At 70.3% G+C, this 223240-nt stretch carries 230 protein-coding genes, 6 tRNA genes and 1 other RNA gene (1 of these 237 only partly in view); 184 read left to right on the plus strand and 53 right to left on the minus strand.

Going from position 1 to position 223240, the window contains the following annotated elements:
* The first annotated feature begins 20 nt into the window (after positions 1-20).
* The gene (locus tag AB0P08_RS10710) at positions 21-989 is read left to right on the plus strand and encodes a 1,4-dihydroxy-2-naphthoate polyprenyltransferase (protein WP_363589864.1); all 969 of its coding nucleotides are present in this window, start codon (positions 21-23) and stop codon (positions 987-989) included.
* A 226-nt stretch (positions 990-1215) separates the two neighbouring features.
* On the opposite strand, the gene AB0P08_RS10715 is transcribed toward AB0P08_RS10710, so the two are convergent.
* Complete coding sequence (locus AB0P08_RS10715; protein ID WP_363589865.1) at positions 1216-1506, minus strand: DUF4229 domain-containing protein; 291 nt, start codon at positions 1504-1506, stop codon at positions 1216-1218.
* 9 nt (positions 1507-1515) lie between these two features.
* On the minus strand, positions 1516-2442 hold the full coding sequence (locus tag AB0P08_RS10720) for a hypothetical protein (RefSeq protein ID WP_363589866.1): 927 nt from the start codon (positions 2440-2442) through the stop codon (positions 1516-1518).
* A gap of 368 nt (positions 2443-2810) precedes the next feature.
* On the opposite strand from AB0P08_RS10720, the gene AB0P08_RS10725 reads away from it, so the two are divergent.
* From AB0P08_RS10725 to AB0P08_RS10745, 5 genes are all read left to right on the plus strand, one after another.
* Positions 2811-3791 carry a glycosyltransferase family 2 protein gene (locus AB0P08_RS10725; RefSeq protein ID WP_363589867.1) on the plus strand — a complete coding sequence of 327 codons (981 nt, stop codon included), beginning with the start codon at positions 2811-2813 and terminating at the stop codon, positions 3789-3791.
* The gene (locus tag AB0P08_RS10730) at positions 3788-5152 is read left to right on the plus strand and encodes a polysialyltransferase family glycosyltransferase (protein WP_363589868.1); all 1365 of its coding nucleotides are present in this window, start codon (positions 3788-3790) and stop codon (positions 5150-5152) included. The genes AB0P08_RS10725 and AB0P08_RS10730 overlap by 4 nt, the downstream gene beginning before the upstream one ends.
* 11 nt (positions 5153-5163) lie before the next feature.
* Positions 5164-6324: a cytidylyltransferase domain-containing protein gene (locus AB0P08_RS10735; protein WP_363589869.1), complete on the plus strand. Its 1161-nt coding sequence runs from the start codon at positions 5164-5166 to the stop codon at positions 6322-6324.
* A 93-nt stretch (positions 6325-6417) separates the two neighbouring features.
* Positions 6418-7290 carry an N-acetylneuraminate synthase family protein gene (locus AB0P08_RS10740; protein ID WP_363589870.1) on the plus strand — a complete coding sequence of 291 codons (873 nt, stop codon included), beginning with the start codon at positions 6418-6420 and terminating at the stop codon, positions 7288-7290.
* Positions 7287-8693, plus strand: coding sequence for a DUF6716 putative glycosyltransferase (locus AB0P08_RS10745; RefSeq protein WP_363589871.1), 1407 nt, complete (start codon positions 7287-7289; stop codon positions 8691-8693). The genes AB0P08_RS10740 and AB0P08_RS10745 overlap by 4 nt, the downstream gene beginning before the upstream one ends.
* A gap of 7 nt (positions 8694-8700) precedes the next feature.
* Here AB0P08_RS10745 and AB0P08_RS10750 read toward each other — a convergent pair whose 3' ends face one another.
* Positions 8701-9528: an SDR family oxidoreductase gene (locus AB0P08_RS10750; RefSeq protein ID WP_363590148.1), complete on the minus strand. Its 828-nt coding sequence runs from the start codon at positions 9526-9528 to the stop codon at positions 8701-8703.
* A 220-nt stretch (positions 9529-9748) separates the two neighbouring features.
* On the opposite strand from AB0P08_RS10750, the gene AB0P08_RS10755 reads away from it, so the two are divergent.
* Together AB0P08_RS10755 and arfB are read left to right on the plus strand one after the other, a co-directional pair.
* Positions 9749-9824, plus strand: a tRNA-Met gene (locus tag AB0P08_RS10755).
* A 38-nt stretch (positions 9825-9862) separates the two neighbouring features.
* Positions 9863-10303 carry an alternative ribosome rescue aminoacyl-tRNA hydrolase ArfB gene (gene arfB, locus AB0P08_RS10760; protein WP_187662297.1) on the plus strand — a complete coding sequence of 147 codons (441 nt, stop codon included), beginning with the start codon at positions 9863-9865 and terminating at the stop codon, positions 10301-10303.
* Here arfB and AB0P08_RS10765 read toward each other — a convergent pair.
* Positions 10269-10934, minus strand: coding sequence for a TetR/AcrR family transcriptional regulator (locus AB0P08_RS10765; RefSeq protein ID WP_363589872.1), 666 nt, complete (start codon positions 10932-10934; stop codon positions 10269-10271). The genes arfB and AB0P08_RS10765 overlap by 35 nt on opposite strands.
* Positions 10935-11004: 70 nt before the next feature.
* On the opposite strand from AB0P08_RS10765, the gene AB0P08_RS10770 reads away from it, so the two are divergent.
* On the plus strand, positions 11005-12288 hold the full coding sequence (locus AB0P08_RS10770) for an MFS transporter (protein WP_363589873.1): 1284 nt from the start codon (positions 11005-11007) through the stop codon (positions 12286-12288).
* A gap of 50 nt (positions 12289-12338) precedes the next feature.
* On the opposite strand, the gene AB0P08_RS10775 is transcribed toward AB0P08_RS10770, so the two are convergent.
* The 5 genes from AB0P08_RS10775 to AB0P08_RS10795 all read right to left on the minus strand — a co-directional run bounded on the left by AB0P08_RS10775 (position 12339) and on the right by AB0P08_RS10795 (position 18536).
* The gene (locus AB0P08_RS10775; RefSeq protein ID WP_363589874.1) at positions 12339-12872 is read right to left on the minus strand and encodes a hypothetical protein; all 534 of its coding nucleotides are present in this window, start codon (positions 12870-12872) and stop codon (positions 12339-12341) included.
* On the minus strand, positions 12869-15082 hold the full coding sequence (locus tag AB0P08_RS10780; protein WP_363589875.1) for an arylsulfatase: 2214 nt from the start codon (positions 15080-15082) through the stop codon (positions 12869-12871). The genes AB0P08_RS10775 and AB0P08_RS10780 overlap by 4 nt, the downstream gene beginning before the upstream one ends.
* Before the next feature lie 187 nt (positions 15083-15269).
* Positions 15270-17342 (minus strand): MprF family protein, encoded by a 2073-nt coding sequence (locus AB0P08_RS10785; protein ID WP_363589876.1) that lies wholly within the window; start codon positions 17340-17342, stop codon positions 15270-15272.
* Positions 17343-17391: 49 nt separating this feature from the next.
* Complete coding sequence (locus AB0P08_RS10790) at positions 17392-18045, minus strand: DsbA family protein (RefSeq protein WP_363589877.1); 654 nt, start codon at positions 18043-18045, stop codon at positions 17392-17394.
* Positions 18046-18110: 65 nt separating this feature from the next.
* Positions 18111-18536 (minus strand): hypothetical protein, encoded by a 426-nt coding sequence (locus tag AB0P08_RS10795; protein ID WP_363589878.1) that lies wholly within the window; start codon positions 18534-18536, stop codon positions 18111-18113.
* 74 nt (positions 18537-18610) lie between these two features.
* On the opposite strand from AB0P08_RS10795, the gene AB0P08_RS10800 reads away from it, so the two are divergent.
* Genes AB0P08_RS10800 through AB0P08_RS10810 form a run of 3 tightly spaced genes read left to right on the plus strand, consistent with a single transcriptional unit; the run spans position 18611 to position 21484 of the window.
* Complete coding sequence (locus AB0P08_RS10800) at positions 18611-18961, plus strand: PLD nuclease N-terminal domain-containing protein (protein WP_101848410.1); 351 nt, start codon at positions 18611-18613, stop codon at positions 18959-18961.
* Between the two features lie 14 nt (positions 18962-18975).
* Positions 18976-20625: a 2-succinyl-5-enolpyruvyl-6-hydroxy-3-cyclohexene-1-carboxylic-acid synthase gene (menD, locus tag AB0P08_RS10805; RefSeq protein ID WP_363590149.1), complete on the plus strand. Its 1650-nt coding sequence runs from the start codon at positions 18976-18978 to the stop codon at positions 20623-20625.
* A gap of 16 nt (positions 20626-20641) precedes the next feature.
* Complete coding sequence (locus AB0P08_RS10810; RefSeq protein ID WP_315638418.1) at positions 20642-21484, plus strand: polyphosphate kinase 2 family protein; 843 nt, start codon at positions 20642-20644, stop codon at positions 21482-21484.
* Between the two features lie 12 nt (positions 21485-21496).
* On the opposite strand, the gene AB0P08_RS10815 is transcribed toward AB0P08_RS10810, so the two are convergent.
* Positions 21497-22750, minus strand: a complete 1254-nt coding sequence (locus AB0P08_RS10815) for an isochorismate synthase (RefSeq protein WP_363589879.1) — start codon at positions 22748-22750, stop codon at positions 21497-21499.
* A 55-nt stretch (positions 22751-22805) separates the two neighbouring features.
* Here AB0P08_RS10815 and AB0P08_RS10820 point away from each other — a divergent pair, with 55 nt between their 5' ends.
* From AB0P08_RS10820 to AB0P08_RS10845, 6 genes are read left to right on the plus strand one after another with little or no spacing between them, the layout of a single operon-like run.
* Positions 22806-23369 carry a DUF402 domain-containing protein gene (locus AB0P08_RS10820; RefSeq protein ID WP_187662290.1) on the plus strand — a complete coding sequence of 188 codons (564 nt, stop codon included), beginning with the start codon at positions 22806-22808 and terminating at the stop codon, positions 23367-23369.
* Positions 23366-24085, plus strand: coding sequence for a class I SAM-dependent methyltransferase (locus tag AB0P08_RS10825; protein ID WP_363589880.1), 720 nt, complete (start codon positions 23366-23368; stop codon positions 24083-24085). Before AB0P08_RS10820 ends, AB0P08_RS10825 begins: the two co-directional genes overlap by 4 nt.
* A 43-nt stretch (positions 24086-24128) precedes the next feature.
* Positions 24129-25190 carry a polyprenyl synthetase family protein gene (locus AB0P08_RS10830; protein ID WP_363589881.1) on the plus strand — a complete coding sequence of 354 codons (1062 nt, stop codon included), beginning with the start codon at positions 24129-24131 and terminating at the stop codon, positions 25188-25190.
* A 56-nt stretch (positions 25191-25246) separates the two neighbouring features.
* Entirely contained in the window at positions 25247-26620 is a 1374-nt protein-coding gene (locus tag AB0P08_RS10835) for an FAD-dependent oxidoreductase (protein ID WP_363589882.1), read from the plus strand.
* A gap of 60 nt (positions 26621-26680) precedes the next feature.
* Positions 26681-27712, plus strand: a complete 1032-nt coding sequence (locus AB0P08_RS10840) for a hypothetical protein (RefSeq protein ID WP_363589883.1) — start codon at positions 26681-26683, stop codon at positions 27710-27712.
* A gap of 37 nt (positions 27713-27749) precedes the next feature.
* A complete protein-coding gene (locus AB0P08_RS10845) occupies positions 27750-28751 on the plus strand; it encodes an alpha/beta hydrolase (protein ID WP_363589884.1) in 1002 nt (333 codons plus the stop codon).
* Here AB0P08_RS10845 and AB0P08_RS10850 read toward each other — a convergent pair.
* Both AB0P08_RS10850 and AB0P08_RS10855 read right to left on the minus strand, forming a co-directional pair.
* Positions 28742-29374, minus strand: coding sequence for a GntR family transcriptional regulator (locus AB0P08_RS10850; RefSeq protein WP_363589885.1), 633 nt, complete (start codon positions 29372-29374; stop codon positions 28742-28744). The two genes, AB0P08_RS10845 and AB0P08_RS10850, sit on opposite strands and share 10 nt — an antisense overlap.
* A 414-nt stretch (positions 29375-29788) precedes the next feature.
* The gene (locus AB0P08_RS10855) at positions 29789-30277 is read right to left on the minus strand and encodes a YajQ family cyclic di-GMP-binding protein (RefSeq protein ID WP_187662263.1); all 489 of its coding nucleotides are present in this window, start codon (positions 30275-30277) and stop codon (positions 29789-29791) included.
* Positions 30278-30363: 86 nt separating this feature from the next.
* On the opposite strand from AB0P08_RS10855, the gene AB0P08_RS10860 reads away from it, so the two are divergent.
* Complete coding sequence (locus tag AB0P08_RS10860; protein WP_363589886.1) at positions 30364-30837, plus strand: NUDIX domain-containing protein; 474 nt, start codon at positions 30364-30366, stop codon at positions 30835-30837.
* Positions 30838-30867: 30 nt separating this feature from the next.
* On the opposite strand, the gene AB0P08_RS10865 is transcribed toward AB0P08_RS10860, so the two are convergent.
* Positions 30868-31290, minus strand: coding sequence for a hypothetical protein (locus AB0P08_RS10865; protein WP_363589887.1), 423 nt, complete (start codon positions 31288-31290; stop codon positions 30868-30870).
* Between the two features lie 234 nt (positions 31291-31524).
* Between AB0P08_RS10865 and AB0P08_RS10870 the strand changes: the two genes are divergently transcribed.
* The 44 genes from AB0P08_RS10870 (at position 31525) to rplQ (ending at position 61354) form a co-directional block, all read left to right on the plus strand.
* Positions 31525-32736, plus strand: coding sequence for a sugar ABC transporter substrate-binding protein (locus AB0P08_RS10870; RefSeq protein ID WP_363589888.1), 1212 nt, complete (start codon positions 31525-31527; stop codon positions 32734-32736).
* A 72-nt stretch (positions 32737-32808) separates the two neighbouring features.
* Positions 32809-34413, plus strand: coding sequence for a maltose ABC transporter permease MalF (gene malF / locus AB0P08_RS10875; protein WP_363589889.1), 1605 nt, complete (start codon positions 32809-32811; stop codon positions 34411-34413).
* 1 nt (position 34414) lies between these two features.
* Positions 34415-35323 carry a sugar ABC transporter permease gene (locus AB0P08_RS10880; RefSeq protein WP_363589890.1) on the plus strand — a complete coding sequence of 303 codons (909 nt, stop codon included), beginning with the start codon at positions 34415-34417 and terminating at the stop codon, positions 35321-35323.
* A gap of 48 nt (positions 35324-35371) precedes the next feature.
* Positions 35372-35698, plus strand: a complete 327-nt coding sequence (locus AB0P08_RS10885) for a PadR family transcriptional regulator (protein ID WP_363589891.1) — start codon at positions 35372-35374, stop codon at positions 35696-35698.
* A 2-nt stretch (positions 35699-35700) separates the two neighbouring features.
* A complete protein-coding gene (locus AB0P08_RS10890) occupies positions 35701-36351 on the plus strand; it encodes an HAAS signaling domain-containing protein (protein ID WP_363589892.1) in 651 nt (216 codons plus the stop codon).
* A 62-nt stretch (positions 36352-36413) separates the two neighbouring features.
* Positions 36414-36566 carry a hypothetical protein gene (locus tag AB0P08_RS10895; RefSeq protein ID WP_363589893.1) on the plus strand — a complete coding sequence of 51 codons (153 nt, stop codon included), beginning with the start codon at positions 36414-36416 and terminating at the stop codon, positions 36564-36566.
* Positions 36567-36679: 113 nt separating this feature from the next.
* Positions 36680-37795: an acyltransferase family protein gene (locus tag AB0P08_RS10900; protein WP_363589894.1), complete on the plus strand. Its 1116-nt coding sequence runs from the start codon at positions 36680-36682 to the stop codon at positions 37793-37795.
* Entirely contained in the window at positions 37795-38295 is a 501-nt protein-coding gene (locus AB0P08_RS10905) for a DUF6121 family protein (RefSeq protein ID WP_522727312.1), read from the plus strand. The genes AB0P08_RS10900 and AB0P08_RS10905 overlap by 1 nt, the downstream gene beginning before the upstream one ends.
* A 49-nt stretch (positions 38296-38344) precedes the next feature.
* Positions 38345-38992, plus strand: a complete 648-nt coding sequence (locus AB0P08_RS10910; RefSeq protein ID WP_062765222.1) for a hypothetical protein — start codon at positions 38345-38347, stop codon at positions 38990-38992.
* A gap of 227 nt (positions 38993-39219) precedes the next feature.
* A complete protein-coding gene (gene rpsL, locus AB0P08_RS10915; RefSeq protein WP_018187369.1) occupies positions 39220-39588 on the plus strand; it encodes a 30S ribosomal protein S12 in 369 nt (122 codons plus the stop codon).
* A gap of 5 nt (positions 39589-39593) precedes the next feature.
* Positions 39594-40064 carry a 30S ribosomal protein S7 gene (gene rpsG, locus AB0P08_RS10920; protein ID WP_017201608.1) on the plus strand — a complete coding sequence of 157 codons (471 nt, stop codon included), beginning with the start codon at positions 39594-39596 and terminating at the stop codon, positions 40062-40064.
* A 96-nt stretch (positions 40065-40160) separates the two neighbouring features.
* On the plus strand, positions 40161-42275 hold the full coding sequence (gene fusA, locus AB0P08_RS10925; protein ID WP_025102411.1) for an elongation factor G: 2115 nt from the start codon (positions 40161-40163) through the stop codon (positions 42273-42275).
* 164 nt (positions 42276-42439) lie between these two features.
* A complete protein-coding gene (gene tuf, locus AB0P08_RS10930) occupies positions 42440-43633 on the plus strand; it encodes an elongation factor Tu (RefSeq protein WP_025102410.1) in 1194 nt (397 codons plus the stop codon).
* 148 nt (positions 43634-43781) lie between these two features.
* Positions 43782-43994, plus strand: a complete 213-nt coding sequence (locus tag AB0P08_RS10935) for a hypothetical protein (protein ID WP_062632875.1) — start codon at positions 43782-43784, stop codon at positions 43992-43994.
* A gap of 861 nt (positions 43995-44855) precedes the next feature.
* Positions 44856-45164: a 30S ribosomal protein S10 gene (rpsJ, locus tag AB0P08_RS10940; RefSeq protein ID WP_017201594.1), complete on the plus strand. Its 309-nt coding sequence runs from the start codon at positions 44856-44858 to the stop codon at positions 45162-45164.
* Positions 45165-45172: 8 nt separating this feature from the next.
* On the plus strand, positions 45173-45832 hold the full coding sequence (gene rplC, locus AB0P08_RS10945) for a 50S ribosomal protein L3 (protein ID WP_025102408.1): 660 nt from the start codon (positions 45173-45175) through the stop codon (positions 45830-45832).
* A 2-nt stretch (positions 45833-45834) separates the two neighbouring features.
* Entirely contained in the window at positions 45835-46497 is a 663-nt protein-coding gene (gene rplD / locus AB0P08_RS10950) for a 50S ribosomal protein L4 (RefSeq protein WP_187662253.1), read from the plus strand.
* A complete protein-coding gene (gene rplW / locus AB0P08_RS10955) occupies positions 46494-46817 on the plus strand; it encodes a 50S ribosomal protein L23 (protein ID WP_025102406.1) in 324 nt (107 codons plus the stop codon). The genes rplD and rplW overlap by 4 nt, the downstream gene beginning before the upstream one ends.
* Before the next feature lie 21 nt (positions 46818-46838).
* Entirely contained in the window at positions 46839-47678 is an 840-nt protein-coding gene (rplB, locus tag AB0P08_RS10960; protein WP_025102405.1) for a 50S ribosomal protein L2, read from the plus strand.
* Between the two features lie 12 nt (positions 47679-47690).
* Positions 47691-47972, plus strand: coding sequence for a 30S ribosomal protein S19 (gene rpsS, locus AB0P08_RS10965; protein WP_017201589.1), 282 nt, complete (start codon positions 47691-47693; stop codon positions 47970-47972).
* Between the two features lie 24 nt (positions 47973-47996).
* Entirely contained in the window at positions 47997-48395 is a 399-nt protein-coding gene (rplV, locus tag AB0P08_RS10970) for a 50S ribosomal protein L22 (RefSeq protein WP_060927232.1), read from the plus strand.
* The gene (gene rpsC / locus AB0P08_RS10975) at positions 48395-49147 is read left to right on the plus strand and encodes a 30S ribosomal protein S3 (protein ID WP_025102403.1); all 753 of its coding nucleotides are present in this window, start codon (positions 48395-48397) and stop codon (positions 49145-49147) included. Before rplV ends, rpsC begins: the two co-directional genes overlap by 1 nt.
* A complete protein-coding gene (gene rplP / locus AB0P08_RS10980) occupies positions 49147-49566 on the plus strand; it encodes a 50S ribosomal protein L16 (RefSeq protein ID WP_187662252.1) in 420 nt (139 codons plus the stop codon). The genes rpsC and rplP overlap by 1 nt, the downstream gene beginning before the upstream one ends.
* Complete coding sequence (gene rpmC / locus AB0P08_RS10985; protein WP_025102401.1) at positions 49566-49883, plus strand: 50S ribosomal protein L29; 318 nt, start codon at positions 49566-49568, stop codon at positions 49881-49883. The genes rplP and rpmC overlap by 1 nt, the downstream gene beginning before the upstream one ends.
* Positions 49883-50215, plus strand: a complete 333-nt coding sequence (gene rpsQ / locus AB0P08_RS10990; RefSeq protein WP_021201120.1) for a 30S ribosomal protein S17 — start codon at positions 49883-49885, stop codon at positions 50213-50215. Before rpmC ends, rpsQ begins: the two co-directional genes overlap by 1 nt.
* The gene (gene rplN / locus AB0P08_RS10995; RefSeq protein ID WP_025102399.1) at positions 50212-50580 is read left to right on the plus strand and encodes a 50S ribosomal protein L14; all 369 of its coding nucleotides are present in this window, start codon (positions 50212-50214) and stop codon (positions 50578-50580) included. The genes rpsQ and rplN overlap by 4 nt, the downstream gene beginning before the upstream one ends.
* Positions 50581-50582: 2 nt before the next feature.
* Positions 50583-50942 (plus strand): 50S ribosomal protein L24, encoded by a 360-nt coding sequence (gene rplX, locus AB0P08_RS11000; RefSeq protein WP_187662251.1) that lies wholly within the window; start codon positions 50583-50585, stop codon positions 50940-50942.
* A complete protein-coding gene (rplE, locus tag AB0P08_RS11005) occupies positions 50942-51532 on the plus strand; it encodes a 50S ribosomal protein L5 (protein ID WP_187662250.1) in 591 nt (196 codons plus the stop codon). The genes rplX and rplE overlap by 1 nt, the downstream gene beginning before the upstream one ends.
* A 133-nt stretch (positions 51533-51665) precedes the next feature.
* Positions 51666-52064 (plus strand): 30S ribosomal protein S8, encoded by a 399-nt coding sequence (gene rpsH / locus AB0P08_RS11010; protein WP_025102396.1) that lies wholly within the window; start codon positions 51666-51668, stop codon positions 52062-52064.
* Between the two features lie 6 nt (positions 52065-52070).
* Positions 52071-52607, plus strand: coding sequence for a 50S ribosomal protein L6 (gene rplF / locus AB0P08_RS11015; protein WP_187662249.1), 537 nt, complete (start codon positions 52071-52073; stop codon positions 52605-52607).
* 2 nt (positions 52608-52609) lie between these two features.
* Positions 52610-52969: a 50S ribosomal protein L18 gene (gene rplR, locus AB0P08_RS11020; protein WP_363589896.1), complete on the plus strand. Its 360-nt coding sequence runs from the start codon at positions 52610-52612 to the stop codon at positions 52967-52969.
* Between the two features lie 20 nt (positions 52970-52989).
* A complete protein-coding gene (gene rpsE / locus AB0P08_RS11025) occupies positions 52990-53664 on the plus strand; it encodes a 30S ribosomal protein S5 (protein WP_269474805.1) in 675 nt (224 codons plus the stop codon).
* Positions 53664-53849, plus strand: coding sequence for a 50S ribosomal protein L30 (gene rpmD / locus AB0P08_RS11030; protein WP_017201575.1), 186 nt, complete (start codon positions 53664-53666; stop codon positions 53847-53849). Before rpsE ends, rpmD begins: the two co-directional genes overlap by 1 nt.
* Complete coding sequence (gene rplO, locus AB0P08_RS11035; protein WP_259954467.1) at positions 53849-54466, plus strand: 50S ribosomal protein L15; 618 nt, start codon at positions 53849-53851, stop codon at positions 54464-54466. Before rpmD ends, rplO begins: the two co-directional genes overlap by 1 nt.
* A 153-nt stretch (positions 54467-54619) precedes the next feature.
* Positions 54620-55942, plus strand: a complete 1323-nt coding sequence (secY, locus tag AB0P08_RS11040; RefSeq protein WP_187662246.1) for a preprotein translocase subunit SecY — start codon at positions 54620-54622, stop codon at positions 55940-55942.
* The gene (locus tag AB0P08_RS11045; RefSeq protein WP_363589897.1) at positions 55939-56544 is read left to right on the plus strand and encodes an adenylate kinase; all 606 of its coding nucleotides are present in this window, start codon (positions 55939-55941) and stop codon (positions 56542-56544) included. Before secY ends, AB0P08_RS11045 begins: the two co-directional genes overlap by 4 nt.
* Before the next feature lies 1 nt (position 56545).
* Entirely contained in the window at positions 56546-57397 is an 852-nt protein-coding gene (gene map, locus AB0P08_RS11050; RefSeq protein ID WP_187662244.1) for a type I methionyl aminopeptidase, read from the plus strand.
* Complete coding sequence (locus tag AB0P08_RS11055) at positions 57397-58068, plus strand: DsbA family protein (protein ID WP_363589898.1); 672 nt, start codon at positions 57397-57399, stop codon at positions 58066-58068. Before map ends, AB0P08_RS11055 begins: the two co-directional genes overlap by 1 nt.
* 173 nt (positions 58069-58241) lie before the next feature.
* Positions 58242-58463: a translation initiation factor IF-1 gene (gene infA / locus AB0P08_RS11060; RefSeq protein ID WP_017201569.1), complete on the plus strand. Its 222-nt coding sequence runs from the start codon at positions 58242-58244 to the stop codon at positions 58461-58463.
* A gap of 97 nt (positions 58464-58560) precedes the next feature.
* Positions 58561-58677, plus strand: a complete 117-nt coding sequence (gene rpmJ / locus AB0P08_RS11065; RefSeq protein ID WP_005050492.1) for a 50S ribosomal protein L36 — start codon at positions 58561-58563, stop codon at positions 58675-58677.
* A 146-nt stretch (positions 58678-58823) separates the two neighbouring features.
* The gene (gene rpsM, locus AB0P08_RS11070; RefSeq protein WP_187662242.1) at positions 58824-59198 is read left to right on the plus strand and encodes a 30S ribosomal protein S13; all 375 of its coding nucleotides are present in this window, start codon (positions 58824-58826) and stop codon (positions 59196-59198) included.
* A 30-nt stretch (positions 59199-59228) separates the two neighbouring features.
* A complete protein-coding gene (rpsK, locus tag AB0P08_RS11075) occupies positions 59229-59627 on the plus strand; it encodes a 30S ribosomal protein S11 (RefSeq protein ID WP_017829189.1) in 399 nt (132 codons plus the stop codon).
* Between the two features lie 130 nt (positions 59628-59757).
* Positions 59758-60747, plus strand: coding sequence for a DNA-directed RNA polymerase subunit alpha (locus tag AB0P08_RS11080; RefSeq protein ID WP_025102386.1), 990 nt, complete (start codon positions 59758-59760; stop codon positions 60745-60747).
* 34 nt (positions 60748-60781) lie between these two features.
* Positions 60782-61354 carry a 50S ribosomal protein L17 gene (gene rplQ / locus AB0P08_RS11085; protein WP_071328950.1) on the plus strand — a complete coding sequence of 191 codons (573 nt, stop codon included), beginning with the start codon at positions 60782-60784 and terminating at the stop codon, positions 61352-61354.
* A gap of 54 nt (positions 61355-61408) precedes the next feature.
* Here rplQ and AB0P08_RS11090 read toward each other — a convergent pair whose 3' ends face one another.
* Positions 61409-62629, minus strand: a complete 1221-nt coding sequence (locus tag AB0P08_RS11090; protein WP_259954437.1) for a PAS domain-containing protein — start codon at positions 62627-62629, stop codon at positions 61409-61411.
* Between the two features lie 160 nt (positions 62630-62789).
* Between AB0P08_RS11090 and AB0P08_RS11095 the strand changes: the two genes are divergently transcribed.
* The 17 genes from AB0P08_RS11095 to AB0P08_RS11175 all read left to right on the plus strand — a co-directional run bounded on the left by AB0P08_RS11095 (position 62790) and on the right by AB0P08_RS11175 (position 79252).
* Complete coding sequence (locus tag AB0P08_RS11095; RefSeq protein ID WP_363589899.1) at positions 62790-63809, plus strand: Bug family tripartite tricarboxylate transporter substrate binding protein; 1020 nt, start codon at positions 62790-62792, stop codon at positions 63807-63809.
* Position 63810: 1 nt separating this feature from the next.
* A complete protein-coding gene (locus tag AB0P08_RS11100) occupies positions 63811-64371 on the plus strand; it encodes a tripartite tricarboxylate transporter TctB family protein (protein ID WP_363589900.1) in 561 nt (186 codons plus the stop codon).
* Positions 64371-65918, plus strand: a complete 1548-nt coding sequence (locus AB0P08_RS11105; RefSeq protein WP_085606370.1) for a tripartite tricarboxylate transporter permease — start codon at positions 64371-64373, stop codon at positions 65916-65918. The genes AB0P08_RS11100 and AB0P08_RS11105 overlap by 1 nt, the downstream gene beginning before the upstream one ends.
* 46 nt (positions 65919-65964) lie before the next feature.
* Positions 65965-66762, plus strand: a complete 798-nt coding sequence (locus AB0P08_RS11110; protein WP_363589901.1) for a sulfite exporter TauE/SafE family protein — start codon at positions 65965-65967, stop codon at positions 66760-66762.
* 72 nt (positions 66763-66834) lie between these two features.
* Positions 66835-67131: a hypothetical protein gene (locus AB0P08_RS11115; protein ID WP_363589902.1), complete on the plus strand. Its 297-nt coding sequence runs from the start codon at positions 66835-66837 to the stop codon at positions 67129-67131.
* Complete coding sequence (locus tag AB0P08_RS11120) at positions 67124-68584, plus strand: sensor histidine kinase (protein WP_363589903.1); 1461 nt, start codon at positions 67124-67126, stop codon at positions 68582-68584. Before AB0P08_RS11115 ends, AB0P08_RS11120 begins: the two co-directional genes overlap by 8 nt.
* Position 68585: 1 nt before the next feature.
* Complete coding sequence (locus AB0P08_RS11125; protein WP_363589904.1) at positions 68586-69245, plus strand: response regulator transcription factor; 660 nt, start codon at positions 68586-68588, stop codon at positions 69243-69245.
* On the plus strand, positions 69242-70801 hold the full coding sequence (locus tag AB0P08_RS11130) for an SLC13 family permease (RefSeq protein WP_363589905.1): 1560 nt from the start codon (positions 69242-69244) through the stop codon (positions 70799-70801). Before AB0P08_RS11125 ends, AB0P08_RS11130 begins: the two co-directional genes overlap by 4 nt.
* Before the next feature lie 97 nt (positions 70802-70898).
* A complete protein-coding gene (locus tag AB0P08_RS11135) occupies positions 70899-72101 on the plus strand; it encodes a glycerate kinase family protein (RefSeq protein ID WP_363589906.1) in 1203 nt (400 codons plus the stop codon).
* Positions 72102-72158: 57 nt separating this feature from the next.
* On the plus strand, positions 72159-72614 hold the full coding sequence (locus AB0P08_RS11140) for an FAS1-like dehydratase domain-containing protein (protein WP_363589907.1): 456 nt from the start codon (positions 72159-72161) through the stop codon (positions 72612-72614).
* A complete protein-coding gene (locus AB0P08_RS11145) occupies positions 72611-73015 on the plus strand; it encodes a MaoC/PaaZ C-terminal domain-containing protein (protein ID WP_363589908.1) in 405 nt (134 codons plus the stop codon). The genes AB0P08_RS11140 and AB0P08_RS11145 overlap by 4 nt, the downstream gene beginning before the upstream one ends.
* Entirely contained in the window at positions 73012-74142 is a 1131-nt protein-coding gene (locus AB0P08_RS11150; protein WP_363589909.1) for a UDP-N-acetylmuramate dehydrogenase, read from the plus strand. Before AB0P08_RS11145 ends, AB0P08_RS11150 begins: the two co-directional genes overlap by 4 nt.
* On the plus strand, positions 74139-74849 hold the full coding sequence (locus tag AB0P08_RS11155; RefSeq protein ID WP_312675600.1) for a FadR/GntR family transcriptional regulator: 711 nt from the start codon (positions 74139-74141) through the stop codon (positions 74847-74849). The genes AB0P08_RS11150 and AB0P08_RS11155 overlap by 4 nt, the downstream gene beginning before the upstream one ends.
* A gap of 131 nt (positions 74850-74980) precedes the next feature.
* On the plus strand, positions 74981-76408 hold the full coding sequence (locus AB0P08_RS11160) for a four-carbon acid sugar kinase family protein (RefSeq protein ID WP_363589910.1): 1428 nt from the start codon (positions 74981-74983) through the stop codon (positions 76406-76408).
* Positions 76405-77295, plus strand: a complete 891-nt coding sequence (locus AB0P08_RS11165; protein WP_187662226.1) for an NAD(P)-dependent oxidoreductase — start codon at positions 76405-76407, stop codon at positions 77293-77295. The genes AB0P08_RS11160 and AB0P08_RS11165 overlap by 4 nt, the downstream gene beginning before the upstream one ends.
* 39 nt (positions 77296-77334) lie before the next feature.
* On the plus strand, positions 77335-78756 hold the full coding sequence (locus tag AB0P08_RS11170) for a GntP family transporter (protein WP_363589911.1): 1422 nt from the start codon (positions 77335-77337) through the stop codon (positions 78754-78756).
* Between the two features lie 94 nt (positions 78757-78850).
* On the plus strand, positions 78851-79252 hold the full coding sequence (locus AB0P08_RS11175) for a VOC family protein (protein WP_363589912.1): 402 nt from the start codon (positions 78851-78853) through the stop codon (positions 79250-79252).
* Between the two features lie 83 nt (positions 79253-79335).
* Here AB0P08_RS11175 and AB0P08_RS11180 read toward each other — a convergent pair whose 3' ends face one another.
* Both AB0P08_RS11180 and ald read right to left on the minus strand, forming a co-directional pair.
* Complete coding sequence (locus AB0P08_RS11180) at positions 79336-80565, minus strand: pyridoxal phosphate-dependent aminotransferase (protein ID WP_363589913.1); 1230 nt, start codon at positions 80563-80565, stop codon at positions 79336-79338.
* Positions 80566-80646: 81 nt separating this feature from the next.
* Positions 80647-81741, minus strand: a complete 1095-nt coding sequence (ald, locus tag AB0P08_RS11185) for an alanine dehydrogenase (protein WP_268776668.1) — start codon at positions 81739-81741, stop codon at positions 80647-80649.
* A gap of 106 nt (positions 81742-81847) precedes the next feature.
* Here ald and AB0P08_RS11190 point away from each other — a divergent pair, with 106 nt between their 5' ends.
* On the plus strand, positions 81848-82366 hold the full coding sequence (locus tag AB0P08_RS11190; protein WP_363589914.1) for an Lrp/AsnC family transcriptional regulator: 519 nt from the start codon (positions 81848-81850) through the stop codon (positions 82364-82366).
* Positions 82367-82382: 16 nt separating this feature from the next.
* Here AB0P08_RS11190 and AB0P08_RS11195 read toward each other — a convergent pair whose 3' ends face one another.
* The 3 genes from AB0P08_RS11195 to aceA form a co-directional block, all read right to left on the minus strand.
* A complete protein-coding gene (locus AB0P08_RS11195; RefSeq protein WP_363589915.1) occupies positions 82383-82814 on the minus strand; it encodes a hypothetical protein in 432 nt (143 codons plus the stop codon).
* Positions 82815-82903: 89 nt separating this feature from the next.
* Positions 82904-84538, minus strand: a complete 1635-nt coding sequence (gene aceB, locus AB0P08_RS11200; RefSeq protein WP_363589916.1) for a malate synthase A — start codon at positions 84536-84538, stop codon at positions 82904-82906.
* 126 nt (positions 84539-84664) lie between these two features.
* Positions 84665-85990, minus strand: coding sequence for an isocitrate lyase (gene aceA / locus AB0P08_RS11205; protein ID WP_363589917.1), 1326 nt, complete (start codon positions 85988-85990; stop codon positions 84665-84667).
* A gap of 245 nt (positions 85991-86235) precedes the next feature.
* Here aceA and AB0P08_RS11210 point away from each other — a divergent pair, with 245 nt between their 5' ends.
* The 7 genes from AB0P08_RS11210 (at position 86236) to AB0P08_RS11240 (ending at position 94154) form a co-directional block, all read left to right on the plus strand.
* The gene (locus AB0P08_RS11210; RefSeq protein ID WP_363589918.1) at positions 86236-87681 is read left to right on the plus strand and encodes a helix-turn-helix domain-containing protein; all 1446 of its coding nucleotides are present in this window, start codon (positions 86236-86238) and stop codon (positions 87679-87681) included.
* Positions 87682-87703: 22 nt separating this feature from the next.
* Positions 87704-88831, plus strand: coding sequence for a DUF6226 family protein (locus tag AB0P08_RS11215; RefSeq protein ID WP_363589919.1), 1128 nt, complete (start codon positions 87704-87706; stop codon positions 88829-88831).
* Between the two features lie 218 nt (positions 88832-89049).
* Positions 89050-90153: an ABC transporter substrate-binding protein gene (locus AB0P08_RS11220; RefSeq protein WP_363589920.1), complete on the plus strand. Its 1104-nt coding sequence runs from the start codon at positions 89050-89052 to the stop codon at positions 90151-90153.
* Positions 90153-90950 carry an ABC transporter ATP-binding protein gene (locus AB0P08_RS11225; RefSeq protein ID WP_187662214.1) on the plus strand — a complete coding sequence of 266 codons (798 nt, stop codon included), beginning with the start codon at positions 90153-90155 and terminating at the stop codon, positions 90948-90950. Before AB0P08_RS11220 ends, AB0P08_RS11225 begins: the two co-directional genes overlap by 1 nt.
* On the plus strand, positions 90943-91791 hold the full coding sequence (locus tag AB0P08_RS11230; protein WP_363589921.1) for an ABC transporter permease: 849 nt from the start codon (positions 90943-90945) through the stop codon (positions 91789-91791). The genes AB0P08_RS11225 and AB0P08_RS11230 overlap by 8 nt, the downstream gene beginning before the upstream one ends.
* Before the next feature lie 106 nt (positions 91792-91897).
* On the plus strand, positions 91898-93277 hold the full coding sequence (locus AB0P08_RS11235) for an NtaA/DmoA family FMN-dependent monooxygenase (RefSeq protein WP_363589922.1): 1380 nt from the start codon (positions 91898-91900) through the stop codon (positions 93275-93277).
* Positions 93270-94154, plus strand: coding sequence for a ribokinase (locus AB0P08_RS11240; RefSeq protein WP_363589923.1), 885 nt, complete (start codon positions 93270-93272; stop codon positions 94152-94154). Before AB0P08_RS11235 ends, AB0P08_RS11240 begins: the two co-directional genes overlap by 8 nt.
* Before the next feature lie 22 nt (positions 94155-94176).
* Here the strand turns inward: AB0P08_RS11240 and AB0P08_RS11245 are convergent, their stop codons facing one another.
* On the minus strand, positions 94177-94764 hold the full coding sequence (locus AB0P08_RS11245) for a PadR family transcriptional regulator (RefSeq protein WP_187662210.1): 588 nt from the start codon (positions 94762-94764) through the stop codon (positions 94177-94179).
* Between the two features lie 103 nt (positions 94765-94867).
* On the opposite strand from AB0P08_RS11245, the gene AB0P08_RS11250 reads away from it, so the two are divergent.
* Together AB0P08_RS11250 and AB0P08_RS11255 are read left to right on the plus strand one after the other, a co-directional pair.
* The gene (locus tag AB0P08_RS11250; protein WP_187662209.1) at positions 94868-95377 is read left to right on the plus strand and encodes a flavin reductase family protein; all 510 of its coding nucleotides are present in this window, start codon (positions 94868-94870) and stop codon (positions 95375-95377) included.
* Positions 95374-95787 carry a riboflavin kinase gene (locus AB0P08_RS11255; RefSeq protein WP_363589924.1) on the plus strand — a complete coding sequence of 138 codons (414 nt, stop codon included), beginning with the start codon at positions 95374-95376 and terminating at the stop codon, positions 95785-95787. The genes AB0P08_RS11250 and AB0P08_RS11255 overlap by 4 nt, the downstream gene beginning before the upstream one ends.
* Here the strand turns inward: AB0P08_RS11255 and AB0P08_RS11260 are convergent, their stop codons facing one another.
* Positions 95788-96438, minus strand: a complete 651-nt coding sequence (locus AB0P08_RS11260) for an amino acid deaminase (RefSeq protein WP_363589925.1) — start codon at positions 96436-96438, stop codon at positions 95788-95790.
* A 118-nt stretch (positions 96439-96556) separates the two neighbouring features.
* Between AB0P08_RS11260 and AB0P08_RS11265 the strand changes: the two genes are divergently transcribed.
* From AB0P08_RS11265 to AB0P08_RS11290, 6 genes are read left to right on the plus strand one after another with little or no spacing between them, the layout of a single operon-like run.
* Entirely contained in the window at positions 96557-97249 is a 693-nt protein-coding gene (locus AB0P08_RS11265) for an HAD family hydrolase (RefSeq protein WP_363589926.1), read from the plus strand.
* Between the two features lie 2 nt (positions 97250-97251).
* Positions 97252-98241: a phosphate/phosphite/phosphonate ABC transporter substrate-binding protein gene (phnD, locus tag AB0P08_RS11270; protein WP_268776681.1), complete on the plus strand. Its 990-nt coding sequence runs from the start codon at positions 97252-97254 to the stop codon at positions 98239-98241.
* 22 nt (positions 98242-98263) lie between these two features.
* Complete coding sequence (gene phnC, locus AB0P08_RS11275) at positions 98264-99067, plus strand: phosphonate ABC transporter ATP-binding protein (RefSeq protein WP_363589927.1); 804 nt, start codon at positions 98264-98266, stop codon at positions 99065-99067.
* Positions 99068-99093: 26 nt separating this feature from the next.
* Positions 99094-99888: a phosphonate ABC transporter, permease protein PhnE gene (phnE, locus tag AB0P08_RS11280; protein ID WP_363590150.1), complete on the plus strand. Its 795-nt coding sequence runs from the start codon at positions 99094-99096 to the stop codon at positions 99886-99888.
* Positions 99885-100700 carry a phosphonate ABC transporter, permease protein PhnE gene (phnE, locus tag AB0P08_RS11285; protein WP_363589928.1) on the plus strand — a complete coding sequence of 272 codons (816 nt, stop codon included), beginning with the start codon at positions 99885-99887 and terminating at the stop codon, positions 100698-100700. Before phnE (AB0P08_RS11280) ends, phnE (AB0P08_RS11285) begins: the two co-directional genes overlap by 4 nt.
* The gene (locus AB0P08_RS11290) at positions 100687-101541 is read left to right on the plus strand and encodes a MurR/RpiR family transcriptional regulator (protein ID WP_363589929.1); all 855 of its coding nucleotides are present in this window, start codon (positions 100687-100689) and stop codon (positions 101539-101541) included. The genes phnE (AB0P08_RS11285) and AB0P08_RS11290 overlap by 14 nt, the downstream gene beginning before the upstream one ends.
* 116 nt (positions 101542-101657) lie before the next feature.
* Here the strand turns inward: AB0P08_RS11290 and AB0P08_RS11295 are convergent, their stop codons facing one another.
* On the minus strand, positions 101658-103166 hold the full coding sequence (locus tag AB0P08_RS11295; protein ID WP_363589930.1) for a PucR family transcriptional regulator: 1509 nt from the start codon (positions 103164-103166) through the stop codon (positions 101658-101660).
* Positions 103167-103259: 93 nt separating this feature from the next.
* On the opposite strand from AB0P08_RS11295, the gene gabT reads away from it, so the two are divergent.
* From gabT to poxB, 8 genes are all read left to right on the plus strand, one after another.
* Complete coding sequence (gene gabT / locus AB0P08_RS11300; protein WP_363589931.1) at positions 103260-104621, plus strand: 4-aminobutyrate--2-oxoglutarate transaminase; 1362 nt, start codon at positions 103260-103262, stop codon at positions 104619-104621.
* Between the two features lie 91 nt (positions 104622-104712).
* The gene (locus tag AB0P08_RS11305; protein WP_363589932.1) at positions 104713-106095 is read left to right on the plus strand and encodes a flavin monoamine oxidase family protein; all 1383 of its coding nucleotides are present in this window, start codon (positions 104713-104715) and stop codon (positions 106093-106095) included.
* Positions 106095-106979 carry a universal stress protein gene (locus AB0P08_RS11310; protein ID WP_315637813.1) on the plus strand — a complete coding sequence of 295 codons (885 nt, stop codon included), beginning with the start codon at positions 106095-106097 and terminating at the stop codon, positions 106977-106979. The genes AB0P08_RS11305 and AB0P08_RS11310 overlap by 1 nt, the downstream gene beginning before the upstream one ends.
* Entirely contained in the window at positions 106979-108535 is a 1557-nt protein-coding gene (locus tag AB0P08_RS11315) for an APC family permease (protein WP_025102346.1), read from the plus strand. Before AB0P08_RS11310 ends, AB0P08_RS11315 begins: the two co-directional genes overlap by 1 nt.
* 14 nt (positions 108536-108549) lie before the next feature.
* Positions 108550-110016, plus strand: a complete 1467-nt coding sequence (locus tag AB0P08_RS11320) for an NAD-dependent succinate-semialdehyde dehydrogenase (RefSeq protein ID WP_363589933.1) — start codon at positions 108550-108552, stop codon at positions 110014-110016.
* Between the two features lie 25 nt (positions 110017-110041).
* A complete protein-coding gene (locus tag AB0P08_RS11325) occupies positions 110042-111406 on the plus strand; it encodes an NAD-dependent succinate-semialdehyde dehydrogenase (protein ID WP_363589934.1) in 1365 nt (454 codons plus the stop codon).
* Between the two features lie 123 nt (positions 111407-111529).
* Entirely contained in the window at positions 111530-111967 is a 438-nt protein-coding gene (locus AB0P08_RS11330; RefSeq protein ID WP_363589935.1) for a pyridoxamine 5'-phosphate oxidase family protein, read from the plus strand.
* 40 nt (positions 111968-112007) lie between these two features.
* Positions 112008-113732 carry a ubiquinone-dependent pyruvate dehydrogenase gene (poxB, locus tag AB0P08_RS11335; RefSeq protein ID WP_315637816.1) on the plus strand — a complete coding sequence of 575 codons (1725 nt, stop codon included), beginning with the start codon at positions 112008-112010 and terminating at the stop codon, positions 113730-113732.
* 63 nt (positions 113733-113795) lie between these two features.
* Here poxB and AB0P08_RS11340 read toward each other — a convergent pair whose 3' ends face one another.
* Together AB0P08_RS11340 and AB0P08_RS11345 are read right to left on the minus strand one after the other, a co-directional pair.
* Positions 113796-116588 carry a tetratricopeptide repeat protein gene (locus tag AB0P08_RS11340; protein ID WP_363589936.1) on the minus strand — a complete coding sequence of 931 codons (2793 nt, stop codon included), beginning with the start codon at positions 116586-116588 and terminating at the stop codon, positions 113796-113798.
* A 28-nt stretch (positions 116589-116616) separates the two neighbouring features.
* Positions 116617-118437 carry an HSP90 family protein gene (locus tag AB0P08_RS11345; RefSeq protein WP_363589937.1) on the minus strand — a complete coding sequence of 607 codons (1821 nt, stop codon included), beginning with the start codon at positions 118435-118437 and terminating at the stop codon, positions 116617-116619.
* Between the two features lie 192 nt (positions 118438-118629).
* On the opposite strand from AB0P08_RS11345, the gene AB0P08_RS11350 reads away from it, so the two are divergent.
* The 9 genes from AB0P08_RS11350 to AB0P08_RS11390 all read left to right on the plus strand — a co-directional run bounded on the left by AB0P08_RS11350 (position 118630) and on the right by AB0P08_RS11390 (position 124391).
* A tRNA-Trp gene (locus tag AB0P08_RS11350) sits at positions 118630-118702 on the plus strand.
* A gap of 39 nt (positions 118703-118741) precedes the next feature.
* Positions 118742-119014, plus strand: coding sequence for a preprotein translocase subunit SecE (gene secE, locus AB0P08_RS11355; RefSeq protein ID WP_025102339.1), 273 nt, complete (start codon positions 118742-118744; stop codon positions 119012-119014).
* A gap of 42 nt (positions 119015-119056) precedes the next feature.
* The gene (gene nusG, locus AB0P08_RS11360) at positions 119057-120091 is read left to right on the plus strand and encodes a transcription termination/antitermination protein NusG (RefSeq protein ID WP_025102338.1); all 1035 of its coding nucleotides are present in this window, start codon (positions 119057-119059) and stop codon (positions 120089-120091) included.
* 305 nt (positions 120092-120396) lie between these two features.
* Complete coding sequence (gene rplK, locus AB0P08_RS11365; RefSeq protein WP_025102337.1) at positions 120397-120828, plus strand: 50S ribosomal protein L11; 432 nt, start codon at positions 120397-120399, stop codon at positions 120826-120828.
* An 11-nt stretch (positions 120829-120839) separates the two neighbouring features.
* Positions 120840-121529: a 50S ribosomal protein L1 gene (rplA, locus tag AB0P08_RS11370; RefSeq protein WP_025102336.1), complete on the plus strand. Its 690-nt coding sequence runs from the start codon at positions 120840-120842 to the stop codon at positions 121527-121529.
* Between the two features lie 190 nt (positions 121530-121719).
* A complete protein-coding gene (locus tag AB0P08_RS11375; protein WP_187662192.1) occupies positions 121720-122535 on the plus strand; it encodes an amino acid ABC transporter substrate-binding protein in 816 nt (271 codons plus the stop codon).
* A 3-nt stretch (positions 122536-122538) separates the two neighbouring features.
* The gene (locus AB0P08_RS11380; RefSeq protein WP_363589938.1) at positions 122539-123204 is read left to right on the plus strand and encodes an amino acid ABC transporter permease; all 666 of its coding nucleotides are present in this window, start codon (positions 122539-122541) and stop codon (positions 123202-123204) included.
* Positions 123191-123994 (plus strand): amino acid ABC transporter ATP-binding protein, encoded by an 804-nt coding sequence (locus AB0P08_RS11385; RefSeq protein WP_363589939.1) that lies wholly within the window; start codon positions 123191-123193, stop codon positions 123992-123994. Before AB0P08_RS11380 ends, AB0P08_RS11385 begins: the two co-directional genes overlap by 14 nt.
* Before the next feature lie 31 nt (positions 123995-124025).
* Positions 124026-124391 carry an iron chaperone gene (locus tag AB0P08_RS11390; RefSeq protein ID WP_363589940.1) on the plus strand — a complete coding sequence of 122 codons (366 nt, stop codon included), beginning with the start codon at positions 124026-124028 and terminating at the stop codon, positions 124389-124391.
* 4 nt (positions 124392-124395) lie between these two features.
* Here AB0P08_RS11390 and lysE read toward each other — a convergent pair whose 3' ends face one another.
* Positions 124396-125049 (minus strand): L-lysine exporter, encoded by a 654-nt coding sequence (gene lysE / locus AB0P08_RS11395; protein WP_363589941.1) that lies wholly within the window; start codon positions 125047-125049, stop codon positions 124396-124398.
* 69 nt (positions 125050-125118) lie between these two features.
* Between lysE and AB0P08_RS11400 the strand changes: the two genes are divergently transcribed.
* Positions 125119-126003, plus strand: a complete 885-nt coding sequence (locus AB0P08_RS11400; protein WP_363589942.1) for a LysR family transcriptional regulator ArgP — start codon at positions 125119-125121, stop codon at positions 126001-126003.
* 34 nt (positions 126004-126037) lie between these two features.
* On the opposite strand, the gene AB0P08_RS11405 is transcribed toward AB0P08_RS11400, so the two are convergent.
* Complete coding sequence (locus AB0P08_RS11405) at positions 126038-126718, minus strand: YqaJ viral recombinase family protein (RefSeq protein WP_363589943.1); 681 nt, start codon at positions 126716-126718, stop codon at positions 126038-126040.
* A gap of 248 nt (positions 126719-126966) precedes the next feature.
* Here AB0P08_RS11405 and AB0P08_RS11410 point away from each other — a divergent pair, with 248 nt between their 5' ends.
* The 3 genes from AB0P08_RS11410 (at position 126967) to rplL (ending at position 129186) form a co-directional block, all read left to right on the plus strand.
* Positions 126967-127941 (plus strand): hypothetical protein, encoded by a 975-nt coding sequence (locus AB0P08_RS11410; RefSeq protein WP_363589944.1) that lies wholly within the window; start codon positions 126967-126969, stop codon positions 127939-127941.
* A gap of 324 nt (positions 127942-128265) precedes the next feature.
* Positions 128266-128754 (plus strand): 50S ribosomal protein L10, encoded by a 489-nt coding sequence (gene rplJ, locus AB0P08_RS11415; protein ID WP_025104226.1) that lies wholly within the window; start codon positions 128266-128268, stop codon positions 128752-128754.
* Between the two features lie 48 nt (positions 128755-128802).
* Positions 128803-129186, plus strand: coding sequence for a 50S ribosomal protein L7/L12 (gene rplL, locus AB0P08_RS11420; protein ID WP_025104227.1), 384 nt, complete (start codon positions 128803-128805; stop codon positions 129184-129186).
* Positions 129187-129252: 66 nt separating this feature from the next.
* Here the strand turns inward: rplL and AB0P08_RS11425 are convergent, their stop codons facing one another.
* Positions 129253-130257: a LacI family DNA-binding transcriptional regulator gene (locus AB0P08_RS11425; RefSeq protein WP_363589945.1), complete on the minus strand. Its 1005-nt coding sequence runs from the start codon at positions 130255-130257 to the stop codon at positions 129253-129255.
* A 283-nt stretch (positions 130258-130540) separates the two neighbouring features.
* On the opposite strand from AB0P08_RS11425, the gene AB0P08_RS11430 reads away from it, so the two are divergent.
* The 7 genes from AB0P08_RS11430 to AB0P08_RS11460 all read left to right on the plus strand — a co-directional run bounded on the left by AB0P08_RS11430 (position 130541) and on the right by AB0P08_RS11460 (position 138297).
* Positions 130541-131863, plus strand: a complete 1323-nt coding sequence (locus tag AB0P08_RS11430; protein ID WP_315637825.1) for an ABC transporter substrate-binding protein — start codon at positions 130541-130543, stop codon at positions 131861-131863.
* Positions 131864-131973: 110 nt separating this feature from the next.
* Positions 131974-133311, plus strand: coding sequence for a carbohydrate ABC transporter permease (locus AB0P08_RS11435; RefSeq protein WP_187662184.1), 1338 nt, complete (start codon positions 131974-131976; stop codon positions 133309-133311).
* Positions 133311-134279 carry a carbohydrate ABC transporter permease gene (locus AB0P08_RS11440; RefSeq protein ID WP_187662183.1) on the plus strand — a complete coding sequence of 323 codons (969 nt, stop codon included), beginning with the start codon at positions 133311-133313 and terminating at the stop codon, positions 134277-134279. The genes AB0P08_RS11435 and AB0P08_RS11440 overlap by 1 nt, the downstream gene beginning before the upstream one ends.
* A gap of 122 nt (positions 134280-134401) precedes the next feature.
* Positions 134402-135772, plus strand: a complete 1371-nt coding sequence (locus AB0P08_RS11445) for a cystathionine beta-synthase (protein ID WP_187662182.1) — start codon at positions 134402-134404, stop codon at positions 135770-135772.
* A gap of 54 nt (positions 135773-135826) precedes the next feature.
* Entirely contained in the window at positions 135827-136987 is a 1161-nt protein-coding gene (locus tag AB0P08_RS11450) for a cystathionine gamma-synthase (protein WP_363589946.1), read from the plus strand.
* A gap of 47 nt (positions 136988-137034) precedes the next feature.
* The gene (locus tag AB0P08_RS11455; protein WP_232089083.1) at positions 137035-137676 is read left to right on the plus strand and encodes a phosphatase PAP2 family protein; all 642 of its coding nucleotides are present in this window, start codon (positions 137035-137037) and stop codon (positions 137674-137676) included.
* An 18-nt stretch (positions 137677-137694) separates the two neighbouring features.
* A complete protein-coding gene (locus AB0P08_RS11460; RefSeq protein ID WP_363589947.1) occupies positions 137695-138297 on the plus strand; it encodes a GNAT family N-acetyltransferase in 603 nt (200 codons plus the stop codon).
* Positions 138298-138349: 52 nt separating this feature from the next.
* On the opposite strand, the gene AB0P08_RS11465 is transcribed toward AB0P08_RS11460, so the two are convergent.
* Positions 138350-138437 (minus strand) — tRNA-Ser (locus tag AB0P08_RS11465).
* A gap of 165 nt (positions 138438-138602) precedes the next feature.
* On the opposite strand from AB0P08_RS11465, the gene mpaB reads away from it, so the two are divergent.
* The 12 genes from mpaB (at position 138603) to trhO (ending at position 148199) form a co-directional block, all read left to right on the plus strand.
* Positions 138603-139661, plus strand: coding sequence for a daptide biosynthesis RiPP recognition protein (mpaB, locus tag AB0P08_RS11470; protein ID WP_363589948.1), 1059 nt, complete (start codon positions 138603-138605; stop codon positions 139659-139661).
* The gene (mpaD, locus tag AB0P08_RS11475) at positions 139658-140917 is read left to right on the plus strand and encodes a daptide-type RiPP biosynthesis aminotransferase (protein ID WP_363589949.1); all 1260 of its coding nucleotides are present in this window, start codon (positions 139658-139660) and stop codon (positions 140915-140917) included. Before mpaB ends, mpaD begins: the two co-directional genes overlap by 4 nt.
* On the plus strand, positions 140914-142086 hold the full coding sequence (mpaC, locus tag AB0P08_RS11480) for a daptide-type RiPP biosynthesis dehydogenase (RefSeq protein ID WP_363589950.1): 1173 nt from the start codon (positions 140914-140916) through the stop codon (positions 142084-142086). The genes mpaD and mpaC overlap by 4 nt, the downstream gene beginning before the upstream one ends.
* A 5-nt stretch (positions 142087-142091) precedes the next feature.
* Positions 142092-142226: an MpaA1 family daptide-type RiPP gene (gene mpaA1, locus AB0P08_RS11485; protein WP_259951368.1), complete on the plus strand. Its 135-nt coding sequence runs from the start codon at positions 142092-142094 to the stop codon at positions 142224-142226.
* A 44-nt stretch (positions 142227-142270) separates the two neighbouring features.
* Positions 142271-142396 (plus strand): MpaA2 family daptide-type RiPP, encoded by a 126-nt coding sequence (gene mpaA2, locus AB0P08_RS11490; protein WP_257721411.1) that lies wholly within the window; start codon positions 142271-142273, stop codon positions 142394-142396.
* Positions 142397-142406: 10 nt separating this feature from the next.
* A complete protein-coding gene (mpaA3, locus tag AB0P08_RS11495) occupies positions 142407-142526 on the plus strand; it encodes an MpaA3 family daptide-type RiPP (protein WP_292788270.1) in 120 nt (39 codons plus the stop codon).
* Between the two features lie 68 nt (positions 142527-142594).
* Positions 142595-143407: a daptide-type RiPP biosynthesis methyltransferase gene (gene mpaM, locus AB0P08_RS11500; protein ID WP_363589951.1), complete on the plus strand. Its 813-nt coding sequence runs from the start codon at positions 142595-142597 to the stop codon at positions 143405-143407.
* Positions 143404-145089, plus strand: coding sequence for a daptide biosynthesis intramembrane metalloprotease (gene mpaP, locus AB0P08_RS11505; RefSeq protein ID WP_363589952.1), 1686 nt, complete (start codon positions 143404-143406; stop codon positions 145087-145089). Before mpaM ends, mpaP begins: the two co-directional genes overlap by 4 nt.
* The gene (locus AB0P08_RS11510) at positions 145086-145808 is read left to right on the plus strand and encodes an ATP-binding cassette domain-containing protein (protein ID WP_363589953.1); all 723 of its coding nucleotides are present in this window, start codon (positions 145086-145088) and stop codon (positions 145806-145808) included. The genes mpaP and AB0P08_RS11510 overlap by 4 nt, the downstream gene beginning before the upstream one ends.
* On the plus strand, positions 145805-146533 hold the full coding sequence (locus tag AB0P08_RS11515; protein ID WP_363589954.1) for an ABC transporter permease: 729 nt from the start codon (positions 145805-145807) through the stop codon (positions 146531-146533). The genes AB0P08_RS11510 and AB0P08_RS11515 overlap by 4 nt, the downstream gene beginning before the upstream one ends.
* A complete protein-coding gene (locus tag AB0P08_RS11520; RefSeq protein ID WP_363589955.1) occupies positions 146530-147261 on the plus strand; it encodes a hypothetical protein in 732 nt (243 codons plus the stop codon). The genes AB0P08_RS11515 and AB0P08_RS11520 overlap by 4 nt, the downstream gene beginning before the upstream one ends.
* A gap of 29 nt (positions 147262-147290) precedes the next feature.
* A complete protein-coding gene (trhO, locus tag AB0P08_RS11525; protein WP_363589956.1) occupies positions 147291-148199 on the plus strand; it encodes an oxygen-dependent tRNA uridine(34) hydroxylase TrhO in 909 nt (302 codons plus the stop codon).
* Between the two features lie 18 nt (positions 148200-148217).
* Here the strand turns inward: trhO and AB0P08_RS11530 are convergent, their stop codons facing one another.
* From AB0P08_RS11530 to AB0P08_RS11545, 4 genes are all read right to left on the minus strand, one after another.
* Entirely contained in the window at positions 148218-150485 is a 2268-nt protein-coding gene (locus AB0P08_RS11530) for a transglutaminase TgpA family protein (protein ID WP_363589957.1), read from the minus strand.
* Positions 150472-151662 carry a DUF58 domain-containing protein gene (locus tag AB0P08_RS11535; RefSeq protein WP_363589958.1) on the minus strand — a complete coding sequence of 397 codons (1191 nt, stop codon included), beginning with the start codon at positions 151660-151662 and terminating at the stop codon, positions 150472-150474. The genes AB0P08_RS11530 and AB0P08_RS11535 overlap by 14 nt, the downstream gene beginning before the upstream one ends.
* A 10-nt stretch (positions 151663-151672) precedes the next feature.
* Positions 151673-152662: an AAA family ATPase gene (locus AB0P08_RS11540; protein ID WP_187662170.1), complete on the minus strand. Its 990-nt coding sequence runs from the start codon at positions 152660-152662 to the stop codon at positions 151673-151675.
* 110 nt (positions 152663-152772) lie between these two features.
* A complete protein-coding gene (locus tag AB0P08_RS11545; RefSeq protein WP_363589959.1) occupies positions 152773-155706 on the minus strand; it encodes a DEAD/DEAH box helicase family protein in 2934 nt (977 codons plus the stop codon).
* 65 nt (positions 155707-155771) lie between these two features.
* On the opposite strand from AB0P08_RS11545, the gene ffs reads away from it, so the two are divergent.
* The 16 genes from ffs (at position 155772) to AB0P08_RS11625 (ending at position 175038) form a co-directional block, all read left to right on the plus strand.
* Positions 155772-155868, plus strand: an RNA gene (gene ffs / locus AB0P08_RS11550) — signal recognition particle sRNA small type.
* A gap of 48 nt (positions 155869-155916) precedes the next feature.
* Entirely contained in the window at positions 155917-156525 is a 609-nt protein-coding gene (locus AB0P08_RS11555) for a rhomboid family intramembrane serine protease (protein WP_363589960.1), read from the plus strand.
* Positions 156522-157220: a hypothetical protein gene (locus AB0P08_RS11560; protein WP_363589961.1), complete on the plus strand. Its 699-nt coding sequence runs from the start codon at positions 156522-156524 to the stop codon at positions 157218-157220. Before AB0P08_RS11555 ends, AB0P08_RS11560 begins: the two co-directional genes overlap by 4 nt.
* A 62-nt stretch (positions 157221-157282) precedes the next feature.
* Positions 157283-159412, plus strand: a complete 2130-nt coding sequence (gene pta / locus AB0P08_RS11565; protein WP_363589962.1) for a phosphate acetyltransferase — start codon at positions 157283-157285, stop codon at positions 159410-159412.
* Positions 159409-160629, plus strand: a complete 1221-nt coding sequence (locus AB0P08_RS11570) for an acetate/propionate family kinase (RefSeq protein ID WP_363589963.1) — start codon at positions 159409-159411, stop codon at positions 160627-160629. The genes pta and AB0P08_RS11570 overlap by 4 nt, the downstream gene beginning before the upstream one ends.
* A 99-nt stretch (positions 160630-160728) precedes the next feature.
* Complete coding sequence (locus AB0P08_RS11575) at positions 160729-161487, plus strand: beta-phosphoglucomutase family hydrolase (protein WP_187662165.1); 759 nt, start codon at positions 160729-160731, stop codon at positions 161485-161487.
* On the plus strand, positions 161484-163991 hold the full coding sequence (locus AB0P08_RS11580) for a glycoside hydrolase family 65 protein (RefSeq protein WP_363589964.1): 2508 nt from the start codon (positions 161484-161486) through the stop codon (positions 163989-163991). Before AB0P08_RS11575 ends, AB0P08_RS11580 begins: the two co-directional genes overlap by 4 nt.
* 126 nt (positions 163992-164117) lie before the next feature.
* On the plus strand, positions 164118-166406 hold the full coding sequence (locus tag AB0P08_RS11585; RefSeq protein ID WP_363589965.1) for a DNA polymerase III subunit gamma and tau: 2289 nt from the start codon (positions 164118-164120) through the stop codon (positions 166404-166406).
* On the plus strand, positions 166406-166999 hold the full coding sequence (gene recR / locus AB0P08_RS11590) for a recombination mediator RecR (protein ID WP_025104255.1): 594 nt from the start codon (positions 166406-166408) through the stop codon (positions 166997-166999). Before AB0P08_RS11585 ends, recR begins: the two co-directional genes overlap by 1 nt.
* The gene (locus tag AB0P08_RS11595; protein ID WP_187662162.1) at positions 166996-167910 is read left to right on the plus strand and encodes a DMT family transporter; all 915 of its coding nucleotides are present in this window, start codon (positions 166996-166998) and stop codon (positions 167908-167910) included. Before recR ends, AB0P08_RS11595 begins: the two co-directional genes overlap by 4 nt.
* Before the next feature lie 81 nt (positions 167911-167991).
* Complete coding sequence (locus AB0P08_RS11600) at positions 167992-169272, plus strand: aspartate kinase (protein WP_025104257.1); 1281 nt, start codon at positions 167992-167994, stop codon at positions 169270-169272.
* Positions 169273-169617: 345 nt separating this feature from the next.
* Positions 169618-170688, plus strand: coding sequence for an aspartate-semialdehyde dehydrogenase (locus AB0P08_RS11605; protein WP_363589966.1), 1071 nt, complete (start codon positions 169618-169620; stop codon positions 170686-170688).
* Between the two features lie 46 nt (positions 170689-170734).
* Complete coding sequence (locus tag AB0P08_RS11610) at positions 170735-172207, plus strand: malate:quinone oxidoreductase (RefSeq protein WP_187662160.1); 1473 nt, start codon at positions 170735-170737, stop codon at positions 172205-172207.
* A 9-nt stretch (positions 172208-172216) separates the two neighbouring features.
* Positions 172217-172870, plus strand: a complete 654-nt coding sequence (locus AB0P08_RS11615) for a thymidine kinase (RefSeq protein ID WP_187662159.1) — start codon at positions 172217-172219, stop codon at positions 172868-172870.
* 157 nt (positions 172871-173027) lie between these two features.
* Complete coding sequence (locus AB0P08_RS11620; protein WP_363589967.1) at positions 173028-173750, plus strand: FadR/GntR family transcriptional regulator; 723 nt, start codon at positions 173028-173030, stop codon at positions 173748-173750.
* 10 nt (positions 173751-173760) lie between these two features.
* Positions 173761-175038 carry an alpha-hydroxy acid oxidase gene (locus AB0P08_RS11625; protein WP_363589968.1) on the plus strand — a complete coding sequence of 426 codons (1278 nt, stop codon included), beginning with the start codon at positions 173761-173763 and terminating at the stop codon, positions 175036-175038.
* Between the two features lie 85 nt (positions 175039-175123).
* Here the strand turns inward: AB0P08_RS11625 and AB0P08_RS11630 are convergent, their stop codons facing one another.
* The 5 genes from AB0P08_RS11630 to AB0P08_RS11650 all read right to left on the minus strand — a co-directional run bounded on the left by AB0P08_RS11630 (position 175124) and on the right by AB0P08_RS11650 (position 180087).
* Complete coding sequence (locus tag AB0P08_RS11630) at positions 175124-175891, minus strand: HAD-IIB family hydrolase (RefSeq protein ID WP_363589969.1); 768 nt, start codon at positions 175889-175891, stop codon at positions 175124-175126.
* On the minus strand, positions 175888-176364 hold the full coding sequence (locus AB0P08_RS11635; protein WP_363589970.1) for a VanZ family protein: 477 nt from the start codon (positions 176362-176364) through the stop codon (positions 175888-175890). Before AB0P08_RS11635 ends, AB0P08_RS11630 begins: the two co-directional genes overlap by 4 nt.
* Before the next feature lie 68 nt (positions 176365-176432).
* Positions 176433-176509: transfer RNA gene (locus tag AB0P08_RS11640), tRNA-Pro, on the minus strand.
* 84 nt (positions 176510-176593) lie between these two features.
* Complete coding sequence (locus tag AB0P08_RS11645; RefSeq protein WP_363589971.1) at positions 176594-177535, minus strand: metallophosphoesterase; 942 nt, start codon at positions 177533-177535, stop codon at positions 176594-176596.
* A complete protein-coding gene (locus tag AB0P08_RS11650; RefSeq protein WP_363589972.1) occupies positions 177526-180087 on the minus strand; it encodes a transglycosylase domain-containing protein in 2562 nt (853 codons plus the stop codon). Before AB0P08_RS11650 ends, AB0P08_RS11645 begins: the two co-directional genes overlap by 10 nt.
* An 89-nt stretch (positions 180088-180176) precedes the next feature.
* Between AB0P08_RS11650 and sp36 the strand changes: the two genes are divergently transcribed.
* Both sp36 and AB0P08_RS11660 read left to right on the plus strand, forming a co-directional pair.
* Positions 180177-180401 (plus strand): Sp36 family protein, encoded by a 225-nt coding sequence (gene sp36 / locus AB0P08_RS11655; RefSeq protein WP_060921874.1) that lies wholly within the window; start codon positions 180177-180179, stop codon positions 180399-180401.
* Positions 180398-180856 carry a RidA family protein gene (locus AB0P08_RS11660; RefSeq protein WP_187662153.1) on the plus strand — a complete coding sequence of 153 codons (459 nt, stop codon included), beginning with the start codon at positions 180398-180400 and terminating at the stop codon, positions 180854-180856. Before sp36 ends, AB0P08_RS11660 begins: the two co-directional genes overlap by 4 nt.
* A gap of 98 nt (positions 180857-180954) precedes the next feature.
* On the opposite strand, the gene acs is transcribed toward AB0P08_RS11660, so the two are convergent.
* The gene (acs, locus tag AB0P08_RS11665; RefSeq protein WP_187662152.1) at positions 180955-182922 is read right to left on the minus strand and encodes an acetate--CoA ligase; all 1968 of its coding nucleotides are present in this window, start codon (positions 182920-182922) and stop codon (positions 180955-180957) included.
* 399 nt (positions 182923-183321) lie between these two features.
* Between acs and AB0P08_RS11670 the strand changes: the two genes are divergently transcribed.
* The 12 genes from AB0P08_RS11670 (at position 183322) to AB0P08_RS11725 (ending at position 193867) form a co-directional block, all read left to right on the plus strand.
* Positions 183322-184326, plus strand: a complete 1005-nt coding sequence (locus AB0P08_RS11670) for a TadA family conjugal transfer-associated ATPase (protein WP_363589973.1) — start codon at positions 183322-183324, stop codon at positions 184324-184326.
* Positions 184320-185219 carry a type II secretion system F family protein gene (locus AB0P08_RS11675; RefSeq protein WP_363589974.1) on the plus strand — a complete coding sequence of 300 codons (900 nt, stop codon included), beginning with the start codon at positions 184320-184322 and terminating at the stop codon, positions 185217-185219. The genes AB0P08_RS11670 and AB0P08_RS11675 overlap by 7 nt, the downstream gene beginning before the upstream one ends.
* 38 nt (positions 185220-185257) lie before the next feature.
* Positions 185258-185458 carry a DUF4244 domain-containing protein gene (locus tag AB0P08_RS11680; RefSeq protein ID WP_259951391.1) on the plus strand — a complete coding sequence of 67 codons (201 nt, stop codon included), beginning with the start codon at positions 185258-185260 and terminating at the stop codon, positions 185456-185458.
* Between the two features lie 62 nt (positions 185459-185520).
* Positions 185521-185814 carry a TadE family type IV pilus minor pilin gene (locus tag AB0P08_RS11685; protein WP_268776727.1) on the plus strand — a complete coding sequence of 98 codons (294 nt, stop codon included), beginning with the start codon at positions 185521-185523 and terminating at the stop codon, positions 185812-185814.
* Complete coding sequence (locus AB0P08_RS11690; RefSeq protein WP_187662110.1) at positions 185814-186143, plus strand: helicase; 330 nt, start codon at positions 185814-185816, stop codon at positions 186141-186143. Before AB0P08_RS11685 ends, AB0P08_RS11690 begins: the two co-directional genes overlap by 1 nt.
* 78 nt (positions 186144-186221) lie before the next feature.
* Positions 186222-189116 carry a type I DNA topoisomerase gene (topA, locus tag AB0P08_RS11695; RefSeq protein ID WP_363589975.1) on the plus strand — a complete coding sequence of 965 codons (2895 nt, stop codon included), beginning with the start codon at positions 186222-186224 and terminating at the stop codon, positions 189114-189116.
* The gene (gene tmk, locus AB0P08_RS11700) at positions 189113-189742 is read left to right on the plus strand and encodes a dTMP kinase (protein WP_187662108.1); all 630 of its coding nucleotides are present in this window, start codon (positions 189113-189115) and stop codon (positions 189740-189742) included. The genes topA and tmk overlap by 4 nt, the downstream gene beginning before the upstream one ends.
* A gap of 85 nt (positions 189743-189827) precedes the next feature.
* Entirely contained in the window at positions 189828-190985 is a 1158-nt protein-coding gene (locus AB0P08_RS11705; protein WP_363589976.1) for a DNA polymerase III subunit delta', read from the plus strand.
* Positions 190982-192535 carry an alpha/beta hydrolase gene (locus AB0P08_RS11710; RefSeq protein ID WP_363589977.1) on the plus strand — a complete coding sequence of 518 codons (1554 nt, stop codon included), beginning with the start codon at positions 190982-190984 and terminating at the stop codon, positions 192533-192535. The genes AB0P08_RS11705 and AB0P08_RS11710 overlap by 4 nt, the downstream gene beginning before the upstream one ends.
* Positions 192536-192604: 69 nt before the next feature.
* Positions 192605-192677, plus strand: a tRNA-Thr gene (locus tag AB0P08_RS11715).
* Between the two features lie 78 nt (positions 192678-192755).
* Positions 192756-193337 (plus strand): isochorismatase family protein, encoded by a 582-nt coding sequence (locus tag AB0P08_RS11720; RefSeq protein ID WP_363589978.1) that lies wholly within the window; start codon positions 192756-192758, stop codon positions 193335-193337.
* A complete protein-coding gene (locus tag AB0P08_RS11725; protein WP_259951396.1) occupies positions 193334-193867 on the plus strand; it encodes a DUF1697 domain-containing protein in 534 nt (177 codons plus the stop codon). Before AB0P08_RS11720 ends, AB0P08_RS11725 begins: the two co-directional genes overlap by 4 nt.
* Here the strand turns inward: AB0P08_RS11725 and AB0P08_RS11730 are convergent.
* Positions 193848-194066, minus strand: a complete 219-nt coding sequence (locus AB0P08_RS11730; protein ID WP_363589979.1) for a hypothetical protein — start codon at positions 194064-194066, stop codon at positions 193848-193850. The genes AB0P08_RS11725 and AB0P08_RS11730 overlap by 20 nt on opposite strands.
* Before the next feature lie 25 nt (positions 194067-194091).
* On the opposite strand from AB0P08_RS11730, the gene AB0P08_RS11735 reads away from it, so the two are divergent.
* Positions 194092-194610: a CGNR zinc finger domain-containing protein gene (locus AB0P08_RS11735; RefSeq protein ID WP_363589980.1), complete on the plus strand. Its 519-nt coding sequence runs from the start codon at positions 194092-194094 to the stop codon at positions 194608-194610.
* Between the two features lie 3 nt (positions 194611-194613).
* Here the strand turns inward: AB0P08_RS11735 and AB0P08_RS11740 are convergent, their stop codons facing one another.
* Complete coding sequence (locus AB0P08_RS11740; protein WP_025104283.1) at positions 194614-195159, minus strand: type 1 glutamine amidotransferase domain-containing protein; 546 nt, start codon at positions 195157-195159, stop codon at positions 194614-194616.
* A 157-nt stretch (positions 195160-195316) separates the two neighbouring features.
* On the opposite strand from AB0P08_RS11740, the gene AB0P08_RS11745 reads away from it, so the two are divergent.
* Positions 195317-195781, plus strand: a complete 465-nt coding sequence (locus tag AB0P08_RS11745) for a hypothetical protein (RefSeq protein ID WP_363589981.1) — start codon at positions 195317-195319, stop codon at positions 195779-195781.
* A gap of 8 nt (positions 195782-195789) precedes the next feature.
* Here AB0P08_RS11745 and AB0P08_RS11750 read toward each other — a convergent pair.
* A tRNA-Lys gene (locus tag AB0P08_RS11750) sits at positions 195790-195862 on the minus strand.
* A 135-nt stretch (positions 195863-195997) separates the two neighbouring features.
* Positions 195998-196657, minus strand: coding sequence for a fasciclin domain-containing protein (locus tag AB0P08_RS11755; RefSeq protein ID WP_187662100.1), 660 nt, complete (start codon positions 196655-196657; stop codon positions 195998-196000).
* A 167-nt stretch (positions 196658-196824) separates the two neighbouring features.
* Here AB0P08_RS11755 and AB0P08_RS11760 point away from each other — a divergent pair, with 167 nt between their 5' ends.
* The 5 genes from AB0P08_RS11760 (at position 196825) to AB0P08_RS11780 (ending at position 201656) form a co-directional block, all read left to right on the plus strand.
* Entirely contained in the window at positions 196825-198537 is a 1713-nt protein-coding gene (locus tag AB0P08_RS11760; protein ID WP_363589982.1) for a cytochrome c biogenesis protein DipZ, read from the plus strand.
* A 31-nt stretch (positions 198538-198568) separates the two neighbouring features.
* Complete coding sequence (gene sigK, locus AB0P08_RS11765; protein ID WP_363589983.1) at positions 198569-199171, plus strand: ECF RNA polymerase sigma factor SigK; 603 nt, start codon at positions 198569-198571, stop codon at positions 199169-199171.
* Positions 199168-199941, plus strand: coding sequence for an anti-sigma factor (locus AB0P08_RS11770; protein ID WP_363589984.1), 774 nt, complete (start codon positions 199168-199170; stop codon positions 199939-199941). Before sigK ends, AB0P08_RS11770 begins: the two co-directional genes overlap by 4 nt.
* Positions 199942-199970: 29 nt before the next feature.
* Entirely contained in the window at positions 199971-200600 is a 630-nt protein-coding gene (locus AB0P08_RS11775) for a DNA-directed RNA polymerase subunit beta (protein ID WP_363589985.1), read from the plus strand.
* A gap of 171 nt (positions 200601-200771) precedes the next feature.
* Entirely contained in the window at positions 200772-201656 is an 885-nt protein-coding gene (locus AB0P08_RS11780; RefSeq protein ID WP_363589986.1) for an aminodeoxychorismate lyase, read from the plus strand.
* 132 nt (positions 201657-201788) lie between these two features.
* Here the strand turns inward: AB0P08_RS11780 and AB0P08_RS11785 are convergent, their stop codons facing one another.
* From AB0P08_RS11785 to AB0P08_RS11820, 8 genes are all read right to left on the minus strand, one after another.
* Positions 201789-202601 carry a hypothetical protein gene (locus tag AB0P08_RS11785; protein WP_363589987.1) on the minus strand — a complete coding sequence of 271 codons (813 nt, stop codon included), beginning with the start codon at positions 202599-202601 and terminating at the stop codon, positions 201789-201791.
* Positions 202602-202877: 276 nt separating this feature from the next.
* Complete coding sequence (pstB, locus tag AB0P08_RS11790; RefSeq protein ID WP_025104291.1) at positions 202878-203657, minus strand: phosphate ABC transporter ATP-binding protein PstB; 780 nt, start codon at positions 203655-203657, stop codon at positions 202878-202880.
* Between the two features lie 29 nt (positions 203658-203686).
* Positions 203687-204784: a phosphate ABC transporter permease PstA gene (gene pstA, locus AB0P08_RS11795; protein WP_268776741.1), complete on the minus strand. Its 1098-nt coding sequence runs from the start codon at positions 204782-204784 to the stop codon at positions 203687-203689.
* A 1-nt stretch (position 204785) separates the two neighbouring features.
* The gene (gene pstC, locus AB0P08_RS11800) at positions 204786-205769 is read right to left on the minus strand and encodes a phosphate ABC transporter permease subunit PstC (protein ID WP_187662094.1); all 984 of its coding nucleotides are present in this window, start codon (positions 205767-205769) and stop codon (positions 204786-204788) included.
* A 106-nt stretch (positions 205770-205875) separates the two neighbouring features.
* Positions 205876-206979, minus strand: coding sequence for a phosphate ABC transporter substrate-binding protein PstS (locus AB0P08_RS11805; RefSeq protein WP_187662093.1), 1104 nt, complete (start codon positions 206977-206979; stop codon positions 205876-205878).
* 237 nt (positions 206980-207216) lie between these two features.
* Complete coding sequence (locus AB0P08_RS11810) at positions 207217-208203, minus strand: NUDIX hydrolase (RefSeq protein WP_363589988.1); 987 nt, start codon at positions 208201-208203, stop codon at positions 207217-207219.
* The gene (locus AB0P08_RS11815; RefSeq protein ID WP_363589989.1) at positions 208200-210368 is read right to left on the minus strand and encodes an RNA degradosome polyphosphate kinase; all 2169 of its coding nucleotides are present in this window, start codon (positions 210366-210368) and stop codon (positions 208200-208202) included. The genes AB0P08_RS11810 and AB0P08_RS11815 overlap by 4 nt, the downstream gene beginning before the upstream one ends.
* Before the next feature lie 45 nt (positions 210369-210413).
* Entirely contained in the window at positions 210414-211097 is a 684-nt protein-coding gene (locus AB0P08_RS11820; RefSeq protein ID WP_060923071.1) for a winged helix-turn-helix transcriptional regulator, read from the minus strand.
* 74 nt (positions 211098-211171) lie between these two features.
* Here AB0P08_RS11820 and AB0P08_RS11825 point away from each other — a divergent pair, with 74 nt between their 5' ends.
* The 3 genes from AB0P08_RS11825 to ygfZ all read left to right on the plus strand — a co-directional run bounded on the left by AB0P08_RS11825 (position 211172) and on the right by ygfZ (position 213343).
* A complete protein-coding gene (locus tag AB0P08_RS11825) occupies positions 211172-211462 on the plus strand; it encodes a hypothetical protein (protein ID WP_187662090.1) in 291 nt (96 codons plus the stop codon).
* Between the two features lie 150 nt (positions 211463-211612).
* Positions 211613-212215 carry a nitrobindin family protein gene (locus AB0P08_RS11830; RefSeq protein WP_259951404.1) on the plus strand — a complete coding sequence of 201 codons (603 nt, stop codon included), beginning with the start codon at positions 211613-211615 and terminating at the stop codon, positions 212213-212215.
* Positions 212216-212227: 12 nt separating this feature from the next.
* Complete coding sequence (gene ygfZ, locus AB0P08_RS11835) at positions 212228-213343, plus strand: CAF17-like 4Fe-4S cluster assembly/insertion protein YgfZ (protein ID WP_363589990.1); 1116 nt, start codon at positions 212228-212230, stop codon at positions 213341-213343.
* Between the two features lie 15 nt (positions 213344-213358).
* Here the strand turns inward: ygfZ and AB0P08_RS11840 are convergent, their stop codons facing one another.
* The gene (locus AB0P08_RS11840; protein WP_187662087.1) at positions 213359-214180 is read right to left on the minus strand and encodes a class I SAM-dependent methyltransferase; all 822 of its coding nucleotides are present in this window, start codon (positions 214178-214180) and stop codon (positions 213359-213361) included.
* Between the two features lie 60 nt (positions 214181-214240).
* Here AB0P08_RS11840 and AB0P08_RS11845 point away from each other — a divergent pair, with 60 nt between their 5' ends.
* Positions 214241-214990 (plus strand): phosphoglyceromutase, encoded by a 750-nt coding sequence (locus AB0P08_RS11845; protein WP_101848551.1) that lies wholly within the window; start codon positions 214241-214243, stop codon positions 214988-214990.
* 81 nt (positions 214991-215071) lie between these two features.
* On the opposite strand, the gene phoU is transcribed toward AB0P08_RS11845, so the two are convergent.
* Positions 215072-215770, minus strand: a complete 699-nt coding sequence (gene phoU / locus AB0P08_RS11850) for a phosphate signaling complex protein PhoU (protein ID WP_187662086.1) — start codon at positions 215768-215770, stop codon at positions 215072-215074.
* Positions 215771-215985: 215 nt separating this feature from the next.
* Here phoU and AB0P08_RS11855 point away from each other — a divergent pair, with 215 nt between their 5' ends.
* Complete coding sequence (locus AB0P08_RS11855; RefSeq protein ID WP_363589991.1) at positions 215986-217209, plus strand: sensor histidine kinase; 1224 nt, start codon at positions 215986-215988, stop codon at positions 217207-217209.
* Positions 217206-217889 (plus strand): response regulator, encoded by a 684-nt coding sequence (locus AB0P08_RS11860; RefSeq protein ID WP_071328841.1) that lies wholly within the window; start codon positions 217206-217208, stop codon positions 217887-217889. Before AB0P08_RS11855 ends, AB0P08_RS11860 begins: the two co-directional genes overlap by 4 nt.
* A 58-nt stretch (positions 217890-217947) precedes the next feature.
* Here the strand turns inward: AB0P08_RS11860 and AB0P08_RS11865 are convergent, their stop codons facing one another.
* Positions 217948-218418 carry a DNA modification methylase gene (locus tag AB0P08_RS11865; protein WP_187662084.1) on the minus strand — a complete coding sequence of 157 codons (471 nt, stop codon included), beginning with the start codon at positions 218416-218418 and terminating at the stop codon, positions 217948-217950.
* A gap of 134 nt (positions 218419-218552) precedes the next feature.
* On the opposite strand from AB0P08_RS11865, the gene AB0P08_RS11870 reads away from it, so the two are divergent.
* From AB0P08_RS11870 to AB0P08_RS11890, 5 genes are all read left to right on the plus strand, one after another.
* The gene (locus AB0P08_RS11870; RefSeq protein ID WP_045255828.1) at positions 218553-219035 is read left to right on the plus strand and encodes a CarD family transcriptional regulator; all 483 of its coding nucleotides are present in this window, start codon (positions 218553-218555) and stop codon (positions 219033-219035) included.
* Between the two features lie 68 nt (positions 219036-219103).
* Entirely contained in the window at positions 219104-220351 is a 1248-nt protein-coding gene (gene ispD, locus AB0P08_RS11875) for a 2-C-methyl-D-erythritol 4-phosphate cytidylyltransferase (protein ID WP_363589992.1), read from the plus strand.
* Between the two features lie 9 nt (positions 220352-220360).
* Positions 220361-221767: a cysteine--tRNA ligase gene (gene cysS, locus AB0P08_RS11880; protein WP_363589993.1), complete on the plus strand. Its 1407-nt coding sequence runs from the start codon at positions 220361-220363 to the stop codon at positions 221765-221767.
* A complete protein-coding gene (gene rlmB / locus AB0P08_RS11885) occupies positions 221760-222764 on the plus strand; it encodes a 23S rRNA (guanosine(2251)-2'-O)-methyltransferase RlmB (RefSeq protein WP_187662081.1) in 1005 nt (334 codons plus the stop codon). Before cysS ends, rlmB begins: the two co-directional genes overlap by 8 nt.
* Before the next feature lie 15 nt (positions 222765-222779).
* Positions 222780-223240, plus strand: the 5' portion of a protein-coding gene (locus tag AB0P08_RS11890) for an NAD(P)-dependent oxidoreductase (protein WP_363589994.1). It continues 181 nt past the right edge of the window; 461 of the gene's 642 nt are visible here — the first part of the coding sequence; it begins with the start codon at positions 222780-222782; its stop codon lies beyond the right edge, outside the window.

Below are 223240 nucleotides of genomic sequence, written 5' to 3' on the forward strand. Positions count from 1 at the left end.
CGACGACTAGGATTCCGTGGGTGGCAGCATCCTCCCAGCGCAAGAAGAAGTCCGGTCGGCGCACCCCGCCGCGCACCAGCGGAAACCCGGCCAAGCGGCCGGTCGTCGAAGCGGGTCCCGTGACGATCGGCGACTGGATCGGTGCGGCGCGTCTGCGCACGCTGCCCCTCGCGATCGCCCCCGTCGTCATCGGTACGGGAGCCGCACGCAGCACGGGTCCGGAGTTCCACTGGGTGATTGCGCTCGCGTGCCTCGCTGTGGCGGTCCTGCTGCAGATCGGCGTGAACTTCACCAATGACTACAGCGACGGCATCCGCGGCACCGACGCCCATCGGGTCGGCCCGGCGCGGCTCACGGCCTCCGGCCGCGTGAAGCCGCGCACGGTGCTCGTCATCGGCCTCGTCTTCTTCGCGCTCGCCGCCGTGGTCGGTGTGGCGATCGTCGTACGCACCGAACAGTGGTGGATGCTCGCGGTCGGTGCGGCCTGCATCGTCGCCGCCTGGTTCTACACCGGCGGGAAGAGGCCCTACGGGTACTACGGCCTCGGCGAGGTCTTCGTCTTCGTGTTCTTCGGGCTCGTGGCCACCCTCGGTACCACGTGGGTGCAGGTCTTCATGCTCCCGCAGCAGGCCTGGCTGGGAGCGATCGCCGCCGGACTGTTCGCCTGCGCGGTGCTGCTGGCCAACAACCTCCGCGACATCGATCAGGACCGCGAGGTCGGCAAGCGCACCCTGACGGTCCTCATCGGCCGCCGCGCCACGCAGGTCCTCTTCACGCTCTTCGTGCTCGTGCCGTTCGGCATCGCCGTGTTCCTCGCGCTGCTGTTCCCGATCGCCTGGATCTCCCTGCTCGCGCTGCTGGCCGGGCTTCCCGCGATCGTGATCGTCTGGACCTACCGTCAACCGCGGGAACTGGTCATCGCCCTCGCGCTGACGTCGCTCACGTCGCTGCTCTACGCCGGCGCCCTGTTCTGGGCCTTCGCCGGCTGACTCCGCTCCCCGTCTCCCGTCCCCGGTGACCCCTGCACGGGGGGCCGAGATGTCGGTCGAACCTATGGCTTAGCCGAGAGTTTTGAGACCGAGTCCAACAATCGAGACGCGGATTGGTCGGTCACGACTTCGGAGACGGTGGACGACGCGCCGCGCCGATGACCGCGCGGGCGGCGTGCCGCGGCGGATCTCCGAAGTTGTGCGCGGGTGCGCGAGGCGGAAAGCGTCAGGGGCGCTCGTCGGGGGAGCGGTCGACGAGCTCGTCTTCGGCGTCGGCGTCGGCCTGCTGTCCGGAGACCTTGCCCTGCCGGCGCTCGTGCAGGCGGGCGGAGGCGTCCGAGAGCGGGGTGCGCAGGAAGAGCATCGAGATGCTCGCTCCGATGAGGGCCGCGAAGATCGCCGCCAGCCACCAGAACTCGCGGAAGATCGGGAAGAAGAACCACAGGATGGCCAGCGGGACGAAGAACGCCAACAGGCGCAGCACGGTGTAGACGAGGAGGGGGGCGGGCTTCTTCACCCCCTCAGTCTACGTTCGCGGTCGCGTGGCCCCGCCGGGAGCCCGGAGCCCGAGGCTGACGAAGGGAATGCCCCGCACCACGCGCCGCCACGGATGCTCACCCAGCGTCCACAGCAGCCCGTCGTCGGGGTCGAGGGCCAGATCCTCGCAGCCGACGGGCAGAGCCATCGGGTGCCGGGTGAGCGCATCGTGGCCGCCGGACCACAGCACCCCGGGCCGGAGGTGATCGGACTGCGAGACGAGGTAGCGGTCACCCCACCGCACGGCTCCCTGCATGTGCGGGATGCCCGGAGTGAAGCGCTCGAGTTCGACGAAGCCCTCGTGGGGGCCATGGGGAATGGTGAACTCGCCGACCGCTCCCGTCTCCTGGCCGCGGTATTCGCCGATGAGCACGCGGGGGAGCGGGGTCCCGTCCGCGTCGAACACCCGACCGAGGAAGGAGCATCGGAGGGCGACGGGGTGGCGGCGGGTCCTGACCGCGACCACGGCCGTCCGCCGGTCGCGGCGCCGTCGACCGCCGCGCACCCGCTGGGCATCGGTGCCGTGCACCCGCCGGAGCGCACCGAGGTCGAACTCCCAGATGCCCTGCCCGGTGGCCGCCGCGAACAGGCGGTCGCCGAACCAGGCGAGTCCTCCCGCATGGATCGGTGCGGGCTGCAGGACGCCGTCGTCGTCGGCGACGGCCAGCACGATGTCGAGGCGGCGGGCGCGTTCCCGATCCACGAGGGTCACGCGCGAGGCGAGGTGGCGCCCCGACGGGTCCTGGCGGAACCAGCTCACCGCGAGAGCGCGTCGTCCGCGGCGCTCGCCGACGTCGATGCCCTGGGGGTACCAGCGCTGGGTCCACGACCGTGCCGTGAGCCAGCGCAGCTCGATGCCTCCGACGCGCTGGCGCCGCCACATCGGGCGCCACATCGTGCTCCAGGGCCACCGCATCCGTCCATCGTCGCCGATCCGGAGGCTCGGCGCGAATTTTCACGGATTGACCTAGGTCGATTCGCGCGATCGAACAGACGGTTGTATCGTGTTACGTGTTGAGTGCTGATCTTCATGGAGTCGCTCTCGACGACGCCTCGCGGTTCGCTGGTGGGGGCCAGTACCGCCGCGAGGTGGCCGTCGCCTCACGGTGACGGTTCACCGGGTGTTCGCATCCGGCAGTGCAACGCACTGGGGGTGTGGCTCGTTCGGGTGCGGGCCACACCTCAGCGTTCACCTCGCGCGTCACCGGACGTTCACCGCACGGTCGCTCTCCGGCCACCGTCGCCTGCCACGATGACGAGCCCATCGCCCACTCCGGGAGCTCCGTGCGCACGCCCCTCGTCACCGTCATCCTGCCTGCGAAGGACGCCGGCCCGTACATCGGCACCACCCTCGAGACGCTCACCCGGCAGTTCGACGATCCCGCCGCTCTGAAGCTCGTGGCCATCGACGACGGCTCCCGCGACGACACCGGCGCGCTCATGGCGCACTACGCGGAGCGGTTCCCGCACGCCCAGGTGCTGCGGAACGCCGAGCCGCGCGGGCTGGCGTCGGCACGCAACCAGGGGCTCGCGCACGTCGAGGGCGAGGCGTTCTGCTTCGTCGACGGGGACGACTGGATGCAGCCCCAGCGCCTCGCGGTCCTCGCCGCGCGCCTGCGAGAGCTCCGGTGCGAGTTCCTTCGGACGGATCATGTCACCGTCACCGGGATGCGGCGTGCGCTCGTCCGTGCCCCATATCCGTGGAGGGAGCGGGTCGTGCCACCCCGGGATGCGATCCTTCCGGTCGATGAGCCGAGCATGGTGGACTACCCCTTCGCCTGGGCGGGACTCCTGCACCGCCGTGTGCTCGACCGTGGGCTCGCCGCGTTCCCCTCCGGCCTCTTCACGGCCGAGGACCGCCCGTGGATCTGGCGCCTGCATCTGGAAGCGGCCTCGTTCGCCGTGGTGGACGCCCCGGCGCTGCTCTACCGCCGAGGCGTCGAGACGTCGCTCACGCAGGTGCACGATCGCCGCCAGCTCGACTTCGCCCCCGCGCTGGAGGAGGTGATCGAGCTCGTCCGGACGGACCGCGATGCCGACCGCTTCCTCCCGAAGGCCGTCTGGACCGCGCTCGCCCTCAGCGCGCATCACCTGGTGCGCTCGCGGCGCATGGCGCCACCCGTGCGTCGCGAGATGCGGAGGCGGATCCGCGCGCTGCTGCACGACCTCCCGGCGGCGGAGGTCGCCACGGTGCTCACCCGGCTCGATGGTCCGCGACGTCGGGTGCTCGCGCGCAGCCTGCGCGGCGGAGGCCACGCGGCATGACCCGCCTCTTCGCCCTGCACAGCGCCTACGGACTCGCGACCGCGGCCGCCGCGATCGATGCGGGCCTGCTCGACGCGGGCTCCGGCGCGGGCGCTCACGCCCCGGAGCGGGTGCTCGTGCCGTTCACCTCGTCGCGGGTCCCGGAGACGGTCGTCGGCATCGACACGGATCCCGCGCTGCACTCCCTCCGCGGCCGGTTCCATCGGGTGGAGCCCTTGGCCGATGTGCTGGGACCCTTGCATCCGAGCGCCTGGGAACCCGCGGACGCCGACCTCCCGGTGCTGGGGCGACTCCTCGCGCGAGCGTGGCGGCTCGACCCGCGGGAGATCGAGCTCTTCGTGCAGAGCCCCCAGGTCGCACCGGCCCGTACTCTCCTCTCCCTGTTCCCCGAGGCGCGGGTGACCATCGTCGGCGACGGCCTCATGACCTACGCGCCGATGCGGGTACGGCTGCCGCACGCGGTCACGGCGCGGATCGGACGGGTCGTGTACGCCGACGTGGTGCCCGGCGTCCGTCCGTTGGTGGCCTCTCCGCACGCGGTGGTGGTCCCGGTGCCTCCGGAGCCCTTCGCGGCAGCGCTGCAGGAGACGGGAGAGTCGTCGCAAGGGTCGACCGCCGCAGGACCGGCGACCGTGCTCGTGCTGGGACAGTACCTCGCGGCCCTCGGTCTGATGACCGCGACGGAGGAGGTCGCGCTCCAGCAGCGCCTGGTCGACCGGGCGGCGGAAGAGCACCCGGAGCGCATCGTCTTCAAGCCCCATCCCGCAGCACCGCCGCAGCTCGCCCACGCCGTGCGCGCTCATGCGGAGAGTCGCGGTCTGGCGTTCGTGGAGGACCGCGGTCGTCTGGCTGCCGAACTCCTGGCGGAGCGCCTCGACGCGCGCGCCGTCGTGGCGACCTTCTCGACGGCTCTGCCCACGGTCCGCACCCTGTTCGGGCGGAGGATCGGCGCCGCGGGCGCGACGGAGCTGCTCCGCACCCTGACCCCGGTGGAGAACAGCAACCGCATCCCCCTGACGATCGTCGATGCGCTCACACGGACGCCCTCCCCCTACGCCGATCCGGATCGGTTACAGCTCCTCGTGGACGCGGTGGGCTACACGATGCAGCCGGAGATCGCGGGGCACCTTCGAGCCAGGGCGGAGGAGCTGCTGGACGGCCTCGACCGCGAGGAGCGTCGGCGGTACTTCGCATCGGAGCGGCTGACCGCGCTCGCCCTTCCCGGGGGGTCGGCGCCGCGGGGCGTGCACCGTCTGCTGGCTCCGCGCGGCGGGGTGGGACGGATAGAGGAATGGCGGCTGTCCGCTGTCGGCGCCCGACGCCGCGCCGGCCGTGCCTGGCGGGAGATCCGCGGACGATGAGGAGACATGACATGGACGAGCGCCTGCAGACGACGGTGGCGATCATCCCCGCGCGGGGCGGATCGAAGCAGATCCCGCGGAAGAACCTCGAGCGTGTGGGAGGTGTCCCCCTCGTCGCCAGAGCCGTGCACGCCGCGCGGGCGGCGGCGTGCTTCGACCTCGTGATCGTCTCGACCGACGACGGCGAGATCGCTGTGGCGGCCGAGGAGGCGGGCGCGCGGGTGATCCGGCGGCCGGCCGAGCTCTCCGGAGACACCGCGACCTCGGAGGCGGCGATCCTCCATGCGCTCGATGAGCTGGAGCGCGAGGGTGAGCGGTTCGAGGTCGTCGCGTTCCTGCAGGCCACCTCGCCCTTCCTCCCGAGCGCCGCGCTGGCCGATGCCGTCGCCGAGGTGCAGCAGGGAGAGTCCGACAGCGTCTTCTCCGCCGTCGAGACCTACGGTTTCCTCTGGCGCCGGGGAGCCGACGGCACGGCCGAGGCGATCAACCACGAGGCCGGCCACCGCCCTCGCCGCCAGGACCGAGAGCCGCACTATCTGGAGACCGGAGCCTTCTACGTGTTCCGGGTCGACGGATTCCGCACCCACCGCCACCGCTTCTTCGGGCGGATCGGGATCGCCCCCGTGTCCGAGGAGACCGCGATCGAGATCGACGATGCCGCGCAGCTTCAGGCCGCACGGGCCCTTGCCGTTCTGCATGAGAGCCCGGTGCGGATCCCCGTCCGCGCCGTGGTCACCGACTTCGACGGCGTGCATACCGACGACACGGCGATCATCGACGCGGATGGCGGAGAGCGGGTGCGGGTCAGCCGGGAGGACGGGATGGGCGTCTCGCTCCTGCGGCGGGCGGGGGTGCCGATGCTGATCCTCTCCACCGAGGTGAACTCCGTGGTGCGAGCCCGAGCCGACAAGCTCCGCGTCCCCGTCCTGCACGGGATCGCCGACAAGGAGGCCGCGCTGCGGCAGTGGGCGCAGGCGCAGGATGTGGCGCTCGCCGACGTCGCCTACCTCGGCAACGACGTCAACGACCTTCCCGCCATGCGGGTCGTGGGCTGGCCGGTCGCCGTCGCGAACGCCCACCCGCTCGTCCGTGCGGAGGCGCGCGTCGTGCTGGGGCGGCGAGGCGGCGACGGGGCCGTGCGGGAGCTCGTCGAACGGGTGTTGTCGAGCTGACCGCCCCCGGTAACCGTCCGGTCGATCGGTGTTCACCCGCGGCCCGTACTCAGGAAGGACGGGGTGGTTGACCGTTCGACGACCGGAGGAATCATGACTGTCAGCATCGGATCGCACGTGATCGGCGGCGGCCGTCCCGCCTACGTCATCGCGGAGATCGGCCTCAACCACAACGGCGACGTCGACATCGCCAAGCGCCTCATCGACGTCGCGGCCCGAGCCGGCGCGGACGCGGTGAAGTTCCAGAAGCGCACGCCCGAGATCTCCACCCCGGAGCACATGCGCGACGTGCCGCGGGAGACGCCGTGGGGCACCATGAGCTACCTCGACTACCGGCGCCGAGTGGAGTTCGGCCGCGACGAGTACGTCGAGATCGGCGACCACGCGACGATGCAGGGCCTGGACTGGTTCGCCTCGCCGTGGGACGTGCCGAGCGTCGCCTTCCTCGAAGACCTCAACGTCGTGGCGCACAAGGTCGCGTCGGCGAGTCTGACCGACACGGAGCTGCTCGTCGCGCTGCAGGAGACCGGGAAGCCGGTCATCCTCTCGACGGGCATGTCCACCATGGAGCAGATCGACCGCGCGCTGGACACGCTCAGCACCGACCGCGTCGTCCTCATGCACGCGACCTCGACCTATCCGCTCGAGCCCGAGGAGGCGAACCTTCGGGTGATCGCGACCCTGCGGGACCGCTATCCGGGGATCCCGGTCGGCTATTCGGGACACGAGCGCGGCCTGCAGATCTCCCTCGCAGCGGTCGCGATGGGAGCCGTCGCCGTGGAGCGCCACATCACCCTGGATCGGACGATGTGGGGTTCTGATCACGCCGCATCCCTGGAGCCCGGGGGCCTGGAACACCTGGTCCGCGACATCCGCGTCATCGAGAGCGCGGTGGGCGACGGCGTCAAGCGCGTCTTCGACAGCGAGCGGGCGCCGATGGCGAAGCTCCGCCGCGTGCCCGCATGACCGCCGGCGCCGGGATGCGCGTCGTCGCCATCGCGGACGCCGACTCGTTCGTGAAGTGGGTGGCATCGTTGCTGGGGGCCGTGCCCGACCTGCGGTCGCAGCTCCTGCTGGTGCGCACGCCGCTGACGGTGAGCGCCGCGCAGCAGGATGCGGCGCTGGCGGGCACCGGCTTCGGCGCCGCCGACGTCACCCGGCTCGACTTCGAGCGCGTGGCCGGATGGCTCGAAGTCCAGCGCCCGGACGTGGTGCTGCTCGCCGGGCGGGGACCGTTCGTCCGCCTCCTGGGCCGAGTCGTCGATGCATTGCCCCATCGTCCGGTGACCGTCTCGGGGCTCCCCGGCATGGCGATCCCCGCCCAGCGCGGGGCGCTCGACTACCGGCGTCACACCGACCTGCTGATCGTGCACTCGCACCGCGAGCGCCGTGCCTTCGCCGAGCTCGGCGAGCGGATCGGGGTGCGGACGCCGCTCGCTCTGGCGACCCTGCCCTTCGCGCGGGGTCGCGAGCGGTGGAGTGGCAGCCGTCTCCGGGAGTCCGCGGCGGCCGGAGTGCTCTCCGGGGGTGCGGGGGCCATCGCTCTGGCGGAACGTCCTGTCGACGGAACACCCGCGGCGGTCCGTCGGCCCGGGGCGACGGACGTCGTCTTCGCCGCCCAGGCCCTCGTGCCCCGACGGCCGGAGGAGCGCGCAGCGATCGCGGCCATCCTCGTGCGCACCGCGGAGGCCGATCCGTCGCGCCGGGTGGTCGTCAAGGTGCGGTCCCGGCCGGGGGAGGCCGAGACCCACCTCGACCGTGATCCGTACACCCGTCTCTTCACGGCGGGCCGCCCGGCGAACCTCGTGTTCTCGCACGTGCCGATGGCGACCGCGCTCGAGTCCGCCGCCGGTCTGGTCACGGTGAGCTCGACGGCGGCGGTCGAGGCGCTGGCCCACGGGGTCCCCGTGATCGCGCTCGACCGCTTCGGGGTGCACAAGAGTCTCCTCAACACGGTCTTCATCGGCAGCGGTCTGCTGGGCGGCGCGGGCGAGGTCGTCGCCGGCCGATTCCGCCACCCGCACCCGTCCTGGCTCCGCGACAACTACTTCCACCCGGAGTCGGAGGCGGACTGGTGGGATCGGGTGCAGGAGCTCGTGGCGCTGCGTCGGGCCGGCGCTCTGCCGCATCGACGGGTGCCCGCGGCCCGCGGCGGGGCGCTGCACGAGGCCTGGCATCGCGCGAGCGTGCTCGGCCGCGCGGACCGCTCCCTCACCGGCCGCCTCGCGCTCGCCGCAGGCGTGCCTGCGACGCATGCGCTCTCCGCCCTGCGTTCGGGCCGCCACCGGTCCGCCCAGGACACCTGGGCGGACCCGACCACGGACTACACGCTCGAACCGAACCCGTTCCGGGACTCGATCCGCCGCTGACCTGCGCTCAGACCGTGCGCCAGTCGTGGCTCTCGATCGCCGCGCCCGCCTGCGGCCCCATCTGCAGCATGCCGCCGTCGATCACGACCGAGGCCCCCGAGATGTAGGCGGCCTCCGGCGAGGCGAGGAAGGCGATCAGCGCAGCGACCTCGCGGGCATCGCCAGGGCGTCCGAGCGGGATGCCGGGGCGGTCCTCGGCGTGCGGGTCGGTGTCCGTCTGCCCGGTCATCGGGGTCGCGATCTCACCCGGGGCGACGCTGACGGCGCTGATCCCGTACCGGCCGAGCTCGAGCGCGAGGTTCTTCATGAGCCCGCCGAGGCCGTGCTTGGCCGTGTCATACGCGCTCGCCCCCACCATCGGCTGGTGCTCGTGCACGCTGGTGACGGAGATGAGTCGTCCGCCCCGACCTGCGGCGACCATCGACCGGGCCGCCCGCTGCAGGCAGACGAAGGCTCCGGTGAGGTCGGTGTCGAGCACCCGGTTCCACTCGTCGAGCGTCACGTCGAGGAACGGGGTCTGGAGCCCGGCGCCGGCGTTGTTGACGAACACGTCGACACCGCCGAGCTCCGCGATCAGCCCGTCGATCACGTCGCCGCAGGCGGGGATGTCGGAGACGTCGAGCTGCGCCACCACCGCCCGGGCGCCGTGGCTGCGCACCTCGTCCGCGGTCTCCTGGGCCCCGGCCTCGTCGCTGTGCCAGGTGATGCCGACGTCGATGCCCGCCGCGGCGAGGGCCACGGCGGTCGCGCGGCCGATGCCGGAGTCGGCCCCGGTCACGATCGCGCGGCGGGCCTCGGCATCCAGCCGCGCCTGCGGATCCCCGGCCTCCGCCATCGGCGTCGGGGTCTTGTCGTTGTGCTGAGATTCGGACATGTCGGCCTCCTGCTCGGACGTCATCGGTGCGAGCGACGGTACGGGGAGGGTCGGGAGTGGTCGAACCGGTTGACGACGAGCGGCGGCGACGCTAGCCGTCCTCGTCATCCGGCGACTCATGGTGTTATCCCAGGCAACGGTCCTGGCGGGGATGATCACGGCCGGGTAACGTCATCCCCATCGCGGCGATCCGGGCGGTCCCGGGCCCCGGCTCATATCCGGAGGCGTTGCGGGTTCGACTCCCGCCGTCGCGTCCACTCGGCGCTCGCGGCCGTTCATCCTCGATGATGGAGGCATGCCTTCCGCCCCTCGCCCCGGACTCCGCGTCTCCGCGGGTCTGACGATCCCGGAGGCCGAACTGTCGTGGCGTTTCTCACGATCGTCGGGGCCGGGCGGTCAGGGCGTGAACACCACCGACTCCCGGGTGGAGCTGGTCTGGGATGCGGCGAACTCCGCGGCCCTGTCGCCGACGCAGCGCGACCGGCTCCGGGAGCGGCTCCGCGGGCGCCTGGTCGACGGCGTGCTGACGATCGCCGCGTCCGAGCACCGCGCGCAGCTGCGCAATCGGGAAGCGGCCAGAGAACGGCTTGCTGCGCTCGTCGCGGAGGCCGTGCGTCCGCCGGCGCCGACGCGGCGGGCGACGAAGCCGAGTCGAGGGTCGAAGGAGCGTCGGCTGACGGCGAAGCATCGCCGCACCGACGTCAAGAGCCTGCGGCGGCGCCCCCGCGAGGACTGAGGTCCGCGGATCTCTCTTCGCTCCGCGAGCCGGCGAGCCGCTCCTCGATCGGGGCCCAGCCGTGTTCGAGGAGCGCCGAGCCGGCGTCGAGCACCGCCTGCTGATCGTCGCTCTCGGTGACGAGGATCTGCATCTGCAGGACGAACCGCGCGTACACGCGGACCTCGGGGGTGGGGGCCGGGATGTCGAGTTCGTCGGCGATGGCCTCGGCGAGCGCGTCCTCGTGGCGCAGCCACATCTTCGACGCGTAGTCCCGGAGCGCCGGCGTCTCGTTGAGGAAGCGCAGGAAGATGCGGGCCACGTCGTCGCCGTGCTCATCGAGGTTGGCGGCGATCTCGGCCGCGTAGAAGTCGTGGATGGCCTTGTTGATCGTCACACCGGTCGACCGGCCGCGCACGGCCGAGACGAGGCGGTCGCGCTGCTCGTCGTCCTCGTCGAAGACGAGCGCCTCCTTCTGCGGGAAGTGGGCGAACACGGTGGTGGGGGAGACATCGGCGGCGTCCGCGACCTCGCGGATGCTGACGTTGTCGAACCCGCGCTCCAGGAACATCCGGGTGGCCACGTCGGAGATGTTCTTGCGGGTCGCGGCCTTCTTGCGCTCGCGGCGACCCAGGGGCGGGGGCGTCGTCATGCGGCCACCCTATCGTGCACTGGACCAGAAAGTGTATTGACACCAAACCTGGTATCACTACACTTTCGGTATGACTTCACCTCGTTTTCCCGTTCGCGACGCCGGCCGCGCGTGGGTCATGCTCGTCGTCCTGACGATGCTCACGGTCATCGGCATGACCGTCGTCCTGCCCGTGCTGCCGTTCGTCGTGCTGCAGTACGTCGCGCACGAACACGACCTCGCCCTCTGGGTAGGGGTGCTGGAAGCGGTCAACGGGCTGTGCGCCTTCCTCGCCGCGCCGCTCCTCGGGCGGCTCTCCGACCGGTTCGGACGACGACCCGTCATCATCGTCGCGGCGTTCGGCGCAGCCTTCTCGATGGCGCTGTTCGGCGTGGGCGGGGCGATCTGGGTGCTCGTGCTCGCCCGTGTCATCCAGGGGCTGACGGCCGGAGACCTCCCTGCCCTGTTCGCCTACCTGGCCGACATCACGCCGCCCGAGAAGCGCGCGCAGCGCTTCGGCCTCCTCGGCGCACTGACCGGCATCGGCACCATGATCGGTCCCGCCATCGGCGGTCTGCTCGCCGCGATCGATCTCCGTCTGCCCGTCTTCCTCACTGCGGCGGTCGGCCTCACGATCGCGATCCTCAGCATCTTCCTGCTGCCGGAGAGCCTGCGACCGGAGAACCGCATCGCGCGGATCGCCCTCCGCGACGTCCAGCCGTTCGGCGTGTTCCGCACCGCATTCGGCCGCCCCGAGCTCCGCGGGCTGATGATCGCGTTCGCGCTGCTCGCGCTACCGTTCGGATTCTTCGTGAACAACTTCAGCGTGCTCGCCCTCGACGCCATCCAGTGGGGACCGACGCAGATCGGCCTGCTCACGGCAGGGGTCGGCATCATCGACATCCTCATCCAGGGCGTGCTGCTCGGCATCCTGCTGCCACGGATGGGGGAGCGCGGCGTGATCGTCAGCGCCATCACCGCGCAGGCGATCGGTCTCGCCGGTCTCGCGATCGTGGCCTCGCTGCTCGCCCAGCCGTGGCTCTTCATCGTCGGCGCGCTCCTGCTCGCCGCCGGTCAGGGCGCAGCGCAGGCCGCGATGGACGGCGCGATGTCCAACGCCGTCGGCGACGACGAGCAGGGCTGGCTCGGAGGCGCCACGCAGTCCCTCAACGCCGCGATGGGCACGATCGCGCCGTTGATCGCGGCCGCTCTGTACACCGCGATCAGCCATGCCGCGCCGTACTGGCTGGGCGTCGGGATCATGGTCGTCGCCGCGCTCGTCGTCGCGCGGGCGCACATCGCGAACACGGCGAAGCGTCCGGCTGCGGAGACTCCGGACGGCGTCGCCGGCGAGGTGGCCGAGGCGCGGGCCTGAGTCCGGCGACGCGCGGGCCCGGGAGCGAGCCGTTCGACTGCTGACGTCCGTCAGTGCACGAGGATCTTCAGCAGGACGGCGAGCACCCCGAGAGCAGCGGTGGCCAGGCTCCCCACGACGCGCTGCGGCCAGGGCATCCCGCGTCCCCCGAAGGCGATCCAGCCCACGACGGCGAGGACGGCGACCTGCACCCAGAGTGCGATCCAGTACGCCCCTCTCCCGTCGTAGGGACCGAGGAGGCCGACCAGCAGGAACGCCACCGGGACGACGGCCGCGAGGAGATAGCCGTGTGACTCCCGAAGCGCCGTCCCCAGAGAGGTCCGCAGGTCGACCGGCTCGTCATCCGCCCGCCGTCGCTGCGCGGCGACCGTGTGCGCGAAGACGTCGCTGACCCAGAACACCAGGACGCTGAGGACGGTCACCGCGAACACGTCGAGGATGCCGCCGGCCTCGTCCGCGATGGCGATGACGACGCTGACCAGGACGATGCCGGAAACGAGCTCAGGGCTGACGAACCGGCGGCGGACCCTCGCCTCGTTCCAGGCCGAGCCGGCCGGTCCCCGCGCGGGCGCCGCATCGCTCACGATGCGTAGACGACGTGAACGTCGTCGATGGTGCCCGAGTACGGGAACGGGACCCGGTCCAGGTAGTCCGACGAGACGCAGCCCCCGAGCGAGACGCCGATATCGAGGCAGTCGTTCGCGGTGAACAGGACCGGGACGCTGACGGGTACGGTGCCTGTGGCCCACTCCTCGCCGTCGACCTCGATCGTGACGGACAGAGGACCACCCGGTCGGGGGTCGATGTAGCTCGTGAGCACGGAGATCGTGACCCCGTGGTCGGGCAGAGTCCTTTCCGAGCGCATCTTCGTGCGCTGGATGAGGAACAGGTTGTACTCGTAACAGAGATGCCCGTCGTCGACGTAGAGCGTCAGCCCTCCGCCCGCACCGCCCAGCTTGTAGAGAACCCCTGTGGGAGCGGCGCCGGGGGTCGTGGTGATCGTCACGCGGTTGGCGCGGGTGCCCAGTGCGGGAGCTATGAACTCGGGTACGCGAGTGATGTCGCCCGCGAAGTTCCACTCGCGGTACGGCGTGGAGATCCGCAGTTCTGGATGGAACACCGGCACCCAGAGCCCACCGCCGACCGGATACACGCTGTTCCGCGCGGCTTCGGCAGCGAAGAGCCGTTTCATCTCGTCGAGCTTGTCCGGCCTCTCCTCGGCGAGGTCTCTCGCCTGCGACCAGTCGTGCTCCAGGTCGTACAGCTCCCAGGTGTCGTGGTCGGGGGACCATTCGAAGATGCCCTCCGGCAGACCGGGGATCCAAGGCGCCCGCGGCCCGAAGGCGGACGCCATCCAGCCGTCGTGGTAGATCGCGCGGCTTCCCATGATCTCGAAGTATTGCGTGCGATGGGTTTCCGGTGCCGCGGGGTCGGTGAGGGCCGCGGCGAAGCTCGAGCCGTCGATCGGATCCTGCGGGATGCCGTTCACCACGTCCGGCGGTGTGATGCCGATCAGGTCGTAGAGGGTCGGCACGACGTCGGTGCAGTGCACGAATTGCGGCCGAGGCGTCGGGTCGGCGGTGATGCGCGCCGGCCAGCGCACGGCCATCGGGTTGCGGGTGCCGCCGAGATGCGACGCGAGCAGCTTCATCCCCTTGTAAGGCGTGCTGCCTGCCCATGCCCAGCCCGCGTGGTACATGTTGTCGACCTTCGCCGTGCCCAGGACATCGAGTCCGCCCATCTCCTCCATCGCCTGGATGTGCTGCGGGATGGTGGACGGGATGCCGTTCTGAGCGAGCAGTTCGCTGATCGTGCCGTTCTGTCCCTCTCCGGAGGAGCCGTTGTCGCCCCAGATGTAGAGGATGAGCGTGTTCTCGTCGTACCTCAACCGCTCCAGCTCATCGACGAGGCGGCCTGCCTGCACATCGGCGTGCTCGGCGAATCCCGCCGCGACCTCCATCAGCCGCCGCTGGAAGGGCTTCTCGTCCTCGGGAATGTCGTCCCATGCGGGCAGACGCGGGTCACGTGGGGTCAGCTCGGCGTCCTGCGGGATCCAACCCTTCTCCTTGGCGCGGGCGTACACGCGCTCGCGGTAGGCGTCCCAGCCGTCATCGAACGCGCCGGCGTACTTGTCCGCCCACTCCGTCATGATGTGGTGCGGACCATGCAGGCATCCGGTCGCCCAGTACAGGAAGAACGGCTTGTCCGGCTGCAGAGCCTTGTGCGTGCGCAGCCAGTGGATCGCGTCGTCCGCGAGGTCCTCACTGAGGTGGTACCCGTCCTCGGGGGTCTTCCCCGGGCGGACGCTCGTCGTGTTGCGGACGAGATTCGGCTCGTACTGGGAAGCCTCGCCAGCGAGGAACCCGTAGAAGTACTCGAAGCCGATGCTGGTCGGCCAGTTGTGGAACGGCCCTGAGGCGCCGGTCTCGACCGCCGGTGTGTTGTGCCACTTGCCGAACGCCGCGGTGGCGTACCCGTAGTCCTTCAACACCTCTGCACCCAGTGCACTGCTCTTCGGGATCTCGCCCGCGTATCCGTCCCAGTCGTTGGCGAGCTCCGCGATCTGTCCGTTGCCGATCCGATGGTGATTGCGGCCGGAGAGCAGCGATGCGCGTGTCGGCGAGCACATCGCGGTGGTGTGGAATCGGTTGAAACCCACCCCCTCGCCCTGGACCCGGGAGAGGGTGTCGGTCCGCACCTCGCCGCCATACGTGTCAGGGAGGCCGGGACCGGCATCGTCGATCAGGATGATCAGCACATTCGGGGCATCCGGGGGCAGTCGATCCGGTTTCACGCGTGGCGTGTAGGTGGACTCTGCGATGGTCGGGCCCGCGGTGCTCGCCGAGGGGGTCGGGGGGAAGGGCAACACGTTCTGAGGGTCCATCACCACTCCACTCGCGTTCGCGACAGCATGACCAGATGTCCTGCCTGGAATGTACTCCCATCGGCGGTTTTTCGATAGGGCGCGGACCAAGGAGGGATCAGTGCTCGCCGCGGACGAGCTCCACTCCTGCCCCGGCGAACTGCCGCAGCGTGGCGTCGGGGAGGAAGGCCCGGGTGAGCGCTCCGCCGATGCGGGTGAGGTCGCTCTCGTCGCGGAAGAGGAGGTACATGGTCTCGTAGCGGGGGTGGAACTTCTCCTTGAAGCGGTGCAGCGAGCGGAAGCCGTACACGGGCTCGAGCGCATCGGCGAGCCGGTCGCTCAACGCGGCGATCACACCGGCGTCCGGCGGGTAGTCGTGCGCGAGGGGAGCGCCGGAGAGCGACATGAACTCGGCTCCCTCCTCCGAGAACTGCTGCGCGGAGGCGCCGATCAGATACTCCATCACCGGTCCGAAACCGCCCTCGCGACGCCGCATGAGGTCGAGGGTCCAGCCGCGGACCACCCCGCCCTCCCCGTACACGGGCAACCACGAGAGGAAGCCGTCGACGTCGCCGTTCGGAGCGATCGCGAGGGCGAGCCGCACCTCGGGGTCCTCCGCCTCCTCCAGGGTTCCCAGGGTGAACCGCATCTCCGGAAGGTCCTTGTCGCCGACCCACGCCTCGGAGATCCCACGGAGCTGCTGACGGAGGCCCCAGGTCTCCGCCGCGAGATGGGTGAGCCGGAAGGTCATCTGCTCCCGCCCGGCCCGGTTGAGCGATGTGCGCACCGGCTGCCAGCGTTTGCCGGTGAAGGTGAGGCCGGGAAGGTCGACGATCGTGTCGTCCGCCACCACGAGGCTGCGCCACGTCTCCGGAATTGCCGCCCTCGTCGCCTCGTCCGCGCTGAAGAAGCACGGCACGAGTCCGGCGTCCTCGGCCGTGCGGATGAAGTCACGGACCGCGGCGGACCGGGACTCCGCCGGGCCGATCGGATCGGCGAGGGCCAGGGCGACGCCGTTGCGGCGCTGGTACGCGACGATCCCGCCGTCCACGCGGGCGTAGCCGTTGCCCTCCCATGTCGTCATCCAGGACAGGGTGCCGCCGCCGTGCGCCCGCAGTTCGCGGCGGAGTTCGTCTCCCGTCGGAGCGGGCTGCCGCCCGAGGGCGGTCGAGCGGCGCGCACGGAAAGCCCGGCGTACCGCGATCAGATAGGTGAGCACCAGCGCCCAGAGGATCCCGGTGGCGAGCGTGAGTTCGGTCTCCGCGTCGATCACCGTCTCGAGCTGTGCCTCGCTCGTGAGGATGATGAGGACCAGCACGAGCGTGGCGGCGAGCACGTTGAGCGGGCCGAGGATGACGGCGACGACCCACGCCCAGCGGCGACCGCGCCGCAGGCCGTTCGCGATGAAGAGGATCACCGCGACGTCGATCGCCGTATCGATGAAACCGCCCGAAGCGGGATCGGTGGGACCGAACGGGCCGTCGGTCGGCACGAGGACCGTGATGATCTCGATGGCCACGAGCGTGAGCACCGCCATCACGGCGATCAGTCGCTGCTCCCGGACGGTCGTGCGCCGCACGCGGAGACTCCGGTCCACGGACAGGATCAGCAGGACCGCGAACAGGTGCTCGAGGTCGGCCAGCTCTCCCCAGAACATCATCGCGACGAACACGAATCCGAGGAGCACCAGCCACGCGCGCACCCGCCAGGGCGGACGGAACAGGCCGACGGCGGCGGCGATGCAGGCCATGGTCCCGCCGGATGCGCCGACGTCGAGGGCCTGCGCCTGAGTCTGCGCCCACGCCCACGGAAGCTGCGATACGAGGAGGAGGAACAGAGCCGTCGCGAAGATCGCGAAGAGCTGCCCGACCGTGAAGTAGGCGAGGGCGACCCGGGTGCCGCGGCGGTGCTCCAGGTAGCCCATGCCCCAGAACCCGGCGATGGTGAAGAGGTACACCCAGGGTTCGTTGACGAAGAACGTCCCCGTGACCGGCGTCCACCACTTGCCCTCGGCCAGGCTCGGCAGCCCGTAGGCGACGGCGGGGAAGAGCGCCGAGTCCTCGAACGGCCGCCACAGCCCCTGCCAGATCACGCCCGTGAGCAGGACCAGGCCGATCATCGTCAGCGTCGCCGGCGTGGTCCGCAGGGCCCCGAACAGGAGACGGGCCGACGAGGGGCGCTCCGAGGTCATGCGCTCAGCGTAGAGGTGGGGCCGCCGCACGGCGACCCCACCGACGGGGTCACTCGGCGACGGCCGCCGCGATCGCCTCCTCCAGGTCGTTCCACTCGACGAGTTCGACCTTCTCGCCGTCGACGAAGAAGGTCGGGGTGCTGCTCACGCCCAGCCGCTCACCGTCGCGCTTGTCCTGCTGCACGCGGGCGAGGGTGGCGGGGTCGGCGACCGCGGCATCGTACGCGGCCAGGTCGAGCCCGAGCTCCTCGGCGAACGCGCGGAACACCTCCGGCGTCTCCGTCGACTGCTCGCCCCACTCGGCCTGCGTCTCGAACAGACGGTGGAACATCTCCTCGTAGCGGTCCTGCTGTGCAGCGGCCTCGGCGGCCAGCGCGGCCTGCGTCGAGTTCACGTGCCCCGGCAGCGGGAAGTACCGGGTGACGTACCGGATGTCGCCGTCGTAGGTCGCGCGCAGCTCCTCCACGATCGGGTAGAACGCGCCGCAGGCCTCGCACTCGAAGTCGAGGAACTCGACGACCGTGACGGCGTCGGGGCCGCCCTCATCGAGGACGTGGGAGTCGGTGCGGACGGTGGGCAGCTTCTCGCCGGCTTCGGGATCGGGCTTCGCGGGCTGCTGGATGAGGGCGTAGACGATGCCGGCGACGAGCAGCACGACGGCGACGGCGACGGCGATCAGGGTCGCCTTGACGGGGGTCTTCATGGGGGTCTCCAAACACGGGGGATACGACGAGGGGTGCCGCGGACGCGGCTGGAGCCGGCGTCGGATCAGGTGCGGGAGATGGAGAGCTGGACGAGTGAGACCGCGGGGAGGAACGGGCGAGGGCCGGCGCGGAGGCGTGCGGTCGCCCGGGGCAGGAGACCGCGGAGACGGACGCCGCCGCGGGTGCGCAGGTGCCGGAGGAGCAGGACGAGGGCGACGCAGCAGAGGGCCGCCACCGCGCACGCCGCCGCATCGGAAGCCAGATCGGCCGGGGCGCCATCGACGATCGGGACTCCGGCTGCCGTGTCGTCGGCGGGCTGCGAGACGCCGGGGGCGAGGCACAGGGTCGCATGCGGATCCACCGATCCGTGGGAGGCCGACCAGGCACCGACGACGAGGAGGAGCGCGAGGCCGACGGCGATCATGATCCGGCTCGGCAGGATCCGCTCGGCGCGCGCTCGCGGCGTCGGGACGGGGGCGAGGGGCGGCATGTCCCGCGCAGTCTAGCAACGGGGCCTTTGCCGTCTCCGGACCCGACCGGCCCCGACGTGCCTAGACTGGAGGGGTGGCGAGACTACTGATCATCGGCGGCTTCCTGGCCGCCGTGTTCTGGGTGTACAGCATCGTCGACTGCGCCGTGCAGCCGGCGACGCGGCACCGCGGCGTGCCCAAGGCCGCCTGGGTCGCCATCGTCGTCCTCATCCCCGTCATCGGCGGGATCCTCTGGTTCGTCATCGGCCGTCGCCGGGCGAACGACCAGGGTGTGCCGCGCACCGTCGCCCCGGACGACGACCCCGCGTTCCTCCGCAGCATCAGCAAAGCGGAGCAGGACGCCCGGATCCGTCGCCTCGAGGAGGAGCTCGCGCGGCTCGATGAGGAGACCGACGAGCCGCCCGCCGCGGATCCGCGCCCGTGACCTCGTCGCCGGCGATGGAGGCCGCGGCCTCCCTGTTCGCCGACCTCGTGTCCCACGGCGTGCGTGACGTCGTCCTCTCCCCGGGGTCGCGTTCGCAGGCTCTTGCGCTCGCCGCGGCGGCCTTCGCCGACGACGGCCCGCTCCGCGTGCACGTGCGGATCGATGAGCGCGTCGCCGGATTCACCGCCCTGGGCATCGCCAGGGAGACCCGCGTCCCGGTCGCGGTCGTGTGCACCAGCGGCACGGCCGTCGCGAACCTCCTCCCGGCCACGATGGAGGCCTTCCACTCCGGAGTGCCGCTGCTGCTGCTCACCGCGGATCGGCCTCCCGAGCTGCGGGGGGTCGGTGCGAATCAGGCCACCGTCCAGGAGGGGCTCTTCCACCCCTGGGTGCGGGCGCAGATCGACGCCGCCGTCCCCGGGGACGGCGACTGGGACGGCCTCGCCGCACGCGTGGTCGCCCTCGCGCTCGGAGCGGCGGATGCCGAGTCCGGGCTTCCCGGCGTGGCCGGCCCCGTGCACCTGAACCTGCCCTCCCGCGAGCCGCTGTCGGGCGCGATGCCCTCACGCACCCTGACACCGGGGGAGCCGCCGCGGCTTCCGGAGCCGGAGGCGTTCCCGCTGGAGCGCGGTCCCCGGACGGTCGTCCTGGCGGGCGCCGATGCGGGCGCTGAGGCGGAGGAGGTCGCCCACGTCGGCGACTGGCCGCTCATCGCGGAGATCGTCAGCGGCGCGCGATTCGGGCGCCAGGTGGTCCACGGGTACCGGCGGCTGCTGTCCCGCGACGACCTCGGCGGGCGCATCGAGCGGGTGGTCGTGCTGGGCCACCCGACGCTCAGCCGCGAGGCCGCGCGCCTGCTCTCCCGCGCGGACGTGGAGGTGGTCGCGGTCCGCAAGGGCGGCGAGGAACTGAACCTCAACCACCGCACGCGCGCCGTCGCGGCCGTCGCGGTCGCCCCGGGGGAGACCGATCGGGAGTGGCTCGGAGCGTGGATGCGGGCCGCCGCCGCCGAGGCCGTGGATCTCAGTGAGAACGCGCCCGACACCGAAGGGCTCTCCTCCACCGACGTCGCCGCCCGCCGCGTCGCCGTGCGCGCGGAACTCGACGCCGTGCGCCGCCCGCTCGACCGCGAGCGCCTCGTGGATGCGGTGTGGCGGGCCACCTGGCCGCACGACCGCCTCGTGTTCGGATCGTCGCGCCTGGTCCGCGTCGCCGACGAGGTGCTCGGCGGCAAGAAGGTCCCCGTTCACGCCAACCGCGGACTCGCCGGGATCGACGGCACGATCGCCACCGCCACGGGCGTCGCGGTCGCGAGCCAGGCCGCCGGGGCGCCGGGTGTGACCCGGGTGCTGCTCGGCGACCTCGCGTTCCTCCACGACGTCGGTGCGCTGCTGTTCCCGAGTGATGAGACGGAGCCGCGCCTCCAGGTCATCGTCGGCAACGACGGAGGCGGCACGATCTTCGACGGCCTGGAGGTGGCGGGCACCGCCCCCTCCGCGCACCTGGATCGTGTGTTCTACACCCCGCACGGTGTCCGCGTGGAGCACCTCGCGCTCGCCTACGGCTGGGAGTATCAGCGGGTCACCACGCGCACCGCTCTCGACCAGGCGCTGACGACGCCGCGCGGCGGTCGCCAGATCATCGAGGTGCCGCTGCCGCGGTGACTGGCATCATGTGCGTATGAACGCGCACACCTGGACGCAGAACCTGCGGGTGCGGCCCGGCTTCCGCCTCGCCGACGTCGACCCCGAGAGCAAGCCCGGCTACGACCACGGCAAGTCCCGCGGCACGGCCGACCTCGAAGCGGGTCTCGAGCAGCTGAACGACCTGCAGGAGCGGCTGTTCGCCGAGAGCCGGGTGGGCACGGCGCAGGATGCGGTGCTGCTCGTGCTGCAGGCGATGGACTCCGCGGGCAAGGGTGGCATCGTGCGGCACGTGGTCGGCGGTGTCGATCCGCAGGGCGTGGCGCTGGCGGCGTTCAAGGCGCCGACGGAGGAGGAGCGCCGGCACGACTTCCTGTGGCGGGTCGAGAAGCGGCTCCCCGAGCCCGGGTTCATCGGGGTGTTCGACCGCTCGCACTACGAGGACGTGCTCATCGGACGGGTGCGGCAGCTGGCCGATCCCGCGGAGATCGAACGCCGCTACGACGCGATCAACGCGTTCGAGGAGCGCGTCGCGGCCTCCGGCGTCCGCATCGTCAAGGTCATGCTGCACATCTCGCCGGAGGAGCAGAAGGCGCGGCTCATGGAGCGTCTGGAACGCCCGGACAAGCACTGGAAGTACAACCCGGGCGACGTCGACGAGCGGATGCTCTGGCCGCAGTACATGGAGGCGTACCAGACCGTCTTCGACCGCACGTCGACGGAGGCCGCTCCCTGGTACGTCGTGCCGGCGAACGCGAAATGGTACGCCCGGCTGGCCGTGCAGGAGCTGCTGCTCGCCGCCCTCGAGGACATCGATCCCCAGTGGCCGGTCGCCGACTTCGATGTCGAGGCCGAGAAGAAGCGCCTCGCCGCGAGCTGACCGCGGCGGACGTCAGGCCAGCGCGTCGACGAGGGGACGGAACTTCACCCGCGTCTCGAGCAGTTCGCTCTCCGGATCCGATCCGGCGACGATCCCGGCCCCGGCGTAGGCGGTGACCGTGATCGCGTCCTCGGCCGTCGTGAACTGCGCGCACCGCAGGGCGATGGCCCACTCGCCGTTGCCGTCCGCGTCGACCCAGCCGACCGGCCCGGCGTAGCGGCCGCGGTCGAACGGCTCGAGTTCCCGGATGGCGGCGATGGCCGTCGGTGTCGGAGTGCCCGCGACGGCCGCGGTCGGGTGCAGGGCGCGCACGAGGTCGAGGGCCGAGCGGCCGTTCTCCAGCTCGCCTTCCACGTCGGTCGCGAGATGGAAGAGGTTGGGCAGCTTGAGGAGGAAGGGCTGCTCGCTCGCCGCCAGCGCCCTGGTGTACGGGCGCAGGGACGCGAGCACGCTCTGCACGGCGTACTGGTGCTCGTCGAGATCCTTGGTGCTGGAGGCGAGGTGCGCGGACGCGGCGGTGTCCGCGTCGGCATCCGCCCCGCGTCCGATCGTGCCGGCGAGCACGCGCGCGGTCACCGTCCGGTCCTGCACGGTGACGAGGGTCTCCGGGCTCGCGCCGATGAGCCCGTCGACCGCGAAGACCCAGGTGTCCGGGTACCCGGTGGCCAGTGCCCGGACGAGTCGCCGCAGGTCGGAGCCGGCGGGGATGGTGCCCTGGAGGTCGCGGGCGAGGACCACCTTGCTGAGCTCGCCGTCCGCGATGCGGGCGAGCGCTCCCCGCACCGCGTCCTGGTAGCCCTGGGGGCTCTGCGCCCCGGGGCCGACCGTGCCCGCCCAGTGCGGTCCGTACGCCGCGGGCTCGACGGCGCCCGGCGCACGGTCGTCGTCGCTGCGGTGGATGCGGGTCTCCCAGAAGCGGTCCCCGTGGCGGCCGAGGATCCGCGACGGGATCACGAGCACGCTGTCGGCGTGCGAGTCCTCGTCGAAGGTGAAGGCCCCGAACGCGACGAGCCCGGTCCCGGGGAGTCGCAGCGGATCGGAGACCGCGGCCTCCGCCGAGAGCCCCTGCCAGAGCGCCGCGAGGGATTCGGCGCGGGTGCGTCCCTCCTCGGCCGGCGGGCGGAGCTCGGCGAACGGCTCGCCCACCGCCACGATCCCGTCGCCGCGGCGGAACCAGGCGAGGGGGCGGGCGGGGTCCGCGAAGGAGAGGAGGTCTTCGACCGGGTCGATCTCTCGGGTCTCCACGACCAGGGGGGTGTGCTGCACGACTCCAGCCTATTCCGCGGGGCGTCGGCGGAGCCCGCGGACGTAGGGTGGGCGGATGAGCGATGCGCGTCCCGCAGCCGGTGCGGAGATGATCTTCCAGTGGCGCAAGTGGGACGGGTCGCCGCACTGGCGTCACGAGTGCGTGTACCTCGGCGCCGACCGCTGGGGCGACTGGGTGGGGCAGCCCGCCGGCTGGCACAGCGCCCGTCCGGGGGCCGAGTTCCATGCGGCCACGCCCAACGTCACCCTCGTCCCGCCGAGCGCCGACTTCGCGCTCACCGTCAATCGCCGCCACCCCCGCGGCATGCGCGTCTACATCGATCTCGGGTGGGATGTCCGGTGGTCGGACGATCCCCTGCTCGCGATCGGCATCGACATGGATCTCGACGTCGTCCGCGTGGAGGGCGAGCGCGGCACCTGGGTCGATGACCGGGACGAATGGGCGGAGCACAGCGCCCGCTACGGGTACCCGGCCACCGTCATGCGGCATCTGGAGGAGCTGGCGCTCGACCTCGAGACGCGGGTCAGGGAGCGCACGGCGCCGTTCGACGACGCCACGGCCGATCCGTGGCTGGACCGGCTGGAAGCGCTGGAGCTCGCGCCTAGACTGGACGCGTGACCGCGAACGACAAGAACCGCGCCGATCTCGGCAAGGACCCCGCCCGCGTCAGCGGCATGTTCGACCAGGTCGCCGCCGGGTACGACCGCACGAACACGGCGATGACGTTCGGCAACGACGCGCTGTGGCGGGCCGCGACCACCCGCGCCGTCGCCCCGAAGCCGGGGGAGCGCATCCTCGACCTCGGCGCGGGGACCGCGTCTTCCTCCGCCTCCCTCGCCCGCAGCGGCGCTCAGGTCGTCGCGGCGGACTTCTCGCCCGGCATGCTCGCCGAGGGTCAGCGCCGCCACGGAGCGATGCGGAACCTCTCCTTCGTGCAGGCGGACGCCACGGCCCTGCCGTTCACGGACGACGAGTTCGACGCGGTGACGATGTCCTACGCGCTGCGGAACGTCAACGACCCGAAGAAGGCACTGCGCGAGCTCTACCGGGTGACCAAGCCGGGCGGCCGCCTCGTCATCAACGAGTTCTCCACGCCGCCCGGGAAGCTCTTCCGCGGGGCCTACCGGTTCTACAACGCGCAGGTGCTCCCGCGCGTGGCCCGCGTCGCCGGCACGAACGGCGACGCCTACGACTATCTGAACGAGTCGATCCGCGACTGGCCCGACCAGAAGCGGCTGTCCGAATGGATCAGGGAGGCGGGCTGGCGTGACGTCGCGTACCGCAACCTCACCTTCGGCATCGTGGCCCTGCACCGGGCTCGCAAGCCCGCGTGACCACGGCGCGAACGGCGGCACCCGACGCAGGTAGGCTGGGACCGTGACTTCGAGCCCCAGCGCCCCGGGTTCGCGACTCGCGAGCCGTCTCGGCTTCAGCGATCGCGTCTTCGTCGGTCCCGCCGCGCGTCGCATCGCCCGCACCATCGAGGACGGACTGGAGCGGGTGGAGACCGGGCTCGCGGACGACGTCCGCGTCGCCGACCCGCTCGCCGACGCCGCCAGCCGCTACCTCTACGAGGCCGGTGGCAAGCGCATCCGTCCCGTGCTCACGCTGCTCGCGGCCCAACTCGGCGACGGGAACACCCGAGAGGTGATCGACGTCGCGAAGGCGCTGGAGATCACGCACCTCGGGTCGCTCTACCACGATGACGTCATGGACGGCGCCGACCGCCGACGGGGGGTTCCCGCCGCGCAGACGGTGTGGGGCAACAACATCGCCATCCTCACCGGCGACATCCTCTTCTCGCGGGCCAGCCAGCTCATGTCCCGCCTGGGTGAGCGGGCAATCCGACTTCAGGCCGATACGTTCGAGCGCCTGGTCCTCGGGCAGATGCACGAGACCCTCGGCCCGCAGCCGGACGACGACCCCATCGCGTTCTACATCCAGGTCCTCGCCGACAAGACCGGTTCGCTGATCGCGGCGGCCACCCAGGGCGGCGTGATCTTCTCGAACGCCCCCGCGGAGTACGAGGAGCCGCTGCGCGCCTACGGCGAGAAGATCGGCGTCGCCTTCCAGCTGCTCGACGACGTGATCGACCTGTCGGCCAAGCCCGAGGAGACCGGCAAGGTCCCGGGGACCGACCTCCGCGCCGGCGTCCCGACCATGCCGTACCTCCTGCTCAAGGCGGAGGACGACGCCGCCGCGGCGGATCTCGCCGCCCGCATCGACGACGGCGTGGCCCGCATCGCCGACGGCGCTGACCCCGCCATCCTCGACGGACCGCTGGACGAGCTCCGCGACCATGCCGTCACCCAGAAGACTCTCGAGCTCGCCCACGCCTGGACGCAGGAGGCGATCGACGCCCTCACCGCCCTTCCGCGCGGCACCGTGCGCGAAGCGCTCACCCGATTCGCCGAGACCCTCGCCGAGCGCTCCAGCTGACATCGCGCGGGCCGAAGGCCCGGGTGTCTGCCGCGACGGCACACGAAAGGACCTCCATGACCAAGCTGAGACTGGCCATCGTCGGTGCAGGCCCCGCGGGCATCTACGCCGCGGACATCCTGCTGAAGGCCGAGCGCAAGTTCGACGTGTCCATCGACCTGTTCGAGCAGCTCCCCGCGCCGTATGGGCTCGTCCGCTACGGGGTGGCCCCCGACCACCCGCGCATCAAGGGCATCATCACCGCCCTGCGCGACGTGCTCGACCGCGGCGACATCCGTCTCTTCGGCAACGTCCGCTTCGGCGAGGACATCACGCTCGACGACCTCAAGAAGCACTACAACGCGGTCATCTTCGCCACCGGAGCGATCCGCGACACGTCGCTGGACATCCCCGGCATCGACGCGGTGGGCTCCTACGGCGCCGCCGACTACGTGAGCTGGTTCGACGGGCACCCCGACGTGCCGCGCGAATGGCCGCTGGACGCCGCGTCGGTGGCGGTCCTCGGCAACGGCAACGTCGCCCTCGACGTCTCCCGCATGCTCGCGAAGCACGCCGAAGACCTCCTCGTCACCGAGGTTCCCGAGAACGTGTACGAGGGCCTCAAGGCGAGCGCCGTCATGGACGTGCACGTGTTCGGCCGCCGCGGCCCGGCTCAAGTGAAGTTCACGCCGCTGGAGCTCCGCGAACTGGGGGAACTGCGCGACGTCGACATGGTCGTCTACGACGAGGACTTCGACTACGACGAAGCCTCGAAGGACGCGGTCGCGAGCAACAAGCAGGTCATGGTCATCGACCGCATCCTGCAGTCGTGGCGCACGCGCGACTCCGTCAACAACGCCGGCGGCACGGCATCGCGCCGCCTGCACCTGCACTTCTGGGCCCGCCCGGTCGAGGTCCGCACCGACGAGAACGGCCGTGTCGCGGCCCTTGTGTACGAGCGCACCCAGCCGGACGGCCAGGGCGGTGCGGTCGGCACCGGGGAGCTGCGCGAGGTCCCGGTCCAGGCGCTGTACCGCGCGATCGGCTACTTCGGCTCGCCGCTGCCGGGCGTCCCCTTCGACAAGAAGCACGGCGTCATCCCGAACCACGAGGGCCAGGTTCTCGCGAAGGACTCCAACGATCGCGTGCCCGGCGTGTACGCGACCGGCTGGATCAAGCGCGGCCCGGTCGGCCTCATCGGCCACACGAAGTCCGACGCCATGGAGACCGTCCGTCACCTCATCAACGACCAGGGGTCGTGGTGGCACCCGGAGGACCCGTCCGAGGAGGCCATCCCGGCACTGCTCGCCGAACGCGGCGTCGCCTGGACCGATCTGGACGGCTGGCACCGCCTCGACGAGCACGAGATCGGCCTCGGCGCGCCCCAGGAGCGGGCGCGTGTGAAGGTCGTCCCGCGCGACGAGATGGTGCGGGTCTCCCGCGGCGAGTGAGTCGTCTCGGCGCCGGGGCGTGCTCCCGGCGCCGGGTCCCCGCGGCCCTAGGCTGAGGCCATGCGACCTCGTGCACTCCTGGCCCTCGGCGCCGTGGCCGTGCTCCTGCTGTCCGCCTGTGCGCCCGAACCCGAGGTGAAGCCGACCGGGACGCCGTCGGCCGCGATCACGCCCGCCCCGACGGACGCGGCGGCGCAGGCGCCCACCCCGGCTTTCGACGTGGACTGCGCCGATGTCGAGGCGGCGATGTCGACCGCCGGCGGCGATGTCGGCGGTGAGGTGGCCGACGTGCTCGGCGTGTGGTCGTCGCCGAGCTGGTACCCCGGTCCTGCGCAGCACATGTTCCAGCGGGCGGGCGGGATCGCCTGCTCGGCGGGAACGGCGGAGCACAACTGGGAGGTCACGATCCTCCCCGGGGCCGAGGAAACGGTCGCGGGCGCGGAGTCGCGCGGCGGCTACTACGGTGAGGAATCCCGCTGCGAGAGCGGCGGGTACTGCTTCTTCCAGCTCCTCGACGGCGAGGTGCTCGTGTCGGCGACCGTCGTGGACCCGGAGAAGGGGCCGGACGACACCGCGGCGTTCGAGGAGGCTCTGCGCGGACTCGGCACCGCAGCCGTGGCGTCGCTGCGGGAGGTGGATGTGCCGGAGAGCCCGGTGGAGGGTGTGGACTGCACGCGGTTCCTCACCGCGACGGAGCTCGCGGAGCAGGTCGACGCCGAGGTGTACGTCGTCGACGCGTTCGGCGGGTGGTCCATTCCGGCCGAGGTCTACCAGGAGCGCAACGGTGCGCGGAGCTGTTACTACGCCTCCGGGGACGACGAATACGCCGCGCAGGGGTACATCATGCTCACCACGCTGCCCGGTGGCGCGTGGGCGTTCGACGAGCTCGAGGGCGAGGAGGAGATCGAGGTCGAGGGAGCGGATGCCGCCCGCACCGGCGTCGACGAACTCCGCCGTCCGGTGCTGGATCTCCGCGTGGGCGCGGACTGGCTGCGTCTCACGACGTTCGACGGGTCCGGAATCGACGACCTCGCGCCGATCGCGGCCACCATCGCGGACGACTTCGCCGTGGCCCGTCCCGGCGGACAATGACCGCCGTGGGCTAGCCTGGGCGCGAGGGGGAGGACGCATGGCCGAGTGGGTTCCGGATGTTCTCGGCGATGAGTTCGCCCAGCTCACCCTCGACCTCGGCAGCGACGAGCAGGGTCCGGTGGTCGCCACTCTCGTGCGGGCTCTGCCGACTCCCGTCCCGTGGTGGGAGCGTGCCCGGCGCCGTCGCCCGCTGCTGGAGGGCGTGGACGTGCTGTACGTCCACGGATGGTCGGACTACTTCTTCCAGAAGCGGTTGGCGCGGTTCTGGACGGCTCGCGGCGCCCGCTTCTTCGCCCTCGATCTGCGCAAGTACGGGCGCAGTCTTCGGGAAGGGCAGACCCCGGGTTACATCACCGATCTGTCCACCTACGACGAGGACATCGCCGCGGCCCTGGACGCCATGGGACGCGGCGAGGAGAGCGGTCGTCGTCTGATCCTGTTCGGACACTCGACCGGTGGCCTGACGCTGAGCCTGTGGGCATCGCGGCATCCCGGTGCGGCCGATGCCCTCGTCCTCAACAGTCCCTGGCTCGAGTTCCAGTTCGCCCCCGTGCGGGCCGCCATCGCTCCGATGGTGGAGTTCCAGGCGCGGATCCGGCCGCTCGACGTCGCGCCGCAGATCGACCTCGGCTACTACACGCGGGCGCAGCAGGAGGTGGCCGATCCGGACGACCCGATGGAGGTCAACACCGCGTGGCGCCCGGTGCAGACGATGGCCGTCTACGCCGGGTGGCTCAACGCGATCCTCTCCGGGCACAAGACCGTCGCGGCAGGTCTGAACATCGCGGCACCGGTCTGCGTGCTGCTGTCGGCGCGGTTCGTTCCCCCGACCCGCTGGTCGGAGGAGCTCACCTCGGCCGACTCCGTTCTCGTCGTCGACGACATCGCCCGCGCAGCCCTGCGGCTGGGTTCCTCGGTGACGGTCGAACGGATCGACGGCGCCCTGCACGACGTCTTCCTGTCCCGGCACGACGCCCGAGAGGACGCCTACCGTCGCCTGCACCGCTGGGTGGTCGGCTGGCGCGTCGCTCACACGTAGTACATCGCGCGGGCGAGACGCTCCGCCTCGTCGCCGTCGCCGCTGCGCACCGCCTCGGCGAAATCGGCATACACCTCGCGCATGCGTTCGCGATCGCCGGGACGCACGACCCATCCGCGCAGGTTCCGGGTCACAGCCACGGCGACATCGTCGATGAGCATCCGGTGCTGGCGGTTGCCGCTGTGGTCGGCGAGGTAGGCGAAGACCGCCCATCGCGCCCGTGCCGTCGATGCGCCGTCGGCGAGCGAGTCCTGCATCCGCGCGATGAGCTCCAGGACCCGCTCGCGGTGGACGGCGCTGAGTCGCGGCACCGCCATCCGGGCGGTGATCCCGCCCTGATAGCCGGCGAACTCCAGCGATTCGGCCACGACCTGCGGCGTGACCATCGTCACCTCCGTGTACCGGCTCGGGTACATCGTCACCAGTCCCAGGCGCTCCAGGCGCTGGAGTGCTTCGCGCACGGGCGTCCGCGAGACGTGGAGTTCGTCCGCCACGTCGACATCCCGGATCCGGTCACCCTCGGCGAACTCTCCCTCCGTGATCAGCCGCCCGATGTGGTGGAACACCTCATCCGCCAGCAGCTGCTTGTTCTCTCCGATGCTTCTCGACTCGATCTGCCCCATGGCCCAGCCCCCGGTCGTTCTTGGTCTGCCACCGGCGTCCACTCCCGGGCGGTGAGGGGAGCGACGGTCGCAGGATTGCCGTCATGCCTCCACGGGGGGCCGATCCGCGTGGGGGCGCGCAGCGGGCGGGGAGGCTTGTCATGAACCCGGGACCGGTCGACGTGCGACGCCGGCAGACCCCAGGCCGACGCGAGCTTCGGGGGCCCGCGCCGCTCCCTCCCCTGAGTCGGCATGGCATCCTCGAAGCGCATCCACCGCGGCGATCGGGTGTCGGACGGGGATGGCGTCGGAGTCGTGACGAGTCACGACCGCTTCCAGTCTCGACGAAGAACACCGATATCCCGATATGCGTTGACCGGAGAAAAGAAGGGGCTCGGGATGACTCCCGAGCCCCGATCGCCGACGCGTGTGACGTCAGCGGTAGTTGATGAACTGCAGATCGATGTCGAGGTCGCTGCCCTTGAGGAGCGCGATCACGGACTGAAGGTCGTCGCGGCTCTTGGACTGCACGCGCAGCTCGTCGCCCTGGATCTGGCTCTTCACGCCCTTGGGGCCCTCATCGCGGATGATCTTGCCGATCTTCTTCGCGTTCTCGGACGAGATGCCGTCCTTCAGGCTCGACAGGATGCGGAACTCCTTGCCGCTGGCGAAGGGCTCGCCCGAGTCGAGGCTCTTCAGCGAGATGCCGCGCTTGATGAGCTTGGACTGGAAAACGTCGAGGACGGCGTTCGCGCGCTCCTCCGTGTTCGCGGTGATGAGGATCTGCTCGCCGCTCCAGGCGATCGAAGCGCCGGTCCCCTTGAAGTCGTAGCGCTGCTCCACCTCTTTGCGCGCCTGGTTCAGGGCGTTCTCGGCCTCCTGGCGATCCACTTTCGAGACGATGTCAAAGGAACTGTCAGCCATGACTCAACTGTATCCGCGGGTGTGCGGAAAGTCCCGTGGGCGAGGCACCCAGGGGAGAGCGCCGCCCCGGCGCCTAGACTTCGTCGATGCCGATGTCCCCCTACGTCGAGGCGATCCGTGCGCGGATCGGACACGACTTCCTCCTTCTGCCCGGCGTCACCGCCGTCATCCGCGACGGCGAGCAGTTCCTGCTGGCCCGGCACGCGCACTCCGGCGCGTGGAGTCTGCTCGGGGGCGGGATCGAGCCCGGCGAAGATCCTGCGGACGCGGTCGCCCGTGAAGTCCTCGAGGAGACGGGAGCGCGTCTTCGGATCACGGGGTTGATCGGCGCATACGGTGGCGACCCGATGGCGGTGACCTACCCGAACGGCGACCAGGTCGGCTACGTCACGGTCGCCTACGAGTGCGAACTGCTCAGCGATCCGGCACCGGACATGGACGAGATCGTCGAACTGGGCTGGTTCTCTCGAGAGGTCATCGCAGCATTGCCGCGGCGTGGCTGGATCGACCGAGTCATCGGCGATGCGCCGCATCGCGGTGTCGGCGCCGCCGCGCGCTGACCCTCCGGTACCCGCCCGGACCGGGGCCCGCTAGCTTCCGGTCGCCGTGTAGACGTTGTCGGACACCCGAGTCATCCCGTCTGGAGCAGGCGCATCGTCGGGGACCACGGTGAACGTGCCCGTGACGCCCCCGATCGAGAAAGGGGCCCCGTCCCCACCGCACCCGATCACCCACGTGTCAGCGTCGACGTAGGCGAGGAGACACGCTGCGGCATCGTCACGAGCGCGAGCGAGCCACAGGGACGTCCCGTCGCCTTCTCCGACGAACCGGGCTGTCGCCTGGTCCACGTCGTCCCACGCGTAGCCGGGCAGATCGGCAGGAACCTCGTCCCGCGCCTCGGCTTCGCGATCGAGCACGGAGTATGCGCCTCCCGCACCCGTGCACCCGCTGAGTGCGACCGCGGACAGGACGACGGCGAGGGCGGCAGCAGACGGTCGAACGTGGAATCCCATCCGGCGATGCTCTCGCAGATGAGCCCCATGCGGAACCCCGCAGACTCTGCCGCGGAGCCTCGAAAGGTCTGACCTCCGGCCGATATGGAAGCGTTTTCATTACGCGTGCCTCGCGTCGGGCCGATCACGGGTTGATATCAACGCGTTCGCGGATTGTGATCGCTTCTCGAAACGATGCATACTGTAAGCGCTTGCAGTCTTGCAGGCGCTCAGCACTGAGAGAGGCACACACCAATGAAGGTGAACAAGAGGGGCATGGTCGCCGCGGGCGCCATCGCCATCGTTTCGGCTCTGACGCTCGCCGGCTGCTCGACCGGCTCCGGCGGCGACGACTCTTCCTCCGGTGGGGACAGCGGCGGCACGCTGACCGTCTGGGTCGACGCCGAGCGGGTCGACGCGCTGCAGGGCGCGGCGGACGCGTACCAGGAGAAGACCGGTGTCACGGTCAAGCTGGTGGGGAAGTCCGTCGACGACATGAAGGACGACTTCATCCAGCAGGTCCCGACCGGCAAGGGCCCCGACGTGGTCATGGGAGCTCACGACTGGCTCGGCGAGCTCTCGACCAACGGTGTCGTCGCGCCGATCGAGCTCGGCGACAGCTCGGAGGACTACCTCCCCGTCGCCCTCCAGGCGGCGACCTACGAGGGCACCGTCTACATGCTTCCGTACGCCGTCGAGAACATCGCCGTGCTGCGCAACGCCGACCTCGTTCCCGAGCCCGCGACGAGCTTCGACGACATGGTCTCGAAGGGCACGTTCGTCGTGGAGCAGGGCGCCGAGGGCAACCCGTACCACCTGTACCCCTTCCAGACCGCGTTCGGCGCACCGGTCTTCGGCACCGACGACAGCGGCAGCTACGACCCGACCGATCTGCAGCTCGGCAGCGAGGGCGGCTTCGCCTTCGCCGACTGGCTGGGTGCGCAGGGCGCCGCAGGCACGCTGAACACCGACATCGACGGCGAGATCGCCAAGCAGCAGTTCCTCGACGGCACCGCCGCCTTCTGGCTGACCGGTCCGTGGAACGTGGGCGCGGCCACCGATGCGGGCATCAACGTCGAGATCGACCCGATCCCGAGCCCGACGGGGGAGACGGCCTCGCCGTTCGCCGGCGTCAAGGGCTTCTTCGTGAGTGCGGAGTCGAAGAACAAGGTCGCGGCCAACGACTTCCTCGTCAACTACCTCGGCACGGAAGACGTGCAGCTGGAGCTGTTCACGGCCGGCAACGTCCTCCCTGCCCTCACGGCTGCCGCGGACACCGCGGCGTCCGACCCGATCATCGCCGGCTTCCAGGCCGTCGGTGCCGATGCCGTCCCCATGCCGGCCATCCCGGCGATGGGTGCCGTCTGGCAGTTCTGGGGCGTGGCCGAGGCCGCCATCATCAACGGCGAGGACCCGCAGGCGACGTGGCAGAAGCTCGTCGACGACGTGACCGCCGCGATCGAGTAACGGCCGACCAGATGACGACCCTGCCGGGGCGGGCCGCCCAGCCCGCCCCGGCAGGACCATGACGAGGACGACATGACAGACACCGAAGAGCGCACCGCGCCCCCCACGCCTCGGCAGCGCCAGGCGGCGAAGATCGCCGAGGCGGCCTCCCGACCCCTCGGGTGGATGCTGCTCAAGATCCTGTTGCTGGCCATTGTGGACGCGATCGCCGTCTACGCCGTGTTCGTGCTGCTCGTGCAGCGGGAGTGGCTCGTGCTCGGCCTCGTCGTCGCGGTGACGGTCGTCGTCAACTACATCTACTTCTCCCGCAAGCGCATCGCGGCGAAGTACCTCACCCCCGGCATCATCTTCCTGGTCCTGTTCCAGGTCTTCACGCTCCTCTACACGGGCTACATCGGCTTCACGAACTACGGCACCGGCCACAACGGGAACAAGGAGCAGGCGATCTCGTCGCTGCTCGCCTCCGCGCAGGAGCGCGTCGAGGACTCTCCGACGTACCCCGTCACCGTGGTGGAGCAGTTCGGAACCTACGGCCTCCTCGTCACGGATCCCGAGGACGGCGACGCCCTCCTCGGCACCGCGGAGCAGCCCCTCGCCGAGGTCGACGCGCAGTTCGAAGGCGGCAAGGCTGTCGCCGTCGACGGGTGGACCACGCTTCCGCTCGCCACCGTCTTCACGCTGTCGGAGGAGCTGGAGCAGCTCTCCGTCCCGTTCAGCGACGATCCCAATGAGGGCAGCCTCCGCGCCCCCGACGGGCAGAACGGCTACCTCTACGTCTCGACGCTGGCGTACGACGCCGATGCCGACACGATCACGGACACCGCGACCGGCACCGTCTACAGCGACACCGGCGACGGCGCGTTCACCGCCGAGGACGGCGAGCAGCTGCTACCCGGCTGGCAGACGACGGTCGGCGTCGACAACTTCGTCCGCGCGGTGACCGACGAGTCCATCCGCGGCCCGCTCATCTCCGTCACCGTCTGGACCTTCGTCTTCGCGCTGGTGTCCGTCGCGACGACCTTCTTCCTCGGCCTGCTGCTCGCGCTCGTCTTCAACAACACCCGGATGCGCTTCCGCAACGGCTACCGCATCATCCTCATCCTCCCGTACGCCTTCCCCGCGTTCCTCTCCGCGCTCGTCTGGGCCGGGATGATGAACGAGAGCTTCGGGTTCATCAACCAGGTGCTGTTCGGCGGCGCGGCCATCCCGTGGCTCACCGACCCGGTGCTGGCGAAGGCGTCCGTGCTGCTGGTGAACCTCTGGCTCGGCTTCCCCTACATGTTCCTCGTCTGCATGGGGGCGCTGCAGGGCATCCCGGAGGACGTCAACGAGGCCGCCGTGATGGACGGCGCGAACCCGTGGCAGGTCTTCCGCCGGATCAAGCTGCCGCTGCTGCTGGTGACCGTCGCGCCGCTGCTGATCTCGTCGTTCGCGTTCAACTTCAACAACTTCAACCTGATCTACATGCTGACCAAGGGAGGCCCGCGCTTCAGCGATGTGTCGATCCCCGTGGGCCACACCGACATCCTCATCTCGATGGTCTACAAGGTGGCGTTCACCGGACAGACCCGCGACTACGGACTCGCCTCCGCCTTCACGATCCTGATCTTCGTCGTGGTCGCGACGATCTCGATCATCAGCTTCCGCAAGACCAAGGCCCTCGAGGAGCTGAACTGACATGAGCACCGTCCGCAGCACCGCCCCCGCCCGCCGTACCGCTCCGCCCCGTCGCTCGTTCGGCGCCTGGTTCGCCGACACCGGATGGCGTCACCTCGTCGCCATCGTGGTGAGCGCCTTCGCCCTCTTCCCGCTGCTGTACGTCGTGTCTGCCTCACTCAACCCGAAGGGCACGCTGACCGGGTCGAACCAGCTCTTCTCGGCCATCGGGATCGACAGCTACGTGCGCATCCTCAGCGACCCGCAGAATCCGTACGGGACGTGGTTCCTGAACACCCTGCTCATCGCGGTCGTGACGGGCGCGGTCACCGTCTTCATCGGAGCCTGTGCGGCATATGCCTTCTCCCGCATGCGCTTCGCAGGCCGCCGCGTGGGGCTCGTCACCATCGTCGTGGTGCAGATGTTCCCGCAGCTCCTCGCGGTCGTCGCGATCTTCCTGCTGATGTCGACGCTGGGGGACTGGTTCCCGGCGATCGGCCTCAACACGCACACCGGCCTGATCCTCGTCTATCTCGGCGGAGCGCTCGGCGTGAACACCTACCTCATGTACGGGTTCTTCAACACGATCCCGAAGGAGATCGACGAGGCCGCCCGCATCGACGGCGCCGGACACGCGCGGATCTTCTTCACGATCATCCTGCGCCTGGTCGCCCCGATCCTCGCGGTCGTCGGTCTGCTCTCCTTCATCGGCACGGTGAACGAGTACGTGATCGCCAGCGTCATGCTCGTCGACGTGGATCAGCAGACCCTCGTCGTCGGTCTGACCAAGCTCGTGGCGAACCCTCGCTACGCCGACTGGTCGGCCTTCTCCGCCGGCGCGGTCATGGCCGCCATCCCGGTCATGGTGCTGTTCCTCTTCCTGCAGAAGTACATCGTCGGCGGTCTGACCGCCGGAGCGACCAAGGGCTGATCGACAACCGCCGCCCGCTATCCTGCGTCACATGCTACCTTGTGAGGCATGACAGCGGACGTGGGTGCGCAGATGCGCAAGGGAGTGGTCGAGTACTGCGTGCTCGGCCTGCTCTCGCGCGAGCCCATGTACGGCTGGCAGCTGTCGGAGGAACTCACCGGCGCCGGGCTGATCGCCAGCATCGGCACGCTCTACCCGCTGCTCGGGCGGTTGCGGGACAACGGCTGGGTGACGACGTTCGACCGGCCGTCCGAGAGCGGTCCGGCGCGCAAGTACTACCGGCTCACGGATGCCGGCATCGATCAGCTCGCGCGCTTCCGGGCGCAGTGGGCGCCGTTCGCCCGTGCCGTCACGGGCATGGTGGGGGAAGGATGACCATGACCGAGAAGACCGCAGCGGAGCTGCGTGACGACTACCTGGCCCGGTTGGACGAGGCGATGGGCGGACTCCCGCACGGCGTCGCGTCCGAGATCCGCGGCGGCATCGCAGAGGAGCTCGACGGGCTCGACGCGGTGGCGACCGCAGAGCGGATCGACCGCCTCGGAGATCCGCGGGGGATCGCGCGTGAGGCGGAGGACGAGGTGCCGACGGCGCCGCCCGTCGTGTTCCCTGCGCCCGCTCCCGCTCCGTCGGCACCGCGTACGCCGACGACCGCGACGCGGGGCTTCGCGATCGCGGCCGCGCTCACGCTGAGCTTCGGCGGGATCGTGGTGCCGATCGTCGGCTGGTTCGTGGGAGCGGTGCTCGTGAGCCTGAGTGCGATGTGGCGGACCTGGGAGAAGGCCGTCGCGATACTGGTGCCCTTCGTCGCCGCCGGGCTGTCCTTCGTGATCGCCTCGACGATGACCGGCTTCTCCACCGGATCGGCGTCCGGCAGCTCGACCGGCGGCGAAACGATGCCGGAGGTGGCGAACCCGCTCGTCCCCTCCTTCGGGGAGTGGCACCTGCTCCTGCTGCTGGGGTTCCTGCTGGTCCCGGCTTCCGGGCTCTGGCTGCTGTGGCGGATGCGCGGTCGCGGCGCACGGTGACCGTGCCGCTGCGGCGCGGCGTTGCTCACGACGTGGGCGGGGGTCGGGCTTACGGTGGGAGCATGGCGCGAGTGGGGGGACGAAACCTCGGTATGAGCTGGTTCGCCGGCATCGTGTGTGCGGGCATCGTCGCCGGGCTCGTCTGGCTCTCGCTGCCGATGGTGCCGATCCTCGCGCAGTTCGCCGGGGATGCGCTTCGCAACGCCTTCCCGTGAACGGCGCGGACCCGCGGAAGCACGCGTATGGCGACACGTCGGCACGCCTAAGGAGGCGTCAGGAGCCGCGGCGGTAATCTCGCACTGCACATCCCCGATGAGAGGCGCACCCCATGAGTGATCCCGAGGCTCGTCAGCCCGAGAAGTCGAACGACGTCGACGACGTCGTCGGCAGCGCGAACGCCGGTCTCGACGCCGCGGCGGCGGCCCGCGGAGATGTCCCCGGCCACGCCGACGACGCCCGTGCGGATGATTCCCGCGCCGCAGACCCCACCGCGGCCTCCGCGGAGCCCGTGACAGACCAGGCCGTGACGCGGCAGGAGCCCGCCGTCGACCCCGATCTCGCCGCCTTCGAGGCCGCCGAGCGGGACCACCCAGGTACTTTCGGCTCCACCGTCCCGACGCCCTCGCGCACCGACGGTGACCGCTTTGACGCCGATCGCCGTGACGCGGACCTCCGAGACACCGACCGCCGCGACGCGACCCCCGAGACCTCGCTGTACGCGACGCCGGAGACCTCGCTGTACTCCACGCCGGGCACTCCTGCGCACGAGGAATCGGCCATGGCCGGCGCGGCCTATGCGTCGCACGCCGACGACACCGACACCCGGATCGTGCCGTCCGAGCCGCTCACGAACGGTGCCGCCGCTCCGCACCAGCAGCCGCAGCCGATCTTCGTGCAGGCGCCGGAGCCGCCGCGCGAGCGCGGCAACCGCGGCACCGCCGGGGCCATCGGCCTGCTCGCCACCGTCGCCTTCGCGCTGCTCTACCTCGCCACCACGCTCGGCCTCGGTGCCCTCGCGGGTGACGTGAGCGGGGAGAACATCGGCGAGGCCCTCGTCGCTCCACTGCTCACCTGGGGGTTCTGGACCCCGGTGGTCGTGTTCTTCCTCGGTTTCTGGCTCCTCGGCGCCATCATCAACCGCGGCCGCTGGGGCCTGTGGGTGGTGTTCGGCATCATCGTCGGATTGATCGCGTACGCCGGGCACATCCTGGGCCAGCTCTTCGAGGCGCCCTTCTGGAAGCTCACCGCATCGCAGGGTCTCGAAGTCGCGGGGGAGCAGCTGCTGGCCCCGCTCGCCATCGCGGCCTTCGTCTTCGCCCGCGAGCTGACCATCTGGTTCGGCGCCTGGGTGGCCCGCAGCGGCGCCCGCAAGACCGAGCTGAACGAGGAGGCGCAGCGCGAGTACGAGCGCACCCTCGAGGCCGGTCCCACCCTGTCGAGGTAATCACGAACACCACCACACCGAACCCCCGCGGGCCCGAGTCCGCGGGGGTTTCGGCTGTCCTCGCGGCGGTGATGGCCACCATCGCCTTCTTCGCCCTCGCCGTCTTCGGTCTCGGTGCGCTGAGCGTCGCCACCGACCGGGACATCATCGGCGTTCCGGGTCTGGGGCAGGTCCCCGGGGTGTCCGGCATGGTCGCGGCCGTCGTCGTCTTCGCACTCACGCTGTGGGCGATGGTGCGGAGAGGACACGCCTCCTTCGGCTCCGCTCCCGTGATCGCGCTGCTCACGGCACTCGTGCACCTGGCCACCGTCTGGATCGCCGTGCTCGTCGCGACGAGCGATGTGGTCGTAGCCACGGCCGTCGCCGGAGACCTCGTCCGCGGCGGCGCGAGCCTCGTGCTCCTCGCCGCCGCAGCGGTGGCCGCCTGGGGTGGGATAGCCCTGCGCCGGACGAGGTCTGCACAGCCGCGATGGCCATGGGAGCGCGACGAGGAGGAGTGACACCCCGCAAATCCGCACGGTGAGCGGCGACGCGCCGTACGCTGGTGGGGTGGAGCGCTCATTGGAGACGCAGGTCGACCAGGCCGTCGAGGCCTGGTTGCGCTGGGTGCCGCGCTGGGAGCCGGCGACGCACCGCGGCCGCACCGCGCCGTGCCGGCGCTGCCTCGGCTCGCCCATCCTCGCCGCCGCGGGCATCGCGGGCACCACGCCGCATGGCGTCCAGCACGGCCTGTCGACGCGCATCAAGACGATCGTCGACCACGCGGTCGCGGAGTACACCGCGCGCAACCTGCCGACCCTGCAGCGTGAACTCGATCAGCAGGCCGCGCGCAACCGGGCTCGCAGCTACCGGCCGACGGAGGACCTCGATCCCGAGTTCGAGGGCATGCCGCTGGATCCGGAGCCGGTGCCGGGCGCCCCCTTCCTCTTCACGATCGCCGGTCTCGCCGACGATTCGGCCGCCGAGTTGCCGCCCCTGCCCCCGCTGTCGGACGAGGCCAAGACCGCTCTGCGACAGGAAGTCGCCTTAGCGGACGAGTACGCGAACCTCGTCGGGCGCGAGATCTGCGGGATCCTGCTCCGACACCGGATCACGATCCAGGCCGCGGTGTCGCGACACGTCGAGCCGCAGATCGAGGCGCTCCTGGCCGAGCTCACGGAGTCGCTGGACTCGCCGTTCGACCCTGACATCCCCTGACTTCGGGCGGCGCCGCGGAGCGCGACCGTCATTTGACCGTCAGGTTACGCGGCATTACACTTGATCAGGTGTGTGCACGTCCTGACGTGCGCGCTGGGCGTCGGCACCTCGCCGGTCCGCCCCCACGGCATACCCACCACACCAAAAGCTCGTCGGTTCCGGCGTGCCGGTGGGTCATGATGTGAAACCCATCACGCTGTCACCGTGCAGCACTATGAGGAGAGAACGTGCCAACCATTCAGCAGTTGGTTCGCAAGGGTCGCTCGCCCAAGGTCACGAAGACCAAGGCGCCCGCGCTCAAGGCGAACCCGCAGCAGGCCGGGGTCTGCACCCGCGTCTACACCACCACCCCGAAGAAGCCGAACTCGGCGATGCGCAAGGTCGCTCGTGTGAAGCTCCGCAACGGGACCGAGGTCACCGCGTACATCCCCGGTGAGGGCCACAACCTGCAGGAACACTCCCTGGTGCTCGTCCGCGGCGGTCGTGTGAAGGACCTCCCCGGTGTGCGTTACAAGATCGTCCGTGGCGCTCTGGACACCCAGGCCGTCAAGAACCGTAAGCAGGCTCGTTCCCGCTACGGCGCGAAGAAGGGTTGAGTTAGATGCCTCGTAAGGGTCCCGCCCCCAAGCGCCCCGTCGTCAACGACCCGGTCTACGGCGCTCCGATCGTCACCTCGCTGGTGAACAAGATCCTCGTCGACGGCAAGAAGTCGCTGGCCGAGTCGATCGTCTACGGCGCGCTCCGCGGCGTCGAGGCGAAGAACGGCCAGGACGCCGTCGCCACCCTCAAGAAGGCGCTCGACAACGTGCGCCCCACGCTCGAGGTCCGCAGCCGCCGCGTCGGTGGCTCGACCTACCAGGTTCCGGTCGAGGTCAAGCCGCACCGCGCGAACACCCTCGCGCTGCGCTGGCTCGTGAGCTACGCCAAGGGTCGTCGTGAGAAGACGATGACCGAGCGTCTCCAGAACGAGATCCTGGACGCGTCGAACGGCCTGGGTGCCGCGGTCAAGCGCCGTGAGGACACCCACAAGATGGCCGAGTCGAACCGCGCGTTCGCTCACTACCGCTGGTAACCCCTTCGACGGGCTCAGGGACCCTTCCGCGTTCCTGGGCCCGTCGCACCCCCTCTTCGCAGTACACCTGCTGCTCCAATAGATAAGGACACTCCTGTGGCACAAGACGTGCTCACGGACCTGAGCAAGGTCCGCAACATCGGCATCATGGCGCACATCGATGCCGGCAAGACCACGACGACCGAGCGCATCCTGTTCTACACGGGCGTCAACCACAAGCTCGGCGAGACGCACGACGGCGCGTCGACCACCGACTGGATGGAGCAGGAGAAGGAGCGCGGCATCACGATCACGTCTGCCGCCGTGACCTGCTTCTGGAACAAGAACCAGATCAACATCATCGACACCCCCGGTCACGTGGACTTCACGGTCGAGGTGGAGCGCTCGCTCCGCGTCCTCGACGGCGCGGTCGCCGTGTTCGACGGCAAGGAGGGCGTCGAGCCCCAGTCCGAGACCGTGTGGCGTCAGGCCGACAAGTACAACGTCCCCCGCATCTGCTTCGTCAACAAGATGGACAAGCTCGGCGCGGACTTCTACTTCACGGTCGACACGATCATCAACCGCCTCGGCGCGAAGCCGCTGGTGCTGCAGCTCCCGATCGGTGCCGAGAACGACTTCGTCGGCGTCATCGACCTCGTCGAGATGCGTGCTCTGGTCTGGCCCGGCGACGCCAAGGGTGACGTGACCATGGGCGCCTCCTACGAGGTGCAGGAGATCCCGGCCGACCTCAAGGACAAGGCCGAGGACTACCGCCAGCAGCTGCTGGAGACGGTCGCCGAGACCGACGAGGAGCTTCTCGAGAAGTTCTTCGGCGGCGAGGAGCTCACCGTCGCGGAGATCAAGGGCGCCATCCGCAAGATGGTCGTCGCCAGCGAGATCTACCCGGTCCTCTGCGGCTCCGCCTTCAAGAACCGCGGTGTGCAGCCGATGCTGGACGCCGTCGTCGACTACCTCCCGTCCCCGCTGGACGTGCCCGCCATCGAGGCGCACGACCCGAAGGACGAGGAGAAGATCATCGAGCGTCACCCCGACGCGAAGGACCCGTTCGCGGCCCTGGCCTTCAAGGTCGCCGTGCACCCGTTCTTCGGTCGTCTGACGTACGTGCGCGTCTACTCGGGCGAGCTCGAGTCGGGCGCCCAGGTCATCAACTCGACCAAGGGCAAGAAGGAGCGCATCGGGAAGATCTTCCAGATGCACGCCAACAAGGAGAACCCGGTCGACAAGCTGACCGCCGGCAACATCTACGCGGTCATCGGCCTGAAGGACACCACCACCGGTGACACCCTCGCCGACATCGCGCAGCCGGTCGTCCTCGAGTCGATGACCTTCCCGGAGCCCGTGATCGAGGTCGCGATCGAGCCGAAGACCAAGGCCGACCAGGAGAAGCTGGGTCTCGCGATCCAGAAGCTCGCTGAGGAGGACCCGACCTTCCGCACGGAGCTCAACCCCGAGACCGGTCAGACGACCATCAAGGGCATGGGCGAGCTGCACCTCGACATCCTCGTGGACCGCATGAAGCGCGAGTTCCGCGTCGAGGCGAACGTCGGCAAGCCGCAGGTCGCGTACCGCGAGACGATCCGCAAGGCCGTCGAGAAGCACGACTACACGCACAAGAAGCAGACCGGTGGATCGGGTCAGTTCGCCAAGATCCAGTTCAACATCGAGCCGCTCGAGCTCGACGGCGAGAAGACGTACGAGTTCGTGAACGCGGTCACCGGTGGCCGTATCCCGCGCGAGTACATCGGCTCGATCGACGCCGGTTTCCAGGACGCCATGAACGTCGGTGTCCTCGCGGGCTACCCGATGGTGGGCGTCAAGGCGACCATCGTCGACGGTGCGGCGCACGACGTCGACTCCTCGGAGATGGCGTTCAAGATCGCGGGCTCCATGGGCTTCAAGGAGGCCGCTCGCCGTGCCAACCCCGTGCTGCTCGAGCCGCTGATGGCCGTCGAGGTCCGTACTCCGGAGGAGTACATGGGCGACGTCATCGGCGACCTGAACTCGCGTCGTGGCCAGATCCAGTCGATGGAGGACGCCGCCGGCGTCAAGGTCGTGCGCGCCGCGGTGCCGCTGTCCGAGATGTTCGGCTACATCGGCGACCTGCGCTCGAAGACCTCGGGCCGTGCCGTCTACTCCATGGAGTTCGACAGCTACGCCGAGGTCCCGCGCGCGGTGGCCGACGAGATCGTCCAGAAGGCCAAGGGCGAGTAATTCTTCTGGGAGCCCTGGGTTGCTGAGCCTGTCGACGCACCCGGGGTTCCCAGGTCACCTACAACTTCACATTCCCTCTCTACTAAACTGAGAACCTAACCCGTAGAGAACCGGTCGCAAACCAGTGCCCGGCACCTCTACAACGACGTCCTGAGGAGGACCCAGTGGCTAAGGCCAAGTTCGAGCGGACCAAGCCGCACGTCAACATCGGAACGATCGGTCACGTCGACCACGGCAAGACCACGCTCTCCGCAGCGATCTCGAAGGTGCTTGCCGACAAGTACCCGTCCGACACGAACGTGCAGCGCGACTTCGCTTCCATCGACTCGGCGCCGGAAGAGCGCCAGCGCGGTATCACGATCAACATCTCGCACATCGAGTACGAGACCCCGAAGCGCCACTACGCACACGTTGACGCCCCCGGCCACGCCGACTACGTCAAGAACATGATCACGGGTGCGGCGCAGATGGACGGCGCGATCCTCGTCGTCGCGGCCACCGACGGCCCGATGGCGCAGACGCGCGAGCACGTTCTGCTCGCCAAGCAGGTCGGCGTCCCCTACCTGCTCGTCGCGCTGAACAAGTCCGACGCGGTCGACGACGAGGAGATCCTGGAGCTCGTCGAGCTCGAGGTCCGCGAGCTGCTCTCGAGCCAGGGCTTCGACGGCGACAACGCTCCCGTCGTCCGTGTCTCCGCTCTCAAGGCCCTCGAGGGCGACGAGAAGTGGGTCGACGCGATCCTCGAGCTCATGCAGGCTGTCGACGACAGCGTTCCGGACCCGGAGCGTGACCGCGACAAGCCGTTCCTCATGCCCGTCGAGGACGTCTTCACGATCACCGGTCGTGGCACCGTCGTCACGGGTCGCGCCGAGCGTGGCACCCTGGCCATCAACTCCGAGGTCGAGATCGTGGGTCTGCGCCCGACGCAGAAGACGACCGTCACCGGTATCGAGATGTTCCACAAGCAGCTCGACGAGGCATGGGCCGGCGAGAACTGTGGTCTGCTCCTCCGCGGCACCAAGCGCGAGGACGTGGAGCGCGGTCAGGTCATCGTGAAGCCGGGTTCGGTCACGCCGCACACCAACTTCGAGGGCACGGCCTACATCCTGTCCAAGGACGAGGGTGGCCGCCACAACCCCTTCTACACGAACTACCGTCCGCAGTTCTACTTCCGCACCACGGACGTCACCGGCGTCATCTCGCTGCCCGAGGGCACCGAGATGGTCATGCCCGGCGACACCACCGACATGACGGTCGAGCTGATCCAGCCGATCGCCATGGAGGAGGGCCTCGGCTTCGCCATCCGTGAGGGTGGTCGTACGGTCGGCGCCGGTACGGTGACGAAGATCATCAAGTAAGCACCCGCTTCCTCGCAGAGGGGTCGAGCCTTCGGGCTCGGCCCCTCTGTCGTTTTCCGCATCGAGGGTTCCGTCGCTCGGCTCTGCCCTGCACAATGAGGTGGTCCGGCGGGATCGCCGGACGCACACACCTCCGAAGGGGATTCACATGGGTATCGAGGACGCCGTCAACAAGGGTAAGGACCTGTACGAGCAGAACAAGGACAAGCTCGCCGAAGCGGTCAAGAGCGAGCAGGCCGAGGACATCAGCGACAAGGTCCTCGACGGCGTCGCCGACTTCGCGAAGAAGATCGCACCCGGCGCCGCCGACAAGATCGACGAGATCCGCGAGAGCGCTGACAAGAGCATCGGCAACGAGTAGAGCCGGACGTCTCCGCGAAGAGCGGCGGTCCCCGCACCCGGGACCGCCGCTCTTCCGCGTCGGGGATAAGCGCGGCGCCCTCGGATGTGGCGGATTCTCCGAGGGATCGAGTAGGATCGTCTCGACCGCCTGGGGATCTTGCGGTCGGGGCGCCGAAGGGGTTCGGCTCCCGAATCACGCGGGTCATCCGCGTTCACACTGGGGAAAGCGATCTTGGGGATCATCGTGCGACGCGCGCACTCCGTGCGCCTGAGCGTCTCCCCGCCTGCGCGGCGGGTCTTCCGCCGTGCCCTCGGTCGAGGCGTCCGGCGTCCCTTCACGCCGGATTCCTCGCGTTCGGTGTGCCCCCTCGCACCGGACGCCCTCCCCAAGCGGGGCGAGGCATGGGGATGCCTCGCCCCGCGCTCCTCTGCGCGCTGAGCTCCCGCGGCGACGAGGTTCGCTGGGAGTCCGGTGAGCGCGACACGCCCGGGTTTGCAGAAGTGAAATCCGCCGTGGCAGAATAGACAGGTTCGATATTCCGTCGCCGCTGTGCGTGCGCCGGATCACTGCCAGGGCAGTGCATAGACGGCGCCTCCTCCGGGAGGCTGCAGGGTTCTAGGCCGCGGGTAGCAGAACACAATCCCGACACCTTCATCATCGAGGGCACTGCCGTGCGCGGCGGGGGTCGGGCATCCGTTCACCTTCGGGTGGGCGGCTGACAGCAGAACAGTGGTGCAGCCTCTTCGACAGGCTCCCGGGCCGCGAGGTCGAGGAGTCCGAGAAGACGAGTGCCGAGGCGCGAACAGCGCCGACGTGCGTCCAATGCCCCAGGGCCACCCGGTCCAGGACGGTAAGACGCTGAAAGAGAGAGAGCAGACAATGGCGGGACAGAAGATCCGCATTCGCCTGAAGTCGTATGACCACGAGGTCATCGACACGTCCGCACGCAAGATCGTCGACACCGTGACCCGTGCGGGCGCGACCGTCGTCGGCCCCGTGCCCCTGCCGACCGAGAAGAACGTCGTGTGCGTCATCCGGTCGCCCCACAAGTACAAGGACAGCCGCGAGCACTTCGAGATGCGCACCCACAAGCGTCTGATCGACATCGTCGACCCGACGCCCAAGGCCGTCGACTCGCTGATGCGTCTCGACCTGCCGGCTGACGTCAACATCGAGATCAAGCTCTGAGGTCCGCCATGGTTGACATCAACTCCAAGGTTTCCAAGGGCATGCTCGGCACCAAGCTCGGCATGACCCAGGTCTGGAACGAGAACGGCAAGCTCGTTCCCGTCACCGTCATCGAGCTCGCCCCGAACGTGGTCACCCAGATCCGTACCCCCGAGAAGGACGGCTACAACGCCGTGCAGATCGCGTACGGCCAGATCGACCCCCGCAAGGTGAACAAGCCCCTCTCGGCTCACTTCGAGGCTGCCGGCGTCACGCCGCGTCGTCACGTGACCGAGGTCCGCACGGCCGACGCCGCCGACTACACCCTGGGCCAGGAGCTCACGGTGGACGGCACGTTCGAGGCCGGCCAGCTCGTCGACGTCGTCGGCACGAGCAAGGGCAAGGGCACCGCCGGTGTCATGAAGCGCCACAACTTCAAGGGCGTCTCGGCATCGCACGGTGCACACCGCAACCACCGCAAGCCCGGCTCCATCGGCGCATCGTCGACCCCGAGCCGCGTCTTCAAGGGCATGCGCATGGCCGGCCGTATGGGTGGCGAGCGCGTGACCGTCCTCAACCTCACGGTGCACGCCATCGACATCGAGAAGGGACTCATGCTCGTCAAGGGCGCCGTCCCCGGTGCTCGCGGCCGCATCGTCTACGTCCGCAACGCAGTGAAGGGTGCCTGATCATGGCTGACTCCACTCTCGCGCTCGACGTCCTCAAGGCAGACGGCAAGAAGGCAGGCTCCGTCGAGCTTCCCGCCGCTCTGTTCGACGTCAAGACGAACATCCCGCTCATCCACCAGGTCGTCGTCGCGCAGCTCGCGGCGGCTCGCCAGGGCACGCACTCGACCAAGCGTCGTGGTGAGGTCTCCGGTGCCGGCCGCAAGCCCTTCAAGCAGAAGGGCACGGGTAACGCCCGTCAGGGCTCGATCCGCGCGCCGCACATGACCGGCGGTGGCATCGTGCACGGCCCGAAGCCGCGCGACTACTCGCAGCGCACCCCCAAGAAGATGATCGCGGCCGCCCTGCTGGGCGCGCTCAGCGACCGCTTCCGCGGCGACCGCCTGCACGCGATCGACACGTTCGGCACCGACGGCGCGCCGTCGACCAAGGCTGCTGCGGGCTTCCTCGCCCAGGTCGCCACGTCGAAGAACGTCCTCGTGGTCATCGAGCGCGGCGACGAGCTCGCGCTCAAGAGCCTGCGCAACCTCGGCAACGTGCACCTGCTGTCGTACGACCAGCTCAACGCCTACGACGTGCTCGTCTCCGACGACATCGTCTTCACCCAGGCCGCGCTCGAGGGCTTCATCGCCTCCAAGTCCGGCGCCAACCAGGAGGTCTCCGCATGAGCGAGCAGGCATCTGTTCTCCAGACGGCCCTGAACAAGGACCCGCGCGACATCATCCTGAAGCCGGTCGTGTCCGAGAAGAGCTACGGCCTGATCGACGAGGGCAAGTACACCTTCCTCGTCGACCCGCGCGCTTCGAAGACCGAGATCAAGCTCGCCATCGAGAAGATCTTCGGCGTCAAGGTCGCGTCCGTCAACACGATCAACCGCGTCGGCAAGGCCCGTCGCACCCGCTTCGGCACCGGTAAGCGCAAGGACACCAAGCGCGCCATCGTGAGCCTGAAGTCGGGCACCATCGACATCTTCACGGCAATCGGCTGATCCGGGGGATAAAGGACAATCATGGCTATTCGCAAGTACAAGCCCACGACCCCGGGCCGTCGCGGCTCGTCGGTGGCTGACTTCGCCGAGATCACCCGATCGACGCCGGAGAAGTCGCTGCTGCGCCCGATCTCGAAGACCGGTGGTCGCAACAACCAGGGCCGCATCACGACCCGTCACATCGGTGGTGGCCACAAGCGCCAGTACCGCGTCATCGACTTCCGTCGCAATGACAAGGACGGCGTGAACGCCAAGGTCGCTCACATCGAGTACGACCCCAACCGCACCGCGCGCATCGCGCTGCTGCACTACTTCGACGGCGAGAAGCGCTACATCCTCGCGCCGGCGAAGCTGAAGCAGGGCGACATCGTCGAGTCGGGCCCCGCGGCGGACATCAAGCCGGGAAACAACCTCCCGCTGAAGAACATCCCCACGGGTACCGTCATCCACGCCATCGAGCTCCGCCCCGGCGGCGGCGCGAAGATGGCGCGCTCGGCCGGTGCATCGGTCCGCCTCGTCGCCAAGGACGGCCCCTACGCCCAGCTGCGTCTGCCCTCCGGTGAGATCCGCAACGTCGATGCGCGCTGCCGCGCGACCATCGGCGAGGTCGGCAACGCCGAGCAGTCGAACATCAACTGGGGCAAGGCCGGCCGCATGCGCTGGAAGGGCGTCCGCCCGACCGTCCGCGGTGTCGCGATGAACCCGGTCGACCACCCGCACGGTGGTGGTGAGGGCAAGACGTCCGGTGGACGTCACCCCGTCTCCCCGTGGGGTCAGGCCGAGGGCCGCACCCGCCACGCCAACAAGGAAAGCGACAAGTACATCGTGCGTCGTCGCAACGCCGGCAAGAAGCGCAAGTAGGAGTAAGAGAAGATGCCTCGCAGTCTCAAGAAGGGCCCCTTCGTCGACGAGCACCTGCTTCGCAAGGTGGTCGTGCAGAACGAAGCCGGCACGAAGAACGTCATCAAGACCTGGTCCCGCCGGTCCATGATCATCCCGGCCATGCTGGGTCACACGATCGCGGTCCACGACGGTCGCAAGCACATCCCCGTGTTTGTCTCCGAGACCATGGTCGGTCACAAGCTGGGCGAGTTCGCGCCCACCCGCACCTTCCGCGGCCACGAGAAGGACGACAAGAAGGGCCGCCGGCGCTGACGCGCAGGCGTGGAGGAGAGAGAAATGGTGGAGTCCATCGCACGCGTGCGACACATCCGCGTGACCCCTCAGAAGGCTCGTCGTGTCGTCGCGCTCATCAAGGGCAAGCAGGCCCAGGAGGCTCTGGCGATCCTGAAGTTCGCTCAGCAGTCCGCCAGTGAGCCGATCTACAAGCTTGTCGCGTCGGCCATGGCCAACGCGCAGGTCAAGGCGGATCGTGACGGCGAGTACCTCGACGAGCAGGACCTGTACGTGGCTAACGCCTACGTCGACGAGGGCACGACGCTCAAGCGTTTCCAGCCCCGTGCACAGGGTCGCGCTTTCCAGATCAAGAAGCGCACGAGCCACATCACGGTCGTGCTCTCGACGCCGGAGGCGGCTCCTGCCGCGGCCGGCGACAGCAACAAGAAGGCGAGCAAGTAATGGGACAGAAGGTCAACCCGTACGGCTTCCGCCTCGGCATCACCACGGACCACGTGTCGCGCTGGTTCTCCGACTCGACGAAGCCGGGTCAGCGTTACGCCGACTACGTGGCCGAGGACATCAAGATCCGTCGCCTGCTGCAGACGCAGCTCGACCGTGCCGGCGTCTCGAACATCGAGATCGAGCGCACCCGTGACCGCGTCCGCGTCGACATCCACACCGCCCGTCCGGGCATCGTGATCGGTCGTCGTGGTGCAGAGGCCGAGCGCATCCGCGGCGACCTCGAGAAGCTCACGGGCAAGCAGATCCAGCTGAACATCCTCGAGGTCAAGAACCCCGAGGCCGACGCTCAGCTGGTCGCCCAGGGCATCGCCGAGCAGCTCTCGGCTCGTGTGGCGTTCCGCCGCGCGATGCGCAAGGGTCTGCAGGGCGCGCAGCGCGCCGGCGCCAAGGGCATCCGCATCCAGGTCTCGGGCCGTCTCGGCGGCGCCGAGATGAGCCGGTCGGAGTTCTACCGCGAGGGTCGTGTGCCGCTGCACACGCTGCGCGCGAACATCGACTACGGCTTCTACGAGGCCAAGACCACCTTCGGCCGCATCGGCGTGAAGGTGTGGATCTACAAGGGCGACCTCACCGCCAAGGAGCTCGCGCGCGAGCAGGCCAACGCGCCGAAGTCGCGCCGTGACGACCGTGGTGACCGCCGCCGTGCCCCGCGCAACGAGGCACCTGTTGCAGAAGGAGCGTCGGCATAATGCTCATCCCCCGTAAGGTCAAGTACCGCAAGCAGCACCACCCGGGGCGCTCGGGTCAGGCCACCGGCGGCACGAAGGTCTCCTTCGGCGAGTACGGTATCCAGGCCCTCACCCCCGCGTACGTGACGAACCGTCAGATCGAGTCCGCTCGTATCGCGATGACCCGTCACATCAAGCGTGGCGGCAAGGTGTGGATCAACATCTACCCGGACCGTCCGCTCACGAAGAAGCCGGCCGAGACCCGCATGGGTTCCGGTAAGGGTTCCCCCGAGTGGTGGGTCGCCAACGTCAAGCCGGGCCGCGTCCTCTTCGAGGTCGCGGGTGTCGACGAGCAGCTCGCTCGCGAGGCACTGACCCGTGCAATCCACAAGCTGCCGCTCAAGGCACGCATCATCAAGCGCGAGGAGGGCGACGCGTAATGGCGATCGGCACCAAGGAGCTCGCTCCGGCAGAGCTCGACACGTTCGAAGACCAGCGCCTCGTTGAGGAGCTGCGCAAGGCCAAGGAGGAGCTGTTCAACCTCCGTTTCCAGTCGGCCACCGGCCAGCTGGAGAGCCATGGCCGCATCCGCGCCGTCAAGCGCGACATCGCGCGCCTCTACACGGTGATCCGCGAGCGCGAGCTGGGCATCCGTGCGACGCCCGCTCCGGTCGAGGCTCCCGCGAAGAAGGCGACCAAGTCGAAGGCGAAGAAGGCGGACGCCGCCGAGGACGCCCCGAAGGAAGAGGCTGAGTGATGGCCACCAAGAAGGAAGCGACTGTGGAGACGCAGGCCGCAGGACACGAGTCGTCCGAGCACGACGTCCGCGACTCCGCTGCCCGCGGCTACCGCAAGGCCCGCCGTGGCTATGTCGTCAGCGACAAGATGGACAAGACGATCGTCGTCGAGGTCGAGGACCGCGTGAAGCACCCGCTTTACGGCAAGGTCATCCGCCGGACGTCGAAGGTCAAGGCGCACGATGAGGCGAACTCCGCCGGCATCGGCGACCTGGTCCTGATCAACGAGACCCGCCCGCTGAGCGCCACCAAGCGCTGGCGTCTGGTGGAGATTCTGGAGAAGGCCAAGTGATTCAGCAGGAGTCCCGCCTCAAGGTCGCCGACAACACCGGCGCCAAGGAGCTGCTCACGATCCGCGTCCTCGGTGGCTCGCGCCGCCGCTACGCCGGTCTGGGCGACACCATCGTCGCGACCGTCAAGGACGCGATCCCCGGTGGCAACGTCAAGAAGGGCGACGTCGTCAAGGCGGTCATCGTCCGCACCAAGAAGGAGACCCGTCGTCCCGACGGCTCCTACATCAAGTTCGACGAGAACGCCGCCGTCATCCTGAAGAACGACGGGGAGCCCCGCGGCACCCGTATCTTCGGGCCGGTCGGCCGTGAGCTTCGCGACAAGAAGTTCATGAAGATCGTCTCGCTGGCACCGGAGGTCATCTGATCATGGCGAAGATCAAGAAGGGCGACCTGGTTCAGGTCATCTCGGGCGCCAAGCCCGAGCGTGGTGGCGACCGCGGCAAGCAGGGCAAGGTCCTCGACGTCCTCGTCGGGCAGAACCGTGTCGTCGTCGAAGGCGTCAACTACGTCACCAAGCACACGCGCGTCGGTCAGACGCAGCGTGGCACCAAGACGGGTGGCCTCGAGACCGTCGAGGCGCCCATCCACATCTCGAACGTCGCACTCGTCGACCCCTCGACCAAGAAGCCGACCAAGGTCGGCCACCGGGTCGAGGAGCAGACCAAGGACGGCGTGAAGCGCACCGTCCGCGTGCGCTTCGCGAAGAAGAGCGGTAAGGACCTCTGATGGCAACGACCGACGCTGCGGTGGCTGGCAAGATCCAGCCCCGCCTGAAGGCGAAGTACAACGCCGAGATCAAGAAGGCTCTGCAGGACGAGTTCGGCTACGAGAACGTCATGCAGATCCCCGGCCTGGTCAAGGTCGTCGTGAACACCGGTGTCGGCGAGGCTGCTCGCGACAGCAAGGTGATCGATGGGGCGGTCGACGACCTCACCAAGATCACCGGCCAGAAGCCGATCGTCACCAAGGCCCGCAAGTCCATCGCGCAGTTCAAGCTGCGTGAGGGCCAGGCCATCGGCGCGCACGTCACCCTCCGTGGCGACCGTGCGTGGGAGTTCGTGGACCGCCTGGTGTCGCTCGCGCTGCCCCGCATCCGCGACTTCCGCGGTCTGTCGGGCAAGCAGTTCGACGGCAACGGCAACTACACCTTCGGTCTCCAGGAGCAGAGCGTGTTCCACGAGATCGATCAGGACAAGATCGACCGCGTCCGTGGTTTCGACATCACCGTCGTGACCTCGGCGAAGACGGACGACGAGGGACGCGCGCTGCTGCGTCACCTCGGCTTCCCGTTCCGCGCGGACGACGCCCAGGCGTGACCCTTCGACGGGCTCAGTGGTCTCCGTGTCACTGAGCCCGTCGATGTGCACGTACAATTGAAGATTGCGTGCTCATCGCAGGCCGTCTGTCGTGTAACGGCAGCCGGAACCTCATGATCGAAAGTAGACAACAATGACAATGACAGACCCGGTCGCAGACATGCTGACCCGTCTGCGCAACGCGAACTCGGCGCACCACGACACCGTGACGCTGCCGTCGAGCAAGCTCAAGACGCACATCGCAGAGATCCTCCAGCAGGAGGGCTACATCGCCGGTTGGGAGACCTCCGACGCTCGCGTGGGCAAGAACCTCACGCTGACGCTGAAGTACGGTCCGAACCGCGAGCGTTCGATCGCGGGCATCAAGCGCGTGTCGAAGCCCGGCCTGCGCGTGTACGCGAAGTCGACCGAGATCCCCACGGTCCTCGGCGGCCTCGGCGTGGCCATCCTGTCCACCTCCTCCGGTCTCCTCACGGACCGCCAGGCTGAGCAGAAGGGCGTGGGCGGAGAAGTTCTCGCCTACGTGTGGTAATCCGAAATGTCGCGTATTGGACGACTTCCCATCGACGTTCCCGCGGGCGTGACCGTTTCGGTCGACGGCCGCGAGGTCGCGGTGAAGGGCCCCAAGGGTGAGCTCACCCTCACGGTGGCCAGCCCCATCGAGGTGTCGGTCGAGGAGAACCAGGTTCTCGTCACCCGCCCCGACGACGAGCGCGAGTCCCGGTCTCTCCACGGCCTGACCCGCACGCTCATCAACAACAACATCATCGGCGTGACCCAGGGCTACACCAAGGGTCTCGAGGTCGTCGGCACCGGTTACCGCGTGCAGCAGAAGGGGAACTCGGTCGAGTTCGCCCTCGGCTTCTCGCACCCGGTCCTGATCGACCCGCCCGCCGGCATCACGCTCACGGTCGAGGGCACGAACAAGCTCACCGTCAGCGGGATCGACAAGCAGGCCGTCGGTGAGGCGGCTGCGAACATCCGCAAGATCCGCAAGCCCGAACCGTACAAGGGCAAGGGTGTGCGCTACGCCGGCGAGAACGTGCGTCGCAAGGCCGGAAAGAGTGGTAAGTAACCATGGCTCTCAAGTCAAAGTCTGACGCCCGCGCGCGTCGTCACGCCCGTCTTCGCAAGAAGATCGTGGGCACCGAGGTGCGTCCGCGCCTCGTCGTCAACCGTTCGGCGCGTCACGTCTTCGTGCAGCTCGTCGACGACAGCAAGGGCCACACGGTCGCCTCGGCTTCGACGCTCGAGACCGACCTGCGTTCGCTGGATGGCGACAAGACCGCCAAGGCTCGCAAGGTCGGCGAGGTCCTCGCCGAGCGCGCGAAGGCCGCAGGCGTTTCCGAGGCAGTGTTCGACCGTGGCGGCAACCGCTACGCGGGTCGTGTCGCCGCCATCGCCGACGGCGCCCGTGAAGGGGGTCTGGCACTGTGAGTGACAACAAGGAGAACGAAGTGACCGAAGCGGCTGCTGCCACTTCCGAGACGGCCGCCGGCACCACGCAGGCTGAGCCCTCTCGCGACCAGCGGGACGGCCGCCGTGGCGGACGTGACCGTAACCAGGGCGGCCGCGACCGCAACTCGCGCGACCGCGGCGACAACCAGTTCCTGGAGCGCGTCGTCACCATCAACCGCGTCTCGAAGGTCGTGAAGGGTGGTCGTCGCTTCAGCTTCACCGCTCTCGTGGTCGTCGGTGACGGCAACGGTCTGGTGGGCGTCGGCTACGGCAAGGCCCGTGAGGTCCCCCTGGCGATCTCGAAGGGTGTCGAAGAGGCCAAGCGCAACTTCTTCCGCGTCCCGCGCGTCGGCAGCACCATCCCGCACCCCGTGCAGGGTGAGTCGGCCGCCGGTGTGGTGCTCCTGCGCCCCGCCGCTGCCGGTACCGGTGTCATCGCCGGTGGTCCGGTCCGCGCCGTGCTCGAGTGCGCCGGCATCCACGACGTGCTGTCCAAGTCGCTCGGCTCGTCGAACACGATCAACATCGTGCACGCGACGGTCACCGCCCTGAAGGAGCTCGAGGAGCCCCGCGCCGTCGCCGCACGCCGTGGTCTCGAGTTCGACCAGGTCGCCCCGGCCCGGCTCGTCCGCGCCGAGGCCGAGGCCATCGCCGCACAGAAGGTAGGTGCCTGATGGCCGCGCGACTCAAGGTCACGCAGATCAAGTCCAAGGTGAGCGAGAAGCAGAACCAGCGCGACACGCTGCGCAGCCTCGGTCTCAAGCGGATCGGTGACACCACCGTCCGCCCCGACGACGCGCAGACGCGCGGCTACGTCAAGACCGTCGCCCACCTCGTCAAGGTTGAGGAGATCGACTAATGGCTGAGAAGAACGAGGCCGTCGAGGCCGAGAAGGCCACCAAGAAGGCGGCGGCTCCCAAGGCCGACGCTGCCAAGAAGCCCGCCGCGAAGAAGGCACCGGCCAAGACCAGTGCCGCCGACGCCAAGGCTGACGGCTCCGCGAAGGCTGCGCCGAAGAAGGACGCCCCGGCGTCCCGCCCCGGTGTGCTGAAGGTCCACCACCTGCGTCCCGTCCCCGGGTCCAACACCGCGAAGACCCGTGTCGGTCGCGGTGAGGGCTCGAAGGGCAAGACGGCCGGTCGCGGCACGAAGGGCACCAAGGCCCGCAACACCGTGCGCGTCGGCTTCGAGGGTGGCCAGATGCCGCTGCACATGCGCACGCCGAAGCTGCGCGGCTTCAAGAACCCGTTCCGCGTCGAGTACCAGGTCGTGAACCTGGAGAAGCTCGCGGAGCTCTACCCCCAGGGTGGCGACGTCACCGTCAGCGACCTGGTCGCCAAGGGTGCGGTTCGCAAGAACGAGAAGGTCAAGGTTCTCGGCAACGGCGACATCGCCGTGAAGCTCACCGTCGCGGTCGACAAGGTCTCGGGTTCTGCCGAGCAGAAGATCGTGGCTGCGGGCGGATCCGTCAAGTAACCACTGCGGAAGAGGGGTCGGAGATTCTCCGGCCCCTCTTCTGGTTCGGCGGGGGAGAAGCCGACCGCACGCATTCCGCCGACCTCGGAGTGGGTTACCCTGGTGTTTCAGCCGCCCCTCGGGGGTTCGGCCACCTTTTCAGGAGGAACGTTCTTGTTTAGCGCCATCGCGCGGATCTTCCGCACGCCCGACCTGCGTCGGAAGATCGGTTTCACTCTCGCGATCATCGCGATCTACCGCCTCGGCTCGAACGTCCCCGCGCCGTTCGTCAACTTCCCGAACGTCGAGCAGTGTCTCGCGGCCAACGCCGGCACCGAGGGTCTGCTCGGACTCGTCAACCTCTTCTCCGGCGGCGCACTGCTGCAGCTGTCGATCTTCGCGCTCGGCGTCATGCCGTACATCACCGCGACGATCATCACCCAGCTCCTGCGCGTCGTCATCCCGCACTTCGAGGCGCTGCACAAGGAAGGCCAGGCCGGGCAGGCCAAGCTGACCCAGTACACGCGGTACCTCACGATCGCCCTCGCGCTCCTGCAGTCCACGACGCTCGTCACCGTGGCCCGCACCGGCCAGCTCTTCGGTACTACCGACATCGGCGCGTGCACCCAGCTCCTCACGAACGACGTCTGGTGGGCGCAGGTGCTCATCATCATGGCGATGACGGCCGGTACCGGTCTGATCATGTGGTTCGCTGAGCTCGTCACCGAGCGCGGCATCGGCAACGGCATGTCGCTGCTGATCTTCACCTCGATCGCCGCGACGTTCCCCGGCGCGATGTCGATCATCTGGCAGACCCGGGGCTTCGAGGTCTTCCTCCTCGTGCTGCTCGTCGGCATCATCGTGATGGGACTCGTGGTGTTCGTCGAGCAGTCGCAGCGGCGCATCCCCGTGCAGTACGCGAAGCGCATGGTGGGCCGTCGCACCTACGGCGGCACGAACACGTACATCCCGATCAAGGTGAACATGGCCGGTGTGATCCCCGTCATCTTCGCCTCGTCGCTGCTGTACATCCCCGCGCTCATCGCCCAGTTCAACACCCCGCAGGACGGCTCCACCCCGCCCGCGTGGGTCAGCTGGGTCAGCGCGAACTTCACCACCGGCAACAGCCCGATCTACATGGCGGCATACTTCCTGCTGATCATCGGGTTCACCTACTTCTACGTCGCGATCACGTTCAACCCGGTCGAGGTCGCCGACAACATGAAGAAGTACGGCGGCTTCATCCCCGGGATCCGGGCCGGCCGTCCGACCGCGGAGTACCTGGATTACGTGCTCACCCGCATCACGCTCCCCGGTTCCCTCTACCTGGGCCTGATCGCCCTGATCCCGCTCATCGCGCTCGCGACGGTCGGTGCCAACCAGAACTTCCCGTTCGGTGGCGCGTCGATCCTCATCATCGTCGGCGTGGGTCTCGAGACGGTCAAGCAGATCGACGCCCAGCTGCAGCAGCGACACTACGAAGGACTTCTCCGATGACAGCATCCGCACGTCTTCTCATCGTCGGCCCCCAGGGTTCCGGCAAGGGCACCCAGGGTGTGCGCATCGCCGAGTCCTACGGCATCCCGGTCGTCTCGACCGGCGACATCTTCCGCGCGAACATCAAGGAGGGGACGCCGCTCGGCCAGCAGGTCACCGCGATCCTCGACAAGGGCGACCTGGTGCCGGACGAGCTGACCAGCGAGATCGTGCGTGACCGGCTGAGCCAGGAGGACGCGGAGAACGGCTTCCTCCTCGACGGCTACCCCCGCAACACCGCGCAGGTGGCGCACCTCGATGCGTTCCTCGAAGGACGCGGCGAGGCGCTGGACGCGGTGATCCTCCTCGACGTCCCGCGGGAGGAGAGCATCGCCCGCCTCGCCCTTCGCGCTGCGGAGCAGGGGCGTTCCGACGACACCGACGAGGCCATCGCGCACCGACTCGACATCTACGAGAAGGAGACGGCGCCGATCATCGAGGTCTACAGCAGCCGCGGCATCGTCGACCGCATCGACGGTGTGGGCTCGCTCGAGGAGATCACGGAGCGCATCGCCGCCGCTCTGGCCGCTCGCGGGCTGCGTTCCCCCGCCTCCGCCGCCTGAGATGTTCCGCCGCTCGATCTACAAGACCCCGGCTCAGCTACGAGCCATGGTCGAACCCGGCCTCATCACCGCCGAGGCCCTGGACGCCGTCCGCGCCCTCATCAAGCCGGGGGTGAAGACGATCGAGCTCGACGCCGCCGCGAACCGCGCCATCCTGCAGCGGGGTGCGGAGTCGAACTTCCAGCTCGTCAAGGGCTATCACCACACGATCTGCGTCTCGGTCAACGAGCAGGTCGTGCACGGCATCCCGGGGGAGCGGGTCCTCCAGCCCGGCGACATCGTCTCGGTCGACTGCGGAGCCCAGTTCGAGGGCTGGAACGGCGACAGCGCGATCACCGTCGTCGTCCCGGATCCCGAACACCCTGAGCTCGTGGCCCGCCGTGAGGAGCTCTCGCGTGTGACGGAGGGGTCGATGTGGGCGGGGATCGCCGCGATGGCCTCGGCGTCCTCGATCGACGAGATCGGCGCCGCGATCCAGGACTACATCGAGGCGCAGGGGCCGTCCGCCGTGAGCGGCGAGCCCTACGGCATCCTCCGCGAGTACGTCGGTCACGGCATCGGTCGCAAGATGCACGAGGCCCCCAGCGTCTTCAACTACCGGACACCGGACCGCGGCGCGGACGTGAAGCCCGGACTCGTGCTCGCCATCGAGCCGATGGTCACCGCCGGGGGTGAGGCGACGTTCGTGGAGGACGACGACTGGACGGTCACCACGGTCGACGGCACCGACGGCTCACATTGGGAACATAGCGTCGCCCTGCATGATGGGGGCATCTGGGTGCTCACCGCGCCCGATGGTGGAAGAGCCGGACTCGCCCCGTTCGGGGTCGAGCCTCGAGAGATCGGAAAGTAATGGCAGCGGCGAAGAGCAACACCAACTGGTTCGCGATCGGCGTCTCCATCGCCGTCGTCGTGGTCCTGGTGGCCCTCGGTGGACTCGTGGTGTTCCTCAACAACCAGGCGACGTCTCCCGGCGCCACCCCGTCCGCCAGCGACAACTTCGACGCCGAGGCCGGCTCCGTATCCATGGGCGACGGCGACACGACCGTGTCGGTCTTCCTCGACTTCCAGTGCCCGGTCTGCAAGTCCTTCGAGGACCAGTTTGGTGCGGCGCTCGAGGTGAAGGCCCAGAGCGGGGAGATCACGCTCGAGCAGCACCCCATCGCGATCCTCGACCGCTTCTCGCAGGGCACCGAGTTCTCCTCCCGTTCGGCCGGCGCGGCGTTCTGCGTCGCCGAGTCGGACTCCGACCTGTACTTCGACTACGCCAAGGTCCTGTTCGAGAACCAGCCGGCGGAGAACACCCCCGGCCTGACGAACGAACAGCTCGCCGAGTTCGCCACCCAGGTCGGCGCGGGCGACGACGTCGTCTCCTGCATCACGGACGAGACGTACCGCAAGTTCGGCGCCGCACAGGCGAAGAGCAACGACATCCAGGGCACGCCGACCGTCGAGATCGACGGAGAGCGCCTCGACCTGCAGAACCAGGAAGACATGAAGCGGTTCACCGACCTGCTCGGCTGACACCCGCCCATCCGCTCGACGCCCCGTCTGGCCAAGTTGCCGGATGGGGCGTCGTCGGATAACATGGATCTTTGGTGCCTTGTGCCATGCGTTCGGCGTGTCCGATCCGGCCCGGTACCGCACACCACCCACCCACCGCAGATCGACCGATCTGCAGAAGCGTCAGCGAGGCTATGGCTAAGAAAGACGGTGTCATCGAGATCGAGGGCGTGATCTCCGAGGCTCTCCCCAACGCGATGTTCCGCGTTGAGCTCAGCAACGGACACAAGGTCCTGGCAACGATCTCCGGAAAGATGCGGCAGAACTACATCCGCATCATCCCCGAGGACCGTGTGGTCGTGGAGCTCAGCCCCTACGACCTGACCCGCGGTCGCATCGTCTACCGCTACCGCTGATCGGTCGAGAAGTAACGGCTGCCCTTCGACGGGCTCAGGGACCCAGGTCTCGGAGGTCGGACATCGGGCAGCACGAAGACAGCGAACAGGAAACATCATGAAGGTCAACCCCAGCGTCAAGCCGATCTGCGATCACTGCAAGGTGATCCGCCGCCACGGCCGCGTCATGGTGATCTGCAAGAGCAACCCGCGTCACAAGCAGCGCCAGGGCTGAGCCCCCGCTGCGTGAGCGCCGCTCTCGCAATCTCATAACTCAACACGAAACGGCAGGATCAGAACCCGCGGAAGCGGGGGACACCTCGGGGCGGAGGCCCGGGCACCGATCCTGCTCCACACCTCCACAACACCCAGGAGAACCGCATGGCACGTCTTGCCGGCGTTGACATCCCGCGCGACAAGCGCGTGGTGATCGCCCTTACCTACATCTACGGCGTCGGCCGTACCCGCTCCGTCGAGATCCTCAAGGCGACCGACATCGACGAGAGCATCCGCGTGAAGGACCTCAGCGACGACCAGCTCGTCGCCCTCCGCGACTACATCGAAGGCAACTACAAGGTGGAGGGTGACCTGCGCCGCGAGGTCGCCGCAGACATCCGCCGCAAGGTCGAGATCGGCTCCTACGAGGGCATCCGCCACCGTCGTGGTCTCCCGGTCCGCGGTCAGCGCACCAAGACCAACGCCCGTACCCGCAAGGGCCCGAAGCGCACCGTCGCCGGCAAGAAGAAGGCCCGCTAAGCAGCGGCCAGGGACTAGGAGAACACTTTCATGGCTGCACCCAAGGCCGCCGCGCGCAAGCCGCGCCGCAAGGAAAAGAAGAACATCGCGCTGGGCCAGGCCCACATCAAGTCGACGTTCAACAACACCATCGTTTCGATCACCGACCCGTCCGGCGCCGTCATCGCCTGGGCCTCGTCGGGTGGCGTGGGCTTCAAGGGCTCCCGCAAGTCGACCCCGTACGCGGCCGGCATGGCAGCGGAGTCCGCTGCCCGCCAGGCTGCGGAGCACGGCGTGAAGAAGGTCGACGTCCTCGTGAAGGGTCCGGGCTCCGGCCGCGAGACCGCGATCCGCTCGCTGCAGGCCGCCGGCCTCGAGGTGGGTTCGATCCAGGACGTCACCCCGCAGGCGCACAACGGCTGCCGTCCGCCGAAGCGCCGCCGCGTCTGATGCGTGTGCCGAGCCGTTCGTCCTTCGGGTCGAGCGGCTCGGCGCCCCGCGTGGGGCATCGACTTCCACAACTCAAGACCTCACCCCACCACATGTCATATAGCGGGCATGTGATCGAAAGGAACACAGAGTGCTTATTGCACAGCGTCCCACACTGACCGAGGAAAAGATCGTCGAGAACCGGAGCCGGTTCATCATCGAGCCTCTGGAGCCCGGCTTCGGCTACACGATCGGCAACGCGCTGCGCCGCAGCCTGCTGTCGTCGATCCCCGGTGCCGCTGTCACCAGCGTCCGCATCGACGGTGTGCTGCACGAGTTCAGCACGATCCCCGGCGTGAAGGAGGATGTCACCGAGATCATCCTCAACATCAAGCAGCTGGTCGTCTCCAGCGAGCGCGACGAGCCCATCACCGCGTACCTCCGCAAGACCGGTGCCGGTGAAGTGACCGCCGCCGACATCTCGGCTCCGGCCGGTGTCGAGGTGCACAACCCCGAGCTCGTCATCGCGACGCTCAACGACACCGCCAAGTTCGAGCTCGAGCTCACCATCGAGCGCGGCCGCGGCTACGTCTCCGCGACGCAGAACCGCAACGAGTACGCCGAGGCCGGTCAGATCCCGATCGACTCGATCTACTCGCCCGTGCTCAAGGTCAGCTACCGCGTCGACGCCACCCGTGCCGGTGAGCGCACCGACTTCGACAAGCTCATCCTCGACGTCGAGACCAAGTCGGCGATCAGCCCGCGCGACGCCGTCGCCTCGGCTGCCAAGACGCTCACCGAGCTGTTCGGTCTCGCCCGCGAGCTGAACGTCGAGGCCGAGGGCATCGAGATCGGCCCGGCGCCGGTGGAGGCTGTGAACTCCAGCGAGCTGTCGATGCCGATCGAGGACCTCGACCTGTCGGTCCGCTCGTACAACTGCCTGAAGCGTGAGGGCATCAACACCGTTTCTGAGCTCGTCGCCCTGTCGGAGACGCAGCTCATGAACATCCGCAATTTCGGCCAGAAGTCGGTCGACGAGGTGCGCGACAAGCTCATCTCGCTCGGTCTGTCGCTCAAGGATTCGGTGCCCGGTTTCGACGGCGCCCACTTCTACGGCGGCAGCGAAGACGAGTCCTTCTGATACCCGACCCTTTCTGACCAGGAGTTAGACGATTATGCCCAAGCCCACCAAGGGTCCCCGCCTCGGAGGCGGCCCCGCCCACGAGCGCCTGCTGCTTGCCAACCTCGCCGCTGCGCTGTACACCCACAAGTCGATCAAGACGACCGAGACGAAGGCCAAGCGCCTGCGTCCGCTCGCCGAGCGCCTCATCACCTTCGCCAAGCGCGGCGACCTGCACGCCCGCCGTCGCGTGCTGTCGGTCATCGGTGACAAGGAAGTCGTGCACGTCCTGTTCAACGAGATCGCTCCGCTCGTCGCGGACCGCGAGGGTGGCTACACGCGCATCACCAAGGTCGGCAACCGCAAGGGCGACAACGCTCCCATGGCCGTGATCGAGCTCGTGCTCGAGCCCGTCACCCCGAAGGCGAAGTCGACCAAGAAGGCTGCCGCGGCTCCGAAGGACGAGAAGCCCGCCGCCGAGGAGGCTCCCGCTGAGGAGACCGTCGAGGCCCCTGCGGACGAGACCGCTGCCGACGACACGGCTGCGGAGGCCGGCGCCGAGTCGCAGGCCGAGGGCGAGGCCGCTGAGGCCGCCGCCGAGGACGCTGTCGAGAAGAAGTCCGAGTAAGGACCGCTCTCTCACGAAGCCCGCCGCCCCTTCCGGGGTGGCGGGCTTCGTCGTTCATCGAGGGGCGGTGATCCGGTAGCGTGCCCCCGGCCGTCCCTTCGTGGAGTAGTCCAGCGAGCGCACCGCCTGTCCGGTCGCCGCGAGGTGCTCCAGGTAGCGGCGGGCACTGACGCGGGAGATGGCCAGGTCGTCGCCGATCTCGGTCGCCGAGGCGTCGGGCCGGGCCGCGAGGGCCGCAGAGACCCGCTCCAGCGTCTCCGCGCTGAGTCCCTTCGGGAGGCCGTAGCGCTCCCGGAAGGCGATGATGGCGTCGGCCGCCTCGACCCGGCGAACGACGTCGTGCAGCTCGGTGTGGTCGCGGAGCAGGAGCGTCGCCCCCACATCGGCGGAGCCGTTCCCGGACGCCGTGCTCCGGGCGACGAGCACATGCGAGCCGACGATCACGGGGCGTCCCGCGGCCTCGCCCTCGCGGAGCACCGTGGCGAGCTCGGTGCCGAGGACCTCGTCCGCGGGAGCGCCGTCGAGGTCGGCGGCATCGCGACCGAGGAATCGTGCGGCCGCGTCGTTGACCAGGGTGATCCGCCCGGCCCCGTCCACCGTCACGACGCCTTCGCTCAGCCCGTGCAGGGTCGTCTCCTGGTTCTTGACGAGCGCCGCGATCTGGTGCGGCTCGAGACGGTAGATGCGGCGACGGATGAACGACGTCACCCACGCGGCGCCGAAGACCCCGAGCACCGCCGCAGCGAGCATGGCGGAGATGAGTCCCACGAGGTTGCTGGTGAACTCCTCGTTCAGCTCCGACTCCAGGATGCCGACCGAGGCTGTGCCGATCACCGCGCCGTCCTCGTCGCGGATGGGCACCTTCACCCGCCACGACGTCCCGAGCGTGCCGGTCTGCGTGCCCACGAAGATCTCCCCGCCCAGCGGGATCGACGGGTCGGTGGACACCCGCTCCCCGATGCGGTCGGTGTTCGGATGCGAGTATCGGATGCCCTCGTCGTTGGCGACCACCACGTAGGCGAGGTCGGAGGCCTCGCGGATGACCTCGGCGACCGGCTGGATGGCGGCGGCCGGATCCTCGTCGTCGAACGCATCGAGGACGACGGGGAGTGCGGCGACGGACTGGGCGACCGCCTGCATGCGGTCCTTGTAGGCCTCGCGGAGCGCGTTCTCCTGGAACGCTCCGGCGGCGATGCCGGTGCCGAGGGTCACCAGGAACACGATCAGCGCCTGCAGCGCGAGCAGCTGCACGCGGAGCGTCATCTTCGAGGCCACGGGTCCATTCTCCCGGCTGGGTTCCCGGGCCGCGAGCCGCCGGCAGAGGTGTTCGCGACCAATAGTTACGGAACGCGACCAATGGTTTCCGAAGGTTGAGCGTGCGCATCTGCGCCTCGACAGTGGACGGACTGCATCCGAACGCTCAAGGAGGAGCGCCATGAATCACGCCCGCATCGGGACCCTCGCCGCGGCAGTCGCCGCGACCGCCCTCGTCCTCACCTCGTGCTCGACCGCCGACGGCGGATCGGCCGGCTCCGACGGCGGCGACGACGCGGTCGCCATCACCGACGTCAACATCGTCGTCCCCGCCGACCCGGGCGGCGGCTGGGACCAGACCGGCCGCGCCCTCTCGCAGCTGCTCACCCAGGAGGACATCGTCGGCTCGGCGCCCGTCACCAACGTCGGCGGCGCCGGAGGCACGGTGGGCCTCGCGCAGCTCGCCAACGAGAAGGACCCGGCCACCCTCATGGTCATGGGCCTCGTGATGGTGGGCGCGGTGGAGACCAATGCCTCCGCCGTCCGCATCGAGGACATGACCCCGATCGCCCGCCTCACCGATGAGCCCCTCGTCGTGGTCGTGCCCGCGGACTCGGAGTACGACACGCTGGAGGATCTCGTCGAGGATGTCGTGGACAAGGGCCAGGAGGTCACGATCACCGGCGGTTCCGCGGGAGGAGCCGATCACATCCTCGCCGGGCTGCTGCTCGAGGAGGCAGGGCTCGACGGCGCGGAGATCGCCGAGAAGCTGAACTACACGCCCAACTCGGGCGGCGGCGAGGCGACGTCGCTGATCCTCGGCGGCAAGGTCTCGGCGGGCATCTCCGGTGTCGGCGAGTTCCTGCAGCACATCGAGGCCGGGACCATGAAGGCCCTCGCCGTCTCGTCGGAGGAGCCGGTCACACAGCTGCCGGACGTCGACACGATCACCGACTCCGGATACGACGTCGTGCTCACCAACTGGCGCGGTGTGATCGCCCCGGGCGGGATCAGCGACGCCGAGCGCGCGGAGCTCGAGCGCCTCGTCACCGAGCTGGAGGCGTCCGACGCGTGGAAGGACGAGCTGGAGACGCGGGGGTGGGCGGACGCGTTCCTCACGGGCGCGGAGTTCGACGAGTTCCTGGACGGCAACATCGCCGAGGTCACCGCGACGCTGCAGAACATCGGGCTGGTCGGCTGAGATGACGACCGGGTCTTCCGGACCCGGCGAGGAGGTGCGGACCGACGCCCGTCGGTCCGCACGTCTCGTCGCGTCCCTGCCACGGGGGGAGCTCGTCTTCGCCCTGCTCATGGTGGCCCTCGGCGTGTTCGCTCTCGCCGGGGTCTTCACCATCCATGTGCCCGCGGGCGGCCAGGTCGGCCCGACGGTCTTCCCGCTGTTCGTCTCGATCCTGCTGCTCGGCTCCTCTCTCGCCGTCGTGGCGAGCATCCTCCGGGGCCACCGCGGGGTGCCGGAGGAGGGGGAGGACGTCGATCAGAGCCTGCCGACCGACTGGCTCACGCTCGTGAAGATCGTGGCGCTCGTGGTCGCTCATCTGCTCCTCATCGAGCCGCTCGGCTGGGCCCCGGCCGCGGCTCTGCTGTTCGGCGGCGTCGCGTGGGCGCTCGGCGCCCGCCGGTGGTGGATGGCGTTCCTCATCGGCGCGATCCTCGCGGTGGTCGTGCAGGTCGTGTTCGGCGGTCTGCTCGGGCTGTCGCTGCCGTGGGGACCGGCGCTCGGCTGGCTGGGAAGGATGTTCTGATGGACAGCTGGAGTCTGCTCCTCGAGGGGTTCGCGACCGCGCTGCAGCCCCAGTACCTCGTGTTCGCCTTCTTCGGCGTGCTGATCGGCACCGCCGTGGGCGTGCTCCCCGGGATCGGGCCGGCGATGACCGTCGCCCTGCTCCTTCCCCTCACCTACACGTTGGAACCGGCCGCGGCGCTCATCACGTTCGCGGGGATCTACTACGGCGGCATGTACGGCGGGTCGACCACGAGCATCCTGCTGAACACCCCGGGGGAGTCGTCGTCGATCGTCACGGCGATCGAGGGCAACAAGATGGCCAAGCTCGGGCGGGGCGCGGCAGCTCTGGCCACCGCGGCGCTCGGTTCTTTCGTCGCCGGGACCCTCGCCACCGTGGGACTGACGCTGCTCGCCCCGGTGCTCGCGCAGTTCGCCGTGAACCTCGGGCCCGCCGACTACGTGGCGCTCATCGTCGTGGCCTTCGTCACGGTCGGCGCGCTGATGGGGTCCTCCGTGCCGCGCGGACTGCTCTCGCTCGGCGTCGGCCTGTTCCTCGGCCTGGTCGGCACCGACTGGCTCTCGGGGCAGCAGCGGTACACGCTCGGCCTGCTGCCGCTGGCTGACGGCATCGACGTGGTGCTCGTGGCGGTCGGGCTCTTCGCGGTCGGTGAGACGCTGTACGTCGCGGCCCGCCTGCGGCACGGCGCGATCGACGTGATCCCTGTGTCGCGCGGGTGGCGCAGCTGGATGACGAAAGACGACTGGCGTCGCTCGTGGAAGCCCTGGCTCCGCGGCACCGCCATCGGCTTCCCGATCGGCACGATCCCCGCCGGCGGTGCGGACGTGGCGACCTTCCTGTCCTACGCGACCGAGCGCAAGCTCTCGCGCCGCAAGGACGAGTTCGGCCGCGGGGCCATCGAAGGGGTCGCGGGCCCGGAGTCGGCGAACAACGCCGCGGCGGCGGGCGTGCTCGTGCCGCTGCTGACGCTGGGACTTCCGACGACGGCGACCGCCGCGATCATCCTCACCGCGTTCCAGACGTACGGGCTGCAGCCCGGGCCGCAGCTGTTCACCGGACAGGCGGACCTCGTGTGGGCGCTGGTGGCGAGCCTCTACATCGGCAACGTGATCCTGCTCGTGCTGAACCTGCCGCTGGTGGGCATGTGGGTGAAGCTGTTGCAGATCCCGCGGCCGTATCTGTACGCGGGCATCCTCCTGTTCGCCGCCTTCGGGGCGTACGCGTTGAACTTCGCGGTCGTCGACATCCTGATCCTGCTGATCATCGGCGTCCTCGGCTACTTCCTGCGGCGGTACGGCTTCCCCGTCGCGCCGCTGGTGGTGGGCATGATCCTCGGACCGATGGGGGAGGAGCAGCTGCGGCGCGCACTGCAGCTCAGCCAGGGCGACCTGACGACGCTCATCGCGCAGCCGTTCTCCGCGGTCGCCTATGTGATCCTCGCGCTGCTCATCGCCGGTGGGCTGTGGCTGCGGCGTCGGCAGCGCCGGTACGAGCAGGCGCTCACGGAGTCCATCGCGGTGCCCGTCAAAGCGGACTCGGAGGTCTGAGCCCGCTCGATTCGAGGAGGGGAGAGGCCGGGAGTAGGCTGATCCGGTGAGCGATGCGACGGTCCTGAAGCGCGGGCCCCGCGCCTACGCCACGTTCATCGGCATCGGCCTCCTCGCCGGCCTCCTCTCCGGTCTCTTCGGCGTCGGCGGCGGCACGGTCATCGTCCCGCTGCTGGTGCTCCTGCTCGCGTTCGACCAGCGGCTGGCAGCCGGGACGTCGCTGGCGGCGATCGTCCCGACGGCGACCGTCGGGGTCATCTCCTACGCGGCGTCGGGCTCCGTCGCCTGGATCCCGGCGCTGATCCTCGCCGCCGGGGCCGTGGTCGGCGCGCAGATCGGCACCCGCCTGCTCCCGCGGATCTCGCAGACCGCCCTCCGCTGGGGCTTCGTCGGCTTCCTCGTCGTCGTGATCGTGAGCCTCTTCCTCGTGATCCCGTCGCGCGACGCCGTCTTCGAGCTCACCTGGCTGACCGGGATCGCCCTGGTGGCCGTCGGTGTCGGCACCGGCGTCCTGGCCGGGCTCATCGGCGTCGGCGGCGGTGTGATCGTCGTCCCGGTGCTCATGCTCGCGTTCGGCACGAGCGACCTCGTCGCCAAGGGCACTTCGCTGCTCATGATGATCCCGACCGCTCTCTCCGGCACGGTCGGCAACCTCCGCAACCGCAACGTCGACCTCCTGGCCGCACTGCTCATCGGCGTCTCGGCGTGCACCACCACGGCCCTCGGCGCGTGGCTGGCGACCATCGTCGACCCGACCGTCGGGAACCTGCTCTTCGCCGCCTACCTCGTGGTGATCGCGGTGCAGATGGCCATCAAGGCCGTTCGCGGGCGTCGGCGCGGCTGACCGTCCGTGAGGATGAAGAGATCTTCATCCTCACCTCATCTCCTCCTCATCCGCCCCGGGCACGATGGAGGCATGAGCACCGCACGACGCATCCTGATCCCCGGCGCGCTGATCACGGTGCCCGTGGCGTTCGCGATCGGGAGCGTCGCGCTCGCGCAGATGCCGGCGTCCCCCCGGCTGCCGGACACGCCGCTCATCGTCCAGCTCGCGACGCCGACCCCGACGCCCGTCCCCACGCCGACACCCACGGAGTCGGTCGCCCCCGCACCCGCCCCGCCCGCCCCGCCCGCGCCGGTTCCTGCGCCGGCCCCCGCGCCGGCCCCACCGGTGGACGATGACGATGACGACGACGGAGGCGACGATGACTGAGCCCCAGGGACCCGGCGCCCCGCTGCGCACCCTGCGCCGCCGCACCCTCCCCGCCCGGTGGCGCATCACTCTGTGGATCATCCTCAGCACCATGATCACCGTGCTGGCGATCGGGCTCATCGGCCGCAGCGTCTTCCTCGCCGCGGTCGAGCAGACGGCGAACGGTGAGATCGAGCAGGAGGCGGCGGAGTTCGCCCGCTTCGCGGAGGACGCCGCATCCGGAGGGCTCACGACCGCGGAGGAACTGCTCCGGGAGTACGTCGCGCGGCAGTCCGTGCATGAGGACGAGGTCGTCATCGCGGCCCTCGACGGCGTCCCGGTGGCGGTCGCAGAGGACGGCGGCGCGCGCACATTGGAGACCCACGCGGCGCTGGTGGAGCGGATGCTCACGGACACCGCGGTCTCCGGGGCCTTGGCGACGCCCGAGACCGGCCCGGTCCGCTGGGGACGGATGGACTTCACGGGCGGAGGCCAGGACGGGGCGGTGCTGATCGTGCAGTTCACCGCGGAGCCGCGCGCGCAGGTGGACCGCAGTTTCGGGGCGATCGCCTGGGTCGCCCTCATCGGGGTGCTCCTCAGCTCCGGCGTCGCCTGGCTCGTCGCCGGTCAGATCCTCGCGCCGGTCCGCGAGGTCTATCGCGTGGCTCGGGACATCGGCGAGCACGACCTCACCGCGCGCGTTCCGGTCGAGGGGAGTGACGACATCGCCGCCGTCGCCACCACGTTCAACCAGATGCTCGACCGGCTGGAGGCCGTGCACGCCACGCAGCAGCGCTTCGTCGACGACGCGGGTCATGAGCTGCGCACGCCGATCACGATCGTCCGCGGCCACCTCGAGCTCCTCAGTGAAGACCCCGAGGAGCGCGCGGCGACCCTGCGCCTCGTCAGCGAGGAACTGGACCGCATGAGCCGTATCGTCACGGACCTCCTGGTGCTGGCGCGCGCGGAACAGCCCGACTTCGTGCGCCTCGCCGCGTGCGACATCGCGACCCTCACACTCGACATCGAGGCGAAGGCGCAGATGCTGGGCGAGCGACGCTGGCAGTTGATGGAGGTCGCCGAAGGCGTCGTCCCCCTCGACCCGCAGCGCGTGACGCAGGCCGTGCTCCAGCTCGCCGCCAACGCGGTGCAGGTCACCGCGGACGGCGACACGATCCGGATCGGCTCGCGCTTCGAGGGGGACGGCCCCGAGCGGCGGCTGCGGCTCTGGGTGCAGGACGCCGGTCCCGGTGTGGCACCGGCCGATGCCGAGCGCATCTTCGACAGGTTCACCCGCGGGGACAGTGCCGGGGCGCGACGCGGCTCCGGGCTCGGCCTCGCGATCGTGCGGGCCATCACCGACGGGCACGGCGGCTCGGCCTGGGTCGACAGCGTGCTGGGCGAGGGTGCCACGTTCGGGATCGACGTTCCCGCACCCGTCCTGGACACCGATGAGAACGAAGGGAAGAGTTGACATGCGCCGCATCCTCATCGCGGAGGACGATCCGCACATCACCTCCTTCGTCCGTCGCGGACTCCGCGCAGCGGGCTACGACACCGCCGACGCGACCGACGGCCACACGGCGCTGCTCATGGCCCGCAGCGGGCTGTTCGACCTCGTCGTCCTCGACATCGGCCTCGGCGGCATCGACGGCTTCGACGTCCTCGCCCACCTCCGCGGCGAGGGGGTCTCCACACCGGTCGTCATCCTCACGGCACGGGACTCCGTGATCGATACCGTGCGAGGTCTCGAAGGGGGCGCGAACGACTACATGACCAAGCCGTTCCAGTTCGCCGAGCTGCTCGCCCGGGTGCGGCTGCGGATCGGGGACGGGGAGGGCCGAAGCGGCGGGGCCGCGCTCACGCACGGCGACGTCAGCGTGGACGTGCGGTCGCGGACGGTGGCCGTCGCCGGCGAGGTGCGCGAACTCACCTCACGCGAGTTCGCGCTGCTGGAGGTCTTCCTGCAGAACGCCGGTCACGTGCTCTCCCGCGACCAGCTCATCGGTCACGTCTGGGGAATGGACTTCGATCCCGCGTCCAACGTCGTCGACGTCTACGTGCGCGCGCTCCGCGGCAAGATCGGGACCGACCGCATCGAGACGGTGCGGGGAGCGGGGTACCGGTTCCGATGAACGATCCCGCTGCTCCTCCCGCCTCGATGGCGCGCACCCGCTTCGCGACCGTCCCCCCGCGGCGTACCGACCCCCTCCCGATCATCAGCCGTCGGGATGCGGCGAAGCCGCGGCGCGCACTGCGCCTCATCGGTCTCGTGCTCGTCGTGGCGATGGGCGCGGCGATGGTCATCGGCGCGCTGGACCCGGGCGCGAGCGGGCGCGGGATCACGGTGCCGATCGCCGTCACGCTGACGGTGTTCCTCCTCGCGGTCTGGGCGTGGAGCGCGACGCGCCTCGATGACACCCTGGTCGCGTTCCTCGCGGCGATCGCGCTCATCGTCGCCGGTGTCCTCCCGGTCGAGGAGTTCTTCGCGTCCCTCGGAGACGAGACGATCTGGCTGCTGATCGGCGCGTTCGTGATGGCGGCAGCGGTGTCCACCTCCGGGCTCCCGCTGCGCGCGGCCGCGCACCTCGTCCGTTTCGCCCGCGGTCCCCGCAGCCTGTTCCACCTCACGACCGTCGCGCTCACCCTCTCGGCGTTCGCGGTGCCTGCGACATCAGGGAGGGCGGCGCTCGCGGTCCCGGTCTTCGGAGCCCTGTCGACGGCGCTCGACGGGCGAGCGCGCGTCATCCGGGCCCTCGCTCTGCTCATGCCGACGGTGGTGCTCCTCTCCGCCGTCGCCTCGCTGCTCGGCGCCGGAGCGCACATCATCACCGATCAGCTCCTGCGGGCGGCGGGAGAGCCCGGCTTCTCCTTCCTGTCCTGGCTGTGGCTCGGCCTGCCGCTCGCGGTGGTCTCGTCTCATCTGGCTGCGGAGCTCATCCTCTGGCGCTTCGTCGACCGCGACGACCGCACCGCACCGGTGCGGGTGGCCACGGACGACATAGAGAAGGCCACCGGCCGGCGGGTGACAGGTCCCCTCACCGCGCTGGAATGCCGCGCGGCCCTCCTCGTCGGCGCGGCGATCGTGCTGTGGGGCAGTGAGCCTCTGCACGGGATCCCCCCGGCGCTCGTCGCGCTGTTCGGCGCCGTCGCCGCCGTCGCCCCGGGCATCGGCTGCACCACCCTCCCGGCTGCGGTCGCGCGCGTGCCGTGGTCGCTGCTGCTGTTCCTGGCCGCCACGCTCGCGCTCGCCACGGCGCTCACCGACTCGGGGGCGGCTGCCTGGCTCAGCACGGCCGCCCTCGAGCCTCTCCGCGGGCTCGGAGCGGCGGGTGCCGTCGGCTTCCTCCTCGCCGTGATCGCCCTGTCCACGCTCGCGCACCTGCTCATCCCCTCCCGTTCCGCGCGCTCGGCCGCGATCATCCCCGCGGTGATCGCCCTCGCACCGGGACTCGGCGTGGAGCCGATGGCCGCCGCGTTCGCGTCGACGGCGGCGGCCGGGTTCTGCCACACCCTGCCGAGCTCCGCCAAGCCGGTCGCGATGTTCGCCGATCCCGAGGTCGTCTCCGGCGGCTTCGATGCCTCCGACCTGCGACGGCTGTCCGTGGTGCTCGCGCCCGCCATGTTCGTCCTCGTGGCCGTGTTCGCCCTCTGGATCTGGCCGCTCCAGGGTCTGCCGCTGCTGCGCTGACCACCGTCACCGCTGTACCGCGTGCGCCGCCGGCGCACCGGTGTCCGTCGTGCCCGCACCCGGGCTGTCGCGCCCCCGGGCGCAGAAGGAGGTCCTCATGTCCATCCACGCTCCCCAGCGCATCCTCGTCGCCCCGAGCGGCTTCAAGGAGAGCCTCGGCGCCGACGCCGTGGCCCGAGCCATCGCGGCCGGCGTGCGCCGCGTCATCCCCGGCGTGCGGGTCGACGAGTTCCCCGTGCCCGACGGTGGCGAGGGGACAGCGGCCGCGCTCGCCGCGAGCACCGGGGGCGCGCTCCTGCCTGCGACCGTGACCGGGCCCGTCGGGGAACCGGTGGTGGCGCACTGGGCGCGCCTCGGAGGGGCGGCGCGCGGGACCGCGGTGGTGGAGATGGCGGCCGCGGCAGGGCTCCGACTCGTGCCGCGGGATCGTCGCGATCCTGCGGCCACCACGACCTCCGGGGTCGGGCAGCTCATCGCCGCGGCCCTCGACGACGGCGCCGAGCGCATCGTGGTCGGCTGCGGCGACTCCGGGACGAGTGATGGGGGAGCGGGCGCCTTGACGGCGCTGGGCGTGCGCATCCTCGACCGGGAGGGTTGTGTCGTCCCGGCGGGCGGCGGGCACCTGGCGGAGGCCGTGTCGCTCGACTTCTCGGACGTGCACCCGCGGCTCGCCGAGGTTGAGATGGTCCTCGCCTGCAACATCCACAACGTGCTCTGCGGGCCGCGCGGGGTGGCCAGGGTGTTCGGCCCGCAGAAGGGGGCGTCGCCGGCGGAGGTCGAGCGGCTCTCGGACGCGCTCGACGCCTGGGCCACGCTGCTGGAGGAGCAGAGCCCCTTCGGAGGCGGGATGGACGTGCGTACCGGCGGGGGGACCGGCGCCTCGGGAGGACTCGGTGCGGGGCTCGCCGCCGCTTTCGGCGCCCGGCTCGCACCTCGCTTCGAGGTGCTCCTCGATGGCGGACTGATGCCGCACGACCTCGACGCGCTGATGGCGGAGGCGGACCTCGTGATCACGGCGGAGGGCGCGATCGACTTCCAGACGCCGCGTGGCAAGGTCCCGGCGGAGATCGCGATGCGCGCCCGCGTCGCCGGGGTGCCGGTGCTCGGCCTGGCGGGTTCGCTCGGACGCGGCGCCCCGGCCGTCCACGACATCGGCATCGACGCGATCGCCTCGATCCTCACCGTGCCGATGCCGCTGGAGGAGGCGGTGGAGCATGGGGAGGAGCTGCTCCGTGATGCCGCCGAGCGCACCATGCGTCTCGTCCTGCTCGGCTCGGCGATGTCGGCCAGAGCCGCCTGAGGGTTTCGGACGGCCCGCGCGCGGCGGGCCGTCGGTCGCCCTCGGTAGGATCGACGGGTGGCAGTCAACCAAGAACTCGTCGGCCGGGAGTTCCCGCCGACCGCCCCCTACCTCGTCGGGCGGGAGAAGGTGCGCGAGTTCGCGCGCGCCGTCTTCGCCGACGCCCCGCAGCACACCGACGTCGAGGCGGCCCGTGCGGCCGGCTTCGCCGACGTCGTCGCGCCTCCGACCTTCGCGATGGTCCTGCAGGACCTCACGCTGCAGCAGCTGCTGGCCGAGTCGGATTCCGGCATCGTGCTGGCTCGGACCATCCACGCCGAGCAGCGGTTCCGCTACACCAGGCCGATCGTCGCGGGAGACGAGCTGACGGCGCAGCTGCGCGTCACCGGCATCCGCATGATGGGCGGCAACGCCATGATCACGAGCGAGGCCGAGATCACCGACGACGGGGGTGCGCACGTCGTCACCGCCACCAGCGTGCTCCTCGTCGGCGCCGAGGAGGAGACCGCATGAGCGCGTTCACCGTGGGAGACGTGCTGGCGGAGCGCACCGTGCACCTGACGAGGGAGTCGCTCGTCCGCTACGCCGGCGCCTCCGGAGACTTCAACCCGATCCACTACCGCGACGACGTCGCCGCCGCGGTGGGCCTTCCCGGCGTGCTCGCGCACGGCATGCTGACCATGGGCATCGCCTCCTCGGTGGTCGTGGCCGCGCTCGACCCGCAGACCCGGATCCTCGACTACGGCGTGCGCTTCACCAAGCCGGTGGTGGTCGACCCCGAGGCCGGAGCCGACGTGCACGTCGTCGCGACGGTCGGCGCGGTGGACGAGGAGTCCGCACGCATCGACCTGAAGGTCACGGCGGGCGACACCACCGTGCTCGTCAAGGCGCAGTTGCGCGTCGCCGTCCGATGAGCGACGTCGAGCCGATCCGTCTGGCCGAGCTCACCACGCTCCGCACCGGCGCCGCCCCCGCGCGCATGCGCGAGGCGACGACGACGGCGGAGCTCGTCGCGATCCTCCGGGAGACCTGGGCGGAGGGCGACCCCTGGCTGGTGCTCGGAGGGGGCTCCAACCTCTTCGTGGGCGACGAGCCTTTCGAGGGCACCGTCATCCGCATCCGCATGAGCGGCATCGAGGAGCTCCCGTCCCCGCACACCGGCCGCATCCGCCTGCGTGCGCAGGCCGGACACGGCTGGGACGACCTGGTCTCGTACGCGGTCGAGCGGGGCTACGCCGGACTCGAGGCGATGAGCGGCATCCCCGGCACGGTCGGCGCCGCGCCCGTGCAGAACATCGGCGCCTACGGGCAGGAGATCCAGGAGACCCTCGTCGAGGTCGAGCTGATGGACGAGGACTCGGCCGAGATCTCCACCGTTCCGGCGACGGAGCTCGGGCTCGGATTCCGCACCTCGGTGCTCAAGCACCATCACGGGAGCGAGCCGCAACGCCGGGCCGTGATCCTGTCCGTCACGGTCGATCTTCTGGTCGCCCGCGAACGCGTGGTCCGGGGGGAGCAGCTGCGACGCGCTCTCGGTCTGACCGACGACACCCCGGTGCCGCTGACGTGGGTGCGCGAGCGCATCCTCGCCACCCGCGCATCGAAGGGCATGCTGCTCGATGCGGACGACCCGGACACGCATGGCGTCGGCTCCTTCTTCCAGAACGCGATCGTCACGGCCGCTCAGGCCCGGTCCCTCCCGCCGGAGTGCCCGCGGTGGCCGGTGGCCCCCGACCTCGACGCGGTCACCGTCATCCCCCTCGCCTCGTACGACGGGCACGTGCCGCCGACGAAGACCGAGGCCCCCGACGTGAAGGTGAGCGCCGCCTGGCTCATCGAGCAGGCGGGCATCCGCAAGGGGTTCAAGCTGCCCCGCTCGCGGGCGTCCGTCTCGACCAAGCACGCCCTGGCGCTCACCAACCGGGGTGGTGCCACGGCGGCCGAGGTCGCCGAGCTCGCCCGTTTCATCCAGAACCGCGTGCACGCCGAGTTCGGCCTCGTGCTGCAGCCGGAGCCCGTGCTGGTGGGCGTCGACCTGTGACGAAGGTCGAGCGGGTGTCGCGGACGCAGGCGGTCGTGGACGGACTGCTCGACGCCATCATCGCGGGCCGGCTCGAGGCCGGGCAGCCGCTGCCTCCCGAGGGGGAGCTGGCGGAGCAGTTCGGGGTCTCCCGTCTCACGATGCGCGAGGGTGTCCGTCTCCTGCAGGCGCAGGGCGTGATCGTCGCCGTTCCGGGCACCCGGCACCGCATCGCGCCGACCGACGAGTGGACGGGCCTCGACGCGGTCGTCCGGCACGCCCAGAGCGCGGGCGCTCGTGAGCGCTCGTCGCTGGAGATGCTCGAGATGCGCATGATGTTCGAGACCGGAGCAGCGGAGTTCGCGGCGGGTCGGCGCACCGAGGAGCACCTCGCCGAGATGGCCGCACTCCTCGAGGAGATGCAGGCGGCCCACGAGCGGGCCGACGTGGATGCGTTCGTCGCGGCGGACCTCGCCTTCCACGACGTGATCATCCGCGCGGCGGAGAACCGCATCCTCGTGGCCTCGATGCGCCCCCTGACGACGATGCTGCAGGCGACCCGCAGCGAGACGAGTGCCATCCCGGACATCCGCGAGCACGCGCTGGCCGAGCACGCGGCAGTGCTGGAGGCGATGCGGACCGGTTCCGGTGCGGCCGCCCGGCAGGCCATGCGCAGCCACATGCGCCAGACCCGCGACGACCTGCTGCACTACGTCCACGGACGCTGAGCCGCACGCTCGCATCGGTTTGGAGCGACGATGATCGTGAGGTACGCTCATCGTTATCTGATATCGGATAACGATGCAGATCCCCGGTCCGTGGTCCCACCACGGACCATCTCCGGAACGAAGGAGTTCGTGTGCACATCGACGACCTGCTGGCCCCCCTGCCCGCGCCCGTCGCCGTCACCGCGGCCGATGTCCGCACCGAGGTCGACCCCACCGACGTGCTCCTCGTCCTCGACGACGACCCGACCGGCACGCAGTCGGTCGCGAACCTCCCGGTCCTCACCCGGTGGGAGCGCGCCGATCTGGACGAGGCCCTCGCGACGGGCGCCGCCGCCGTGTACGTGCTCACGAACACCCGGTCCCTCGACGAGGACGCCGCCGCCGCCCGCAACCGCGAGATCGTCGACGTGGCTCTCGCCGCCGCCGAGGCCCAGGGGCGGCGCGTCACGTTCGTCTCGCGCGGCGACTCGACGCTGCGCGGGCACTTCCCGCTCGAGACCGACGTCCTCTCCGCGGAGATCGGCTCCCGCTCCGGTCGCGCCCCCGCGCTGACCCTGCTCGTCCCCGCCTTCCCCGACGCCGGCCGGATCACGGTCGACTCCGTGCACTACTGGGTGACCGACGGCGAGGCGACCCCGGTGGGCGAGACCCCCTTCGCGGCCGACGCGACCTTCGGCTACGTGTCCTCAGACCTGCGCGAATGGGTCGCCGAGAAGACGGGCGGACGCATCCCGGCGTCCGCGGTCGCGGGCCTCGACATCCGCACCATCCGCGCGGGCGTGGAGGCCGTGGCCGGCTTCCTCGCAACCCTGACCGACGGCGCGGTCGTCGCGGTCGACGTGGTCGAGGAATCCGATATGCGCGTCGTCGCGCTCGCGCTGCACCGCCTGCGGGACCGCGACGTGCTCCTCCGGGTCGGCCCGCCCTACGTGCGCGCGCACATCGGGCAGGAGATCGCCGATCCGGTACGCGCGGAGGACATCCCCTTCGCGCACGACCGCGGCGGCCTCGTGGTCGTCGGCAGCCACGTGCCGCTCACCACCGCCCAGCTCGAGGCCCTCACGGCAGCTCGACCGAACACCCGCACGATCGAGCTCGACGTGCGCGCCCTCATCGGCCCCGAGCGCGAGACCCACCTCGAGACGCAGGCGCACGCGGTCGCCGACGCCCTCGCCACGGGTACCGTGATCGTGCACACCACCCGCGAGCTCGTCACCGGCGCCGACGGTGACGAGAGCCTCGCGATCGCCCGCCGCATCTCCAGCGGAGTGGTCGACCTCGTGCGTCGAGTGCTCGCCATCGCGCCGCCCCGCTTCGTCATCGCGAAGGGCGGCATCACGTCGAGCGACGTCGCCAGTGAAGCGCTCGAGATCCGCCGGGCCACCGTGCTCGGCCCCATGCTGCCCGGCCTCGTGTCGCTGTGGCAGCCGGAGACCGGCCCCGCGGTCGGCATCCCGTACGTCGTGTTCGCCGGCAACGTCGGCGACGCGGACTCCCTCGTCACCGTCGTCGCCACTCTCGCAGGCGACGATGGACACAACCCGGAAGGACACTCATGACATCCACCGTCGCTGTCATCGGACTCGGCGCCATGGGGCTGCCGATGGCCACCCGCCTCGCCGAGCGCTTCGACGTGCGCGGCTTCGACATCGCCGCCGAACGCATCGCTCTCGCGGCGGAGGCGGGCGTGACGCCGGCATCGTCCGCAGCCGACGCCGTGGACGGTGCGGACGCGGTGCTCGTCGCCGTCCGGACCGGTGCGCAGCTCGAGGCGCTGCTCTTCGGTGAGGACGGGCTCGCCCCGCACCTCGCCGAGGGTGCGGTCGTGATCCTCACCAGCACGGTGGGGACGGACGGCATCGACGCGATCGCCACCCAGCTCGCCGCGCACGGTGCGCAGCTCGTGGACGCCCCGCTCTCCGGTGGTCCGGTCCGGGCGGGGGAGGGCGACCTCCTCATCGTCGTCGGCGCCACCCCGAGCGCTCTGGAGACGGCGCGCCCGGTGCTCGACCAGCTCGCCTCCACGCTGTCCATCGTCGGCGACAAGCCCGGCGACGGCCAGGCGCTGAAGACCGTCAACCAGCTCCTCTGCGGCGTGCACATCGCCGCGGCCGCGGAAGCGCTCGCCCTCGCGGACGCCCTCGGCCTGGACCGCGCCCGCACACTCGACGCGCTGACCGCCGGGGCTGCCAACTCCTTCATGCTCGGCAACCGCGGCCCGCGCGCCCTGCAGGCGTACGACGAGGACGGCGCGGAGGTGCTGAGCCGCCTCGACATCTTCGTCAAGGACCTCGGCATCGTCGGCGACGCCGCGCGCCGTGCGCACCTGTCCACGCCGGTCGCCGCCGCGGCCGAGCAGCTGTTCCTCCTCGGCGAAGCGCAGGGCCTCGGCGCTCTGGACGACTCCGCCGTCATCCGCGTCGTCGCACCCGAACGACTGTCCTGAGCGCGACGTCGCGCCCTCACTGAAAGAAGAGATCCAGAGATGCTTCCTCTTCCGATCCTCATCCTGATCGGCCGGGCGGGCCTCGGCCTGCTGCTCCTGCTCATCATCCGGTTCAAGATGCAGGCGTTCTACGCCCTCATCCTCGTATCGATCATCGTCGGCATCGCGGCAGGCCTGCCGCTGACCACGATCCCCGCCGACGGCGACACCCCCGAGCAGCTCGGCGTCATCCAGGCGATCATCGCCGGTGTCGGCGGCACCCTCGGCTCGGTCGCGGTACTCGTCGCCCTCGGGTCGATGCTCGGCAAGATCATCGAGCTGTCCGGCGGTGCCGAGTCGCTCGCGGGGCGCTTCACCGGCTGGCTGGGCCCGAAGCGCGTCGGCATCGCGCTCGTCATCGCCGCCGGCATCCTGGCGATCCCGGTGTTCTTCGACGCCGGCTTCATCATCCTCATCCCCATCGTGTTCGCCTTCTCGAAGGTGGCCGGTCTCAACCCGATCAAGTTCGGTCTCCCGGTCGCCGGTATCATGCTCGCCGTGCACGTCGCGGTGCCGCCGCACCCGGGCATCGTCGGCGGGTCCGCGATCCTCGGCGCCGACATCGGCTGGGTGACGATCTTCGCGCTCGCGATCTCCGTGCCGCTCGCGGTCCTGTCCTACCTCGTGGCGAAGTGGATCAACACCCGTGAGTTCGCGATGCTCGCCGCCACCAAGGAGATGTACGACAACTTCGGCACGGAGAAGTCGACGCTCACCGGCGGACTCGGCGAGGGCGAGAAGGCGCCGGGCGCCGGCACGGTCCTCGGCCTCATCCTCCTGCCGCTCGTGCTCATCATGCTCGGCACCGCCGTGGCGCCGCTGTTCGAGGCGGGCACGTTCTGGAACGGATTCCTCAGCATGGTCGGCCAGCCGATCTTCGCGCTCATGGTCGCGATCGCCGCCGCGATGTACCTGCTCGGCGTGCGCCGCGGCTGGTCGGCCGCGCACCTCGGCGAGGTCATGGAGTCGGCGCTGCCGGCCGCTGCGGTCATCATCCTCGTCACCGGTGCCGGTGGCGCGTTCGGGCGCGTCCTCACCGAGACCGGGATCGGCGGCGCGGTCGCCGAGGTGCTCGCCTCCAGCGGGATGCCCCTGCTGCTCGCGGCCTTCCTCATCTCGCTCATCATGCGTGCGGCTCAGGGGTCGGCCACCGTCGCGATCGCGACGACCGCGGGCCTCCTCCTGCCCTCGGTCTCCGCGATGGGACTCGACACCGTGCACACCGCGCTGCTCGCGGTCGCCATCGGCTACGGTGGCCTCGGCCTCAGCCACGTGAACGACTCCGGCTTCTGGGTGGTCACGCGGTACCTCGGTCTCTCGGTCAAGGACGGCCTGCGCACGTGGACGCCTCTGACGACGGTGCTCGGGGTCTCTGGATTCGTGCTGACCTGGGTGCTGTACGCGGTGATCCCGGTCTCCTGACCGTGCTCGCACGAACGGCCGTCACCTCCGGGTGGCGGCCGTCCGTCGTTCTCGGCAGGTGGTGACCGGAGCCGCCGCGGACTACGCTCGCGGGATGAGCGGACTGATCCCGTACCTGCTGTTCCCCGGCAACGCCGCCGAAGCACTCGGCCATTACCGCGATGTGTTCGGCGGTGAGCTCCAGTTGATGGACTACGCGAGCGCCGGCCGTCACGACGGCCCGGGCGACGCGGTCGCACACGGGCAGCTCGGCGGTCCGGTCGAACTCGCCGGGGCCGACGCGGGAGCCGACGACGACGCCGTTCAGATGAGCGGGATGTTCCTCTCGCTCCTCGGAACAGCCGACCCCGGAACGCTGACCCGCTGGTACGACGAGCTTTCCGGCGGCGGCCGCGTCATCGACCCGCTGCAGCGGCGCCCGTGGGGAGATGTCGACGGCACCCTCGTCGACCGCTACGGCATCCGCTGGCTGATCGGCTTCCACCCCGAAGACTGACCCGAGACCCCGGGTTCACGCCGAGACCCCCTCCTACCTGCGCAGGTACGAGGGGGTCTCGGCGGTAAAGCGGGGTCTCGGGGTCAGGAGGAAGAGGAGGAGAACAGGCGCTGGAGGCGCTGGACGCCCTCGAGGAGCTGGTCGTCGCCGAGCGCATACGACATGCGGATGTAGCCGGACGGACCGAACGCCTCTCCGGGGACGACGGCGACCTCGGCCTGGTCGAGGATGAGGTCGGCGAGCTCGAGGGACGTCGTCGGGGTCACGCCGCCCCAGGTGCGGCCGAGCAGGCCCTGCACATCGGGGTAGACGTAGAACGCGCCGAGCGGGTTCGGCACCACGAGCCCGTCGATCTTCGACAGCTCCGACACGATCAGCTGACGGCGGCGGTCGAAGGCCTCGCGCATCTTCTCGGCCTCGTCCTGCGGACCGTTGAGCGCCGCGATCGCCGCCTTCTGTGCGACGTTGTTGACGTTGCTCGTGAGGTGCGACTGCAGGTTGCCGGCGATCTTGATGGCGTCGGCCGGGCCCACCATCCAGCCCACGCGCCAGCCGGTCATGGCATAGGTCTTGGCCACGCCGTTGACGAGGATCGTCTGGTTCGCGGCCTCCGGCACGGCATCCACGATCGAGGTCGCCGTCACCGCGGTCCCTGAGCCCGTCGAAGGGTAGGTGAGGTTCTGGTAGATCTCGTCGCTGATGATCCAGATGCCGTGCTCCACCGCCCACTCGCCGATGGACTTCGTCTCCTCGGCCGTGTACACGGAACCGGTGGGGTTCGACGGCGACACGAAGACGAGGACGGTGGTGCGGTCGGTGCGCGCGGCCTCGAGCTGCTCGACGGTGACCTTGTACTCCTGGTCGGCGCCCGCGAAGACCTCGACCGGGGTGCCGTCGGCGAGACGGATCGCCTCCGGGTAGGTCGTCCAGTACGGGGCCGGGAGCAGCACCTCGTCGCCGGGGTTCACGACCGCCTGGAACGCCTGGTACACCGACTGCTTGCCGCCGTTGGTCACGATGACCTGTGCAGGGGAGACCTCGAGTCCGGAGTCGCGGAGCGTCTTTGCGGCGATCGCCTCGCGCAGCGCCGGGAGGCCGGGAGCAGGGGTGTAGCGATAGCTCGCCGGGTCGGCCAGCGCCTCAGCCGCCGCGTCCACGATGAACTGGGGGGTGGCGAAGTCGGGCTCGCCCGCGGCATACGAGATGACGGGCTTGCCCTCGGCCTTGAGGGCCTTGGCCTTGGCGTCGACCTTGAGGGTCGCGGACTCGGCGATGGCGGACAGCTTGCGGGAGAGAGGAGCGCGTTCGGTCACGGTTACGAGCGTACTCGGGTCGATGCGCCGCGTGAGGTGTGGGATGCCGCCAAGATCCGAGGTTCTTTCGGGTTCGACAGGTCAGTCAGTGGAGAGGCCGTGGGCCTGCGCGACGGCGTCCAGCGTGATGCGCCCGCCCTGCACGTTGAGCCCCTTCGCGAGGGCAGCGTCGTCGGAGGCCGCCCGCTCCCAGCCCTTGGCGGCGATGGCCGAGACGTAGGGGAGAGTGGCGTTCGTCAGCGCCCTGGTCGCGGTCGTCGGCACGGCTCCCGGCATGTTCGCGACGCAGTAGTAGATCGAGTCGTGCACCGCGAAGGTCGGGTCGTCGTGCGTGGTCGGACGGGAGCCCTCGAAGCACCCGCCCTGGTCGATCGCGATGTCGACGAGCACGGACCCCGGCTTCATGGCGGCGACCATGTCGTCGGTCACCAGCTTGGGGGCCGCGGCACCGGGGATGAGGACCGAGCCGATGACGAGATCCGCCGACGTCAGCTCCTCGGCGATGTCGTAGCGGCTCGATGCCCGGGTCTCCAGAGCGCCGCCGTAGCGGTGTTCGAGCTCGCGCAGCCGGGGGAGCGCCACGTCGACGACGGTGACCTTCGATCCGAGTCCGAGCGCGTTCGCGGCCGCGTGCTCTCCGGCGACGCCACCGCCGATGACCACGGTCTTGGCCCGGGGAGTGCCGGCGATGCCGCCCAGCAGCATGCCGCGGCCGCCCTGCGAGCGCAGCAGCGAGTGGGAGCCCATGATGACGGACAGGCGACCGGCGATCTCGCTCATCGGCACGAGCAGGGGCAGCGTACGGTCGGGCAGCTGCACGGTCTCGTAGGCGACGGCCGTCGTCCCTGCGGCGACGAGGGCCTCGGTCAGCGGACGGTCCGCCGCGAGGTGGAGGTAGGTGAAGAGCGTGAGGTCGGGTCGGAGGAAGCCGTATTCCTCGGCGACGGGTTCCTTGACCTTGATGAGCAGGTCGGCCTCTCCCCAGGCGTCGGCGGCGGTGTCCACGATCTCCGCACCGGCCGCGCGGTACGCGTCGTCGTCGATGCTCGATCCGATGCCGGCACCCGACTGCACGAGCACCCGGTGTCCCTCCCGTACGAGCCGATCGGCGCCGGCCGGGGTGAGGGCGACGCGGTTCTCGTTGTTCTTGACTTCGGTCGGGACGCCGATCTTCATCGATCCTCCAGGTGTCGGGGCGCAGGGTGCAGACAAGGATCGCAGAAACGTCGCGAGATGGACACAATCAGTGAAGAGTCTTCGGCGACGGGTCGAATCCTGAATAATGCTTCGTATGACCACCGCCGCCGCGTCGTCCGAGCCGAACAGCGTTCGGGCGCCCGCCCTCGACTCCGTCGACGCGCGGATCGTGCAGCTCCTCACCGCCGACGGGAGGATGACGAACGCGGAGCTCGCCGGGCGACTGGGAGTCGCGCCGTCGACCGCGCACGCACGGCTGCGCGGGCTGATCGAGCGCGGGGTCATCACCGGCTTCCATGCGAGCGTCGACGAACGCGAGCTCGGCGCCGGACTTCAGGCGATCATCGGCGTCAGCCTGCGTCCGGCCGCCCGACGGGAGAGCATCGTCGAGTTCGCCGATCGGGTGCGCGCGCTGCCGCAGGTGATCCAGGTGTTCTTCCTCGGCGGTGACGACGACTTCCTCCTGCACATCGCCGTCGCCGACTCCTCGGAGATGCGCGAGTTCGTGCTCGAGCACCTGTCCGCGCAGAGCAGCGTGGCGTCGACCCGCACGAGCATCGTGTTCGACTACCACCGCAACTCGGTCGCCGCGTCGTTCCACTGAGTCGGCGGGCGGCGACTCAGGTCTCGAACGAGGAGGGGACTGCGCAGTAGTCGGCGAAACGCCGGGTGGGATGGGCCGGATCGGTCACGTCGACCAGGGCGTTCGCCGCGGTGTGCGGGGGCTCGTCTCCCGCGAGCTGCCACAGGACGTAGTTCCACATCCCGCGCGTACTCGGAGCCACGATCGGGCCCGGGCCGGACACGATGAGCACAGCTCCGCTGTCCGTGGCACGGAAGGGGCCCACCACGTCGGCGCGGAGGGCGGCTTCGTCCCCGTCAGCGGTGTGCGCACGCTCGACGGTCTGGCCCGCCGTGGTCAGGGCTGTCGCGAGGTCGTCCGCGGCTGCGCGGGAGCGCTCGGCATCGGCGCCGGCGACCGCGAGCAGTCGTCGTCCGCGCGGATAGAGGTGCAGGAACTCCTCGGCGATGCTGCTCCATACGTCGCTCATGGCTCCAGGCTACGCCCGGCAGGGAGGGGGCGGGTCGGGCACGACGCGGCGATGCCGCAGACCCCACGGCCTGCGGCATCCCGGCGTCGTCAGTCCTCGTCGACCAGGAACCGGCTGTAGGCGCCCAGGGTGAGGAAGGTGGGGAACTCCTCGCGGAGCGCGACCTCGCGGAAGATCTCGGCGGCGTCGTCGAAGCGGTCGCCCTCGCGTCTGTCGACCTCGCTGAGCACTTCCGCGATCAGCCCCTCGACGTACTCGACCGTGATGGCCGTGCCGTCCTGCGTGGTGCGGTCCTGATGGATCCACTGCCACACCTGCGAGCGGCTGATCTCCGCGGTCGCGGCGTCCTCCATGAGGTTGTCGATGGCCACGGCGCCGAGTCCGCGCAGCCACGCCTCCAGGTAGCGGATGGCGACGGACACGTTGTCCCGCACGCCCTGCGCGGTGATCGGACGACCGATGTGCAGGTCGAGCAGGTCGCGCGCCTCCACGTGCACGTCGTCGCGCTGACGGTCGACCTGGTTCGGGCGGTCGCCGAGCACGGCGTCGAACTCGGCCTGCGCCGTCGGGATCAGGTCGGGGTGGGCGACCCAGGTGCCGTCGAAGCCGTCGCCGGCCTCGCGCTTCTTGTCAGCCGACACCTTCTCGACCGCGCGTGCCGTCACCTCGGGGTCGCGGCGGTTCGGGATGAACGCGCTCATGCCGCCGATCGCGAAGGCTCCGCGCTTGTGGCAGGTCTGCACGAGGAGCTCGGTGTACGCCCGCATGAAGGGCACCGTCATCGTGACCTCGCTGCGGTCGGGGAGCACGAAGCGGGCGCCGCGGCCGCGGTAGTTCTTGATGATGGAGAAGATGTAATCCCAGCGTCCGGCGTTGAGGCCCGCGCAGTGATCGCGCAGCTCGTAGAGGATCTCATCCATCTCGAACGCGGCCGGCAGGGTCTCGATCAGCACGGTCGCGCGGATGGTGCCGTGCGGGATGCCGATGTACTCCTCGCTGAAGGAGAACACGTCGTCCCACAGCTTCGCCTCTTCGCTGGACTCGAGCTTGGCGATGTAGAAGTACGGTCCGCGGCCGGCCTCGATCAGCGCCTGCGCGTTGTGCAGGAAGTAGAGACCGAAGTCGACCAGGGAGCCGGATGCCGACGTGGGCCGGCCGGCGCGGTCGATGAAGGTGAGGTGCTTCTCCGGCAGATGCCAGCCACGGGGGCGCATCACGATCGTGGGCGTGCGCTCGGCGGTGACCCGGTACTCCTTGCCCTCGGGGGAGGTGAAGGAGAGCTCGCCGCGGATCGCGTCGCGGAGGGACAGCTGCCCCTCGATGACGTTCTTCCAAGTGGGGCTCGTGGCGTCCTCCTGGTCGGCGAGCCACACCCGCGCACCGGAGTTCAGGGCGTTGACGGTCATCTTCGGATCGGTGGGCCCGGTGATCTCGACGCGGCGGTCCTCGAGTCCCGGTCCGGCGCCGGCGACCCGCCAGGTGGTGTCCTGGCGGATGTGCGCGGTGTCCTCTCGGAACTGCGGGTCGTGTCCGTTGCCGATCTCGAAGCGGCGACGCATCCGGTCGGCCAGCCGGTCGTGGCGGCGGGAGGCGAACCGGTGGTGGAGTTCGGTGAGGAAGGCGATCGCCTCCGGGGTCAGGATCTCGCTGTAGCGGTCGCGCATGGGCCCGGCGATCTCGATCGCGGGGCCCTGTCGGGTCGTCTGCATCGGTGCGGTGGTCATGATGGTGTCCTTTGCCTTGAGCCGAGCCCCCGGGTTGTCGTCGAGACCCCGGGCTCCCGGCGTGTGCGGGGCGGGGTCTCGACGAGAACCGGGGGTCTCGGGGGAAGTGGGGGGAGAAATACTGGGTCAGTGGAACTGGGCGGTCTCGGTGGAGCCGGCGAGGGCGAGGGTGGCGCTGTCGGGGTTGAGCGCGGTGGAGATGACGTCGAAGTAGCCGGTGCCCGCCTCGCGCTGGTGCTTGGTGGCGGTGTACCCGTCGGCTTCGGCGGCGAACTCGGCTTCCTGCAGCTCGACGTAGGCGCTCATGGCGCGCTCGGCATAACCGCGGGCGAGGTCGAACATGGAGTGGTTCAGGGCGTGGAACCCGGCCAGGGTGATGAACTGGAACTTGTAGCCCAGGTCTGCCAGCTCCTGCTGGAACGTCGCGATCTCGGCGTCCGACAGGTGGCGCTTCCAGTTGAAGCTCGGCGAGCAGTTGTAGGCCAGGAGCTTACCGGGGAACCGCGCGTGGATGGCCGCGGCGAACTCCCGCGCCAGCTCGATGTCCGGCTCCCCGGTCTCGACCCAGAGCAGGTCGGCGTACGGGGCGAAGGCGAGGCCGCGGCTGATGACCGACTCGATGCCGGGGCGGACCCGGTAGAAGCCCTCGGACGTGCGCTCGCCTGTGGTGAACTCCCGGTCGCGCTCGTCGACGTCGCTCGTGAGCAGATCGGCGGCGAGGGCGTCGGTGCGGGCGATGATGACGGTCGGAACGCCGGCGACGTCCGCCGCGAGACGGGCCGCGTTGAGAGTGCGGATGTGCTGCTGCGTGGGCACGAGCACCTTGCCGCCGAGGTGGCCGCACTTCTTCTCGCTCGCGAGCTGGTCCTCCCAGTGGATGCCGGCGGCACCGGACTGGATGAGCGACTGCGCGAGCTCGTAGGCGTTCAGCGGTCCGCCGAAACCCGCCTCGGCGTCGGCGACGATCGGCGCGAGCCAGTCCTGCGTGATCTCACCCTCGGCGTGCTCGAGCTGGTCCTGCCGGAGCAGGGCGTTGTTGATGCGACGCACGACCGCCGGGACCGAGTTCGCCGGATAGAGCGACTGGTCGGGGTAGGTCTGTCCGGCGAGGTTGCCGTCGGCGGCGACCTGCCATCCGGAGAGGTAGATGGCCTTCAGGCCGGCGCGCACCTGCTGCACGGCTTGGCCGCCGGTGTAGGCGCCGAGCGCCCGGATGTAGTCCTCCGTGTGCAGGAGGTTCCAGAGGTTCTCCGCACCGCGGTGGGCGAGGGTGGCGTCCTCGCGGACCGAGCCGCGGATGCGGACGACGTCGTCGGCGGAGTACGTGCGCTCGACGCCGTCCCAGCGCGGGTCGGTGTCCCAGATCTCCTGGAGCTGCGCCGCCGTCTGGACCTGATCGCCGGCGCGCAGGCCGGCGGGGCGCGGGGTGGGGGTCGCTGCGGTGTTCGTCATGGTGTCTCCTCGGATGGGAATCGGCGTCGGTGCCGATGGCGTGCCTCCACTGTGTGTGAAGTTCTGTGCCTCTCCAGTGCCGAATCGAGGAGAAGTTTGACTGAATTTCTGTTTTCGTGACAGACTCGGCCCGCGCGCGCCGCTCACGCGGCCTCGCGGGATCAGGAAAGACCCCGGCCCGGCCTCGCGAGGAGCGTTCCCGATCCCGCACCGACGCGGACGGTGGTGGGCTGAGAGGAGCCGACATGGACGACACCACGGAAGAGACCGACGCCCTCACTGTCGGGCGGCGCATCCGCCAGCTGCGCACAGCGCGGGGCCTGACGCTCGAAGAGCTCGCAGCCGCGGTCGAGCGGGCGCCGAGCCAGATGTCGATGATCGAGACGGGCAAGCGCGAGCCCAAGCTCACGCAGCTCCAGGCGATCGCCCGCGCGCTCGGGGTGACCATCGATGCGCTGCTCACGGGGGAGCCGCTCGACGAGCGCAGCGCGATCGAGATCGCCTTGGAGCGCGCGATGAAGGGGCAGACGTTCCAGGCGCTGGGCATCGCGCCGTTCCGCATCGCCAAGAGTATGCCGACGGAGGCGCTGAAGGCGCTGCTGGCGCTGCAGGGGGAGATCGACCGACTCAAGGACGAGCGCGCCGCGACCCCGGAGGAGGCCCGGCGCGCCAACGTCGAACTGCGACATCTGATGCGCCGGCAGGACAACCACTTCGCCGAGCTGGAGGCGAAGGCGGCCGAGATCCTCGCGGCCGTCGGCCATCCCGGGGGACCGCTGACCCAGCGCACCGCCTCCGAGATCGCGGCCCATCTCGGCTTCACCCTCCACTACGCTCCCGACCTGCCGCAGACGACCCGCAGCGTCGCCGACCTCGCCAACGGCCGGCTGTACCTGTCGAGCAGCGTCCCGGCGAAGGGAGACGCACGCACCGCGGTGCTGCAGGCGCTGTCGAGCCGCATCCTGGGGCACTCCGAGCCGCGCAGCTACGCCGAGTTCCTCCGGCAGCGGGTGGAGACGAACTACCTCACCGGTGCCCTGCTCATCCCGGAGGCGCACGTCGTCCCCGCGTTGCAGGACGCCAAGCAGCGGAGGGCGATCTCCATCGAAGACCTCCGTGACGCGTACTCGGTGTCGTATGAGACAGCGGCGCACCGGTTCACGAACCTCGCGACGCGGCACCTCGACATCCCCGTGCACTTCCTCAAGGTGCATGAGTCGGGCACCATCACGAAGGCGTACGAGAACGACGACGTGAACTTCCCGACCGACCGGCTCGGCGCCATCGAGGGGCAGATGTGCTGCCGCCGGTGGACCTCCCGGGTGGTGTTCGACGAGGACGACCGGTTCAACCCGTACTACCAGTACACCGACACCGGGAACGGCACCTACTGGTGCACCGCCCGTGTGGAGGCATCGAGCGAGGGTCTGCACTCGGTGAGCGTCGGGGTGCGGTTCGATGACACGAAGTGGTTCGTCGGCAGGGACACCCCGCACCGCGGTGTGTCGAAGCACTCGGTCGAGGTGTGCTGCCGTCGGGCTCCCGCCGAGCTGGAGGAGCGGTGGCGCGAGAACTCCTGGCCCAACGTGAAGACCCCGCGCACGCTGCTGGCGACGCTGCCCACCGGTGCCTTCCCCGGCGTGGACACGACCGATGTGTACGAGTTCCTGGAGTCCCACGCGCCCCGGTGATCCCGCTCGGTACGCTCGGTCGATGAGCAGTGCCGTCTTCCCCGGTCCCTTCGGCCCGATTCCCGAGGCGGGTGCCGCCGCGATCCTGTGGATGCCATCGCCGGCGGAGGCCCCGCGGCCGGTCCGCTTCGTCGACGGTTTCGAGCCGTTCGCCGACTTCCTGCGGGGCCTCGGGATCGACCCCGCGCTGCTGGCCGACGACCTCGCGGCGACGTGGGATGTGGTGGCAGCGCGTCCTGAGATCCTCGACCGCCCGGACCTCGCGGCGGCCGCCGCGCGCTTCGTCGGCAACGTCATCGCGGTCGTGCACCCGGCCGCGACCTGGCGGATGACGAGCGAGCCGGAGATCGGGACGAACACCCTCTCCATCCCGGTCGCGGGTCTCGTGCAGGGGATGGTGCAGCAGCCCGACCAGCGGGATGCGTTCCTGCAGATGCTCGCGTCGTGGGAGCAGGACGACATCGATGACGAGGAGATGAGAGCGCTGTCCGCGGAGGATTCCGCTCCCGCGGTCGTCGTCGTCCCGGCGCGCGCGTATGTCCGGCCCGCTCTCCCGCCCCTGACCTTCCACGACGACCGCGGCGAGGTCATCCGTTACGGACGCCGCTGGCCCGATGGCATCGCGCCGGAGGAGTCGTACTCTCGGGAGAGCCACCCGGAGCGCTTCGCACCGCTGCTTCTCGTGGTCGACGCGCTCGTCGAGCACCTCTCCCGCGAGTACGAGGTCGAGGCGCGGCGAGAGTCGGGGGAGGACGGGACGGAGCGCGTCGTGCTCGAACCGGCGCGCGGTGCGCGAGTCGTCATCACGCCGACCGTTCCCTCCGTCAGCGTCGAGGCGGGCGCCCACTTCCACGCGATCGTGCCGTCGTGCATCTGCGATGCCTGCGACGAGACCGCCGAGACGGCGGCGGACGAGCTGGAGCGGATCCTGCTGTCGGTCGCCGCCGGTGGCTTCCGGGAGAAGTATCCTGTCGGTCGCCGCGCGTGGCTGTACACCGAGATCCGGTCGCCGGACGGCGAGCGGCGGGAGAGCAGCTCAGGCCCCGCTCCGGAGATGCCCGCGAAGGCGCGAGAGCGCACGGCCGCCCTGCTGCGCGGGCTCGACGACGGCTGGTGGCCCGCCTGGCCGCTCCGCTCGACCCCGGTCTGACCCCGCCCGTTCCGTCCCGGCCTGGACACTGTTCCTTCTCGTTCTCTCCCCGGGCCACGGATGCACGACCGTGTTGCGCGCGCACGAGCCGAGGCCCGGGGGAGTCGTGCATCCGTCACCGGATCGTGTGGATGGAGTTAGTTTGATCTTGCTTAGTCAAGATTGACTATGTTACTTTCATCGAGCCATCAATGACGAACGGCCGAGAAGGGACCCTCATGGCTACTTCCTCTGCGGAAACCCGATTCCGCACCACTGCCACCCTGACGTGCGTTCTCGCCGCCACGCTGACGCTCGGAGCATGCTCCTCGCCGGCGCCCGGCGGCGATACCGCCCCCACGAGCGCGGGCGGCAGCGACGCCTGCCAGCGCAACCAGGATGCCGGCACCATCACCTACATCTCCGGCTACGGCTACTCCGCCAGCGCCGGGCAGCTCGACGTGTTCCTGGCGAAGGAGCTGGGCTACTTCGACGACCTCTGCCTCGACGTGGAGATCAACGCGTCCGGTGCGAACGGGCAGCAGCTCGTCGCTTCCGGGCAGGCGCAGTTCACCGCTCTCGGCTCCGCCTCCGATGTGATGCTCGCCGCGGCGAACAGCAAGAACCTCACCGCGGTCGCGACCTACGGCACGACCCCGCCGTTCTCGATCTTCGGCAACGAGAAGCTCACCGACCTCACCGACCTCGAAGGCGGCTCGCTGGGGTACTTCATCAACCTCACGCCCATCGCCTCGGCCATGCTCGATGAGGCCGGGGTCGACGTCTCGAAGGTCGAGATGGTGAAGATGACCAACTACGACCCGACCGTCGTCGTGCGCGAGCAGGTCGACGCGATCGTCGGCTACGCCTCCAACCAGCCGCAGACCCTCAAGGCACAGGGCCTCCCGTTCAGCGAGTTCCTGCCCTCCGACCTCGGCGTCGAGGGCACGTACAACGTCATGGAGGTGAACTCGCGCTTCCTCGACGAGCACCGTGAGGTCGCCGCCGACTTCATGCGCGCGAGCCTCAAGGCCCTGCAGTTCTGCCTCGACGAGGCGGACGAATGCATCGACATGCTGGCGGCCCTCGCGGAGGAGAACGGCCAGGGTGCGGCGTTCCCGCGCGATCAGCTCGCCCGTACGTGGGAGGTCGAGTCGGCCTGGGTGCGCGAGAGCGCGGGCGGCAACCCCGGCGTGCAGACCGAGGACATGTGGCAGCCCGAGTACGAGATCGTGCAGGAGTACGGCGACGTCAAGGACCTCCCCGCCATCGCCGACATGATGGACCCGGATCTCGTGGCCGACCTGTACGACGGCGACACCCTCGTCTGGGCGGAGAAGTGATGACCGCGGCACACGGCGCGGGCGTCGAGGTCAGGAACGTCTCGAAGTCCTTCGGCGTCGACGGAGCCCAGGTGACGGTGCTCGACGATGTGAGCCTCACGATCGGCATGGGCGAGTTCGTGTCGGTCATCGGTCCCAGCGGATGCGGCAAGTCCACGCTGCTCAAGGTGGTCGCCGGACTCCTCGACGCCGACTCCGGCACCGTCACGATCGACGGCGAGAGCGTCACGGCGGCCTCGCGCGACAAGAAGATCGGTCTCGTCCCGCAGTCCCCGGCGCTGCTGCCGTGGAAGACGGTGCGCGAGAACGTCGAGCTCCCCGTGCGGATCAACCGCGGGGCCAACGGCGACCGCGCACTCCGCGACCCCGCCGAGCTGCTGTCGACGTTCGGCCTCGGGCATGCGCTGAAGAAGTACCCGGGGCAGCTCTCCGGCGGTATGCAGCAGCGCGCCGCGATCGCCAGGGCCTTCGTGTTCGACCCGGCGATCATGCTGATGGACGAGCCGTTCTCCGCCCTCGACGAGATGAACCGCGACCTGCAGCGCATCGCCCTGCTGGACTTCTGGCAGTCGAACCGCAAGGCCGTGATGTTCGTGACGCACTCGGTGCCGGAGGCGATCATGCTCTCCGACCGGATCGTGGTGATGGCGGCCCACCCTGGCCGCATCGCCGAGGTGATCGATGTGAACCTCCCGCGACCGCGCACCGAGGAGGCGTACGCGACGGACGAGTTCCGCGACCTGGAGGCAGTCGTGCGCGGTGCGCTGCGCGCGCAGACGGAGAAGGCCCATGTCTGAGCTGACGATGAGAGACACCACCGCCACCCTCGCCACGGCGCGGCTGAAGGCGCAGCCCCGCCGCGGCATCCCCGGCTGGCTCCGCTGGGGCTCGTGGGGACCGACCCTGATCACGTTCGTGATCGCGGCTCTGCTCTGGCAGATCGTGGCGTGGACCAACCCGTACGTCCTGCCGACGCTGGAGGCCATCGGCGCCAGCCTCGTCGAGGACCCGGGCATGTACTGGTCGAACTTCCTCGTGACGCTGCTGGAGGTCGTCGTCGGGGCCTCCGCCGGCATACTGGCGGGCTTCCTGCTGGCCGTCGTGATGGCCGAGTTCCAGATCATCGAGCGGGCCGTCATGCCGCTGGTCATCATCGTGATGGTGACGCCGATCGTCGCGATCGCCCCGGCGCTGGTCGTCGCCTTCGGGTTCGGCATGGTGCCGAAGTTCATCGTCACAGGACTCGTGGTCTTCTTCCCCATGCTCGTGAACTCGCTCGCCGGCCTCCGCGACGTGGACCAGAAGGCGCTCGACGTGTTCACGACGCTGCACGCCTCGCGGTGGGAGATCTTCCGCGAGCTGCGGTTCCCCGGCAGCATGCCGTACGTGTTCGCCGGTCTGCGGATCGCACTGCCCCTCGCCGTCGTCGGCGCCGCCGTGGCCGAGTTCGTCGCGGCCGGTCAGCAGGCCGGTCTCGGCTCCCTCGTCACCACCTCGGCGGCACAGGCGAACCTGCCCGTGACCTGGGCGAGCATCGCTCTGCTCTGCCTGCTCGGGGTGCTCCTCATCGTGCTCCTCGCGGTGGTGCGCCGGCGCGTCCTGTGGTGGAGCGACGGCGAGGTCACCGCGAAGGGCTGACCGCACGACCCCCGGTCCCGGGGGCGCGACCCCGCGCCCCCGGGTTCCCCCGGCGTGCCCGGAAACTCCGAACGACTCCATCCCCCACTCCAGGAAGGCATCCGCCATGACCGCTCAGCACCCCGTGAAGACCCTGCGTCTCGGACTCTTCGAGAACGCCCAGGCGAACGACTCCGGCACCGCGACCTGGCGCCACCCCGACAATCGGCGCTACCTCTTCGACAAGCTCGACTACTGGCGCGACACCGCGCGCCTGGTCGAGAACGCGGGCTTCGACTTCCTCTTCCTCGCCGACGCGTGGGGCTGGGCCGACGTCGCCGGTGAGCGGCCGGAGATCTGCTCCGTCGAGGGCCTGGATCTGCCGCGGCTCGACCCGGCGATCATCCTCGCCGCCCTCATCCCGGAGACCACCCGCCTGGGCCTGGTCGCCACCGGATCGACCCTGCTCGAGCCGCCGTACTCCTTCGCCCGACGCCTGGCCACTCTCGACATCCTGTCCGGGGGCAGGATCGGCTGGAACGTCGTCACCACCGGCACCGCCGACACCGCGGTGCAGGGCTTCGGCGTGCCGATGGTGGGACACGACGAGCGCTATCTGATGGCGGACGACTTCATGCAGGTCGTCTACAAGCTGTGGGAGGGGGCCTGGGAGGAAGGGGCGCTGGAGCGCGACAAGTCCGGTCGCTTCGCCGACCCGGCCAAGGTCCACCGCATCGCGCACGACGGGCCCTACTTCCGCTCGCACGGCTACGGCAACACGCAGCGCTCGCCGCAGGGCACGCCGGTGCTGTTCCAGGCCGGGGCGTCGCCCGCCGGTCGCGAGTTCGGCGGCAAGCACGGCGAGGCGATCTTCGTCGGGAGCGGCTCGGTCGAGCAGCTCCGCACGCATTCCTCGGCGATCCGCGAGGAGGCGGTGAAGAACGGCCGTGCGGCGCACGAGGTGAAGATCATGTCGGCGTTCGCCGCGGTCGTCGGCAGCACCGAGGAGGAGGCCCGCCGCGCCTACGCGGAGGTCGCCGATGCGCAGAATCCCGAGGTCACCGTCGCCTCCTACGCCTGGTTCACCGGTCTCGACCTGTCGTCGTACGACCCGAGCACGCCGATGTCCGAGCTCCGCACCGAACTCTCGCAGACGCAGGTCGCGCGCTTCGCCGACAAGACGGTGGGCGATGTCCTGGGCGACTGGCACGCGCACGGCGTGGGCGCCCGCCCGATCGTGGGCACGCCGGAGCAGGTGGCGGACCGGATGATGGAGCTCGCCGACGGCGCCGACCTCGACGGCTTCCTCTTCGCTCCGGTGATCCCGCCGGCCTCGACCGCCGACTTCATCGAGCACGTCTTGCCGATCCTCAAGGAGCGCGGGGCGATCGCCGACCCCGCAGCCGAGCCGGAGTCGCTGCGGGAACGGCTGATGGGCACCCCGACGCCCGCGCTCGCCGACTCCCACATCGGGTCGTCGTTCCGGCGGACGATGGCCCGTGTCTGACAGCCTCGCCGGCGTCGCCGTCGTGGGGAGCGCGAACCTCGACCTCGTGGTCGAGGTGTCGCGTCCTCCCCGCGTCGGTGAGACGCTGCTCGGCCGGGCCGGAGGCCGCTTCCCCGGTGGCAAGGGTCTGAACCAGGCTGTCGCCGCGGCCCGCGCGGGAGCCGTGACCACGTTCTGCGGCGTCGTCGGAGCGGACGAGGCCGGCGCCGTTCTGGAGGCGGCGGTGACGGAGGCGGGAGTGGACGCCGCGCTCCGCCGCTCCGCGTCCGCGCCGACCGGGGTCGCGCACGTGCTGGCCTTCGACGACGGCGACAACAGCATCCTCGTGGCGGCGGGGGCGAACGGCGAGCTCACTCCGGAAGACGCCGTGGCCGGGACCGTCGGGGCGGCCGTGATGCTCACTCAGCTCGAGGTGCCCTTCGCCGCGGTCGCCGCCGCCCTGGCCGCCGCACATGCCTCCGGGACCCTCACGATCCTCAACGCCGCCCCCGCGCACCCCGCCGCCGTCGACCTGCTGCCGGAGGTGGACGTGCTGGTCGTGAACGAGACGGAGTGCGCGGAACTCGGCGGCGTCGAGCGGCTCCTCGGCGCCGGCGCCGGGGCGGTCGTGCTCACGGAGGGGGCCGCCGGTGTGACGCTGCATCGGCCAGGGCGCCCCGGCGTGCACGTGCCGGCCTTCCGCATCGACGCCGTCGACACGACGGGAGCCGGGGATGCCTTCTGCGGCGCCCTCGCTGCGGGGCTCGCCCAGGGTCACGACATCGAGCACGCTCTCGTCCGTGCCTGTGCCGCGGGGGCGATCGTCGCCCGTCACCGTGGGGCGACCACTCCGGCGCTGTCCGTCACCGCTCTGGAGGCTCTGGTAGCGCGGCGCTGAGTCCGCGCTGGGCGCGGCGGTATCAGCGCGTAGGGGTGGTCTCCGCCGTCTCGCCGGCGAATGTGTACGCTCCGGCACGCAGCCGCTCCAGCAGCGTCAGGAGCCACTCCTTCTCGGCGGTGAGTCGGGCGGTGGAGAGGTCGAAGATCTCGCGCACGTACTCCGGGGTCGTCTCCGAGCGCAGGGTGTCCTGCACGTCGAAGCCGTTCTGCGTGATGATCGCGTCGCTCTTGATGAGCCGGTGCTCGAGGCCGGCGATGACCTCCTGCCGGCTGAGGACGAACATGAACGAGGCCACGGTCATGATCGCCTGGGTGTCGAAGGCCGCGACGTTCCAGAGGTTCTCGCGCAGCATGCGCTGCAGCTCCACCTCGCCGGCCGGGGTGATGCGGTAGGTGGTGCGCGCGGGGCGCTTGCCCTCCGTCTCGGTGCCGCTCTCCGCCACGTAGCCGTCGACTTCGAGCGCGCGGAGGGCGTTGTAGATCGAACCGGGCTGGATGTGCGCCCACTCGTCGACGTGCCAGGTCATGAGCTCGCGGCGCAGGAAGTAGCCGTGCACCGGTTGGAACTGCTTGACGGCACCGAGGACGACGAGGCGGGTGGTCGACATGCGCTTCATGCTAACGGCTCAGTGCGGTGGAACCTGTTGTTTGCATGGTCAAAAATGCATATAATCCAAACTAGTCAAAGTTGACTACCGAAAGGACTTCGTGATGACCACTGCCGTGACCGACGCCCTGCCGCGGGATCGCGCTCTCCGTCGCGCCTTCTCCGTCTACCCGACCGGTGTGGTCGCGCTGGCCGCGCACGTCGAGGACCGCGCCGTCGGTATGGCGGTCAACTCCTTCACCTCGATCTCGCTGGAGCCCGCCCTCGTCGCCGTCAGCGCCGCGCGCACCTCGAAGACGTGGCCCGTGTTGCGCGCCGTCCCCGAACTGGGGATGAGTGTCCTCGCGGCGCACCATGAGCCGCTCAGCCGCTCCCTGTCCGCGCGCGAAGGCGACCGGTTCGGCGGCCATGCGTGGCATCGCTCGGAGGGTGGGGCCGTGCTGATCGACGACGCCGCGCTCTGGCTCACGTGCCGGCTGCACAGCACGTTCGACGGTGGCGACCACGAGATCGCGCTCTACGAGATCCAGGATGTGACGCTCTTCGACGGCGTCGAGCCGCTCGTGTTCCACCAGAGCCGTTACCGTGCCATCTCGCCCGCCGGAGACGTGTGAGCGGACCGGCGCCCCGGGTGCTCTCCGGTCTGGTCGTCCCCGGCGACGGTCGCGGTCGGCTGCTCGGCTTCCCGACCGCGAATCTCGCCCTGTCCGAGCGGCTGCTGCCCGACGATGGGATCTATGCGGCGTGGGCGCTGTTGCCCGGCGACGACCGGCGGTGGGAGGCGACGGCGAGCATCGGCGTCAATCCGACGTTCTGCGGCGACCGGGCGCGGCGTCTCGAGGTGCACCTCCACGACATCGACCGCGACCTCTACGGGCAGCTGCTGTCGGTCGAGCTCGTCGCGCAGCTCCGGCCGACGCTCCGTTTCGATGGGGTCGAGGAGCTCGTCGCCCGGACCGCCGCGGATGTCGCGGCCTCGCGGCGGCTTCTCGCCGCGGAGCGGCGCACGTTCGCGAGGCGCTGACTACGCCGCGTTCCAGCGGAGTCGCGGCAGTGTGGGGAACTCGGTGAGGATCGCCGCCGCGTCGGTCACGGGGAAGAGCGTGACCGGGAGCGGGGGGAGCCTCGGCGATGGTGCGACCGCGTAGGCCAGGGCCGCCGGCCCCTCCGACGCGCTCAGAAAGACCCGACTCTCGCGGCCGGCGACGGCGACCGTGGATCCGTGCAGGCCTGCGGACAGGGCGGCGGCCGCGGCGGTCGCTCGGGCCAGGAGTGTCGGACCGGGGAGCCAGGGGAGGAAGGCGTCCTCGGGGAGTCCGCAGGCGACAGGCAGCGCCGGGGTCAGCCAGCGGTCGCTCTTGAGGCCGTAGGGGGTGGGCTCCCGCGAGAGCAGGTAGCCGTAGCAGTGCAGGAGCCCGGCGTTACCGACCGGCCAGGTCGCCGGCAGGCCCGCGCGCCGGTGGAGTTCGTCGAACAGGGCGGGCGCGATGACGCCCGTGCCGGTGTTCTCGTCGACGGCGGTCGACCGGCCCCACGCGGCGAAGCGCCTCGCATCGCGATCAGCCCGGAGTGAGGCATCGAGCCAGGGCAACGCGTCGATCGCGCTCTGCGCGGCGACCGGGGTGCTGGTCGCGGCGCGGTCGGCGGCGTGCATGAGGGCAGCGAGTTCGGACACGGCGTTCACCATACGGGAACGACGTGGACGGAGTGTTCACGCGGCGTTCATGCGCTGTGGGCGTTCCGTCCATGTCGTTTGCCCATGCTGGACGGAGCGTCCGCACGGAAGGAACCCCGTGACCACCATCCTCCTCTTCGACTTCGACGGCACGATCGCGCTCGGCGACGGCCCTGTCCTCGCCTACGCCCGACATGTGGCCACCGCGCTGGGCGCGTCGGAGCGGTTCGTCGACGACGTCCGCGTCGCGCTCGCCGTCGCGGGCCCCGACGCCGTCGACGGGTACGACGTCGTCCGCCGCGCGGCGGACAGCTTCGGCGCCGACGGTGCCGTGCTCAGCGCGGCCTACCTGGCGAGCCGCGCCCAGCTCGCCACGGCTGCGGCTCCGGTCACGGTCCCGAGCGGCCTGGTCGAGTTCCTTCGGACCGCCGGCCCCGTAGCGGAGCGCGTGCTGGTGACCAACGCCCCCGCCGTGCGTCTTCCGGAGGCTCTGGAGCACCTCGGGCTCGCGGGACTGTTCGACCGCATCGTGACCGATGCCCGCAAGCCCGCCGGGATGGAGGAGGTCCTCGACGCGCTGCCGCCCGATGCCCGCATCCTGAGCATCGGCGACATGTGGCGAAACGATCTCGCTCCCGCACACGCCCGCGGCCACGCCACCGCGCTGATCGGCGGCTTCGCCGACCCGGCAGCGACCCCGACCTTCCGCGCGGCCGACTTCGCCACTCTCGCACCGCAGCTCGAGGCTTGGCTGCGGGCCACCGACTCCTCCGTTCCGTCCACTTCACACCCCCTCACCACCGAAGGATGATCATGCGTACCTCCCCCTTCCGCCGCCCGGTTCTCGGTCTCGCCGCCGCCGGTGCCCTGCTGACCGTCGCGCTCGCCGGGTGCTCCGGCACCGCTGCCGGGTCCGACCCGTCCGCCGCCCCCGCCGAGGATCCGGACTCCCTCGTCCTCGCCCTCGTCCCGTCGCAGGACCAGGACGGCCTCGTGGAGACAGCCGCCCCGCTGACCGACTACCTCACGGAGGAGCTCGGGATCGAGGTGACCGGTGTCGTCTCGAAGGACTACCAGGCCGCGGTCGAGGCGATGGGCGCGGGGCAGGCGCAGATCGGCTTCCTGCCGTCGCTGCAGCTCTGGCAGGCGAACGACATGTACGACGCGTCCGTCGTGTTGCAGACCGAGCGCAACGGCAACATCACCTACCCGGCGCAGTTCATGACGAACAACCCCGACAAGTACTGCGAGGACGAGCCGGTCGCGCGTGACGGGATGCTCTTCTGCAACGGCGCCGACGCCATGACCGGACCCGCCGGTCTCGACAGCATCGACAAGGTGGAGGGCGCGAAGGTCGCCGTCCTCGGCCCGGGGTCCCCCGCCGGTTACATCTACCCGATCCTCGCGCTCCAGGAGGCGGGCCTGGACACGGACGCGGACATCGAGCAGATCCCGGTGACTGCGAACGACGCGTCCGTGCTGGCCGTCTACAACGGCGACGCGGAGGTGGGCTTCAGCTTCTGGGACGCCCGCACGATCGTGCAGAAGGACACCCCGGACGTGGGGGAGAAGGTCGTCGTCTTCGCCATGACCGAGGAGATCCCGAACGACGGCGTCGCTCTGTCTGCCGACCTGTCCCCGGAGCTGCAGGAGCGCATCACGACCGCGCTCGAGGAGTTCTCGAACACGGAGGAGGGCTCGACGATCCTGGAGAGCATCTACTCGATCACCAAGCTCGCACCGGCCGACCCCGCGTCGCTCGACGTCGTCGCCCGGGCCGCCGAGGCCCTGGGGCTGCAGTAAATTGTCCGCTCCGCATCACCCGGTGGACGCCGCGGCTCCGGCCGCGGCGTCCACGCCGTGGAACATCCGTCTCGACGATGTGACGGTGCGCTATCCGAACGGCACGATCGGGTTGAACCGCGTCTCACTGGACATCGCCGCGGGCGAGATGGTCGCCGTCGTCGGGCTCTCCGGCTCGGGGAAGTCGACTCTCATCCGCACGATCAACGGCCTGGTGCCGGTCACGTCCGGCACCCTCGACGTCGGCGGGCATCGCGTCAGCGGCGCCTCCCCGCGCACGCTGCGCCGGCTCCGGGGGGACATCGGCATGGTCTTCCAGGGCTTCAACCTCGCCGGTCGCGCCAGCGTGCTGCACAAGGTGCTCGTCGGGCGTCTCGCCCACACGCCGCTGTGGCGCACACTCCTCGGTGCCTATCCTGAGGTTGACCGGCAGCGCGCGTACCACGCGCTCGACCGGGTCGGGATCCTGCCCAAGCTGCACGCGCGGGCCTCCGATCTCTCCGGCGGCCAGCAGCAGCGCGTCGCGATCGCCCGCGCTCTGGCGCAGGAGCCTCGCGTCGTCCTGGCGGACGAGCCGGTGGCGAGCCTCGACCCGCCCACGGCGCACGGCGTGATGAACGACCTGCGGCGCATCAACCGCGATCTCGGCATCACGGTGCTCGTCAACCTCCACCTGCTCGACCTCGCCCGTGAATACGGCGCCCGGATGATCGGCATGCGCGCGGGCGAGATCGTCTACGACGGCCCCGCCGCCGGTGCCTCGGACGCGGACTTCGAGGGCATCTACGGCCGGTCGCTCACCTCGGACGATCGGCTGGACGCGTGACCCCCGTCGTCGACCAGGACACCGCGGTGGCACCGCTCGACGTGCCCGCGCGCCCACCCGGTGCCTGGAAGGGCGCCGCTGTCCTGGCGGGTGTGGTCGCCGTGACGGTCGTGATGTGTCTGCCCGGTGTCGGCATCGGAGTCGACCTCGACGCGATCGCGCGCAACTGGCAGAACGGCGCCGACAAGGTGCTGAAGCTGCTGGTGCCCGACTGGTCGTTCTTCCCGCGCACGGTCCCGCCGCTGATCGAGACCTTGCAGATGGCGGTCATCGCCACCGCCCTGGGCGCCGCCGTGTCCTTGCCCCTGAGCTTCTGGGCGGCGCGGGCGACGAACCCGAACACGGGCGCGAGACTGGTCGTGCGCGGGGTCCTCAACGTCGTGCGCAGTGTTCCCGACCTGCTGTACGCCGCCATCCTCGTGGCGATGGTGGGCGTCGGTGCCCTTCCCGGGATCCTGGCGCTGGTCCTGTTCAACATCGGCATCATCGTCAAGCTCGTCTCCGAGGCCATCGACACGAACGACCGCGGGCCCCTCGAGGCCGGCCGGGCCGTGGGCGCGACGCAGATGCAGATCAACCGGACGCTCGCCCTTCCGGACGCCTGGCCCGCCTTCGCGAACCAGACCCTCTACGTCTTCGAGCTCAACGTGCGCGCATCGACCGTGCTCGGACTCGTCGGCGCGGGCGGGATGGGGCTGCTCATCGACGCCGTCCGCACGTTCTACCGCTACGACCAGCTCTCGCTCATCATCCTCGAGATCCTCATCGTGGTGATCGTGATCGACGTGGTCTCCGACGCCGTCCGGCGGAGGCTCGTATGACCGCGCCCCTCACCGCCGTCCCCGCCCGGCCTCGGCGCCCCTGGCTCCTCGTCGGATGGGGCCTCGTGACCGCCGTGATCGTGCTGGCCTTCTGGTCGATCGACATCTCCTGGGCGCGCCTCGCCGATCTCCCGGCGGAGATCGTCCGCTACACCGTACTCATGTTCGGCGACCCGAACTGGGAGAGGCTCCCCGAGGCCCTGTGGCAGACCTGGCGGAGCATCGAGATGGCCTGGGTCGGCACAGTGCTCGGCATCCTCCTCGCGACACCCCTGAGCCTGCTGGCCGCTCGCGGCTTCGGACCGGTCTGGCTGCGCAATCTGCTTCGCGGGCTGTTCTCTCTCATCCGCGCGGTCCCGGAGATCATCATCGCGATCGTGATCCTCTCGGTGACAGGGCTCACGCCCTTCACGGGAGCCCTGGCGCTCGCACTCAACGGCATCGGCACCCTCGGCAAATGGGGCTATGAGGCCGTCGAAGCCGTGCCCCGTGGCCCCATCGAGGCGGCACACGCGGCCGGCGGCAGCACTCTCCAGGTGCTGCGATGGGGAGTGTGGCCACAGGCGGAACCGGCGTTCTGGTCGTTCTGGCTCTTCCGCTTCGAGATCAACGTGCGCTCGTCGGCCGTCCTCGGCCTCATCGGCGTCGGCGGCATCGGTGACATGCTCACCTCCTACACCCAGTACCGTGAGTGGTCGACGGTGGGTGTCCTGCTCATCGTGGTTGTCGCGGTGACGATGCTGATCGACGCGGTATCCGGCGCGATCCGCCGCCGGATCATGGAGGGAGCCCGAGCCCGTGTTCGCCCCTAGCGCTCCGCCGACCGTGCGCATCGCCGCGGTCCGCAACACCTTGCAGCCCGCGGAGCGGCGGGTGGCCGAGCTCATCCTGGACTCCGCCGACGCCGTCGTGGAGTGGACAGCGCAGGAGCTCGCTGACCGGGCGGGTGTCGGCCGCGCCACCGTCGTCCGCGCGTGCCAGGGCTTCGGCTACCGCGGCTACCCGCAGCTCCGGGTCGCGTTGGCCGCCGAGCTCGGCGGGGGGAGCGGTGACGCTGCGGTCGATCACGGGCCGGGTGTGCTGGGGCGGATGCGCGGTGAGATCGACCGTGTCGCGGCGTCCCTCCCCGTGCTGGCGAGTCTCCTGGACCCGGCGACCGTCGACGCGGCAGTCGGCGCGACCGCTTCCGCGCGACGTGTGCTGGTCCTGGCGAACGGTCTCTCGTCGCCGATCGCGAGCGATCTGGCGATGCGGCTCACGGCGGCAGGGCGACCGGCGGAGTTCATCGCCGACGCCATCGCCCAGCAGATCGCGGCTCGGCATCTCACGGAGCAGGACGTGTGCGTCATCGTCAGTGGTTCCGGAGCCAATGAGGCGAGCCTGCGTGTCGCGACCGCCGCCGCCCGAGGCGGTGCGACGGTGGTCGCACTCACCTCGTTCGCGTCCTCCGCGCTGACCGACGCGGCCTCCCTGTCGCTCGTCATCACCCCGGCCGGGGTGAGCTTCCGCGAAGAGCTGCAGCACGCCTCCCGCGTCGCCTTCCTCGTGTTCGCCGAGGTCTTCGCGGCCGCGGTCACCTCCGCCCGCGGCGACGCCGCCGTCCAGGCTCGGGCACACGCCCTCGAAGTGGTCTCCGACAACCTCGACGGCTGAGGGGCCGCGGTTCCGGCTGCACGACCTCGGTCCGCGGGCATGACCTTGCGGGCCGATCCGTCGTGCAGGCGTCGCGCGGTCGTGCAGGCGACGCGGGGGGGACGGAAGGGGCCGGGTCAGTCGCGGGCGGTCTGCAGGAGGGCCCACACCTCGGCCCGGGCGGGGAAGGTCGTGAGGTCGACCCCGAGGAGGGCGCCGGCATGGGAGACCCGGGAGCGGAGGGTGTGCCGATGGATGCCGAGGGCGGCCGCGGCCTGCTCGGCCCGCGTGTCGTGGTCGAGCCAGGTCCGCAGCGCGTGTTCGAGCGCGGTGCCGTGGGCGGCGTCGTGTTCCCGGAGCGGAGCGAGCCGCGACTCCGCGACGAGCCGGGCCTCATCCGTCGCCAGCGCCGTGAGCAGGCTGGATCCGACCGTGTCGGCGTACCGGACGGCGCCGCTCGTGCCCGGCTGTCGGAGAGCGATGAGCGCCTGGGCGTGCGCGCGGGAGAAGGCGTCGTACCCCTCCGGGGCCGAGACGCCGACGCGGGCGCTGAAGCGCGAGGCCGCGTCGTCGAGGAGAGCCTCGTCGGCCGCGGACACGCAGATGACCACGCCGTCCTCGGAGTCCGCGAGGAAGGCGGGCGTCCCGTGCTCGACCCGTCGGCGCTCCCACCAATCGAGGAGAGGCTCGGCCGGGGCATCCCCGGTCACCGCCACCACCACGGGGGCGGGCGGAAGGCTGCCGAGGACACGGCGCGCGAGGCCGGGGTCGTCGCTCAGGAGCGAGCGCAGCAGCTGCGTGTGCAGCCGGCGTCGGCCGCGGGCGAGCTGCTCGCTCTGCTCACGCGCCAGTCCCGCCATCGCGATGACCGAGGTGACGACGGCCCTGGCCTCCTGGTCGAGGGCGTCGGCCGCTACGGCGAGGACGCCGCGCAGGTGCCCGCCCCGCCCCACCGTGAAGAGCATGAAGGTGTGCGCATCGAGGGTGAGGGACTGCCCCGCTTCGAGTCCGCGGTCGAGGATCTCCTGAACCCGGGTCCCGAGCCCTTCCCGGACAGTCGCCGAGAGGGCGTCGCGGGGGTGGGCGACGATCAGGTCGCCGGCCGCGTCGAACATGCCCGCCCAGGCGCCGAGTCGACGGCCGAGTTCGGTGATGATCGCCTCGAGCCCGCGCGGCCGGAGGGCGGCGAGGGCGAGGGCGCGCTGGGTGTCCAGCGCCCAGGTGCGCCGGGCGTAGGCCTGCGCCGCGATCGCCTCGGAGTGCGCGCGGGCCACGGCGATGAACGGCGTGCGGTACGGCACCTCGAACAGCGGAATGCCCTGGTCGGCGCACGACGCGATCAACTCTTCCGGTGTTCCCGAGCGATGCACGTCGGTCCCGAATCCGAGCCCCAGCACACCGCGCTCCGCCAGGCGGACGACGTAGGGGGCGATGGCCTCCGCGTCGTCGAACTGCGTGCCGGTGGTGAGGAGCACGAGGTCTTCCGCGAGGAAGGGCGTCGGGTCCGCGAGATCGGAGCTGTGCACCCAGCGCAGCGGCCGGTCGAGCGCGCCGTCCGGCAGATCCGCTGCGGTGGAGACGAGGCGCAGATCGAGGTCCCGGCGGCGCAGCAGGGCGGACAGCGTGGAGGGATCGGCGGGGGCCATACGATCTCCGGTTGTACGAGACGGCGAAATCAATTCTTCGATTGTACGACCCGGCGAATGCGGCCGTCTCCGCTGCCGCCGTACGCTCGCGGCATGGCTCTCCCCGACACCGCAGCACCCGCAGTCCCCCTCGGCGGCCCCGACCTCCCGCAGGAGCGTCGCCTCGTCACGGAACTCCCCGGCCCGCGGTCGGCCGAGGTCCTCGCCCGCAAGGCGGACGCGGTCGCCGCCGGTGTCGGTCACACCGTGCCGGTCGCCGCCGTCGCGGCCGGGGGAGGAGTGGTCGTCGACGCCGACGGCAACTCGCTCATCGACCTCGGCTCCGGCATCGCCGTGACCACGGTCGGCAACGCGCACCCGAAGGTCGCCGCCGCCGTGGCCGCGCAGGCGGCGCAGTTCACGCACACCTGCTTCATGATCTCGCCGTACGAGTCGTACGTCGGCGTCGCCGAGGCGCTCAACCGCGTCACCCCCGGCGACTTCGCCAAGAAGAGCGCCCTGTTCAACTCCGGCGCCGAGGCCGTCGAGAACGCGATCAAGATCGCCCGCAAGCACACCGGTCGTCAGGCCGTCGTCGCGTTCGACCACGGCTACCACGGCCGCACGAACCTCACCATGGCGCTGACCGCGAAGTCGATGCCGTACAAGAGCGGCTTCGGACCGTTCGCCCCCGAGGTGTACCGCGCGCCGATGTCGTACCCGTTCCGCGACGGGCTCGAGGGCGGCGAGGCCGCGGCCCGCGTGATCCTCCAGCTCGAGAAGCAGATCGGCGCCGACAACCTCGCCGCCGTCATCATCGAGCCGATCCAGGGTGAAGGGGGCTTCATCGTCCCCGCCGACGGCTTCCTCCCCGCGATCGTCGATTGGTGCCGCGCGAACGGCGTCGTCTTCATCGCCGACGAGGTGCAGACCGGGTTCGCCCGCACCGGACACATGTTCGCCAGCGAGATCTTCGGCATCGAGCCCGACCTCATCACCACCGCCAAGGGCATCGCGGGCGGGCTGCCGCTCGCCGCCGTGACCGGCCGCGCCGAGATCATGGACGCGTCGCACTCCGGTGGCCTCGGCGGCACCTACGGCGGCAACCCCATCGCGTGCGCCGCGGCGCTCGCGGCCATCGACGTGTTCGAGAACGACGGCGTCATCGAGCGTGCCCGCGAGATCGGCGAGATCCTCCTCGGCCGCCTCACCGCCCTCCAGGCCGAGGACGCCCGCATCGGCGACGTCCGCGGTCACGGTGCGATGGTCGCCGCCGAGTTCGTCGACCCGGAGACCAACGCTCCGGACGCCGCGCTCACGGCTGCTGTGGCCAAGGCGTGCATCGCCCAGGGCGTCATCGTCCTCACCTGCGGCACGTACGGCAACGTCATCCGCTTCCTCCCGCCGCTGTCCATCGGCGACGAGCTGCTGAATGAGGGCCTCGACGTCGTGGCTGAGGCGCTCGCCGGCGCCTGACACCCTGTCCGGTCGCGTCCCCGGATCGGGGGATTTCGGGACGCGACCGGTACTTCATCCCCCGCATCCCCCGACGACGAAGGAGTTGCAGATGGCTGAGATCACCCGCGACGTGCTGATCGTGGGCGCCGGAGCCGCAGGGCTCACGGCGGCCAACGACCTGCGGAAGGCCGGGCTGTCGGTCGCCGTGCTGGAGGCCCGCGACCGCGTGGGTGGCCGCCTGTGGACCGACGTGATCGACGGCGCCATGCTGGAGATCGGCGGCCAGTGGGTCTCGCCCGACCAGGACGCGCTCAAGGACACGATCGAGGAGCTGGGGCTCGAGACCTACAGCCGGTACCGCGAGGGCGACAGCGTCTACGTCGGCCCGGACGGGCAGGCCCACCGCTTCACGGGCGAGATGTTCCCGGTGTCGGCGGAGACCGAGGCCGTGATCGCGCGCATCACCGGCATCCTCGACGCCCTCGTCGCCGAGATCGACCCGGACAAGCCGTGGGAGCACCCGAACGCGGCCGAGTGGGACTCGATCTCCTGGGACGCCTGGCTGCGCTCGCAGACCGACGACGACGAAGCCGTGCGCAACCTCGCCTTCGCCACCGGCTCGGCGATGCTGACCAAGCCGACCCACGCCTTCTCGCTGCTGCAGTCGCTGCTCATGGCTGCCTCGGCCGGCTCGTACTCGAACCTCGTCGACGCCGACTTCATCCTCGACAAGCGCGTCGTGGGAGGGCTCCAGCAGGTGCCGCTGCGCCTCGCCGAGCGACTGGGCGAGGACGTACTGCTGAACCAGCCCGTCCGCAGCCTGGAGTGGTCGGATGACGGGGTCGTGGCGACCACCGACGACCTCACGGTGCGGGCGCGGTACGCGATCCTCGCGCACGCCCCCATCCTCTACAACCGCATCTCCTTCGTCCCGCCGCTGCCGCGTCGGCAGCACCAGCTGCACCAGCACCTCTCGATGGGCTTCGTCATCAAGGTGCACGCCGTCTACGACCGCCCGTTCTGGCGCGAGCAGGGCCTGAGCGGCACGGCGTTCAGCCCGTACGAGCTTTCGCACGAGGCCTACGACAACAGCAACCACGGCGACGAGCGCGGCACTCTGGTCGGCTTCGTGTCCGATGCGAACGCCGACGGCGTGTTCGAGCTGTCCGCCGAGGACCGCAAGGAGCGCATCCTCGAGTCGCTGTCGCACTACTACGGTCCCGAGGCGAAGAACCCGGTCGTGTACTACGAGAGCGACTGGGGCAGCGAGGAGTGGACGCGTGGCGCCTACGCCGCGAGCTTCGACCTGGGCGGCCTGCACCGCTACGGCGCCGACCTGCGCACGCCCGTCGGACCGATCCACTTCGCCTGCAGCGACATGGCGGGAGCGGGTTACCAGCACGTCGACGGGGCGATCCGCATGGGCCACTTCGTCGCGGCGAACATCGTCGACGCCCGCCGCGAGGCCGGCGCTCCCGAGAGCATCGGCTGATGACCGGCTCGGTCGTCGTCGGCTACACGGCGACGGATGCGGGGGCGGACGCGGCGGCGCTGGGCGCACGTCTGGCGCGCAGCATCGGTGCGACCCTCCACCTCGTGATCGTGCTGCCGACCGAGGGCACCCGGAGCGCCGCCGTGCCACCGGAGCGCGCCTATGAGGACGTCATCCGGAAGCAGGCGCGGAGCTGGCTGCAGGACGCGGTCGTGCGTCTCCCGCAGGAGCTCGTGCGCAGCGGCCATGTGCGGTTCTCCGAGTCGTTCGCCGAGGGGCTCATCGCCGCCGGCGAGGAGTTCGACGCCAGCGTCATCGTGATCGGCACGGCCGGCGGCGGCCTCTTCGGCCGACATCGCCTGGGCAGCGTCGCATCGGAGCTGCTGCACTCCTCGCCGATCCCGGTGGCCCTCGCACCCTCCGGGCTCGCCCAGCAGGACGACCACGTGCTTCCGCGCGTCACCGTCGCCGTCGGCACGCGTCCCGGCGCGGAGGGCGTGCTCGACCAGGCCGTCGCCCTCGCCGGCGCGGCCGAGGTGAGCCTCCGGCTGGTGTCGCTCGTGCCGTTCGACGTGCCGCCGGGACTCGACACCGGCGCGATCCGCCTCGCCGGCAGCGAGCACGCGCACCAGGTGCTGGCCGTGGCGGCCGAGCGCCTGCCGGACGGCCTCGGCGCCGTCGTCGAGGAGGCGCCGGGCGAGACGGTGGAGGACGCCGTCGCCGGACTCTCCTGGCTCCCCGGCGAGGTCGTCCTCGTCGGCTCCAGCCGTCTGGCGCAGCCACGCCGTCTCTTCCTGGGCTCCACGGCGGCGAAGATGCTGCACGAGCTGCCCGTCCCCATGATCGTCGTCCCGCGCACCCGCATCGAAGCAGGAGACCGCTGATGAGCAGCACCAACCGGGCGACGGAGCCCGCATCCGGCGTCACGACCGGAATCTCGACGAAGGGCCTGAGCGCCGGCACCGTCGGCCTGATCGGCGCCGTCGTGATCGGCATCTCGTGCATCGCCCCCGCCTACACGTTCACGGCCGCCGTCGGCCCCACCGCGTCCGAGGTGGGCGCGCAGATCCCGGCGATCATCCTCGTCGGCTTCATCCCGATGCTCCTCGTGGCCTTCGGCTACCGCGAGCTCAACAACCGCATGCCCGACTCCGGCACGTCCTTCACCTGGGCCGCCAGGGCGTTCGGGCCGTGGGTGGGCTGGATGGCCGGCTGGGGCCTCGTGGTCGCCACGATCCTCGTGCTCTCCAACCTCGCCGGCGTCGCGGTCGACTTCCTGTTCCTGCTGCTGTCGCAGATCACGGGCAACGCCGAGATCGCCGATCTCGCCGGCGTGACATGGATCAACATCGGCGTGTGCCTGCTCTTCATGCTCGGGGCGACGTGGGTGTCGTACCGGGACATGCAGACCACGCAGAAGCTGCAGTACTGGCTGGTCGGATTCCAGATCCTCGTGCTCGTGTTCTTCGCGGTCGCCGCGATCGTGCAGGCCGTGGGCGGCAACGGCTTCGACTACCAGCCGTTCGACCTCAACTGGTTCAACCCGTTCGCGATCTCGTCGTTCAGCGCGGTCGCCGCCGGTCTGTCGCTGTCGATCTTCATCTTCTGGGGCTGGGACGTCACCCTCACCATGAACGAGGAGACGAAGGACCCGGAGAAGACCCCGGGTCGCGCGGCCACCGTCACGGTGCTCACGATCGTCTCGCTCTACCTGCTCCTCGCCGTCGCGATGATCATGTTCGCGGGCGTCGGCACGGGGGAGCTCGGCCTCGGCAACGGCGACATCCAGGAGAACGTGTTCTTCCACCTCTCCGGGCCGATCCTCGGGCCGCTCGCGTTCCTCGTGTCGCTCGCGGTGCTCACGAGCTCGGCGTCGTCGCTGCAGTCGACGTTCGTCGGTCCGGCACGCACCCTGCTCGCGATGGGTCACTACGGCGCGCTGCCGAAGTCGTTCGCGAAGGTGAGCCCCCGGTTCTTCACCCCGGGCTACGCCACCATCGTGTCGGCCATCGTGGCCTCCGCGTTCTACGCCGTGATGCGCGTGGTCAGCGAGGACACCCTATGGGACACGATCCTCACGCTCGGCATGATGATCTGCTTCTACTACGGGATCACGGCGTTCGCCTGCGTCTGGTACTTCCGCAAGCAGTGGTTCGACTCGGCGCGGAACGTCTTCTTCACCTTCCTGTTCCCGCTGGTGGGCGGCATCATCCTGGCGATCCTGTTCTTCACCACGCTGATCGACTCCATGGACCCGGCCTACGGCTCCGGGTCGGAGATCGGCGGCATCGGGATCGTCTTCATCCTCGGCATCCTCATCATCGTCGTCGGGATCGCCGTGATGATCTGGAACGCCATCCGCCGCCCGGCCTTCTTCCGCGGTGAGACGCTGGGTATGGACGCTCCGCCCAGCCGCCGTCGTCGTCCCACGTCCGTCTGAAAGAGAGAGAATCCATGAGCACTCAGAACGAGCAGGCGCTGCTCGACAGCATCCCCACCGGCCTCTTCATCGGCGGGGAGTGGATCGAGGGGGAGACCGGCGCGACCTTCGACGTCAAGGACCCCTCGACCAACCAGGTGATCCGCACGATCGCCGACGCCACCCCCGCGGACGGCATCCGGGCGCTCGACGTCGCCGTCGCCGCACAGGACGAGTGGGCCGCGACCGCGCCGCGCGTGCGCGGGGAGATCCTCCGCCGGGCGTTCGACCTCGTGCAGGAGCGCAAGGAGGACCTCGCGCTGCTGATGACGCTCGAGATGGGCAAGCCCCTCGCCGAGGCCCGCGGCGAGGTCGCCTACGGCGGCGAGTTCCTCCGCTGGTTCAGCGAGGAGGCTGTGCGCATCAGCGGCCGCTACGGCCTGAACCCCGAGGGAACCGGTCACATGATCGTGTCGCAGCGCCCCGTGGGGCCGTCGTTCTTCGTCACGCCGTGGAACTTCCCGTTCGCGATGGCCACGCGCAAGATCGCCCCGGCCCTCGCCGCCGGCTGCACCGTGGTGATCAAGCCCCCGGCACTCACGCCGCTCACGACCATCTTCTTCACGACGCTGCTCGAAGAGGCCGGTCTGCCCAAGGGTGTCGTCAACGTGGTGCAGACCTCGAAGTCGAGTGCCCTGTCGGCGCCGATCATCGCCGACCCGCGCCTGCGCAAGCTCTCCTTCACCGGATCGACCGAGGTCGGCCGCAAGCTCATCGCGCAGGCCGCCGAGGGCGTGCTCCGGGTGTCGATGGAGCTCGGCGGCAACGCCCCGTTCGTCGTGTTCGACGACGCGGACCTGGACAAGGCCGTGGAGGGTGCGCTGGCCGCGAAGTTCCGCAACATCGGTCAGGCCTGCACGGCGGCGAACCGCTTCATCGTGCACAAGGACGTCGCGGGCGAGTTCGCCAAGCGCGTCACCGAGCGCGTCAACGGCATGAAGATCGGTCGCGGCACGGAGGACGGCGTGGCGATCGGCCCGCTCATCGACGAGGACGCCGTGGCCAAGGCCGGCGAGCTCGTCGACGACGCCGTCGAGCGCGGCGCGACCCTGCTCGCGGGCGGCAAGGCGCTCGAGGGCACCGGCACGTTCTACGAGCCCACGGTCCTCACCGACGTCGTCCCCGGTTCCGCGATCCTCCGCGAGGAGATCTTCGGCCCGGTGCTCGCGATCGCGACCTTCGAGACGGAGGACGAGGCCGTGCGTCTCGCCAACGACACCGAGTACGGCCTGGTCTCCTACGTGTTCACCGAGAACCTGCAGCGCGGTCAGCGGATGATCGACGCGCTGGAGACGGGCATGATGGGTCTCAACGTGGGTGTCGTCTCGAATGCGGCGGCTCCCTTCGGCGGCGTCAAGCAGTCCGGCGTCGGCCGCGAGGGCGGCTTCGAGGGCATCCACGAATACCTGTCCACCAAGTACACGCTGATCCCGGTCTCCTGACCGGCACGGCAAGAGGAGGAGAGACATGACCGACTACGCCGTCGTCAACCCCGCCACCGGCGAAACCCTGGCGTCGTACGACACGTTCACCGACGCGCAGATCGAGGAGGCCGTCGCCGCCGCGGACGAGGCCCACCGCGAGTGGTCGCGCTCCACCACGGTCGCCGACCGTGCAGCGCTTCTGCGCCGTGCGGCCGAGCTGCACCGCGAACGCCGCGAGGAGCTGGCCGACATCTTCGTGCGCGAGATGGGCAAGCCCCGGGAGGCCGCACTCGGCGAGGTCGACTTCGCCGCCGACATCGCCGAGTACTACGCGGACCAGGCCGAGGACATCATGGCCGACCAGCCCATCAAGATCCTCGGGGAGGGGTCGGCGATCATCCGCCGCTCCTCGCTGGGACCGCTCGTGGGCATCATGCCGTGGAACTTCCCGGCCTACCAGATCGTGCGCTTCGCGGCGCCGAACCTGATCGTCGGCAACACGATCCTGCTGAAGCCCGCGCCGCAGTGCCCGGAGTCGTCGAGCGCGATCGAGGCGATCTACCACGACGCCGGCTTCCCGAAGGGCGCGTACCAGAACGTGCTCGCGACGAACGACCAGATCGCGGCCATGATCGCGGACTGGCGGGTGCAGGGGGTGTCGCTGACCGGCTCCGAGCGCGCCGGCGCCGCGGTCGCCGAGGTCGCGGGGCGCAACCTCAAGAAGGTCGCGCTGGAGCTGGGCGGGTCCGACCCGTTCATCGTGCTCTCCACCGACGACCTCGACGCCACCGTGCAGGCGGGTGTCGACGCGCGGCTCGACAACAACGGTCAGGCCTGCAACGGCGCCAAGCGCTTCATCATCGTCGACGACCTCTACGACGCGTTCGTGGAGAAGTTCACGGCGGCGATGGCGGCCGTCGAGGCGACCGACCCCACGCTCGACGACACGGTCCTCGGCCCGGTCTCGTCGGAGGCGGCCGCGGAGAACCTGCAGAAGCAGATCGACACGGCGGTCGCCCAGGGTGCGACGCTGCTCACGGGCGGCACGCGCGACGGGGCGTTCTTCGCACCGACCGTGCTCGCCGACGTGACCCCGGAGATGGACGTCTACCGCGAGGAGCTGTTCGGTCCCGCGGCGGTCGTGTACCGCGTCGCGGACGAGGACGCGGCGGTCGCGCTGGCCAACGACACCACGTTCGGCCTCGGCTCCTACGTCTTCACGACGGACGAGGCGCAGGCGGAGCGGGTGGCCGACAGGATCGAGGCGGGCATGGTCTACGTGAACCTCGTGCTCGCCGACAGCCCGGAGCTCCCGTTCGGCGGCATCAAGCGCAGCGGCACTGCCCGCGAGCTGGGCCACCTCGCCGCCGACGAGTTCGTCAACAAGAAGCTGATCCGCGTCGGCTGATCGTCGACCCACCCCCTTGCGGCCGAGCGGCCCCCTTGCGTGCGTACGCAAGGGGGCCGCTCGCACGAGAGGGGCCGGGTCGACGGGGGTGCGCGTCGAGGGCGGACGAGGCACAATGGCGGCATGAGCGCGCACACGGATCCGGTCCAGACCCTCACCGCGGAGCAGAGCTGGGAGCACCTGCGCAGCCAGGAGCTCGGGCGGCTCGTGACCCGGGTCGGCGAGACCATCGACATCTTCCCCGTGAACTATGCCGTGGACGGCGAAGGCCTGCTGTTCCGCACCGCCCCCGGGAGCAAGCTGTTCGAGCTGACGGTCACCGCCGACGTGCTCTTCGAAGTCGACGACCACACGGACACCGCGGCCTGGAGTGTCATCGTGCGCGGACGTGCGGAAGCTCTGGAGACCGACGCCGACATCGAGCGGGCGGAGGCGGCGGGTCTGCGCCCGTGGATCCCGACCGACAAGCGCGTGTACGTGCGCATCGCGCCGACATCGGTCTCCGGCCGTGCGTTCCGGCGCGATCCCGAGCCCGACCGGCACGGGCCGCAGGAGTACTGAGCCCGGCCCGGGGAGGCCTCGGCGGGCGTAGGGTCGGGGTATGGCCAACGTCGCTGAGAACATCGTCAAGACTCTGAACGCCAACGGAGTCGACCGGGTCTACGGCATCCCGGGCGACTCCCTGAACGGACTCACGGACGCCCTCCGCAAGGACGGCCGGATCCGCTGGGTGCACGTGCGCCACGAGGAGTCCGCCGCCTTCGCCGCCGCGGCCGACGCCGGCACCACCGGGGACCTCGCCGTCGTGGCGGGTTCATGCGGCCCCGGCAACCTGCACCTCATCAACGGCCTGTACGACGCGCAGCGCTCCCGAGTGCCGGTGCTGGCCATCGCCGCCCACATCCCGACCGTCGAGATCGGCACCGGATACTTCCAGGAGACGCATCCGCAGGAGCTGTTCCGCGAGTGCAGCGTGTACGTCGAATACGTCGCGGACCCGTCGCAGATGCCGCGGCTGATGGAGATCGCCATGCGCGCGGCCATCGAGCAGCGCGGCGTCGCGGTCCTCGTGATCCCCGGTGATGTGGCGCTGTCCGAGATCGCGGATGACCGCGCCGTGGTGATCGAGCGCACGCGCCCGCTGATCCAGCCCAGCGGTCCGGAGCTGGAGAAGGCCGCGACCATGCTGAACGCGGCCAAGAAGGTCACCATCCTCGCCGGGGCCGGCGTGGAGGGCGCGCACGACGAGGTGATCGCGCTCGCCGACGCACTCGGTGCCCCCATCGTCCACGCGCTGCGCGGCAAGGAGTTCATCGAGTACGACAACCCGTTCGACGTCGGCATGACGGGGCTGCTCGGATTCGCGTCGGGCTATCGGGCGATGGAGGCGGCGGACACGCTCCTCGTCCTCGGCAGCGACTTCCCGTACGAGCAGTTCTACCCGGAGCACGCGACCACCATCCAGGTCGACATCCGCGGCTCGCAGCTCGGCAAGCGGCACCCGCTCGACCTCGGGCTCGTCGGCGACGTGAAGGCGACCGCCGAGGCCCTGCTGCCCCGTCTCGCCCGGAAGGACGACCGCGGCCACCTCGACGACGCCGTGGCCCACTACCGGAAGACGCGGAAGAAGCTCGACGAGCTCGCGGTGCCGGCGAAGGGCGCGCGCCCCATCCACCCGCAGTACCTGGCACGCCTGCTGGACGAGTACGCCGCCGACGACGCGATCTTCACCGCCGACGTGGGCTCGCCGACGGTCTGGGCCGCGCGCTACCTGTCCATGACCGAGGGACGCCGGCTGATCGGGTCGTTCACGCACGGCTCGATGGCGAACGCCCTGATGCACGGCATCGGCGCGCAGGTCGCCCATCCGGATCGTCAGGTCGTGGCGCTCGCCGGCGACGGCGGCCTCGCGATGATGCTCGGCGAGCTGCTCACGCTCACCCAGAACGGTCTCCCGGTCAAGACGATCGTGGTGAACAATTCATCGCTGAACTTCGTGGAGCTGGAGATGAAGGCCGCCGGCTTCGTCACCTACGGCACGGGGCTCGACAACCCGAGCTTCGCGGCGATCGCCGAGGCCATGGGCATCTTCGCCCGTCGGGTGGAGCGCAGCGAGGATCTGCCGGATGCGGTCCGTGAGGTCCTCGCGCACGACGGTCCCGCGCTGCTCGACGTCGTGACCGAGCGCCAGGAGCTGTCCATGCCGCCGGCGATCGAGGCCGCGCAGGTCAAGGGCTTCGCGCTCTACGCGATCCGCACGGTCATGTCGGGCCGCGGGGACGAGCTGCTCGACCTCGCACGGGCGAACTGGCGTCAGCTGTTCTGACGCGGCTCACCACCGCGACGACGCCGGCTCGGGACCCCCTGTGGATCCCGAGCCGGCGGCGTGTCAGCTCTCGACGAGGGCCCTGACCTCTGCGGCCTCGGCGTGCCGTCCCAGTGCCTCCAGCACATCGCCGAGCTCCAGTGCCGCGACCTGACGCAGCGGCGGGAAGCTCTCGGCATGGTCCAGGGCGCTCCGGTAGACGGGTACGGCGTCGGCCGGACGGTCGTTCTCCGCGAGGACGCGCCCCGCGAACAGTTCCGAGCTCCCGGCGGCGCCCTGATCCCCGAGCGCGGCGAAACCATCGGCGGCGGTGAGGGCGGCGGCGACGGACTCGTCGATCCGGCCGAGCTGGGCCAGGGCGCGGCCGCGGGAGTCGGTCACGTCCGCGAGCAGCCAGCCGGCTTCATGCTCCTGGGCGAGCGCGGCGACCTCGTCGAAGAGCGGGAAGGCGCGCTCGTCGCCGCGACCGCCGTAGGCCTGGCCGAGGCTGTGCAGCACCTCGGACAGCGCGCCGACGGCCTCGGGGGCGCGACGAGCGATCTCCGCTGCGCCCTCCAGCAGCCGCACGGCGTCGTCGTGCTCCTCGAAGCGGGCGAGGATCTTCGCCTGCTCCGTCATGGCCATGGCCTGGTCCGCGTGCGCCTCCGCCTGTCCGAACAACTCGGCGGCGTAGCCGTGTGCGCCGACCGCCTGGCCGAACTCTCCGGACTCGGCGAGAGACCGAGCGAGGAGAGAGGCGGTCATGGCACGGGAGCCGGCGGGCGTCTCGGCGTCCTCCTCGCGCTGGAGCACGTCGCCGAAGAGCTCCGCGGCCTCCTCGGCGTCTCCCGCGCGGAGCATCGCCCTGGCCAACCGGAAGTCCACGCCGGTGCGATCGCCGTCATCCTGCAGCCGAGCAGCCAGACGGTAGCGGGCGACGGCCTTCTCGGGCTCCTCGGCGTCCTCCCAGAGCGCGCCCGCGAGCACATGGGCGTCGGCGAGAGCCCGCGTGGCGCCGAGCTCGGCGAGCAGCCGGCACACCTCGTCGGCGTCCGTCGCCCCATCCTGGTACGCGCCCGTGCCACCCCGCACGCGGGCCCGAGTCTGCAGCGCGTGGGCCCGATGACCGGCGGACAGGTCGTCCTGGGCGAGGAAGCGGTCGAGGAGCGTGCGGCCGGCGTCGAGGTCGCCCTTGCTCAGCACGGCGCCGATCGCCACGAGGGTGGTCGTGTTGGACAGCCGGGTGTCCTCCGCCTCCGCGAACGAGCGGGCCGCGAGCTCGGCGAGGTCGAGGGCCGCGTCCGGCTCCTCGGCCCTGAGGTGCAGCGACGCGCGGCTGATGGCCAGGTCGCCGCGCGACCAGGCCGGCAGACGGTCGGCCGCGGCCAACTCCTCTTCGAGTGCCGCCATGGTCTCGTCGGTGTGCAGCCCGAAGGTCGCGAGCTTCAGACGCTCCTCGAGGTCGGCCTGCGCGTCGTTCCCTGCGGCCCGCAGGGCGGCGATCCGCTCGGGGAGGAGGCGCTCGGCCTCGTCCACGCGATCGAGCGCGACGAGGATGCCGAGGTGCATCGACAGGAGCTGCGCGCGCTGGGCGGGGTCGTCGACCTCCAGGGCGTGCGGGAGCGCGGCGAGGGTCTCCTGCTCGGCGCCGAACTGCGCGAGCTGCATCGCCCGCTCGTACCAGGCCTGCGGATCCGCCGGAGCGGTGGCCGGAGCCGGAGCGACGAACGCGTCGGAGCGGATCGGGACGTCGTAGCTCTCGTCGGCCAGAGCGCGCATCCGGGCGAGGCTGCGGGCGTGGCCGTCGGTGCCGTCCCGCTCGTCGAAGTCCGCGCCGATGCGCTCCGCCGTCGACCAGGCGGTCGCGGCGAGGTCGGCGGCGCTCCACGGGCCGTCGTGGGCCCCGAGCAGCGGCACGAGTGCAGGGGCGTCGGCACCGCGGACCGGGGTGTCGCCGTGGCCGGCGGCGGTGACGCGGTCGAGAGCGACCGCGAACGCCGTGAGGGCGGCGAAGTGCGCGTCGACGTTGAGGCCGTCGTGGGCGAGCCACGCGACGTGCTTCTCGATCAGGGCCAGCGCCCGCGCCTCGTTGCCGGTGATCGCGGCGAACACGATGTTGTTCGCCACGATGCGCAGGTTGTCGGGGTTGTCCTTGGCCAGTCGGTAGCTGCGCAGGTGCGCGGTCTTCGCATCTTCCGTGCGTCCGGCGCGGAGGTACGGGAGGAGGACGCGGGAGAGCGCGTGCTCCGGCTCCTCGCCGCAGGAGAAACCGCCCTCGATCATCTCCTCGACGAGCCGGATGGCGTCGGCGTCGCGATCGGTCTCCGCGAAGAATCCCGCGAACTGGCTGCGGCTGCACGCGTCGCAGTGGCTGTGCTCGTCGCGCGGCGTGGCCTCGAGCTGCACGCGGAGGGCTTCGGCGGCGTCGAACCGGCCGGCGTCCCAGGCGTCCTCGAAGCGGGCGGTCAGCACGCCGCTGAGGCCGAGTCCTGCGGCACGGTAGTGCGATTCCATGTCGTCGAGCACCGCGGCGATCTGCTCCTGCGAGAAGGCGGGGGAGGAGCGCAGCGAAGACGCCATCCACTTGAACTGCCACATCAGGTCGGCGCCGCCGTTGTCGAGGTCGGCGGGGAACCGCTGCGGGTCGGCGTCGTGATGCGCGAGGCACCAGGCGAAGGAGTTCAGCATGACGTCGGTGGCGCCGACCATGTTCGCCGACGCGGTGTGCCGCATCCGGGCTTCGTATTCCAGCCGTTCGTCGCCGATCTCGATGGCCAGCGCGACCGCCTCCGCCACGAGGGCCTGCTCCGCCGGGCCCCACGGGGTGCGATCGATCTCCTCGATGAGCTGCTGGAAGCGCTTCTTCGGACGTGCCATGGAGGGCCCTTCGGGTAGTCGGGGGGTGTCAGCGCGCGTCGAAGGGGAGAGTGTCCCCCTCGATACCGGCGGAGAGTGAGACGAGGTCGGAGAGGGCGCTGGTCATGAGCGCCCGATCGGCGTCCGAGAGGGGGTGGTGCCCCGCGAGAAGCGCCTGGATGTAGAGCAGCTGGACCGTGCGTGCGAAGACGGCGTCGTCCTCGACGCGGACGAGGGCCCGGACGACGCGGTTCGACCAGTTCAGGCACAGTCGCGCCGTGAGGTCGTCGTCCCGCGAAGAGGAGAGCGTCTGGTCGATCCGGTCGAGCACCCCGCCCCAGAGCGTGCTCGCGATGCCCTTGGTGCGCCCGCGGTCGATCGTCCGCAGCACCTCGGGGTCCGCCACGTACAGTCCGGTCAGCTCCGGGCGGTCGATCGCCCGGACGACCACGGCGCAGTCCGAGGACTGCAGGACGGCGCCGGCGCGGGACTCCAGCGCCATCGCGATGTCCCGGTCGTCGAGCGGCGGCGGGTCGAGGCGATCGAGCTCCCCGGTCACGTCGACTTTCTCGACCGTGACCTGCGGGTAGAGGTCGGGGAGCAGCCGGATCAGGTCGGCGTCGTAGAGGTAGCCGCCGTTGACGAGGACCTCGTCGGACGGCGAGATACCGGCTACCTGGCGGAACTCGTCGACCGTCTGGGCGTAGCGCACGTGCGGGTACCGCTCCACGAGCTCGCCGATCCGCAGCGTGCCGTGCGTGGTCTCCACCGTGAGCCAGCGGGTGATGAAGCGCGCGAGCTCCTCGTCGTGGCGCACCAGTGACTTGAGTCCGACCTCGTGCACGGCGACGAACTGGGCGAGGCGATGCGGTTCACGCAGTCCGAGTTCGAGCACCCAGCGGCGGATCCCGGCGCCGAGCTGTTCGCGGACGTGCTCCAGCGCCGTGTCCTCGACGAGGGATTCGCGGCTCGCGGTCGGTGCGAGGCCGGTGGAGTCGATGACGGCGCGCACGAAGAACGCCCAGTCGGGCAGCACGTCGTCGACGCGTTCCGACAGCAGCATGCGGCCCAGATACATGCGGGTCGCCTGCCGGGCGCCGGGCGGAGGAGCGAAGGGCAGGACGTATGCCAGGCCCTGCGTCCCGGTCGCCGGCTCGGTCAGCGGGATCACGTCCAGCGGCGCCGCACCGAGCAGGTCGCGGCCGTACTGCACGGCCGCTTCGACGTCGGCGGCGGGGTCGAGGAAGGGCGCCTCGCGGGTCACGTCGATGTCCCCGCCGGTCGCATCGATGGTCACCCGCACGGGCAGGAACTCCCCGAAAGTGGTCGCGAGCTCGTGCACGGCGGCCGGTCGCAGCAGCTCGTCGGCGTCGAAGCGCGGCACGAGGTGCACGCTGGTGCCGATCGGCAGGTCGTCATCGATCTCCGCGACCCGGAAGGTGCCGTCGGCGCTGCCCGTCCACTCCACCGCGGAGCCGCCTCTGGCGCTGCGGGAGCGGATGACGATGGTGTCGGCGACCATGAAGCAGCTCAGCAGCCCGATGCCGAACTGGCCGAGGAAGTCGCTCCGGGGGAGGTCGAAGATGTCCCGCTTGGAGCTGCGCCCGACGGTCGCGAGGAGATCGGCGACCTCGGCCGCGGTCAGCCCCACCCCGTCATCGCGGAGCACGAACTCGCCCGTCTGCGCGGTGAGCGGCGTGATGCGGATGCGGCCTCCGCCCCCGTCGACCTCGCCGCGCGCCGCGATCGCGTCCCGCGCGTTCTGGAGCAGTTCCCGCAGATAGACCCGGGGACTGGAGTAGATGTGCCTGCTGAGCAGGTCGACGACTCCGCGCAGATCCACCTGGAACTGCTGCACATCCCCACTCACATGCGTCCCTTCCTGCTTCGTCCGCCCGCCGAGCCTAGCAACAACGCGGGTTCCGCTTCCTGTTCGGCACCACGGGATCGATGCCGTATGCTTGGTGAGCAGTTGTTCTCTGCATTCTTTCGCCGTGCCTGGCGTCTTCGACATCGGCCGGTGGCAGGGTGGGGAGGGCATCCCCGAGATCTCCGGGTCTCTAGGGCGGTAGCTCAATTGGCAGAGCAGCGGTCTCCAAAACCGCAGGTTGCAGGTTCGATTCCTGTCCGCCCTGCGCGTCAGCGCACGCTGACACACGAAAGGTACATTCAGGATGGATCAGGACGAACCGCGCGGCGACGTCGTCGCGGCCGGCGCCACGCGCCAGAAGAAGGGCAACCCCTTCTCCCGGTTCTTCGGGGGCATCGCCCTGTTCATCCGCCAGGTCATCGCCGAACTGCGCAAGGTCGTCACCCCGACCCGCAAGGAGCTTTTCAAGTTCACGGGTGTGGTGCTCGTCTTCGTCCTGATCGTCATGGGCATCGTCTACGGTCTCGACTACGTCTTCGGGCTCCTGACGCACTACGTGTTCGGAATCCCTGGCTGATGACCCCCGCGGCATCGGCCGCAGCTATGGAGAAGAAGCAACGTGTCTGAACGATATTCCGACGACGCCGACTGGGCGACCGCCGCAGAGCAGTCCAGCGAGGAGGACGAGGCCCAGGAGGGCAACGTGCTCGCCGCCGAGGAGCTCTCGGTCACCTCTGCCGAGCATGTCGCGGTCCACGTCGAGGACGAGGACGGCGAGCAGGAGACGGAAGACATCGACATCGACATCGACGACCCGGAGGCGGACGCCATCGTGAACGACGCTCTGAACCTGGACGAAGCCGCGGAGTCCGAAGCCGCCGCCGAGGTCCTCAACGATTCCGTGGCCGAAGAGGTCGCGGAGCAGGAGGCCGAGGCCGCCGACGAGGTCACCCCCTACGAGGGGCCCGACGTCAACGGCGAGGACGACCGTCCGGCCGCCGAGTCCGACGAGGACGAGTCGGCTTCCGAGGAAGACCCGTACGAGGCCTTCCGCATGGACCTGCGCATGCTCCCCGGCAAGTGGTACGTCATCCACTCGTACGCCGGCTTCGAGCGCAAGGTCAAGGCGAACATCGAGCAGCGCAAGTCGACGCTCGAGGTCGAGGACGAGATCTACCAGGTCGAGGTCCCGATGGAGGACGTCGTCGAGATCAAGAACGGCCAGCGCAAGATGGTCACCCGCGTGCGCATCCCCGGCTACGTCCTGGTGCGCATGGAGCTCACGGAGGACACCTGGTCGGTCGTGCGGCATACCCCCGGCGTCACCGGCTTCGTCGGCAACGCCCACAACCCGACGCCGCTGCGCTTCGAAGAGGCCTTCAACATGCTGAAGTCCCTCGTCGAGGTCAAGGACGTCCCGACCGCCAAGAACATCGCGGCCAAGGGCGGCGTCGCCGTCGCCCGTCCGCTTCCCGCCGAGGTCGACTTCGAGGTCGGCGAGACCATCACGATCAAGGAGGGCTCGTTCGCGGGTCTTCCCGGCTCGATCAGCGAGATCAAGCCGGAGAGCGGCAAGCTCACGGTCCTCGTCTCGCTCTTCGAGCGCGAGACCCCGGTCGAGCTGTCGTTCGACCAGGTCACCAAGATGATCTGACCGCGGGTCACTGAGCCTGCCGAAGTGCACGAGAACGGCCGTCCCTTCCGGGGCGGCCGTTCTCTCTTCCCCGACCCACCCCGTTCCGTGCCTCCCGGCCCTTTGCGGACGCACGCACGGGGCCGGCTCGCACGCAAGGGGCCGGCTCGCGAGTGGGGGAATGATCAGGTAGACTTACGTGGTTTGTGCGATAGCCCGCTGGGGTCCCTGAGCTTGTCGAAGGGCGCGCAGACGACCACGGGCCGGAGAGGCCGGAGCCGTGGGAGAAGCGGATGCTCGCATCCGCCTCGAGGAAAGGAAAGAGAATGGCACCGAAGAAGAAGGTGACCGGCCTGATCAAGCTTCAGATCAACGCCGGTGCCGCCAACCCGGCGCCGCCGATCGGCCCCGCGCTCGGTCAGCATGGCGTCAACATCATGGAGTTCTGCAAGGCGTACAACGCCGCGACCGAGTCGCAGCGCGGCAACGTCATCCCCGTCGAGATCACCGTCTACGAGGACCGCAGCTTCACCTTCGTCCTGAAGACCCCGCCCGCGGCGGAGCTCATCAAGAAGGCCGCCGGCGTGCAGAAGGCTTCGGCCACCCCGCACACCGTCAAGGTCGGCAAGATCACCAAGGATCAGGTCCGTCAGATCGCCGAGCAGAAGCAGGCCGACCTGAACGCGAACGACATCGAGGCCGCCTCGAAGATCATCGCCGGCACCGCCCGTTCCATGGGCATCACGGTCGAGGGCTGAGGAGAATAATCATGGCTACCAAGTCCAAGGCTTACAAGGCTGCCGCCGAGAAGATCGAGGCAGACCGTTTCTACACGCCGTCCGAGGCCGTCGCGCTCGCGAAGGAGACCGGTTCGGCGAAGTTCGACTCGACCGTCGAGGTCGCGCTGAAGCTCGCCGTCGACCCGCGCAAGGCGGACCAGATGGTGCGCGGCACCGTCATCCTGCCCCACGGCACCGGTAAGACCGCCCGCGTCATCGTGTTCGCCACCGGCCCCGCGGCCGAGGCGGCGATCGCTGCCGGCGCCGATGAGGTCGGCGGCGCCGAGCTCATCCAGAAGGTCGCCGACGGCTGGACCAACTTCGACTCCGCGGTCTCGACCCCGGAGCTCATGGGCCAGGTCGGCCGTCTCGGCAAGGTGCTCGGTCCCCGTGGCCTGATGCCGAACCCGAAGACCGGCACCGTGACTCCGAACCCGGCCAAGGCCGTCGAGGAGATCAAGGGCGGAAAGATCGAGTTCCGCGTCGACAAGCACGCCAACGTGCACTTCGTCATCGGCAAGGCCTCGTTCTCGGCCGAGCAGCTGAACGAGAACATCGACGCCGCTCTCGAGGAGATCGTCCGCCTCAAGCCGTCCAGCGCCAAGGGCCGTTACATCCAGAAGGGTGCGGTGTCGACCACGTTCGGCCCCGGCATCCCGCTGGACGTCAACGCCATCTGACGCGTCGACGGGTTCGCACCTGTCGCACCGAACGCCCCCGGGTCCGCCCGGGGGCGTTCCGCGTTCCCGGGCCGCCCGCGACATCCGGCGTCATCCGATGCGGGGAACGCCCGGAGCGACGCGTACTGTGGGGGAGTTCCCGCGGTCGTCGCGTAAACTCGCACCCGCGCTTCTCACCCCAGGAGGGTCCATGTCCCGTCGTCTCATCGCCGTCACCGCACTCGTCGTCGCCGCTGCCGCCCTGACCGCGTGCAGCGGTTCGAGCACGCCCGCGAGCACGGACGGCGAGAGCGCCGCGGGCTCCGACTTCGGCCTGGTGAAGGACGGCACGCTGACGGTCGCGACCGAGGGCACCTACCGTCCGTTCAGCTTCCACGGCGACGGCGGCTCCGGCGACCTCACCGGCTACGACGTCGAGATCATCCAGGCCGTCGCCGACGAGCTCGGTCTGAAGGTCGAGTTCCAGGAGACCCAGTGGGACGCGATCTTCGCGGGGCTCGACGCGGGCCGCTTCGACGTGATCGCGAACCAGGTGTCGATCAACGACGAACGCGAGGCCAAGTACCTCTTCAGCACCCCGTACACGGTGTCGCCCGGCGTGATCGTGGTCAAGGAGGACGATGATTCCATCTCGTCGTTCGACGACCTCGAGGGCAAGACGACGGCGCAGTCCCTCACGAGCAACTGGTACGAGCTGGCCACCGAGTCCGGCGCCAAGGTCGAGGGCGTCGAGGGCTGGGCGCAGGCCGTGGAGCTCCTCCGCCAGGGCCGGGTGGACGCCACCGTCAACGACAAGCTGACCTTCCTCGACTACGAGACGACCAACAGCCCGACCGGCCTGAAGATCGCCGCGGAGACCGACGACGCCGGCGAGCAGGCCTTCGTGTTCACGAAGGACAAGGAGGCGCTCGTCGATGCGGTCGACGAGGCGCTCGACACGCTCCGTGCCGACGGCACACTGGCCGAGATCAGCGAGAAGTACTTCGGCGAGGACGTCTCGCAGTAGGCGATGCAGAATCCCTGGGAGCTCTTCTTCTCCTCGCTCGGGCCGATCGCCTGGGCGGGGCTGACGGCGACGATCCCGCTCGCCCTGGTGTCGTTCGTCCTGGGGCTCGTGATCGCGATCGGCATGGCGCTGATGCGGATCTCGGTGCACCCGGTGGTGTCCGGCGTCGCGCGGTTCTACATCTCGGTGATCCGCGGCACGCCGATGCTCGTGCAGCTCTTCGTGATCTTCTACGGCCTGCCGTCCGTCGGGGTGACCCTCGATCCGTGGCCGAGCGCCATCATCGCGCTCTCGCTCAACGTCGGCGGCTACGGAGCCGAGGTCGTGCGGGCGGCGATCCTCTCGGTGCCGAAGGGGCAGTGGGAGGCCGCGTACACGGTCGGCATGAACCGCACCCGCACGCTGACCCGCATCATCCTGCCGCAGGCCGCCCGGGTCTCGGTGCCGCCTTTGTCCAACACGTTCATCTCGCTCGTGAAGGACACCTCCCTCACCTCGCTGATCCTCGTGACGGAGCTGTTCAAGGTGGCGCAGCAGATCGCCTCCACCACGCTCGAGTTCATGGTGCTGTACCTGGCCGCGGCGCTGGTCTACTGGGTGATCTGCCTGGTGCTCTCCTTCGGGCAGAGCGCCCTGGAGAGGAGGCTCGACAGTCGTGTCGCGCACTGACCCCACGGCCGAACCGCTGCTCACCGCACGCGGGCTGCACAAGAGTTTCGGCACCACCGAGGTGCTCCGCGGCTTCGACCTCACATTGCATCGGGGCGAGGTCGTGGTGCTCATCGGGCCCAGCGGCTCGGGCAAGACGACCGTCCTGCGCGCCCTGAACGGGTTGGAGACGGCGGACGCGGGGACCATCGTGATGGCCGGGGGACCGGAGATCGACTTCGCACCGGAGGTGCGCCCGAAACCGCGCGTGGAGAAGCAGCAGCGGCTGGCGCTGCGTGACCGGTCGGCGATGGTGTTCCAGCACCACAACCTGTTCCCGCACCTGACCGTGCTGGAGAACGTCATCGAAGGGCCGTGGCGGGTGCAGGGCCGTCCGAAGACCGAGGTCGTCGCCGAGGCCCAGGCGCTGCTCGCCCGGGTCGGCCTCGCCGACAAGGCGGACGCGCGGCCGCATCAGCTCTCCGGAGGGCAGCAGCAGCGGGTCGGCATCGTGCGGGCGCTGGCCCTGCAACCGGACCTGCTGCTGTTCGACGAGCCGATGAGCGCCCTCGATCCGGAGCTGGTCGGCGAGGTGCTGCTCGTCATCAAGGAGCTCGCCGATGAGGGATGGACGATGGCCGTCGTCACCCACGAGCTGAGCTTCGCCCGCGAAGCCGCAGATTACGTGCTCTTCCTGGACGGCGGCGTCGTCGTGGAGCAGGGGCCGCCTGCTCAGCTGTTCAGCGCCCCGCAGCATGAGCGCACGCAACGGTTCCTCACGCGCATCCTCCGTCCGCTCGACGGCGCCTGAGCCCTCGACCCCGAGGGCGATCGGTGGCAGGATGCGGTGCGTGGGCACCATCGACGACTACCTGACCGACCTCGACGCGGCGGACCGCGCAGTGATCGATCGCGTGTACGCGATCGCCACGGAGGAGGTGCCGGATGCGGAGCAGGGCAAGGGGTATGGGATGCCGGCGCTCGTGCTCGCCAGAAAGCCTCTGCTCTCGGTGATGCGTGCGAAGAAGCACATCGGCGTCTACCCGTTCAGCCCCGAGGCGGTCGCTGCCGTGGCGGGCCTCCTCGACGGTCATCCCGATATCAGCGTCGACAAGGGGACGATCCGGTTCCAGCCGGAGCACCCGCTGCCGGAGGACGCGGTCCGGGCCCTCGTCCGGGCGCGGGTGGCGCAGATCGACGCGGCGTGAGTGGCTAGGCGTCCAGCACCGGGAGCACCAGGCTCACCGCCAACGTGATCATCACGACCGCGATCACCGCGTCGAGGACGCGCCAGGAGCGCGGGGTGCGCAGCCACCGTCCGAGGTAGCGGGCACCGAAGCCGAGGGCGGTGAACCAGAGGAGGCTCGCGATGACCGCCCCTGCCGCGAACAGCCATCGCTCGTCGCCGTGCGTCGCGGCGATCGAGCCGAGCATCAGCACCGTGTCGAGGTACACGTGCGGGTTCAGCCAGGTCAACGCCAGTGTCGTGAGGATCACCGGGGCGAGGCGGGTGCGGGTGAGGGTCCCGGTGCCACCGGACGCCTCGAGGACCGGAGCGTCGCCCCCGTCGACCACCAGCTCCTCGCCGCCACGCCAGGCCCGTCGCGCCGCGAGCAGCCCGTAGCCGAGGAGGAACAGCGCCCCTGCCCAGCGGGCAACGACGACGAGCCAGGGAGCGGCGGACAGCACGAAGCCGAGCCCGGCGACGCCGGCGATGATCAGCACGGCGTCGGAGAGGGCGCAGACGATCACGACGGCGAGGACGTGCTCGCGCCGGATGCCCTGTCGCAGCACGAACACGTTCTGCGCGCCGATCGCGACGATGAGCGACAGGCCGAGGCCGAGGCCGGCGAGAACGGTGAGCATGCATCGAGCCTAGGGATGCTGGCCATGAGGTGCAGCGAAGATTCCTTTCTCACCATTAGCATCGCTGATGTGAGGATCGACCCGGAGCTCGCCGCCACGCTCGCCGCCGTCGCGGACGAGGGGACCCTCGACGCCGCCTCCCGCCGCCTGCGCGTCACCCCGTCCGCGGTCAGCCAGCGGCTCAAGGCGCTCGAGGAGCAGCTCGGGCGGATCCTCCTCGTGCGCAGCAAGCCGGTCCGCCTCACCGAGGCCGGGGAGTCCGTCGTGCGCCTCGCGCGGCAGATCGCGCTCCTGGAGCAGGATGCGCTCGCCGGGGTCGGCATCGAGGAGGGCGGTGGGGGACACCGCATCACGGTGCCCCTGGCCGTCAACGCGGATTCCCTGGCGACCTGGTTCCTCACGCCGATGGCGCGCCTCTCGGCCGCGCACGACATCGACCTGGACCTGCACCGCGACGATCAGAACTTCACCGCCCGACTGCTCGAATCGGGAACGGTCATGGCGGCGGTGACGAGCGAGGCCACGGCGGTCGCGGGGTGCACGGTCACGCCCCTCGGCGTGCTCGAGTACCGCGCCATGGCCGAGCCTGCCTATGCCCGTCGATGGTTCCCGGACGGCGTGACGCCCGCCGCGCTGGCGCACGCGCCGTTCGTCGACTTCGACCGCCGGGACACCCTGCAGCACGAGTGGCTGGCGGCACGGGGAGTGCCGGCGGCGGGCGTTCCGCGACACTACGTCCCGGCGTCGCACGACTACGCGCTCGCGGTCGGCCTCGGCCTCGGCTGGGGGATGGTGCCGCGACTGCAGGAGGTCCCCGGGCTCGTCGCGCTCGGCGGTCCGACCCTGCGCGTCGCCCTGTACTGGCAGCAGTGGAACCTGCGCTCCGCGCTGCTGGACACGATCGCGGCCGAGGTCGCGGGAGAAGCGCGCCGCGTGCTCGCTCGCGACCCCTGACCGGGCGGGGCGCCCCGAGGCCCTCGGCGTTCGCTCAGTCGGCGAGGGCGAGGGCGCGGAAGGCGTCGCGCTCGCGGAGCTGCTCGCGGCGGCTGTCGATCGGGGCGGCGGAGCGCGTCGGCACCGCGCGTCCCGTCGTGCGACGGTACAGCTCGTCGATGAGGTCGGTCGCGAGACCGACGAGTTTGGCGATCTCGCGGTCGTCCCGGTCGATCCACACGCAGCGGGGCTCGTCGTGGATGGGGGAGAAGTCGACGTGCTCCTCCCAGACGAACAGGGTGCGCTCGGCGCCCAGCACGTGCTGCTGCCACCAGACCTGGCGCAGGTACGTGCGCGGGATGCCGCGGAAGGCCTTGTTGGTGGTCTTGATCTCCGCGAGGCTGACGCGACCGTCCGCGTCCACCGAGATGCCATCGGGGGTGGCCAGGTGGCGGTGCTCGACCTCGGCGCGGAACAACGCGGAGGAGGGGAAGATGCCGTGCGTCGCGGCAACCCAGGCGGCGATCTCGGGCTCGCGGCGTCGACCGTGGTCCGTGTAGGCGTTCCCGCCGAACCGCGGCCCCCCGCCGAGCTTGGCGTCGGCGGCACGGGCGATCGAGCGTTCGCTGGTGAGCCCGGCGACGTCGGTGGCCGTGATGCCCCGGGACCGTGCCCTCATCCACGCCACGCGGTCGCGCGAGTCCGCGACGATGCGAGCTTGGAGTTCCGGGGTCACCAGAAGACTCTAACTCTCCCCCACCCCCGTTCCCGCCGTACACGCCGCCCCTCCCGCCCTCCCGCCGAGCCACCCCCTTCCGTGCGTCCCGGCCCCCTGCGTGCGCGCACAAGGGGGTGGCTCGAACGCAAAGGGGTGGGTCGAGGACGAGGGGTGTCTTCCTGCACAGGGCGCGGGAGGGAGAGAAAGGGTGTGGGGAACTGCGGGAAGGCGGGGGATCGGCGAGAGGAGAGGGGAGAGTCGGAGGGATGAGACAGGTGAGTGTGGACGAGATCCGGGCGATGCTCCTCGGTCGTCGGCGGCTGGAGGAGGAGGGGTGGGGGTCTCGGACGCTCCACGCCGCGGTGGAAGGGCGGCAGCTGCATCATGTGCGTCGCGGGTGGTACCTCGCGCAACGGGACTGGAGCGATCTCGCCCCGGAGTCCCGGCACCGTGCGGAGGTGGTGGCCGCCGACCTCGCAGCCTCGGGGACGCGGCCCGTGTTCTCGCACGCCTCGGCTGCGGTGCTGTGGGGTCTGCCGCTGTACCGGGTGCGGCCGACGAGGGTGCATGTGACGGCGCCCGCCGACCGTCGCCACAGCACCTCGGGGATCCTGCGGCACGAGGGCGCGGTTGTCGCCGGCGACATCGTGGAGCGCGACGGCATCCGCTGCACCTCCCTCGCCCGGACGGTCGTCGACCTCGCCCGCACGGCCGCTCCGGAGGCGGCTCTCGCCGTCGCGGATGCCGCCCTCGCTCTGGTCGGCGGCGACCCGTGGGAGTTCGACGACACCGCGGCGCAGGCTCTCCTGACGGACCTCGCGGATCGAGTGCGTCGTCCCCGGCTCCGCGGCATCGTGCAGGCCCGTCGGATCGTGGTCCTGGCCGACGGGCGCGCGCAGCTTCCGCTGGAGAGCGTGACGCGGTACCGGCTCCATCAGCTCGGCTTCGGCAGGCCGCGTCTGCAGGTGCCGGTGGACGGACCGCGCGGCGGTCGGTTCTGGATGGACATCGCCGTCGACCAGTCCCGCACCTTCGTGGAGTGCGACGGCCGGGACAAGTACCTGGACGAGGGCCTCCGCGGCGGCCGGCCCGTGTCACAGGTCGTGCTCGACGAGAAGATCCGCGAGGACTGGGTGCGCGGGACCACCGGCTGGCGGGTGGTCCGGGTGACGAGCGAGCACGTCGCCTCCCTCGCCGCGGCCGACGCACACTTCCGCGCCCTCGGTCTCTTCGCCCGCTGAGTCGCTGACCCACCCCCTTCCGTGCCCTCCGGCCCCTTGCGTGCAGCCGCAAGGGGCCGGGGTGCACCGAAAGGGGTGGGTCGACGGAGGAGGAGGGGGATTTGGGGGGAGAGGGAGCGTGGGGTACAGTGGTCGTAACCGAAGACCGCTGGTCGTCGTGTGCGCGTGAGTGCACAGGATCGAAGCTCTGCATCGCAGGGGCCCGCGCAGGTGTCACGAACTTCCGAGCTCCGTGCGCTTGCGCCGGAGCTCTTCTCTTTTGCAGGGGGTCGGAGGCCGGCGCCCCACCACCGTGCGGCGCCTCGTACACACCAAGGAGTGACCATGGCGCAGAAGGATGCATCGGTCAACGAGCTCACGAAGTCATTCGAGAACTCGAACGCCGTCCTGCTGACCGAGTACCGCGGTCTGACGGTTGCCCAGCTCAAGCAGCTGCGCAACAGCATCCGTCAGGACGCTGAGTACGCCGTGGTGAAGAACACGCTGACCAAGATCGCCGCCAACAAGGCCGGCATCTCCGCGCTGGACGACGACCTCAAGGGGCCGTCGGCTGTCGCGTTCGTGCACGGTGACTTCGTCGCCACCGCCAAGGCTCTGCGTGACTTCGCCAAGGCCAACCCGCTTCTCGTGATCAAGTCGGGCATCTTCGAGGGCAAGGCCCTCACCGCCGACGAGGTCAACACGTACGCCTCGCTCGAGAGCCGCGAGGTTCTGCTGGCGAAGGCCGCGGGCATGATGAAGGCGACGATGGGCAAGGCTGCGGCCACCATCGACGCGCTTCGCGAAAAGCTGGAGACCGCCGAGGCCGCGTAAGCGACCGGCGATCTCGTCTACAAACCCCATCTATCTAGGAGATACATCATGGCGAAGCTTTCCACCGAGGAGCTGCTCGAGCAGTTCGCCGGCCTGACCCTCATCGAGCTCAACGAGTTCGTGAAGGCGTTCGAGGAGAAGTTCGAGGTCACCGCTGCTGCCCCCGTCGCCGTCGCCGGTGCCGCTGGCGGCGCAGGCGAGGCCGCGGCCGAGGAGGAGAAGGACTCCTTCGACGTCATCCTCGAGGCTGCCGGCGACAAGAAGATCCAGGTCATCAAGGCTGTCCGCGAGCTCACCTCGCTCGGCCTCGGCGAGGCCAAGGCCGTCGTCGACGGTGCTCCGAAGGCCGTCCTCGAGGGCGCCAACAAGGAGACGGCCGAGAAGGCCAAGGCTGCTCTGGAAGAGGCCGGCGCGACCGTCACCCTCAAGTAATTCCAGCGCACCAGCGCTTCTGCGAAGGCCCCGGGTTCCGCCCGGGGCCTTCGTGCGTCTGCGGGGTCAGCGCGGCGCCGCGGTCGAGCTGCGGACGACGAGCGCCGAGGCGGCTTCGACGCGCTCGACCGGAGCATCCGGCTCGCTCATCCGCCGCATCAGCAGGCGCACGGCTTCCCGTCCCTGATCCCGCGGCGACTGCCCGATGGTGGTGAGCGCGAACATCTCCGCATGCTCGTGGTCGTCGATCCCCACGACGCTGAGCTCGGTCGGCACCGCGATGCCCAGGCGGCGAGCCGCGATCACGGCGCCGATGGCCGCCTCGTCGCACACGCCGACGATGGCGGTCGGACGGTGCCACCGGTCACCGAGGAGTCCCGCCGCCGCCGCGTAGCCTCCCGGCATAGTGGGAGCCGAACCGGCGACCCGCGCCCGCGGCGTGAGTCCCGCCGTGTGCAGTGCCTCCCGGTAGCCGGCCAGGCGGCGGGCGTCGCCGTAGCTGAGGTCGGTGTCATCCGTGGCACCGCCCACGAACGCGATGTCGGTGTGCCCGAGGTCGATGAGGTGTTCGGTGGCGATCCGGGCGGCGGCCGCATCGTCGATCGACACGGCGCTCGATCCCGCGCTGTAGGGGCCCACGCTCACGAGCGGTCGCCCCGTATGGTGCAGTCGTTCCAGCTCGCGGGCGCTGGGCTGGATGCCGACGGCGATGATGCCGTCGAACCTCCGGCCGGGCAGCACGCTCTCGAACAGCCGCTCCCTGGTCTCCGAGCGCTCGGGGACGCCGTAGAGCGAGAGGTCGTAGTCGAGCGCGAGCAGCGATTCCTGCACGCCCGCCAGCAGCTCGGCGAAGAACCACCGATCGACCGGCGGCATCACCAGGCCGATGGTGCCGGTACGCCCCGTGGCCAGGCTCGTGGCGGAGGAGTGCGCGACGTACGCGAGGTCCTGCGCCGCCTCCTCCACCCGCTGCCTGGTCTCCCCCGAGACATAGCCGCGGCCGCTGAGCGCACGGCTCGCGGTCGCTTTGGACACACCGGCGCGCATCGCGACGTCGGCGATCGTGCTCATCGTGTCCTCCTCGACCCGGTTCCACGACGGCGAGCGATCGGGCACTCGCCGGGAGCCATCGTAGCCGTTCCACACCGGGGGAGGAACCGGTTCCAGGCGCGCCGGACTGGGAGCGCTCCCACCTTGTCGTCCACTCGGATGTCAAAGGGTTGTGATCTTGTAACCTTCCCCAGTTGTACGGCGCGAAGGAACCCGAGTAGGTTGGCCTGGAATCGGTTCCCCAATGGTTGCGGCGATTGCTCTCCTTGGGCGGACTGAAGATCCACCTGAAGAGGAGAAGTACATGGCTTTGTCACAGCGATACCGCCTGCTCGCCCCCATCGCACTCGTCGGCGTCGCGTCTCTCGCGCTCGCCGGCTGCGCCGAGGGCGGGGGCGACGAGGGCGGAGAGACCAAGGACACCGTCCGGATCTCCGGCGGCATCACGGGCGTCGAGGCCGACGACCTGAACGCGTCCTTCGAGCAGTTCACGAAGGACACCGGTATCAAGGTCGAGTACACCGGCGACAAGGGCTTCGAGGGCAACATCGTCACCAAGGTGACGGGTGGAGACGCCCCGGACATCGCGATCGTCCCGCAGCCCGGTCTGCTCAAGACCCTCGTCGACACGGGCAAGGTCATGCCGGCCCCCGAGGCCGTCGAGTCCGCCGTCGACGAGAACTGGTCCGAGGACTGGAAGAAGTACGGCACGTTCGACGACACCTTCTACGCGGCGCCGATGCTGGCGAACCTCAAGGGCTACGTCTGGTACTCGCCGAAGCAGTTCGCCGAGTGGGGCGTCGAGGTCCCGGAGACCTGGGACGACATGATCGCCCTCACCGACACGATCGTCGAGAAGACCGGCGGTCCCGCATGGTGCGCGGGCTTCTCCTCCGAGGCGGCATCCGGCTGGCCGGGAACGGACTGGATCGAGGACCTCGTCCTGCGCCAGTCGGGCCCCGAGGTCTACGACGACTGGGTGGCCGGCGACGTGAAGTTCACCGATCCCGAGATCAAGCAGGCCTTCGACGCCGTCGGTGAGATCCTGCTCAACCCGGAGTACGTCAACGCCGGCTACGGCGACGTCAAGAGCATCAACTCGACCGCCTTCGGTGACGTCGCCAACGCGGTGGCCAAGGGCGACTGCGCACTGACCCACCAGGCCTCGTTCCTGTCGGCGAACTTCCTCGACACGGAGACCGCGGACGGCAACGTCCCCGAGGTCGCGCCGGACGGCGACGTCTACGCGTTCATCATGCCGGGCGAGACCGCGGGCGAGCTCCAGGTCGAGGGCGGCGGCGAGTTCGTCGCGGCATTCTCGGACGACGAGGCCACCCAGAAGGTGCTCGAGTTCATGGCATCGCCCGAGTTCGCCGACGCGCGTGTCGAGCTCGGCGGCGTCATCTCCGCCAACAAGAACGCCGACCCGAGCCTCGCTTCGAGCGAGTTCCTCCAGGAGGCGATGACCATCATGCAGGACGACGCGACGACCTTCCGGTTCGACGCTTCCGACCTGATGCCGTCGACCGTCGGCTCGGGCTCGTTCTGGAAGGGGATGGTCGACTGGATCGACGGCAAGGACACCGACACGGTGCTCTCCGACATCCAGGCCGGCTACGAGAACTGATCGCCTCGACGCGATCTTCGTAGGCAGAGCGGGGCCGGGCTGCACAGCCCGGCCCCGCTCCACCGATCCGTACTGCGCGGGAACCCAGCACGATCCAGAAGGGGACGTTCATGTCGCACGCGACCATCGAGAAACCCGTCGAGGCTGACGCGCCGCCGACGACGCATGGCACCGACGAGAAGGGGAGGAAGGCCACGCGGACGGTCCTCGCGATCGGCTTCGTGGTCGTCGCCGCCCTCGCTCTCCTCCTCGTCTTCACCGCCCCGACCGAGGAGTCCTCGCGGATAACGATCGGGTTCTCGCTCAACAGCTTCTTCCTGTGGCTGGGCGGTCTGAATCCGTTGGTGCAGATCCCCGCCGTGCTGCTCGTGTTCGGCGTGGTCGTGGCGATCATCCTCGTGCTGATCGAGTTCGCGCCCCGCCCCGGTCGCGGCTACTCGATCATGCGGCTGGTCGCGTGCCTCGTCATCCCGGTGCTCGCCCTGCTGCTGCTTCGTCCCTACGCGAACGCCGTGGTGTACGTCGTCGCGATCGCACTGCTCGTCGGTGCGCTCCTCTTCTTCGCCGACTTCCGCGCCCGACAGGGAGCCGGTTACCTGTTCCAGCTCGTGCTTTTCATGGCTCCCGCGGCGATCATGCTGCTGCTGGGCCTCATCTACCCGGCGATCTCGACGATCTTCAAGTCCTTCTTCGACAAGTCGGGGAACCAGTTCGTCGGACTCGAGAACTACATCTGGGTCTTCACCAACCCGGTCGGCACGTCGTCGGTGATCAACACCATCATCTGGGCGCTGCTCGCTCCGGTGATCTCGGTGGTCATCGGTCTCGCGTACGCCGTCTTCATCGACCGTGCGCGCGGTGAGAAGTTCCTGAAGGTGCTCGTGTTCATGCCGGTGGCGATCTCGTTCGTCGGCGCGGGCATCATCTGGAAGTTCATGTACGACGCCCGCCAGGGCGACCAGATCGGTCTCCTCAACGCCATCGTCACCGCTTTCGGCGGCGACCCCGTGCAGTGGCTGGCCATCAAGCCCATCCTCAACACGCTCATGCTGCTCATCGTGTTCATCTGGACCCAGACCGGCTTCGCGATGGTCATCCTCTCCGCCGCGATCAAGGCCGTGCCGATCGAGCAGATGGAGGCGGCCGAGCTCGACGGCACGAACGCCTGGCAGCGCTTCCGCAACGTGACGGTGCCCGGCATCCGGTCGTCGCTGATCGTCGTCCTCACGACCATCACGATCGCCTCGCTGAAGGTGTACGACATCGTCGCCGTGATGACCGGCGGCCGTGACGAGACCAGCGTGCTCGGTTTCGAGATGGTCAACCAGCAGCAGCGGTTCCAGAGCTACGGGCACTCGTCGGCGCTCGCCGTCGTGCTGTTCCTGTTCGTGTTGCCGCTGATCGTCTACAACGCCCGATCGATGGCCAAGCAGAGGGAGATCCGCTGATGAGTGCAACGCAGGCCACCGTCGTGGACAACCGCACCAAGCGCCAGGTGGCGCGCGACACGCGTCGTAACGAGGCGACCGCCCACAAGAAGCTGACCTCGAAGGGGGCGACGATCGCGGCCGCGGTCATCGCGCTCTTCTGGACGATCCCGACCTTCGGCCTCTTCGTGACGTCGTTCCGCCCGGGCGCCGACACGCAGAACAGCGGCTGGTGGACGGTCTTCTCCAACCCGGAGTTCACGTTCGACAACTACGTGCAGGCGTGGAACTCGGGCGGGACCTCGACGACCCTCGCGACCGCGTTCATCAACTCGCTGGCCATCACGATCCCGGCCACCGTGTTCCCGATCGTGATGGCGGCGCTGGCCGCGTACGCGTTCGCATGGATCGACTTCAAGGGTCGGAACATGCTCTTCATCTTCGTGTTCGCGCTGCAGATCGTGCCGCTGCAGATGGCCCTCGTACCGCTGCTGAGCCTGTTCTCGGACGGGCTGACGATCAACGACGTGCCGATCTTCCCCGGGTTCGGGCTGAACGAGGTGCAGTACAGCTTCGCCCGCGTCTGGATCGCGCACGCGATCTTCGCGCTGCCGCTGGCGACGTTCATGCTCCACAACTTCATCTCCGAGATCCCGGGCGAGATCATCGAGGCGGCCCGCGTCGACGGTGCCGGACACGGACAGGTGTTCTTCCGGATCATCCTGCCGCTGGCGGCTCCGGCGATCGCGTCCTTCGCGATCTTCCAGTTCCTCTGGGTGTGGAACGACCTGCTGGTCGCGACGATCTTCGCCTCGCCCGGCGCCCTGCCGATCACCCAGGCGCTGAACTCGCTCTCCGGGACCTGGGGGAACAAGTGGTTCCTGCAGTCCGCGGGAACGTTCATCTCGATCATCGTCCCGCTGATCGTGTTCTTCGCCCTGCAGCGCTTCTTCGTCCGCGGCCTGCTGGCCGGCGCGACGAAGGGCTGACCCTTCGACGGACTCAGGGCCCTTCGACGGGCTTGGGGACCCACGTCATGGGTCGCTGAGCCTGTCGAAGCGCGGGTGAAACACAGCCCCGGCGGCGGGAGCCCGCGCCGTACCCTGAACAGATGAAGTACGCAGACTCCATCGTCGACCTCGTCGGCGACACGCCCCTGGTGAAGCTCCAGCACGTCACCGAGGGCATCGCGTGCACGGTGCTCGTGAAGCTCGAGTACCTGAACCCGGGCGGGTCGGCGAAGGATCGGATCGCGGCCCGGATCATCGACGCCGCCGAGGCCGCGGGGGACCTGCAGCCCGGCGGGACGATCGTCGAGCCCACGAGCGGCAACACCGGGGTCGGGCTCGCCCTCGTCGCCCAGCAGCGCGGCTACCGCTGCGTCTTCGTGCTCCCGGACAAGGTGGGCGAGGACAAGATCGACGTGCTCCGCGCGTACGGCGCGGAGGTCGTCGTGACCCCGACCTCGGTCCCGGCTGACAGCCCGGAGTCGTACTACAGCGTGAGCGACCGGCTGGCACGGGAGATCCCCGGGGCGTTCAAGCCGAACCAGTACGAGAACCCGAACGGGCCGCGCAGCCACTACGAGACGACGGGACCGGAGATCTGGCGGGACACCGACGGCCGGGTCACCCATTTCGTCGCCGGCGTGGGGACGGGCGGCACGATCACCGGCACCGGCCGCTATCTGCGCGAGGTGTCAGACGATGCCGTGCGGATCGTCGGTGTCGACCCCGAAGGCAGCGTGTACAGCGGCGGCACCGGCCGGCCCTACCTCGTCGAGGGCGTGGGCGAGGACATCTGGCCGGGGGCGTACGACCCCGCGGTCCCGCACGAGATCGTCGCGGTCGGCGACGCGGAGTCCTTCGCGATGACGCGGCGCCTCGCCCGCGAGGAGGGCATCCTCGTCGGCGGCTCCAGCGGCATGGCCGTGGTCGGCGCGCTGCGGGTGGCGAAGGACCTCCCGGCGGACGCGGTCATGGTCGTGCTCCTCCCGGACGGCGGGCGCGGCTACCTGGGCAAGATCTTCAACGACGGGTGGATGCGTTCCTACGGTTTCAGCGAGGTGGAGGAGGGGGAGACGGTCGCCGACGTGCTCGCGGCCCGGTCCTCCCGCCACGGCCTTCCCGACCTCGTGCACGCACACCCCACCGACACGGTGCTCGAGGCGATCGGCATGATGACGGAGTACGAGGTGTCGCAGCTCGTCGTGCTCAGCGCCGAGCCGCCGGTGATGATGGGCGAGGTCGTCGGCACCGTCGACGAGAAGGGCCTGCTCGACCTGCTCTTCCGTGGCGACGCCGAGCCGAGCGACGCCGTCGGCGCGCACGTGGGGGAGCGGCTGCCGCTGATCGGCATCCATGCGCCGGTCGCGCAGGCACGGGCCGCGCTCGCCGACGCCGACGCCCTCCTCGTCACCGAGGACGGCAAGCCCCACACGGTGCTGACCCGGCAGGATCTGCTCGGCTACCTCTCGCGGTGACGCGGGACGTAACAGGCCGGGACCCGTCGGAGGACCCGGACGTAGGCTGAGAGCATGTCCGACCACGCCCACGCCTTCGCCACACGAGCCATCCACGCCGGACAGGCGCCCGACCCGATCACCGGGGCGATCATCCCGCCGATCTATCAGGCGTCGACGCACGTGCAGGACGGCATCGGAGGGTTCCGCGAGGGCTACGAGTACAACCGCGCGGGCAACCCGACGCGCTCCTCCTTGGAAACGCAGCTCGCCGCTCTCGAGGGCGGGGTCGGGGCCCTGTCGTTCGCCTCGGGGCTCGCGGCGGAGGACGGTCTGCTCCGCGGCATCCTCAAGCCCGGCGACCACGTGCTCCTCGGCAACGACGTCTACGGCGGCACCTACCGTCTGCTCACGAAGGTGCTCGCGCCGTGGGGGATCGACACGACCACGGTCGAGCTCTCCGACGTCGACGTGATCCGGGCGGCCATCCGTCCCGAGACCCGCATCGTGTGGCTGGAGACGCCGAGCAACCCTCTGCTGAAGGTCATCGACATCGCACTCATCGCCGAGGTGGCGCACGCGGCCGGGGTGCTCGTCGTGGTCGACAACACGTTCGCCTCGCCGGCTCTGCAGCAGCCGCTCGCGCTCGGCGCCGACCTCGTCGTGCACTCGACGACGAAGTACCTCGGCGGGCACTCCGACGTGCTCGGCGGCGCCGTCGTCTTCGGCGACGACCGCTTCGTCGAGGCCGTGAAGTTCCAGCAGTTCGCGGTGGGCGCGGTCTCGGCGCCGCTGGATGCCTGGCTGACGACCCGGGGCATCAAGACCCTCGCCGTGCGGATGCGGCAGCACTCCGAGAACGCCCAGGCGATCGCCGAGTGGGCGCAGGCGCGGCCGGAGTTCGCGCAGGTCTTCTACCCGGGCCTCGCCTCGCACCCCGGTCACGAGATCGCCGCGCGGCAGATGAGCGGCTTCGGCGGAATGCTGTCGCTGGGCCTCGCCGCGGGTGCGGACGCTGCCCGGGCCTTCGCCGAGAGCACGAGCGTGTTCCAGCTCGCCGAGTCGCTCGGCGGCGTGGAATCGCTCATCGGCTACCCGCCGGAGATGACGCACGCGTCGGTCCGCGGAACCGAGCTCGCCGTCCCGGAGAACGTCGTGCGTCTCTCCGTCGGCATCGAGGACGTGGCCGACCTCATCGCGGATCTCGAGGAGGGGCTCGCCCGCATCGCCCGCTGACCGGCACGGCGACCCGCGATCGCGGGGGCGTCCGTCACAATGGGACGATGAATCGACGGATGCTGCTGTGGTGGGGCGTCGCCTGCCTCCTCCTGGCCACTGCCCTCGGCGCTCTCGTCGTCTTCGTGTATCCGCAGACGCCGGGCCTCGACCAGTGGTGGAACGACACGATCGCCGCGGTCCGCGCGGACTGGATGCTGAGCTTCGCCCTCGCGCTGAACTGGATCGGCGGCGGCTGGGTCGCCATCCTCGCCGTGCCGCTGGGGACGATCCTCGTCCTGCTGCTCCTGCGGCGATGGCGGGGTGCGCTGTTCGCCGCGCTCTGCTTCCTCGTCAGCGCGGGCGCCGTGCAGCTCCTGAAGAACATCTTCGGCCGTGCCCGACCGCACGACATGCTCGTCGTGAGCGATTACGGCTCGTTCCCGTCCGGCCACACCGCGAACGCGGCGACCATCGCCCTCGTGCTGTGGGTGCTCTTCCCGCGGGTGTGGGTGGCGATCGTGGGGGCCGCATGGATCGTGCTCATGGCTCTGTCGCGCACCTTCCTGTCGGTGCACTGGGCGACGGACACGCTCGGGGGTGCGTTCGTCGGGGCCGGGGTCGTCCTCGTGCTGGCGGCCTGGCTGGTGCCGTGGGTGCGACGCGACGTCGAGGCGACCGCACGCGCCGATAGGCTGAGCGGAACCTGACCTGCCCGAGGAGCCTCCGTGTCGCGTATCCGTCCCTACCGTCCGACCGATCGTGCGGCGATGTTCGAGATCTGCCTGCGGACGGCCGACGCGGGGGGAGACGCCACCGGGGTGCTGTCCGATGACGAGCTCTGGGGGAACCTCTTCGCGGTGCCGTACGTCGAGCGGCACCCGGACCTCGCCTGGGTCGTGGAGGCGGAGGACGGGCGCACCATCGGCTACATCGTCGCCACCGACGACACCGACGCGTTCTACGCCTGGTTCCGTGATGAGTGGTGGCCCACCCTGCACGCGCGCTATCCGCGGTCGGCCGACCCGCAGACGCGCGAGCAGAAGCTGATCGAGTACGGATACACGAGGGAGCCGGGCGTCGAGCCGAACGCGGCGGAGTATCCGGCGCATCTGCACATCGACCTGCTGCCGGAGACCCAGGGGCAGGGGCTGGGGCGCGGTCTCATCGAGACGCTCTTCGCCGAGTTGCGCCGACGCGGTGTCCCGGCCCTGCATCTGGGGATGGACCCCGCGAACCGCGGCGCGGCCGCCTTCTACGAGCGGCTCGGCATGACCCGCCTCCCGTCCGGACCGGGTGGTCTGACGTACGGGGTGCGCTTCGACGGCTGACGGCACCCGAAACGAGAGAAGACCTCCGCGATGCGGAGGTCTTCTTCGTCTGTGGCGGTGACGGCGGGATTCGAACCCGCGGTTGCTTGCACAACACACGCTTTCCAAGCGTGCTCCTTCGGCCGCTCGGACACGTCACCAGGGAACAACCTGTCCATCCTATCCGATGTCCCGCCGACCTCGTGACATACCGGCGATCACCGGGCGCGGCGGTGAAAGCTGTTATATTGCACGTCATCAGAGGTCTGGATATCTTCATATGAAGACGCGAAGGCGTCAGGCGGATCCGGTTCTCTGGGGGGATCATGGGGACGAGTGCGACGACGGCACGACGTGACGAGGGACCGACGGGCGAAGACCCGCTCCTCGGCCCGCACGCCCTGCGGGCGTGGGTCACGGGAGCGCGGGAGGCCCGCACCCGCGTGTTCCTGCGGGAGACCGAGGCGGGGGCGGAGGCTGTCGCTGCGGCGGCAGGGCCCGAGGATGTGATCTTCCAGCCCCTCGAATCGACGTCGCGGCCGGGGACGGCGAGGATCGTCGGTTACAGCGGAACGCTCGCCGACCTCGGCGACGAGTTCTTCCTGGGGGAGCGCGGCGTCGAGCTCCAGGACTACATCGCGGCCTCGTTCGTCCAGATCATCGGACCGACGGCCGTGCGCTTCTTCGACGAGGCGAGCTGGCGCGCCTTCCTCGACGACGCCGATCTCGCCCGCAGCACCGGGGTCTTCGCCGCCGCGATGCTCGACCCCCGGGTGCTGCTCGCGGGTCGCCACGTTCTCGCGCGGCCACACGAGGTGGAGACTCCGAGCGCCCTGCGCATCGACGCGGACGGTGGCGTGCACCTCGGGCTGCAAGGGCAGGAGATCGGTCACGTGCGCGACCTCCCCGCCGTCCTCGGGCAGGCCCTGCCCGAGGCATCGGCGCTGGGCGGCGTGCCCGGCTCGGCCGACCTCATCACCGAACTCGACGCCCGGCTGTGGATCGGCCGGTACCTCGATGCGGCCGATCTCCGGAAGATGCTCCGCCTGCCGAACGGCACCGGCCGGATCGCGGGCTTCGGGTGGACGCTCCTCGACGACGGCCTGGCGGATGCGGAGCCCGAGGCCACCGATCCGTTCCTGCTCGACACCGCCGAGGGGTTCCTGCTCGCCGATGTCGGGACGCGGCGCCGGCACCTGCTGTCCCCGCTGACCGCCACCGTGGTCGACGCGATCCAGACCTCGCGGACGCGCGGGCTGGCGGCGGCTCGCGTGGCACGGGCGTGCGGAGTACCCGACGCGCATGCGCGGCGACTCTGCCTCGAGGCGCTGGAGGTGCTCGGCCTCCAGCTCGGCCGTCCGGTCGAGAGCGGCGGCACCCGATGAGCGTGCCGCACGCGCTGTGGACATCCATGCTCCCCGCCGACACCGCCTTCCCTCCGGATCGCGTGGCGGTGGGCGCCTCCGGGCATCGGATCTCCTACGCCGACGGCTCCCACCGTCTGTGCGCGACGAGCGGGCTGTGGAACGTCCCCCTCGGCTTCGGCAACCCCCGGGTCGCCGAAGCGGTGAACAGGGCCGCGCACGACGCCTCGTATCTGTCGCTGTTCCGCGCACCGCACCGGTACGCCGAGGATGCCGCCGACGCCCTCATCGCCCTCGCGGGTTCCGAGCGCTACCGCCGCGTGATCTTCTCCACGTCGGGCGGGGCGGCCAACGATGCCGCGATGAAGCTCGCGCGGCAGTACTGGGGGCAGCAGGGCGCCGGCTCTCGATCCCTCGTCGTCGGGCTCCGCGGCAGCTATCACGGCACGATGTACGGCAGTCACGTGCTGAGCGGCGACGATCTGCTGCAGTCGGTCTACGGCGTCGACCGGCGGACGGTGCGGCACGTGTCGCACTCCGACGACGGGGAGGAGCTCGCGGCGCTGCTGGAGCGCGAGGGGTCCCGCGTCGCCTCGGTCGTGGTGGAGCCGGTCCTGGGCAGCGGCGCCCATGCCCTGTCCGACGCCTTCGTCCGCCGTCTCCTGGAGCTGCGGGAGCGGCACGGGTTCCTGCTGGTCGCGGACGAGGTCGCGACCGGCTTCGGCCGCACCGGCTCGCTGTTCGCCACCGACCGCTGGGCGTCCGCTCCGGACGTCCTCATCCTGTCGAAGGCGCTGACGAACGGCGCGATGGGGGCCGCCGTGCTCCTCGTCGGACACCGCATCGCGATGGCCTACGCGCGCGGCGGGTGGACCTTCGTCCACGGGGAGACGCAGGCGGGCACGCCGGCCTGCGCCGCGGCGGTCCTCGCCGTGATCGACGAGCTCCGCCGTATCGACGTCGAGGCGACCGCCCAGGCACTGGCGACCGCGCTGCACCGCCTCGCCCGGAGCTGGCAGGACGAGGGCATCGTCACCGATGTCACCGGCTCCGGCTGCTTCGTCGGCCTGGGGCTCCGCCGGCCCGACGACTCCCCGCTCTCCGGCACCGAGGTCCTGGAGGTGGTGTCCGCCATCTCCGACAGCGGCGTCGTGGTCCACCCCGGTCCGAGCTCCTTCCAGCTCATCCCCGCCTACGGCTTCTCGTCGGCGGAACTGGCCGAGACCGATCGTGCCGTGCGGGCCGGTCTGGCGCGCGTGCGGGAGGCGGCGGCATGAGCGTGCCCTTCGCCGGCCGCGTCCCCACACTGTGGCACGGGCCCCGCGCCCGAGAGACGACGGGGCGTCTGACGGCGGGGCGGGACACGCTCGTGATCGCCGACGCGGCCGTCGCGCACACCTTTCCGACCGCACAGCAGGTGCGGAGGATGACGGTGGACGCCTCCGCGGTGGACGAGGTCGGGGTCCTCCTGATCGCCGACGAGATCATCCGGCGCCCGCCCGAGGTCATCGTGGCCGTCGGAGGCGGAAGCGTCCTCGATGCGAGCAAGATCGCGGCCCTGGCGCTCAGCCCCGGACGCCTCTTCGACTTCGCCCTCCGGCACGCGGCGACGGCAGCGCTCACGGTCCTGCCCGACGCGCTTCCGCCCGTCGACATCATCGCGATGCCGTCGACACTCGGCACGTCCTCGGAGACGAACAGCGTCGCCATCCTCCGGAACAGGTACGGGTCCCGGCTCCTCATCGGTCGACCGCTGCGCCCGCGTCACGCCGTCCTCGATCCCGAACGGCTCGCCACGCTCAGCCCCGCTGCCGTGCGGGAAGGGGCGCTGGAGGCCTTCCTCCGGGTGGCCGGAGCGTCGACGAGCCCGCGGACGGAGCGAGCGGAGCGCGACGCGAGGCTGCTCGGCCGCGCTCTCCTCGAGGCCGCAGCCGGCGAAGCGATGTCGGAGGCGGGGCGCCTGCGTCTCGCGCGCCTGAGTGCCGCCACCCAGCGCACGGCGGCGCTCCGCGGACCCGATCCGTACAGCGCCCGACACTGGTATCTCGCGAACGAGGTCGCCTTCCATCTCGGCGTCCGCAAGATGACGGCCACCGTGGCGGTCATCGCCGCGGTCTGGCGTCGGATCGGCGCGGGCGATCTCCGCTGGGGTGATCGCGTCAGCCTCGAGGCGTTCTGGACGGGCGTTGTGGGCGCGACCGGGCTACCCCGCGAGCCGGCCGCCGGCATCGCCGCGCTCGTCGATCAGGCAGACCTCCCGTCACCGCCGCGCCCGAGCGCACGGGAGATCGATCGGGTCGCCGCTGCGGTCGAGACCGCCTGGGGAGACCACCGACCCATGCTGCGCGGAATCCGTGCCACGGACATCCGCGCCGTGCTCCACGACTCCCGGTGGAGCACGCCCCCGGTCGGCGATCGCCGGCCCCGAACGGCCGAGAGGAGGTGATGTGAATGAACGACAGCACGGAGATGAGCATCCGGTTCCAGGAGCTCGACCCGATGGAGGCGCCCAGCTGGGACAGCTTCTACCAGGGCGTGATCGGCGCGCTGGTCCTCATCGGGATCGGCGCGGCAGCCGCCACCTGATGCCGCCTGGCCGCATCCGGATCAGACAGAGGAAGGAGGGACGCATGACCGCAGCACTGCCGGCGCTCGAGTTCACCGAACTCGAGGCCATGGATGCGCCGGGCGATGCCGACGACTACATCCGCGGCTTCGCCGTGGGCGTGATCATCGGAATTCTCGCCCTGACCTAGGAGGTGCACGTTGCAGACCACGTCGCTGGAGTTCCTGGAACTCGAACAGATCGACACCCCGCTCGAGTGGTGGGAGCACGCGAGCTACATCATCGCGATCATCGGCGGAGCCGCCGCCATCGCGACCTGACAGAGGGTGCGGGCGGGATCGTCCGCCCGCACCCCCCGACCATCCCTGCGAGGAGAGGCGATGCACGGATGACATCCCTGATCACCGAGACCGTGGCGGCACGGCTCGACCTGGTCGGCGCGACCGCCCGCGGGCAGGATCTGTACGCCGGGGCCGGCACAGACTTCTACGACCGGCTCGTCGGCCCGGACCGGGCGGAGGTCCGGGAGGTCCTGGCGCTCGCGCGCGCGGTCCCCGGTCCCGTCCTCGACCTCGCGGCCGGGAGCGGACGGCTGACGGTGCCGCTCGTGCGCTCCGGGCACCACGTCACGGCGGTCGATCTCTCGGCGGACATGCTCGCGCGCCTCCGCGGAGCCGTTCCGCACGGCGCGACGGTCGAGTGCGTCGTCGCGGACATGCGCGACCTCGCGCTCGACGGGCGGTACGGTCTGGTCATCCTCGGGGCGACCTCCATCACGGTGCTCGACCGGGAAGGCCGGGCGCGTCTCTACGCGGGTGTCCGACGTCATCTCGACTCCACCGGTGTCTTCGCCCTCACCGTCGCGGGCAGAGCGTCGGCGGACCGCCTCGCGGTGACGGCCGACCGCGAGATCGTGGTCCCCGGAAGCGCCGGAGACGAGCCCTACCTCTTCGCGCAGCAGATCGAGGACGACGGCGCCGTACGGGTGGTCAACTGGGTCCGTCTCGCCGACATCGCCCCGGGCGCGGAGGTGCCGGTGCTCACGAGTCGTCTGCATGTGCTGAGCCCCGAGATCCTGGCCGACGAACTCGTCGCGGCCGGCTTCACGGCCCCCCGGATCTCTCCGGTGCGGACGCCGGTCCCCGGGGAGATCCTGCTCCTCACGACGTCTCCCTCCGGAGATCGAGGGGGTGCGCGATGACCACCGCGGGTTCCCGGTCCCTGTGGCGACAGCGCGGACGAGGGCGGGACCCCCTCACCGCGGAGACGTGTCCCGCTCTGGCGACCGGCGTGGATTTCGAGCCCACCGGCGAGGGCTCCGCGTGGCTCGCCACGGTGCAGGGTGTGCCGTCCGCGCGGCTGTCCCGGGCGGTGGTCGACCTGTTGACGGCGATGGACGGCCGCACCCCGGTCTCCGCGCTGCGGGTACGCTTCGCGCCGGAGGCGACCGACGAGAGCGTGCTGCGACTGGTGGAGCGCTTCCGCGACAACGGTCTCCTGGACGGGGGCGCGTCCCGCCCACCCGGCCGCGTCGCCTACCGACCGCCGTTCACCCTGCAGTTCGCGACGCTCCGTGCGCCCGCCCTCTTCGCGCGCCTGGACCGGCTGGTCGTCCCCGTCCCGCGCCAAGCAGCCCTCGCGGCCGTCGCCGCGGTGCTCGTCGCCGGGGCCGTCGCCGCGATCCTGCAGGCCGGCGATCTCAGGAACGTGCTCACCTGCCCCCTACCGCTCACCGGCTTCGTCGTCGTCGTCGTGGCGCTGGGACTCGCGACGCTGTTCCACGAGGCCGCGCACGGGCTCACCCTCACCCGGCTGGGCGGTCGGCCGCGACGCGCCGGGTTCATGCTCTTCTACCTCACGCCCGCGTTCTTCGTCGATGTGACGGACGGATGGCGGCTCGCCGACCGTCGGCATCGTGTGGCGATCGCGCTCGCCGGCCCGGCCGTCCACGCCACCGCGGCGGCGGTGGCGATGCTCGCGGCTCTCGGCCTGCCGGCGTCGACGGCCCGCGAGACGCTGCTGCTCCTCGCGATCTCCTGCACTGTCGTCGTCCTCGTGAACCTGATCCCGTTCGTGCGGTTCGACGGGTACATCGCGTTGATGAGTGCGCTGGACGAACCGAATCTCCGGGGGAGGACGGTCCGCGACGGCGCGGGCTTCCTCGCCCGCGTCCTGTTCGGCGGCCCGCGGCAGCCTCGGGCGCTGGAGCGGTGGTGGAGCGTGCCGTTCGGCCTGTGCTGTCTGATGGCGCCGGTCGTGATGGTGCTGTTCGCGGTCGTGCGGACCGCACAGCTGTTCGCCGGAGGCGGGCCGGGGGCGAGCCTCGTCGTGCTCGCCCTGGAGAGCGTCGTGGTCGTGGTGGGCGTCGCCCTCCTGGTGCGCGCGCTGATCCGTGTGCGGCGATCCGGTGTCTCCCGGACTCGTCTCGTCGCGGTGACCGCCGCGCTCGCCGTCGGCACGGTGGCCGCCGGCATCCTCATCCCGGTCCCGACGGCCGCGACACTCGGGTTCCGGGTGGACGACGACCGCGTGGTCCTGGTCCGCGGAGGAGCGGACGCCGGTGCAGACATCCCGGACGGTGCACGCGTCATCCTGTCGACGCGGGGGATCCTCGCGAACGAGGACCGGGGCGAGGGGAGGACCGCGGTCCGCCCTGCGGCGGAGGCCGAGGTCCCGATCGAGGTGCTCTACCCGGTCAGGGTGCCCGGGGTGACTGTCGCGGCGACGGCCGTTGCGGAGGTCGAGGTGACCGGGGAGAGGAGCGCCCTGCCGGCAGCCGGACAGGCGCGGGTCGAGCTGGGCACGACCCCGCTGTGGCATGCGCTCTGGGCGGCGGCCGTGTCGCCGCTGGCGACCCCCACGAGCGAGGAGGAGAGAGGATGACCATGAATCAGCACGCCATCGAGGTGCGCGGCTTGACCAAGAGGTTCGGACACCGCACCGCCGTCGAGGACCTGTCGTTCGCCGTGCCCCGCGGAGCGATCGTCGGGCTGCTCGGCCCGAACGGCGCGGGGAAGTCGACGACGCTGCGCGCGATCGTCGGCCTCGTGCGCCCGACCGGCGGAGAGACCCTCATCGACGGGGCGCCGTTCGGTGCGCTCGACAACCCCGCCACGCACGTCGGCGTCCACATGGACGGGTTCGGCTTCGAGCCGGGCATCTCGGGGCGACGGCATCTGGAGATCTGCCGACTCGCCGCCGGGGCGCCCCGCGACCGCGTCGATGAGGTCCTCGGCGAGGTCGGGCTGGCCGCCGATGCGCGTCGCCGCGTGAAGACGTACTCGACGGGCATGGCCCAGCGGCTCGGGCTGGCCGCCGCATTGATCGGCGCGCCGCGGACGCTCATCCTCGACGAACCGGCCAACGGGCTGGATCCCGACGGCATCCGCTGGCTGCGCCGGTTCCTCCGCGGTTTCGCCGAACGCGGCGGCACGGTCCTCGTCTCCAGTCATCAGCTCCCCGAACTCGAGCAGGTCGTGGACGAGGTCGTCGTGATCAAGCGTCGGGCGCTCTTCGCCGGACGGCTGGACGACCTGGTCACCGGCGGGGCCGACTCGCTCGAGAGCCGGTACTTCGACCTCGTCGAGGGAACCCCGGCGTGAGCGGCGTGATCCGCAGCGAGCTGCTGCGCGCGGTGAGCGGGCTGTCGATCCTCGCCGTGTACCTCGTCGCCGTCCTCATGCCGACGTTCGTGCTCTTCTCCGACGGCTCGCGTTTCGCTCTCTACGGCCTCGACGCCGGCGCGGCGACGGCGCGACTGCTGGAGCCGCTCGCGTGGTCGGTCATCTCGGCGGCGTTCGTCGGTGCCTACCCCGTGACGCGGGAGTACTACTACGGCTCCATGAACCGCACGCTCACGGCGGTCGGCTTCCGTCGCGCCTTCCGAGGGAAACTGGTCGCCGGTGTCCTCATCGCCCTGGCGCTGGCCGGCGTCGTCTTCCTGCTGTGGACGCTCGCGATCTCTCTCCTGCTCGCTCGCCACGGGCTGGCGCTCGCCTTCACCGCCGAGGCATGGCGGATCATCGCCGGGGCCGTGGCCGGGGTCGTCCTCGGTGCTCTCATCGGCGGGGCGATCGGCTGGATCACCCGGAACTACTACGCGACGGCGATCATCGTCCTCGTCTTCCCGATGGCGCTGGAGTTCGCGCTGCTGCGGACGGCACCGGAGGTCGCGCGGTTCTCACCCGGGATGGCCATCGCCGCGCTGAGCGTGCCGGAGTACCAGGGACGACTGCTCGCCTTCGCGCCCGCACTCGGCATCGGGATGGCGTGGGCGATCGGTCTCGTCGCGCTCGCCGCCGTCCGAGGACGCCGGAGCGTCGCGTGATCGGTCGGGCGCTGCGGGCGCAGGCGCGCGGCGCGGCCGGGGATGTCGTCCTCCTCGGGATGGCACTCGCGGCCTTCGTGCTGTCCCTGTCCCTGGCGACCAGCATCCCGGCCGAGCTCGGCGATGCGCCACGGGAGGCGCGAGAAGAACTGGTGGCCCCCTTCGACGCTGTCCTCGCGACGTACGCCGGCATCCTCGCCGCCGTCTACGGTTCCTTCCGCTACACGATCGACCGGCGCGACGGTGTCGTCGCGCAGCGACTGATGCTGGAGTCCCGGTGGGCGATGCTCGTCGTCCGCATGCCTGCCTCGGCGCTGGGCGGCGCGGTCGTCGCGGTCGCGGCCGTCCTCGGCGGCCGCGCGGCGCTGTTCGTCACGATGGGCGGGATCCCCGTGCATCCGTCCGCCGTCATGGCCGCCCTCGCCCTCGGCGCGGCCGCCGCCCTCTGGGGCCTGGGGGTCGGCATCGTCGTGCAGGCGCATCTCGCGGCGCTGTTCGTCACCGCGTTCTCGATGGGGGTCGGGCTGCTCGTGGCGATGTTCTGGAGCGCCGGCGCCGTCTACCTGCCTCTTCCTGCTCTGCTCGACGCCTTCCGGTTCGACGGGTCCGCCATCGGCATCCCGGCGGGCGGAGGACTCGGGCTGCTGGCGGCGCCGATCGCGGCGGGCTGGATCCTCCTCGCCGTGGGGGCGGGATCGGCCGTGTTCCTGCGGCGGGACGTGACCTAGGCCCGCGGGAGGCGACGTAGGATTCCTGGGTGGCCACCCCCAAGATCCTCCTCTTCTACGCGTTCACCCCGCTCGCCGACCCGGAGGCCATCCGCGTCTGGCAGCGCGATCTCGGCGAGGCGTTGGGGCTGCGCGGTCGGCTGCTGATCTCGTCGCAGGGCATCAACGGCACTCTCGGCGGCGACCTCCCGGTGCTGAAGAAATGGGTGCGGTCATTCCGCTCCTATGCGCCCTTCCGCGACGCCGACATCAAGTGGAGCGAGGGCACCGGGCTCGACGCGTCGGGTCGCAGCCTCGACTTCCCGAAGTTGAGTGTGAAGGTGCGCGACGAGATCGTGTCGTTCGGCGCCCCGGACGAGCTGCGGGTCGGCGCGGACGGCGTCGTCGGCGGGGGCGCGCGGCTCACCCCCGAACAGCTGCACGCCCTGGTCGCCGAGCGCGGGGACGAGGTCGTGTTCTTCGACGGACGGAACGCGCTGGAGGCCCAGATCGGACGCTTCCGCGGCGCCGTCGTGCCGGATACGGAGACCACCAGGGACTTCGTGCGCCTGCTCGACTCCGGCACCTACGACGACCTGAAGGGCAAGCCCGTCGTCACGTACTGCACCGGCGGCATCCGCTGCGAGGTGCTGTCGAGTCTCATGGTCGCCCGCGGCTTCGGCGAGGTGTATCAGCTGGAGGGCGGCATCGTCCGTTACGGGGAGACCTTCGGCGACGACGGCCTCTGGGACGGATCGCTCTACGTCTTCGACGGGCGTGGATCCGTCGACTTCTCGGATCACGCGCGGGTCATCGGTGTGTGCGTGGGATGCGGCGCGGCGACCAAGCGCACCGCCAACTGCCCTGACCCGTCGTGCCGCGTGCAGTCCGTCGTCTGCGCGGACTGCGAGGCCGTCGCGTGCCCCGCGCATGCGGCCACCGTGCCGACGCGGGCCTGAGCGGCGCGACGACGACGGTCACACCAGGAGCCGGGCGTCTGATCCGCGCGGAGCGTAGAGCGACCGCGGCAGCAGCAGTGCGCGTGCCCGCGTCGACCCGTCGACATGCGCGCGGAGACTGGCGAGCACGGACTGCAAGGGCGCGCCGAGGTCGTCCTCCGCCGCGGACGCGCGGGCGTAGTTGGCGCGCTCCACGGCCGCGATGAGCCGCCCCAGCGCACCCTCGTCGGCTCCCGCGTCCCTGACGAGCCCGGCGGCCCGCATCCGCGGACTGTCCGCATCCGAGACCGCGATCCGGAGATCGATCAGGGTGTCGCGCAGTTCCGCCCAGGCCGCGGCGGCGTCTCCGCGTGCGGCACGGCGCATACGCAGGCGCCGCTCGACGAGCCGGACGAGCGCGGGAAGGAGGAGGAGCGCCACGACGCCGAGCACGGTGAGGACCACCGGCGTCGGGTCCAGCCGGCGCAGCTCTCCGGAGTCCGTCGAGCCGGCATCGGCATCCCGCCGATCGACCTCGGGGCCGGAGGTCTCCTCCGTCTGGGGTGCGGTCGTCGGCGCAGGAGTGGCCGGACCTCCGCCGGTCCCGCCTGCGGTCGTGCCCGCCCGGAAGGCCGTGGGGACCCCGAGCGAGGCGGTCGGCTCGAACGGCACCCAGCCGATCCCGGGGAACAGCACCTCGGGCCAGGAATGCAGCTGATCGCTCGATACCGAGAAGATCGACTCGTCTCCGCGCTTCTCGTCCGTGAGGGACCCGGGGAGGTAGCCCACCACGATGCGCACCTGCATGCCCAGGCTCTCGGCCATGAGGGCGAAGGAGCCGGCGAAGTGCACGCAGTACCCGGACCGCTCCTCGAGGAATCGTGCCACCGCGTCCGCGCCCGTCCCGTCGAATCCCTCGTCGACCGGCGTCTCCAGCGAGTACTCGAACTGCGACCGGAACCAGTTCTGCAGGGCGACGAGGCGGTCGTAGTCGGTCTCCTCGTCCGCGGTGACCTCCGTCGCCAGCCGGGAGATGATGTCCGGCAGCTCGACGTCCTCGTCCTCCGCGTCCGCGAGGGGCGGGGCGGCCTCCGCGGCGCGGATCTGCTCCAGGGTCGGCGTCACGCGGAGCGAGGTGACCGTGTAGTCGTTGCCGACCGCATCGGCACGGCGGGAGAAGAGGGTGCGGTTCTCGGGCGACACGCGCCACGCGGCGCTCAGACCCTGCACTTCCGTGGCCGGATACGGCAGCGGGAGCCAGGAGCTCGACATGCGCAGCACCCGGATCGAGGTCGTCTGCTCCGCGGTGGTGATGTCGTCCCCCCACTCCGGATCCCCGAAGCCGTCGACCTGAGACTGCAGGTCCCCGCGATCCGGCTGCCAGACGCGGCCGTCGAACCGGGAGAGGGTCGTGAGGCGGAGATACGGGGCGGTGTCGGTCTTCGCGGCCACCGTCAGCACCTCGACCGGACTCGGCTGCCGCAGATCGTCGCCCAGCCGTAGCGAGGCATCGACGGTCACGCCGACCCCGGTGCCGGTGATGGTCGAGCCGACCGGGAGCAGCGGCGTCACGACGAGGGTGGTCGCGAGGGCGGCGGCACCGACGGCGACCGCGACGCCGGCCGACGCGCGGCGCGGTGACTCCGGATGCCGACGTGCAGTGAAGCGGAACACGAGGAGCGCCACGACCGCCGCGAGGGCGAACCAGGCCACATTCGGGGCACCAAGGGTGATGATCATGGGCACCGCACCGGTGACGCCCAGCAGAACGGTCGTGAGCACGGCGGAGCGACTCGCGATCAGGAGATCGAGCAGGATCGCGACGACCGCGAAGCCCGCTCCGAGGGCGGCCGCAAGCCCCGGGGAGGCCTCCAGCGGGGCCGAACCGAAGACGATCTCCTCCGCCGCGGCGGAGGCGAGGGCCTGGAACAGGCCGAAGGTGCGGGGCGTCGGCACGACCCCCGCGATCGCGGTGTCTCCGGCGAGGAGCAGCGTGAGGACGCCCACCGCCACGATGACCTGCGCCACAAGGGCGAGCAGCCCGGCGATACCCTCCGAACGCCCGCGTAGGAGATGACGCACGAGCGCGCCGACCCCCACGACCGCGATGATGACGACGGTCGCGACGAACGACCAGGTCCCCGGAGCGATGACGGCGGTGAACGGCCACAGCGCCGTGAGGGCCGCGAGGCCGGCGAGGGCCGCCGGAGCGAGGACACCGGATGGCGGCTCCTCCCGGTCACGGTGCCAGCGTGCGCGGGTGTCGGCGGGCACGGGGGCGGGTCGCGTGCGCTCAGCGCGGAACATCAGCGGCTCCCGTCCGCGCCGACAGCGCGTCGTCCCAGGCATCCGCGACGTCGACGCCGAGCCGGGTCACGGTCCAGCCGTGCCGGCGGGCGGCGTCCTCCGTTCCCGGGAGCGGATCGGTGCTGAACAGCAGCGGTGCTGCGGCTCCCGCCGGACGCAGGAGCGCGGCGTCCTCCTCGTCCAGCCGACCGGTCACATAGACGAGCGGCCCCGGCGGTGTCCCGCCCAGGAGCGCGGCGAGGTCGCGCCTCTCGCCGCGCGGCGTCACCATCGCCAGGGCGACCAGCAGGCCGTCCCTGTCGTCCTCGTGTCCGCGGAGCACGCCGAGGAGCGTGCCGGCGCTGTCCAGCACGTCGACGCTGTACCCCTCCGCAGCGAGGTGCACGGCGGCGGACGCGCACAGGGAGACCGCGGCCTCGAATGCCGGGTCGACGGCATCGGTCCCCGTGGTCCAGCCGCCGGCGGCGAGGTCGAGCACGACGACCGCGTCGGGGCTCGACTCCTCCTCCTCCTGCCGGACCATGAGTTCGCCGCGGTGCGCCGTCGCCCTCCAGTGGATGCGTCGCATCGAGTCACCCGGTGCGTAGCCGCGGGGGGAGAGGTTGTCGCTGCCCTGGCCCAGGCGGGTGGAGGAGGTGTGCGCGGTCCCGCCCGCGGCGCCGATCCGCACGGCGAGCGGGGTGAGCGCGAAGACCTCCGGCACGACCGTGATGGTGCGCGTGTCGCCGAAGGCCTGCTCGCGCTGGGCGAGACCGAACGGGTCGACGGTGCGCAGCAGGAGGGGGCCCAGCGGCCAGACACCCCGGCGGACGCCGGTGACGAGGTAACTCAGCTGGGGTGTGTCCCGGGGATACTCGCCCCCCGAGTCGCCGGCGACCGCGGTGGGGAGGACGTCGTGCCAGAGCCCGTGCGGGACCCGGAGGGCGCGCAGCGTGAAGCGGACCGTCACCCGCGAGGTCTCCGAGACCGTGAGCAGGTCGGTCGAGATCTGTCGGCTGACCGTTCCGGAACGTCGCGGGAGACGCACGGCGAGGGCGGCGAACAGCGTGAGCGCAGCCAGCAGGATCCCGAGGTACAGGAGGATCCTGGCGCCGAGGACGTTGGCCGCGATCACGCACCCGAGCGCGGCGACGAGCGCACCGGTGCCGCGCGGCGTGAGCAGTCGACGTCGGCGCATGATCGCGTCCTCAGGAGCGGGTCGCGACGGGGACGCGGACGCGCTCGGCGATCTGGGTGAGTGCGGCCTCGACCGGCTGCGCGCCGGCACGGTGGGCCCCGCGGGCGGGGAGCAGCCGGTGCGCGAACACGGGGATCAGCAGGTCGGTGATGTCGTCCGGGATGACGTAGTCGCGGCCGTCCAGCGCGGCCCAGACCTTCGCCGCGCGGACGAGCTGCAGCGTGGCCCGCGGGCTGGCGCCGAGGTGCAGGCTGGGGTCGTTCCGCGTCGCCTGGGCGAGGGAGACGGCGTACTCCTCGAGGGCGGGCGCCACGTGCACGGCGCGCGCCCACGCGATGAGCTGGGAGATCGCGGCGGCGTCCGCGACGGGGGTGACGGTCGCCAGCGGATTCACGACGTCGCGCTGCCGGAGCATGAGGGCCTCGGCCGCGGGGTCGGGGTAGCCCATCGAGATGCGCATCATGAAGCGGTCGCGCTGCGCCTCCGGGAGCGCGTACGTGCCCTCCATCTCCAGCGGGTTCTGCGTGGCGACCACGAGGAACGGATCGGGCAGCCGGTGGGTGGAGCCGTCGACCGTGACCTGCCCCTCCTCCATGGCCTCCAGCAGCGCCGACTGGGTCTTGGGGGACGAGCGGTTGATCTCGTCGGCGATGACGATGTGCGCGAAGATGGCGCCGCGTTTGAACTCGAACTCGCGGTCGACGGGGTTGTAGACGGACACGCCCGTCACGTCGCCGGGAAGGAGATCCGGGGTGAACTGGATGCGCCGGACGGTGGCATCGACGGTGGCGGCGAGGGCGCGCGCAAGCATGGTCTTCCCGACCCCGGGCACGTCCTCGATGAGCAGATGGCCTTCGGCGAGCAGGCAGACGAGGGCGCTGCGCACGGCCTCGGGCTTCCCGTCGATCACCTGGCTGATCGAGCCGAGGATGGCCGCCGTCTGTGCGGCGAATCCGTCGGCGTCGATCGCGACCGGGCTCAGGGGGGCGTTCTCTGGCATGCGTTCCCTCTCGTCCGGCGCAACGATGCGCGTGCATCGATCGTACGCTCCGCACGGCCTGCGGGACCATGTCGGGCTGGCCGGTCTGCGTGAGACGGCAGGGCCGGCCGTCAGCCCCAGATCCGGTACCGCGGCTCCGCGGGGTCGAGCAGCGCAGGGGTGAGGCGGGCGACCTGGAGCAGCGCGAGACCCGTCGTCCCCCGGAGTTCGTGGAGCTCGCACTGCCCGACCGTCTCCCGCCACCGCGCGGCGAAAGCCTCGGCGTCGGCTCGGCGGCGGGAGAGCGCTGCGGGAACCGGCAGCAGACGACGACCGGGGACGGCGCGGTCGACGATCGAGCGGAGGCGGTCGAGCACGGGACCGGGCCGGCCGAAGACCCCCTGGTCGACCCGCAGGAGGAAGCGCGGGCTCTCGGCCACGGCGAACAGCTCCTGCAGGGCGTCGGCGATCAGTGCGCGGTCGCTCCGCGGGCCGGCGATCTCGATCCAGAAGTCGGCGGCGGAGCGGTTGCGCACCCGGACGGTCGAGGCATCGAAGGGCCCCACCCGTCCGGCGTCGTGGAGGGACCGGGCGATGGCCAGCGCGGCGCCGCCGTACAGAGCAGCGGGGTCACGGAGGCGGTGCAACGCGCGCAGCACGCTGGACCCGCACACCACAGCGGTCGCCAGCACGCCGCCGAGCGCCGCGACGGTGACGCCCGCCTCCAGCGGGAGGGAGACTGCGCCGATCGCCCCCAACGCCGCCGTTCCGAGGGCGATGCCGGTCGCGCTGAATCCGAATGTCAGGGGCACGGCAGCGGCGAGGGTCGGTCCCGTCCGCAGCAGGCGGGCCTCCGGCGTCGTGCGGACGGACACCACGTCGCGCTCCCGGGAGTCGTGAGGCTCGCCGATCCGCCAGTCCGCTCTGGTCTGGGCGCGGGTGGGGAGCCGCGAGAGCGTCTCCTCGTTGATCCTCTCGATCGTGGCGCCGGGGACCTTCTCGAGGACGTCGTCGAGTGCGGCGATCGCGGCGGAGGGGAGCGCGTGGTCCAGTCCCGAGACGATCCGGGTGCCGTCGTCGGCGCTGAGCCCCCAGAGGTGTCCGTGTCGTCGTCGCAGGCGCTGCGTCTCGGCGGGGCTGTCCAGGTCGACGGACGCGGGGATGACGCACGCCACCGACCAGTTGTGCGCCACCTTCTCCGGCCATGCGGGGTCGAGACGCAGGGTGCGCCCCCGGAGCTGCTGGGTGCCGGTGCTCGTCGCCACCGCGGTCAGATCGATCAGCGTGTTCACCGACGGGCAGTCCCACCCCTCGCCGAGGAGTCCTCGGGTGCCCACGAGCACCCGCACGGTGCCGCGTCGGATCAGCTCCGAGACGGCCGCGACGACCTGGCCCCGTCCGGCCTCGGCGACGCGGAGATCCCGCGCGCCTCCTGCTCCGTCGACGACCGTCACCTCGTCCCCGAGCACCGCGGACAGCTGCTCCGCGAGGTCGGCGGCATCGACGGCCCGCACCCGCAGATGATGGGCGGTCAGCAGCACCGGACGCAGTGTCCCTGTCACTTCGTCGGCGGCCAGGAGGTCGAAGACGCGGAGCGCGCCGGCGGGCTGCCCGGTGAGCCCGCGGCGGCTCCCGTGCTCGACGAAGTCGGTCACGACCACCGCGCGCATCCGGGCGCCGGCGTCTCCGCTCAGCTCGCGGCGCAGGATGTCCACGGCCGCGCGGTCCTTCGCCACCGAAGACGTCAGTGTGGTCTCCACCGGGTCCCGGCCGCGTCGCAGCCCCCGGTCGGTGAGGTGCAGGCCGAAATCCGCGAGAGCTCCGCGCACGTGCTCCCATTGGCGCAGGGCGGTGGGGTCGGTGAGCAGGCGCGTCTGCGCGAAACGGGTGAGGACCGTGAGGAGGTCGTCGGTCGTGCAGCGGCCGAACAGCACCGGCGGCAGGAGCGCGCCGATCGGGTGCCACGGCGCCACCGCCTTGAGGACGACGCCGGCGGCCCGGGTGAGGGTGAAGTCCGTGGAGAGCGCGTGCTCCAGCCGTGCCCGCCGCGCGATGTCGGGGTCGTCCGTCCCCGTCGGTGGCACGGAGCCCTCCGCCGGCTCCGGCTGCAACGTCGCCTCCAGATACGCCACGCCGTCCGGCGAGGACAGCGCCTGCCCGACGAGATCCGCGAGCAGGGCTTCGTGCCGGCGGATGAAGGCGGCCTCGGTCGGGTCCGGCTGGGTGAACCAGATCGGATCCCGGTAGGGCGCGAGGTGGCCCTCCTTCACCACCGCGGGGGCGGGCACCTCGTAGTCCACGTCTCCGAGCAGGCGCGTGTAGTTCTCGTACTCGACACCGTCGTCGGGGGAGGGGAGCGTCGCCGTCAGGCCGATCAGGACCGGGGGTGATCCCGCGGCCCGGATGCGCGCCGCCAGGTAGGCGACGACCAGCGCCCAGTGGTCGAGCAGATGATGGCACTCGTCGAGGATGATCGTGCGCACTCCGGCGGCGACGATCGCGTCGATGAGCGCCACGGCGTTGGGGTGCAGCACCCGGGCCAGCTCCTCCGGGCGCTGCTGCGAGAACGAACGGCGCACCCGGCGTACCCGCCGCCGGAGTCCTGAGCGGTAGCGGTCGGGGTTGTCGACCTCGAGCGTGGCGAGCCAGGTCGCCGCATCGGCCTCGGACCGATCGGTCTCGGCGAGCTCGGCGATCCACCGATGACGCGCCAGCTCCTCGAACGGCGAGCCGTCGCCGGTGACGCTGAGGAGTTGGTAGGTCAGCACGGTGAGATCCCCGAGTCGCCGCGGATCGTCCGAGACGGCATCGTCCTCGGGGGCGAGCTTCCGTGCCTCCCGGAGCCATTGCTGGCGGATGGTGAGCGTCGGAGTCAGGACGAGCGTGCGGTGCCCCTCCCGCGCGGCGAGCAGCAGTCCGAGCAGGGTCTTGCCGGAACCCGGCGGTGCGACGACGTGCATCTTCTCGTCGGAGCCGACCTCGATGCGCTCCAGCACCTCGGCCTGGTACGTGCGCAGCGGTCCGCGGAACCGCCACGACGAGAGCGGGTGGGCGAGCGGATCCATGACCTGCACAGTCTCTCAAAGAGTGCGGTGTGTCATCGCGCCGGTCGGCGTCGGGTAGAGTGGACGACGGCTCTCCGCGTGGCGGCATCCAGGCCAATTCCCCCAGGGCGGAAACGCAGCAAGGGTAACCGGGCTCTGCTGGGTGCGCGGAGGGTCTTTTCTTTTGCCCGCGTCCAGCCGGCCCCAGGGTGCTCCTGCGAGAATCGAGCGGTGACCGTTCCTCCGCCGGCCAGAGCCGAGCATCCGCTGCGGCGATTCGCGTCGCCCGTGCTGCTGCTCGCGGCGATGTGGGCGGTGCAGTTCGCGGACGCCGTGCTGCCGGGCTCGTTCAGCGGCCTCGGCATCCGCTCGTGGCATCCCGCCGGGCTGCTCGGGATCGTGTTCGCGCCGCTGCTGCACGCGAGCTGGGCGCATCTGATCGCGAACTCCGTCCCGTTCCTCGTGCTGGGCTGCCTGGTGGCCGTCGAGGGCACGCGCCGGTTCTGGGCGGTCACCGTGATCGTCGCGGTCGTCGGCGGGCTCGGGACCTGGCTCGTGAACGCGCCCGGCACGCTGACGGTCGGCGCCTCCGGACTCGTGTTCGGCTACTTCGGCTACGTGGTGATGCGGGTGTTCGCCCCCGGCCGCGTGGCGCATCGCATCCTCTACGCGGTGATCGCCGTCGTCGTGGTCGGCCTGTACGGCGGCACCATGCTGGCCGGGGTGTTCGGCGTCGCGGACGGTGTGTCCTGGCAGGGCCATCTGTTCGGTGCCATCGGGGGCGGTGCGGCCGCGCTCGCCGGACGCCGTCCCGATCAGCGCCGCGCCGTCGGACGATGACGGCTCCGCGCACGAGGAGGACGACGGGGACGCGGACCACGTCGACCCGGCGGCCCGCCGCGTCGCGCGAGGCCGCCAACCGCCGACGCCGCGAGGCCCGCCGTCGAGCCGCCCGGCGCGCACAGCGGAAGCGGATCCTGCGACGCGTCGCCGTGTCCGCCGCCGTGGTGGCCGCGGGGGCGGCGCTGCTCGTGCTCATCCCGCTGGGGCTGGCGAGGGATCCGGCGCCCGTCTGCCTCGACCGTCCGTCGACCTTCCCCCAGGCAGGAGTGGCCGGATGGAGCGGTGAACAGCTCGAGAACGCTGCGACCATCATCCGCACCGCCGACGAGCTCGGATTCGCGCGGGACGGCCAGATCCTCGGCGTCATGACCGCGATGGGCGAGAGCAGTCTGCGCAACATCGACTACGGGGACTGGGAGACGCGCGGCTGGACCAATCCGGATGGATCGCGCACGACGAGCATCGGCCTCTTCCAGCAACAGGACTGGTGGGGAAGCGTGGAGCAGCGGATGGATCCGGCCACCGCCGCCCGGCTGTTCTTCGAGCGCCTCGGACGCGTGCCCGACTGGCCGTCGATGGCGCCCTCGCATGCCATCCACCGGGTGCAGGTGAACACCGATCGGGACTACTACACGCGGTATCAGGAGGACGCGACGGCGGTCGTCGACGTGCTCTCCGGCCCGTGCGAGTGACCGCCGCGATTGTCACGGCAGCTGTGGGGTGCGGTGTCGGGGCGCCCGCCTAAGCTGGAGCCGTGTCGCGGAGCATCTACATCACCTCGGCCGAAGGCCACACCGGGAAGTCGACGATCGCCCTGGGGGCGCTCGACGCGCTGATGCGCGTGTCACCGCGCGTCGGGGTCTTCCGCCCGATCGCCCGGGCGGTCGCGGAGCGCGACGAGATCCTCGAGCTGCTGCTCGCCCATGACGGCGTCCAGCTCGACTACGAGGACTGCATCGGCGTCACCTACGACGATGTGCGCGCCGATCCGGAGGGCGCGCTGTCGACCATCGTCGCCCGCTTCAAGGCCGTCGAGGCGCAGTGCGACGCGGTGGTGATCGTCGGCAGCGACTACACCGACGTCGCGAGCCCCGCCGAGCTCGGCTTCAACGCCCGGATCGCGGCGAACCTCGGCGCCCCCGTCCTGCTCGTGCTGAGCGGGCGCGACCAGCAGCGGCAGGCCGAGCAGCTCGGCACCACGACCGCGCGGGTGCCCGCCGCCGTCGGCCAGATCGCCGCCCTCGCGCTGCCGGAACTCGCGGAGGAGCGCGCGGAGCTGTTCGCGGTGGCCGTGAACAGGGCCGACCCGGACGGGCTCGATGCCATCGTCGACGCGGTGCGCGCCGTCCTCCCCGCCGGCACCCCGGTCTGGGCGCTGCCCGAGGACCGCGCGCTCGTCGCGCCGTCCATCCGCGGCATCGTCTCCGCCGTCGACGGGACGCTGCTCAAGGGCGACGAGGATCGTCTGACCGCGGTGGCGCTGTCCATCGTCGTGGCCGGGATGTCGATGGTGAACGTCCTGCCGCGTCTCACCGACGAGGCCGTCGTCGTGATCCCCGCGGACCGCACCGAGGTGCTGCTCGCCGCGCTCCTCGCCGACTCCTCCGGCACGTTCCCGCGGATCGCCGGGATCATCCTCAACGGTCCCTTCCCGCTGCCGGACCCGATCCTCCAGCTCCTCGACGGCTTCGCCTCCTCGGTGCCGATCATCACCACCGACCTCGGCACGTACGACACGGCGGTACGGGTGATGGGCGCCCGCGGTCGCATCTCCGCCGACTCGCGCGGTCGCTACGACCGGGCACTCGGACTCTTCCAGGCGCATGTCGACGTGGCCGAGCTCACCGAGCAGCTCGGGCTCGCCGAGTCGCACGTCGTCACGCCGCTCATGTTCCAGTACGGACTGATGGAACGCGCGCGGTCCGACCGTCGCCATATCGTCCTCCCCGAGGGCGACGACGACCGCATCCTCCGCGCGGCGGCGGCGCTGCTGTCCCGTGAGGTGGCGGAGCTGACCATCCTCGGCGACGACGGCGCGATCCGTGCGCGGGCGGCGGAGCTCGGCCTCGACATCGCCGGTGCGCACGTGGTGAGCCCCACCGACCCGGCCCTCGTGGAGCGCTTCGCCGCCGAGTACGCCCGGTTGCGCGCCCACAAGGGGATCACGCTCGCGCAGGCCGCCGATACCGTCACGGACGTCTCCTACTTCGGGACGATGATGGTGCACCTCGGTCTCGCCGACGGCATGGTCTCCGGTGCCGCGCACACCACGGCGCACACGATCCGTCCGTCCTTCGAGATCATCAAGACGAAGCCGGGTGTGAACGTCGTCTCCAGCGTGTTCCTCATGGCCCTCGCCGACCGCGTGCTCGTGTACGGCGACTGCGCGGTCATCCCCGATCCCACGGCCGAGCAGCTCGCCGACATCGCGATCTCGTCCGCCACCACCGCCCGGCAGTTCGGCATCGACCCTCGCGTGGCGATGCTGTCGTACTCCACCGGTGAGTCCGGGTCGGGAGCCGACGTCGACAAGGTCAGGGCGGCGACGGCACTCGTGCGCGAGCGCGCTCCCGAGCTCCTCGTGGAGGGCCCCATCCAGTACGACGCCGCCGCCGACGCGGCGGTCGCCAAGGCCAAGCTGCCGGACTCGGCGGTGGCGGGGCGGGCGACCGTGTTCGTCTTCCCCGACCTCAATACCGGCAACAACACCTACAAGGCGGTGCAGCGCTCCGCCGGCGCCGTGGCCATCGGTCCAGTGCTCCAGGGACTCAACAAGCCCATCAACGACCTGTCCCGCGGTGCGCTCGTCGACGACATCGTGAACACCGTGGCCATCACGGCGATCCAGGCCCAGGGCGACGAGCGATCGGGGGAGGGGGCGTGAGCGCGATCCTCGTCATCAACAGCGGGTCGTCCTCGCTGAAGTACAGCCTCATCGACACCGCGCACGAGGACGAACTCGCCAGCGGGCTCATCGAGCGCATCGGACAGGAGTCCAGCCCTGTCGCCCATACCGTGCGCCCGGAGCCGGGTGACGGACCGTCGGCCACGATGCTCGACGCCACCTACCGCGACGAGCAGCCCATCCCCGACCACGCCACGGCCTTCGAGGTCATGCGCGCGCAGTTCGCGGCGCACGGTCCCTCGCTGGAGGCGCATGCCCCTGCCGCCGTGGGGCATCGGGTCGTGCACGGTGGGGCGCGCTTCTACGCGCCCACCCTGATCGATGCCGACGTCGAGCGGCAGATCGACGAGCTCGCCGTGCTGGCGCCGCTGCACAACCCCGCGAACCTCGCCGGCATCCGGGCGGCCCGCGCCGTGTTCGCCGACGTCCCGCACGTCGCGGTCTTCGACACGGCGTTCCACCAGACCCTCCCGCCCGCGGCGTACACCTACGCGATCGACGCGCAGCTCGCCGCCGCGCACCGGGTCCGTCGATACGGCTTCCACGGCACGAGCCACCAGTACGTCAGCGAGGCCGCCGCGCGCTTCCTCGGGCGCGATCTCGGCTCCCTGCGGCAGCTCGTGTTCCACCTCGGCAACGGCGCCTCGGTCACCGCGATCGACGGCGGTCGCTCGGTGGAGACGTCGATGGGCCTCACCCCGCTCGAGGGGCTCGTGATGGGGACGCGCTCGGGCGACCTCGATCCGGCCGCCCTCGTGCACCTGTCGCGCCGCGCCGGCTACACGATCGACGACCTCGACGCGCTCCTGAACACCCGCAGCGGGCTGGCCGGCCTCGCCGGTCGCAGCGACATGCGCGACATCCTCGCCGGGGTCGCTGCGGGCGAAGAGGCCGCGACACTCGCTTTCGACGTGTACGTCCACCGTCTCCGGGCCTACGCCGGCGCCTACATCGCTCAGCTCGGCGGGGTCGACGTCGTGTCCTTCACCGCCGGCGTGGGCGAGAACGCGGCCCCTGTGCGGGCAGCGGCGATGGCGACGCTCGGCTTCGCGGGGATCGAGATCGATGCCACCCGCAACGAGGCGAAGGAGAGCGGCATCCGTGTCATCTCCACGGATGCGTCCGCCGTGACGGTCCTCGTCGTCCCCACCGACGAGGAGCTGCAGATCGCCAGGCAGACCGCCGAGCTGCTCTGATCCCGGTCCGGGGTTACCCCGCGCGCGCCACCGCCATTACGCTTGCACAGTGGCACGGAGAGGTGCCGACCCGACCCTCGTCCTTCTCCTGGAGGCTCTGTGCCACACGCGCTGCCCGACCTGTTCCACGCCGACGGTGTGCTGTTCGACCTCGACGGCGTCCTCACGCCGACCGCCGAGGTGCACATGCGCGCCTGGAAGGCGGTCTTCGACGACGTCTTCGCCCGCTGGGACATCACTCCGCCGTACACCGACGAGGACTACTTCGCCTACGTCGACGGCAAGAAGCGCTACGACGGCGTCGCGAGTCTGCTGCGCAGCCGCAACGTCGAGGTGCCGTGGGGCTCCGTGGACGACGACCCGTCGGCCGAGACCATCTGCGGGATCGGCAACCGCAAGAACGCCGCGTTCGCGACGTCCCTCCGCAGCCAGGGCATCGCTCCGTTCCCCGGCTCCCTCGCCGTGGTCGAGGCGCTGCACGCCGCCGGGATCCCGCTCGGCGTCGTCTCCAGCTCGAAGAACGCCGAGGAGGTGCTGGCGGCCGCCGGCATCCGCTCCTTCTTCCGCGTCGTGATCGACGGCGTCGTCGCCGAGCGCGAGCACCTCGCCTCCAAGCCCGCTGCCGACATGTTCGCCGCCGGCGCCACGGCCCTCGGCGTCGACCCGGCCCGCAGCATCGCCGTCGAGGACGCCACCTCCGGTGCCGCCTCCGCCGCCGCGGCGGGGTATGCCGTGGTCATCGGCGTCGACCGCGGAGCGGGCGCCGACGCGCTCCGGGCCGCCGGAGCCACCCACGTCGTCGACGACCTCGGCGTCCTGCTTCCCGCCACCCGTACCGACACCCCGGAGACCGCATGATCGACCGCGACCGCTTCCCCGTCGACCCGTGGCGTCTCATCGAGACGCGCTACTCGGAGGAGGGCGTCGGCGAGACGCTGTTCTCGGTCGGCAACGGCTACCTCGGGCTCCGGGGCAACCACATCGAGGGGCGTGGCGCGCAGGAGCACGGCACCTTCATCAACGGTCTCCACGAGACCTGGCCCATCCGGCACGCCGAGCAGGCCTACGGCTTCGCCGAAGTCGGCCAGACCATCGTCAACGCCCCCGACGCCAAGGTGATGCGGCTCTACGTCGACGACGAGCCGATCTCCCTCGACGACGCGGACGTGCGCGAGTACGCCCGCACGCTCGACATGCGCACGGGGGTGCTCGAACGGCGCGTGGTCTGGGAGACGCCCTCCGGCAAGCGGGTGCGCATGCGGGATCAGCGTCTCGTGAGCTTCGAGGAGCGCCACCTCGCGGTGCTGCGGCTCGAGGTCGTCGTCGAGAACGCCAACGCCCCGGTCACGATCAGCTGCCAGCTCCTCAACCGTCAGGACGGGGCGGGCGTGTATGCCGGCTCTCCGATGACGACCAAGGGCGCCGCCTTCGACCCGCGCAAGGCCGAGCGCATCGCGGACCGTGTGCTGCAGCCGGCCGAGCACTGGCAGGACGGCCTGCGCTCCGCCCTGTCGTATCGGGTCGCCGCGTCCGGGATGACCGTCGCCGTCGTCGCCGATCACATCATCGAGACGGAGAACGACTACAACGTCCGGACGCTCATCGAGCCGGACATCGCCAAGAACGTCTTCCGTGTGCAGGCGAAGGCCGGCGTGCCCATCACGATCACCAAGCTCGTCAGCTATCACTCCTCCCGCGGGGTGCCCCCGCGGGAGCTCGTCGACCGCTGCCGTCGGTCCCTCGACCGGGCCGCGGACGAGGGCGTGGAGACGGTGTTCCGGCGTCAGCGCGAGTGGCTCGACGCGTTCTGGGAGCGCAGCGACGTGCAGATCGGCGGGCGCGACGACCTGCAGCAGGCCACCCGCTGGTGCCTGTTCCAGCTCGCGCAGGCATCGGCCAGGGCCGACGGCGCCGGCGTCCCCGCCAAGGGGCTGACCGGCTCCGGCTACAGCGGCCACTACTTCTGGGACACCGAGATCTACGTGCTCCCGTTCCTCACCTACACGACGCCGCGGTGGGCCTACAACGCACTGCGGGCCCGGGTGAAGATGCTTCCGGCCGCGCGTCGCCGGGCCGCCCAGCTCAACGAGGCCGGCGCACTGTTCCCGTGGCGCACGATCAACGGCGAGGAGGCCTCGGCGTACTACGCCGCCGGCACGGCGCAGTACCACATCAACGCCGACATCAGCTTCGCGCTGGGCAAGTACGTGCGCGCCACCGGGGATGAGGCGTTCCTGCGTCGGGAGGGGGCCGACGTCGCGATCGAGACCGCGCGGCTCTGGGCCACCCTCGGCTTCTGGCGGGGATCGCGTCTGGTCGAGCAGTCCGGTGCCGGCGACGGGATCCAGACGTTCCACATCCACGGCGTCACGGGCCCGGACGAGTACACGACCGTCGTGAACGACAACCTGTACACGAACGTCATGGCGCGGTACAACCTCCGTTACGCGGCCAAGGTCGTGCGGGAGATCCGCGACAGCTACCCGGAGGACTACGCGGCCCTCGTCGAGCGGACGGGTCTCGGATCCGGTGAGGCGGAGTCGTGGGAGCGGGCGGCGGAGGCGATGTACATCCCGTACAGCGAGAGCCTCGGCATCCACCCGCAGGACTCGCTGTTCCTGGAGCGGGAGGTCTGGGACCTCGCGAACACCCCGGCCGACCAGCGTCCGCTGCTGCTGCACTTCCACCCTCTCGTGATCTACCGCTTCCAGGTGCTCAAGCAGGCCGACGTGGTGCTGGCGCTGTTCCTGCAGGGCAACCACTTCTCGCCCGAGGAGAAGAAGGCCGACTTCGACTACTACGACCCGCTGACGACGGGCGATTCGACCCTGTCGGCGGTCGTGCAGTCGATCCTCGCGGCGGAGGTGGGTTACCAGGACCTCGCGCAGAAGTACTTCGCGCAGTCGCTGTTCGTCGATCTGCACGACCTGCACCACAATGCAGCCGACGGCGTGCACGTCGCCTCGGCAGGTGGGGTCTGGACGGCGCTCGTGTGCGGCTTCGGCGGCATGCGCGACTACGGCGGCGACCTCAGCTTCGACCCGCGGCTCCCGGAGTCCTGGCCCTCGCTGTCGTTCCCGCTGCAGTGGCAGGGCACGGCGATGCAGGTGACCGTCACGCGGCACGAGCTGCGGGTGCAGGTCCGCAGCGGTCCTCCGGTGCCGTTCAGCGTGCGCGACAACGCCTACATCGCGACCCTGGAGGACGACGTCATCGTCCCCCTCGCGAACCAGGGGCCCGTGATCCCCGGTCGCCCGACGCTGCAGGAGTTCGCCGACGCCCGCCGCGACGACGGCACCCGGCTCTCCGCCTCGGTCCCGGTGATCACGAGCGCCATCCCCGTCATCGAGCCGATCGACTGACCGCCGATCCACCCCGTTGCGTGCGTCCCACCCCGTTGCGGACGTCCGCAACGGGGTGGTTCGCGTGAAAGAGGCCGGGTCGAGCGTGAGGGGAGCAACGTCGGTGGCACGCCGTAGGCTGGAGGGGTGACCACAGCCCTCTACCGCCGCTACCGACCCGAGACGTTCGGCGAGATGATCGGGCAGTCGCAGGTGACCGATCCGCTCATGACCGCGCTGCGCGGCGACCGTGTGGGTCACGCCTATCTGTTCTCCGGTCCGCGTGGCTGCGGCAAGACCACCTCGGCGCGCATCCTCGCCCGTTGCCTGAACTGCGCGGAAGGGCCGACCGACACCCCCTGCGGGACGTGCCCGAGCTGCGTCGAGCTGTCCAGGGCGGGCGGGGGATCGCTCGACGTCGTCGAGATCGACGCGGCGAGCCACAACGGCGTCGATGACGCCCGCGACCTGCGGGAACGGGCCACCTTCGCTCCGAGCCGCGACCGCTTCAAGATCTTCATCCTCGACGAGGCGCACATGGTCACCCCGCAGGGCTTCAACGCGCTGCTGAAGCTGGTGGAGGAGCCCCCGCCGCACGTCAAGTTCATCTTCGCCACGACGGAGCCCGAGAAGGTGCTGGGCACGATCCGCTCGCGTACCCACCACTATCCGTTCCGACTGGTCCCGCCCGCTGCGATGCTCGAGTACGTCGAGAAGCTGTGTGCGGAAGAGGGCGTGATCGTCGAGCAGGGTGTGCTGCCGCTCGTCGTCCGCGCCGGAGGAGGCTCGCCCCGCGACACGCTGTCGCTGCTGGACCAGCTCATCGCGGGCTCGGACGCCCCGGCCGGCTCGGAGACCGTCACCGTCGGCTACGCGCGCGCGGTGGCGCTGCTCGGGTACACCCACGGGGCCCTCCTCGACGAGATCGTCGATGCGCTGGCGGCGGGCGACGCCGCGACCGCCTTCCCCGCCATCGACCGCGTCGTGCAGACCGGCCAGGACCCGCGGCGCTTCGTCGACGACCTGCTGGAGCGCCTGCGCGATCTCATCGTGATCGCCGCCGTCGGCTCCGGTGCCTCCGCCGTCCTCCGCGGCATCGCGGAGGACGAGCTCGACCGGATGCGCCGGCAGGCCGAGTCGTTCGGCGCCGCGCGCCTCTCGCGTACCGCCGACGTGGTCAGCGCGGCACTGGACGACATGTCCGGAGCCACATCGCCGCGGCTCCACCTCGAACTCATGGTCGCTCGTGTCCTCGCCGCCGCACCCGGAGGCTCGGCGGCGTCCGGCACCGCCGCGTCGGGCGCGCTGCACCCGCCGGCCACCACGCACCCGCCGGTGGTCCCGCCGGCGACCGCGACGCCGTCTCCGACCGTCGCATCCGACACGGGGAGGACGCCCGCTCCGGCGGCGCCCTCGGCGCCCGCGGCGTCGGCTCCATCTGCTCCGACCGCCCCTGCAGACGCGCCCGAGCCTGCGCCCGCTCCGGAGCCTGAGCGCACCCCGGAGCCCGAGAGCACTCCCGAGCCCGGCCACGCTCCGGAGCCCCAGCCCGCTCCGACCCCGTCCCCGCAGTCGTCCTCCGCGCCGTCCGCTCCCGTCACGTTCGAGCGCGTCCGCGACGCCTGGCCGGCCGTGCTGAAGCGTCTGGAAGGCATCAGCCGCACGTCCTGGCTGCTCGCGACCGCCGTGCAGCCCCTCGCCTACGACGGCGATTCCGAGGTGCTGACCCTCGGGTTCACGAGCCAGCATGACGTCGCGAAGTTCAAGGGGACCACGCCGGGATCCGGCCCCTCCGACCACCTCCGCACAGCCATCGAGCAGGAGGTCGGGGTACGTGTCAAGTACCTCCCGGCACCGATGCCACCCGGCGGTGCGCCGCGGCAGCCGGCCTCGTCCGGATCCACCGCGCCGGCCGACGACGCTCCCGCATCGGAGCCTGCGTCAGCACGGCCCTCCCGCCCGCAGACGCGCGCCGCCACCGCTCCCGTGACGGAATGGGCGGTCGCGCCCATCCCGACCGCAGACGCCGCGACACCGGCCGCCGCCCCCGCGGCGCCCCTCGCCGTCGACGACGAGCCGGAGGAGGTCGAGGCCGCCTCCGCCGCCCCGACCCCGCCGGCCGACGGCAGGGTCGACCGCGACGAGCCGCCGCTGCCCGGCGATGACGACGCTCCCGCGTTCGACGAGGAGCCGCCGTACGATCCGGCCTACGAGCCCCCGGCTCCGTACGACCGCCCTCCCTCCCCGCGGACGACACCGACGGCGGCCCCGCAGGCTGCCGCGCGCACGGCCCCCGCGGCTGCTCCGCCGGTCGTCATCGAGCGCACCCCCGCCGCGGGCGGCGTGCAGCGCTACGGTGAGGCCGTGATCCGCCAGGTGCTCGGCGCGACGTTCCTTCGCGAAGAGCCCTACGAGCCCCCCACGAGGTTCTCCTGATGTACGACGGCATCGTCCAAGAGCTGATCGACGAGTTCGGCCGCCTTCCCGGCATCGGCCCGAAGTCGGCGCAGCGCATCGCGTTCCATATCCTGCAGACGCCGACGTTCGACGTCGCCCGTCTCGCGGAGCTGCTGACCGAGATCCGCATCCGCGTCCGGTTCTGCGAGATCTGCGGCAACGTCGCGGAGCAGGAGCGGTGCGCGATCTGCCGCGACCCCCGCCGCAACCAGGCGCTGATCTGCGTGGTCGAGGACGCGAAGGACGTCGCGGCGATCGAGCGCACACGGGAGTTCCGCGGCCTGTACCACGTGCTCGGCGGCGCGATCAGCCCCATCGCGGGCATCGGGCCGGACGACCTCCGGATCGCCCAGCTCATGACGCGGCTCGCCGACGGCACCGTGCAGGAGGTCATCATCGCCACGAACCCCAACCTGGAGGGGGAGGCGACGGCGAGCTATCTGAGCCGGCTCCTCACGACGATGCAGATCACGGTCTCACGGCTCGCCTCGGGCCTCCCGGTCGGCGGCGACCTCGAGTACGCGGACGAGGTGACGCTGGGCCGGGCCTTCGAGGGCCGGCGCGTGCTGTGACCCCGCAGTCCGGCTTCTCCCGCCGGGGCTGGCTGCTCTTCGGGGCCATGGCCCTGCTGTGGGGCGTGCCCTACCTGTTCATCAGCGTGGCGGTGGATTCGATCTCCCCGCCGGCGATCGTCGCCGGACGGACGCTGATCGCCGCGCTCCTCCTGCTGCCGTTCGCCCTGCGCAGCGGCGCCCTCCGTGCGGCGCTCCGGCACTGGCCGTGGGTGCTGGCGTTCGGGGCCGTGGAGATGGCCGGACCGTTCCTCCTCCTCGGACACGCCGAGATGACACTGCCCTCCGGCATGACCGGACTCCTCGTGGCCACGGTGCCGCTGTTCGCCGCCCTCATCGCGCTGGGCGGCGGCGACCGCGGCGTGTTGCGTCCCGCCCGCGGCATCGGTCTTCTGGTCGGCTTCATCGGTGTGGCCATCGTCGTGGCGGGTCCCGGGCTCTTCGGGGGAGAGGTGAGCCTGCTCGCGGCCGGGGAGGTGCTGCTCGTCGCGGTGCTCTACGCGATCGCGCCGTTCATCGTGGCGCGCAAGCTGAACGACGTCCCCTCACTCGGCACGATCACGCTGTCGCTGCTCATGATCGGCCTCTTCTACCTCCCGATCGGTCTGCTCACGCAGCATGAGGTGCCGACGCTCCCGTCGATCGGTGCCCTGCTCGCCCTCGCCGTGATCTGCACGGCGCTGGCCTTCCTGGCCTTCTTCGCGCTGATCCGCGAGGTCGGGCCGGTCAGGGCGCCGCTGTTCACCTACGTGAACCCGGTCGTGGCGATCGTCCTCGGCGCGATCGTGCTCGCCGAACCCCTCACCCCTGGACTCCTCCTGGGATTCCCGCTGATCATCATCGGGTGTTGGTTCGCCGCCACCGGAGGACGCCTGCGTCCGGTGACGCCCGTTCCGCCCGCGCCGGCCTGAGCCGTCACATGCGCGGGGCGGCATGCGCGCCGATCGTAGAATGACCGTGGGCGGATCCGCCCGACATCCCAGGGAGTGAACGTGGCCCTCATCGTGCAGAAGTACGGCGGCTCGTCCGTCGCCGACGCAGAGAGCATCAAGCGCGTCGCCAAGCGCATCGTCGACACCCGTCGCGCCGGTCACGACGTCGTCGTCGCCGTGAGCGCGATGGGCGACACGACCGATGAGCTGCTGGACCTCGCGAACGAGGTCGCGCCGATCCCTGCTCCGCGCGAGCTCGACATGCTCCTCTCCAGCGGCGAGCGGATCTCGATGGCGCTGCTGGCGATGGCGATCCACTCCATGGGCTTCGAGGCGCGGTCGTTCACCGGCAGCCAGGCCGGCATGATCACCGATTCGCAGCACGGCGCGGCGCGCATCGTCGACGTCACGCCCGTCCGGCTCCGCGAGGCGCTCGACGAGGGCGCGATCGTGATCGTCGCGGGCTTCCAGGGCTTCAACCGCGACACCCGGGACATCACCACGCTCGGCCGCGGTGGCTCCGACACGACGGCCGTCGCGCTGGCGGCCGCGCTGTCCGCCGATGTCTGCGAGATCTACAGCGACGTCGACGGCATCTTCACGGCCGACCCGCGGGTGATCCCGAAGGCGCAGAAGCTCGACCACGTCTCCAGCGAGGAGATGCTGGAGCTCGCCGCCAACGGCGCCAAGGTCCTCTACATCCGTGCCGTGGAGTACGCCCGCCGGCACGGCGTCCTCATCCACGCCCGGTCGACGTTCTCGTCGGCCGAGGGCACATACGTTCTGGGCGAGGGCATGAAGAACCCTCGCGAAGCCGAGGGAGCAGTCATGGAAGAACCGATCGTCGCCGGCGTCGCCACCGACTTCAGCCAGGCCAAGATCACCGTCGCCGGGGTGCCGGACGTCCCGGGCAAGGCCGCCGAGATCTTCAAGATCGTCGCGAAGTCCGGCGCCAACGTCGACATGATCGTCCAGAACGTGTCGGCGACGGGACGCACCGACATCTCCTTCACGGTTCCCAAGGCCGACGCCGCTGCCGCGCTCAAGGCCCTCGCCGGCGAGCAGACCGAGGTCGGCTTCCAGAACCTCATCCACGACGACCAGATCGGCAAGCTGTCCGTGGTCGGCGCGGGGATGCGCACGCACTCCGGCGTCTCGGCGACCCTGTTCGAGGCCCTGTCCGCCGGCGGCATCAACATCGAGATGATCTCCACCTCGGAGATCCGCATCTCGGTCGTGCTCCGCGACACCGATCTCACGGAGGCCGCCCGCACGGTGCACACCGCCTACGGCCTCGACGGCGACGCGGAGGCCACGGTGCACGCCGGCACCGGTCGCTGACCCCCTCACGAGCTCCCTCTTCTCCCGCCACCGCAGGCTTTCGCGCCTGTTCAGGCCGTGCTGCCCACGCTCGCCTGCGCCCGCGCGCTCGCCTGTTTCCGCGGGTCTGCCTGTTCTCGCGCGCTCGCGCCACCGCAGGCTTTCGCACGGGCGCAGGCTCTGTCGTCCGCGCTCGCCTGTGCTCGCGTGTCAGCCTGCCCTCGCGAGCGGCGTACGAGGAGAGCCGAGGGGAGCGTGGCGCGATAGACTCGCGGAAACCCTGACACCGGCGCCAGGCGCAGCCTCAGCATCCCGACGCCGCGCCCGAAGCCTCGTACGCTGTACCGCACGAAGCCAAGGAACATCATGACCCGCATCTCCGAATCAGGACTCTCCGTCGCCATCGTCGGCGCCACCGGCCAGGTGGGCACTGTGATGCGCGAGATTCTCGCGGAGCGTTCGTTCCCGATCCGCGAGCTGCGGCTGTTCTCGTCGGCGCGTTCCGCCGGCACGGCGATCGAGTTCGGCGGGCAGACGGTGATCGTGGAAGACGTCGAGGCGGCCGACCCGTCGGGCATCGACATCGCCCTGTTCTCCGCCGGTGCCACCGCCAGCCGGGCATACGCGCCGCGCTTCGCCGAGGCCGGCGCCGTGGTCGTCGACAACTCCAGCGCCTGGCGCATGGACCCCGAGGTCCCGCTCGTCGTCAGCGAGGTCAACCCGCACGCGATCGACGACCGCCCGAAGGGCATCATCGCCAACCCGAACTGCACCACGATGGCCGCGATGCCGGTGCTGAAGGTCCTCGACGCCGAAGCCGGCCTCGAGCGCCTGATCGTGTCGACCTACCAGGCGGTGTCCGGCTCCGGACTCGCCGGCGCGCAGGAGCTGCTCGGTCAGGTCGAGGGCGTGCTCGCGCAGGGCGACACCCTCCGCCTGGTCCACGACGGCTCCGCAGTCGACTTCCCCGAGCCTGAGAAGTACGTCGCCCCGATCGCCTTCGACGTGATCCCGCTCGCCGGCAGCCTCGTGGACGACGGGGACAACGAGACCGACGAGGAGAAGAAGCTCCGCAACGAGAGCCGGAAGATCCTCGAGCTGCCCGGCCTCCGCGTCGCCGGCACGTGCGTCCGGGTGCCGGTGTTCACGGGCCACTCGCTGTCGATCCACGCCGAGTTCTCCCGCGATCTGACGCCCGACCGCGCCAGGGAAGTGCTGAGCGCGGCGCCCGGTGTCGTGCTCGACGAGGTGCCGACCCCGCTGCAGGCCGCGGGCAAGGACCCGAGCTTCGTGGGCCGCATCCGCGCCGACCAGTCGGCTCCGGAGGGCAAGGGCCTCGTGCTCTTCATCAGCAACGACAACCTCCGCAAGGGGGCGGCGCTGAACGCGGTGCAGATCGCCGAGGTGCTCGCGGAGCGTCTCGCCCCGGTCTCCTGACGGCCGCATGGTCTGCGGTGTCCTGCCCGCGAACTAGACTGTTCGAGTGACTGAAAACGTCGATGTCGTCCTGATCGGCGGTGGCATCATGAGCGCCACCCTGGGTACCCTGCTGCACGAGCTGCAGCCGGACTGGAAGATCGTCGCCTTCGAGCGGCTGTCGGACGTGGCGCAGGAGAGCTCGAACCCCTGGAACAACGCCGGGACCGGGCACGCCGCGCTGTGCGAGCTGAACTACATGCCGCAGCAGGGCGACGCTCCGCTCGACCCCGCCAAGGCGATCTCGATCAACGAGCAGTTCCAGCAGAGCCGCCAGTTCTGGTCCTCCCTCGTCGAGAAGGGTGTGCTGGACGAGCCGTCGACCTTCATCAATGCGACGCCGCACATGACGTTCGTGCGCGGCGAGAAGGACGTGGCGTACCTCAAGAAGCGTTACGAGGTGCTCAAGGAGCAGCCGCTGTTCGCGGGCATCGAGTACAGCGAGGACTCCCGCGTCATCAACCAGTGGGCGCCGTTGCTCATGCAGAAGCGCCGCAAGGGTGAGCCGTTCGCGGCCACCCGGGTGCCCGCCGGCACGGACGTCGACTTCGGTGCGCTCACGCATCAGCTTTTCGGCCACCTCCGCGACTCGGGCGTCTCGGTCCGCACGAACCACGAGGTCAAGTCCCTCACGCGTCAGAAGGACGGCACCTGGCTCATCAAGTACCGCACGACGATCGGCCGCACTCCGAACGAGATCAAGGCGAAGTTCGTGTTCGTCGGCGCGGGCGGGTGGGCGCTCAAGCTCCTGCAGAATTCCGGCATCCCCGAGATCAAGGGCTACGGCGTCTTCCCGATCGGTGGACAGTTCCTCAAGACGACCAACCCGAAGATCGTCGCGCAGCACAAGGCCAAGGTCTACTCGCAGGCCTCGGTCGGCGCGCCGCCGATGTCGGTCCCGCACCTCGACACGCGTGTCGTCGACGGCGAGGCCTCGCTCATGTTCGGCCCGTTCGCGACGTTCAGCCCCAAGTTCCTCAAGAACGGGTCGATGCTCGACATCGTCACGCAAGTCCGTCCGCACAACCTCTGGCCGATGCTGCGGGTGGCTTTCGCGAACCCCGACCTCATCACGTACCTCATCAGCGAGCTGATGAAGAATCACCGCAAGAAGGTCGACAGCCTCCGCACCTTCATGCCGACGGCGAAGGATGAGGACTGGACGCTCATCGACGCCGGTCAGCGGGCGCAGGTCATGAAGAAGGACCCGAAGAAGGGCGGCGTGCTCCAGTTCGGAACCGAGGTCGTCGCGGCCGGTGACGGCTCGATCGCGGGCCTCCTCGGTGCGTCGCCCGGCGCCTCCACGGCCGTGCCGATCATGCTCGACCTGCTGAAGAAGTGCTTCCCCGGCGAGTACCCGGGCTGGGAGTCGCAGCTGCGCGAACTCATCCCCACCTTCGGCCGGAAGCTCAACGGTGACGCGGAGCTCGCGGAGGAGTCCACCACCGCCACTGCCGCCGTCCTCGGCATCAACGCCTGACCCGGGACCGTGGCGAAGCTCTACTTCCGCTACGGCGCGATGAACTCGGGCAAGTCGACCGCCCTCCTGCAGGCTGCCTACAACTATGAGGAGCGCGGCCAGCACGTGCTGCTCGCCAAGCCCGCGATCGACACCAAGGGTGCGGGGGAGATCGAGAGCCGCCTCGGGGTCACGCGTCCCGTCGACGTCCTCATCGGTCCGGAAGACGACGCCCGCGCGCTCTTCGCGATCCATCGGGAGCGCATGCGTCGGTCGACGGAGGAGGAGCTCATCCCGACGGGGCCCGTCGACGTGGCCTGCCTGCTCGTCGACGAGGCGCAGTTCCTGACGCCGACCCAGATCGACGACCTTTTCCGGATCGCGGTGGAGGACGGCATCCCGGTGATGGCCTACGGGATCCGCAACGACTTCCGCACGCACGCCTTCCCCGGATCGGCCCGGCTCCTCGCCATCGCGCACTCGCTCGAGGAACTGAAGACGATCTGTCGCTGCGGGCGCAAGGCGGTGTTCAACGGGCGGGTGGTCGGCGGCCGGTTCGTGTTCGACGGCGACCAGGTCGCGATCGACGAGGGTGCCGACGGCTCTTCCTCGCCCGAACTCACGACCTACGAGTCGTTGTGCGGCACCTGCTACCTGGAGGAGTCCGGCGGCCGTCTCGGCTGATCCCACCTCCGACCCACCCCCTTCCGGTCGACCCGCCCCTCTGCGCGCGTACGCAAGCGGCCGGAGCGCACGAAAAGGGGTGGGTCGGCGGCGCAGTGGTCCGCATTGCGTGGTCTGACCACACGCGCTAACCTGTGGTCTGACCACAGGAGGCGGGATGACGGAGCAGCCGGCGCGTGCATGGCGACTCGTGCTCGAGCACATCGAGCGTGATCTGCTCGACGGTCGCCTCGGCCCGGGTGACCGGCTGCCGTCCGAGCGCGACCTCGCCAGCGACCTCGGCGTCGGGCGATCGAGCGTGCGGGAGGCCTTCCGGGTGCTCGAGGTGCTCGGGCTCATCCGCACCGCGACCGGCTCCGGCCCCCAGTCGGGCGCCATCGTCATCGCCACCCCCACCGGCGGCATGTCCGCGCTCCTGCGCCTCCAGGTGGCCGCGCAGGGCTTCCCGCTCGACGACGTGGTCCGCACGCGTCTCGTGCTGGAGGATGCGGTCGTCGACGCCATGGCCGCCGCGTCGGACCGCGACACCTCCCGGGCCCACGAGCTGCTCGCCGCGATGGACGACGGTGCCCTCACGCCGGCCGAGTTCCTGGCCCTCGATGCGCAGCTGCATCTCTCCCTCGCCGAGGGCAGCGGCAACACGGTCATCGCGGCGATGATGGCGGGGCTCCGTTCCTCCATCGAGTCCTACGTGCTCGCCGGGGCCGCGACCGTCGACGACTGGGATCGGATGGCCGCCCGCCTGCGCTCCGAGCACCGCGCTCTGGTCGCGGCGATCGACGACGGCGACGCCGACACCGCCCGCCGTCTCGTCCGCACCCATATCACCGGCTACTACACCGCCGCGGGTCTCACCCGTGCCATCACACCGCAGAACTGAGAGGCAGAACATGGTCCAGCGCCAGCTCCCCAACCCCGCCGAGCTGTTGGAGCTCATGAAGTTCAAGAAGCCGGAGCTCGACGGGCGCAAGCGGCGCCTCGACGCCGCGCTCACCATCGACGACCTGCGGAAGATCGCCAAGCGCCGCACGCCGAAGGCCGCCTTCGACTACACGGACGGTGCTGCCGAGGGCGAGCTGTCGCTGAGCAGAGCCCGCCAGGCGTTCCAGGACGTCGAGTTCCACCCCGGGATCCTCAAGCCGGCCCCGGACGTCGACACGGCCGTCGACATCCTCGGTGGCCCCTCCGCGCTCCCGTTCGGCATCGCGCCGACCGGCTTCACCCGCCTCATGCAGACGGAGGGCGAGGTCGCGGGCGCCGGAGCCGCGGCCGCCGCGGGCATCCCGTTCACCCTGTCCACCCTCGGGACCACGTCGATCGAGGACGTCAAGGCGGCGACGATCCGGGAGCCGCAGGGGCCCGTGCCCGGTCGGAACTGGTTCCAGCTCTACGTGATGCGTGACCGCGAGATCTCCTACGAGCTCGCCCGTCGTGCCGCGGCCGCCGGCTTCGACACCCTGCAGTTCACCGTCGACACCCCGGTCGCCGGTGCCCGTCTCCGTGACAAGCGCAACGGCTTCAGCATCCCGCCGCAGCTCACGCTCGGCACGATCATCAACGCGATCCCGCGGCCGTGGTGGTGGTTCGACTTCCTGACCACCCCGAAGCTGGAGTTCGCGTCGCTGAGCACGACCGGCGGCACCGTGGGCGAGCTCCTCGACGCGGCGATGGATCCGACCATCAGCTACGACGACCTCGCCGTCATCCGCGACATCTGGCCCGGCAAGATCGTCATCAAGGGCGTGCAGAACGTCGAGGACTCCGTGCGCCTGCGGGATGCGGGCGTGGACGGCATCGTCCTGTCGAACCACGGCGGCCGTCAGCTCGACCGCGCGCCCATCCCGTTCCACCTCCTGCCCGAGGTCCGTCGTGCGGTCGGCGACGACTTCACGGTCATGATCGACACCGGGATCATGAACGGCGCCGACATCGTGGCGTCCGTCGCGCTGGGCGCCGATTTCACGCTGATCGGCCGCGCGTACCTCTATGGCCTGATGGCGGGCGGACGCCAGGGCGTCGACCGCACGATCGCCATCCTGCGCAGCGAGATCGAGCGCACGATGCGGCTGCTCGGCGTCGCGTCGCTCGCGGAGCTCGAGCCGGCCCACGTGACCCAGCTCACGCGCCTGGTGCCCGTCTCCCGCTCCGCCGGCGTCGAGGTGCACTGACCCACCTGCACGACCAGGTCACGCCTGCACGACGGACTCCGCCCTCTCGTCGTGCAGGCGTGCCGAAGTCGTGCGGGCGAGCGTGTCAGACCCGGGTGGAGAGGGTCGGCAGCAGCTCCTGCAGGCGGGCGGCCGTGTCCTCCCAGCCCTCGACGGCCACCGACGGCACTCCGAGCGCGAGGACGGGGTAGTCGTTGCCGCCCTCGTCGAGGCGGTCGCCGTAGAAGAGCATCGCGGTCAGGTCGATGCCGGTGTGGGTGGCGAGCTGCCGCATGCCGAACGCCTTGTCGATCCCGGCGCGGGTGATGTCGATCGAGGTCGAGCCGCCCGAACGCACCTCGAGGCCCGGGAGCCGTGCGGCCACGGCATCGCGGAGGGCTCCGCGCTTCGAGCCCGTCGGATCCCACGCGTGCTTCGCGTCGCGCGGCGCCTGCTGACCGAGCGCGGAGAACGTGATCTGCGAGCCGCGGTCTTCCAGGATCTCCCCCCAGGGCTCCGCCTCCCACAGTCCGAGGCGCTCCGCCTCCTCGCGCAGGGCGGTGAGGGCGGCGGTCTTCTCGTCGTCGCTCAGGTCATGCGCGTACACCGCGACGAAGTCGGTACCGTCATGCCGCAGGTAGCGCGTGCCGCACGTCGGCAGCAGGTGCAGGCGGGCGAGCGCCTCCGGATCGGCACCCGCGAGCTGAGCGACGACCTGCGAGCGGAACTGCGCCTCGTTGCCGCCGGAGATGATCGCGACCTCCACGGACCGCAGCAGCTCACCCAGAAGCGCGGCGATCTGCGGGTCGATCGTGCCCTTGGACGGGGCGAGGGTGTCATCGAGGTCGAAGGCGATGAGAGAGGGCGATGTCATGATGCCTCCACTGTAGGTGTTCGCGGCCGGGTGGACGGTGTGGCGGCGAGCAGCGTGCAGAATACCGCGAGGACGACGCCGATGGTCGCGCCGGTGGAGTTGGCCACCACGTCGCTCACGGTCGCAGCGCGATGGGGCAGGGCCACGTACTGCGCGGTCTCGATGGCGAGGGAGAGCGCGGGGCCGACGAGCAGCGACAGCGGCCACGTACGACGGGGGACGAGCAGGAAGGCGAGGACGCCGACGGGGATGAAGACGGCGATGTTCGCCAGCACCTCGAGGCGCGTGAAGTCCAGGCTCGTCCAGCCGAGCCGCTGGACAGCGCGAAGCAGGAGATCGAGCAGATCGGGCATCGTCTGCTCCACGCGGGCAGGCGTGAGGGTGAGGAGGGCCACCCCGATGAGGAAGGGGAGCCCGAGGGCGACGGCCCACACGCGCGTCGAACGTCGCGGCGGTGGCAGGAGCCTCCCCATGCGTTCCCCTCTCGCACGACATCCCGATACAGAGAAGGCCGCCCCTGCGGGCGGCCTTCTCGTGTCACTGGTCGGGGTGACAGGATTTGAACCTGCGACCTCTTCGTCCCGAACGAAGCGCGCTACCAAGCTGCGCCACACCCCGTTTTGCAACCCTCCGAGTCTACAGTGAAATGCCTCCAGCACCGAATCGAGCCCTCCCACCCGCGTGGCGGAGCCGTCTCGCGGGTCAGGCGCGCGGGGTCAGGGTGAGCAGTGTCGCCTCGGGACGGCACGCGAAGCGGACCGGCGCGTAGATCGAGTGCCCACAGCCGGCGCTGACGTTCAGGGGTACGGAACGGTCGCCGTGCGTCCAGGTGCTGAGCCCCTTGGCCTGCTTCAGCGGGATGTCGCAGTTGGCCACGATGGCCCCGAAGCCGGGGAGGCAGACCTGCCCGCCGTGCGTGTGCCCGCCGAGGATGGCGTCCGCGCCGAGGTCGACGAAGCCGTTGAGCACGCGCTGATACGGCGCGTGCGTGACTCCGAGCACCGGTGTCGCATCCGTTCGGGGGCCCAGCGCCTCGAGGGCCGCAGGCAGCACATCCAGCCGCTCCCAGTCGCGGTGGGCGTCGTCGACGCCGAACAGGTCGACGGCGGCGCCCCGCACCGTGAGGCGCGTCGCCGTGTTGTTCAGGTCGGCCCAGCCGAGCTCGTCCGTGAAGTAGCGGTCCATCGCTGCCGTGTCGAGCAGCGTGGGCTCGCGGTGCTTCTGCGACGGTCCGGAGAAGTATCGCAGCGGATTCCGGGGGGAGGGGCCGTTGACGTCATTGGAGCCGTGCACGAACACCCCGGGAATGCCGGCGAAGGGAGCGAACGCCCGGCGGATGCCCTGCAAGCCCTCTTCGTGCCCGAGGTTGTCGCCCGTGTTGACGATGAGGTCGGGCTCCAGGTCGGCCAGGGACGCGAGCCAGTCCTGCTTCCGGTGCTGCCAGGGCGCCATGTGCGCATCGGAGAGATGCAGGATGCGCAGCGGCGCCGCGCCCGTCGGAAGCGCCTCTGCCGAGACCTCCCGCACCGTGAACAGATACCGCTCGATGCCGATACCCCAGATCGCCGCGGCCGCACCGACGGCCCCCACCGCGCCGAGCGCGATGAGGGCCGGGTGCGCCGCGCGGGACGCGCCTACTTGCACGACACTCGGATCGGCGTGGCCTTCGTGGCCGCGGAGTTCGCAGCGGGGGTCGTCGCGGTCACGGTCGCCCCCTCCGCGTTGCAGGATCCTTCTCGCTCGACCGTCGTGAAGCCGGCGGCGACGAGGGCGGCGTTCGCCTCGGTCGGACTCTGGCCCGTCACGTCGGGGACGGTCGCGCCCTTGCCGTTGCTGGGCGAGATCGTGATCGTGGCTCCGGAGGTTGCCTGCCCGGACGGGCTCTGCTCGACGACGATGTTGGTCGCCTTGTCGCTGTCCACGGGGGCACCCACGGAGACGTCGAAACCGGCGCGTTCGAGGGTCGCGGTCGCCTCCTCGACGGTTTGCCCGACGACATCCGGCACGTCGACCCGGATCTGTCGGATGAGGTTGCCGTCCGGCTCCGGGAACTGGTCGCCGCCGTACGCCTGGTTCGCGGCATGCTGCGCGGCCCTCGCGAGGGGGTATCGGACCTCATTGAGCAGGTGGCTGCCGGTCCAGACGTTGAACACGTTGTCGTGGTTGCCGTTCGAGCGGCCGGCCCAGACCGCGGTCGCGACCTTGGTGCTGGACTCGATCATCATGGTCGACCACAGGTCGTGTGTCCCGGTCTTGCCGATCAGCGGGGTGCCGTCGAACGGGTTGGCTCGCGCGCCGGTGCCGCCGCCGGCCATGACGCCCTGCAGTGCATAGGCCGCGGTCGCCGCGACCTCCTTCGAGAGCACGCCCTCGGTGCAGGACGCCTTGGGAAGCGGACGCTCCTTGCCCTCGGCGTCGATCACCTTGTCGATGGCGCGGGGCGTGCAGTACGTGCCGCCGCTGGCGACCGTCGCGTAGGCGTTGGCCATCGCGATGGGGGAGATGTTCTTCGGGCCGAGGACGTCGTAGGGGACGTTCTCCTCCGTGACCTTCTCGCCGCTCGCTAGCGTGACGCCCATCTTGTCGGCGACCTTGTTGATGTCGCAGACGTCGAGCTTGGAGGCCATCGCGAAGTAGCCACTGTTGAGCGACTGCGCGGTGAAGGTCATTGGGGTCCCCGGATAGCCGCGACTGCGGCCGAAGTTGCCGATCTTCGCGGTGTCCGTCGGCTGCGGGCTGCCACAGACCGGAATCTGCAGGTTGGACTGCACGGTGCCGTTCAAGTTCTCCCGCACGGAGTGGCCCTTCTCGAGCCAGTCGATGAGGGTGAAGAGCTTGTACGTCGAGCCGACCTGGAAGCCGCCGGATTTACCGTACTTCTGGTCGCCCGCGAAGACGAGCGACGAGTACTGCTGGTCGGTGGTCGGGGTCTCCGCGAACTTGGTGTTCTGCGTGATCGAGAGGATGCGGCCGGTGCCGACCTCGATCGAGACGCCGGCAGCTCCGAAGTACTTGTTGTCGAAGTTCGCCGGGACGACGTTGGCCATCTCTTCGGCCGCCGGGTCCTGCACGCGGAAGTCCAGCGTGGTGTAGATCTTCAGGCCACCGCGGCGCAGGAGGTCACGACGCTCCTGGATGTCCGCACCGAATGCCTCGTCATTCTCGACGATCGACTTCACGTACTGGCAGAAGTACGCGTTGCGGCCCGCGGCGGCACAGCCCTGGGTGGGGACCTTGATGGCAGGCTCGATCGCCGCGGCCTTCGCCTCGTCATGCTGAGCCTGGGTGATCTTGCCGTCGGTGAGCATGCGGCCGAGCACGTAGTCGCGGCGATCCTTGGCGTCCTTGTAGCCGTCCGCCTCGGAGTTGTGTGCGACGCCGTCGTCAGTCGTGTAGGTCCCGCCGACCTTGTCAATGCGGTACGTGTTCGGGTTCTGCACGATGCCGGCGAGCGTCGCCGCCTGGCCGACGGTGAGCCTCGCCGCCGAGGTCGAGAAGTAGTAGCGCGCGGCGGCCTCGATCCCGTAGACGGTGCCGCCGAAGTTCGCGATGTTCAGGTACCCGAGGAGGATGTCGTTCTTCGAGTAGTCCTTCTCGATCTGGATGGCGTAGCGCATCTCCTGGAGCTTGCGCTCGATGCCGTCCACACCGGAGGCGTTGGTGGCGTCCTGCCAGCACTGCTGCAGCTCGTCCGCATACGTCTCGGAAGCCGTGTTGACATTCTGCTCGCACTGCTGGATGCGGACGTTCTTCACGAACTGCTGGCTGATCGTCGAGGCGCCGCGGCTGGAGGTGCCCCGCACGTTGTCGACGAGGGCCTTCACGGTCGCGCCGAGGTTGACGCCGCCGTGGGTATAGAAGTTCTTGTCCTCACTGGAGAGGATCGCGTCGTAGAGGACCGGTGCGACCTGCTCGTAGGTGACCGGCACGCGGTTCTGCTCGTAGAACGACGCCAGCACGACCGGCTTGCCCTCGGGGTTGGTCGCGTAGATCGTCGACTGCTCCATCGGGGTGTCGACCTTGAGCACCTCGGGCAGCTCATCGAAGATCGTCAGCGCCGTGGAGCCGGCGACGCCGGTCATCGCGAGGACGGGGGTGACGCTGGCGGTGACCAGCAGACCGGCGATGGCGCTCAGTCCGACGAGCCCGACGAGACCGCCGAGCACGCCCTTCACCGTGCGGTTCTTTTGGGGCATACGCTTGATCGTAGGGGAGTTCCCTGAATACCGGCTTTGATGAGCGCGGCCCGGTCTGCCCTGGACGCGCCCTGATCGACAGGAGTGCCATGACCACGTGGGAGTACCTCACCACGCCGCTGCTGATCCACAACACCGCGGCCATCCTCAACAACTGGGGCAAGCAGGGCTGGGAGCTCGTCCAGGTGGTGCAGGGCCCCGAAGGCGGTCTGGTCGCCTACTTCAAGCGCCCCGTGACGACGGACGGCTCGGCCAACGCCGGTCTCGCCGCTGCCGCCGAGGCGTCGCGCCAGTTCGAGGGAGGCCAGGCATGAGCGTCGCCGCCCGTCTCTCCGAGCTCGGCATCGAGCTGCCCGCCGTCGCCGCTCCGGTCGCCGCCTACGTGCCGGCGGTCGTGCACGGCGGACTCGTCTACACCTCGGGTCAGCTCCCGTTCGTCGACGGCGCCCTCCCCGCGACCGGCAAGGTCGGCGCGGAGGTCTCCGCCGAGGACGCGAAGGCGTACGCCAGGACGTGCGCCCTGAACGCGCTCGCCGCGGCCGCCGATGTCGCGGGCGGTGTGGATCGGATCGCCGGTGTGGTCCGCGTCGGCGGCTTCGTCGGCTCTGCGGAGGGCTTCACCGGACAGCCTGCCGTCATCAACGGCGCGAGCGAGGTGCTCGGCGAGATCTTCGGCGAGGAGGGACGGCACGCCCGCGCTGCTGTCGGCGTCGCGGAGCTTCCGCTCGGCAGCCCCGTCGAGGTCGAGGTCACGTTCCGCCTCGCGTAGTCCCCGCGCCCGGCCCGCCGAGACCCCGCGCAAACGTCGAGACCCCCTGCTGCAGACATCTGCAGCAGGGGGTCTCGACGTGAACCCGGGGTCTCGCGTTACTTGACCTGGGCGGAGATGATGCTCATCACGGCGGTGTCGGCGAGCGTCGTGGTGTCACCGACCTCGCGGCCCTCGGCGACGTCGCGCAGCAGGCGTCGCATGATCTTCCCGGAGCGGGTCTTCGGCAGCTCGCCCACGATGTACACGTCGCGGGGACGCGCGATCGCGCCGATCTGCTCGCCCACCCAGAGCCGCAGCTGCTGCGCGAGTCCGGCCGGGTCGTGGGCGGAGAGGTAGCTCTCCTTGATGATGACGAACGCCACGACCGCCTGACCGGTGGTCTCGTCCGACGCGCCGACGACCGCGGCCTCGGCGGTAGCCTCATGTGCCACGAGGGAGGACTCGATCTCCGCGGTCGACAACCGGTGGCCGGAGACGTTCATCACGTCGTCGACCCGGCCGAGCAGCCAGAGGTCGCCGTCCTCGTCGAGGCGGGCGCCGTCGCCGGCGAAGTAGTAGCCCTTGTCCTCGAACTTCTCCCAGTACGTCTCGCGGAAGCGCTCGGGGTCGCCCCAGATGCCGCGCAGCATGCTCGGCCAGGGCTCCGTGACCACGAGGAGACCGCCGTTGCCGTTGCCGACCTCGACGCCCTGCTCGTCCACCACGTCGATCGAGATGCCCGGCAGCGGCACCTGCGCGGAGCCCGGCTTCGTGGCGGTGACGCCGGGGAGGGCGGACACCATGATCGCGCCGGTCTCGGTCTGCCACCAGGTGTCGACGATGGGGGCCGTGCCGGCGCCGATGACCTCGCGGTACCACATCCACGCCTCGGGGTTGATGGGCTCTCCGACCGAGCCGAGCAGACGCAGCGACGACAGGTCGAACTTCTGCGGGACGCTCCGGCCGATCTTCATGAAGGAGCGGATCGCGGTCGGGGCCGTGTAGAAGATCGAGACCTTGTACTTCTCGATGAGCTCCCACCAGCGGCCTGGGTGCGGGGTGTCCGGGGTGCCTTCGTACAGCACCTGGGTCGCGCCGTTGGCGAGGGGTCCGTAGGTGACGTAGCTGTGTCCGGTGATCCAGCCGATGTCGGCGGTGCACCAGTAGACGTCGGTCTCCGGCTTCAGGTCGAAGACGTTCTTGTGCGAGTACGCCGCCTGGGTGAGGTAGCCGCCGGAGGTGTGCAGAATGCCCTTCGGCTTCCCCGTCGTGCCCGAGGTGTAGAGGATGAAGAGCGGGTTCTCGGACGGGAAGGCCTGGGCGGTGTGGTCGGCCGAGGCCGCGGGAACGACGTCGTGCCACCACAGGTCACGGCCGTCCGTCCACTCCACGTCGTTCTCGCCGCGCTTGACCACGAGGACGTGCTCGACGGTCTGCTGCTCGCCCTCGCCGCGGTCAGCCAGGGCCTGGTCGACCGCAGGCTTCAGTGCCGAGACGCGGCCCTTGCGATAGCCGCCGTCCGCGGTGATGACGAGCTTGGCGCCGGCGTCGTCGATCCGGGAGCGCAGGCTGTCCGCGCTGAAGCCGCCGAAGACGACCGAGTGGATGGCGCCGACGCGGGCCACGGCGAGCATCGCGGCGATCGCCTCGGGGATCATCGGCAGGTAGATCGCGACCCGGTCGCCCTGACCGATGCCGAGCCCCTCGAGTACGTTCGCGACGCGCTTGACCTCATCGGTCAGCTCGGCGTAGGTGATGCGACGGCTGTCCCCGGGCTCGCCCTCCCAGTACAGCGCGACGCGGTCACCGTTGCCGGCCTCGACGTGACGGTCGAGGCAGTTGTACGCGACGTTGAGCTCGCCGTCGTCGAACCACTTGGCGAAGGGCGGGTTGCTCCAATCGAGGACCTGCGTGAAGGGCTTGTGCCAGTGCACGAGCTCGCGTGACTGGTCGGCCCAGAAGCCCTCGCGGTCCGCGGCTGCGCGCTCGTAGAGCTCCTGCGAGGCGACGGATTGGGCGGCGAACTCCTCCGACGGCGCGAAGCGCCGGGTCTCGTCGAGAAGGTGATCGATCTGACTGCTCATCGGCAGGCGCTCCTTTGCGGCGTTCGGGTCATGCAGGCATGGCCGCAGGGGGGAGTGCGACCAGGTCAGGGCGAATCTATCCCCGCCCCTGACCGCCGAATACTGCCGAAAGTCGGTACTCGGATGGGTTTTGTCAGGACGGTCGCCTTGCGTACACTCGACGACAGCCGAAATCTCATTCCGGCCCTGGCGCGCCCGATTCCCCCGATCGAGAGCCGCCGTGGGCGGCATCTCATTCCCCCCGTGAGGTGCCGCCCTTTCTCATGGGAGCGCTCTCTCTGGTTCGATGCCCTCCGCCCGCTCCTCCACTGCGGATCGGTCCGTGGGGTTGTGCACATCCTCTGTGAGCGCCCACGCACGTCCGCTGGCTGAGCTCCGCAGGCCGCCTAGCGTCGCCGTATGCCCGATCGATTCGTCATCCACCCGCGGCCCTCAGGGCCCGCGGATCCGGTGCGCGCCCCGCAGGAGGCGCTCCGGAACGAGCCGGCGTTCGCTCCGCTCGCCGCCTTCCTCGACGAGGACGTCACGGACCTGTTCGTGAACGGCGCGGACACGCTGTTCGTGGACCGGGGAAGCGGCGCGGAGCGCGTGCCGTCCTGGCGCGCCACGGAGCGCGAAGTCCGTGAGCTCGCCGTCGCCCTCGTGGCCCTCGGCGGCCGCCATCTCGATGACCAGACGCCGTGCGTCGATGTGCGGCTCGGTTCCGGGGTGCGCGTGCATACCGCATTGGCCCCTATCGCGGCGCAGGGCACCGCCATCTCTATCCGGGTTCCCCGCGTACACGTGGCTGATCTCGACGCCCTGGCGGAACGCGGAGCCTTCGACGCCCGGCAGCAGCGATGGCTCGGCGGACTCGTGCGCGACCGGGCGAACCTCCTCCTCACCGGGGGGACGGGAACCGGAAAGACGACGCTGCTGTCGGCGCTCCTTTCCGCCGCCCCACCCGGTGAGCGGATCGTCACCATCGAAGACGTGGCGGAGCTCAGACCCCGGCATCCGCACCACGTGGCGCTGGAGGCGCGTCAGGCCAACCTGGAAGGAGCGGGTGGGATCGATCTCGCGCGGCTGGTGCGGGAGTCCCTGCGGATGCGACCGGATCGGCTCGTGGTGGGAGAGTGCCGGGGCGAGGAGGTACGAGAACTCCTCACTGCTCTCAACACCGGACACGACGGCGGGGCCGGCACACTGCACGCGAGCGGCCTGGCCGACGTGCCGGCGCGGCTGGAGGCGCTGGGAGCGCTCGCCGGTATGGACGCGGTGGCCCTCGGGCGTCAGGCGGTGAGCGCGTTCACCATGGTGCTCCATCTCGAGCGGGCGCCGGGCGGGACGCGGCGACTCGCGAAGGCCGGCCGGCTCGTGATGGCGAGGGATCGTCTCGCGATCGAGGAGGTGCAGCCGTGGTGAGGCTCGTCGCGCACGCACCGTCGGCGGAGCAGGGATCCGACGTCGCCGATTCCGTGCAGACGCTCGCCGTGCTGCTCCAGGCCGGCGCGGTCCCGCTCGTCGCCTGGCGTCATCTGGCGAGCACCGGAGACCCGGTGGCCGTGGCGGTGCTGGCACGAACGGAAAAGGGTGTGCCGTTGGTCTCCGCGATCGAGGAGCAGGGCGGGATGTGGACGGAGTTGGCGGCGGCGTGGGAGATCGCCACCACCGTCGGGGCCCCACTGGCCGATGTGCTGCGCTCGATCGCCGAGGCTCTGCGCGACGCCGCATCCGCGGCTGACGACGTGCGGGTCGCGCTCGCCGAGCCTGCGGGCACGGCGCGCCTGCTGCTCTGGATGCCGTTGGCCGGTCTGCTGCTCGGCGTCGCGCTGGGATTCGACGCCTGGGGCGTCATCGTCGGGAACCCTCTGGGGGCCGCCTGCGTCGTCACCGGTCTGCTGTTCGTCGTCCTCGCCCGGCTCTGGACGCAGGCTCTGCTGCGCCGCGCGCGGCCGCAGCCGGGGGCCCCGGGGATGGCTGCGGAGCTCGTGGGGGTGGCGTTGGCGGGAGGCGCACCGATCGACCGCGCTGTCGAACTGGTGGCAGAGACGAGGGTGGTCGATGCGGCCGGACGCGACCGTGTGCAAGAGGTGCTCGATCTCTCCCGCGCGGCCGGCGTCCCCGCCGTCGAACTCCTCCGCGCGACCGCGGCGCAGGACCGGCACCGGGCACGGGTCCACGGTCGTCTTCGCGCTGCTCGGCTCTCCACGCGCCTGCTGCTTCCGCTCGGCGTCTGCACACTGCCGGCATTCCTCCTGCTCGGCGTGGCACCGCTGCTGCTCAGCGTGTTCGCCGCCACACCGCTGCCGACCTGACGACCCTCTCCACACCGATGAAGAAAGAGGTACCGAAGATGAATGACACCCTTCCCACCCTGAACCGACGCCGCGCCCTCGCTCTCTTCGGGGACGACACCGGCGCGGCGACCGCCGAGTACGCCATCACCACGATGGCCGCTGTCGCGTTCGCGGGACTGCTGGTGGCCATCATGCGCTCGGATGAGGTGCGGGGCATCCTCACGGGGCTTGTCCGCCGCGCCCTGACCGTGTCGTGACGGCCCCTCGCGAGCGACCGCGGGGCGGGAGCGAACGAGGCGCCGTCGCGGCGGAGCTCGCCATGGCGCTGCCCGCCGTCGTGCTGGTGCTGCTTCTCGGGGCCGGGGCTCTCGCGGCCGCGTCCCGGCAGGTGGCGCTCCAGGATGCGGCAGCGGACGCAGCCCGCCTGCTCGGACGGGGCGAGGACACGGCGACGGCTGCGCGCATCGTGCACGCGGCGGTCCCCGGCGCCGGGGCCTCGTTCGCCTCCACCGGGGACCTGGTGTGCGCCACGGCGACGCTCCGGGTCTCGGTCGGCGCCGTCATCAGCTTCCCCTTGCGCGCCTCGAGCTGCGCTCTCGATGGGGGCCGTTGATGGCGGGCTCGGCGCTCGCGGCCGCCCTCCTCGTCGTGAGCGCGACCTTGTCCGTCGGGCTCGCGGCGGTGGGCGGTGCGGCGGTCACGGCACAGCGCGCGGCGGGTGCGGCCGACGCCGCCGCACTCGCCGCGGCCGATGCCGCCAGCGGTGCCGTGGCGACGGCGGATGAGCCGTGCGCGCTCGCGGCGAGGGTCGCCGCGGCAGGCGGGGCGGCGTTGACGAGCTGTTCGCTGGAAGGGTATGTGGCGACCGTGTCTGTGGAGGCGGCGTACGCTGGACTCGCCGCCGTCTCCCGAGCCCGCGCCGGGCCACCCGAGGAATCATGACGGCGGCCTTACCCCTCGCCCGCTGTGAACGACCCCGAATAGCGGTGTGTATGGTGTGCTTCGAAGAAAGGACGCCCCTTGGCTGAAGGCAAGAAGCTCGTCATCGTCGAGTCCCCGACGAAGATGCGGTCTATTCAGGGATACCTCGGCGACGGTTACGAGGTGCTCAGCTCCGTCGGCCACATCCGCGATCTCGCCGACAAGAAGGACATCCCGGCCGAGGACAAGAAGGCGTACGGCAAGTACTCCATCGACATCGACAACGGCTTCGACCCCTACTACGTGGTGTCGGACCGCAAGACCAAGACGGTCGCCGAACTCAAGCGCGCGCTCAAGCACGCCGACGAGGTCCTGCTCGCCACTGATGAGGATCGCGAGGGCGAGGCGATCGCCTGGCACCTGCTGGAGACGCTGAAGCCGAAGGTGCCGGTCAAGCGCATGGTGTTCCACGAGATCACCAAGGACGCGATCCAGGCCGCGGTCGGCAACACCCGCGAGCTCGACCATGCCCTCGTCGACGCGCAGGAGACCCGGCGCATCCTCGACCGCCTCTACGGGTGGGACGTCTCGCCCGTGCTCTGGTACAAGGTCAAGACGGGGATCTCCGCCGGCCGGGTGCAGTCCGCCGCGACGCGCCTCATCGTCGACCGTGAGCGCGAGCGCATGGCCTTCGTGTCCGCGGAGTACTGGGACGTGGATGCCGACGCCGCGGCGACCGGCACCTCCTTCCGCATCCGCCTCGTGCGCGTGGACGGCGGACAGCTCGCCCGGGGGTCCGACTTCGACGACACCGGGAAGCTCAAGAAGGCGGTCGTCGTCCTCGACGAGGCCAAGGCGGCTGCCCTGGCGCGAGCCGTCGACGCCGCGGGGGCGGGAACCGTCACCAAGGTCGAGGCCAAGCCCGGCACGCGCAGCCCCTACGCGCCGTTCACCACCTCCACCATGCAGCAGGAGGCGGGCCGCAAGCTCTCGATGAGTGCGAAGCAGGCGATGAGCGTCGCCCAGCGCCTCTACGAGAAGGGGTACATCACCTATATGCGTACCGACTCCACGGCGCTGAGCACCCAGGCGGTGCAGGCGGCGCGGAGCCAGGCCGTGGCTCTCTACGGCGACAGCGCGGTGCCTCTGAAGCCGCGCGTGTACAAGTCGAAGAGCAAGAACGCCCAGGAGGCGCACGAGGCGATCCGTCCCTCGGGGGAGAACTTCCGCACGCCGTCCTCGCTGTCGGGCGAGCTCGACCGCGAGGAGCAGCGGCTCTACGACCTCATCTGGAAGCGCACCGTCGCGAGCCAGATGTCGGACGCGAAGTACGAGACGACGACCGTCACCATCGCGGTCGAGGCGGACGGCCAGACCGCCGAGTTCACCGCCTCGGGCACCGTCTACACCTTCAAGGGCTTCCTGGAGGCGTACGAAGAGGGGCGTGACGAGAAGCGCAGCGACGCGGACGCCGCCGAGAACCAGTCCCTGCCCGCGGTCTCCGTCGGAGATGAGCTGGCCGTGTCCGCCGCGGAGGCGAAGGGGCACCGCACCACGCCGAAGCCGCGCTACACCGAGGCCTCGCTGGTGAAGGTGCTCGAGGAGAAGGGCATCGGCCGGCCCTCGACCTTCGCCACGATCCCGGAGACCATCCTCGACCGGGGGTACGCGGTCAAGCGCGGTCAGGCCCTCGTGCCGACATGGCTCGCGTTCAGCGTGGTGCGCCTGCTCGAGGAGCACTTCGCCGAGCTCGTCGACTACGACTTCACCGCCGCGCTGGAGGACGATCTCGACACCATCGCACGCGGCGAGCAGAACCGCGTGGAGTGGCTCAAGTCGTTCTACTTCGGCTCCGACTCGCACGTGGGGCTCCGACAGGTCGTCGACAACCTCGGGGAGATCGACGCCCGGGCGCTGAACTCGACGCGGATCACCGACACCGCGACTCTCCGCTTCGGGAAGTACGGCCCCTATCTCGAGGTGGCGGACCCGAAGGATCCGGAGGCCAAGCCGCGCATCGTCAACGTCCCCGAAGACCTCGCTCCCGACGAGCTCACGGCGGAGAAGGCCCAGGAGCTCATCGATGCGCCGGTCGCCGGTGACCGCGTCCTCGGCGTGAACCCCGAGAACGGCAAGGTCGTCGTCGTCAAGGACGGCCGCTTCGGTCCCTACGTGCAGGAGAACGATCCGGTCTCCGACGATGCCGCCGTCGACGAGGCCACCGGTGAGGTCGTCGACCTTCGACAGGCTCAGGCACCCAGCGCGAAGGGGAAGCGCGGCGCGAAGAAGGAAGCGGCGCCCAAGCCCCGCACCGCCTCGCTGTTCCGCTCGATGTCGGTGGACACGATCGACCTCGACACCGCACTGCAGCTGCTGAGCCTGCCCCGCGTCGTCGGCGTCGACCCGGAGACGGGTGACGAGATCACCGCGCAGAACGGGCGCTTCGGTCCGTATCTGAAGAAGGGCACCGATTCCCGGTCACTGGAGAGCGAGTCGCAGATCTTCGACGTGACTCTGGAGCAGGCACTGGAGATCTACCAGCAGCCCAAGTACGGCGCCCGCCGGGCGTCGAGCGCGCTGGCCGAGTTCGACGCCGACCCGGTGAGCGGCAAGCCCATCCGTGTGCGCGACGGCCGGTTCGGGCCGTACGTCACCGATGGTGAGACGAACGTCACGATCCCGCGCGGACAGACCCCGGACGACATCACGTTCGAGATCGCCGTGCAGATGCTCGCGGACAAGCGCGCCAAGGGTCCGGCGCCCAAGCGTGGAGCGGCCAAGAAGGCTCCCGCGAAGAAGGCTCCGGCCAAGAAGGCTCCAGCCAAGAAGGCTCCAGCCAAGAAGGCTCCGGCGAAGACGGCCGCCTCCACCGCGAAGAAGTCCACGGCGAAGACGTCGACCACCTCCGCGGCCCGCTCGGCGGCGGCGAAGAAGGCGGCGGCGACCCGGGCGGCGAATGCGGCGGCGAAGGCGGCACAGAAGGCGGACTCGTGACCGCAGGCTCCGGCCTCTGGATCACGCTGGAGGGCGGGGACGGGTCCGGGAAGACCACCCAGTCGAACCTCCTCGCCACCTGGCTGGAGCAGAGCGGTCAGACGGTCGTGCGCACCCGGGAGCCGGGTGGGTCCGAGGTCGGGCAGCTCATCCGCGACATCGTGCTCCACCACCGCGGCGACATCGCCCCGCGTGCGGAGGCGCTGCTCTACGCCGCCGACCGCGCACACCACGTCGCCACGGTCGTCCGACCCGCACTCGCTCGCGGTGAGATCGTGCTGCAGGACCGCTACCTCGACTCCTCGGTGGCCTACCAGGGCGCCGGACGTGTTCTGGACGCCACGGAGATCCGCGACCTGTCGCTCTGGGCCGCCGAAGGGGCTCTTCCGGATCTCACCGTCCTGCTGGACCTCGATCCGGCCACCGCGCGCATGCGCCTCGATTCGGCCGACAAGCCGTTCGACCGGCTGGAGGCCGAGAAGGAGGCCTTCCACTCCCGCGTGCGCGAGGCCTATCTCGACCTGGCCCGCGCGGAGCCTGGGCGGTTCCTCGTGATCGATGCCGCGGACGCACCCGAGCGCATCGCCGACCGCATCCGCGCCCGGGTCTCCGCACTCTTCGACTGATCCTCCCGGAGACATCGTCATCCGGACGGACGCAGAGTCGCCGCCGGGTGGTGGGAGCGTCGGCGGTGCCGATTAGGCTGAGTGCATGCCCTCGACCCTCGCCCCGCCTTTTCCGTGGGCAGACGTCTGGGGGCAGGAAGCCGCCGTCGAGACGCTGCGCTCCGCCTCATCCGATCCGGCCGCACTCTCGCACGCCTGGCTGATCACCGGCCCTCCGGGGTCCGGACGGTCGACCCTCGCCTATGCCTTCGCGGCCGCGCTCATCGCCGAGGGGCCCGACGACGAGGCCACGATGCGGCAGGTCCTCGCCGGCACGCATCCCGATGTGACCGCATTGCGCACCGACAAGGTGATCATCACCATCGCCGAGGCGCGCGCGCTCGTCGAACGCTCCTACTTCGCCCCGTCCGCCGGTCGCTACCGGGTCATCGTGGTGGAAGACGCCGATCGGATGGTGGAGCGCACCTCCAACGTGCTGCTCAAGGCGCTGGAGGAGCCGCCGGAGCAGACCGTCTGGATCCTGTGCGCGCCGAGTGAGGCCGATCTCCTCCCCACGATCCGGTCGCGCGTGCGGTCGCTCCGTCTCCGCGAGCCCGACGTGGCGGACGTGTCCCGCCTCATCAGCCTCCGCACGGGTGTGGACGAGGCGGTCGCCGAGCAGGCCGCCCGACACGCGCAGCGGCACATCGGCATGGCTCAGCGTCTGGCCACCGACGATGCCGCGCGCCGACGCCGCGACGAGACGCTCCGTGGCGTGATGGGGGTGCGCGGGGTCAACGACGCCGTCGAGGTCGCCGGGCGCATCATCCAGGCGGCGACGGAAGACGCCAAGGCCCTCACCGCCGAGCGGGATGCGGCGGAACGCGCCGCCCTGCTGCGCACCGTCGGGGTCGCCGAGGGGCAGGCGGTGCCTCCGGCGCTGCGCGCTCAGGTGTCGGCACTGGAGGACGATCAGAAGAAGCGGGCCACGCGGAGTCTGCGGGACGGCATCGACCGCGTCCTCACCGACCTCCAGTCGCTCTTCCGCGACGTCCTGATGCTGCAGTACGGTCGCGGCGACGACCTCATCAACCGCGAGCTGCATGCCGAACTGGCCGGGCTCGCGTCCGCATGGAGGGTGGAGCGCACGCTCGTCGTGCTCGACCACCTGGCCGAGACCCGCGAGGCGCTGGAGCGCAACGTCGCCCCGCTGCTCGCGCTCGAGAGTTTGCTCGTGACCGTCACGAGCGGGAGGAAACCGTGAAGACTCGATCCCTGCCCCGACTCCGTCGCTCCGCGGCGCTCATCGCCGGTCTTGCCGCGGCCTCGGTCGCGCTCTCCGGGTGCCTCTACGCCATGATCCCGGAGCAGTCCTCGAAGCCGGCCGTGGAGAAGACCCCGGACACCGAGGGCGTCGCCGAAGAACTCCTGCCCTACTACTCCCAGGAGCTGGACTGGACCGAGTGCGGCCAGGGCTTCGACTGCACCACCGTCACCGCCCCGCTCGACTGGGAAGACCCGAGCGTGGGAGAGATCGACCTCGCCGTCGTGCGGCATCGCGCCGAGGGCGAGGCGATCGGCTCGCTGCTCACGAACCCCGGAGGACCCGGTTCCAGCGGCGTCGACCTCATCCAGGGCAGCTTGGACTACGCGGTCGGCCCGGCGCTCATCGAGAACTACGACGTGATCGGCTTCGACCCCCGCGGTGTCGGGGCCTCCACCGCCGTCACCTGCTACGACGCGAAGGAGATGGACGACTACCTCTACGGCATCCCCGCGGCGCCGCGGGGCACCCCGGAGTGGGAGTCCGAGCTGCTCGACTCCGCTCGCGCCTTCGGAGAGGCGTGCGACGCGAACAGCCAGGGGATCCTGCCGTACATCACCACGGTCAACGCCGCTCGCGACATGGACCTCCTCCGCGCCGTCCTCGGCGACAAGGAGCTCAACTACCTCGGGTACTCGTACGGCACGTTCCTCGGCGCGACCTACGCCAAGCTCTACCCGGAGAAGGCCGGACGGCTCGTGCTCGACGGGGCGATCGACCCCGCCGTGCCCGGTCTCGAGGTGGGCGCCACGCAGGCACTCGGCTTCGAGTCGGCACTGCGGGCCTACATGCAGAACTGCCTCGACTCCGGCTCGTGCCCCTTCAGCGGGACGGTCGACGAGGCGATGGCCGATCTCGGCGCCCTGCTCGCGAGCGCGGACCGCACGCCGTTGAAGAACGGCGACGGCCGGCTCATGGGCGCCGACGCCCTGATGACGGCGATCATCGCGGCGCTGTACTCGGAGGACAGCTGGGAGATCCTGACCCAGGCCCTGGACGAGGCGCTGCAGGGCGACCCGTCGACGGCCTTCCGCCTCGCCGACTTCTACAACGGTCGGGAGAACGGCACCTACATCGACAACTCGACCGAGGCCTTCCGTGCGTACAACTGCATGGACTACCCGGTCGAGGACGACCCTGCGGCCGAGGCGGCCACCGAGAAGAAGATCGCGGAGGGGGCGCCGACCATCGCTCCGTACTGGTCGGGACCCGACCCGTGCGAGGTGTGGCCGTATCCGCCCACCGGTACTCGCGAGAAGATCACCGCGGAAGGCGCGGGGCCCATCGTCGTCGTCGGCACCACCAACGATCCCGCGACCCCGTACGAGTGGTCGGAGTCGCTCGCCGACCAGCTTTCCGAGGGCGTCCTCATCACCCGTGTGGGCGAGGGGCACACCGGCTACAACAAGGGCAACGTCTGCGTGGATGACGCGGTGGAGGCCTTCCTGCTCGAAGACGTGGTGCCGGAGGACGGCCTGCGCTGCGAGTGAGTGAGCCTCGATTCGCGAGCGAGCGCGAGACAGGGTAATATCGGTGATCGCGCGGCTCACGCGTCGCACGCCGCTTTAGCTCAGTCGGCAGAGCATTTCACTCGTAATGAAAAGGTCGTCAGTTCGATTCTGACAAGCGGCTCAGGAAAACCCCCGGAACCCTCGTGGTCCCGGGGGTTTCCTCGTCTCCGGGCCCGGCTGCGGGGCGTACGCTCGGAGCATGAGCAGAGCGCTTCTCATCGTCGACGTGCAGAACGACTTCACCGAGGGCGGCGCCCTCGCGGTCCCGGGCGGTGACGCGGTGGCCGCCGCCGTCTCCGCCTACCTCGCGTCCCACGCCGACGACTACGAGGTGATCGTGGCCTCCCGCGACTGGCACGATGCCGACGGCGACAACGGCGGCCACTTCTCCGCCAGTCCCGACTACACCGACTCCTGGCCGGTGCACTGCGTCGCCGGCACCGCGGGAGCCGACTACGACCCGCTGCTCGTGACCGACCGCGTCACCCATCACGTGCGCAAGGGGCAGGGCCGTCCGGCCTACTCGATGTTCGAGGGGGTGACCGACGATGGGGCGACGGTCGCCGCGGTGCTGAGCGCGGCCGGCGTCGTGACGGCCGACGTCGTCGGCATCGCCACGGACCACTGCGTCCGGGCTTCTGCGCTCGATGCGATCGCCCACGGCGTGCACGTCCGTGTGTTCACGGACCTGATCGCCGGAGTCGCCCCCGAACCCAGCGTCGCGGCCCTCGCCCAGCTCGCGCACGCCGGTGCCGAGCTCCTCGAGAGCGCGGAGGCGTGAGTCGTAGCGTCCTCCTCCTCCGCGCGGTCAACGTCAGCGGACGCAGCAGCGTACCCATGGCTCGGCTGCGGGAAGTCCTCGACGCCGAGACCGACCTGCAGGACGTCTCCACCTACATCGCCAGCGGCAACATCGTCTGCGCGACCCCGCGAGACCCGGCGGCGTCCTGCGCGACGGTGCGCGCGCTGATCGCAGCCGAGTTCGGTGTCGACACCCCGGTCATCCACCGCACGCACGCCGAGCTCGCCGACTCCGAGGCGGCCCAGCCCTTCCCGGAGGGGGATCTGAAGCTGGTGCACGCGATGTTCCTCGAGGGTGCTCCGGCGGCCGGCGCCCTCGACGCCCTGCAGGGACGTCTCGTGCCGGGCGAGCGTCTCGCCCTGGTCGGGCACGATCTGTGGATCGACTACGCCGCCGGGGGAGTGCACACGACCAGGCTCACGAAGGCGGTGCTCGACCGTGCGCTCGGGACTGCCGGGACGGCCCGTAACCTGCGCACCGTGCGGAAGCTCATCGCCCTGACGGCATGACCACCGCGCGGCTCAGCGCGGCCGGTGGCACCTGAGCGTGCGCGGCCAGGTCGACCCGGCGGGAATCGCAGCCGACGCAACGGACGTACATCACGACGCCCTCGCTCGTGGGATGGCGCGACTCCACGAGCCAGGCGTGCTCATGGGTGTCGGCGGGGGAGGCGAGCCGGGGGAGCGGGAGGGTGTCGGAGGAGGTCATGGGACCAGCGTGATGTAATGGTCTTATGCATCTCAACCCTTACGGCGAGTATGCGGTGCTCCTCGCCGCCTCCCTCGCGAACGACTGGCCGGAGGACCGCGCGGGGATCGAGGAGCGCACGCTCGCGCTGGGGATGACGCAGACGTTTCCCCCGGCACCCGATGACCACGCGCAGGTGCGTGTCGTGATCGACGACTGGCTGGCCATCGTCGACGAACCGGACGCCGATGCGCGGGCCGCTCTGCTCAACGATCAGCTCGCCGCCGCAGGGGCGTATCCGCGGCTCACCAATCACGATGACGAGGGCTGGCACCTGCACTACCGGGACGACGTGCGCTCGCTGCCCTTCGTGCTGCGCGCGATCATCAACCTCGGCACGGCGCTGCACCTCGTGACCCGGGGGATGAACCGACTCGGGCGCTGTGACGCGCCGCCGTGCACCAACGTCGTGGCTGACGTGACGCGCAACGGCCGCCAGCGGTTCTGCTCCGTGAGGTGCGCGAACCGGGCGGCCGTGCGGCGCCATCGGGCGCGCGTCAGCTGAGCGTCAGGCGGTCTGCCCCGCGTGCTTGCCCTCGCCGATCTCCTCGACGAGCTTCGCGTTGAACGCCGGGAGGTCGTCAGGGGTGCGGCTCGACACGAGACCCTCGTCGACCACGACCTCCTCGTCCACCCAGCTCGCGCCGGCGTTGCGGAGGTCGGTCTTCAGGCTGGGGTAGCTCGTGATCGTCCGACCGTCGACGACACCGGCCTCGATGAGGATCCAGGCGCCGTGGCAGATCACGCCGACGGGCTTGTGCTGCTCGAAGAACGCACGGGCCAGGTCGATGGAGGCCTGATCCATGCGGAGGTGGTCGGCGTTCACCACGCCGCCCGGCAGCACGAGCGCGTCGAACTGGTCGGCGGAGGCGTCGGCGGCCTTCAGGTCGACAGCCTGCTCATGTCCGTTCTTGCCGGTGATCGCGGCACCGTCCGGCGCGATGAGAGTGGCGCTCGCGCCCTCCGTCGTCACCGCCTCCCAGGGGCTCGTGAGCTCGCTGTCCTCGAAGCCGTCCGTCGCCAGGAATGCCACGCGGTTTCCGGTGAGAGTCATGGTCCGTCCTTTCGGTGGGAAGTCGCCCTGTTCCGGGGACTCCTCGACCCTCTCGCAGGGCTCCGGGCGTCGCCAGGGGGTGGCCAGCCGGCGACGACGGTGATACAGAGCGGCCGCGCTGGAGGGAAGGGCATCGGCGACTCGATACGATCCAGACATGCGCCTCCGTCCCGCTCTCCTCCTCCTGCCGGTGCTGGTCGTCCTCGCCGGCTGCACGCCGGCCCCGGAACCGACGCCGACCGTGACCTCCAGCGACACGGCGACGCCGTCGTCCTCGCCCGCCCCCACGCCGACCCCGACGCCCGCGGAGACGTCGTCGCCGCCGGCCGCCGGTGCCTTCACGAAGGGGCAGCTCGTCTCCCTCTGCACCGACAAGATCCGCACGATCTCGCCGAACGCCACGTTCTTCGCCGACATGGCGACCACCGAGTGGCTGGAACAGTCGGCGGTGTGGTTCGTGGCCGTCCCGGAGACGATCGACGGTCAGGACAACGTCGCCGTCTGCGGCATCGGGGGGAGCCCCGACGCTCCCGACTTCGTGATGCACGGCGAGACGCTGCCGGACGGCGTCGCCGGGATCCGCGACGACCTGCTCGCCGGGAACGCCGGCGGCGACGACTGAGGATGCGGTGGGCCCCGTGGGGCTCGAACCCACGACCCGCGGATTAAAAGTCCGATGCTCTGCCAACTGAGCTAGAGGCCCGTGCTCCCAGTCTAGGGGGCGCACGACGAGGGGCCGTCGGCGCCACAGCCGCCGACGGCCCCTTCACCTGCCCCGTGTCCCTCCTGACAACCGGGGAGGCCGTGTGCCGGTCGGGTCACCGGCACCGTCCCTGGCTTACTCAGCCGGGGGCATCAGGACCGAGTCGATGAGGTACACGGTCGCGTTCGCGGTCTGCACGCCGCCGCAGATGACGTTGGCGTCGTTGACCATCCACTCGTCACCGCTGCCGGTCACCTCGAGGTCGGCGCCCTGGACGGTGGTGTGCATGCCCTCGATGTCGGACGGTTCGATCTGGCCGGGGACCACGTGGTACGTGAGGATCGAGGTCAGCAGGTCGCTGTCGGTCTTCAGGGTCTCGATCGTCGCGGCGTCGATCTTCGCGAAGGCGTCGTCGACCGGTGCGAACACGGTGAACTCGTCGCCGTTGAGCGTGTCGACGAGGTTCACGTCGGGGTTCAGCTCACCGCTGACGGCCGAGACGAGCGTCGTCAGCATCGGGTTGTTCGAGGCGGCGACCGCCACCGGGTCCTGGGACATGCCCTGGATGGAACCGGCGCCGTCCGGGACCTCTTCGGCGTACGCCGCGCAGCCGGGACCGACGAGGTTCGCGGCGGGGTCCATCTCCATCGGCGTCGACTCCGACGACTCCGGCGTCGTCGGCTCCGACGACTCCTCCGTGCTCGTCCCGCTGCCCATGGAACATGCCGAGAGCAGGAATGCGCTCGCCAGACCCAGGGTGACTGCTGCGGTGACCTTCTTCTTGGTGCTGAACATGTCGAGCTCCTTCGAAACTCCGGCCACGGCCTCTCCGTGGCGTCGAGGGCTGTTCGGAAGCCTCCGCGGATCGGATGGGAGGAATTCTGAGATTCTCCGAAATCGGATCCGATCCAATCCGTTGCGGGGGGTCGGCGCGAACAGCACCCGACAGAGACGAGGACCTCATGGACCTGATCATCATCGGCCTGCTCGGCGGGCTCATCACCGGCATCTCGCCGTGCATCCTGCCCGTGCTCCCGGTGATCTTCCTCACCGGCGGAGCCCAGTCGGCGTCGTACGAGGGGGAGGCGGTGCCGGCGAAACGCAGCCGCCCCTACTTCGTCATCGCGGGGCTCGTGCTCAGCTTCACGCTCGTGACGCTCGCCGGGTCGCTTCTCCTCGGCCTGCTGAACCTGCCGCAGGACATCATCCGCTGGGTCGGCATCGCGGTGCTGGTCATCATCGGGGTGGGACTCATCGTGCCGCGGTTCCAGCACATCCTCGAGCGGCCGTTCCAGCGCTTCGGGCAGCGAGAGGTGAAGAACCGCGGTAACGGGTTCGGCGTCGGTCTCGCCCTCGGGGCGGTCTTCGTCCCGTGCGCGGGCCCTGTCCTCGCGGCCATCATCGTCGCGGGCTCCACCGGGCAGATCGGCGTCGGCACCGTGCTGCTCACCGTCTCCTTCGCGATCGGCGTCGCCGTGCCCCTGTTGGTCTTCGCGCTCGCCGGTCGCAGCGTCATCGAGCGCATCCGGGCCTTCCGCACGAAGGAACGGGCGCTCCGGATCGCCGCCGGGGTGGCGATGATCGCGCTCGCCGTGGGTCTCGTCTTCAACGTGCCGCAGGCGCTGCAGCGGCTGCTCCCGGACTACACCGCACCGCTGCAGGAGCAGATCGCCGACTCCGAGCAGGTGCAGGACGCCCTCGACCTCGGCGGCCTGGTCAACGAGGAGAACAAGGACCTCGACCAGTGCACGAACGGCGCGACCGAGCTCGAGTCCTGCGGAACGGCGCCGTCCATCAAGGGCATCCAGCAGTGGCTCAACACCCCGGACGGGGCAGCGATCGACCTGAAGGACCTGCGCGGGCAGGTGGTGCTCATCGACTTCTGGGCGTACTCCTGCATCAACTGCCAGCGCTCCATCCCGCACGTCGTGGCCTGGGATGAGACATACCGTGATGCGGGGCTGCAGGTGATCGGCGTCCACTCGCCCGAGTACGCGTTCGAGAAGGACCCGGGGAACGTCGCCGCCGGCGCACGCGACTTCGGCATCGAGTATCCGGTCGCGCTCGACAACACGCTCTCCACCTGGACCAACTACCGCAATCGGTACTGGCCCGCGCACTACCTCATCGACGCGGAGGGCACCGTGCGCCACATCTCCTTCGGTGAGGGCAACTACGCCGCGACCGAGAAGATGATCCGGGAGCTGCTGCAGGACGCCGACCCCGACGTCGAGCTTCCCGCGGCCACGGACGTGAAGGACGAGACCCCCGAGGTGGGGGCCACGACCCGGGAGACCTTCCTCGGCTCCTCGAAGGACGTCAACTACGGCGGCGGTGACGAGTACCGTCGCGGCGACGGCAGCTTCACCTTCCCCGACGACCAGCCGGACGACAGCTTCGCGCTGGACGGGGACTGGACCGTGGACACCCAGTACGTGACGCCGACGGCTGACGGCGCGCGGATCCGGCTGCGGTATCGCGCGGCCGAGGTGCGCATGGTCGTCGCGGGGTCGGGTGAGGTCGTGGTCACGGACGCCGACGGGAACGAGCAGACGATCCGGATCGACGGAACGCCGCGTTCGTACGGCCTGCTCGAGGAGGGCGACATCGAGAAGGGCACGTTCACGCTCGAGGTCCCCACCGGCGTCGAGGTGTATTCGTTCACCTTCGGGTGACGTCTGCACGGGAAGAGGGAGGAGATACGGCATGCTTATGGAGATGGTCATCGATGGGATGGACGTCCCCGAGGACGGGGCGGCGCCGCAGGATGCTGTCGCCGACCTCCTCGTCCGCGTCGCCTCCGGTGATCAGGCTGCCTTCGCCGCGCTGTACGACTCCCTCTCCTCCCGCGTGTTCGGCCTCATCCTCCGCGTGCTCGTGAACCGCGCGCAGAGCGAGGAGGTGCTGCAGGAGGTGTTCCTCGAGATCTGGCAATCCGCTTCCCGGTTCGCTCCGAACAAGGGACAGGGACGAACCTGGGTGATGACGATCGCGCATCGCCGGGCCGTGGATCGGGTGCGGGCTTCGCAGTCGAGTGCGGACCGGGACGTGCGTGCGGGCTATCGAGACGTCGGCGTCGCGCACGACAGCGTGGCGGAACGGGTCGAACTGGGGATCGAGGGAGAGCGGGTCGTCGCAGCGCTGACAGGGCTTCCCGAGGCGCAGCGGGAGGCGCTCGTCCTCGCCTACTACGGCGGTTACAGTCAGAACGAGATCGCGGCGCTCGTGGGAGCACCGCTGGGCACGATCAAGACACGGATGAGAGACGGGCTGACCCGGCTCCGCACGGCGATGGGGGTGACGGCATGAACGAGAAGGACTTCGCAGAGCTCGCGGCAGGTGCCGCGCTCCACGCGCTGTCGGCGGACGACGAGCGTCGGTACCGACGCGCCCTCGCCGAGCATCCGGAGTGGGCGGCGCAGCACGACGCCGACGCCGAGGCTGCTGCTCTCCTCGCTGACGGCATGGCTTCGGTCGCTCCGCCCGCCGGCATCCGCGCGGCCCTCCTCGCCCGGATCGCCCAGACTCCGCAGGATGACGCCACGGACCCCGAGGCCGACCCGGAGGTCCCGGCGGCGGCGAGTTCGATTCCCGCCGATGAGACGGCGCCCCGCACGCCCCGACGCTGGACCCGGCTCGCGTTCGCGCTCGCCGCATGTCTCGCGCTCCTGGTGGGTGTCGGTATCGGTGCCGTCGCCCTCAACGATCAGCTGAACCGGCCGGAGAGCGTCGTCGCGCTGCAGGAGATCGAATCCGCGGGCGATGCGCAGAAGGCCACGGTGGAGCTCGACGACGGTGCGACGGCCACCGCGCACTGGTCGGGCTCGGTCGGCAAGGCCGTGCTGGTCACGGATGGGCTGCCCGAGGTCGCGGACGGGAAGACGTACGAGCTGTGGTTCGTGCGCGGGGAGGACCCGATCGCCGCCGGCGTCTTCGATGTCGACGGTGGGGAGGCCACCGCGCTCCTCGAGGGCGAGATGCAGGCCGGCGATGCCATCGCGGTGACGGTCGAGCAGGAGGGCGGATCGCCGTCCGGGCTGCCCACGACCGACCCGGTGATCGTCATCCCGACGGCCTGAGAGGCCCCGGTCCGGCGTACCCTGGAGGGATGCCCGAGCAGCACCACCGTCCCGTGCGTCGACCGACGAGCGCCTTCGACAACATCGTCGGCGCCCATGACCCCGCCGAGGAGACGCGCGTCGCGCACGCCACCGCCTCCGCGCTGCTGACCCGCGTCCGCGAGGACGAGAGCGGGGCGAGCGTCGAACGGCTGATCGCCTTCACGAGCGAGCACGGCATCGACGAGATCGCGGAACTGTGGTCGAAGGCGCCGTCGCGCACCCTCCCGGGGTCGTTGTGGCGGCTGTACGTCCTCCAGCTCGCCATCCACGGCGATCCGCGCACGGCGGCCCTCCTCTACGACCGCGGGCGGGTCGAGCTGCCGTCGGCCGATGCCGTGGTCGCCGGAGCGCCGGTGCCGGCGAGCCCGGACGAGCTCGTGGCGCTCATCGACACGATCCTGCGCGGCGCCTTCCGCGGCGACTTCGCCGTGGCGCTGGAGCGCGCGGCGGCGTTCTGCCGCGTCCAGGCCTCCGGCGCGACGCACACCGCCGACGACTACGAGCCGACGGAGCCCGCCCGTGCCAGCGAGCTCACCACGCGGGCGCTGCGGCTGAGCAGCTATGCTCAGGACCTCGCGGCGTCGGCGGCTCTGTGGCGCACCGGAGCGCTGACCTGACTTCGGCTCTGTCGGGACGGCATCCGGACAGAGAAAGACCGGGCCGCAAGAACGCCTCTCGGCGGAAGGCCGCTCGCAGCGGCGAAAATTGGAGCCCGGGGTTATGCGGCCCGGCCACTCCAGTGTAACGCGAGGACGCGGTGGGTATTCCCGGCGCCCTAGGCTCGTCACATGATCCGTCGCTTCGCCCTCATGATCGATCCCGTCGCCGCCGAAGAGCAGCGTGACGACTACGCCGACACGTTCACGCAGGTGGACGCCGCGGCCCCCGCCCTCAGCGTCGGCGAGCTGAGCACGCAACGGGGCGATGGCGTGTTCGAGTCCATCGGCGTGATCGACGGACATGCGCAGGAGGTCGTCCCGCATCTGGAACGCCTTGCGCACTCGGCGCGACTCTGCGACCTCCCGGTGCCGAACCAGGAGCAGTGGCGTCAGGCGATCCAGCAGGCCGCAGCACAGCTCGGGGCGGGGGAGTCGGTCATCAAGCTGATTCTCAGCCGCGGCGTCGAGCACGGTCCGACGCCGACCGCGTGGGTCACGGCGGCTCCGGCGGCGGACTTCGCGGCGGTGCGGCGGAACGGCGTCAAGGTCGTCACCCTGGACCGTGGATACGACCTCGGCGCCGCGGAACGCGCCCCCTGGCTGCTGCTCGGGGCCAAGACGCTGTCCTACGCCGTGAACATGGCGGCCCTGCGCGAGGCCAAGCGCCGCGGAGCCGACGACGCGATCTTCCTGTCGAGCGACGGCTTCGTGCTGGAGGCTCCGACGGCCTCCCTCATCCTGCGCGTCGGCGACCGGTTCACGACCCCGGCCCCGAACGGCGGCATCCTGCACGGGACCACGCAGCTCAGCGTCTATGACCACCTCCTCGCACGCGGCTTCGAAGTCGCGTACGACCGCATCCCCGCCGCCGATCTGACGCAGGCCGATGCCGCGTGGCTCGTGTCGAGTGTGCGTCTCGCGACCGCCATCACCGCGATCGACGGCACGCCGGTTCCCGTGGACACCGCCCTCACCGACGACCTCAACACGTACCTGCTCTCCCCGCGCGACTGATGTCCTCCCGCTCCCCGGACACGACTTCGGAGATGCTGGACGACACGCCGACACTCACCGCCCGGTACCGGCGTGTCCTCGATGATCTCCGAAGCTGTGCACGGCACAGGGCGGCAAGAGGCTGGGCCGGGGTCAGGGGCGGCGACGCATGGTCTCGAGGATGGCGCGCTCGACGAGGGGCCAGTCATGGAGGACCATCGCGTAGTCGAAGCGGAGCGTGGGGTGACCCCAGCCTGCAGCGGTCGCATCGCGGACCAGATCGCGGTGCCGGAGCGAGCTCTCCTCGTGGTTGGCGCGTCCGTCGGTCTCGATGATGAGCCAGCCGTCGATGAGGAGGTCCACCCGGCCTGTTCCGACCACGCCGACCTGCGTCCGCACGCGCCACCCATACCGCCGGATCCGCAGCCGCACCAGAGACTCCAGCCCGCTGTCGGCGTCGGCCCGCGAGAACGCGATGAGGTCGCGTCCCTCGGCTCCGAGCCGGTCACCGAGCCGGCGCAGCCCGACCTCGTCGATGAGTCCGAGCCGGCGGGCGGACTCCACGGCGACGAAGAACGCCTCCGGCCCTCGGCAGCCGTAGATCTGCCGGAGCACGAGGGGCACCCCCGGCTGCTCGAAGGCACTGCTCGACGTCGCAGCATCCCAGTGCGTCACGCACCGGCAGTCCTCGTGCGGATACTGATGGCGGTCGTGGTGCATCCAGACGTGCAGGGCCGGCTCGTCGAGCACCCAGAGCCCGAGATGCCGCGCTGCGGACTCGCAGCCGAGGACCCCGCCGTGGGCGGCGGCGGTCACGACCTCCACGCAGGCGCGGTCCGTTGCGTAGACCCCGCGCCGCACCCGGAGGAGGGTGCCGCCGCGCACTCGACGCTCGATCTGCCGTCGTCCGTGCCGGGCGCGGAGCACGGCATACGTCCAGACCTGCGTCCCTCGCCCCGTGCACATCCCGCCATCATTCGCGCCGTCTCGGCCTCCCCGGCCGCGACTCGCCTCGGTAGCCCACCGCCTGTGGACGGTCCTCCCGACTCGCGATCTGTGCAGGAGTCACGACCCGTGCACAGCTTCGGAGATCGAAGGAGACACGCCGTGGCCGGAGCCCGGGCGACGGCGTGTCGCGCGGCATCTCCGAAGTTGTGCCCGGGGACAGGCCCGAGGACGGGCGGGGGACAGGTTCGGGCCCGGACGCGAGGCATCCGGGCCCGAAGGTCGAGAGAGTGCGGGTCAGCCGAAGCGGCCGGAGACGTAGTCCTCGGTGGCCTGGACGGACGGGGTGGTGAAGATGCTGGTGGTGTCGTCGTACTCGATGAGCTTGCCGGGCTTCCCCGTGCCGGCGATGTTGAAGAAGGCGGTCTTGTCGGAGACGCGGCTCGCCTGCTGCATGTTGTGCGTGACGATGACGATCGTGAACTCGTTCTTGAGCTCGCCGATCAGCTCCTCGATCGCGTAGGTCGAGATGGGGTCGAGGGCGGAGCACGGCTCGTCCATCAGCAGCACCTCGGGGGAGACGGCGATGGCCCGGGCGATGCACAGACGCTGCTGCTGGCCGCCCGAGAGTCCGGAGCCGGGACGGTCGAGGCGGTCCTTGACCTCGTTCCACAGGTTCGCGCCGGTGAGGGACTTCTCGACGAGGTCGTCCTGCTCGCTCTTCGACATGCGCTTGTTGTTGAGCTTCACACCCGCGAGCACGTTCTCCTTGATCGACATCGTCGGGAACGGGTTGGGGCGCTGGAACACCATGCCGACCTGGCGACGCACGAGCACGGGGTCGACACCGGCACCGTAGAGGTCCTTGCCGTCCAGGAGCACTTCGCCCTCCACACGGGCGCCGGGGATGACCTCGTGCATGCGGTTGAGGGTGCGGAGGAAGGTGGACTTGCCGCAGCCGGACGGGCCGATGAAGGCCGTGACGCTGCGCGGCTGGATGTCGAGGGAGACGCCTTCGACCGCGAGGAAGTTGCCGTAGTAGACGTTGAGGTCGTTGACTTCGATGCTCTTGGACACGTGGATTCCTATTCTGAGTGGTCGGGCGCTCAGCGGCCGTTGACCTTCGGGGCGAACAGCTTCGCGATCAGGCGCGCGAGCAGGTTCAGCACCATGACGATGAGGATGAGGGTGAGGGCGGCGGCCCAGGCGCGCGCGACGGCGGCGTCCGGGCTCGTGCCCTGGTTCATGTACTGGTTGTAGGCGAACACCGGGAGGGTCATCATCTGGCCGTCGAAGATGTTCGTGTTCAGGCTCTGCGTGAAGCCGGCGGTGAGCAGCAGCGGGGCGGTCTCGCCGATCACGCGGGAGATGGCGAGCATCACCGAGGTCATGATGCCGGCGATCGAGGTGGGCAGCACGACCTTGAGGATCGTGAGCCACTTCGGCACGCCCAGGGCGTAGGAGGCCTCGCGCAGCTCGTTCGGAACGATCCGCAGCAGCTCCTCGCTGCCTCGCACCACCACCGGGGTCATCAGCACCGCGAGCGCGAGCGCGCCCATGAAGCCCATCGAGATGCCGGGGCGGATCAGGAGCGCGAACACCGCGTAGATGAACAGACCGGCGACGATCGAGGGGATGCCCGTCATCACGTCGACGAAGAACGTGATGGCCTTGGCGATCTTGCCGCGGCCGTACTCGACGAGGTAGATCGAGGTCATCAGGCCGACCGGCACCGAGATGATCGTGGCCGTGAGCGTGATGAGGACGGTGCCCCAGATCGCGTGCACGATGCCGCCGCCGTCGCCGACGACGTTACGCATCGAGTAGGAGAAGAACTCGGCGTCGAAGCGCTCGATGCCGTTCGCCACCACGGTCCACAGCAGCGAGATCAGCGGCAGCAGGGCGATGAGGAAGGCGGTGGCGACGAGGGCCGTCATCAGGCGGTCCACGGCCTTCCGACGGCTCTCCGCGATGGAGGAGATCACGGTGATGATCACCATGTAGAGCAGGATGCCGACGATGACGGTGCCCGCGATGTTGAAGTCGGCGAGCGGGGTGTCGGACCCGGCGGCGGCGACGCCGAAGACCGCGGCGGACACGACGAAGGAGACGCCGAGAAGGGCCCACGGCGCCCACTTCGGAAGACGGCCGGAGGTGAGGGCGGTGGTGCTCGCGGAGGGCGGAGCGCTGGTGAGGGCGGTCATGTCAGTTCGCTCCCGAGAACTCGGCGCGGCGGGCGACGATCCAGCGCGCCACCGCATTGACCGCGAAGGTCACGACGAAGAGGATGAGGCCGGTCGCGATCAGCGTGTTCACGCCGGTGCCGTGCGCCTCAGGGAAGGCGAGCGCGATGTTGGCGGGGATCGGCGTGGGGTTGGTGGCGGTGAGCACGAGGAAGCTGACCACCGCGGAGGGGGAGAGCACCATCGTCACGGCCATGGTCTCGCCGAGCGCACGGCCGAGGGCCAGCATCGCGGCCGACACCATGCCGCCGCGGGCGAAGGGGAGGACGGCCATGCGGACCATCTCCCAGCGGGTGGAGCCGAGGGCGAGGGCCGCCTCCTCATGGAGCTTCGGGGTCTGCAGGAAGACCTCGCGGCAGATGGCGGTCATGATCGGGATGCACATCACGGCGAGCACGAGGGCGGCGGTGAGGATGGTCTTCCCGGTCGCGGAGACCTGACCGCCGAAGAACGGCACCCACGACGCGTTCTCGTTGAGCCAGACGTAGATCGGCTGCAGCATGGGCGCGAGCACGAGGCCGCCCCAGAGGCCGAAGACCACGGAGGGCACCGCGGCGAGCAGGTCGATGATGTAGCCGAGGAAGGCGGCGAGTCGGCGGTGCGCGTAGTGCGAGATGAAGAGGGCGATGCCGATCGCGATGGGCGCGGCGATCAGGAGGGCGATGAACGACGCCCAGAGCGTGCCGAAGACGAGGGGCCACACGTACACCCAGAACGACTCGCCCCGGAGGATGTGGTTGTCGGTGGTGTCGAGCTGGAAGGCCGGCAGGCTCTGGATGACGAGGAAGGCGGCGACGAGCGCCAGCACGACCAGGATGATGATGCCGGCCGCCAGCGCGGTGCCGGAGAAGACCCGGTCGCCGAGGCGCTGCTTGGCCTTGATCGGTGTGGGCGGCGCCGGTGTCGGTGCCGGTGCCGTTGTCGGCTCCTGCGCGGTCGTGCTCATGATCTCCCTGTCTCGGGCCGGGTGGAGATGGATCGGGTGCTGACCTGGCGGAGCCCCCGCGCCCGCTCGGGGACGCGGGGGCACCGTCGTCAGTGGATCGGCAGGATCAGCCGACCTGGATCAGGTCGATCGCGGCCTGGACCTGCTCGCGCAGGCCGTCCGAGATCGGGGCGCTGCCGGCGTTCTCCGCGGCGGCATCCTGGCCCTCGGCGCTCGCGACGTACGTGAAGTACTCCTTCACGAGCTCCGCGACGTTGCTGTCCTCGTACTGCTCGCAGCCGATGAGGTAGCTGACCAGGGCGATCGGGTAGGCGCCGTCCGCGGCAGCGGCCGGGTCGACGTCGAAGACGAGGTCACCCTCGCCACGGCCCTCGGCGAGCGGCGAGCCCTCGACGAGCTTCGCGGCGGCCTCGGCCGAGTAGGCGACGAAGTCCTCGCCGACGCCCACGGCGACCTGGCCGAGGCCGTCCGCCTGCGAGGCGTCGAGGAAGCCGATGGCGCCGTTGCCGGCGGTGAGAGCCTGCTTGACACCCGAGGTGCCCTGAGCAGCCTCGCCGCCCTGGATCGGCCACTCGTCCGAGACCTCGTAGGTCCAGACGTCGGGGGCCGTCGCGCTGAGGTACTTGGCGAAGGTCTCCTGCGTGCCGGAAGGGTCGGAGCGGTGCACCGGCGAGATGGCCAGGTCGGGCAGCTCGACGCCGTCGTTGAGGGCCGCGATGGCCTCGTCGTTCCAGTTGGTGATCGTGCCGGCGAAGATGCCCGCGATCGTGGCGGCGTCGAGGTTCAGCGTGTCGATGCCCTCGAGGTTGAAGGCGACCGCGACGGGGGAGATGTAGAGGGGGACCTCGACGATGTCGTCGGTGGTGCAGGCGCCGAAGCCGCCGGCGGCGATCTCCTCGTCGTTGAACGCGCGGTCGGAGCCGATGAAGTTGCTGCCGCCCTCGAGGAAGTTCTCGCGGCCGGTGCCGGAGCCGGTGGGCTCGTAGTTGACCGTCACGTCGGGGTTGGCCGTCTGGAATGCGGCGACCCAGGCCTCCTGGGCTGCGGTCTGCGAGGACGCGCCGGTCGCGTCGATCGTGCCGGAGAGCGTGGACTCCGAGGGCTCTTCGCTGGAGCCGCCGGTTCCGCCTTCGTTCGCGGCACAGCCGGCGAGGGCGAGAGCGGCGACGGCGCCGATGGCGCCGATTCGTGCGATTCGGGAGATCTTCACTGTGGATCCTTCGATCTTGGAGGGGTGGGGCCCGGTGCAGGGCACACAGTGACGCTAGGGGCGACGGTTAACGAGACTCTCCCGCGCAGGTGAACGGCAGGTGAACGGCCAGCGACTCTCTGGGGCCGATCCCCGTCGTTGTGCGGGTCCCAGGGGTGCCTCCTCCGTTCGAATCGCCCACTGTGCGCCATCCCGGGCCCGGATGCAGCCAAGTGAGCGACTCGAACGAGGGAGGGGTCAGACCTTCGGCGCGTGGGTCTCGATCGAGATGATGCCGGAGCCGGGGTTCGTCGCCGAGACGTGCACCACGGAGAACGCGCCGGTCTCCAGATCGGCGGCGCTGCTGACGTAGGAGCCGTGCACGGTGCCGGTCGCGAGGGCGATCTCCGAGAGGAGCGCGGGGAGCACGGGGCCGTGACTGCAGAGCACCGCGGGCTTGCCTGCACGGATGCGGCGACCGACGACGGAACGGAGGTCGGCGACGCCGTCCTCCCATGCGTCCTGGCTGATCTTCTCGGTGAGGACCGGCTTGCGGTCCAGGGCCTTGGCGAGCGGGGTGACGGTCTGCACGCAGCGCACCGCGTCGCTGGTGACGATCTTGCGCACGCCGAAAGCGCGGAGCGGTCCGACGATGGCCTTGGCCTGCCGCTTCCCGCGGTCGGTGAGCGGCCGGGCCGCGTCCGCCTTGTTCCACTCCGACCGGGGCAGGGCCTTCGCGTGCCGGAGGGCGATCACCGGGAAGGTCCGCAGCACGCCGTCGTCCACCAGCGCCGCGAACGCATCGAGGATCTCGAGGTCCACCGGGTAGCTCAGCGCGGCACGCGCCTTCTTCACGCTGACCCACTCGAGGGCGGCGATCTCGCGGTTCGGCACGAACGTCGAGGCGCGGATCGCGGCATCCGTGGCCTCGGCCGCCCAGTAGTGGACGACCTTCTGCTTGCGGGACGCGAGGTGATAGCGGCTGATCCCGACGGGGACGCCGAGGGCCACCCTTATGCCGGTCTCCTCGTGCACCTCGCGCACGGCGGTCTCCGCGAGCATCTCGCCCGGGTCGACCTTGCCCTTCGGGAGGGTGACGTCGCGGTACTTGGTGCGGTGGATGAGCAGGATGCGCAGCTTGCCGTCGACCAGACGCCAGACGACGGCCCCGGCCGCGTACACGGCCTTGTCCGCCCACTTCGCGTCCGCCGCGGACGCCGGGAGCTGGACCTGCCGCGCCGTCATCGAACCGCCCGCGCCCGACGACGTCGCTGGATCATCCCCATGGTCTTATCCTGCAGGTCGACGAGCGGCTTGCCATCGGCATCCACGGCGTGGCGCTCCCACACGCCGCCGCGGCCGAGATGCCACGACGAGGTCTGGTCGTCCATCGCCAGGTCGAAGAAGGCGGTCAGCTCCTTGAGGTGCGCGGGGTCGGTGACCCGCACCAGGGCCTCGACGCGACGGTCGAGGTTGCGGTGCATCATGTCGGCACTGCCGATGTACACCTGCGGGTCGCCGTCGTTCTCGAACGTGAAGATGCGGGAGTGCTCGAGGTAGCGGCCGAGGATGCTGCGGACCGTGATGTTGTCGCTGATCCCGTCGAGATCGGTCCGCAGGCTGCAGATGCCGCGTACCCACACGTCGACCTTCACCCCGGCGGCACTGGCGCGGTACAGCGCGTCGATGATCTCCTCGTCGACCATCGAGTTGACCTTGATGCGGATGTGCGCGGGCTTTCCCGACTCGGCGATCCGGCGTTCCGCGTCGATCAGCCGGACGAGGCCCTTGCGGAGGTGGAGCGGGGCGACGAGCAGACGCTTGAACTTCTTCTCGATCGCGTAGCCGCTGAGTTCGTTGAACAGCCGCGTGAGATCCTTGCCGACCTGGGCGTCGGCGGTGAACAGCCCGAAGTCCTCGTAGATGCGGCTGGTCTTCGGGTTGTAGTTGCCGGTGCCGACGTGCGAGTAGTGCTGGAGCTTGCCGTCCTCCTCGCGGATCACGAGGGCGAGCTTGCAGTGTGTCTTGAGGCCGACGAGGCCGTACACCACGTGCACGCCGGCCTTCTCCAGCTTGCGCGCCCACACGATGTTGTTGGCCTCGTCGAAGCGGGCTTTCACCTCGACCAGCGCGAGCACCTGCTTGCCGGCCTCGGCCGCGTCGATGAGGGCCTGCACGACGGGGCTGTCTCCGGAGGTGCGGTACAGCGTCTGCTTGATGGCGAGCACGTGCGGGTCGCGGGCGGCCTGCTCGAGGAACGCCTGCACGCTCGTGGTGAAGGACTCGTACGGGTGGTGCACGAGGACGTCGGACTTGCGGATCGCCTTGAAGATGTCGGCTCGGTTGCTCGACCCCGCGGGCTGGAAGGCGACGGCGGTGGTGGGCAGGTGCGGCGGGTACCGCAGGTCCGGACGGTCGATCCGCGACAGGTCGAACAGTCCGCGCAGGTCGAGCGGTCCAGGGAGGCGATAGACCTCGAGGTCGGTGATATCGAGTTCCCGGACCAGCAGGTCCATGGTGACATCGTCCATGTCGTCGGTGATCTCGAGCCGGATGGGCGGACCGAACCGACGACGCAGCAGCTCGGCCTCGAGCGCCTGGATCAGGTTCTCGCTCTCGTCCTCCTCGATCTCCACGTCCTCGTTGCGGGTGAGGCGGAAGGCGTGGTGGTCCAGCACCTCCATGCCGGGGAAGAGGTCGCCGAGATGGTTGGCGATGAGTTCCTCCAGCCGCAGGAAGCGCTTGATCTCGCCGCCGCCCGGCACCTCGACGAAGCGCGGCAGCATGGGCGGCACCTTGAGACGCGCGAACTCCTGCCGGCCGGTCCGCGCGTTGCGGATGCGGATGGCGAGGTTCAGCGAGAGGCCGGAGATGTACGGGAACGGGTGCGCCGGGTCGACCGCCAGCGGCATCAGCACCGGGAAGACCTGCGCCCCGAAGTAGTCCGACAGCGCCCGGCGCTCGTCGTCGGTGAGATCGGACCACTCGGTGATCTCGATGCCGGAGTCGGCGAGAGCGGGACGGACGAGCGTCGTCCACGCGTCCGCGTGGCGGAGCTGGAGCGCGTGGGCCTCCCGCGAGATGTCGGCGAGGGCGTCGACGGGGGAGCGCCCGATGTTGGTCGGCACGGCGAGACCGGTCATGATGCGCCGCTTGAGTCCGGCGACACGAACCATGAAGAACTCGTCGAGGTTGCTGGCGAAGATCGCCAGGAAGTTCGCCCGCTCCAGCTCCGGCAGCGACGGATCCTCCGCGAGCTCCAGCACGCGCTGGTTGAACGCGAGCCAGCTCAGCTCGCGGTCCAGATAGCGGTGGTCGGGGAGCTGCGAGTCCGGCGCCTCGACGGCGTCGTCGAAGTCGTCGTCTTCGGCGTCACCGAGGCCGGCGTCGGCGAGTGCGGGATCGATCATGGGGTACATCTAAGCACCGGCAGGTGTCGGACGTGTGAACGGCGGTCAGCGCGAGCCGACCAGGCTGTCGTCCTCGTAGACGTTGAAGCGGTAACCGACGTTGCGCACCGTGCCGATGATCTGCTCCTGATCGCCGAGCTTGGCGCGCAGCCGCCGCACGTGCACGTCGACGGTCCTGGTACCGCCGAAGTAGTCGTACCCCCACACCTCGCTCAGCAGCTGCTCACGGGTGAACACCCGCGAGGGATGGGTCGCGAGGAAGTGCAGGAGCTGGAACTCCTTGTAGGTGAGGTCGAGCGGTCGCCCGTGCAGCTTCGCCGAGTACGACTGCTCGTCGATCGTGACCCCGGAGGCTTGCACACGCGCCGGCTCCGCGACCTCGTCCCGTCGGGCGAGCGCCAGGCGCACACGGGCGTCGATCTCGGCGGGGCCGGCGGTGGACAGCAGCACATCGTCGATGCCCCACTCGCCCGACAGCGCGCTCATGCCGCCCTCGGTCACGACGAGCAGGAGCGGCGCATCCTGCCCGGTCGCCCGCAGCAGACGGCACAGCGACTTCGCCCCGACGAGGTCGTGACGGCCGTCGACGATCACGATGTCGTACTCCGGGGCGTTGATGAGCTGGGCCGGCTCCGCGGGAATCTGTCGCGTGCGATGACTCAGCAGCTCGAGGGCGGGCAGCACCTGCTCCGAGAGCGGAGCATTGGTCAGAACCAGCACCAGGGCCACGCGCACTCCTCACCGGCGGGGGGATCGACGCCGTGCCGCCATGATAGCGGCCGCCGATGCGCAAGAATGGTGACATGTCAGAACCGGCTCTCGCGCCCCGCAACGCCTTCACCGGCGTGATCGCGGTCTGGGCGACCGCGTTCGTCGGCAGCATCGTCATCGGGATCTTCGCTCCGGAGGAGTGGCGGATCCCCTGGATGCTCGTGGGGTTCGGTGCGGTCGTGCTCCTCTCCTTCGCGGTGCAGCTCTGGTACGGCCGCACGCAGGGCTTCATCTTCCGCGTGGCGAGCAGCGTGACGGGCTCCCTGCTGCTGATGGGGATCATCTCCGTCGGCTTCGGCCTGGCCGCCCTCATCCCTGCCTGAGCCGGATCGCCGGGGGTAAGGTGGAGGTCATGGACATCATGGCGCTCGAAATCTTCTTCATCGGCCTGCTGGGCCTGGCGAGCCTCGCGATCGTGTTCGTCTCGGCCGTGGTGCTGCGCAACCTCTTCCGCGGCCAGCGCTGACGACATCGTGATCGAGCTCCCCACAGACCTCCCCGCCGACCTCGCCCCGCTGGCGTGGTTGATCGGCGTGTGGGAGGGCTCCGGGGTGATCGACTACCCCGTCGGGGAGGAGCGGCTGCAGGGGGAGTTCACCCATCGCGTGAGCTTCAGCCATGACGGCGGACCGTTCCTCAACTACGCGGCGACCGCCACATTCGTCGGCGATGATGCCGCACCCGCCGTCCCGCTGACCGCCGAGTCCGGATTCTGGCGACTGGCGCGACCGGCTGCGGCGACCGATGCAGGTCCCGCCCTGCTCCCGCCGACGGCGACGCCCGTGACCCGCACCGTCGACGACGTCGAGACGCTGCGATCGCCCAACGGCGCGTTCCCCCTCGAAGTGTCGCTGGCCCGCTCGGACGGCATGCTCGAGTATTACGTCGGCGAGATCAACGGTCCTCGTGTCGACCTCTCGTCCGACGCCATCGTGCGCGGCGCCGGTGCCAAGGACTACGCCTCCGCCTCGCGGATGTACGGGCTCGTCGACGGGCACCTGCTGTGGGCGTGGGACATCGCGGCCCTCGGCACACCTCTGCGGGCGCACGCCTCGGCGCGTCTCGCCCGCGTCTGAACGGAGCACACCGTGAGCAGCAGCGTCTTCGACGGCGTCCCCGGAGCGACCACGGGCGAGCGCGGGATCGCCCACTTCGGCGACCCCTTCCGCGAGCAGCGGCGCCTCGCGACCGGAACGGCGATCGCGCCCCTCGACGACCGGACGGTCATCGAGGTGTCCGGCCCCGAACGCCTCCCGTGGCTCGACTCCATCACGTCCCAGGCGGTGAGCGGCTTGCGCGCAGGGGAGAGCACCGAGCTCCTCGTGCTCGACCCGCAGGGGCGGGTGGAGCACGCGGCCGGCGTTTTCGACGACGGCAGCTCGACCTGGCTCCTCGCGGACGCCGGCGACGCCGAGGGGCTCGCGACGTGGCTGACACGGATGAAGTTCCGCACCCAGGCCACCGTCGAGCTGCGCCCCGACCTCGCGCTGCTCGGATTCGTCGACGGCGGCTCCGCTGCCGACCGCGTGCGCGGCCTCGACGGTGTGCGGGTGTGGGTCGACCCCTGGCAGCGCATCAGCGTGGGCGGCCACCAGTACGCCGCGGTGCCCTCCCACCCGGGGGCGGACCTCGCCTGGCGGATCGGCATCGTGCCCGAGACGGCGGCGCGCGCACTCGCCGCGGACCTCGACCGCGAGGACGTCGCCGGGCTGCTCGCCGCCGAGGCCCTGCGGATCGCCGCCTGGCGTCCGCGCTGGGCGGCCGAGGTCGACGAGCGGTCGTTGCCGCACGAGTCGGACTGGCTCCGCAGTGCCGTGCACTTGAACAAGGGCTGCTACCGCGGCCAGGAGACGGTCGCGAAGGTGCATAACCTCGGGCATCCGCCGCGGCGTCTCGCCCTGCTCCAGCTCGACGGCAGCGACGCCGTGCTTCCGGAACCCGGTGCTCCGGTGTTCGCGGGTGATGACGAGGTCGGGCACATCACCTCCTCCGCGCGGCATCACGAGGACGGGCCGATCGCCCTCGCCCTCCTGTCCCGCCGCGCCCCCGTCGGCGACCTCGTCGTCCGCGCCGAAGGGATCGACATCGCCGCGTCCCAGCAGATCATCGTGCCCGCGGACGCCGGCGCCACCGCGGATGTGCCGCGGCTGACGCGGCTGTCCCGCCGTCCCACAGCGCCGGATCCCCGCGACGCCGGGATGTGAGCTGACGGACGCCGGTCAGGCCGGTGCCACCGCCTCCCACGGCAGGGTGAGCTCTCCCAGTCGCCAGCGGCTCCGTCCGCCCTGCACGGGCCAGCCCTGCGCGCGCAGTGCGGCCACCGCGGCGAGGAAGCGCTGCGTGGCCCCGAAGGTCGACAGGGGAGCGGCGCGCTCCCACTCCCGGTCCAGGTCGACGAGCAGTGCGTGGATGCGCTCGCCGGGGACGTTGCGATGGATGAGGGCCTTGGGCAGCCGCTCCGCGACGATGCTCGGGACCTCGAGTCCGCGGAGGCGAAGGGAGATGGAGAAACGGAGGGGAGCGCCGACGGGATCGACATCCACCCAGCTCGCGACGCGCCCGATCTCGTCGCATGTCCCCTCCACCAGCAGTCCTTCCGGCGAGAGGCGGTGCGCCATCGTCCGCCAGGCGCCCGCGACCTCGGCTTCGTCGTACTGCCGCAGGACGTTCATCGCCCGGATGACGGCGGGGCGCCGGCCGTCAGGGAGCGGCACCTCGAATCCGCCGCGGGCGAAGGAGACGCGGAGGTCGGCGGGGAATGGAGTCCGGCCGGCTCGGACCTCGCCGAGCTGCTGCTCTGCGGTGGACACCCGCTCCGGATCGAGTTCCAGACCGCGCACCTCCGCGTCCGGCCGCACTCGTCGCAGTCGTGCGGCCAGCTCGAACGCGGTCACCCCGCTCGCCCCGAACCCGAGGTCGACGACGAGCGGGTCCGCGGCGCGACGGAAGGCGGGGGAGGCGGCGATCCACCGGTCGTTCCGACGCAGCCGGTTCGTCCCGGTCGTGCCGCGGGTCGGCCGACCGAGGGGAGATGACGCCATGCGTCCATCCTCCCTCCTCCGCCGCTGCGCCCGCTCCGCGCCCCCGGATAAACTGGCGACATGACTGCGAAGCGCACCCTGATCCTGCTCCGCCACGGCCAGAGCGAGTGGAACGAACTGAACCTCTTCACCGGCTGGGTGGACGTCCGCCTGACCGAGCAGGGCAAGGGCGAGGCCCGTCGCGGCGGTGAGCTGCTCGCCGAGTCCGGCATCCTGCCCGACGTGCTGCACACGTCGCTGCTGAGCCGGGCCATCCAGACCGCCGACATCGCGCTGGATGCGGCCGACCGGCTGTGGATCCCGGTGAAGCGGTCGTGGCGCCTCAATGAGCGTCACTACGGCGCTCTGCAGGGCAAGGACAAGGCACAGACCCTCGAGGAGTTCGGCCCGGAGCAGTTCCAGCTGTGGCGCCGCTCGTTCGACGTCCCGCCGCCCCCGCTGGACGACGCGAGCGAGTTCAGCCAGGTGGGCGACGCCCGCTACGAGGGCATCGACGGCGAGGTGCCGCGCACGGAATCGCTCAAGCTCGTCATCGACCGCCTCCTGCCGTACTGGGACGCGGAGATCGTCCCCGACCTCGAAGCCGGCAAGACCGTGCTCGTGACGGCACACGGCAACTCGCTGCGCGGCCTCGTCAAGCACCTCGAGGGGATCAGCGACGACGACATCGCCGGCCTGAACATTCCGACCGGCATCCCGCTCGTGTACGAGCTCGACGAGAACAACGCGCCGACCGGTCCCGGCCGCTACCTCGACCCGGAGGCCGCCGCCGCCGGTGCCGCGGCCGTGGCCGCCCAGGGCAAGAAGTAACCGAGACCCCGGTTTCACGTCGAGACCCCCTGCTGCAGTCGCCTGCAGCAGGGGGTCTCGGCGGTAAGGCGGGGTTTCGGGTCAGGCGTGACCGAGCTGCTCCTGCTGCTCCACCGCGAGGGCGATGTCCTCCTCCTCGACGTGCCAGTCGCCCGTCGCGAGGTAGACGACCTTCTTGGCGACGGCGACCGCGTGGTCCGCGAACCGCTCGTGGTACCGGCTGGCGAGCGTCGCGTCGACCGTGGCGACGGCCTCGCCCTTCCAGTTGTCGCTGAGCACCTTCTCGAAGACGCTGGCGTGCAGCTCGTCGACGTCGTCATCGGCGTTGCGGATGGCGTCCGCGAACTTGAGGTCCTGCGTGCGCAGGAGCTCGGCGAGCGTGCGGGAGATCTCCACGTCGAGCTCGCCCATCTTCACGAAGGTGCCCTTGAGGCCCTTCGGGATCGCGCGCTCCGGGAACCGCAGCCGCGCGAGCTGGGCGATGTGCTCGGACATGTCGCCCATCCGCTCCAGGGACGCGCTGACGCGGAGCGCCGTGACGACGATGCGGAGGTCGCGCGCGACCGGCTGCTGCCGGGCGAGGATCTCGATGGCCTGCTCGTCCAGCGCGACCGCGAGCTCGTCGATCTTGGCGTCGTCGGCGATGACCTCCTCGGCCAGCGCGACGTCGCTCGTGGCGAAGGCGCGGGTGGCCTTGTCGATGGAGACCGTCACGAGCTCGGCGATCTCGACGAGGCGGGACTGCAGGTCCTCGAGGGACTGGTGGAAGACTTCGCGCATGGTGGGCGCAACCTTTCGTTCGGATCCCGGCTGACGGTCCAGCGCGGGGCGGCGGGGCGTCCGCATGGGGGAGGACTGCGCGCGCGCAGGCCTGAAGCGATTGTCTGCTCCGAAGGTTAACGAACGGTGCCCAGCGAGTGAATAGTACGTCTCCGCTCCCCGTGATGGCGCGGAAACCCGCCGGATCGACGGTGAACGCGCTCTACGCTGGAGTCATGACCCTGCCGCAGCTCGCGCTGTCCTCCCTCGCCATCGGGTTGGCGATCGGCGTGGGCCTCTCGCTCCTCGTGGTCTGGGCGTACCGCGCCCGAGCGCGGGCGGAGGAGGAGACCTCGATGGTCATCCCGACCGGGATCACCGACGTGCTGCGCAGCATGGACGACGCCGCGTGCGTCGTGGACGTCTCGGGGCTCGTGCTGGCCACCTCCAAGGCCGCGACGCGTTTCGGGATCGAGGTCGGGTCGACGCTCGACAATCCGGAGCTCCGGCAGCTCGTGCGCGGTGTGCGCTCGACGGGGGAGACGGCGACCGCCTCGATGCGGATCACCCGCGGCGGTCTGAGTCTCGACCCCCGACTCGTGTCGGCCAGGGCGAGCGCGATCGGCACGCGTCTCGTGCTCCTCATCATCCGCGACGTGACCGAGCAGGAGCGCCTGGACCAGATGCGCCGGGACTTCGTGGCCAACACGAGCCACGAGCTCAAGACGCCCGTCGGGGCGGTGAGTCTGCTCGCGGAGGCCATCGAATCCGCCGCCGACGACCCTGCCCAGGTGCGCGCGTTCGCGTCCCGGATCTCCGCGGAGGCGGGCCGCCTCGGTCAGCTCACCGGACGGATCATGAGTCTGTCCCGTCTGCAGGCGGAGGACGGGCTGACCGAGGTCGCCCCGGTCTCGATCGACGAGGTCGTCGCCTCCTCGATCGAAGCGCACGTCGTGCAGGCCGACTCCGCCGGTGTCGAGCTCGCCCGTGGCGGCGACCGCGGCGTCTGGGTCCGCGGCGACGCGCAGATCCTCATCGAGGCGGTCGGCAACCTGATCGCCAACGCCATCGTCTACTCGCCCCGCGGCTCCCGCGTGGGCGTCGGCGTGAAGGCGGACGACGACGTCGTGGAGATCGCCGTGTCCGATCAGGGCATCGGGATCGCCGAGGCCGACCGCGAGCGCATCTTCGAGCGGTTCTATCGCGCGGATGAGGCCCGCTCCCGGCGCACCGGCGGCACCGGTCTCGGCCTGTCGATCGTCAAGCACGCCACTCAGCGGCACGGGGGAGAGGTGCGGCTGTGGTCGCGCCCCGGCCGCGGGTCCACGCTCACCATCCGCCTGCCCCGGATCGATGCTCCCGCGAACGCCGGACAGGGCAAGAAGAGCAAGAAGAAGCGCGCGCGCAAGGCCGCCCCCGCGACCGGGGCGACGCGCGTCCGAAACGGAGAGACCGCATGACCCGCATCCTTCTCGTCGAAGACGAGCCCGACCTCGCCGACCCGCTCGCGTACCTGCTCCGCCGCGAAGGCTACGAGGTGGAGATCGCCGAGGACGGCCCGGGTGCGCTGACGGCGTTCCGGGAGCGCGGCGCGGACATCGTGCTGCTCGACCTCATGCTCCCGGGGATGCCGGGGACCGAGGTGTGCCGTCAGATCCGCTCGACCTCGGCCGTGCCGATCATCATGCTCACCGCCAAGGACTCCGAGGTCGACATCGTCGTGGGGCTCGAGCTCGGCGCGGACGACTACATCACCAAGCCCTACTCGTCGCGGGAGCTGCTCGCGCGGATGCGGGCGGTGCTGCGGCGGGTGGTGCAGGCCGAGGGGGAGCTCGACGAGCGGGTGCTGGAGGGCGGGCGCGTCTCGCTCGACATCGACCGGCACACGGTGTCCGTGGCCGGCGAGCAGATCAACATGCCGTTGAAGGAGTTCGAGCTTCTGGAGGTGCTGATGCGCAACTCCGGTCGGGTGCTCACGCGCGGCCAGCTCATCGACCGCGTCTGGGGGAGCGACTACTTCGGCGACACCAAGACGCTCGACGTGCACATCAAGCGCATCCGCTCGCGGATCGAGGAGAACCCCAGCGAGCCGGTGATGCTCGTGACCGTCCGCGGCCTGGGGTATCGCTTCGAGGGCTGACGACAGACAGAAGAGGCCGGCACCCGCGGGTGCCGGCCTCTTGCGTCTGTCTGCGGACTCAGTCCTGCGGAGCGAGATCCGAGTAGTACGGCAGCGTGCCGTCGAGGACCGGGATCTCGGTCGTCACCCCGGCGGAGTCGCCGGACTGGAAGTGCATCGCGACGGTCGCGCCGGGCATCGTGTCGAGGCCGGTGATCTCCACGGGCTCCTCGTCGGCGCCGAAGCTGATCCTTCCGCCCGCAGGCACGGTGATCTGGAAGGGGTCGCCGCCCTCCAGCGAGACCGTGAGGGTGGCGCGGTCCTGCGACGGGTTGACCACGGCGCCGACGAAGTTGCCGACCGAGCCGTCCTCGTTCGCGATGATCAGGGCGTTGCGCACGGCGATGGGGCCGTCCTGATCGGAGACGTTCACGCCGTCGGAGGCGGCGTACTCGGTCTTCGTCGCCTGAGGGGTGATGAACGTGCACCCGGTCGCGCCGAGCAGAACGAGGGCGCTGATGGCGGCAGACGCGACAAGGCGCGATTTCACGGGTCCTCCTGAGGTCCGACGGGATATCCCTCCCCATTCTATGGGTAAGTCCGGAGCGCGCAGGGAACAGGGAGCGCGAACCTTAGCGCATATCCCCTGTGGTATCCTTGAGGTTGCCGAAAGGACATGTTTTTATGCTTTTTGAGGTTGGCGAGACCGTCGTCTATCCGCACCATGGCGCTGCGACCATCATCGAGGTCAAGGAGCGCATCATCAAGGGCGAGGCGAAGAAGTACCTGAAGCTCAACGTCACGCAGGGTGATCTCATCATCGAGGTCCCGGCTGAGAACGTCGACCTCGTCGGCGTTCGCGACGTGATCGGCAAGGAGGGCCTCGACCACGTGTTCGAGGTGCTGCGCGCGCCGTTCACGGAGGAGCCCACCAACTGGTCGCGCCGATACAAGGCGAACCTGGAGAAGCTCGCGTCCGGTGATGTCATCAAGGTGAGCGAGGTCGTGCGCGACCTCTGGCGCCGTGACCAGGACCGCGGTCTGTCCGCGGGTGAGAAGCGGATGCTGGCCAAGGCCCGGCAGATCCTCATCTCGGAGCTGGCGCTGGCCGAGAAGATCGATGAGGACAAGGCGGGCGCACTGCTCGACGAGGTCCTCGCGTCCTGAGACGTCCTCCACGAAAGGCGGGTGCCGCGGCACCCGCCTTTCGTCGTTCCCGCGGGTAACGTGAAGCTGTGAGCATCCTCCCCGTCCCGCACACCGCGATCATCGTCGTCGCCGCCGGCTCCGGCACCCGTCTCGAGGCGGGGGCACCCAAGGCCTTCGTCGGCATCGACGGGCGCACGATCCTGCGGCACGCCCTCGACGGTGTCTTCGCGGCGGCCCCGATGCAGGTCGTGGTGGTCGCCCCGTCGGGCTACGAAGGTGACGCGCAGACGGAGCTGCTGGCGGCCGCCGGCGATCGCGCCGACCTGGGCCGCGTGGTCACGGGAGGAGCGACGCGGCAGGAGTCGGTCGCCGCGGGGCTCGCCGCCCTGTGGGGGGACATCACGACGGTCCTCGTGCACGATGCGGCACGCGCCCTCACGCCGCCCGCCGTCATCGATGCCGTGGCGGCGGCCGTGGTCGGCGACGCCGGAGCGGTCCCGAGTCTGCCCGTGGTCGACACGCTCAAGCGGGTGGCCGACGGCCTCGTCGTCGGCGCCGTGGATCGCGCGGAGCTCGCGGCCGCGCAGACGCCGCAGGGTTTCCCGCGCCGATTGCTGGAAGCGGCGTACGCGGAGGCGACATCCCAGGGCGCCGAGTACACGGATGACGCCGCGCTCTTCGCCGCAGCCGGGAACGCGGTGCGGCTGGTGCCCGGCTCGGAGCGTTCGTTCAAGATCACCACCCCCGCCGACCTCGAGCGCGCGCGCCTCCTCGTGGCGACGGTACCGGGGGCGCCCTCCGCGGCGGCGCGGCCGTCGGCGGTCGTGGTCGACGCTCCCCGCGTGGGGATCGGCACGGACGTGCATGCCTTCGGCGGCGACGGGGCGCTGTGGCTGGCGGGGCTGGAATGGCCGGGGGAGCCCGCGCTCTCCGGGCACTCCGACGGCGACGCCGTCGCCCACGCCATCGTCGACGCGCTGCTCGGGGCTGCAGGGCTCGGCGACATCGGGCAGCACTTCGGCACGGCCCATCCGGAGTACGCGGGGGCTCACGCGGACGTCTTCCTCTCCCGCACCGGGGAGCTCCTGGCGGAGGCGGGGTTCGCGATCGGCAACGTGTCCGTCCAGTTCCAGGGCAACCGTCCGCGATTCAGCGGGCGCCGCGGGGAGGCCGAGGCGGCGCTGTCGGCGGCGCTCGGGGGCGCCCCGGTGACGGTCACGGCCACGACGACGGACGGTCTCGGGTTCCCCGGGCGGGGCGAGGGGATCGCGGTCACGGCCGTCGCGGTCGTCATCCCGCGACCGGAGCGGGGTCTCTCAGCGCCCGCCGAGTAGGCTTGAGCGGTGACTCTCCGCCTCTACGACACCCGCGCACAGCTGCTGCGCGACTTCGTGCCTCTCGATTCCGAGAACATCACGATGTACGTCTGCGGACCCACGGTGCAGTCCGGACCGCACATCGGTCACGTCAGAGCTGCTCTGAGCTTCGATCTCCTTCGCCGCTGGCTGACGTACCGCCACGGGCGCGTGACCTTCGTGCGCAACGTCACCGACATCGACGACAAGGTCCTCGCGAACGCCTCGGACTCCGAGCCGTGGTGGGCACTCGCCTACCGGATGGAGCAGGAGTTCGCCGCCGCCTACGCCGGCATCGGCATCCTCCCGCCGACCTACGAACCTCGTGCGACGGCCTCCGTGCCGCAGATGCAGGAGCTCATCGCGCTGCTCATCGACCGAGGCCACGCGTACCCCGCCCCCGATGGCTCGGGAGACGTGTACTTCGACGTGCGTTCCTGGCCGTCCTACGGCGACCTCACCCATCAGTCCGTGGACGCGATGGAAGCCGCGCAGGACGCCGACCCGCGCGGCAAGCGCAACCCGCAGGACTTCGCCCTCTGGAAGGGTGCCAAGGCCGACGAGCCCGCCGACGCGACGTGGGCGTCGCCGTGGGGTGCCGGGCGCCCCGGCTGGCACATCGAGTGCTCGGCCATGGCGAAGCGGTACCTCGGTGCGGAGTTCGACATCCACGGCGGGGGCCTGGACCTGCGGTTCCCGCATCACGAGAACGAGCTCGCGCAGTCGAGTGCAGCGGGCGACGGCTTCGCCCGGTACTGGGTGCACAACGGCCTCGTGACCGTCGACGGACAGAAGATGTCGAAGTCGCTCGGCAACTTCACGCTCGCGCGGGACGTGCTCGCTGAGCGGGACCCGCTCGTCGTGCGCTACGCCCTCGCGGCGGCGCACTACCGATCGAGCCTCGACCTCTCGGAATCCTCCTGGGCGGAAGCGGAGGCGGCGCTCGGCCGCATCCGCTCCTTCCTGGAGCGGGCGCTCCGCGCGGCCGGCGACGGGATCGGCGCCGATGACGCGCAGAGCCTGCCCTCGGCGTTCATCGATGCGATGGACGACGACCTGGGTGTGCCGCAGGCGCTGGCCGTCGTGCACGAGAGCGTGCGGGCCGGGAACTCGGCTCTGGACGCGGGCGACACCGCAGCGGCCCTGGACGCGGCGCGGGCGGTGCTCGGCATGACCGGTGTGCTCGGCCTCGTCGAGGACGCGGGCTCCCGTAAGGCCGGGGATGCGCAGGCAGCGGCGCTCGACGCGCTGGTGCAGGAGATGATCGCGCAGCGCGCCACCGCGCGCGCGGAGAAGGACTGGGCGGCGGCGGATCGCATCCGAGACGCGATCGCCGCCGCAGGAATCACGCTGGAGGACACTCCGGCCGGAACTCATTGGAGTATCGATGGCTAAGCCAGGGCGCCCCGGCGCGAGCAAGGGAAACAAGAAGGGCCCCACCAAGGGCACGGGAGGTCTCGGGCGCAAGGCGCTCGAGGGGCGTGGCCCGACGCCGAAGGCGGAGGACCGCGCGTGGCACCCCGCCGGTAAGCGCAAGGCCGCGGCCGAGCGCTTCGCCGCGGCCGGGGGCAAGGGCAAGCCCGGCGGGCGTCCGGCCTCCGGGGGCAACCCGAACCGCACCGCCAGGTCGAAGGACAACACCACCGACACCGAGACGGTCACCGGCCGCAACTCGGTGCTCGAGGCGCTGCGCGCGAAGATCCCGGCGACCGCGATGTACATCGCGCAGCGCGTCGAGATGGACGACCGGGTCAAGGAGATGCTGTCGATCGCGACCCACCGGGACATCCCGGTGCTCGAGGTCACCCGCCAGGAGCTCGACCGCATGGCCGGCTTCGACGGCGTGCACCAGGGCGTGGCGCTCAAGGTGCCGCCGTACGAGTACGCCCACCCGCAGGACCTGCTGGAGGAGGTCATCGACCGCGGCGAGACGCCGCTGTTCGTCGCCCTCGACGGCATCACGGACCCCCGCAACCTCGGCGCGATCATCCGCTCGACGGCGGCGTTCGGCGGCCACGGCATCATCCTGCCGCAGCGTCGTTCCGCCGGTGTGAACTCCGCGGCGTGGAAGACGAGTGCGGGGGCGGCGGCGCGCATCCCGGTCGCCCTGGCATCGAACCTCACCACCCAGCTCAAGGAGTTCAAGAAGCAGGGCGTCTTCGTGCTCGGGCTCGACGGCGACGGCGACGTGTCGCTGCCGGCGCTGGAGCTGGCGGACCGCCCCGTCGTCATCGTCGTGGGCTCGGAGGGCAAGGGCCTGTCCCGCCTCGTGACCGAGACCTGCGACCAGATCGTCTCCATCCCCATCTCCGCGGCGACCGAGTCGCTGAACGCGGGCATCGCGGCCTCGGTCGCGCTGTACCAGGTCGCGACCGTCCGCGCCGCGGACTGACCGAGAGGAACACGCATGGCCCGCATCATCGTCCTGGGAGGAACCGGCTACGCCGGACGCCACATCGTCGCGGAGGCGGTGAGCCGTGATCACGCGGTCGTCGCCATCTCGCGCTCGACCCCCGCGGATCCGGTCGCGGGTGCGGCCTACGTGCAGGGGTCGGCGCTCGACCCCGCGACGCTGACCGAGGCGTTCGCGGGAGCGGACGCCGTGGTCTCCGCGCTCTCGCCGCGCGGTGACATGGAGGACCGCGTCCTCGAGGCGCTGACGAACGTGGTCGCGCTGCTCGACGGCACCGAGACGCGGCTCGGCGTCGTGGGCGGCGCGGGCGGCAGCCTCGTCGCGCCGGGCGGTCCCCGTCTGTTCGATCAGGGCTTCCCGGAGGAGTACAAGCACGAGGCGCAGGTCGGCATCGACTCGCTGGCGCTCCTGGAGCGCACGGCCGAGAGCCTGGACTGGTTCTTCGTGCACCCGGC

The sequence above is a fragment of the Microbacterium meiriae genome, from assembly GCF_040686935.1.
Lineage (GTDB): Bacteria > Actinomycetota > Actinomycetes > Actinomycetales > Microbacteriaceae > Microbacterium > Microbacterium meiriae.

What these genes read in the sequence shown, in the direction of transcription:
- AB0P08_RS10720 (WP_363589866.1), bottom strand. Translation starts at nt 2,442, where the DNA reads ATGCGGTGGCCCTGGAGCACGATGTGGCGCCCGATGTGGCGGCGCCAG.
- AB0P08_RS10730 (WP_363589868.1), top strand. Translation starts at nt 3,788, where the DNA reads ATGACCCGCCTCTTCGCCCTGCACAGCGCCTACGGACTCGCGACCGCG.
- AB0P08_RS10735 (WP_363589869.1), top strand. Translation starts at nt 5,164, where the DNA reads ATGGACGAGCGCCTGCAGACGACGGTGGCGATCATCCCCGCGCGGGGC.
- AB0P08_RS10740 (WP_363589870.1), top strand. Translation starts at nt 6,418, where the DNA reads ATGACTGTCAGCATCGGATCGCACGTGATCGGCGGCGGCCGTCCCGCC.
- AB0P08_RS10745 (WP_363589871.1), top strand. Translation starts at nt 7,287, where the DNA reads ATGACCGCCGGCGCCGGGATGCGCGTCGTCGCCATCGCGGACGCCGAC.
- AB0P08_RS10750 (WP_363590148.1), bottom strand. Translation starts at nt 9,528, where the DNA reads ATGGCGGAGGCCGGGGATCCGCAGGCGCGGCTGGATGCCGAGGCCCGC.
- arfB (WP_187662297.1), top strand. Translation starts at nt 9,863, where the DNA reads ATGCCTTCCGCCCCTCGCCCCGGACTCCGCGTCTCCGCGGGTCTGACG.
- AB0P08_RS10765 (WP_363589872.1), bottom strand. Translation starts at nt 10,934, where the DNA reads ATGACGACGCCCCCGCCCCTGGGTCGCCGCGAGCGCAAGAAGGCCGCG.
- AB0P08_RS10770 (WP_363589873.1), top strand. Translation starts at nt 11,005, where the DNA reads ATGACTTCACCTCGTTTTCCCGTTCGCGACGCCGGCCGCGCGTGGGTC.
- AB0P08_RS10785 (WP_363589876.1), bottom strand. Translation starts at nt 17,342, where the DNA reads ATGACCTCGGAGCGCCCCTCGTCGGCCCGTCTCCTGTTCGGGGCCCTG.
- AB0P08_RS10790 (WP_363589877.1), bottom strand. Translation starts at nt 18,045, where the DNA reads ATGAAGACCCCCGTCAAGGCGACCCTGATCGCCGTCGCCGTCGCCGTC.
- AB0P08_RS10795 (WP_363589878.1), bottom strand. Translation starts at nt 18,536, where the DNA reads ATGCCGCCCCTCGCCCCCGTCCCGACGCCGCGAGCGCGCGCCGAGCGG.
- menD (WP_363590149.1), top strand. Translation starts at nt 18,976, where the DNA reads ATGGAGGCCGCGGCCTCCCTGTTCGCCGACCTCGTGTCCCACGGCGTG.
- AB0P08_RS10810 (WP_315638418.1), top strand. Translation starts at nt 20,642, where the DNA reads ATGAACGCGCACACCTGGACGCAGAACCTGCGGGTGCGGCCCGGCTTC.
- AB0P08_RS10820 (WP_187662290.1), top strand. Translation starts at nt 22,806, where the DNA reads ATGAGCGATGCGCGTCCCGCAGCCGGTGCGGAGATGATCTTCCAGTGG.
- AB0P08_RS10835 (WP_363589882.1), top strand. Translation starts at nt 25,247, where the DNA reads ATGACCAAGCTGAGACTGGCCATCGTCGGTGCAGGCCCCGCGGGCATC.
- AB0P08_RS10840 (WP_363589883.1), top strand. Translation starts at nt 26,681, where the DNA reads ATGCGACCTCGTGCACTCCTGGCCCTCGGCGCCGTGGCCGTGCTCCTG.
- AB0P08_RS10845 (WP_363589884.1), top strand. Translation starts at nt 27,750, where the DNA reads ATGGCCGAGTGGGTTCCGGATGTTCTCGGCGATGAGTTCGCCCAGCTC.
- AB0P08_RS10850 (WP_363589885.1), bottom strand. Translation starts at nt 29,374, where the DNA reads ATGGGGCAGATCGAGTCGAGAAGCATCGGAGAGAACAAGCAGCTGCTG.
- AB0P08_RS10855 (WP_187662263.1), bottom strand. Translation starts at nt 30,277, where the DNA reads ATGGCTGACAGTTCCTTTGACATCGTCTCGAAAGTGGATCGCCAGGAG.
- AB0P08_RS10860 (WP_363589886.1), top strand. Translation starts at nt 30,364, where the DNA reads ATGCCGATGTCCCCCTACGTCGAGGCGATCCGTGCGCGGATCGGACAC.
- AB0P08_RS10865 (WP_363589887.1), bottom strand. Translation starts at nt 31,290, where the DNA reads ATGGGATTCCACGTTCGACCGTCTGCTGCCGCCCTCGCCGTCGTCCTG.
- AB0P08_RS10870 (WP_363589888.1), top strand. Translation starts at nt 31,525, where the DNA reads ATGAAGGTGAACAAGAGGGGCATGGTCGCCGCGGGCGCCATCGCCATC.
- malF (WP_363589889.1), top strand. Translation starts at nt 32,809, where the DNA reads ATGACAGACACCGAAGAGCGCACCGCGCCCCCCACGCCTCGGCAGCGC.
- AB0P08_RS10880 (WP_363589890.1), top strand. Translation starts at nt 34,415, where the DNA reads ATGAGCACCGTCCGCAGCACCGCCCCCGCCCGCCGTACCGCTCCGCCC.
- AB0P08_RS10885 (WP_363589891.1), top strand. Translation starts at nt 35,372, where the DNA reads ATGACAGCGGACGTGGGTGCGCAGATGCGCAAGGGAGTGGTCGAGTAC.
- AB0P08_RS10890 (WP_363589892.1), top strand. Translation starts at nt 35,701, where the DNA reads ATGACCGAGAAGACCGCAGCGGAGCTGCGTGACGACTACCTGGCCCGG.
- AB0P08_RS10895 (WP_363589893.1), top strand. Translation starts at nt 36,414, where the DNA reads ATGGCGCGAGTGGGGGGACGAAACCTCGGTATGAGCTGGTTCGCCGGC.
- AB0P08_RS10900 (WP_363589894.1), top strand. Translation starts at nt 36,680, where the DNA reads ATGAGTGATCCCGAGGCTCGTCAGCCCGAGAAGTCGAACGACGTCGAC.
- rpsG (WP_017201608.1), top strand. Translation starts at nt 39,594, where the DNA reads ATGCCTCGTAAGGGTCCCGCCCCCAAGCGCCCCGTCGTCAACGACCCG.
- AB0P08_RS10935 (WP_062632875.1), top strand. Translation starts at nt 43,782, where the DNA reads ATGGGTATCGAGGACGCCGTCAACAAGGGTAAGGACCTGTACGAGCAG.
- rpsJ (WP_017201594.1), top strand. Translation starts at nt 44,856, where the DNA reads ATGGCGGGACAGAAGATCCGCATTCGCCTGAAGTCGTATGACCACGAG.
- rplC (WP_025102408.1), top strand. Translation starts at nt 45,173, where the DNA reads ATGGTTGACATCAACTCCAAGGTTTCCAAGGGCATGCTCGGCACCAAG.
- rplD (WP_187662253.1), top strand. Translation starts at nt 45,835, where the DNA reads ATGGCTGACTCCACTCTCGCGCTCGACGTCCTCAAGGCAGACGGCAAG.
- rplW (WP_025102406.1), top strand. Translation starts at nt 46,494, where the DNA reads ATGAGCGAGCAGGCATCTGTTCTCCAGACGGCCCTGAACAAGGACCCG.
- rplB (WP_025102405.1), top strand. Translation starts at nt 46,839, where the DNA reads ATGGCTATTCGCAAGTACAAGCCCACGACCCCGGGCCGTCGCGGCTCG.
- rpsS (WP_017201589.1), top strand. Translation starts at nt 47,691, where the DNA reads ATGCCTCGCAGTCTCAAGAAGGGCCCCTTCGTCGACGAGCACCTGCTT.
- rplV (WP_060927232.1), top strand. Translation starts at nt 47,997, where the DNA reads ATGGTGGAGTCCATCGCACGCGTGCGACACATCCGCGTGACCCCTCAG.
- rpsC (WP_025102403.1), top strand. Translation starts at nt 48,395, where the DNA reads ATGGGACAGAAGGTCAACCCGTACGGCTTCCGCCTCGGCATCACCACG.
- rplP (WP_187662252.1), top strand. Translation starts at nt 49,147, where the DNA reads ATGCTCATCCCCCGTAAGGTCAAGTACCGCAAGCAGCACCACCCGGGG.
- rpmC (WP_025102401.1), top strand. Translation starts at nt 49,566, where the DNA reads ATGGCGATCGGCACCAAGGAGCTCGCTCCGGCAGAGCTCGACACGTTC.
- rpsQ (WP_021201120.1), top strand. Translation starts at nt 49,883, where the DNA reads ATGGCCACCAAGAAGGAAGCGACTGTGGAGACGCAGGCCGCAGGACAC.
- rplX (WP_187662251.1), top strand. Translation starts at nt 50,583, where the DNA reads ATGGCGAAGATCAAGAAGGGCGACCTGGTTCAGGTCATCTCGGGCGCC.
- rplE (WP_187662250.1), top strand. Translation starts at nt 50,942, where the DNA reads ATGGCAACGACCGACGCTGCGGTGGCTGGCAAGATCCAGCCCCGCCTG.
- rpsH (WP_025102396.1), top strand. Translation starts at nt 51,666, where the DNA reads ATGACAATGACAGACCCGGTCGCAGACATGCTGACCCGTCTGCGCAAC.
- rplF (WP_187662249.1), top strand. Translation starts at nt 52,071, where the DNA reads ATGTCGCGTATTGGACGACTTCCCATCGACGTTCCCGCGGGCGTGACC.
- rplR (WP_363589896.1), top strand. Translation starts at nt 52,610, where the DNA reads ATGGCTCTCAAGTCAAAGTCTGACGCCCGCGCGCGTCGTCACGCCCGT.
- rpmD (WP_017201575.1), top strand. Translation starts at nt 53,664, where the DNA reads ATGGCCGCGCGACTCAAGGTCACGCAGATCAAGTCCAAGGTGAGCGAG.
- rplO (WP_259954467.1), top strand. Translation starts at nt 53,849, where the DNA reads ATGGCTGAGAAGAACGAGGCCGTCGAGGCCGAGAAGGCCACCAAGAAG.
- AB0P08_RS11045 (WP_363589897.1), top strand. Translation starts at nt 55,939, where the DNA reads ATGACAGCATCCGCACGTCTTCTCATCGTCGGCCCCCAGGGTTCCGGC.
- map (WP_187662244.1), top strand. Translation starts at nt 56,546, where the DNA reads ATGTTCCGCCGCTCGATCTACAAGACCCCGGCTCAGCTACGAGCCATG.
- AB0P08_RS11055 (WP_363589898.1), top strand. Translation starts at nt 57,397, where the DNA reads ATGGCAGCGGCGAAGAGCAACACCAACTGGTTCGCGATCGGCGTCTCC.
- infA (WP_017201569.1), top strand. Translation starts at nt 58,242, where the DNA reads ATGGCTAAGAAAGACGGTGTCATCGAGATCGAGGGCGTGATCTCCGAG.
- rpmJ (WP_005050492.1), top strand. Translation starts at nt 58,561, where the DNA reads ATGAAGGTCAACCCCAGCGTCAAGCCGATCTGCGATCACTGCAAGGTG.
- rpsM (WP_187662242.1), top strand. Translation starts at nt 58,824, where the DNA reads ATGGCACGTCTTGCCGGCGTTGACATCCCGCGCGACAAGCGCGTGGTG.
- rpsK (WP_017829189.1), top strand. Translation starts at nt 59,229, where the DNA reads ATGGCTGCACCCAAGGCCGCCGCGCGCAAGCCGCGCCGCAAGGAAAAG.
- rplQ (WP_071328950.1), top strand. Translation starts at nt 60,782, where the DNA reads ATGCCCAAGCCCACCAAGGGTCCCCGCCTCGGAGGCGGCCCCGCCCAC.
- AB0P08_RS11095 (WP_363589899.1), top strand. Translation starts at nt 62,790, where the DNA reads ATGAATCACGCCCGCATCGGGACCCTCGCCGCGGCAGTCGCCGCGACC.
- AB0P08_RS11100 (WP_363589900.1), top strand. Translation starts at nt 63,811, where the DNA reads ATGACGACCGGGTCTTCCGGACCCGGCGAGGAGGTGCGGACCGACGCC.
- AB0P08_RS11105 (WP_085606370.1), top strand. Translation starts at nt 64,371, where the DNA reads ATGGACAGCTGGAGTCTGCTCCTCGAGGGGTTCGCGACCGCGCTGCAG.
- AB0P08_RS11115 (WP_363589902.1), top strand. Translation starts at nt 66,835, where the DNA reads ATGAGCACCGCACGACGCATCCTGATCCCCGGCGCGCTGATCACGGTG.
- AB0P08_RS11120 (WP_363589903.1), top strand. Translation starts at nt 67,124, where the DNA reads ATGACTGAGCCCCAGGGACCCGGCGCCCCGCTGCGCACCCTGCGCCGC.
- AB0P08_RS11125 (WP_363589904.1), top strand. Translation starts at nt 68,586, where the DNA reads ATGCGCCGCATCCTCATCGCGGAGGACGATCCGCACATCACCTCCTTC.
- AB0P08_RS11130 (WP_363589905.1), top strand. Translation starts at nt 69,242, where the DNA reads ATGAACGATCCCGCTGCTCCTCCCGCCTCGATGGCGCGCACCCGCTTC.
- AB0P08_RS11135 (WP_363589906.1), top strand. Translation starts at nt 70,899, where the DNA reads ATGTCCATCCACGCTCCCCAGCGCATCCTCGTCGCCCCGAGCGGCTTC.
- AB0P08_RS11145 (WP_363589908.1), top strand. Translation starts at nt 72,611, where the DNA reads ATGAGCGCGTTCACCGTGGGAGACGTGCTGGCGGAGCGCACCGTGCAC.
- AB0P08_RS11150 (WP_363589909.1), top strand. Translation starts at nt 73,012, where the DNA reads ATGAGCGACGTCGAGCCGATCCGTCTGGCCGAGCTCACCACGCTCCGC.
- AB0P08_RS11165 (WP_187662226.1), top strand. Translation starts at nt 76,405, where the DNA reads ATGACATCCACCGTCGCTGTCATCGGACTCGGCGCCATGGGGCTGCCG.
- AB0P08_RS11170 (WP_363589911.1), top strand. Translation starts at nt 77,335, where the DNA reads ATGCTTCCTCTTCCGATCCTCATCCTGATCGGCCGGGCGGGCCTCGGC.
- AB0P08_RS11175 (WP_363589912.1), top strand. Translation starts at nt 78,851, where the DNA reads ATGAGCGGACTGATCCCGTACCTGCTGTTCCCCGGCAACGCCGCCGAA.
- ald (WP_268776668.1), bottom strand. Translation starts at nt 81,741, where the DNA reads ATGAAGATCGGCGTCCCGACCGAAGTCAAGAACAACGAGAACCGCGTC.
- AB0P08_RS11190 (WP_363589914.1), top strand. Translation starts at nt 81,848, where the DNA reads ATGCTTCGTATGACCACCGCCGCCGCGTCGTCCGAGCCGAACAGCGTT.
- AB0P08_RS11195 (WP_363589915.1), bottom strand. Translation starts at nt 82,814, where the DNA reads ATGAGCGACGTATGGAGCAGCATCGCCGAGGAGTTCCTGCACCTCTAT.
- aceB (WP_363589916.1), bottom strand. Translation starts at nt 84,538, where the DNA reads ATGACCACCGCACCGATGCAGACGACCCGACAGGGCCCCGCGATCGAG.
- aceA (WP_363589917.1), bottom strand. Translation starts at nt 85,990, where the DNA reads ATGACGAACACCGCAGCGACCCCCACCCCGCGCCCCGCCGGCCTGCGC.
- AB0P08_RS11210 (WP_363589918.1), top strand. Translation starts at nt 86,236, where the DNA reads ATGGACGACACCACGGAAGAGACCGACGCCCTCACTGTCGGGCGGCGC.
- AB0P08_RS11215 (WP_363589919.1), top strand. Translation starts at nt 87,704, where the DNA reads ATGAGCAGTGCCGTCTTCCCCGGTCCCTTCGGCCCGATTCCCGAGGCG.
- AB0P08_RS11220 (WP_363589920.1), top strand. Translation starts at nt 89,050, where the DNA reads ATGGCTACTTCCTCTGCGGAAACCCGATTCCGCACCACTGCCACCCTG.
- AB0P08_RS11225 (WP_187662214.1), top strand. Translation starts at nt 90,153, where the DNA reads ATGACCGCGGCACACGGCGCGGGCGTCGAGGTCAGGAACGTCTCGAAG.
- AB0P08_RS11230 (WP_363589921.1), top strand. Translation starts at nt 90,943, where the DNA reads ATGTCTGAGCTGACGATGAGAGACACCACCGCCACCCTCGCCACGGCG.
- AB0P08_RS11235 (WP_363589922.1), top strand. Translation starts at nt 91,898, where the DNA reads ATGACCGCTCAGCACCCCGTGAAGACCCTGCGTCTCGGACTCTTCGAG.
- AB0P08_RS11245 (WP_187662210.1), bottom strand. Translation starts at nt 94,764, where the DNA reads ATGTCGACCACCCGCCTCGTCGTCCTCGGTGCCGTCAAGCAGTTCCAA.
- AB0P08_RS11250 (WP_187662209.1), top strand. Translation starts at nt 94,868, where the DNA reads ATGACCACTGCCGTGACCGACGCCCTGCCGCGGGATCGCGCTCTCCGT.
- phnD (WP_268776681.1), top strand. Translation starts at nt 97,252, where the DNA reads ATGCGTACCTCCCCCTTCCGCCGCCCGGTTCTCGGTCTCGCCGCCGCC.
- phnE (WP_363589928.1), top strand. Translation starts at nt 99,885, where the DNA reads ATGACCGCGCCCCTCACCGCCGTCCCCGCCCGGCCTCGGCGCCCCTGG.
- AB0P08_RS11295 (WP_363589930.1), bottom strand. Translation starts at nt 103,166, where the DNA reads ATGGCCCCCGCCGATCCCTCCACGCTGTCCGCCCTGCTGCGCCGCCGG.
- gabT (WP_363589931.1), top strand. Translation starts at nt 103,260, where the DNA reads ATGGCTCTCCCCGACACCGCAGCACCCGCAGTCCCCCTCGGCGGCCCC.
- AB0P08_RS11305 (WP_363589932.1), top strand. Translation starts at nt 104,713, where the DNA reads ATGGCTGAGATCACCCGCGACGTGCTGATCGTGGGCGCCGGAGCCGCA.
- AB0P08_RS11310 (WP_315637813.1), top strand. Translation starts at nt 106,095, where the DNA reads ATGACCGGCTCGGTCGTCGTCGGCTACACGGCGACGGATGCGGGGGCG.
- AB0P08_RS11315 (WP_025102346.1), top strand. Translation starts at nt 106,979, where the DNA reads ATGAGCAGCACCAACCGGGCGACGGAGCCCGCATCCGGCGTCACGACC.
- AB0P08_RS11320 (WP_363589933.1), top strand. Translation starts at nt 108,550, where the DNA reads ATGAGCACTCAGAACGAGCAGGCGCTGCTCGACAGCATCCCCACCGGC.
- AB0P08_RS11325 (WP_363589934.1), top strand. Translation starts at nt 110,042, where the DNA reads ATGACCGACTACGCCGTCGTCAACCCCGCCACCGGCGAAACCCTGGCG.
- AB0P08_RS11330 (WP_363589935.1), top strand. Translation starts at nt 111,530, where the DNA reads ATGAGCGCGCACACGGATCCGGTCCAGACCCTCACCGCGGAGCAGAGC.
- poxB (WP_315637816.1), top strand. Translation starts at nt 112,008, where the DNA reads ATGGCCAACGTCGCTGAGAACATCGTCAAGACTCTGAACGCCAACGGA.
- AB0P08_RS11340 (WP_363589936.1), bottom strand. Translation starts at nt 116,588, where the DNA reads ATGGCACGTCCGAAGAAGCGCTTCCAGCAGCTCATCGAGGAGATCGAT.
- secE (WP_025102339.1), top strand. Translation starts at nt 118,742, where the DNA reads ATGGATCAGGACGAACCGCGCGGCGACGTCGTCGCGGCCGGCGCCACG.
- rplK (WP_025102337.1), top strand. Translation starts at nt 120,397, where the DNA reads ATGGCACCGAAGAAGAAGGTGACCGGCCTGATCAAGCTTCAGATCAAC.
- rplA (WP_025102336.1), top strand. Translation starts at nt 120,840, where the DNA reads ATGGCTACCAAGTCCAAGGCTTACAAGGCTGCCGCCGAGAAGATCGAG.
- AB0P08_RS11375 (WP_187662192.1), top strand. Translation starts at nt 121,720, where the DNA reads ATGTCCCGTCGTCTCATCGCCGTCACCGCACTCGTCGTCGCCGCTGCC.
- AB0P08_RS11380 (WP_363589938.1), top strand. Translation starts at nt 122,539, where the DNA reads ATGCAGAATCCCTGGGAGCTCTTCTTCTCCTCGCTCGGGCCGATCGCC.
- AB0P08_RS11390 (WP_363589940.1), top strand. Translation starts at nt 124,026, where the DNA reads ATGCGGTGCGTGGGCACCATCGACGACTACCTGACCGACCTCGACGCG.
- lysE (WP_363589941.1), bottom strand. Translation starts at nt 125,049, where the DNA reads ATGCTCACCGTTCTCGCCGGCCTCGGCCTCGGCCTGTCGCTCATCGTC.
- AB0P08_RS11410 (WP_363589944.1), top strand. Translation starts at nt 126,967, where the DNA reads ATGAGACAGGTGAGTGTGGACGAGATCCGGGCGATGCTCCTCGGTCGT.
- rplJ (WP_025104226.1), top strand. Translation starts at nt 128,266, where the DNA reads ATGGCGCAGAAGGATGCATCGGTCAACGAGCTCACGAAGTCATTCGAG.
- rplL (WP_025104227.1), top strand. Translation starts at nt 128,803, where the DNA reads ATGGCGAAGCTTTCCACCGAGGAGCTGCTCGAGCAGTTCGCCGGCCTG.
- AB0P08_RS11425 (WP_363589945.1), bottom strand. Translation starts at nt 130,257, where the DNA reads ATGAGCACGATCGCCGACGTCGCGATGCGCGCCGGTGTGTCCAAAGCG.
- AB0P08_RS11430 (WP_315637825.1), top strand. Translation starts at nt 130,541, where the DNA reads ATGGCTTTGTCACAGCGATACCGCCTGCTCGCCCCCATCGCACTCGTC.
- AB0P08_RS11435 (WP_187662184.1), top strand. Translation starts at nt 131,974, where the DNA reads ATGTCGCACGCGACCATCGAGAAACCCGTCGAGGCTGACGCGCCGCCG.
- AB0P08_RS11440 (WP_187662183.1), top strand. Translation starts at nt 133,311, where the DNA reads ATGAGTGCAACGCAGGCCACCGTCGTGGACAACCGCACCAAGCGCCAG.
- AB0P08_RS11445 (WP_187662182.1), top strand. Translation starts at nt 134,402, where the DNA reads ATGAAGTACGCAGACTCCATCGTCGACCTCGTCGGCGACACGCCCCTG.
- AB0P08_RS11450 (WP_363589946.1), top strand. Translation starts at nt 135,827, where the DNA reads ATGTCCGACCACGCCCACGCCTTCGCCACACGAGCCATCCACGCCGGA.
- AB0P08_RS11455 (WP_232089083.1), top strand. Translation starts at nt 137,035, where the DNA reads ATGAATCGACGGATGCTGCTGTGGTGGGGCGTCGCCTGCCTCCTCCTG.
- mpaB (WP_363589948.1), top strand. Translation starts at nt 138,603, where the DNA reads ATGGGGACGAGTGCGACGACGGCACGACGTGACGAGGGACCGACGGGC.
- mpaD (WP_363589949.1), top strand. Translation starts at nt 139,658, where the DNA reads ATGAGCGTGCCGCACGCGCTGTGGACATCCATGCTCCCCGCCGACACC.
- mpaC (WP_363589950.1), top strand. Translation starts at nt 140,914, where the DNA reads ATGAGCGTGCCCTTCGCCGGCCGCGTCCCCACACTGTGGCACGGGCCC.
- mpaA1 (WP_259951368.1), top strand. Translation starts at nt 142,092, where the DNA reads ATGAACGACAGCACGGAGATGAGCATCCGGTTCCAGGAGCTCGACCCG.
- mpaA2 (WP_257721411.1), top strand. Translation starts at nt 142,271, where the DNA reads ATGACCGCAGCACTGCCGGCGCTCGAGTTCACCGAACTCGAGGCCATG.
- mpaM (WP_363589951.1), top strand. Translation starts at nt 142,595, where the DNA reads ATGACATCCCTGATCACCGAGACCGTGGCGGCACGGCTCGACCTGGTC.
- mpaP (WP_363589952.1), top strand. Translation starts at nt 143,404, where the DNA reads ATGACCACCGCGGGTTCCCGGTCCCTGTGGCGACAGCGCGGACGAGGG.
- AB0P08_RS11510 (WP_363589953.1), top strand. Translation starts at nt 145,086, where the DNA reads ATGACCATGAATCAGCACGCCATCGAGGTGCGCGGCTTGACCAAGAGG.
- AB0P08_RS11530 (WP_363589957.1), bottom strand. Translation starts at nt 150,485, where the DNA reads ATGTTCCGCGCTGAGCGCACGCGACCCGCCCCCGTGCCCGCCGACACC.
- AB0P08_RS11535 (WP_363589958.1), bottom strand. Translation starts at nt 151,662, where the DNA reads ATGCGCCGACGTCGACTGCTCACGCCGCGCGGCACCGGTGCGCTCGTC.
- AB0P08_RS11540 (WP_187662170.1), bottom strand. Translation starts at nt 152,662, where the DNA reads ATGCCAGAGAACGCCCCCCTGAGCCCGGTCGCGATCGACGCCGACGGA.
- AB0P08_RS11545 (WP_363589959.1), bottom strand. Translation starts at nt 155,706, where the DNA reads ATGGATCCGCTCGCCCACCCGCTCTCGTCGTGGCGGTTCCGCGGACCG.
- AB0P08_RS11560 (WP_363589961.1), top strand. Translation starts at nt 156,522, where the DNA reads ATGACGGCTCCGCGCACGAGGAGGACGACGGGGACGCGGACCACGTCG.
- AB0P08_RS11580 (WP_363589964.1), top strand. Translation starts at nt 161,484, where the DNA reads ATGATCGACCGCGACCGCTTCCCCGTCGACCCGTGGCGTCTCATCGAG.
- recR (WP_025104255.1), top strand. Translation starts at nt 166,406, where the DNA reads ATGTACGACGGCATCGTCCAAGAGCTGATCGACGAGTTCGGCCGCCTT.
- AB0P08_RS11605 (WP_363589966.1), top strand. Translation starts at nt 169,618, where the DNA reads ATGACCCGCATCTCCGAATCAGGACTCTCCGTCGCCATCGTCGGCGCC.
- AB0P08_RS11620 (WP_363589967.1), top strand. Translation starts at nt 173,028, where the DNA reads ATGACGGAGCAGCCGGCGCGTGCATGGCGACTCGTGCTCGAGCACATC.
- AB0P08_RS11625 (WP_363589968.1), top strand. Translation starts at nt 173,761, where the DNA reads ATGGTCCAGCGCCAGCTCCCCAACCCCGCCGAGCTGTTGGAGCTCATG.
- AB0P08_RS11630 (WP_363589969.1), bottom strand. Translation starts at nt 175,891, where the DNA reads ATGACATCGCCCTCTCTCATCGCCTTCGACCTCGATGACACCCTCGCC.
- AB0P08_RS11635 (WP_363589970.1), bottom strand. Translation starts at nt 176,364, where the DNA reads ATGGGGAGGCTCCTGCCACCGCCGCGACGTTCGACGCGCGTGTGGGCC.
- AB0P08_RS11650 (WP_363589972.1), bottom strand. Translation starts at nt 180,087, where the DNA reads ATGCCCCAAAAGAACCGCACGGTGAAGGGCGTGCTCGGCGGTCTCGTC.
- sp36 (WP_060921874.1), top strand. Translation starts at nt 180,177, where the DNA reads ATGACCACGTGGGAGTACCTCACCACGCCGCTGCTGATCCACAACACC.
- AB0P08_RS11660 (WP_187662153.1), top strand. Translation starts at nt 180,398, where the DNA reads ATGAGCGTCGCCGCCCGTCTCTCCGAGCTCGGCATCGAGCTGCCCGCC.
- acs (WP_187662152.1), bottom strand. Translation starts at nt 182,922, where the DNA reads ATGAGCAGTCAGATCGATCACCTTCTCGACGAGACCCGGCGCTTCGCG.
- AB0P08_RS11670 (WP_363589973.1), top strand. Translation starts at nt 183,322, where the DNA reads ATGCCCGATCGATTCGTCATCCACCCGCGGCCCTCAGGGCCCGCGGAT.
- AB0P08_RS11680 (WP_259951391.1), top strand. Translation starts at nt 185,258, where the DNA reads ATGAATGACACCCTTCCCACCCTGAACCGACGCCGCGCCCTCGCTCTC.
- AB0P08_RS11685 (WP_268776727.1), top strand. Translation starts at nt 185,521, where the DNA reads ATGGCGCTGCCCGCCGTCGTGCTGGTGCTGCTTCTCGGGGCCGGGGCT.
- AB0P08_RS11690 (WP_187662110.1), top strand. Translation starts at nt 185,814, where the DNA reads ATGGCGGGCTCGGCGCTCGCGGCCGCCCTCCTCGTCGTGAGCGCGACC.
- AB0P08_RS11705 (WP_363589976.1), top strand. Translation starts at nt 189,828, where the DNA reads ATGCCCTCGACCCTCGCCCCGCCTTTTCCGTGGGCAGACGTCTGGGGG.
- AB0P08_RS11720 (WP_363589978.1), top strand. Translation starts at nt 192,756, where the DNA reads ATGAGCAGAGCGCTTCTCATCGTCGACGTGCAGAACGACTTCACCGAG.
- AB0P08_RS11730 (WP_363589979.1), bottom strand. Translation starts at nt 194,066, where the DNA reads ATGACCTCCTCCGACACCCTCCCGCTCCCCCGGCTCGCCTCCCCCGCC.
- AB0P08_RS11735 (WP_363589980.1), top strand. Translation starts at nt 194,092, where the DNA reads ATGCATCTCAACCCTTACGGCGAGTATGCGGTGCTCCTCGCCGCCTCC.
- AB0P08_RS11740 (WP_025104283.1), bottom strand. Translation starts at nt 195,159, where the DNA reads ATGACTCTCACCGGAAACCGCGTGGCATTCCTGGCGACGGACGGCTTC.
- AB0P08_RS11745 (WP_363589981.1), top strand. Translation starts at nt 195,317, where the DNA reads ATGCGCCTCCGTCCCGCTCTCCTCCTCCTGCCGGTGCTGGTCGTCCTC.
- AB0P08_RS11755 (WP_187662100.1), bottom strand. Translation starts at nt 196,657, where the DNA reads ATGTTCAGCACCAAGAAGAAGGTCACCGCAGCAGTCACCCTGGGTCTG.
- AB0P08_RS11760 (WP_363589982.1), top strand. Translation starts at nt 196,825, where the DNA reads ATGGACCTGATCATCATCGGCCTGCTCGGCGGGCTCATCACCGGCATC.
- sigK (WP_363589983.1), top strand. Translation starts at nt 198,569, where the DNA reads ATGCTTATGGAGATGGTCATCGATGGGATGGACGTCCCCGAGGACGGG.
- AB0P08_RS11770 (WP_363589984.1), top strand. Translation starts at nt 199,168, where the DNA reads ATGAACGAGAAGGACTTCGCAGAGCTCGCGGCAGGTGCCGCGCTCCAC.
- AB0P08_RS11775 (WP_363589985.1), top strand. Translation starts at nt 199,971, where the DNA reads ATGCCCGAGCAGCACCACCGTCCCGTGCGTCGACCGACGAGCGCCTTC.
- AB0P08_RS11780 (WP_363589986.1), top strand. Translation starts at nt 200,772, where the DNA reads ATGATCCGTCGCTTCGCCCTCATGATCGATCCCGTCGCCGCCGAAGAG.
- AB0P08_RS11785 (WP_363589987.1), bottom strand. Translation starts at nt 202,601, where the DNA reads ATGTGCACGGGGCGAGGGACGCAGGTCTGGACGTATGCCGTGCTCCGC.
- pstA (WP_268776741.1), bottom strand. Translation starts at nt 204,784, where the DNA reads ATGACCGCCCTCACCAGCGCTCCGCCCTCCGCGAGCACCACCGCCCTC.
- pstC (WP_187662094.1), bottom strand. Translation starts at nt 205,769, where the DNA reads ATGAGCACGACCGCGCAGGAGCCGACAACGGCACCGGCACCGACACCG.
- AB0P08_RS11810 (WP_363589988.1), bottom strand. Translation starts at nt 208,203, where the DNA reads ATGACGGCGCGGCAGGTCCAGCTCCCGGCGTCCGCGGCGGACGCGAAG.
- AB0P08_RS11815 (WP_363589989.1), bottom strand. Translation starts at nt 210,368, where the DNA reads ATGATCGATCCCGCACTCGCCGACGCCGGCCTCGGTGACGCCGAAGAC.
- AB0P08_RS11825 (WP_187662090.1), top strand. Translation starts at nt 211,172, where the DNA reads ATGTCAGAACCGGCTCTCGCGCCCCGCAACGCCTTCACCGGCGTGATC.
- AB0P08_RS11840 (WP_187662087.1), bottom strand. Translation starts at nt 214,180, where the DNA reads ATGGCGTCATCTCCCCTCGGTCGGCCGACCCGCGGCACGACCGGGACG.
- AB0P08_RS11845 (WP_101848551.1), top strand. Translation starts at nt 214,241, where the DNA reads ATGACTGCGAAGCGCACCCTGATCCTGCTCCGCCACGGCCAGAGCGAG.
- phoU (WP_187662086.1), bottom strand. Translation starts at nt 215,770, where the DNA reads ATGCGCGAAGTCTTCCACCAGTCCCTCGAGGACCTGCAGTCCCGCCTC.
- AB0P08_RS11855 (WP_363589991.1), top strand. Translation starts at nt 215,986, where the DNA reads ATGACCCTGCCGCAGCTCGCGCTGTCCTCCCTCGCCATCGGGTTGGCG.
- AB0P08_RS11860 (WP_071328841.1), top strand. Translation starts at nt 217,206, where the DNA reads ATGACCCGCATCCTTCTCGTCGAAGACGAGCCCGACCTCGCCGACCCG.
- AB0P08_RS11870 (WP_045255828.1), top strand. Translation starts at nt 218,553, where the DNA reads ATGCTTTTTGAGGTTGGCGAGACCGTCGTCTATCCGCACCATGGCGCT.
- rlmB (WP_187662081.1), top strand. Translation starts at nt 221,760, where the DNA reads ATGGCTAAGCCAGGGCGCCCCGGCGCGAGCAAGGGAAACAAGAAGGGC.